This window comes from Arthrobacter flavus, from assembly GCF_039526005.1.
Classification (GTDB): domain Bacteria; phylum Actinomycetota; class Actinomycetes; order Actinomycetales; family Micrococcaceae; genus Arthrobacter_D; species Arthrobacter_D flavus.
Genome location: NZ_BAAAIJ010000047.1, coordinates 330,180 through 532,017 on the forward strand (window position 1 = coordinate 330,180; position 201,838 = coordinate 532,017).

Sequence of the window (201,838 nt, forward strand, 5' to 3'; positions counted from 1 at the left end):
TCACCCAGTTACGCGCCGATGTTCTGGTGGATGTCCTCACCAGCGCCGGACCCGCCGGCCATCCTGAACCCGAGACCGACACCGACGCCAACGGGTCGAACGGGTCGAACGGGTCGAACGGTTCGAGTCAGCCTGGGTCCAGCGGATCCAGTCGGGCGGGGGAGGCCACAGCGTTTTGGGGTGTGCAGGCGAAGGTGTTCGTCACGGTTCCGGTGATGACTCTCCTCGGCGGGGATGTGCCGGGTGAATTGGAAGGCTACGGTCCGATTGATCCCGAGACCGCCCGGAAGCTCGCCGGGCACGCACCCTCGTTCGCCAGGATCCTCACCCACCCCTTCACCGGGGCCAGACTCGGCGCTGACGCGAGAACGTATCAGGTCCCGCAGGACCTGAAGGATGCGGTCCGGGTCAGGGACGGGACCTGCCGACATCCGGGATGTAACCGGTTGGCGGTCTTCTGCGAACTCGACCACACCACCCCCTGGTCCCACGGCGGGAAGACATCGTATTCAAACCTGGCGTCCCTGTGTAAACGCCACCACCTGTTCAAAACCGAAGGCTACTGGCACTACAAACAACCAGACCCCGGCACCATCATCGCCATCTCGCCTGCCGGTGAAACCTACCTCACCACCGCGGACCCACCACCAGCACCACCACCCGACCTACCCCCACCCTTCTAGTCAGCGCTTGCAGTGGTCCGTTCAATGGCGCTCGCGAAGATCGGCAGGCTTCGTTCGAGCTTCTCCTCGTGGGCCGTCAGGGAAAGGCTCCACCTTCCCCTCCGCGAAAATGGGCGTCAGGGGAAGGTGAAGCGCTGCGGGGCTAACTACCCACGGTGAGCTGGTTCGGCGCGATGCCCATGAGCGTCCGAGCCAGTACCCGACAACCCGGATGACCCACCGCGGTGCACCGGCCCGGATTCACGTCCCAGCCGGGACGGCCACCAGATCCGATGACCGAGGTCGTAGGACAAAGCTGGCACCAGCAGCGAGCGGACGATCAGCGTATCCAGCAGCACGCCGAAGGCCACGATGAACGCAATCTGGGCAAGGAACAGAATCGGGATGACACCCAAAGCAGCGAAGGTCGCGGCGAGCACCACACCCGCCGACGTGATGACCCCGCCGGTGACACCCAGACCCCTCAGAATTCCGGGACGGGTACCGAGGCGTAGCGATTCCTCACGGACTCGAGTCATCAGGAAAATGTTGTAATCCACTCCCAATGCCACGAGGAACACGAAGCCAAACAGCGGAACCGACGCGTCTGCACCCTCAAAACCGAGCAGGTTGTTGAACACCAGGGCCGACACGCCCAGCGCCGTCGCGAAGGAGAGCACCACACTGAGAATCAGCAGGACCGGTGCCACGACGGAACGGAGCAGGAGCATCAGGATCACCAAGATCACCGCCAACACGATCGGAATGATCTTCACCAGGTCGGCCTGGGCCGTGTCGTTGGTGTCAATCGCGATGGCGGTTACGCCACCCACCAGAGCCTCTGGGCTGGCATCGTCCAGCGCGGTTCGCAACTCACGCACCACGTCTTCGGCCTCATCGGAGTCTGCAGGTGACTGCAGTGTGCCGGTAATCAGCACGTTGCCACCACGGACGACGACGTCGCTGCCGGGTTCGGGAGACTCGGAGCTGATCGCGGCGTCGGCGATGCCGGCCTGGTTCTGCACCACTTCCAGGACAGCATCCTGATCCTGCTCGGGGGCAATCACCGATACGGGGCTTCCCGACCCGGCATCGAAGTGCCGCGCCAGGGCTTCCTGCCCATCCACCGCATTGGATTCCGTGAGGATCAAGGCAGACTGCGGTACGCCATTGGCCTGCAGTTGGAACAAGCCCAGGGAACCGGCGGCCAGGACCAGGAATGAAGCGATCCAGACGGGCCGGGCATGCCGGGAGATCAGTGTCGCCACCATCTTCCAGATGCCGCGCAGCCCCTCCAGCCCGGTGGCGTTCACTCCTTCAGGCTGAACGTGACTGGACCCCAGCTTGGGGCGCAGCGGCCAGAACGCCGACCTGCCGAAGAGCAGCAGGAGCGAGGGCAGCAGTGTCAGGGCGGCAGCCAACGAGAAGAGGATTCCGATTGCCGCGATCGGTCCGAGACTCCGGTTGGAGTTGAGGTCGGAGAACAACAGGCAGAGCAAAGCAACAATGACTGTGGCCCCGGAGGCGAGGATCGGCTCGAACGAGCCGCGGTACGCCACCCGCATCGCGTCCCATTTTGCGGCGTGTTCGCCCAGTGCTTCCCTGAACCGTGCGACGAGCAGCAGCGCGTAATCGGTCGCCGCCCCGATGACCAGGATGAACAGGATTCCCTGGCTCTGGCCGCTGAGTTGAATCCATCCCCAGTCGGCCAGGGCATAGACCAGTACGATCGATGTGGCCAACGCAAACACTGAGGTCAGCAGCACCAGGAACGGAAGGATCACAGACCGGTAGACGGACAGCAGGATAAGGAAAACGGCTCCCAGCGCCACACCGAGCAACAACCCATCAATACCGCTGAAGGCGCTTGAGAGGTCGGTGGCAAAACCGGCCGGTCCCGTCACGTAGCCGGTGGTGCCGTCAGGGATCTCGGCAGCCAGTACCTCACGAAGCGCCTCGACTACTTCCGCGATCTCGGCGTCGTCCGCTACAAACGTTATGTACTGAATAGCAAAAGAGTCTTCGGCTGGCACGGGCCCAATGACAGTTGGCGCTCCGGCTTCAGCAGCTTCGAGCCCCTCGACCGCCGCGAGGGAGGTAGCCAACTCCTCATACACACCGAGGTCGGCTGGCGGAATCTCCGTCTCCGATTCGACGACGATCACTGCGGGTAAGGAATCCGAATCAGTGAACTGGTTCTGTAATTCACCCGCTTCGGTGGATTCGGCGTTGGCCGGGAGGAACGACGCCTGGTCATTGGTGGAGACTTCCTCCAACTTGCCAAATGTAGGACCCCCGAACGCGGCGCCTACCAGCCAGATTAGGACGACGACGGCGGGTAACAGAACCCGTAACCACTTGCTGTGCATGATGAACGCCTCTCAAAGAAATTATCTCTAAAACAAACTATATCCATCATGGAGATATAATTGGTAGACGGACTAGAGTTGTTTCTTGCGGTAGCTGTTGAAACGACGAGGTGAGAGTGAGTATGGCAGAGAACCCCCGACCAGAACTGATGGCGTTACTTCAGCAGTTCACCGTGGAAACGGATCGGTATGTGGACACTGTCAGCGCGCGGGATTCTCTCTACCGGACAGATCTGAACGCCCTCGGCGTCATGATGGGCGCAGCCCGAACCGGCGCCGTCGTGACCCCCGGGATGCTGCGCTCCGAACTGCACTTGAGTTCGCCGGCGACTACCGCACTGGTGGACCGCCTCGATAATGCGGGCCACGTGAAACGCTCCAGGAGCGACGTCGACCGGCGGCAAGTCCACCTCGAAATGACCGAGAAGGCAATGGCCACCGGCGGTAAACTCTTCGCCCCGCTGGCCCAACACATTGGCGGCGCGCTGGCACAGTTTTCCACCGAAGAGCTGGAGCTACTTGCCGAGATGATGCGTCGGATCACCAGCGCGACTATCGCGGCACGTGAGGAAGTTGCGGGGGGACCTGCCGGGTAGTGCTGGTTGCTAGGCTGAACCAATGGATCGATCACGCGCCAGACAGGACCATTTCGACGCTGTAGTGGTGGGTGGCGGCCATAACGGGCTCGTTGCAGCCACGTATCTGGCCAAGGCCGGCCGCTCGGTGGTGGTCCTCGAACGCCAGGACCAGGTGGGTGGAGCAGCCGTCTCGGCGGAGGCCTTCCCCGGCACCGGAGCGAGACTGTCGCGGTACTCCTATCTGGTGAGCCTCCTACCCCAACAGATCATTGATGATTTGGGGCTGGATCTGGAGCTGGTCCGCCGACGTTACTCCTCCTACACTCCGGTAGCCGGCGGTACGTCCGGTCTGCTGGTCGACAACGAGGACCGCAGGGCCACCCGGAAAAGCTTCCGCAGGATCGATGCGGGTGATGATGCCGGTGCCTTCGGCGAGTTCTACGGCGGCACCGCGACACTCGCCGAACGGCTGTGGCCCACGTTTATGAAGCCGCTACTCAGGCGCGCTGAGGCCAGGGAGCTGGTCGGCGACGAAGAGATCTGGAACGATTTCATTGAACAGCCGCTCGGTCGCGTGATCGAGCGCTCGGTGGCGTCCGATCTGGTACGTGGGATACTCCTCACCGACGGCTTGATCAGCACGTTCGCGCGGGCGTCCGACGAGGACCTGCAGCAAAACAAGTGCTTCCTCTATCACGTCGTCGGCGGCGGAACCGGGGACTGGGACGTTCCGGTCGGCGGCATGGGAGCAGTCAGTGGCGCCCTGGAACGGGCCGCGCTGGCCGCCGGGGTAGAGATCCGTACGGGGGCCGAGGTGACAGCGGTGGCACCCAACGGCGTCGTCCATTACCTACCGGTGGAGGAGAACGGCCCCATGCGGAGCGTGTCCGGCGAGTATGTGCTGGCCAATGTCACGCCCGCGGTATTGGGCCGGCTGATGGGTGGCCCGAGTGCCGACGGTTTCGCAACCACCGCGGGTGCGGCCGAGGGCGCCCAGGTCAAGGTCAATCTGCTGCTCTCGCGGCTACCTAAACTCAAGGACCCCGAGATCAGTCCCGAGCAGGCCTTCGGTGGAACCTTCCACATCAACGAGCTGTACTCGCAGTTGGACGCCGCCTACACCGCCGCGGAGAACGGCAGGATCCCATCCCCCTTGCCGATCGAAATCTACTGCCATTCCCTGGCCGATCCGTCGATTCTGTCTGACTCTCTGCGCGAGTCGGGCGCCCACACCCTGACCGTCTTTTCGCTGCAGACCCCGCATCGGTTGACCCATAGCGCGGATCACGAGGTGCTGCGGGCCGAGTTGCAGGCTGCAGTGCTGGAATCGCTCAACAGCGTGCTGGCCGAGCCCATCGAGGATTGCATCCTGCGCGACGGCGACGGCGAGCCCTGCATCGAGACGAAAACCACCCTCGACCTGGAGGAGATCCTGGGTCTGACCGGTGGGAATATCTTCCACGGTCCGTTGTCGTGGCCGTTCGCTGAGGACGACGCACCCCTGGAGACCCCCGCCCAGCGCTGGGGTGTCGCCACCGATCACCAGCGCGTGCTGCTTTGCGGGGCCGGATCCCAACGGGGCGGCGGAGTCAGTGGGCTGGGTGGCCACAGCGCCGCGATGGCCCTCCTCGAGGAGTCTTAAAGGGTCAGAGGAAAACGCCGGATGTACCGCTAAACCGGCCAGGTGGCTGGTTCCCGGGCGGTGAAAGCGGTGTCGCAGACGGCACCGACAACCGTCCTTCTCCTCGGCGGTCTCCCGGGCGGGGACCGGGATCGCCCGCATTGCGGCGTCGACGTCCCGTTAGGATTGGCTGGTGACTTTTTCTGTCTGGCTGGCACTGCTCGGAGCGCAGGCCCTGATCAGCTTCAGCCCCGGCGCCGGGGCCGTCAACACCATGAGCAACTCGCTCACGGTGGGCTTCCGCCGGTCCATGTGGGGCATCCTCGGGCAACAGGTAGCACTCCTCGTTCACATTGCGGTGGTTGCGGCGGGAGTTGGGCTCCTGGTGGCAAGCTCACCGGTCGCGTTCAATATCATCCGGTTCGGGGGCGCCGCCTACCTGGTCTACCTGGGGATCAGGAAACTCCTGCAGTCCCCGGATCTCGAGGAGCAAGCCGAGATCCGCCGAGCCGAGGGCGCCTTCTCCCTATTCCGCCGCGGGCTGTGGGTGAATCTTCTCAACCCCAAGGCAATCGTGTTCTTCCTCGCCTTCATCCCGCAGTTCATCAGGCCGTCCGAGCCGCTGTTGGGTCAGTACGGCATCCTGGCCGGCACGGTCGTGGCGATCGACGTCCTGGTCATGTGGTTCTTCTACGCCGCTACCGCGAAATCGTTCAGACGGTTCACCCAGAATCCTCGTGGGCAGATCGTCCTCAACCGGGTCTTTGGCCTACTGTTTGTAGCCGTGGGCATTCTGCTCGCCGTCGCCTAACACCACCCGAGGATCAACAGCCCATGGCACCAAAAGGCGGGACCGCCGTCGCACCGTTGATCGTTGCTATCGACGGTCGCTCAGGGGCCGGCAAGACCACCCTCGCCGTCGAGCTGGCGGCGCTGCTCCGCGAGCATCACACCGTGAGCCTGTTTCACCTCGAAGACATCTACCCGGGCTGGGACGGGCTGGAAACAGGAATGCACCGCTACGTTTCAGCGGTGCTGGAACCCCTTGCCGCCGGGCACACCGCCGAGTGGCGGGCGTGGGACTGGGATGCCGGCGACGATGGGCCCGGGCAGCACACGGAACCGGCCGACGTCGTCATCGTCGAGGGTGTGGGGGCGGCCTGCCGGGCCGCACTCGGGCTTTTGGACGTCAGCATCTGGGTGGAAGCACCCGAGGATATCCGGCGCACCACGGCTCTGAGCCGCGACGGAGACACCTACGCGCCGTTCTGGGAGCGGTGGGCAGCGCAGGAGCAGACGTGGCTCAGCCGGGATCAACCGCAGCTCACCGCCGACCTCATCGTCGCCGGCCATCAGGATGTGTCGGCTCCCGAACGGGTCAGATGGGCCCTCACCGGCCTGCCTCAGTGCGGTTCGCTGCTCGCGGCAGAGCGCGCACAGCACCGGGCCGTCACCCTGCAGGTGGAACGTCACGACGGCTGCCCGGATGGCGCCGCCCTGTTCGCCGCTCTCTACGGGTCTTCGGCGCATGCTGTCTGGCTGGACAGTTCAGCCCCGGCTACGGGGGGCGGAGGGCGCAGCCGGTTCAGCATCCTCGCCGACGACGGCGGCCACTTTGGGCAGCTTGCCCGTCACTCCAGCGGCGCAACCGAGATCATCTCGGGGCAGGTCACGGCCCGCGTCCCGGGCCCGTTCTTCCGGTGGCTCGATTCGGTCTGGGATCTTCGGGAGATGCCCACACCCAGCGACTATGGATGCGGCTTCACGCTGGGCTGGTTGGGCTACCTCGGGTATGAGCTCAAGCGGGAAACCGGCGGCAGTTCCGCGGTTCCTGGCACACTCCCGGACGCGGCCCTGATCTTTGCCGGCCGCGCTGTGGTCCTCGATCACGAGCAGCAGGCAACCTATCTCCTCACCCTGACCGCACCCGGACATGATCAGGACGTGCAGCACTGGCTGTCCACAGCGCGGTCGGCCGTGCGGGAGGCAGACACCCTCAATATCGGGGGCGCCACCGCTTCTCCGCGCGACGCGGTTGCCCCAGCCACCACAGCTGCCCCAGCCGACACCGCTGCCCCGAGCGCCGGTCCACCGCCGGTCTTCACCTCCCGCGACACCCGCTCCAGCTACCTGGACAAGGTGCGCTACGCCCAGGCTCAGATTCGGGAAGGCAACACCTACGAGGTCTGTCTCACCACCTCTCTCCACGCGCGCACGCCGGCGGCCCTGGATTCCTTCGAGGTTTACCGCGCCCTGCGCCGGGCCAGTCCTGCGCCCTTCGCCCATTTCCTCAGGTTCCCCAATTTTGCAGTGGCCAGCACCTCTCCGGAGAGGTTCCTGCAACTGAGCGGCGGCGGCGCCCTGCGCGCCGAGCCGATCAAGGGCACCCGCCGTCGTTCGTCGGACCCAGAGCTGGACCTCGCCCTCCGGGCAGACCTGCAGAACTCTCTGAAGGATCGCGCGGAGAACATCATGATCGTCGACCTGTTGCGGAACGACCTCTCGCACGTTGCAGTTCCCGGCAGCGTGAGCGTCAGCCGGTTGTGTGAGATTGAAAGCTACGCCACCGTGCATCAGATGGTCAGCACCATTGACGCCCAGCTGCGGCCGGGTGCTTCCCGGACCGAGGCCGTGTCCGCGGCGTTCCCCGCCGGCTCGATGACCGGGGCACCGAAAATCAGCACCATGGCCATCCTGGACCGGCTGGAGGCTGCCCCGCGCGGGGTGTATTCGGGCGCCGTCGGCTACTTCTCCCTGAACGGGGCGGCGGACCTCGCCGTCGTCATTCGCACGCTGGTGCTTGAGGACGACTCCGGCGGCACCCGGCTCAGCCTGGGCGTGGGAGGGGCGATCACCGCCGATTCGGATCCGGACGACGAGTGGGAAGAAGTGCGCACCAAGGCGTTCGGGGTGCTCTCAGGCCTCGGCGCAGCGTTCCCGGATAGCTAGGGCCGATGAATGGGGCCGGCGCGGTCCGGGATCGACCTGCGGTCTGGGATCGGCTGCGATATGGGCGCTGCGCGTCGTTTCCCCACAGAACCGGCCCCTAGACCAAGATGCGCCGCTTGCAACCGGCAAGGCTGGCGCCGGGGGCCGTTTCTGGAAAGAATCGGCCCCCGGCTACCCTAGCGGCGGACTTTGCGACGGCCGCTAATACCCTCGGCGACGCCGATCAGCAGCACTGAGGCGATAACCGCTACAACGAATCCGAGGACGTTCAGCTCGAAGATGTCCCCCGTGTCGAGGAGGTTGGCGACCACGCCGCCGATCACTGAACCGGCAAGTCCCAGCAGGAGCGTGGCCAGCAGGCCAAGGTTCTGCTTCCCGGGCTTGATCAGCCGTGCCAGCGCGCCGATGATGAGTCCCGCAACGATAAATCCGATCACAATAACTGTCCATTCTGTGGGGCCTGCCGCGTAGCTGCGAGGCCTCGTAGCTGCGAGGCCGCGTGCCATTGGTAACACTACTGATGAAATTCTATCCGGTGCCGGTTGGCGTAGAAAAACTCGCCGGGTGCGGCGCGGTCACCCGCTTCAGTAAGGCAACTAAGCTGATCGCATGACTGTTCTTGTGTTCCTGGATCCCGCCCACGACGGCGGCCGCGTCGCCGACGCATCGATGCCACAGCTCATGGCGACCGACCTCGGTGCGACGCGCGGGGACGGCATATTCGAGTCCCTGCTAGCCCTCAACGGAGAGGCCCGTAAGGTGCAGGCACACCTCGATCGGCTCGCCTCATCGGCCAGGGCCCTTGACCTTGATCTCCCGTCCGAGGACGCCTGGCGGCGGGCCATCACCACCGCGCTCGACGAGTACGCCGCCGGCGCTCGCGTCCAGGCAGACACCGAGCTGGCAGTCAAGCTCATGGTCACCCGTGGGGTTGAGGGAGCTGACGCCCCGACGGCATGGGTTCAGGTGGCACCAGTCCCAGCCAAAACCCGGCAGCAGCGCAGGGATGGACTTGCGGTCCTGTTCCTCGAACGCGGCTATGACAGCACCGTGGCGCAGCGGGCGCCGTGGCTACTCATGGGTGCCAAGACTCTCTCCTACGCGGTCAACATGGCTGCGGTCCGGTACGCGCGGGCCCACGACGCCGACGACGTCATCTTCACCTCATCGGACGGCAAGGTCCTGGAGGGTCCGACGTCGACGGTCCTCCTGGCGAAGGTCCGGGACGGCGTCAAGACCCTGCTGACACCGCAGCTGGAGAGCGGGATCCTCCCCGGCACATCCCAGAGTGCGCTGTTCACCGTCGCGAAGGCCGCCGGCTGGGAGCTCGGGTACGGCCCGCTGGTGCCCGCTGACCTGTACGACGCCGACGGCGTGTGGCTGATTTCCAGCATCCGTCTCCTCGCACCGGTCAACTCGCTCGACGGTCAGTCGATCACCACCACCCCTGAGCTCACCAGGGAGCTGTCGGAACTGGTGGCGAAAATTTCCTGAGACCGGCTGTCGATTTCGGCCTACCCCGACCGTCATGGACACGAGCGACGCACACGGCGTCCTCCCCTAGACGATAGGAGGTAGCACGATGAGCACCGAGTACATCATCCTGCTCCACGACAACGAGGTGGCCTGGCAGGAAGCAACGCCCGGGAAGCGCGCCGAAACCTATGGCCGGCACACGGAGTTCGCCAGGCGCTGCGCCGAGGACGGGCACATCATGACGGGCGGCGCCGAACTGCGGCCGTCCACCACGGCGAAAATCCTGCGCGGTGGCAGCGTTGGTATGACCGACGGTCCGTACACGGAGACCGCCGAACAGCTGGGCGGTTTCTACCTGGTTGAAACCGACGACCTTGAGGCACTGGCGAAACTCGTCAATGAGTTGTTGGCTGATACCACCGGGCCGGCCGAAATCCGGGCGACCCTTCGACCAGGCGAGGGCAGCTAAATGAAAATTGCAGTGTTTTTGTACCAGGATGAGTCGATCTGGGCCAACGCCACCGAGGCCGAGGTGGAGCAGTACATGGCCGAGCACGACGCCTTTTCCGAGGCGGCCCGTCAGCAGGGAAAGCTTGTCGTGGGAGAGGCGCTCGCCACCGTCTCGACCGCGACGACGGTGCGCCGCCGCGGCGACGAGGTGAGTCTCACCGACGGGCCGTTCGCCGAAACCGCCGAGCAGCTGGGAGGGTTTTACGTGTTGGACGTGCCCGACCTTGATGTGGCGGTGGAGCTGGTGAAGCTGCTGCCCGAATACACGGTGGAGTTGCGTCCCATCACCGATTACTGACCGGATTCCTGGCCAATGCCAGACCCGTCCGATGACGCAGCCGCTGCGCTTGAGCGGGCCTGGCAGGAACACTGGGCACGGCTGCTCGCGCTGCTCGTGGGCCGCTTCCGCCGCCTGGACCTGGCGGAGGATGCGTTGGCTGACGCCTTCGCCGCCGCGGTCCGCACCTGGCCGGCGGACGGCATACCCGATTCGCCCGCCGCGTGGCTGCTCACTGCCGCCCGCCGTCGGGCACTGGATCAGGTGAGGTCGGAGACTATCGCCCGACGTCGCGAACCGTTAATGGTGGTGGACGCTGAAGCCCGGGTGGCGGCGGCCACGGCCGTCGACGACGGCGGGCATATTCCCGATGAGCGACTCAGGATGCTCTTCACCTGTTGCCACCCGGCGCTGTCACCCGATGCCCGTGCCGCCCTCTGCCTCCGGTTCGTCAGCGGGCTGTCGGTCGGCGAGATTGCCCGCCTGTTCCTGGTGCAGGAGTCAACCATGGCAGCCCGGCTTACTCGCGCGAAGAAGAAGGTGGCTGCGGCGGGCATTCCCTTCACTGTTCCGGCACCCGACCGGTTGGCCGACCGGCTGGACGTTGTCGCTGCCGTCATCTACCTCGTCTTCACGTCCGGGTACGCCCCGGCAACCGGTGAGGAACCGTTGCGTACCTCGTCAGCGGCCGAAGCCATCCGCTTGGCGGGGGTGCTCGATGCACTGCTGCCGGACCGGATTGCCGCCGAACACGCGGTCGCCGCGCGGTCCGCCACTACCAACTGGCGGCGGATTGCCGACTTGTACGCCGAATTGGAGGACCTCACCGGATCGCCGGTCGTTCGCCTGGCGAGAGCCGTCGCGGTGATGGAGGTCGAGGGGCCGGAGGCGGGACTGGCGCTCCTGGTAGGCCTTGATAGTCGACTCCCGCACCACCACCGTCTCCCGGCGGTCCGGGCGGAATTCCTTGCGCGGGCTGGCCGTCCGTTGGCGGCGGTCGCCTCGTTCGAGGTAGCCATCACCCTGTGCGGGAACGACGCCGAACGGAACCATCTTCGGAAGCGGGCCGCCGAGGTCGCCGCCCGGCGGCCCTAGGTTGCGCCGATCAGGAAGTTCCACGTCCCCGCCCACACCGCCGCCGTGACCGCGGTCCCGGCGATCAGCACCCCGGCCAGGCAGACCCAGAGGTCCAGCCGGGTGAAGGTGCTCTCTCTCGCCCAGGTCCGGTCGCCGGCTCCGAATCCGCGCGCCTCCATCGCCACCGCAAGCCGGGTGGCCCGCCGAATCGCCTGCACGATCAGACCGAACCCCTGCCCCAGGAAATTCCTCAGCCGGGCTACTGGATTGCCTTCAAACCCGACCCCGCGGGCGTGCCGGGCCAGTCCGAGAGTCCGCCACTCGTCCACCAGCAGCCCGACGAGGCGCAGCCCCGCAAGCGCGCCGAGCACAAACCGGTGCGGCATTCGCAGCTTCTGCGCCAGGGCATCGGCCAGGTCCGTCGGGTCGGTAGTGGTCAACAGAAAAATTCCGGGGAGGGCGATGGCTAACCCGCGGAGACCAATCGCCAGACCCGAATTCACGGAGTCCTGGGTCAACAGAATCGGGCCGAACTCCAGCAGGACAGCGCCGGTCTTCTCGGCAAGCAGCGCTGTACCGTAGGCAGCTACCACTGCCGCCAGCACCAAAGGCCAGGTCCGCTTCAGCAGTTGCCAGGCGCTGATCCCCAGCAGAGGGAGCAGCAGCAGCTCGCTCCCGAGGACGACGGCGGCGCTGACCCAGTCGATGCTCAGCATCACCACCACGGTGACCAGCACGGCAGCGAACAGTTTGGATAGCGGGTTAGCCCGCGTCAGGAGCCGCCCGGTGAGATGGGGGGTCAGCACGTCAACGCTCACGGATGCACCACCACTTCGGCTCTGCCGCCGGCGACCCGCAGCAGCCTGCTGCCCAGCGCCTCCGTGAATTCCTGGTCGTGGGTGACCGCCAGCAGGCTGCCGCCGGCCTGGATCAGTTCGGCAAGCAGCGCGACGAGCTCGGCCCAGGTATTGGCATCCTGCCCGAAGGTCGGTTCGTCCAGGACCAGGATGTCCGGGTCGGTTGCCAACATGGTCGCCACCGACAGCCGCCGCTTTTCACCCCCGGAGAGGGTGAAGGGGTTTGCCTGCAGCAGGGAGGTCAGCCTCAGCCGCTCGGCGATGGGATCCACCCGCCGCCGGAGGGCCGCCTCGTCAGCACCCCCTAACCGCCGTGGACCAAATTCCAACTCGTCGATCACCCGGTTGGTGAGGAACTGGTGCTCGGGTTCCTGGAACACGGTCCCAATTCTGCTCACCAGTTGCGCCGACTTCCAGGCGTGCGGGCTACTCCCAGCTCCACGGGAGAGTGCCGGGGACGCCTCCACCTGGCCCCCACGCACCGGCAACAACCCGGCGAGGGTCAGTGCGAGCGTCGATTTTCCGCCACCGTTGGGGCCTACGATGCCCAGGGATGAGCCGGCGTTGAGGGTCACGTCAACGCCGTCGAGCACCGCGGGCCCCCGCTTGGCCCGCGCTACTGACAGTCCGCTGGAGGTAAGCAGCTCCTCCCCCGGTGAGGGCAGCTGCGTGGGAACCGGCGGCTGATGACCGGGGATCCAGACTCCGGCAGCCGCCAGCCGTGCCCGGGTTGACGCATTGGTCAGTACCGTGTCCGGGGGGCCGTCGGCGAGGATCCCGCCGTCGGCCGCCAGCACCACCACCCGATCCACCACATCGGCCCACACCGCCACCCGATGCTCGACGACCACCAGGGTGGCGCCGGTGCGGTCCAGGACGCGCCCGACGGCGTCCCTGACCTCCAGCACGCCAGCCGGGTCGAGATTGGCGGTCGGCTCGTCAAGCAGCAGGAGCCCGGGCTGCATTGCCAACACCGCTGCCAACGCGAGGCGTTGCTTCTGACCGCCGGACAACGCACTGGTGGACCGGTCCAGCGGCACCTCAAGACCCACATCGTCGAGCGCACGCCGAACCCGCTCCCAGATCTGATCGCGCGGTACGGCCTGGTTCTCGGCGCCGAAGGCCACCTCGTCGCCGACCCTGGCGAGCACAATCTGAGAGTCCGGGTCCTGCAGCACCAGCCCCGCACGACCACGCACTTCGCCGGGAGGCCGGCCGTCGAGGGTGAGGGAACCGTGCTGTTCGCCCTGCCCGTCATCGCCCAGGACACCTGCCAGCCCGTGCAGCAGGGTCGACTTTCCGGACCCTGACGCGCCCAGCAGCAACACCCGCTCCCCGGGCGCCACCGTCAGCTCAATGTTCCGGACGGCCGGGGTTTTCCGGCCGGCGTGCCGCCAGCTCCAGCCTTGCGCGCTGATGCTGACGGCCGACGGCGTGTTTCCGTGGTCTGCCATACCGGTTAGACGTCAGCCGTTCGTCCGGAGGCGAAAGCCGACAACACCCCCGTTTTGGCCAGTGCACGGACTGCCAGCCAGGACAGCAGGCCAGCAATAATCACGCCCGAGATCGAGGCGAACACCACGTACATCAGCTGCCATTCGACGGCCCAGAGGGCGTTGTAGAGGATGTTCTCACTGATCGCGAGAGCCAGACCTGCGCCGAGCCCGGCGAGCAAAGCCACCCCAAGGTTCCACTTGCGGTACAGGAACAGGAGGAAAATCAGCTCGGCCCCGAGGCCCTGGATGGCCCCGGAGAGCAACGTGGTCAACCCGAATTGGGTGCCGAGCAGCGCCGAAACCGCCGCAGCCAACACCTCACAGTAGATGGCTGCTCCGGGTTTCCTGATGATCAGACCGCCCAGCACCCCCGCGATCAGCCAGCCACCCGTGTACAGGCCAGCCAACGGAGGGAACGCTCCGGTCAAGGCGGCGATGCCCGTGTAGCCGGCGGACCAGGCGAAGAACACCACCCCGACGGCGACCGCCACCACCGAGGCCACGACGATGTCGACCACGCGCCACTGATATCGGCCGCGCAGCGTCTGAGTGTTTTGAGTTACTGCAGTTGATGAAGCCATGTGAATTTACCTCCTGAGGTACAGGAGGGGAGGGTATCCGTGCCCATGGCGGGTGCCATCGGCCGGGCACCCTGAGATACTCGACTCCCTTCGCCGGTACTAGCCGGATCAGGTTCGAGGGTCTGCGGTAGGCCGCACTCTCAGCGCCCGTCCACCTGGGTGGACGGCGCTCCCCTGTCGTATGTTTAGCAACTTCAACTCTACACCTGAGAGGTTCCTACCCACCACGGCGGCCGGAGTGGGCACCGGCCGCTTGGGTGCGCCTCACCTCAACAGGAAACGCTAGGCTTGAGAAAAGAGCCACCATCGAAGGAGACACCATGAATCAGCTTGTGAAACTGCTGGGCGTAGCATTGAGCCTCGGCGCCGGCATCGCCGGAGCCAAGCTCGTGGATTTCATCTGGCACAAGACCACCGGCAAAGCGTCACCGAAGGATGAGGATGGACTTGAGAACAGCCTCCGTTCCGCCGTCGCGTTCGCGCTGATCTCCGGCGCCGTCCGCGCCGTCCTGCAGGTCCTGACCAACCGCACCACGCAGCGGGCAGCCAACCGGTTCGCGAAGACCCGCGACCTGACGTAGGTCTTACTTACGTCTCGTCGGGGCGCTCGGTCGGATTCCGACCGGGCGCTTTCTTGTTGGCGGCTTTCTCCACTACCTCGTCCAGTTCATCCATGCTGAGCAGGTCGCGTCGCAGGTGTTTGGTGCGGTATCCCGCCCGGCCCACCATGTGGGCTGAGACGGGGACGGTCAGGAGCATGAAGATCCAGCACAGCAACAGGACCGGGATCAGTGCCCAGCTACGCATCTGCAACCCCAGCGCCAGAAGGAACAGCAGCAGTCCCAGTACCTGCGGTTTGGTTGCCGCGTGCATCCGGGTGAGGAGGTCCGGGAAACGGAGCAGCCCGACGCCGGCAGCAACAGACATCAGCGCCCCACCGATCATGAGAACGGCTGTCACCACATCAATGAGAGTGTCGCTCATGTCCTACTTCCTGTCCGTGACGAACCGGGCGACGGTCACGGATCCGATGAATCCGATCACCGAGATCGCGACCAGAAGCACAATATTGTCCAGGTGCCGGTTCACTGCCATATCCACGGCTAGCGCTCCACCGATGATGGCGAGCAGCACGTCGATAGCGAGCACCCGGTCCAGGATCGAGGGGCCTCTCGCAATCCGGTACAGCGCGCACAGGGCAGCGAATGAGAGCAACAGTCCCACAATGATTACGGCGCTGGTCATTTCCGGATCCCCTCCTCACGCTCTTCGTTCTCCTGATCGAACCGGACCTCGGTCTGCAGCAGCGCCAGATCATCCCGGGTTCCCATAATCCTGATCAGCCAGGCTTCAGTGGCCCGCACATCGGCCCTGATTTTCGCCGCGCCCTCGGGCGTCTTCACATTCAGGCAGTGCAGGTACAGGGTGGAGGTAGAACGGTCCACCTCCACCACCAGCGATCCGGGGATCAGAGACAGCGCGTGTCCGGTGACTGTCACCAGCAGGTCGGACTGGCTCCGAAGCTGCACTGCGACAACCGCGTTGACAAGCCTCGGGCCCTGCGTGAGCGAGAGCCAGAACACTTCGAAACTCGCCACCACGAGCTTGTACAGAAATCGTCCAATGAACGGGACCGCATACAAGATGTTGAATCGGCCGCTGAGCTCTACCGGCGGCAGGTACAGCAGGTTGGCCACAGCGTAGGCGATCAGGCCGCCAAAAATGAGGTTCCCCGGGCTGAAGTCCTGCCACAGTGCACCCCAGACGATGACCAGCCAGATAATCAGGGGCAGTTCCGTGATGAAGGGGATCTTCTGTCGGCTCATGGCGCGCTCCCTTCGCCCAGGACCGCTTCAATGTAATCGGTGCGCTCGAGCATGTTCTGCGCCGCGTTGTCGCTGATTTCGAACAACGGACCCGCCAGGAGTGTCAGGAGAACTCCCAGGCCGACCAGGCCCATGGTGGGGCCAACCATGGTGCGGGGTAGCAGGTTGACCGGTTTGCGTCCGGAGAACCGCCCCGTGGTCTCGCCGTGGACGCGCTGCGAGGTACGAACCGCTGAACCGTCTGCCTTGGTGGCAAGCAGGATTGGATCTGGGTGTAGCGCGTCTTCGGGGCGCCGCCAGAAGGCACGGTTCCAGACGCGGGCAATCGCCAGCAGTGTCAGGAGGCTGGTGAGCACACTGGCCCCAACCGCCACATAGGCGATCGGCGAGCCCAGCTCGACGCCGGCCTGCAGGATACCCAGTTTGCCGAGGAACCCTGAGAACGGCGGGATCCCGGCCAGGTTCATTGCCGGGATGAAGAACAGGACGCCAAGGAGTGGCGACAGCTTGGCGAGCCCACCCAGGCGATCCATATTGGCTGTCCCGCCGCGGCGTTCAATCAAGCCGGTCACCAGGAACAAGCTGGTCTGCACCGTGATGTGGTGCGCCACGTAGAAGATCGCGGCGCCCAATCCGACGACTGTTGAAATAGCCAACCCAAAGATCATGAACCCGATGTGGCTGACCAGGGTAAAGGACAGCATTCGTTTGATATCCGACTGCGCCAGGGCCCCCAGGATCCCCACCACCATGGTGAGGATTGCCACCACCATCAGCAGGGTGTTGATGCGGTCCCCTGGGAAAAGCAGTGTCTCGGTGCGCACCATGGCGTAAACGCCAACCTTGGTGAGCAGGCCAGCGAACACGGCGGTTACCGGTGCGGGCGCCGTCGGATAGGAGTCAGGCAACCAGAAGGACAGGGGGAAGACCGCAGCCTTGATTCCGAACGCCACCAGAAGCATCAGGTGGAGCATCATCTGCGTTGCCGGGTCGATATCCCCGAGCTTGACCGCGAGATCGGCCAGGTTGATGGTTCCCGTTGCGGCATAGATCATGCCGATCGCAATCAGGAAGAGCAGCGACGACACGACGCTGACCACCACATAGGTCACTCCCGCACGGATCCGCTGCGTGGTTCCGCCGAGGGTCATGAGCACGTAGCTGGCCGTCAGGAGGATCTCAAAGCCCACATACAGGTTGAACAGGTCACCGGACATGAACGCGTTGGAGACGCCGGCCACCAGGATCAGGTAGGTGGGGTGAAAAATCGAAATCGGGCCGTCTTCATCGCCGTCGGTCATCCCCTGCCCGGTGGCGTAAACCAGCACCGCCAGGCTGATCGCCGTCGAAATGACCAGCATGAGGGCTGAAAACTGGTCGACCACCAGGGTGATGCCGAACGGCGGCATCCACCCGCCAATGAACACGGCGGTAGCTCCATGCTCTGCTGCATACTGCAGGAGAAACAGTTCGAGGATCAGGGTGATACTCAGGGTCGAAATGCTGACCGCCCGCTGCGAGCGGGAATGTCGGATCAGGAGGAAGGCAACCGCTGCGCCAAGAAACGGAAGGACCACCGCCAGCGGTGCGAGGCTTGCGATGTTCACCGTGGCTCCTTCGGATCGGTGGGGAGATCAAGGACTCCGGCATTTTGGGAGCCGGGGGCTTCCTCGGCTTCTTCTAGCGGGGTGAACTCGGTGGTTTCTTCCGGGACGTCCGCGTCGTCCTCGGCGTCGAAACTGCTCTGGCTGGCGACTCTGCGGTCCTCCATGTCGTCCTGCACCTCGTCGCGCCGGCCCAGCACCCAGGACCGGTAAATAATGCCCAGCATGAAGGCGGTCACGGCGAAGGAGATCACAATGGCGGTGAGGACCAGGGCCTGAGGCAGCGGATCCGAGTAGGCATCGGCAGGGGTTTCGGCCGAGTACAGCGGGGCGACGCCGGCCCGGCCTCCGGCGGAGAGCAGCAGGATGTTGGCGCCGTTGGCGAGCAGGATCAGGCCCAGCAGTACCCGGGTCAGGCTGCGTTCGAGCAGCAGGTAGATGCCGCCCGCGAAGAGGGCTGCCATGACCACCAACAGGGTGATGTTCACGCTCATCGAACTACTCCCTCGCCGGACTCGGTGTGATCTTGCTGTTGTGATTGCATCTCATCCGGATCGGTGGACGCGGACAGGCCTTCGCTGCGTTCATCGATCTCCGAGCCGAGGCTGCGCAGCACATCGAGCACCAGCCCCACGACCACCAGATAGACGCCGATATCGAAAACGGTCGAGGTGACAAACTTGACGTCCCCGAAGACCGGCATCGAGAACTCAATGATGGCGGTCTGGAGGATCTGGCCCCCCATCAGCAGCGGAATCAACGCGCTGAGTGACGTGGTCGCCATGCCGGCCCCGAGCAACACGCCCGCACTGACCGGGCTGGCTTCCGCAAGCTCGAAGCGCCCACCCGCCAGATAACGCACGGTCAAAGCCAGACCGGCCATCAGTCCGCCGGCGAATCCGCCGCCCGGCAGGTTGTGGCCTGCAAGGAGCAGGTAGATGGAGAAGATGATGATCGAGTGGAAGAGGAGGCGGGTAACAACTTCGAAGATGATCGACCGGCGCTCGGGGGCGAGCGTCCGTCCGGCCACCAGCCACGCGTCGCGGGAGACTGACGAGAACTTCTTCGCCAACTCCAGCGCCGCGGCTCCCCTGCCGAATTCGGCGATAGGTTCCTGGCCGCGATCGACCGATCCGGACTTGACGCTTTCGGCCCGCTGGCGGGAATCACCGCGTCCGCGGATGAAGATCAGGCTGGCGATACCGGTGGCCGCAATGGCCAGCACCGAGATCTCGCCGTACGTATCCCAGGCCCGGATGTCGACCAGGGTGACGTTGACGATGTTCTCCCCACCGCCGCCCTCGTAGGCCAGCTGAGGGTACTGAAGGGACACGGGCGTGGCGACGCGTGAGGCCATGGAGGACATGGCAATCGCGACCATGGTCAGCCCGAAGGAGATGCCCAGCGCAGCACGGAGCAACCGGTACCGTCCCGGTTCCCGCTGCCACAGCCGCGCTGGCAGCGAGCGCAGGGCGAGCACGAAGGCCACCAGCACAATGGTTTCCACCAGCATCTGCGTCAAGGCCAGATCGGGTGCTCCCTGCAACGCGAAGATCAGGGCCATCCCGTACCCGGTCACCCCGACCATGAGCACTGCCATGAACCGCTTGGTGGCCCGGACTGCGGCCAAGATGCCGAGAATGATGACGACGCCGGCCGCCACCTGCGCCGGCGAATCGGCGTAGTGCCACCGGTCCGGCAGAGGTGCGTCGTAGAACACTATCGCCGTCAGCGGGGTGAGGATGGCCATGGTCAGGATGACGAAAAGGTAGAACGCCAGCGAACCGCGCTGGGTGCGGCCGGTGATCCAGACGGCGACGTCGTCGAGCGTCCCGATCGTGTATTTGTAGCCGCGTTCGGCGTCGACCAGCGCGGGTACCCGGGACTGGGCCCGCTCCACCTTGGCGCGGAACCAGAACAACAGGACGCCGACGGCGATGGTGACCGCCGACAGCGCGAGGGCCGGAGTGAACCCGTGCCACAGGGCGAGATAACTTTCCTCGCCGTCGGCCTCAAAGAGGGTGACGTAGGGCTGAATGATCGCGTCCAACGGTGCGGGCCACAGTCCGAGCCCGACGGTGAAGACGGTGAGGAGGGCCGGGGCGAACAGGAACGACTTCTCCACCCGTTTGAACGGTGTGGCTTCCTTGCCCTTGCAGGCGAACCCGCCCCAGACGAAGCGGGCGCTGTAGGCGAAGGTCAGCGCTGAGCCGGCCACGATGCCGACGAGCAGCAGGGTGCCGATGGGAGTGGGATCGATCTCGGCCTGGTGGACGAAGGTCTCGAAGATCGACTCCTTCGCCACGAAGCCCAACAGCGGTGGGATACCGGCCATTGAGGCTGCGGCAATCGTCGCGATCACGGCGAGGGCGGGGGCAGTTTTGCGGATCCCGGCGAGCTTGCGGATATCGCGGGTGCCGGCCTGGTGATCGATGATGCCGACCACCAGGAACAGCGTCGCCTTGAACAGCCCGTGCGCCACGAGCATGCCCAGACCGGCGAGCGCACCGCCGGGCCCGCCCAGGCCTACCACCATGGTGAGGAATCCGAGCTGGCTGACCGTACCGTACGCGAGGATCAGTTTCAGGTCGTGCTGGCGCAGCGCCCGCCACCCGCCAATCAGCATGGTGGCCAGTCCGAGGATCATGATCATCGGCAGCCAGGAGGCGGCATCGGAGAACCCCGGGGCGAACCGCGCCACCAGGTAGATGCCGGCCTTTACCATCGCTGCCGCATGCAGGTACGCACTCACCGGGGTAGGAGCGGCCATGGCGCCGGGGAGCCAGAAGTGGAACGGGATCAGGGCCGACTTGGTGATCGCACCCACCAGGATCAGCCCGATCGCGACGTCGATCACCAGCCCGTTGGACAGCAGCGATTCGGACTGGGCCATGATGTCCGAGATCCGATAGGTGCCAGCGGTCTGCCCCAGCATGATCATGCCGACCAGCATTGTGAGCCCGCCGAGGGTGGTGACGATCAGGGCTTGCAGGGCGGCGCGGCGTGCCGCAAGGCGGTGCCGGGAGTAACCGATCAGCAGGTAGGACAGGACGGTGGTCAGTTCCCAGAAGATGAACAGCAGGATCATGTCGTCGGCGGTGACCAACCCGAACATGGCGCCGGCGAAGGCGAGGAGCTGAGCGCCGAACGGCCCCAGGTTGGGGTCGTTCTGCTTGAAGTACCGTGCGCAGTAGAACAGCACCAAAGCACCGATGCCGAGGATGAGGAGCGATAGCACGGCGGCCAGCGTGTCCATCCGGAAGGCCAGTTCCAGGCTCAGGCTCGGGATCCACTGGAAGATGATCGACGGCGGAGCGTTGGGCTGGCCTTCGAGGAGGTTCTGCCCCTCCCCCGTGTACTGGTCGAAGGTGATGATCAACCAGATGAAGGCGGCGGCGGGGACCGCGGCGATCACGTAGAAGGCTGAGCGGCCAAGCCGGCGGAAGATCAACGGCGCGACAAAGGCTACCGCGAACAACGCGATGAGCACGATTAGCACGATGATCTCCTGATCTCTCAGATGAGACGGTCAGCTGATATTCAGCACGGACGGTCAGGGGCTTGGTTTTATTCTACCTTTGGAATATGGGCCTTCCCGACGCGTTACGCCGTCGGCGACTGTTCGAGGTTTCCGGAATATCACCCGTGATCCGCGCGTTTAGGCGACCAGTTGAAGGCGTTCATGGGTTTGTGTGTAGCCGCGGGATAGCATTCACCGTATGAGCGTGGATTCTCCCCAGCCGGTGCCGTCCCATCCAGTTCCAGCTGCCCGGCCGGAGGGGGCGACGCCGGGCACGACGGCGCGCGGTGCGGGCCGTCTGCTGTCCCGACCGGTCCTCGCCTGGGCCTCCTGGGACTGGGGATCGGCCGCCTTCAACGCGGTCATGACCACCTTCGTCTTCACCGTGTATCTCACCAGCGACGCGTTTGGTGGGGAGGCCACGGCGTCAGTGGTGCTGGGCTGGGGTCTCGCCGCTGCTGGGGTACTCATCGCGTTACTGGCACCGGTGACAGGGCAACGCTCTGACAGCGGCGGCCGACGCAAGCTCTGGCTCGGCGTGAACAGTCTCCTCGTGGCGGTCCTGACGGGGCTGTGCTTTTTCGTCTTCCCGCAACCCGAGTTCCTGCTCCTCGGGGTGGCGCTGATTGCGCTGGCCAACGTCTTCTTCGAGTTCGCTGGCGTCAACTACAACGCCATGCTGACGCAGATTTCCACCCCGAGCAGTATCGGCCGGATCAGCGGCTTCGGCTGGGCCATGGGCTACGTGGGCGGCATCGTCGCCCTGGTCCTGGTGCTCGTGGCCTTCGTGGAGCCGGTTTTCCCCTGGTTTGGCTCCGATACCACCGACAGCCTGAACATCCGGCTGGTCGCGGTGTTCTCGGCCATCTGGTTTTTGGCCTTCGCCCTGCCCGTGATGTTCGCTGTCCCGGAGGTGCCGCGTAAGGCGAAAGCAGCCCAGCTGGGCTTCTTCGCCTCCTACGGCCTCCTCTTCCGGCGGGTCAAGGCAATCTACCGGACCAGCCCCCACACCATCTTCTTCCTGATGGCCAGTGCCATTTTTCGTGACGGACTGGCCGCCGTCTTCACCTTCGGCGGCATCATCGCCGCTGGCACGTTCGGCTTCACCCTGAGCGAGGTGATTGTCTTCGCCATCGCCGGGAACCTGATTGCGGCGGTCGGCGCCATCGGTAGCGGTTTCCTGGACGACAGGACCGGCCCCAAGCGGGTCATCATCATCTCGTTGATCGGCCTGCTGATAGCCGGGTCTGCTGTCCTTGTCCTGGGCCCAGGCACCCACGACGTGTTCGGGTACACCTGGACCGGAGATACGACGTTCTGGGTCTTCGGCCTGATGCTGACCCTGTTTGTTGGCCCGGCGCAGGCCTCGTCGCGAGCGTATCTTGCGCGTCTGGCACCGGAGGGAAAAGAGGGTGAATTGTTCGGGCTGTACGCCACCACGGGGCGCGCCGTCAGCTTCCTCGCACCCGCCCTCTTCGCGGCGTCGATCACCATCTTCGGCGAACAGCGGTACGGGATTATCGGCATCCTGGTGGTGTTGCTGGTCGGACTGCTGGTGTTGCTCCCGGTGAAGCCGCCCGCGAAGGTGGCTACCGCCGTCGTCCCGTCCCACTGAGGCCCAGCTGAAGCGGCTGTCAGATGGCGGTGCGGTGGAAGTTCTGGTGGCTGCGCGACGCCGTCGGGCCGCGCTGTCCCTGGTACCGGTTGCCGTAGGGGCCGGAGCCGTAGGGGTGTTCGGAGGGGGAGGTCAGCCGGAAGAAGCAGAGCTGGCCGATCTTGGAGCCGGGCCACAGCTTGATGGGCAGGGTGGCCATGTTGGAGAGCTCAAGGGTGACGTGGCCGGAGAATCCTGGATCGATGAATCCCGCGGTGGAGTGCGTCAGGAGCCCGAGCCGCCCCAGTGAGGACTTGCCTTCCAGCCGTGCGGCGATGTCGTCCGGGAGGGTCACCGTCTCGTAGGTCGACCCAAGCACAAATTCGCCCGGGTGCAGGATGAACGGCTCATCCGGGTCCACCTCCACCAGCCTGGTCAGCTCGGGCTGGTCTTCAGCAGGGTCGATGTGCGCGTACTTGTGGTTGTCGAACAACCGAAAATAGCGGTCAATCCGGACGTCAACGCTCGAGGGCTGGACCATCGCCTCGTCATAGGGATCCAGCACAATTCGCTGGTGGTCGATTTCGGTTCGGATGTCGCGGTCGGAGATCAGCACGGTTCAAAAATACCGCAGTCCCCGGGGTTAGTGGTTATCGGCCGATCTCCGTGCGCACGGCGTAGAGCTCCGGGAAGAAGGTGAGTTCGAGGGCCTTCTGCAGAAAACCCACACCTGAGGAGCCGCCCGTGCCCCGTTTGAACCCAATAGTTCGTTCCACAGTTTTCAGGTGCCGGAACCGCCAGAGCTGGAAATTGTCTTCCAGATCCACCAGTTCCTCGCAGGCCTCGTAGAGGTCCCAATTGTCCTCGGCGTTCTCGTACACCGCCTTGTACACCTGAACCAGTTCCGGGTTGAAAACGTGGGCGCTGCGGAGGTCGCGCTCCAGCAGTTCAGCGGGGATGTCGTGTCCACGGCGGGAGAGTAACCTGATGAACTCGTCGTAGATACTCGTCTGATCCAGCAGGGTGGCCAGCAGCTCCTGCGCCTCGGGGTCATTCGCGAAAACCTCGAGCATGCCGGCGTTTTTGTTGCCGAGCAGGAACTCGACGGCGCGGTATTGGTAGGACTGGAAGCCGCTGGAGGCACCGAGATCCCCGCGGAACTCGGCATACTCGGAGGGGGTGAGGGTGGCCAGTACGGACCACTGCTCGGTCAGGGAGCGCTGGATGTGCTTGATCCGGGCGATCCCCTTCATGGCCGATCGCAGGTCGTCGGCCTGTAACTTGGCGCGGACGGCGCGCAGTTCGTGAAGCACCAGCTTGAGCCAGAGCTCTGACGTCTGGTGCTGGATGATGAACAGCATCTCGTCGTGGTGCTCCGGGCGGCTGACCGGATGCTGCGCTGCGAGAAGCTCCCCCAGGGAAAGATAGGATCCGTAGCTCATTTTCCCGGTGAAATCCTTCTCGATTCCCGCTTCCAGGTCCCTGGTGTTCTTTTCGACGCTCATGGTCTTAGGGTACCCACCGTTGCGACACCCGGTGTCCGGCTCGGTGTTTTCGGGACGGTGAGGTTGAGGTAGGCTGAATCTCGTTGTTTTTCGCAGGGATTCGTGCCGCGCTGTCGGCTGGTCTCCATGCGGGCGTAGCTCAATGGTAGAGCGCTAGCTTCCCAAGCTCGATACGCGGGTTCGATTCCCGTCGCCCGCTCCAGTTTCGGCCCCACGGTGTCAACCCACTGGCCGTGGAGCGAACATGATCACCGCCACCCCCACCAGGCAGAGCACCGATCCCGCGATATCCCAGCGGTCCGGACGGAATCCGTCAAACACAATTCCCCAGGCCAGGGATCCCGCGACGAACACCCCACCGTAGGCGGCGAGGATCCGGCCGAAGTTCGCGTCCGGCTGCAGGGTGGCGATAAACCCGTAGGCAGCGAGCGCCATCATGCCCAGCCCTGCCCACCACCACGGTTTACCCTCCCTGATGCTTTGCCACACCAGCCAGGCACCGCCGATCTCGGCGACCGCCGCAAAGACAAAAAGGACCACAACGAGGACGACAGTCATACTGCATTATTGCCGAATGACGCCTGTGGCGGGTCCTGGGGCCCGTCCGTCCCGGTCACAGGCACCCGCTCGGCGGCCAGTTGCGCCGGGACCGGGCTAACGGGTGCGGGCTAAACAGCCGAGTGGCTCCGAGCGTCCGGGGACTTCGGAACGATCGCCACCAGCCGCCGTCGTTGGCTGGGCGACACTGTGTAGCGGAACCGCAGGGTCAGCTGCCCCTTCTGGGCGAGAACGACGGCGAACACGCCGGCCGCCACCAGCGGCACTCCACCAGCGATCAGCACCGTGGTGTGCGCTCCGATGTTTTCGGCCAACCAGCCGATCATGGGGCCGCCGATCGCCTGGCCGCCGATGAGGACCATCATGTACAGCGCCATGACCCGTCCCCGGATGGCGAGATTGGACGAAATCTGCACCAGCTGATTCGCCCCGGTGATGAACCACAGGCACCCGATTCCGGCGAAAAACATCAGGATCGCGAAGACCATCTGGTTGGGTGCCACCGATCCAAGAGCCATGAAACCACCAAATGCCGCCGCACCCCCGAGCACGCCGCGCAGGCGGAGCGTCGTCCGCCGGGTGGACGCGAGCGCACCGACCAGCGACCCGGTGGCCAGCGCAGTGTTCAGGAAGCCATACCCCTGGGCACCGGAGTCGAAGACAGTGTCAGCGAATGCGGCCATCAGCACGGGCGTGCTCATGGCGAATACCGAGACGAATGCGCCCATCAGCATGCACCAGAAGATGGCCGGCTTCCTCATCACATAGCGGACCCCCTCCCGGAGCTGACCTTTCGACCGGGGAGCCCTGGCCGCGACGGTCAGCTGGTCGGTCCGCAGCAGGGCGAGGGTAATCACTGTGTAGAGGCAGGCGACGGCGTTCACCGCGAACGCCCATCCCCCGCCGATCGCGGTGATCAGCACGCCACTGATCGCGGGCCCCACCATGGCCCCCACCTGGAAGATCGACGAGTTGAGGCTGATCGCGTTGCGCAGGTGCACTGGCCCCACCAGGTCGTTGACGAACACCTGCCGTGCGGGGGCATCCACCACCGTCACCAACCCCAGGGTGAAGGCGATGAGGTAGACATGCCACACTTCAACGACGCCGGTCAGGGCAAGCACCGCCATTGCCACTGCCATCAGGGCGGCCATGCTTTGCGTGATGATCAACAGGATGCGTTTGGGATAGCGGTCCGCGATGATTCCGCCGTACGGGCCCAGGATCAGGAACGGCGCGAACTGCAGTGCGACGGTGATCCCGACGGCGGTGACCGACCCGGAGAGCTCCAGCACCATCCAGTCCTGGGCGATGCGTTGCATCCAGACGGCGATCACTGCGACCAGGTGGGAAATCGCGAACCGCCGGAAATTGGGGATGCGAAGAGAGATGAACGTGTCACGCCAGGCTGGACGCTGGTTGGTGATCGGCAGAGGCGCGGTAAGGGTCGGGTCTCCGGCCGGGCCGGCGGAGGGCGGTGGGGATGCCAAGGTGTCTTCCTGTGCTGGTGGGGTGGGAACGCCTCCCACGCTACGCACCGCCTGCCCATAGTGACAGCGTATGGTGACTATAACTCGTATTCGGAAACGTAATAGGTGGAATGATGTATGACCCGGTTCAGCTAAAAACCTTCCTTACCGTCGCCGAGACCCTCAGCTTCACCGGCGCCGCAGGCCGGCTCAACCTCAGCCAGCCCACCGTAAGTCAACACATCCGGAAGCTGGAGGAGGCGGCCGGCCGGCTCCTGATCTCCCGGGACACCCGCGGAGTCAGCCTGACCGACAACGGCGACGCGATGGCCGGCTTCGCCCGGACTATCCTGGCCGCCCAGGAACAGGCGATGGTCTACTTCTCCGGATCCGCCATGCGCGGCAGGCTCCGATTTGGGGTGGCCGACGACCTCGCGATCACACAGCTGCCACGCATCCTCCGCCACTTCCGCCAGCTCTACCCTCAGATCAACCTTGAGCTCACCGTGACCCAGAGCCCGCTCCTGTTGCGCCGACTGCGCGCGGGCCAACTGGACCTGATTTTCATCAAGTACATGAGCGGCACCGGCGAGGGCACCCTGGTGCAAAGTGACCAGCTGGTCTGGGCCGGGCACGGGAAAACCACCCTAGAGGACGGCGCCCCGGTGCCGTTGATTGTCTACCAGTCCCCCAGTCTCACCCGCCAGATGGCCATCGATGCCCTGGAGAAGGCCGGCCGAACCTGGCGCATCACCTGCAATACCCGCGAAATCAACGGCGTCCTGGCCGCTGCCCGTGCCGGTATTGGGCTAGCCGTGTTCCCACAGTCCCTGATCCCGGAGGATCTGGTGCAGGTCAACAACCGTTTCGCCCTTCCACCCGTGGGCGCCGTCGACTTCACCCTCCTCAGCAACCCCCTCGCCAACCAGGAGCTCGTGGCGGCGTTGACCTCTGCGATCATGGGCCGTGCGCTGCGCAAAGCCCCGGACGCCTGACACGGCCCAACCGGGTGGCAGGAACCCGTCCGGCGCCTGGACCGTGCAAGTTTCCCCGGGTTCTGACTCCCGAACCTCGTGTCTTCGGAGGACACGCCGCCCGACGACGTCGTCGGGCGCCACGAGATGGGGAAACCTGTACGCCGCTAATCGACAGCTAATCGACAGCAGCTCCTGAAGCGTGCCGAACGCCACATAGCCGGACACCTCGAAACGGCGGTAGAGTAAACGCTGATGAATCGCACAATGTTCAAGTCCAAAATCCACCGCGCCACGGTAACCCACGCTGATCTGCACTACGTAGGCTCCGTCACCGTGGACCTTGACCTGCTTGAGGCCGCCGACATCCTGCCCGGCGAGATGGTCTCCATTGTGGACGTGACCAACGGCGCCCGGCTGGAGACCTACACCATTGCTGGTGAACGTGGATCGGGCGTGCTCGGCATCAATGGCCCGGCCGCGCACCTGGTCCATCAAGGAGACACGGTCATCCTGATCACCTACGCCCAGCTCACTGACGCCGAGGCACACAGCTACGTCCCCACGGTGGTGCACGTCAACGAGAAAAACCGCATCGTCGAGCTGGGAAATGACCCCGCCGAAAGCGTCACAGAGGGACTCGAGCGGCCCCCTCACGCACTGAACAACTCAGCACTCCTCTAGCAAGCGCTTACGTTCCCGCCGCCGCCCGTCATGAACCTTGACCGGATCGCAACCCGTCGATCTGGCGATTTCCCCACTCAGGGCATATGGTCTCAAAGACAAGGTTGCTTTGGTTCGCCTGCTGTACCTCGGGCGAACAAACTGTCTACAACGATGTGGAGGCGCGGTGGGAATGCCGAACAGGCGAGGAAAGATTCATCCAGTCCGGAGCCGGCCGAAAGCGGCAGCTGTGGCGACACTGGCAATGGGAACGATGTTGCTGACGGGTTGTGGGCCGGCGGAAAGCGTCACCACCCTCACCTGGTACATCAATCCCGATGCGGGCGGGCAGGCAGCAATTGCCGCCAGCTGCACCGAAGAGGCCGACGGCGCCTACCGGATTGAAACGTCCCTGCTGCCGACCGATGCAGCGGCTCAACGCGAGCAGTTGGCGCGACGGCTCGCAGCCGGGGACACCTCAATGGACATCATGAGCATTGACCCGCCGTTCATCCCCGAACTGGCGGAGCCCGGCTTCCTGGCACCCATCCCCGAGGATTCGGTGGACCTCTTTTCCGAGAACGTGCTCGAAGGCGCCCTCGCCGGAGCCACCTGGAAGGACGAACTGGTCACCGTTCCCTTTTGGGCGAACACCCAGATCCTCTGGTACCGCGAATCGGTCGCCGAGGCCGCCGGGCTGGACATGTCCCAGCCGGTCACCTGGGACCAACTGATCGAAGCCGCCACCGAGCAGGACAAGCTCCTCGGTGTACAAGGCTCCCCCGCGGAATCAATGACCGTGTGGATCAACGCCCTGGTTGAATCGGCAGGAGGCCAGATCCTCGAGAACCCCGAGGCTCCCGCCGACGAGCTGCAACTGGGCCTCACCTCTGAGGCCGGACAGGAAGCGGCACGGATCATCGGCACCATCGGCGCCGAGGGCCTCGGCGGCCCTGGTCTGCCGACCTCCACCGAGAACACGTCCCTCACCCTCTTCCAGGGCGACGACGGCTCCTTCATGGTCAACTACCCGTTCGTCTGGCCCGCCACCCTGGGCGCCGTCGAAGCGGGGTCCATCGACCAGTCGGTGGTCGACGACATTGGTTGGGCCCTGTTCCCGGCCGTCACCGAAGGCGAGGACACCGCACCGCCGCTGGGTGGGATCAACCTTGGAGTCGGCGCAGCCAGCGACAACCCTGATCTGGCCTACGAGGCGATCGAGTGCATCGTCAAACCGGAGAACCAGACCGAGTACTTCATCACCAATGGCAACCCGCCATCGAACTCGGAGGCCTACGACGACCCGGCGATCGAGGAAGACTTCCCGATGGCAACAACCATCAGGGATTCACTCGAACTCGCGGCTCCCCGCCCCCAGACACCGTTCTACAACGAAATCTCCACCGGACTGCAGCAGGAATGGTCACCACCGAACGAAGTGGATCCTGACACCACTCCCGAACGGTCCCAGGAGTTCATCACCGCAGTACTCAGAGGGGAGAGGCTACTGTGAGTAGCTCAACGATCAACAAGCCCGACGCCGGCAACAAGCTGAAGAAGCAGAAAATCCAGCACAGCGACCGGGTCAAAGCCGAACGCCGGATGGGCTGGTACCTCGCGGGCCCCGCCTTCGTGGTGATGCTGCTGGTGACCCTGTACCCGATCCTGCAGGCCTTCTTCGAATCCCTGTTCGCGTTCCGGCTCACCGCCCCCGATGAGCGGGAGTTCATCTGGTTCGCCAACTACATCACGATCCTCTCCGACAGCGTGTGGTGGCAGGGCCTCCTGGTCACCGTCCTCATCACGGTGATCACCGTCGCCGTCGAACTGGTCCTGGGCTTCGCCCTCGCACTGGTGATGAGCAAGGCGCTGAAGTCCCTCAAGGGCATCCTCCGTACCGCGATCCTGGTGCCTTACGGCATCATCACCGTAGTCTCGGCGTACGCCTGGTTCTACGCCTTCGACATCAACTCGGGGTATGTCAACGCCTGGTTTGACTGGGTACCCGGCATCGACTCAGACCTCAACTGGTTCGCTCAGACCGGCACGTCACTCTTCGTGATCATGGCATCAGAAATCTGGAAGACCACACCTTTCATCTCGCTGCTTCTCCTCGCGGGTCTGGCGCAGGTACCCGATGAGCTGACCGAGGCCGCCAAGGTCGACGGCGCCACCTGGTGGGAGCAGATGCGCAAGGTCGTCATCCCCAACATGAAGGCGGCGATCATGGTCGCCGTCCTGTTCAGGGCCCTTGACGCGTTCCGAATATTCGACAATGTCTTCATCATGACCAATGGTGAAAACAACACCGAGGTGCTGTCACTTCTTGCCTACCGGACGTCGATCAGCCGCCTCGAGATTGGGCTCGGCTCGGCCGTCTCGGTCCTGCTGTTCCTGTGCGTCATCCTGATCAGCTTCGCTGCCATCAAGATCTTCAAAGTGGATCTTGCTGGCACGAGAGGAGAAAAGAAATGAAGAACTCTTCCCGGCGCGAAAAGATCTGGTGGGCAGTAATTTCGGTCCTGGTGCTGGTCTACGCCCTGTTCCCGGTGGCTTCCATCCTGGCTACCTCGTTCAAATCTCCCAGCGATCTCACCAACGGAAGTTTCCTGCCGTCGTCGGGAGCTGCCACCATCTCCAACTACGAGCAGATTCTCGTCGGCGATGCGCAGGAGCTGTTTCTGACTTCCCTGCGTAACTCCATCGGCATCTCGCTCATCGCCACGGCAATCGCTGTCGTCCTGGCCACCCTGTGCGCCTATGCGATTGCCCGTCTCGACTTCCCGGGGAAGCGGCTCGTGCTCACCACGGCCCTCGCGGTTTCGATCTTCCCCGTGATCTCGATTGTCACCCCGCTGTTCAACCTCTGGCGCAACATCGGCCTGTATGACACCTGGCTCGGGTTGATCATCCCCTACCTGTCCCTGACCCTGCCGATCTCCATCTGGACACTGGCTGCGTTCTTCCGTCAGATCCCGTGGGAACTGGAACAGGCGGCGCAGGTCGACGGCGCCACCACCTGGCAGGCCTTCCGCAAGGCCATCGTCCCGCTGGCGGCACCTGGGGTGTTCACGACGGCGATTATCGCGTTCTTCATCGCGTGGAACGACTTTGTGTATGGCATTTCACTGACCTCCACGGAAGCCGCGCGGCCGGTTCCGGCAGCGCTGGCCTTCTTCACCGGAGCCTCACAGTTCGAGTCGCCCACCGGTGCCATCTCGGCCGCTGCGATCATTGTCACCATCCCGATCGTCCTGCTGGTCCTGTTGTTCCAACGTCAAATCGTTTCCGGCCTGACCTCGGGCGCCGTCAAGGGCTAATGGCGCAGCCCCAGCCGCCTGCGTCAGTTACATAGAAAAGGATCACCAGAAAATGGCTTCAATCACCCTTAACAACCTCGTCAAGAAATACGGCGACGGATTCCCCGCCGTCAATGACATCAGCATCGACATCGCCGACGGCGAGTTCATCATCCTGGTGGGCCCGTCAGGTTGCGGCAAATCCACCCTGCTGCGCATGATCGTGGGCCTGGAGGACATCACCGACGGCGAGCTCCTGATCGACGGCGAACGGGTCAACGACAAGGCACCCCGGGACCGCAACCTGGCCATGGTGTTCCAGAACTACGCGTTGTACCCGCACCTCACGGTGTATGAGAACATCGCCTTCCCGCTGCGCCTCGCGAAAGGCAAGCACAGCGAGGAACAGGTGAACAAGCTCGTCACCGAGGCGGCAGCCACCCTGGAACTGACCGACCACCTGCAGCGGAAGCCAGCCAACCTGTCCGGTGGCCAGCGCCAGCGCGTCGCCATGGGCCGGGCCATCGTGCGCCAGGCTGACGCGTTCCTCTTCGACGAGCCGCTGTCCAACCTGGACGCGAAGCTGCGCGGCCAGATGCGCTCCGAGATCTCCCAGATGCAACGGCGGCTCGGGGTGACCAGCGTGTACGTTACCCACGACCAGACCGAGGCGATGACCCTGGGCGACCGGGTGGCCGTGCTGAAGATGGGGGAACTGCAGCAGATCGCCTCCCCACGGGAACTCTACGAGCAGCCCCGAAACCTCTTCGTCGCCGGCTTCATCGGCTCTCCCTCGATGAACTTCATCCCCGCGACCATCGAGAACGGCAAACTGCAAACCGTCCTCGGCGACCTCGACGTGCCTGCCGAGAAGCTGGCCAAGGTTGAGGGCAAGAAGGTGGTGCTCGTGGGCGTGCGGCCGGAGTTCTTTGAGGACGCGAAGCTGGTCGAGGAGTCCAAGCTGCCGCACGGCTCGATCTTCACCGCCACGCTCACCCATACCGAGTGGCTCGGCAACGAACAGTACGGCTACATCAACTTCAATCCTGACCCCGAGATGCGCGAGCTGCTGAACAACCTGGCCCGCGAGATGGACGCCGATGAGCTGCGACCCCAGATCGTTGTCACCCTGGACGCTGCCAGCCGGATCCGCGGCGGTCGCGAGGCCGAGATCTGGCTGGACACCCGGAAGTTGCACCTGTTTGATCCTGAGTCCGGGGAGAACCTCACCCGCGACGCCGAGGCGGGCGCAGCGCTGACCGCTGAGGCCGGCGAGGAGCGTGCCGAGGAGATCGCCACAGCCCAGGAAGCGGACCGGGCGCAGGGCCACGGAACCTCGGATGCGGGCGACGGCAGCACCGACAACGGTCAAGGTGGCGGCAAACACGCCGCGGCGAGCTGACCATTGGTGGAACGTGATGGTTCGGACCTAATTGCCGAGCTATCCTCCGGTTATTCCTTCGAGGGGCCATCGATCCATCTCGGGGCAGCAGTGCTGGACGGCGAGGTGTATCCCGAGGTAGCGGTGCGCCTTCCGCTGGCGATGATGAACCGGCACGGACTTGTCGCGGGGGCAACCGGCACGGGAAAAACCATCACCCTGCAGGTCATGGCTGAGCAGCTCAGCGCCCAGGGTGTCCCAGTATTCCTGGCGGACATCAAAGGGGACCTGACGGGCCTCTCCACCCCGGGATCCGGCGGTGAGAAGCTGCTGGCCCGCACGCAAAGTGTGGGCCAGCAGTGGACAGCCAGGAGTTTCCCGGTTGAGTACCTCTCCCTGGGCGGGCAGGGAGTCGGTGTTCCCATTCGCGCCACCATTTCCGCGTTTGGGCCACTGCTCCTCTCCCGGGTGATGGATTTGAATGACACCCAGGAGTCCAGCCTCACCCTGATTTTCCACTACGCCGACCTCGCCGGGCTGGAACTCTTCAACCTCGCCGATCTCCGGGCAGTGATTTCGTTCCTCACCTCCGACGACGGCAAGTCCGCTCTGAAGGACCTCGGTGGCTTGTCGAAGGCCACCGCGGGGGTGATCCTGCGGGAGCTGATCACTCTTGAAGCACAGGACATGGCCAGATTCTTCGGAGAACCCGAATTCAACACCGCCGATCTGCTCCGCCAGGCCCCGGACGGCAGAGGAATGATCAGCTGCCTTGAGCTGCCCACCCTCCTGCAAACACCCCAGCTTTTCTCCACCTTCCTGATGTGGCTGGTAGCCGATCTTTTCGCCGACCTTCCCGAGGTGGGAGATCAAGACAAACCCAAGCTGGTGTTTTTCCTCGACGAGGCCCACCTGCTCTTCGACGACGCCTCCAAGGAGTTTCTGCGGTCCATCCAGACAACCGTTCGCCTGATCCGGTCCAAGGGTGTCGGCATCTTCTTCGTCACCCAGACACCCAAAGACGTTCCGCCGGACGTTCTTGGGCAGCTGGCCAACCGTGTTCAGCACGCGTTGCGCGCCTTCACCCCCGACGACGCGAAGGCGCTGAAAGCCACTGTGTCCACCTTCCCCACCAGCGACTATGACCTGGCTGAGGTCCTCACCTCAGCAGGGACCGGCGAAGCGGTGGTGACCGTCATGAATGAACGCGGCGCACCCACCCCGGTCGCGTGGACCCGAATGACCTCTCCCGAATCGACGATGGGCCCCTCAGCGCCTGCTGTCGTCGAGGACATTGTCCGGGCCTCACCGCTCCGCGCCCACTACGAATCGGCGGTCGACAGCCATTCGGCGTTCGAACAGCTCGCCACTTCCCCTCCACCGAACGCTGTACCCCCACCCGAGTCAACGGCTGATGCCGAAGCCCGTCGGATTGAGGAGTCAATCACGGGGCACCGGGGCACCCCGCAGCCCTCCCCCGGGCCAGCAAGGACACCGCCACCGCTGGGCGTTCCCCTGCCGGCGCCCCGGCAGCAAGACAGCGAGCTGATGGAGTTTGCTGTCAAGGCGGCAGGGGCCATCGGGGCGGAACTGGCCCGGGGTTTATTCGGCACCCAGCGACGGCGCAGTCGTCGCCGTTGGTAACCGAGCACCCCTCAACGGGTAACGTAATAGCGTGCAAACCTCTTCCGTGATCAAAGTCCTAGCAGCCTGGCTGCTCGGTCTGATGGTCGTGGTTGCCGCCGCGATTGCCACGGTGGTGGTGGTCAACACCCACATTTTCAACCCCGAGGAACAGGTCCACAACTACCTCGAAGCACTGTCAGACGGTGACGGCGAACGCGCCCTGGGCCTCCTCAACGCGTCGGTGCCCGACGCCAACCCGGCCATGCTCAGTGGTGCCCCGCTGCAGCAGTCGATGTCAGCTGTCGAGGACGTGGCGGTCGGCGAGGCGGTGGAGGTCGGCGATGGCCGGGTGGATGTCACCACCACCTACACCGTCCGCGGCACAGCTCATTCGTCGACGTTTTCCCTGGCGCGTACCGGCACCGAGTGGCTGTTCTTCAACACCTGGGAGTTTGTTCCGTCGGTGCTGCCCACGCTTGAACTGTCGGTGATCAACCAGGTCGAGGCCACCCTCAACGGGACCAGGGTTGGCATGCCCGAGGGGAGGAACCAGTTCGCTGTGTTTTACCCTGGCGACTACGAAGCCCACTATACGAGCGAGTACTTCGCCGCTCCCGCCCAGACCGTTGCCGTCACCGACCGATCGGGCGACCAACGAATAGCGCTCGCTACCGCGGCCACCGAGGTGCTGGTGGAGGCGGTGGACGCCCAGATCCGGCGCTTTCTGGATGAGTGCGCGGCGCAGACGGTCTTCCAGCCCGCCAATTGCCCCTTCAATTTCCAGACCGAGAACAGGGTGGCCGGGGATATCCGCTGGTCCATCACGGAATACCCGACGGTCACCATCGACCCGTTCAACGGCAGCTGGGTGATGGCCCCGCTCTCGGGCAACGCCGAACTATCCACCTCACTGCAGGACCTTTTCACCGGCTCGATCGAACCGGTGACGGTCCCCCGCGAGTTTGGCTTCACCGCCCGCCTATCGGTGAGCGACGACGAAATCGCGGTCACCCCGGTGGTCCAGTACTAGTCGAGACCCCTCAGGTCGAGGGTCAACCCGGTTTCGCCGTCGTGGCTTATCCGCACCGGGATACCCCAATCCTGCTGGTAGAGGTGGCACGCTGCATGATCGGGGATCTCCCCGCCGGGCTCCCCGTCACAGGCCGCCGCGCGGGCAGTAATGTGCAGGACTCCCTCACTCACGGAGTCGGACAGCACCAGTTCACGGGTCAGGCCCACCGACGTTCCGCCGCCGGAGACCAGCAGTTCCTCGGGTGAGGAGGAAATTTTCAGCTGCGTGGGGTCACCCCACCGGTCGTCAAGCTTTTGGCCCTTGGGCGCGGAGAACCGGATCGTGAGCGCATGCGACCCTGCGACAACGGGAGTCTGGGGCCGTTGGGTCTGGGATGCGCCCTCATCGACGGCGAGGGCTTCCTTGGGGATCGGTACCCGGACCAACTGGTGGCGGTTGGCTTCCACCACAATCAGGAGCGGCTCGCTGCCCGTCGCGGTGGGGGTAAGGTCCACCAGAACGTCGCAGGGCTCCGAAAGACCGCGGGCCAGGGTTGAGACGTGCCCGGTGGTTGGGTCGTAACGGCGCACCGCGCCGTTGTAGGTGTCAGCGATGGCCACCGAGCCATCGGGGAGCGCGGTGACGCCCAGCGGATGCTGCAGGCGTGCCTGGTCCGCCGCGCCGTCCCTGAAACCGAAGTCGAACAACCCGGTTCCGATGGCGGTCCGCACCTGCGTGCGGCGGTGGCCGTTGATCTCGGGGAAGGAAATGGTCCTGACCGCCGACGTTTCCGAGTCGGCGACCCAGAGGTTGCCGCTGGCGTCTTCGGCCAGGCCCGAGGACTGGGCGAACCAGGCCTCGGCTCCGTCTCCGTCGAGCAGTCCTTCCAGGCCGGTGCCCGCGAGGATGTCGACGGATCCGGTGACTGGATCGAAGGTGAACAGCTGGTGGGTGCCGGCCATGGCAATCACCACGCGTTCCAGCACGGTGGACCACAGCACGTCCCACGGCGAGGACAGCGAGACCTCCAGCGGCCGGGTGCCCAGGTGGGTGTCGGTGAGGCGCGGGGTGGCGTCTTCGGGTGTGTCGCCGTCGTACCCGCCCAGCTGGTCGGGGCTTTCCTGCAGCTCGGCGGGGCGTGCCTTCACGTGGTTGCCGGCGTCGAGAAGCCGCTGCACGCCGTTGCCGGCGATGGTGCGGACTGCCCCATCGGCGAGTGACACCCCTCGGAGCAGGTGGTTGACGGAGTCGGCGACGACGACGTCGTACCCGATCTGCTGGGCAACCTGCTGGGGCAGGACCGCGAGGCCCTGCGGCTCGTTGAACTGGGCTACGTCGGCGGTGCCGTCGGCGGCGCCCTTCTCCCCCGAGCCGATGGTGCGGCGGACGGTGACCAGGTCGGCGTCGAGCTCCACCAGCCGGTGATGGCCGGTGTCACCGATCAGGAGGGAACCGTTGGCGAGGGGGACTGCTTTGCCCGGGAACCGGAGGTCGCCGGCGGTGCTCTCGGTCGGGACGTAGGGTCCGTCGCCGCGGTGTAGGGTGCCCTTGGCGGAGTGTTCCTCGACGAGTTCCTCAACGAGGGACTCCAGCCCGGCAGCGTGACCCTCGCCGGAGAGGTGAGCCACGATGTACCCCTCGGGGTCGACGACGACGAGGGTGGGCCAGGCGCGGGCTGTGTAGGCCTGCCAGGTGGTCAGCTCGGGGTCGTCCAACACCGGGTGCTGGATGTCGTAGCGTTCCACCGCGGCGGCCAGGGCGTCCGGGTCCGCTTCATGTTCGAACTTGGGTGAGTGGACTCCCACGGTGACCACCACGTCGCTGAACTTCTGCTCCAGCGGCCGCAGCTCGTCCAGGACGTGGAGGCAGTTGATGCAGCAGAAAGTCCAGAAGTCGAGGATGACGATCTTCCCGCGCAGATCTTCGAGGGTGAGCTGCCGCCCGCCGGTGTTGAGCCAGTTGCGGCCCACCAGTTCGGAGGCCCGCACCCGGTAATCGGTGCGGATCGAGGTCTCAGTCATTCACGTGCTCCTGGTCGGTCAGGCTTCTGGGATGATGCTGGCTTGCCGGGTCCCGGTGTGCCTGGACCGCGGCGGTGATCACGTTCCGCCAGCGAAGCGAACATGTTGTTGTAAGCGGTGAGATCGGCGTCGTTATTCCTGTCCGCCGCGCGGTCCGTCCGTTTGGACTCCCTGGCGTCGTCGCGCGACCACATGATCGCGACGCCGATCGCCACCAGCAGGGTGGGAATCTCGCCGATCCCCCAGGTCAGGGCGCCGCCGAGTTGCTGGTCCTCCAGCGCCGAGGGGCCCCAATCCCGGCCCATGTTGCCGAACCAGGAAGCCTGGAGCAACGACGTCGACCCCATCAGCGCGACGCCGAAGAAGGCGTGGAAGGCCATGGTGGCGAAGAGGAGCAGGATCCGCAGCGGATACGGTGCGCGGCGTGGCACCGGATCGGAGCCCAGCATCGAGAGGACGAAGATGTACCCCGTGATCAGGAAGTGCACGTACATCAATTCGTGGCCCACGTGTTCCCGCATCGCGAAGCCGAACAGCGGTGAATAGTAGAAAATCACAATGGATCCGGCGAAGTTCGCTGCGGCGAACAGCGGGTGGGTCACCAGCGCGGAGAAGCGGGAGTGCACCAGCACCAGGATCCACTCGCGGATCCCGCGGGACCCGTCACCGCGGGGGGTCAGCGCCTTGAGCGCCAGCGTTACCGGTGCGCCGAGGACCAGGAAGAGCGGAACCACCATGGTTAGGGCCATGTGGCCCACCATGTGCGTACTGAACAACACCATGCCGTAGACGGCTGGAGCGCCCGAGGTGATGTAGGTCAGCAGGGTCAACCCGACCAGCCAGCAGGCAAGCCGCAGGAGCGGCCATGTGTCGCCGCGCTTGCGGACCTTCACGACGCCCCGCAGGTAAGCCACCGCGACGACCGCCACGAAGGCCACCCACAGCCAGTCGAAGCGCCATTCGGTGAACCAGCGTTCAAACGTCAGCTCGGGCGGCAGATCATACCCGGAGAGGATCCGCGCGGGTGAGGCATCGGGGGCGATCTCCTCGCTGACGGGCGGGGCCGTCCGCGACAGGGCAACAGCAACACCCGAAACCGCGCCCATGATCAGCAGCTCCACGGCGATCAGCTGCCACAGCACGCGCCGTGCGGAGAGCTGGCCGCCGGTAAGCGACCCGCTGCCCGTTCCTAGCTGGGGAATGATCCACTGCCGGTGCATGAGGCCGATCCCACCGAGCAGCAGGGTGGCAACCGTTTTGAAGGTGACCAGCAGGCCCCACTCCGAGCCGAGCTGGCCCAGATCATCGATGCGGAGGCTGGCGTTGATCACGCCGGACAGCACCACCAGGATGAAAGCAAATCCTGCGAGGGAGGAAAAGCGTCGCAGCACGCTGGAGGTCAGGACACCCAGCCGCCCGCTGACCACGGCCAACACGATGATGCCGCCGATCCACAGGCAGACCCCCACCAGGTGCAGGGCAATCGAGTTGATGGCGGCGTAGTGGTCGTCGCCGCTGGCTGAGTGGCCAATCAGTGCCATCGGCATCAGGCCGAGGAGCGAGAGGAGACCGGTCAGCGCCAGCCAGCCGCTGGACCGGGCACCGAAGGTCATCGTGGCGACGACGGCGGCGATCAGGACGGTGGCCAGCCAGGCGCGGCCGGTGGCGAAGTCGGTGAGGTACGAGGCCAGCCCCTCCGTGTAGCCGGGGTCGCTGCTCAACGGCAGGCCAGCGGCGTCGGAGTAGGTGAACAGCAGCACCCCGACGGCGGCGAGGGTCCAGGACACCGCCGCGACGGAGGCCAGGGTCATGACCGCGCTGAAGGCCGGGTGTTCGTCGCCAGCGGCACCGGCGGTGCTGGTGCGCGCATTACTGGTCCGGCGGTGGGTCGATGCGACCCGGCGCGGGAGGATCATGACGGCGAAAACCAACGAGCCGATGACGGCGGCGACCGAAATGTTGTTCAACGCCTTGGCGACCGGCAACCCCCAACGGGTCAGGGCCCCCGGGTCGCCCAGCTGGCGCGGACCGGCAGCCCCCGAGAACAGCAGGGCGAGAATGAGCGCGGCCACGACGGCGCCGCCGCCGGCGATCAGCCAGCCGACCTTCACCCTCGGGGTCAGCGTGCCCGGGCGATCGGTCGGCCGGGGAGCCTTGGTTGTAGTAGCCACGCTTACTATTGTCTACCCTGCGTAGAACGGGTAACAATTCGGTGACTCACGCCTCAGGGTGCTGTTCGCAGTTAAAAGGAAAGACCGCCACCGGAAAGGGTGGCGGCCTAGAGTCCTTAGCGGACCGGGTGACTGACTACTTGACAGCAGCCTTCAGCTTGGAGCCGGCGGTCAGCTTGACGCTGCTACCTGCTGCAATCTGGATGGTCTCGCCGGTCTGAGGGTTGCGTCCGGTGCGGGCTGCACGCTCGGTGCGCTCGACAGCGAGCCAACCTGGGATGGTGACCTTGACGTTGTTGGCAGCTGAGGTTGCCAGTACATCGAACAGTGCGTCAAGAACGCCGTTGACGGCGGTCTGGCTGGTGTCAGCCTTCGCTGCTACTTCTGCTACCAGTTCGCTGCGGTTCTTGGTTTCTTTCGTTGCCAATTTACGTCCTCCTGGACTTGTCCGTTATTTGTAAAGCCTTCACGATTCTGAAAGCCTCTGTGCGAAAACTTACCAGCTTGAGCGCCAAACTCCGGTCGTTTCCGGCGTTTTTGGGGGTTTTTAGATGTCAAAGGGCACTATTTCGGGGTCTTTCGCGGAAATCCCTGCCTGGCACCCGTGAACACGACCACCAGTGCGACCAGCGTCAGCGCTGCCGCGGCGAATCCAATCCCGGAGGGATCGCTCACCAGCAGCATTTGCGCACCCACCAGCGCTCCGGCGCTGATCCCGATATTGAACGTCGAGTTATGAACGGCCGCCACCGTGTCCGGGTGGTCCCGGAACGCGCTCATCGCTGCGGTCTGCACGTAGGCCGGAACCGGACCGTACAGCAAACCCCACAGGATCACCACGGCCAGGGTCCAGCCCGGCGCCCCGCCCAGCAGGGCCACTCCCAGGAAAGACACCGTCATCACCAGCAGAGAGACCAGGAGCGCTGGACGCAATGCCGAGTCGGTGAACCGGCTGCAGATCGCGAGCCCCAGAATCCCGGCCCCACCGTAGGCGAGCAACGCAAATCCCACGTTCTCAGGGGTGAACCCTGACTGGAGCAGCACCGGGGTGATGAAGGTATACAGGGCAAACTGGGCGGTCATCATCACCACCACTGCGACGATCACCCGCCGCAGCGCTGGTTCCGCCAACGCCTCACGCAACTGTGCGCCGCCTGAAACCTTGGACCCGCCAATGACTGGCATGACTTTGGCGGCGCCCACCGACAGGAGCAGCGCAATGATGGCGGCGCAGCCGAACGACCAGCGCCACCCGACCGTCGCACCCAGCCAGGTACTCAGGGGCACCCCGACAGCGATCGCAACGGCGTTGCCCGCGTTTACCAGCGCCATTGACGCACCGAACCGACCGGCCGGCGCCAACCGGCTCGCGTAGCCAAAGACCACAGCGAAGAAGAGCGCATGACACGCCCCGGCAAGAATTCGCCCGGTCAGCGCCACCGAATAATCCTGTGCCAGACACAGCACGATGTTGCTGATCCCGTATCCAGCGAGCAGGCCCACCAGCAGCGGTTTCCGGGGCACGGCACTCGTCCAGGCGTTCAACGGGATGGAGGCGAACACGACCACGGCTGCATAGGCAGACACCAGTAAACCGATGGCTGACTCGGTCACCCCCAGGTCCTCAGCCATCAGGGGCAGCAGACCAATCGGGAGCACCTCCGTGGCGACCGCAAGGAACCCGCCCACCGACAGCAACAGCATGGGGGGTTGGAGCAATTTCTGCTGCCGCACGGGCATTCCCTTCAAGCTCGGGTGCCGTCCGTCAGGATCGGCGCTTAACGCAAGAGGACGGCGACCCAGGGTCGCCGTCCTCTTGAATACTGGCAGTTACCAGCCAGCCGGAGTTACCAGCTGGACTTGGTCACACCGGGCAGCTCGCCGCGGTGAGCCATGTCGCGGAAGCGGACACGGGAGATACCGAACTTCTGCAGCGTTCCACGGGGGCGACCATCGATCTGGTCACGGTTGCGGAGGCGTACTGGCGACGCGTTGCGGGGCAGCTTCTGCAGGCCGAGACGTGCAGCTTCGCGGGCTTCGTCAGTCGCGTTGGGGTCAACCAGCGTCTTCTTCAGCTCAAGGCGCTTCTCAGCGTAGCGCTCAACAATTACCTTGCGCTGTTCGTTGCGGGCAATTTTAGACTTCTTAGCCATGTGTTTAGCGCTCCTCTCGGAATTCGACGTGCTTGCGGATCTTGGGATCGTACTTCATCAGGACCATGCGGTCCGGGTCGTTGCGGCGGTTCTTGCGGGTCACATAGGTGTACCCGGTGCCGGCCGTCGACTTCAGCTTGATGATCGGGCGTACGTCTTTATCTTTTGCCATTAGAGCTTCACTCCCCGAGCCAGGATCGACGCGACGACGGCGTCAATTCCGCGCACATCGATGGTCTTGATGCCGCGGGCCGAAACCTGCAGCGTGACGTTGCGGCGCAGGGACGGAACCCAGTAGCGCTTCTTCTGGATGTTCGGGTCAAACCTGCGCTTGGTGCGACGGTGTGAGTGGGAAATGCTGTGCCCAAAGCCCGGCTCGGCTCCAGTCACTTGGCAGTGAGCTGCCATGACGATCCTCCAAAGAGTTAATGAAAATACCTAGAACCAGCAGTCTGATCTGCTGGGAATGCCCTCAGGAGGCGCCCCAAACAACAGTCGAAACTGTCGGGATGATTAGCGGTTTTCGCGCAACTTGAGCCCCTAACTACCGATTCCCCGGAAACTATTTTCCCGAAAATCGGAGCAATTGCGCACGCTCCGCCACCTGATGCCCTCCTATTCTAGGAGCTGCCGCGGGTTAAGACCAATCGCCGTTGCGGTCAACCACCGTGACGACGTCGTCGTCACCCACCTGCACACCGGCGTCGAGTGTGGCGCCGGAGTCAACAATGGACCGGACAATCCGGGCTCCGGAGGGGACAGTGACCCCGTTCAGCAGGATCGAGTCGACGACGACGGCGCCGGCCTCCACCACCGTGTCCGGCCCAATCACGCTGTGCCTGACGTCGCCGAGGACACGGCTACCTGGCGCCAAGAGCGAGTCGGCGACTTTGGCACCTTTCACGATCAATGCGGGGAGTCGTTGGGAGCTGCTGGTCAGGATGGGCCAGGCCGGGTGGTCGAAGGCCAGTCCCTCGCCGTCGAGAAGTTCCATGTGGGCTCGGTGGTAATTCTCGGGGGTACCAAGATCGAGCCAGTACCCTTCAAGGCGGTGTTCCACCACTGTTGAATGTTCTACCAGGTGGGGCAGCAGTTGGTCGCCGTAGTCGTCGAGGCCGCCCTCTTCTTTCGCCAGCAGCTCCAGGGTGTCGAGCAGGTGCACGGCATCGAAGAGGAACACTTCCGTGGCTACCAGGGTGGTCTTGGGCTTGTCGGGTTTGTACTCGAAGCCGGTGACGGCGCCGTCGGACACCTCGACCACACCGTGCTTGGAGGCATCGCCGTCGAAGTGTGTGGTCACGATTGTTGCGGCAGCCTTGGCGTCCAGGTGGGTCTGGACGACATCACGGAAGTCCAGCTGGTACAGGTGATCGGCACTGAGGAGGAGCACCAGGTCGGGGTCGAACTCCCGGATAAACGCTGCCTGCCGGAACAGGCTATCGGCGTTTCCATCCGCGAAGCCCTCCCCTTCCCGGCCTTCGAAGGGCGGCAGGACACGCAGTCCACCGTTGGTGCGGTCCAGATCCCACGGCCGGCCATTGGCCAGATGGTCGTTGAGCGAGTTCGGCTGGTACTGCTGCACCATCCAGACATCCGAGATGCCGCTGTGGTGCAGGTTGGAGAGCGGGATGTCGATCAGGCGGTAGGAGCCAGCGACGGGCAGCGCCGGTTTGGCACGCTGATCCGTCAGGGGCCCCAGCCGTCCACCCGAACCACCTGCGAGCACGATCGCAAGGACGGATGGTCGGTTCATAGTTGCTCTCCAGGGGTTGGTTGATTCAGGATCCAGTGGGTGCTGTCGAGTTGGGCCAGGATTTTCTTGCCAATCCGCTCCAGGTCCCGGACGTCGTCGTCAGTCAACGCGTCGAAGACCGATTCCCGCACGTGGTCAACATGCGCGCGGGCCAACAACTGCAGGTTGGCCAGCCCGTCGTCGGTGATCCGGGCGGTGGTGACCCGGCCATCGCTGGCGCTGGGGAAGCGGGATACCCAGCCTCGTTGCTCAAGTTTCTTCACCACGTGGCTCAGGCGGGACAAGGACGCATTCGACCGGGCGGCGAGCTCGCTCATCGCGAGGGTGAGGTCGTCAGTCTCGGAAAGCATCGCCAGGACGTGGTAGTCGAACAGGGTGATCTTCGCCTGCCGGAACAGGTGGGCGTCGAGGGTGCCAGGGAGCATGGTGGTGACGGCGTAAAGGGCAAGCCAGGCTTGCCGCTCCTCGGGATTCAGCCATCGGACACCAGTCATCACGCCATTCTGACACAGAGACCGTTCGCCACCATGGCCCCGCTGGGCGGCCGGGAGGCTAGGCCCACGCCGGGCGGGTGAGCTCCGGGTACTTGGCCGTCAGCACATCCCCCGAAGACACGCCGCGGAGGCGCCGTCCCACCCACGGCGAGAGGTAGTCACGTGCCCACTGGGCGTCCGCCCGTAGCTGGTCGATCCGGGACGACGCAGGTATAGCCTCCAGCTCGGGTAGGTCGATCTCGTGGGAGGCCCTCAAGACTTCGAGCACCCGCTTGGCCATGAGGGTGTGTCCGGCGCTGGACATGTGCATCCGGTCAGTGTCCCAATAGCCCCAATTCTGGAACTCCCTGAACCGCCAGTAGTCCACCACATCGGCGTGGTGCCGGTCAGCGATTTCGCGGACCAGTTCGTTATAGATGGCCGTCCGCCCGCGGGTCTTGCCGAACACCGCCGACCCCACCGAATCAAACCCGGTAAACAGCACCACGGCGGCACCTGAGCTAGCAAGGCGGGCCACACCGTCGTCGTAGGCGGCCATCAGGGCGTCAATGTCGATCCGCGGCCGCAGAATGTCGTTGCCACCCGCGTAGATGGTGATGAGCGTGGGCTGGAGGGCCAGGGCCCGGTCCACCTGCTCGTCCAGGACCTGGCGCACTTTTTTGCCGCGGACGGCGAGATTCGCGTACCCCCAGGAGCTGTCGGCAAGGATCAGTTGCTCGGCCACCCGGTCCGCCCATCCCCGCACACCGTTCGGGCTTTCTTCATGCCAGTCGCCGACGCCTTCGGTGAACGAATCGCCCAGGGCCACATATCGTTGAGAGAATTCCACTAGTAGAGGCTACCTGCTTCAGCCGCGCGATAAGGTGGCATTGCAAGCAGACTGATAGCTTTCGCGCTGCTCCCGCCCTCCCCCGACCTGAGAAGGACATCATGACCCAGCCCTCCGATAATCGGACCAAGCGCGCCGCGTTGATCATCAACCCGGTCAAGAACACCGGGGCTGATATTCGTGCGATCGTTTCGGAGCTCTGCGCTGCCGAGGGGTGGGACGAGGTGCTGTACCTGGAGACGTCGGCTGACGACCCCGGCCGTGGCCAGGCGCAGCAAGCCGTCGACGCTGGCGTGGACGTGGTGATCGCCGCTGGCGGCGATGGAACGGTCCGCTGCGTGGCCGAGGTTGTCAACGGCACCGGTATCGCCCTGGGCCTGATCCCGCTTGGCACCGGCAACCTGCTGGCCCGGAACCTGGACATCGCCGTCGACAATCCGCGCGAGGCCGCCAAGGCTGCCCTGTTCGGCACCGAACGCAATGTCGACGTCGTTCATGTCACGGTTGACCGCGCCCAGGACTCGCACGTGTTCCTGGTGATGGCAGGACTGGGATTTGACGCGTCGATCATGGCCGACACCCGCGATGACCTCAAAGACAAGGTGGGATGGCTGGCCTACGTTGACGCCGGTATCCGGAACCTGAGCGGCAAACCCGCACGCACCCAGATCACGCTGGACGGCGGCGAGGTCATTGAGCGTCGGCTGCGCAGCGTGATGGGCGGCAACTGCGGCAAGATCATGGGCGGGCTGGAGATTTTCCCCGGCGCAAAGATTGACGACGGCCTGCTGGACATTATGACCGTGGCGCCCACCGGTCGACTGGGCTGGCTCGGCGTCGTCGGGAAGCTGTTCGCCCGAGGGAAGGGCAAGGACCCGTCGCTTGAGTACTTCCAGTGCAAGGAAGCCGAAATCCAGCTCGACGAACCGCAGGAGATCCAACTCGACGGCGACCCCCTCGGCAAGGGCACCCACATGGCCCTGCGCGTGGACGCGAATTCGTTGCGGCTGCGGATGCCCTACGGCAGGAAAGATCCAGCGGTCGTCACCCACCCGGAGCCCTAGGACCGGATCCGGGGCTGGGTCCGGTCTAGGACCGGGTCCGGTTCCGGGTCCGGTTCCGGTTGCCCACTGGCCAGCCCCAACCACTGGGAATGTCTAGACAATCCCACCCACCGTGCCCGCCCCGTGGGGAGGATCGCCGGTACCTGACCTAGAGCCGGGTTTGGGGATCTACTTTTTCGCCGTCGACCAGCAGTTCGAAGTGGAGGTGGCATCCGGTCGAGTTGCCGGTGCTCCCGACGGCGCCCAGGCCTTGGGCCTTGTCCACTTTTTCCCCGACGGTCACGCCGATCACACTGAGGTGGTTGTACGAGGTTTCGAGGCCACCGCCGTGGTCCACCACGATCCGCTGGCCACCGCCATAGGCATGCCACCCGGACTCCACTACGGTACCCGCGCGGGATGCCAGGACCGGCGTACCGCAGGCTCCTGCGTAGTCGGTCCCGGTGTGCAGTTCATCGCCGTATCCACCCAGTGGGTTCACCCGGTACCCGAACGATGACGCAATTTCGGCACCCTCGATGGGAGTGATGAACGTCGCCGCGTCGCTGGACAGGACAGTGGTTTTGGCCTCGGCAGTTGCGGCCGTCGCGACCGGGGACTCCCTGCCGAAATCAATGTCGGCTTCAGCGTCAGCAGTAACCGGGGCGGCCACGGCGGCGCCGCTTGCTGCGGTGGGCGCTGCCGAGGGTGAAGACTCCGGGGCGGGGAAGGCTGCGGTGAGGACAAGCCCGGCCGCTGCGGCGAGGACGCCTACGGCCAGCACAGCTGGCCGACGGTTGGATGTCGATGGGGACTTCGGTGGGGCGGACGCGCGGCGGCGCCCGGATGTGACCGGCTGGAGCAAAACAAGAGCCTCTCTGCAACGCCGGTGAAGTTAGCTGTCGGATTCGAGCAAGAGTTGACTCGGCCCACTGCTGCTCTTCCTGTGAGCGGAAGAGCGGTTTGCGAAGGGCTGCACCCCAAGGCAGATAACTGCCGAAGATGGGTCCTCCACCCCTGCCACGGTGAATTGGGGACCGGCTGCTGGCAGGGTTAGGCGTGCAGTCCGGGAGCCACAAAGATGCGGATGGCTCCCTACAAGAATAGAACGCTTTGCCGAGAAGTTATAATTTCGTTACATAGCTCACGGCGCGCCGACTAGCCAAGCTCGGAACGGCCACTCCGCCAATACCCCATAAACGCGACCTGTTTGCGGTCGATCCCGACGTCGCGCACCAGATAGCGCCGCAACCCTCGGACCACCGCTGCCTCGCCCGCGATCCAGGCATAGAAGGGGAGCGCACCGGAGGGCCGGTCCGGGTTCAGCGAGGTATTCAGGGTAGACGCGTTCAGTCGCTGCGGAGTTTCCCACAGGATCGTCTCGTCGATGTTCACTTCTTCCGGCTCAGGGCCCGCTGTGGCGGCGGCAGCGGCGGCAAGGGTCAGCCCGGCGCGGGAGCTGGCATCGACGCCGACGGCGAACGGCGTGGCCAGTGACACCCAGCCGGGTACCCGAACGGCGTCTCGGACCGCCGCGTCCAGCAGTTCACCGTGAGGGCGTTCGCCGCGGGCCAACCAGATGATCTTCACTGCCGAGGTGGTGGAGACGGCCTGGAAATCTGCGGGGTCCGGCACTTCGAGGAAGGCGTGCCCGCCGACGTCGGCGGGGAGTGATTCCAGGATGGCGCTGATAGCAGGGACAGCTGTCTCGTCGCCGGCGAGGAGAACATGCTGGGCGAGCCCCGGACGCCACTCGATCCCGCCGTAGGAGCCAGCGGTGGTGCAGGTCGCGGCGTGGACGTTCGGCCCGATCAGCCACATCCGGTCACCGGGGGTGGCAGCGGCGGCCCAGAGCGACGCCGGTCCCCCGTTCCCCTCAGCGTCGAAGTGCATCACAAAGTCGACGTCGATCTCTGGCTCGTCGCCATCGCACCGGGCTGCCCTGACGGTATAGGTGCGCATGGCGCCGCGTTCGGCGGGGTCCATCGCAAGCCACTGCTGATACCAGCCTGATCCCTCGGGTGGCGACTCGAGTAGCTCCCGCATGTTCACGCGGGGGGCATCGTCCCCGCGGGTGGCGGGGATCAAGACCTTGATCCGCAGGTCCAGCGTTGGTCCCTGCACACCGAAATTCCTGAGGCAGGACCCGCCGAAAGTGATGCGTTGGAAGTTGGCGCTGAGGCGCTGCACCCGAGTGACGACGACGTCGAAGGCTGATACCGCCGAGACGGCCCCCTCGGTGCGCTGTGGTCCGCGCTCGCGCCGCTGGGCCGTGCGGTTGCTGACTTCGGTCATGTTGCTGCCTCCAGGTGATGCGCGGACAGCGTGTCCTGCGGATTTGGCAGGAACCCCTGCCCAGTGGACGTTTCGGATGACGACTGAGTAGCTCCGTCGCCTGAGTGGTGTCGGCCGACCGGAACCACCATGGGGGTGCCGGACACGGGGTCCGGAATGACGCGGCATTGCAGACCGAAAACTGAGGTGACTGTCTCCTCGGTGACCACCTCCGCGGGGCTGCCCTGCGCGGCGATCCGGCCGTCGGTCATGGCGATGAGGTGATCGGCATAGCGTGCGGCGAGGTTAAGGTCGTGGAGCACGATAGCCACCGTGGTGCCGTCGCGCCGGTTCAGATCAGTGATCAGATCCAGCACTTCCACCTGGTGGGTGACGTCGAGGAAGGTGGTGGGTTCATCCAGCAGCAGGATGTCAGTCTGCTGGGCGAGGGCCATCGCAATCCAGACCCGCTGCCGCTGCCCACCGGAGAGTTCATCGACAAAACGGTCAGCGAGCTCAAGGGTGTCGGTGACTTCGAGGGCGGCGGCGACGGCGACGTCGTCGTCGTTGGTCCACTGCCGGAACCAGCCCTGGTGTGGGTAGCGGCCACGACCCACCAGGTCGGCGACGGTGATCCCGTCCGGCGCTACGGGCGTCTGCGGCAGCAAGCCAAGGGTGCGTGCGACGGCGCGGGTGGAAAGCGAGTGGATGTCCTTGCCGTCGAGACTGACGACGCCGGCCGATGGCTTGAGCAGACGGGCCAGTCCACGCAGCAGGGTGGATTTGCCGCAGGCGTTGGCGCCGACAATCACGGTCACTTTGCCGGCGAGCAGCTCAAGGGTGAGGTCCTGGACCACTTTGCGGTCGTCGTACGCGAGTGTCAGCTCGCTGGCTTTCAGCGCCATCTCAGCCTCCCTGTCCTGTCCGGTTAGCGGTCACAAGCAGCCACAGCAGGAACGGCGCGCCCAGGACGCCAGTTACTACGCCGACCGGAAGTGACACGCCGGGAATCATGGTGGCTGCCACGTAGTCTGCGGCGAGAACTATCACCGCGCCCACCAGTCCGGCCGCGGTGAGAGAGACAGCCCCCTTCACGAGGCGGCGGGAGATTGGGCCGGCGAGGAAGGCGACGAACGCCACCGGCCCGGCGGCCGCAGTGGCAACGGCCGCGAGAGCCACCCCGACGGCGATCAGGGCCAGCCGCGATGGTTCGACCCGGATACCGAGGCTGGCAGCGGTGTCGTCGCCCAGTTCCAGTCCGCGCAGACCCCGGGATAGGACGGCCGCTGCGGGGATCAGCAGCAGCAGGGCGAGGATGAGGATCGTGGCCCGGTCCCAGTTGCTGGAATTCAGGGAGCCGTTGAGCCAGACCAGAGTGTCTGATGCGGTGCGGATATCGGTGCGGGTGAGCAGGAAGCTGACTACCGCGTGCATCACCGCGGCGAAGCCAATTCCCACCAGGATCAGCCGGTACCCGGCCGCCGAGCCGCGGCGGGAGAGCAGGTAGATCGCTGCCGCGACGGCGAGGGCCCCGATCAGGGCGGAAAGGGACACCGCAACGCCTGCCGCCCCGAACAGCACTATTGCTGCCACGGCAGAGGCACTGGCTCCGTAGCTGATCCCAATGATGTCGGGGCTGGCCAGCGGGTTCCGGAGCATGGTCTGAAAAATGGTGCCCGCCAGGCCGAAGGCCACCCCGATGAGGACCGCGATCACCGCGCGGGGAAGCTTGTTTTCCATCACGATGAACGTAGCGCCGGGAATGTCGGCGCCGCCAAGGATCCTGAAGAAGTCCGGGATGGTTACGGTATAGGTGCCGAGCAGGACAGAGACCGCGAACAGGACGGCGGTGATCCCCGCAAGGATTCCGATCACCAGGCGGCGCTGGGCTGACTGGTGGCGCCTCGCGCTGCGTAGATTGGCCTGGGTATTCCTCACCGGGGAGGTCGGTGTGACCGGCGGGGAGGTCTGCAGGCTCATAGTTGGGCCAGCTTCCGGCGGCGGACCAGCCAGATGAATACGGGTGCGCCGATGACGGCGGTCATGATCCCCACCTGTACCTCGCCAGGCGGCAGGATGAGCCGGCCGACAATGTCTGCACCGATGAGCAGCACCGGGGCGAGCGCCACCGAGAAGGGCAGGATCCACCGGTAGTCGGGACCAGTAAGCACCCGCACCAGGTGGGGAATCACCAGGCCCACAAAGGCGATCGGTCCGGCGGCTGCAGTTGCAGCGCCACACAGGATGACAACGCCGAGCGCCGCGACACCGCGGGCTACCGCCACGTTCTGGCCGAGTCCCTTCGCGATGTCATCGCCGAGGGACAGGCTGTTCAGAGCCTTACCAGTCAGCAGGGTCAGCAGGACGCCGACCACAAGGAACGGCAGGACCGGCAGAAGGACATCCCAGCCGCGGCCTGACACGGTGCCCACCTGCCAGAACCGGAACCGGTCAAGCGTCTCCTGGCTGGACACGAGGACCGCGTTCATCAGGCTGCCCAGCCCCGCGGACAGCGCCGCCCCGGCGAGTGCCAGCTTGATCGGGGTAGCTCCTTCCCGACCGAGGCTTGCGATGGCGTAGACCACGACGGCGGCGAAGGCTGCCCCGGCGAACGCGAACCAGATGTAGCCGGTCACCTCGGCGATCCCGAAAACATAGATGCCGATGACGACCGCCAGCGCCGCACCTGCGTTGACGCCGAGGATGCCAGGGTCAGCGAGCGGGTTCCGGGCCACCCCCTGCATGGCGGCACCGGCGAGGCCGAGGGCGGCGCCGACCATCAGGCCGGTGACGGTGCGGGGAATACGGGAGTGGACGACGGCGTGGTCGCCGTTGGCCGGGTCGAAATCGGTCAGCGCGGCGACCAGGACGTCGAAACTGATGGGACGGGAGCCGAATGCGAGCGAGGCGGCGCAGACTAGGGCTAGGACGACCAGCACTGCGCCCAGCTTCAGAACCCGGCGCTGCCCGCGGGGTCTGACTGAGGCGATCGCAGCGCGGTCAAGGGGGGCTGGAGCAGTCTGCACTGCCATGGCGCCTCCATCTCCGTCTGCGTCGTCCTCAACCGTCTGGGCCGTCGATCACCAGGAACATTACCTCAACCTAAGTAAGGCTAGCCTACGGTTACCTGCATTAGGAAACGGTTATGTTGCTTAATTGGGTCCCTGATGAGTGGTTTCCCGGCCCGCCGACGTCGGCGGCGTGCAGGTTTCCCCAGGTACTGCAGTCCGTCGTCGTCATTCCGCGGCGTGTTGCCCCCGACACGCGGAAAGCCCCGCCAGTAGCCGGGGAATCCGGTACAAGCGGGGCCTCATGTGGTGCGGGTGAGGTGGCTTCAGCCAGCGGCGGGCGGTGTTCCGCGCCCGAAGGGCCTGCCGCCGAGGCCTTCCCTGCCATGCTCGGTGTGCCAGTTGGCCAGGTCCGGGCCCTTGGGCACAATCCCGGTCGGGTTAATGTCTTCGTGCACGATGTAGTAGTGATCCTTGATCTGGTCAAAGTCGATCGTGTCGCCGAATCCGGGGGTCTGGAACAGGTCCCGGGCGTAACCCCACAGGGCTGGCATTTCGGTGAGCTTGTTCCGGTTGCACTTGAAGTGCCCGTGGTAGACGGCGTCGAAGCGCACCAGGGTAGTAAACAGGCGGACGTCGACCTCGGTGATGGTCTCCCCCACCAGGAACCGCTGGTGGCTGAGGCGTTCCTCCAGCCAGTCCAACGCGGTGAACAGGCGGTCGTAGGCGTCATTGTAGGCTTCCTGCGATCCGGCGAACCCGCACCGGTACACCCCGTTGTTCACCTCAGTGAAGATCCGCTTGGCGACCTGGTCGATCTCTTCCCGCAGTTTCTCCGGGTACAGATCGGGGGCGCCGTCGCGGTGGAACTCTTTCCACTCAGTGGCGAAATCGAGGGTGATCTGCGGGAAGTTGTTGGTGACCACGGCACCGGATGGCACATCAACGATCGCCGGAACGGTGATGCCCCGCGGATACTCGGGATCCCGCTTGAAGAACGCCTCCTGCAGCCGTTCGATCCCCAGGACCGGGTCGCGGCCGTCAGGGTCCAGGTCGAAGGTCCAGGACCGCTTGTCGTGGGTTGGGCCCGGGGTCCCCAGTGAAATGGCGTCCTCGAGTCCGAGCAGCCGGCGCACGATGATGGCGCGGTTGGCCCAGGGGCAGGCGCGGGCGGCGATCAGCCGGTACCGTCCGGCCTCCACCGGATAGCCGTCCGACCCATCCCGGGTGATCCGGGTTTCGATATAGGTGGTGTCGCGACTGAATTCCTTGCCCGTGTTCACGTAGGCGCCGCGGGTGCTGTGTTCGTTCTCGGTCATCTCTTCAGCCTAATCTTCCGACGCTGGACTGTTGCTCGGAACAGCCCGGCGACTGAGGTGGAGTTAATCACTGGGTGATCACCGGCAGTGATCAGTTGTCCTTGCTGTGCTGGGCCGACTCGCGCTGGTATTTCCGGCGCAGTTCGCGACCCTCGTCGATGTTCTCGAGTTCCTTGTCGTGCTTCTTGCGGCTCATCGTGTCGTCCCGTGGGGGCAGCTGAAGGGTTTCCTCAGCTTCGATGCCGGCCTGCAGCTGACGTCCTCGCTCCAGTTCGGCGTCGAACTCGGCGCCGAACAGCAGGGACAGGTTGGCCAGCCAGAGCCAGAGCAGCAGGACGATGACGCCGGCGATTGCGCCGTACGTCTCGTCGTAGCTGCCGAAGTTTGCGACGTAAAGGGAGAAGCCAGCGGTGGTAAGACCGAGGACCAGCAGCGCCACAAAGGACCCCATGCTCATCCACTTGAACTTGGGCTGCTTCACGTTGGGTGCACCGTAATACAGGACAGCAATCATCAGGACAGCGAAGACCACCATGACCGGCCACTTGGCAATGTTCCAGACCAGCAGGGCTGTTTCGCCGAGACCGATCACGTTACCCACCGATTCGGCAATCGGACCGGAGAGGATCAGCAGCAGTGCCATCAGCACCACCATCAGGAGGACGACGGCCGTGATCAGCAGCATCACGGGGCGCAGCTTCCAGATTGGCCGGCCCTCTTCCACCTCGTAGATGCGGTTCATCGCCCGGCTGAAGGCGTTCACATAGGCGGACGCCGACCAGAGGGCACCGAGAATACCGATGATGAGGGTCAACCCGGCGCCCTGCGACGAGGCGAGACCCTGAATCGTGTCTTCCAATGTCTCGTTCTCGGCGATGTCCGGCGCGACCCCTGCCAGGACGTCCAGCACCGTATCGGTGGTGGTCTGCGCCTGCCCAAAGACGCCGAGCAGCGAGACCAGGGCCAGCAGGGCCGGGAAAATGGCCAGCACCGCGTAGTAGGTGAGCGCGGCCGCCAGGTCGGTGCACTGGTCCTTGCCGAACTCGCGGATCGTGCGCTTGAACACGTACCCCCAGGCCGGCTTCTTCAGGTCGGTGGGACTATCGGGCTTCCGGTCGTCGTCAGGACTCGGCGCGTTGCGTGCCTTGTCCTGGGTCTGCGCTTCGGGCGAACCCGCCGCCGTGCTGCCGCTGGGTGCCATTGGTACCTCCACATAGTTCCTACAGGTCCTGCCGCCTATTGTAAGGACCCTTACTAGTGCATAAGCCTACCTAAGGATTACCGTTGGCAGATGGCTTCTTCCCAGAATAGTTCAGCAGGCCCCCTCCGAATTGCGGTTCTTGGAGCCACCGGCAACGTCGGGACCGCTGTGTTACGGCGCCTGCACCGGGCCGCGGCTGAGCGTCCGGGCGGCGTGGAAATCGTGGGCTTCGCTCGTCGGCTTCCTGACACTACCCGGGCCCCGTACTCCGGGTGCGAGTGGCACGCCCTCGATATCGGCACCGATGAGGGGCGCAGCACTCTCACCGCCGCGCTCCACGGCGTTGACGCCGTCGTGCACCTGGCCTGGGCCATTCAGCCGAACCGTAATGAACCGGCGATGCACCGCACCAACGTCACCGGTACCGCGAACGCGCTGCAGTCGACCGCCGACGCGGGTGTGCGCCACTTCGTTTGCGCGTCATCGGTGGGTGCCTACAGCCCCGCGTCGAAGGGGCAGCGGGTGGATGAAAGGTGGCCGCATGGAGGTATCAGCACCTCTCACTACAGTCGGCACAAGGCTGAGCAGGAAGCGCTCCTCGACGACTTCGACCGGCGGTACCCGGAGATCCCGGTCACCCGGCTTCGCCCGGGGCTGATCTTCCAGCAGGACGCCGGGAGCGAAATCGGCCGCTACTTCCTGGGCCCCCTCGTCCCAAAGTTCCTGCTGGATCGGCTCCGCCTGCCCCTGCTGCCGATCCCGGACCAGCTGATCTTTCAAGCGGTCCACGCCGACGATGTCGCAGACGCCTACTGGCGGGCCGTCGACCGGCGGGTGGGCGGCGCCTTCAACATCGCTGCGGAGCCGGTCCTCACGCCGGCCAGGGTGGCGGGTCAGTTGGGCGCCCGACGGGTGGTGAACCTGCCGGTCAAGGTGCTGCGCGCCGTCGTCGGCGTGACCTGGGCGCTGGGTCTGCAGCGCACCGATCCGGGGTGGATCGACATGGCCACCCAGGCACCGGTCATGAACACCGACCGTGCCCGCACACTGCTCGGGTGGAAGCCGGAGCATTCCTCAGTGGACGCCATCCGTGCCGTGCTGACCGGGCTGAGCGCGGGCGACGGCGTGGACGGCTCCCCCAGCCTTATGCCCCGGGACTAACCCTCACCCGCATCCCCCCGGTGCTACTCCTTTACCGCGCTACTCCTTCACTGCGCCGGCCGAGGCGTTCATGATCTTCTTCTGGAAGACGAAGAACACGATGGCTACCGGGATGGTCATCAGCGCTGCTGCCGCCAGTTTCAGCGGGTACTGGGTTCCCTGGCTGAGCTGGCCTGACGCCAGCTGAGCCACGCCCTTGGTGAGGGTGGTCAGGGCCGGGTCCTGGGTGGAAATGATGAAGTGGTTCAGCTCGTTCCAGGAACCCTGGAAGGACAGGATGACGATGGTCATCACCGCCGGCCGGGCCATCGGCAGCACAATCGACCAGAAAGTGCGGAACGTCCCCGCCCCGTCGACGCGCGCCTGTTCCTCGACGCTGGGCGGAATGGATTCGAAGAAGTTCTTCATGATGAAGACACCCGCAGCGTCAGCGAGCAGGGGCAGAATCATGCCCGCATAGGAGTCGTAGATGCCGAGCTGGTTGATCACCAGGAACTTGGGGATCAACAGAACGACGCCGGGCACCGCCATGACGGCGACGAGTAGGGCGAACACCAGCCCACGGCCGCGGAAGTTGATTCTGGCCAGCGCGTACCCCGCCAGGCAGTTGAAGAACACCCGCCCTGCGGTCACGAACACGGTGACGATGAACGAGTTCCGCCCCCAGATGGGGAAGTCGGAGTTGGCGAACAGGGTTTCGTACGCGGCAAACGTCCAATGCTGGGGGATCAGGCCCAGCGGGTCCTGCGCCGCGTCGGGCTCCGTCTTGAAGGACGTGGCCACCTGGGTCAGGAACGGAAAGATGTAGATGATGGCCAGAATGATCAACACAACGTAGGAGATCCAGACGCCGCGGGTGACCTTCTTGCGGCGGTTCTTGATCCGCTGCGGGACCTCGGGCGTCGAGGCGGGCTCGGGTGCCGGGGAGGGGGCTACTGTGGTGCTCATCGCCGGTCTCCTTCAGGGGTGCCAGTCTGGTTGGTGCCATCCGGGTCAGCGCCGCCGGGGTCCCGGCCCTTCAGACGGTCCTCGTGGCGGGCGCTGGATTGCGCTGCGGCGGCGGTCTTGGGGTCCGCGCCGACCGGGACCATGCGGCTTCGTTTAGGCACATCCCGTTCCCTGAGCGCGTATCGCTGGAGGATGGTGAGCACCACGATGATGCCGAAGAGGATGAAGGCGATGGCGGCTCCTTCGCCCCACCGCTGGTTGTTGAAGGCCGAGTTGAAGGACAGGTAGGCGGGAGTCAACGTGGTCTTCGCCGGCCCGCCCTGGGTGCCCACGTAGATCTGGTCGAAGACCTGCCAGGTGCCGATCAGGCCCAGGGTCAGCACGGTGAACAGGGTGGGCCGCAGCATGGGGAGGGTAACCTGCCAGAACCGCTGCCAGGCGCTGGCGCCGTCGACCATCGCCGCTTCCTGCACTTCCCCACTGATGTTCTGCAGGGCTGCAATGAAGAGCAGCATGAAGGTGCCGGAGGTGGTGAAGATGGCCATCAGCACAAAAGCGCTCATCGCGACGGAGGGTCCGGCTAGCCATTCCCAGCCGGGGATCCCCAGGAAACCGGGGTCTTGCAATCCGGCGGGCGCCTGGTTCAGGCCGAAGACCGAGAAGACGATGTGGAAAATGCCGCGGGGATCCTGGAACCAGTTCGGCCCGGAGATAGCGAAAAAGGACAGCACCTTGTTGACCACGCCGGTGGCACTGAAGAGAAACAGCCAGAGGACGGTGATCGCCACGGAGCTGGTGACCGAGGGGAAGTAGAAGGCGGTCCGGAACAGCCCGCGCCCCTTGAGGACCTGCTTGTTGACCATCACCGCCAGGAACATGGCCAGCGCGGTCTGCAGGGGAACCACCAGCAGCACGTAGTAGAAGTTGTTGCGGATCGCGGTGCCGAAGTCCCGGGCGGCCAGTCCCTCACCACCAAGGATGGCGGAGAAGTTCTCCCCGCCCACGAACTCGACGTCGCTTCCGAAGGGGCTGCCGCGGCCGGTCCAGTCCGACATGCTGACCCACGCCGCCATCAGGACGGGAATGACCAGGAACAAACCGAGGATCAGCACCACCGGGGAGATGAACAGCCAACCGGTCAGGCCGGTGCGGCCCTGGATGCCCGTGCGTTTCCGGAACGCAGGAGGTGAATCCTGGGTGCCGGACGGCTTCTTTGCCGCTGTACGTTGTGCCACTGCGTCCTCGTTCTGTTACCCCGGGCTGAATTACTGAGTGGTGAATTACTGAGTGGTGAATCACTGAGTGGTACCGCAGGAGCACCCGATTTCTCGGACGGTCAGGGTGCTCCTGCGGTTGTTCAGATACCGGTTATCCGGCGTCCGCGACGACCGACTCCATGTCGGTCTGGAGGGTGTCCAGCAGCTGCTGGAGGTCGGCGGTCTTGATCGTCTCGAGCTGGGCGTTCAGCTCTGCGAGCACGTCCGATGCGCCCTGCTGGGCTGGCAGGTTCTGGGCGTAGTCGCCACCGGCGATGAAGGCTGCGAGGTCTGGGTACTGGGTGGACCAGTCCTCTGCGGCGGACTGCAGCGACGGCATGACACCAAAGGCCTCGGCGAAGCTGAGCTGGGTCTCGGCGGTGGTCAGGTGTGCCACGAGTTCCTTGGCACCCTCGATGTTGTCGCTGTCGGCGGCGATGCCCCAGCAGTTGGTGAACTGCAGGGTGCCGGGGCCGGCAGGACCCTCGGGGAGTTCGGCGACCTGGTAGTCGACGTCGGGGAAGTCGTTGCTCATCGCACCGGCGATCCAGTTACCCTCGATCACCATGGCGGCCTGGCCCTTACCGAAGGCCTCGCCACCCCAGCCCGAACCGAGGTCCGAGGAGAAGGCGGCGACGCCGTCGTTCATCATCTCCTGGACGAAGGTGAGACCCTCAACATTCTCGGGGCTATTCACGGTTGCTGCGCCGTCGGTCACGAGTCCGCCGCCGGCCTGGGCGGTGAAGACACCCAGTCGCTGGAACTCGGGACCGTAGCCGAGGCCGACGACGTCGTCGGTAGTGAGCTGCTCAGCCACCGATGCCAGTTCTTCCCAGGTGGTCGGCACGTCGTCTTCGGTGAGGCCTGCCTCTTCCCAGAGGGTGTTGTTAATGACCAGGCCCAGGGTGGAGAAGTCCTTCGGAGCGCAGTACAGCTGATCCTCGTAGGTGAAGGCTTCCTGCAGTGCGGGGTAAAAATCGTCCTTGTTTTCCAGGTCGTCGCCGTACGGTTCCAGGGACCCGTTGGCCGCATAGCCAGCGAACAGGTCGGTGGACACGTAGAACACGTCGGCGGGTTCGCCCGAGGCGAAGCCCTGGCTGAGCTGCTGGGGCAGGTCGGAGGCCACGCTGACGCTGGCGTCCATCCCGGACTCGGAGGCCCACGCGTCGACGGCCTCGGTGACGGAGGTGGTCTCGGCTTCGCCGGAGGAACCGATCAGCACCGAGATCGGCGCGTCAGTTGCGCCTTCCGCCTCGGCTGATTCACCCTCGGAGCCCGAGAATCCTGATCCGCCACAAGCGCTCAATGCCAGGGCCGCGGCGGCTGTCACAGCGACGGCGAGTGTCTTCCTGCGGGTGCGGAAGTTTCCAGTCTTCATTGTCTGTTTCCTCATTCTTTTGTCTATTTCGGGCTATCTAGGGGATGGACGGGTGGGTCATGCCAGCCAGCCGTCGCCGGCCAGCGGGTGGGGGAAGCGCTGCGCCAGGGTCGGCGTCAGCAGCAGGTGCTTGTCGGGTCGACCGCTCGCCGCGTCGCCCGAGAGCGTGTGGGCGAGTACCCGGATGATGTGCCGCGCGGCGTCCTCGATCGGCTGCGCAACGCTGGAGAGTCCGACGGCGGCGGCCACCGGAGTGTCATCGAAACCGATCACATCCGGGGTGGTCGGTGCCGGGTACCGGCTTCTGAAGGTGGACAGCGCACCGAGCGCGAGGCTGTCGCTGGCGCAGACCACGGCGGTGGCCCCTGCGGCGATCAGCTGCTCGGCGGCGCGCGCACCGGCGGGGACGCCGTCGTGCACCTCGACATCCAACTGATCCGCCAACACGCCGCCATCTCGCAGCGCACGCAGCCACCCGCTCCGGCGGTCATCGCCAGCACCGGACCCAGCTGGCCAGCCGATGAACCCGATCGCAGTGTGTCCCTGGTCGAGCAGCAGACGGGTGGCCTGCTCGGTGCCGGCGCCGCCGTCGACATCCACCCAGGGATGACGCGAGCTGAAGGGGTCTTCCGTGTCGCTCCACGGCCGGCCAAAGGAAGCGAACGGGATCTCATGGTCCAGTAGCCACGCGGTGCGCTGATCGCCGTGGTGGGTGCCGGTGAGGACGAACCCATCCAGGTCAGCGACGTTGAGGAGGTCCTCGTACTGGCGAACCTCGTCATCGTCGGTGGCGGCACTGAACAGGGTCAGGCGGTAGCCCTCGTCCTGGGCGGCCTCGGTGAGGGCGTGAAGGAAACGGTCAAGGATCGATCCGTTGATGCCATCAACCACCGGCATCATCCGGATGCCCAGGTTCATGGACCGGCGGGTTCGCAACTGCCGGGCGGCGGCGCTGGGCCGGTACCCGCTTTCGGCGATGGCGTGCTCCACCCGCAACCGGGTTTCCGGCTTGACCCGATGAGGAGCGTTGATAACGTTGGAAATGGTCTGCCGGGACACGCCGAGAGACTCGGCCAGGCTGACCAAGGTTGCCTTCGCCATCGAAAATCCTCATTTCCCAATCGCGGCAGTTTCTGATGGACTGCCTGTTTACAACAATATGAACGTTCAAATATGATGTCAATCACTAAGTTGAACGATCAAATAACGTTTTGACGATAGTGTCAAGGCGACAGCACCCACCACCCAGGAGTTCATGTGGCCTACCGCCAGCCGTATCTGCACAACCTCACCGGCGTTTTCAGCGCACCGGTCCAGGCCTGGGCGGACGACCATGGCCAGATCCGTGGCCATGGCGCGCAGGGCATCCATTGCGGTGATGACAGGGTCCTCCGTGAAGCCATCCTGACGGTCAACGGCGAGGAGCCCGAGTGGGTCTCCACCCAGGTCCGGTCGGCCAGCCGGGTGGATTACCTCTACTTCGTGCGGATCCAGTCCCCTGTCGCCGACCCGCTGCTCTACCTCACCCGGACGCGGATCGCGGATGCTGAGGGGATCAGCGAGGAGATCAAGATCGAATCGGCTCACAGTTTCCTGGCCCACCTTGAGGTGCAGTGCCACCTGGTGGCGGACAGCACCCCGATGGAGAAGGTCAAGTCCGGAGCGGCGCCACATGTCGACGTCGACGTCACTGGCCCCCGCTGGAACTGGCGCGGCCCGGACACCTCGGTTGCCCTGAACGCCGGCGGCGCCCGCACCGAATACGAGGGCAATCACATCCGGCTCAACTGGATGACCGAGGTGGAGCCCGGCGGCACCGTTGTCCTGCCGTGGCGGGTATCCCTTACGGACAGCGCCGCCCCGATGGTTGCACCGAGCACTCCCGCCCTGGCGGCCCCTCGGCTGTCCGAGCCCCGGCTGCAAAGCCTGCTCAGTCAATCGGTTTCGGACCTCAACGGGTTACGCATGGCGACGGCGGACCGGCCGGAGGACACCTTTTTGGCCGCCGGAGCGCCCTGGTTCTTCACCATGTTTGGGCGGGACTCATTGATTGCTGCCCGGATGCTGCTGCCCCTCGACACGGCTCTCGCGGGCAGCACCCTGCGCGCTTTGGCCCACCGTCAGGGCGACAGCACTGATCCGCTGACCGCTGAGCAGCCGGGCAAGATCCTGCACGAGGTCCGCCGTGGCACGCTCCAGTTCGAAGAGGGTGGCAACGGGATCTCGCTGCCTCCGGTCTACTTCGGCACCATCGACGCCACTCCGCTATGGATCTCCCTCCTGCACGATGCGTGGCGAGCCGGACTGCCCAACGCTGAGGTGGAGGCACTGCTCGATCATCTGGAAGCGGCACTGGTGTGGCTGCGCGACCACGGGGATTCCGACGGCGACGGCTTCCTCGAGTACCTCGACACCAGCGGTCACGGGCTGGCCAATCAGGGCTGGAAGGATTCAGGAGATTCGATTCGCTGGCACGACGGCGCTCTTGCCGACGGTCCGATCGCGCTCGCCGAGGTCCAGGCCTACGCCTACGAAGCCGCGATGGGCGGCGCCGCACTCCTTGACGCGTTCGGTCGCCCGGGCGCCGGCGACTGGCGGGACTATGCCAACAAGCTGGAAATCCGGTTCCGTGAATCCTTCTGGTGCAGCGACGAGTTGGGAGCGTATCCTGCGATCGCGCTCGATGCCGCAAAGCGTCCCGTCGACGGCGTCACCAGCAACATGGGCCATCTCCTCGGAACAGGCATCCTCAATCTTGAGGAACAGGCAGCAGTGGTCCGCCGGCTGATGGACCCCACCATGTTCTCCGGCTACGGCATCAGGACCGTCTCCACCACCAACGGAGGGTTCTGGCCTACCCGGTACCATGCGGGATCCGTCTGGAGCCACGACACGGGCATGATCATCAGCGGACTCACCAGGGATGGCTTCGTTGACGATGCCCGAACCCTGGCCTCCGGGCTGCTCCGTGCCGCTGAGGGCTTTGACTGGCGCCTGCCGGAGCTGTTCTCCGGCCACGCGTCCGACGACGTCTGGCCGCCGGTCCCCTACCCGGCCTCCTGCCGCCCGCAGGCATGGGCAGCAGCGTCGGCCGTCCCGATCGTGACCGCGCTTGGAGGCTTCGCCTAGGCCCCCGGCCCCAAGGCTGCGGGCTGGGGCGGGTGCACCGCCTCCCACCGCTGCCGGGGCAGCGCCTCCCGGTGGTGGGTCTGCAGAAACACGACCATTGATTCGCGGATCAGACACTTCAGATCCCAGAGGGCGTCATTGTCGACGGCGCTGACCAGCACCCGGGCGCGCACCATCCCGTCTGTGGCCTGAGTGATCTGCAGGGTGCTGGTGCGCCCGTCCCACAGAGTGGTTTTGTCGAGTATCGCGACCAGGTGGGCCCGCATCGATTCGATGGGGACCCGCCAGTCGAGGTCCAGGTCAACGGTGCCCAGCAGTTCGGAACGGCTCCGCGTCCAGTTCTCGAACGGCGTGGTGGTGAAGTAGGTCGAGGGCAGGATGATCCGGCGGTCATCCCAGACCTTGACCACCACATAGGTCATGGTGATTTCCTCGACCGTGCCCAACTGCTCTTCGACGAACACGGTGTCGTCGATCCGCAGGGCATCGGTGAAGGCCAGTTGCACCCCGGCAAAGACGTTCGCTAGGGAGCTCTGGACGGCAAGACCAGCAACGATGGAGATCAGACCGGCCGAGGCCAGGATGCCAGCGCCGAGGGCCCGCACCTCGGGAATCGTCAGCAGCACGCTGGCCAGCGCGAACGTGATCACCAGGGCCACTCCCACCCGGCGGGCCAGCATGATCTGTGTTTTCAGGCGCCGCATCCGGCCATGGTCAACGGTGTCCCTCCCGTATTTCCGCAGCGCCACCGCCTCAAACACCAGCAGAAGCGACGCGACCAGCCACGCCACAGCTCCAATGAGGGCCAGCACCAGCGCGTAGTCCACCGGAGCAAACCAGTCGTTGTCCGCGGCGGTCACCCCGAGAGCTATCCTCGCCCCCACAATGGCGAGCACGAGCCGCACCGGATTCAACGCCCGGCGGGATGCCCCCTGAATGGCGGGGACCTTCCGGAGGGTGCGCACAGCTATCCGGCGCACAATGGCCGCGAGAAGCACTGCTGCGATCAAGGCCGCAGCGACACCGACCACAGGGGCTAACACGTTGACTAGTTCATCCATGGCTTCACCGTCTCAGATGACAGTGGGTAGCTGTCCAGCGGGGATGGTGAACTGTGGGGAGACTCTCACCGGGGAACGGGCGAAAACCAGCAGGTGGCTAGTACAGGAAAATGTCGAACCATTCGCGGTTGTGCGCGTGAATCAGCACCAGGAACAACACAAAGTCGAACAGGAGGTGCACCGCCACAATGTAGCTCAGCGATTTGGTCTTCTTGAAGATCCAGCCCTGCACCAGAGCAAAGGGGTAGATCAGCAAAGGCCCCCAGGCGTGGAAGCCCAGTTCCCAGAGGAACGAGGTGAACAGCACCGCCTGCAGCATGTTGGCCTGCCAGTCCGGCAGATGCCGCCGCAGCAGGGTGAAGGCGGTGCAGATGAAGAACAGCTCGTCCCAGATACCCAGCACATTGGTGCCGAGGAACAGCCGCGCCACGGTGCCCGGATCCGAGGCAGCCGGCCAGTTCTCGAACACGCCGGTAGGAATCATGTAAACGGGCAGGAGAAAGTACCCCATCACGACGACGGCCACCAGATACCAGCGCTCGGTCCTCGTCCACTTCTGGCCGGTGAGGACCGGAAACCGGATGGCGTGGTCCTTGAACACAAAACGCGAAATTAAGTACGGCAATCCCACCGCCAGGACCATTGCTGTCCCCATGGTGAACATGTGGCTGAAGCTGATGTCGGTGGTAATGGGCACCAGACTCATGATGACCAGGCCGAGTGACAGCAACGCCAGATCCTTGAACAGCTGACGCCCGATGAAGAACGACGACGCCAACGCGGCCGCTAACAGCAGGTAACCCAGCGGCCGCTGGTCCAGTCCGAACATCACAAACCCCGACCCGGCGATCAGCGCCGCCGGGATCAGATTCGCCGCAGTCTTCCGCGTCTCCTTAAGGGTTTCCTGCTGGGTTGTCATACCTCTGAGATTACCCGGGACGTCAGAAGTACGGGAGTTTCGGGGCATTTGCCGCTATACAGGAAGCAGCAGCTGATCGTGCAACAACCACCCGCAGGAGCAAAGCCATGGAATACGACTTCGATGTTCTGATCGTGGGCGCCGGCCCTGCGGGGATGGCCGCCGCAGTGCGGGCCGCGGAACTCGGCGCCCGCGTCGCTGTGGTGGAGCGGGCGAGGCTCGGCGGCACCTGCGTCAATTCCGGGTGCGTGCCGACCCGGGTCCTCGCGAAGACGGCCCGCCTGTACCGGGAGGTGCGCACCGCCTATGACTACGGGATTGTCGTCGCCGAACCGTCGGTTGACTGGCCCCAGATTGTCCGGCGGGTCAGGTCGACCGTGGACCGGGTGCTCGCGGCGAAAGGGTACGACGACGTCGTCGCCCGGCTGGGCATCACGCTGCTCACCGGCGAGGCATCGTTCGTCGACTCGCACACCCTTACAGCGGGCGGTCGCGCGGTGACGGCCAGCTCGGTCATCCTCTGCGTCGGAGGCAACGCGCGCCGCCTACCGATCCCCGGCGCCGAGCATGCAGTCCTGCCGCCGGACATTCTCGATCTGCCGGATCTGCCGCGGTCCATCGCCGTGATCGGCGGCGGGCACACCGGCGCGCAGCTGGCCACCATCTTCCATGCACTCGGCTCCCGGGTACTGCTGCTGGATCTGGCGCCGCGTATCCTCACCACGGAGGATGCCGCTGTCTCGGCGGCGGTCACCGACGGGTTCCGCACCAGGGGCGTGCGGGTGGAGACGGGGATCGGCGGGATCCACCAGATCACCAAGGACGACGGCGGGCTCCACCTGTACTGGGCCGGCCCAACCGGAGAACAGGTAGAGGAGTTCGACACGGTCGTAATGGCTGCCGGTTGGCCGGCGAACATTGAGCCCCTGGGTCTGGCCGCAGCCGGTGTCCAGGCCCAACGCAACGCTATCCAGGTTGACGACTATCTGCGCTCGAATGTTCCCCACGTCTATGTGGCGGGGGACGCCAACGGCTCCAGCATGCTGGTGCAGGCTGCCGTGTTTGAGGGCGAAACTGCCGCCGAGAACGCGGTTCTCGGCGCGCACCGGACCAGCCCACACCACTTGCTGCCCGCCGGCGGCTTCACCGACCCGGATTACGCCGGTGTCGGCCTCACCGAGGAAGCGGCACGGGCGCGTGACCGGGAAGCGACCGTCGTCGTCGTGCCCTATAGCGAGGTGGAGCGCCCCATCATCGATGACCGGGAGCAGGGGTTCCTGAAACTGGTCCTGGACCGGCATCGGGAGCTGATCCTTGGAGCGCACGCAGTGGGGGAAAACGCGGTTGAGGTGATCCAGGCGGTGGCGGCGGCGATGGCGGCGGGCACCGACGTCGCAACCCTGGCTCGGGTGAAGTTCGCCTACCCCACCTACACGGCCATCGTCGGCCAGGCGGCAAGGTCAGCCAGGCAGCCGAATCAACACACCTGACCGGTGGCGCCCCCGGATGTCGCTTCAGGTGGTGACGTGATCCCGAAGACTCCTACCGGGCTGGTTGCTCCTCGCGGGTCGGAGCTGATCGCGCATCCCGGCGTCGCCAGTAGGCGGCCAGCATGGCACCGGAGACGTTGTGCCAGATCGAGAAAATGGCGCCCGGTAAAGCCGCTTCGGGGGTCAGATACTGTCGGGCCAGGCCAGCGGCAAGCCCCGAGTTCTGCATACCCACCTCGATTGCTGTGGTGCGCCGCGATGCGACGGGAAGACCGAACAGCCGGGCAACGCTGTAGCCCAGGGCGTACCCGAGCCCGTTGTGCAGGATGACGGCCACCAGCACCAGCAGGCCCGCCGAGAAAATAATGCCGGCACTTCCGGAGACCACGGCCACCACCACCGCGGTGATTGCCCCCACCGAAAACCAGGGCAGCACCGGGAGGCATTTGGCGACCAGGGTAGGCAGGAAGCGGCGCACCAGCAGGCCGAACAGGACAGGGAGCAAAACGATCTGCACGATCGAGAACGCCATGGAGCCGGCGTCGACCGGCATGTACTGACCAGCCAGCCAGAGCGCCAAAACCGGGGTGAAGAGTGGCGCAATCAGGGTGGAGACCGACGTCATGGCTACCGAGAGGGCGACGTCGCCCTTGGCGAGGTAGGCGACCACATTGGAGGCGGTACCGCCCGGACAACACCCCACCAGGATCACGCCGGCGGCCAGTGCGGGTGGCAGTCCCAGGGCGGCAGCGATGGCCCATCCCAGAAGTGGCATGACCAGGAATTGGGCTACCACCCCAATGACAATTGGGATTGGACGTTTGGCGATCAAAGCGAAGTCCGGAGCGGTAAGGGTGAGGCCCATCCCGAACATAATCAGGCCGAGCAGCGGATTGATCCATGGCGCCATTCCCGCAAAAGTTTCAGGGGTCAGGACGGCGACCGCGCCACCGGCCAGAATCAGCAGCGGAAACACGGTGACCGCCAGGCGCGCGCTGCGCTGCTCGGCCGCAGACTCTGTGTTTGCAGTGGCTGGAGTGTTCGGGGTGGCTGGGGATACTGGCATACCTACTGGACTACCACGGTTGCATTCGCCGCACGCAATTATCCGGTTAGTGTGAACACCGGTACTGCTAGGGTTGGATCATTCCGAAACTGCACAGGGGGCTTACCATTTTGTTCTGCCGGGCAGGGATCCGCCGCCAGACTAATTGCCCCCTTGCAGAGACTTAAGGAGCACAATGGCAACGATGGACAGAAAGTTCTCTGTAACCGAAGAATCGTCCAGCAAACATCCACACGACTGGGGCCGCGCCATGGCAGTGGCCATCAGCCGGCTGGTCGAGATGGCGCACGAGGCAGGGGACGTGGTCGAAGACGAGAACCTTTATGGGGAAGACCTTCACCTGTTTGTGCGCGAGACAGAAGAGGGCGCCGACATCACCATGTCCTGGACACCCCGCGACACGAAAGACCCATCACCCAAGAGGTCTGATTGGGAAATCTAGGAGGAATGGAATGACAGGTCAGAACCCCGATCCACAGGGCGAGAAGATCACCGGTCTGGAGCCAGGCGGTGGAGTCCCCCCAGGCGAAACCCCACCAGGTGAGTCCTCGACCGTAGGACCGCAGGGCCACGATGAGGGCACGTCGAAGGCAAACCACCCGCTCCCGTGGCTCATTGGCATCGGAGTGGTTTTCGCAGCCTGCATCGTTCTGTTTATTGTCGGCCGTCTGGTCGACGTCTTCTAAGGCGCAGGCTTCACCGGCACGACCAACGCAGCGCGCCCCCGGTCAGTGGGGGAGAACGGCCGAACGAGCCGGTATCTCCCCGCTGACCGCGGGCGCGTTGGTGGTTTAACGGGTCACACGCGCGGTGCAGGCGCTAGAGGCCGTAGTATTCGCGCAGGGTCGCCATCTGCTCGTCGGTGAGTTCCGACGCCGCCTCCAGGTCCGGAGCATCGGTGATCTTGTCCTTGGTGTACGCGACGTGGAGGTCGCCGCCGTCGAGCCGTGCGCCCTGGTAGGGGATGAAGTGCTCGCGGGTGTTGAACAGTCCCAGCGGCACGGTCAGCCACACGGGCTCGCCGGTGCGGGCGTCGAGGTGGACCTGCGACACCTCGCCCAGCTTCTCGCCGTCGGCGTCCCAGGCCGTGGCTTGCTGAAGTTCCTGAATGTCCGGTTGTGCCATGGTGCATCTCCATCCTTGATGAAACTAAGTGTGCTGATTCTATTTCATCCGAGGATGGCCCCCGAGAGCAACTGGAGCGCCACACCGACCAGCCGCAGGCACAGAAACGGCCCCCAGGATCAGGTTCGCCGCGTGCAGCCGGCGGGCCTTGCCCTGGGGGCCGTTTCTGTGGTGGAAGGCCTAGCCCTCGGCGGCCTGGGCTGCCTCGTCCAGCATGGGGAGGAAGGTATCCAGCGCCCACGGGAGGCTCAGCGGGTTGGCCGCAGAGATGGACAGGGTGAGGGTGTTGTCGGGGTCAGCGACCAGTGCACCGGACTCCACCGCCGGAATCTGGCTCAGCAGGGGGTCCTCGACGATCGCCTCGGTGGTGGCCTCGTCGGGCACCCAGGTCACAAAGATGTCCGACTCCAATTCATTCGCCCGCTCGGCAGACCAGGCGATGAAGAATTCTTCCGAACCCTCGGTGTTTTCGGCGACGACGTCGGCCTGGACCATCCCGATTGACTCCAGGAAGCGCGGCCGGTTGTCGTTGGCCGTGTAGATGCTGACGCCTTCCGCACTGGCCGGATCCAGGTTGCCGTAGATGAAGGTCTTGCCCACGATCGACGGGTAGTCGGCGGCTGACGCGGCCACTGTCTCTTCGGTTTCGGTGACGAGCTCTTCAGCTTCGTCGGCCAGACCGAGTGCCTCGCCGATGATGCGCGTCGATTCCTGCCACGGAGTGCCGTAGGCGACCTCAGGATAGGCAACCACTGGTGCGATTTCGCTGAGGGTGTCGTAGTCCTCCTGGGTCAGACCCGAATAGGCGGCCAGGATGACGTCGGGGTTGGTCGCGGCAACCTCGTCGAAGGCATACCCGTCGGCCTCCGAGTACTGCACCGGTGCCTTGTCGGTGCCGATCGCGGCGCCGAGCTCTTCCAGCTTGGCATCCTTCCACGGGGTGGAGGCGTTCTCGTTGCCGCCGTACTCGTCGCTCTGCATGCCCACGGGAACGACGCCGAGGGCCAGCACGACGTCCGCGTTGACCCAGTCAACGGTGGCAACGCGGTCGGGCAGTTCGTCAATGACCGTCTCGCCGAACGCGTGCTCGATGGTGACCGGGAACTGATCTGCCGCACCGGCCGCCGCGGGCGCATCGGAGCTGGAGCCGCCATCGGCTGGACCGGTACTGCAGGCGGATAGGGCCAGGATTGCGGCGGCGGCCGTCGCGGCGGCAGCGAAACCGCGCATGCGGGTGGGGGCCATGGAGGGGCTCCTCGACTTTCGGGAAACTGTGACTCACGCCCGTTCGGACGTGACGAAGTAAGGCTAACCTATCCTTACCGCTATTACGAAATGTTTGTGTTGCGTAATAGGTCAGGCGTCCCGTGCCCGGCGGGTCTCGCGGTCATTGGCCCGCTGGATGGCCTCCACCAACTCGGCCTTCGTCATCCGCGAACGGCCCTCCACCTCAAGAGTTCGGGCGATCCCGTACAGATGCGCTTTGGAGGCCTTCGCGTCCACTCCTCCGGCCGTCTCCCCCGGGTTCTGCCCACCGCGCTCGGCAGCCGCATCCGAGGGGCCGCTCTCTTCTTTCGGTTCCCAGTGGTCGCCCACCTTCTCGTGCGTGTGTTTCAGCGAACTGAAGGCGGTCCGGCTCGCCCGCTCGCCCTCACCGTATTCCTCCTCAGCCGACTGCAGGGTCTTGGCGAAGGTGTCCTGCGCCTTCTTTCCGGAGCGCTGCAGGGTGCTCGGCAGGTCGCTCTTCTTCACCATGACATTCCTCCCGGCCCCGACGACGACGCGCGCCTGGCGGGCCGTCGTCGTCCTCGGATACATCGTCCTCGTGCCCCTACCCTAGCGAAGCGCGGGTTCGGACGCAGGAGCCGCCAGACTGGACAGGTAAGCCACCAGGGCGGCCGGCGCAGAGCGGGGCGCCTGAGCCTCGACCACCGCGTTGTAGTTCGTGTTGGTGTTCACGTCGTAGGTCAGGACGCGGCCGTCGGCGGTCTCGATGAATTCAATCCCGCACACCTCGATGTTGTTCCTTCGCGTGAACTCCAGGTACTTCGCGATGATCGGATGGTCAAAGCCCTCCCGGAGGCTGAACAACTGCTGGCCTTCCTCGGGTTCGATAGTGGCGCCGGGCGGCATGATGGGTTTACCGGTGACGGGGTCGATAGCGCAGGCGTCGGCCGGGCACAGCTGGAATCCGCCACGTGCCGTGTCTGCCTGGATGGCGTAAATAAACTCGCCGCCCACAATCTCGACCCGGGTGATGATGGGTTCGGCGGCCTGGATGAACTCCTGGATCAGCGTGATGCCGTCCTGGGGTTCTTCGAATTCGGGCGACTCCACGTACTCGGCCAGTTCCTCGTGGCTCTCGAACTTGCGGACACCCAGCCCTTTTCCGCCCTGGTTGTGCTTGGTGATGAAAGGGACGGGGAAGCCCTCAGCCGCGTCGAGGATTCGGTGCTTGCCAATCGCCGCCACAGTACGTGGCGTGTCGATCCCTGCCGCCTTCAGCGCGGTCAACTGGTCGATCTTGCTCATCTCGAGTTCGAGGATGCCCCGTCCATTGACCGTGCGGCGACCGTGGGCCTCCAGCCAGGACAGGACGGCGCGGGCATAGTCCTTGGAGAGTCCGTGGTCACGGGTATGCGCGGAGGCACTGATGCGCGACCAGAAGATGCCTTCGGGGGGCTCCTGATCCAGGTCGAGCACGCCGTCGGTGAGCAACCACTCCTCCACCTCCACCCCGCTCGCCTCAAAGGCCCTAGCGAACGGTGGAAACCAGTCAGGGTTTTCATGCAGGGCAAAAATCTTGGTCACGATGTACCTCCAGCTTGGGTTCTCAGGGCATAACGGCGCCGCCGGGGGACCTATTCCTGCACCCTCCTCGCTGCAGGCACGAGCAGGGACTTTAGCCCCTAGCAGCCGGAGGGCCGCCCCGGGTTATATAAGTGATACGCGAAGGATGCGACATTAAACGGCAGGGGCGTTACACCGATGAAGACTCAAACACCGTCACCTCTGGCCAGTGCCACGATAGCGACGACAAACGCGGCGGCCGGCGCCCCGCGGGATCCCGCGCGGGAACGCTCGATGGCCGCACATCCCTCCGCGTCGCACCTGAAACTCAGGATTCTGGTGAGCACCGACGCCGACCTGGACAGCGTACGCATCCATGTTCACGGATGCGTCTCACCGGTCAACATTCACGGCCTCGACCTCCTGGTGCGACGAGCCAGCGCACTGTCCCCTGACACCATCATCATCCTGGATCTGGGCGAAGCCCAGGCCTGGGACTCGGTGCGGGCGGACCTCGAGGGACCCTCGATCCTCGCCAGGCTGGAGCGCACCCTGTCCGCTCCGGGCCGACTGCGGCTGCGGGTCATCCCTCCCCTGAACTAGCGTCTCAGCTGGGGGCTGCTACTCGGGCAGGAAGATGCCGTTGCCGGGTCCCAGCGGCAGATCGAGGAAGAAGAACACGCTCAGGATGGCCACCCAGGCAATCCAGAACGGCACCACGAACGGCAGCATCCGCGCCATCAGGGTTCCCAGTCCGGCGTCGGGCTCATACTTTCGCAGCATCGTCAGGAGCACGATCATGTACGGGTTCAGCGGGGTAATCACCTGCGTAGCCGAGTCGCCCACCCGGAACGCGGCCTGGATGAAGGCTGGCTCGTACCCGAGGAGCACGAACAGGGGCACGAAGACAGCCGCCATCAGGGTCCACATCGCGGACCCTGAAATGATGAACAGGTTCAGCAGCGACGCCAGCAGGATGAACGCGAGGATGGCCGGATAGCCGGTCAACCCGATCGCTTCCAGTCCCCCGGCTCCGGCCACGGCGATCCACTGCCCAATGCCCGACCAGTTGAATAGCGCAATGAACTGCCCCAGGATGAATGCCAGCACCAGGAACCCTGCCATGTCTTTGATCGCCTCGCCCATCACCCGTGGGACGTCCCGGCCGGTGGTGATGGTCCCGACGATCTTGCCGTACACCAGTCCTGGCACCACGAACATGCTGAACACCACGAACACGATCGAGCCAAGCAGCGGCGACGTCGGCAGGAACCCGCCGTCCTCGTTCCGCCACGGGGAGGCGGGGAGGACAAAAGCCACCACCAACACGGCAGCGAGCATCACGCCGCTGACCAGGGCCCACCGCAGGCCTTTGGACTCGGTGGCCGTCAGGTCGGCGCTGAGCTCGGCGCTCGTCGGTGCGGCGGGGGCGTCCGCGTCGCGGATTTCCTCGCGGGGGATGCCCTGGCGGGTCAGCCGCGGCTCCAGGATCTTGTCAATCACAAAGCCGGCAATCGCCATCAGGATGATTGAGGACACCACGTTGAAGAAGTAGTTGGACACGGGGGTGACCGCGGACCCGGCGTTGGGTAGGGTTTCCGTAACCGCCGTCGTGATGCCGGCGAAGAGGGCGTCGAGGCTGGTGACCAGCACATTGGTTGAATAGCCCGCACCGGCGGCGGCGAAGCCACCGAGCAGCCCGGCTACCGGGTGCCGGCCTGCGGCCTTGAACACCAGTGCTGCCAGCGGCGGGATCACCACAAACGCGGCGTCGGACATGATGGAGCCGGTCACACCGACGACGCCGACGGCGTAGGGCAGCGCCCAGCGCGGCGCACTGCCGAAGGCCTTACGGATCATCGCCGCCAGCAGGCCGGACTTCTCAGCCACCCCCACGGCCAGCAAGATCGGCAGCACGGTGGCCAGCGGCGGGAAGCCCAGGTAGTTGGGGCCCAGGTTGGTGGTGAGCCAGGTGAGGCCCTCCGCCGTGAAGAGTCCCTTGATCTCGGTGATCTCGTCGCTGCCGGGTAGCTGGACAGTGACGTTCGCCCAGGCCATCGCCGTCGACACCGCGGCGGTGATGCCAAACAGGATCAAGAAGAGCATGAACGGGTCGGGCAGCTTGTTGCCGACCCGTTCCACCCCGGTGAGGAACTTGTCAGTGAAGCCGCGCGGCGCACTGTCGATGGTGGACATGGGTGGTGCTCCCTTGACGTATTTCATGCGGGTTTCAGTTGAGGAGTAGTCGGTCGAGCCGGTGGTTCTGTCCGTCAGTCGAAGTAGGACGGGACGTCGATGGCCCCGCCTTGCTCCTCAAACTCCCGCCGCACCTGTTCCTGCAGCAACGGGTCCATCAGGTAATCCAGCGCCGTCAGGGCGAGGCCGGCGGCGCCGTCGTACGCTCCCCGCACCGCCGCTTCGGATGCGGCAGCGGCAGCGAAGTCGGTGGTGTGCAGGGCGGTACTCTGGTCGGCGATCTTGATCAGCGGGTGGATGCCCGGGATGCGGTAGCTGACGTTGCCGAAGTCGGTGGACGCGGCGAGCGTGTCGGAGACCACGCCGGCGGGCAGCGGGCTGCGTCCGCGCCGTTGCTGCGATTCGACCCAGCGTCCGGTGAGCGCATCGTTGGTGCGGATGGGCAGCGACGGCGGGTGCTGGTCCCAGTCCAGCTCCACGGCGGTGCCGGTCATCAGGGCAGCACCGCGGGCAATATCCTCCAGCCGCTTGCTGAGGTCTTTCAGGGTGTCCGGGTATTTGGAGCGGGCGTAAAGCTTCATCACCGCGGTGTCCGGGATGATGTTGGGGCTGCGTCCGCCCTCGGTGATGTTGCTGTGCACCCGGTCAGACGGCGGCAGCTGCTGACGGAGCAGGCCTATTCCCTGGTAGGTGAGGCTGGCGGCGTCGAGCGCGTTGCGGCCCATGAACGGCTGGGCGGAAGCGTGCGCGGCAATGCCGGTGAAGGTGATGGTGAGCAGCCGCCGTCCCAGCCAGACCTGGTCGGCCAGGTCGTAACCGTAGGGGTGCACCATGATGGCGGCGTCGACGCCGTCGAACGCACCGTTGCGGGCCAGCAGTTCCTTGCCCGAGTGCCCTTCCTCGGCGGGGGTGCCGAGGAAGACGACCGTGCCGTTGAGCCGGTCTCGGACCCCGGCAAGCGCCAGGAAGGCACCCACCCCGGTCGCGGCGATGACATTGTGGCCGCAGGCGTGGCCGATCCCCGGGAGCGCGTCGTACTCGCTGAGCACCGCGATGGTGGGCCCGTCGCCGGTCCCGCGAATCTCGGCCCGGACGGCGGTGTCGACGCCGTGGGCGCCGAGTTCGGCGTCGATCCCGTGTTCGGTGAGGATGTCGGCGATCAACCGGGCACTGTCATGCTCCTGGAACGCGGTCTCCGGGTGGGCGTGCAGGGTGTGCACGATCCGCTGCAGGTCGTCGTGGAGGGCCTCGACATTTCTGTCGACGGCGGCACGGAGGTCCTCTGCTGCGCCGTCGAACGGTGACTCAGGCGGTACTGCGGTCAGCAGCCGCCGCTGGGTCTCGGAGTCGATCTGGTTGAGGTACGCCGGGTCAGGCGAGGCTGGTTCGATCATCCTGGTAGCTTAGGCAACTATTTGTCGGCGTGGCAGCCCGGCAACGCCATCCTGGGTAATAATGCGGGTCCTGCTGCGGCAGCCCGGGTCTGGTCGCAACAAATTCACCGGCCCGAAACACCCTCGCAACACCGTAGGAGTTGAATCAAACCATCGGCCGGACCTGCCTGACCCGGCCACAGAACCAAGGAGTCATCATGTCCCTGCTTACCGCCACCGCCATCACCCGCATTCATGACCTCGGCATGCTGCACCGGGGGGACGAAATTGAAGCGCACCGCAACCGCGAGGTCCACTACAGCGGCTATGTGGAAGACACGGCTCCCGGCCTGGGCATCGTCTGGATCCGGGACATTTCCGACGGCCGCCGGGCGATCCTTCACGCCGACGAATACGCGATCTGGCAGATCAGTGCGGAGTAGCACCACCGCGTTAGCGAGTCTGGGCTAAACAGTCCCGGTTAGTCCGTCCCAGTTAGTCCGTCCCAGTTGTTCGTCTCGGGTCCTGCCTCCGGCGGGTGGAACCTGCGGCGCGTTAGCCATCGACTGGCTGCGTCGCTAGGGTTGAGGGCTGACCTGGCCCTGCCGACACCCTCAGACGGGTGTCGTGCACGACCCACCCTCAGGGACGGAGAAACATTTGACTGCCGAAAATCAGCCACCCCACAGCGGGTTCGACGCTCCGGAGAGTGATACTCCGGAAGGTAAGAAGACCATCCGCCGGGCCATCGGCGCATCGGCGGTAGGCAACGCCACCGAATGGTACGACTACGGTGTGTACGCGGTAGTCCTGACCTACATCACCGCAAACTTTTTCCCCGGCGGCGCCGAGTGGGCTCTGGCCACGTTCGCCATTTCCTTCCTCGCCCGTCCGTTCGGAGGCTTCATCTGGGGACCCTTGGGCGACCGGCTGGGACGCAAGGCCGTCCTGTCCCTCACCATCATCCTGATGGCAGGCGCAACCTTCTCCATTGGCCTGCTGCCCACGTTCGATCAGATCGGTTACTGGGCCCCCGCCCTCCTCGTGGCACTGCGGATCCTGCAGGGGTTCTCGACCGGCGGTGAATACGGCGGCGCGGCGACCTTCATGGCCGAGTACTCCCCCGACAAGAAGCGTGGCTTCCTCGGCAGTTTCCTCGAGTTCGGCACCATCTTCGGTTTTGCACTCGGCACCGCAATCACCCTGTTCCTGCAGATCCTCCTCGGCGCTGAAGCGATGACCGACTGGGGCTGGCGGATTCCCTTCCTCATCGCGGGGCCCATGGGCCTGATCGGCTGGTACCTGCGGTCCAAGCTTGAAGACACCCCGGTTTTCCGTGAACTTGAGCACAACTCGGGCACCGAAGACAGCGGACCCACCACGTTGAAGCACCTGGCCAGCAGGTACTGGCGTCCGGTGCTGACGATGGCCGGCCTGGTGATCGCGCTTAACGTCGCCAACTACACCTTGCTCAGCTACATGCCCACCTACCTGCAGACGCAGATTGGCCTGTCCGACGACGGCTCCCTCACCCTGATCCTGATCGGCCAGGTAGTGATGATGATCCTGATCCCATTCGCCGGGGCGCTCTCGGACCGGGTGGGACGAAAACCGCTGTGGTGGGTTTCCCTGGTGGGGCTCTTCGTCGCGGCCCTGCCGATGTATATGCTGATCGGCACCGGATTCACCGGGGCACTGATCGGGTTCGCTGTTCTGGGCATGCTCTACGTTCTGCAACTCGCCACCATCTCGGCGACTTTCCCGGCAATGTTCCCCGCCCATGTGCGGTTCGCCGGGTTTGCGGTGACGTACAACCTCGCGACGGCGCTGTTCGGCGGGACTGCACCGCTGGCCAACGAAGCACTGATCGGGGCGACCGGAAACCTGCTGGTTCCGGCCTTCTACATGATGGGCGCCTGCCTGATCGGCATGATTGCTATGCCGTTTGTCCGGGAGACCGCCGGTGAATCCATCAGGGGCACCGATATGCCGGGTGACCCCACTGCAGCCGAGCTGGCGACCACCCGCAGCTGACCTCTCCGGGGACGTACAGAGGGCGGCACCGCGATCATCGCGGTGCCGCCCTCCGTACGTCGGTCCGGGTGATGTTTCCGGTCTAGCGAGTGGGTTCGCGGTCGACCGCTTCCCCGTGGGCCTCGTGGGCCCGGCGCATGAGATCCATGAATTCGGTCTCGTTCCGGATGAGGCGCTTGTACTTCTCGGGGAGCTGCCGGAGCATCTTCTCCTCTTCGATCATGCGGTTGAAGATCTTCTCGCGCTCGTTGATGTCCGTCTCGTATTCCAGGTCCATGTACTCGGTAGCGTGGCGCTTGGCCCCGGAGACAGCATTCTTGGCCTTGCCCTTGGGGCTGAAGACCGAAGCCAGCACGGTGACGATGAGCACCCCGAGGATGACGGTGAGGGACAACCCGGTAGAGATCTCGACTACCGGGACGGGTTCGCCGTCGTTGATGAAGCCCAGGTTATTCTCATGCAGCGCATGGAGGATCAGCTTCACGCCAATGAAGCCGAGGATGATCGCGAGGCCGTAGGAAAGGTAGATGAGCCGGTCCAGCAGGCCGTCGATCAGGAAGTACAGCTGACGCAGTCCCATCAGCGAGAACGCCGTCGCGGTGAAGACGATGAACACGTTCTGGGTCAGGCCGAAGATCGCGGGAATGGAATCCAGTGCGAACAGGATATCGGTGCCGCCAATGGCTATCATCACCAGCAGCATCGGGGTGAGAACGCGTTTGCCATTCTCGATGGTGAACAGTTTGTCGCCGTCGTAATGGTCGGTGGCTGGCAGGAAGCGCTTGGCCAGGCGCACCACGATCATGTCACCATGGTCGTCATCGGATGTCGGCTTGAGCAGGTTGCCGGCGGTCAGGATCAGTACCAGGCCGAAGATGTAGAAGATCCAGGCGAACTGGTTGATCAGTGCGGCGCCCAGGAAGATGAACCCGGTGCGGGCGATCAACGCGAAGACGATGCCGAAGAGCAACACCTTCTGCTGGTCGGCGCGTGGCACCTTGAAGCTGGCCATGATGATGAGGAACACAAACAGGTTGTCGACCGACAGCGCTTTTTCAGTGACATAACCGGCGAAGTACTCGGTGCCCATGGTGGCGCCCCCGAAAACCAGCACGCCGAGCCCGAAGAGGATGGCGAGCCCCACATAGATCGAGGACCAGACCGCCGCCTCCTTCAAGGTCGGGGTGTGCGCCTTGCGGACGTGGAAGAAGAAGTCGAAGAGCAGTAGCCCCACAATTCCGGCGATCGTCAATGCCCAAACAATTGGGGATACTTCCATGCGGTTTGTTCTCCTAGTACAGGTGGTGTAGCACTCACGGTAGTTTGCGCGGGGAGTGGACGGCAAGACGGTCCCAGGCCGTACATTGAACTCATGACTCCCTCCACGATGCGTAGTGCGGTGCTTCACGAGGCTGGCGCGGCCCGCCCCTACGCCGATAGTGCACCGCTCCGGCTCGACGAAGTCGCGGTCCCCTCGCCCCGGCCCGGCGAGATCCGTGTAAGGATTGAGCGGGCAAGCCTCTGCCATTCGGACCTCTCGGTGATCGACGGTTCGCGGATACGTCCGCTACCGATGGCGTTGGGCCATGAGGCGACCGGCGTCGTCGACCTGGTCGGGCCGAATGTCACCGATATCACAGTGGGTGATCGGGTGGTTCTGGTCTTTGTACCCAGCTGTGGGTCCTGCCGTGCGTGCGATGCGGGCCGCCCGGCCCTCTGCCACCGTGCGGCGGAAGTCAACGGCAGTGGGGATCTGCTGCACGGTCCGGCACTGCTCCGCGCCGCCGATGGTGACAGGATCAACCACCACCTGGGCGTCTCTGCGTTTTCGGAGTATGCGGTGGTGGCCCGCGAGTCGGTGGTGGTGATTGACGACGACGTCCCCTTCGACGTCGCTGCCATGTTCGGCTGCGCGGCGCTCACCGGGATCGGGGCGGTGCTGAACACGGCGCAGGTCAGTGAGGGGCAGTCGGTTATTGTGTTCGGGCTCGGGGCCGTCGGGTTGATGGCGGTGATGGCAGCCGCGCAGGTCGCGGGCACTACGGTGATTGCCATCGACCCGCTGCCAGCGAAACGTGACCTTGCGCTCCGGTGCGGTGCGACCTCGGTCGGCGCCCCGGATGCGGCGGAAGCCCTGGTTCAGGCGCTGGGCAGCGACGGGGTGGATGTGGCGATTGAAGCGGTCGGCAGTGCACGCGTGATGGAGTCGTGCCTGGGGTTGCTGACCCGCGGCGGTGCGCTGGTGTCGGTGGGGCTGCCGCACCCCGATCAGGCCATCAGCACGCAGGCGCTGCAGTTTGCCGGTGCGGGTAAACGTCTGCTCGGCTCCTACATGGGGGACTCCGTGCCCGCCCGTGACATCCCCGCGTATCTGGCGCTCTGGCGTGCGGGGAAGCTGCCCGTTGAGCTGCTCCACACCGATACACGGGACCTCAGCGACCTCAACGAAAGCCTCGACGCCCTGGCCGACGGCCTTGTCGTGCGACGGATCTTCATGCTCCGGTAGCGGCGTTTTGGCGTCGCCTTCCGGCCGCCTACCCGCAGAGACGGCCCCCCGGCGTCAGATCCGCCGGTTACAAGCGGCGGATCTTGCCCCGAGGGCCGTTTCTGGGCGTGAAGCCGCACCGAAGGAGACGGAAGCACCCGCCGGGCTAGTACTTGATGGTGCCGATCAGGCCGATAATCCGGTCGATGGTGGCCGGATCGGTCTCCTCCGGCATGGCGCCTGTACCGGTGAGCGAGGCATTGAAGTAGATCCCGTCACCGAGCAGCATCACCAGATGCACCATGTCCTCATCACCGACCGCGTCCATCAGTACGTCGAACCACTGGGTGCGGCACTTGGCGAGCAGCTCGTTGGCTTCGGGGTGGGATCCCTGCGCCAGCCGGGTTACCGCCGTGTTGCACCGTTCCAGCGGGCTATCCACGTCCAGCGAGCTTTTCACGTAGTAGGTGGCCGCCTTTGCGGGATCGGCTTTCATCACTTCGAGATCCATGGTGACCAGGGCCTGCAGGCGGGCGAAGAGGGCGGCGGTCAACTCATCCTTGGACTTGAAGTGATAAGTCAGCCCGCCTTTGGAGACCCCTGCCCGCAGGGCGATGGCGTCGAGGGTGGCGCTGCGTTCGCCGTCGGATACCAGGAGGTCCTGGTACGCGTCGATCAGCCGTTGAACTGTGCTTGGAGCGTGACCCATGAGGACGAGTTTAGGCCCTATTCAAAAAACCGACTAGTCGGTATAGTGATGTGCGTCATAGCATTTACGGCCGACCAATAGACCGGCCCGACGGACCTCGGAGGCACACCATGAGTCATGCAACTGTTGGGAAGGATGCCCGCGGCACCCCGCAGGGTGAGGGAAAGGGGCTCGCGGCCGGCACGCTCGGGGTCTGGGGCTCGGTGGTCATCGGACTGGCCTCGACGGCGCCCGTCTACTCGCTCGCTGCGTCACTCGGATTTGTGGTCCTCGCCGTTGGCGCGCAGGCGCCCATCGCCTTCATCCTTGCGTTCATACCGATGCTCTTCATTGCCTTCGCCTACCGGGAGCTCAATCGGGAGATGCCCGATTGCGGGACCTCTTTCACCTGGGCCACCAAGGCGTTCGGGCCGTGGGTAGGCTGGATGGCCGGTTGGGGTGTCGCGGTTGCCGGGATTATCGTGCTGGCCAACCTCGCCCAGATCGCCGGAATCTACCTATGGCTGCTCATCGGCGACGGTTCCCTCGCGGATAACGCTCTTCTGGTCACGGCCACCGGCGTTTTCTTCATCGCCCTGATGACCTACGTCAGCTACCGCGGAGTGGAGATCGGCGCCAAGCTGCAGAACGTACTCCTGGGAATCCAGTATCTGGCGTTGGCCTTGTTCGTGGTGTTTGCGCTGATCGGTATTGCGAACGGTACTGCCGAGAACGCGACGGCGCCATCCCTGGACTGGTTCAATCCGTTCGCTTTCGAGAGCGTTGAGGGGTTCACCGAAGCGGTCCTGCTGGCTCTGTTCATCTACTGGGGCTGGGATGCCTGCCTCGCCTTGAACGAGGAAACCCGCGACGCCCGCCGGATCCCCGGCCGGGCCGCCCTCATCTCGACGGTGCTGCTGCTCATCACCTATGTCGGCGTCACCGTCGCCGCGATGATGTACGCCGGGGTCGGCGAGGGAGGCACCGGACTCGCGAACGAGGTGAACGCTGAGGACGTGTTCTTCGCCCTCAAGGACGTGATTCTGGGGCCAGCCGCCTGGCTGCTGGTGGTGGCGGTCCTGGTGTCCGCGGTGTCCTCCACCCAGACCACCATCCTGCCCACCGCGAGAGGCACCCTGTCCATGGCCGTCTACCAGGCGCTCCCCCGCCGGTTCAGCACCGTGCACGACCGGTTCAAAACACCATCCTTCTCCACCCTGGTAATGGGCGTGGCAGCCATCGCCTTCTACGTGGTGATGACCCTGATCAGCGAAAACATTCTTGCCGATTCAATCCTGTCCCTGGGCCTGGCCATCGCCTTCTACTACTCCATCACCGGGTATGCCTGCGTCTGGTACTTCCGCCGTGAGCTCTTCACCTCCCGCCACAATTTCTCCTTCCGGTTCCTGTTCCCGCTGCTGGGTGCGCTGATGCTGACCGCCGCGTTCCTCAAGTCTGCGATCGATATGGCCGACGTCGACTACGGGTACAGCGTGCTCCTCGGCGTCGGCGGCACTTTCGTGGTCGGTATCGGCTCCCTCGCCGTGGGACTGGTGCTGATGCTGATCTGGCGCACCCGCCCAGGATCCCTCCCGTTCTTCCGCAAGGAGAGCCTGAACGCCGACACACCCGTGCTGGTGCCCGACTCCCCCGACACCTACCGACGCTCAATTGATGGAGGCTTAGCCTAATGCGCATTCTTATTGTTGGTGCCGGCGGTGTGGGATCCGCCGCCGTGCGGATCGCCGTCCGCCGCTCATTTTTCGACCTGCTCGTAGTCGCTGACTACGATCCGGCCCGCCCGCAGGCCCTGGTCAACTCGCTCGACGACGACCGCCTGGTGGCCGCACAGGTGGATGCATCCTCGGCAGAGGCGATTGCCGCCGTCGTGCACGAACACCAGATCACCCACGTCCTCAACGCCGTCGACCCGCGGTTCGTCATGCCAATCTTCAATGGCTGCTTCGCGGCGGGCGCCACCTACCTGGACATGGCAATGAGCCTGTCCGTCAGGCATCCGGAGGAGCCCTACGCGAAGACCGGGGTGATGCTCGGCGACGAACAGTTCGCGATGGCCTCGGACTGGGAGGACGCCGGCCGGCTCGCGCTGGTGGGCATGGGCGTGGAACCGGGATTGTCGGATGTCTTCGCCCGTTATGCGGAGGATGAGCTGTTCGCCTCGATCGACGAGTTGGGGGTGCGAGACGGCGCCAACCTCGTCGTGGCGGGGGCTGACGGCGAACCGGCGTTCGCTCCGTCCTTCTCCATCTGGACCACCATCGAGGAGTGCCTCAACCCGCCGGTCGTCTTTGAACGCGAGACCGGCTGGTACACCACCGAGCCGTTCAGCGAACCCGAGGTCTTCAGGTTCCCCGAGGGCATTGGTGAGGTGGAGTGCGTCAATGTGGAGCACGAGGAGGTCATCCTGATGCCGCGCTGGACCAAGGCCCGGAAGGTGACCTTCAAATACGGGCTCGGCGACGAGTTCATCGACGTGCTCAAGACCCTGCACAAGCTGGGGCTTGATTCGACCGAGCCCCTGATGGTGAAAGGTGTTTCGGTGTCTCCCCGGGACGTGGTCGCGGCGGCGCTGCCTGATCCCGCAACCCTGGGCGACCGGATGACGGGCAAAACGTGTGCCGGCCTGTACGTGACCGGCAGTGGGAAGGACGGTTCGCCCCGCGCCGTGTACCTCTATCACGTGGTGGACAACGAATGGTCGATGGCCGAGTACGGATCCCAGGCCGTAGTGTGGCAGACCGCGGTGAACCCGGTGATCGCGCTGGAACTCCTCGCGAACGGAACCTGGCAGGGCTCCGGGGTCCTCGGGCCTGAGGCCTTCGACTCTCGCCCGTTCCTGGAACTGCTGGCCGCAAACACGCCGCTCGGCTACGGATCACCGTGGGGGCTCGAGGAGCGCTAGGGGTCTTCGTCCTGCCCCGGCCGCCAGAAACGGCCTCCCGCGTCAGGTCCGCCGGTTGCGAGCGGCGGACCTGACGCCGGGGGCCGTTTCTGCCACGCCAACACCTACTGGTGCACCCACCAGTAGGATGTGCACCATGACTGAACTGCCTGTCGCCCTGATCACCGGCGCCTCGCGCGGCATCGGCCTGGCCATCGCCCGCGAGCTCGCCCCCACCCACCATCTGCTCCTGGGCGGTCGTGATGCCGAGGCATTGAAGGACCTTGCCAGCGAGTTCCCCTCCGCCGAGCCTTTCGCCGCTGAGCTGACCGAACTCACACCCGACGTCGTGCACGGCATCTCCCGCCTCGACGTGCTGGTGCACTCGGCGGGAGTGCTGCAGATGGGCCAGGTGGCCGATCTGACTTCCGAGCAGTGGCGGACGAGTTTCGAGGTCAACGTGTTCGCGGTGGCGAACCTGACCCGGCTGCTGCTGCCAGCGCTGCGGGCCGCCAAGGGCCAGGTCATTGCCATCAACTCGGGCGCCGGCTACGCCTCCGGTGATGGATCTGCGCTGTACAGCGGCACGAAGTTCGCGCTGCGGGCCTTCACCGATGCCCTGCGTCAGGAGGAGCGCGGCAACGGGGTCCGGGTCAGCTCCATCCACCCTGGCCGGGTGGCCACCGATATGCAGCAGGAGTTGCACGACTTTGAGGGCAAGCCCTACCGTCCCGAGGAATGGGTCCAGCCGGACCAGGTCGCCAAAGCGGTCCGCCTGGCAGTGGACGCTTCACGGGACTCGGTCATTGAGTCGCTGAGCATCCGGCCATCCGGAATGGTCTGACCCGACATTCCGATCGAGTCAACACTAATGACGGGTTTCCAGCCGGATACCTGTCATTAGTGTTGACTCGATCCGGTGTTTGAGGCGGGGGTCAGCCTCTCCGGATCACCCGAGGCTTCCCGAACTGGGTCTGGACACCCGGCGAGTACAGCACCGATTCGGGTGGCCCCGCCACCTCTATTCCGGCGGCGCTGACCAACCCATCGTCGAGGTACTCGACTGCTGCGGGATGCAGCGGCCAGGGAGCATGGGTGTTCGGGATGAACAGCGTGCGCCCGGCAAGTTCGGAGTGCAGGCCGAAGCGCGCGGTGAGGTTGATGGTCAATGGGTCGGTCGCGATCACCGACCGTTGGGGGCGGACAGCGAACGACGACGTCGCACCGCCCCGGAACCGCTGCACCGTATATCCTGCGAGACCCGGCTCGGGCACCGGCGCGCACCGGGACCACACGTAGGGGATTCCTGCTGCCCGCGCTACGAGAACCACGGCCAGCCGCGACGCATCAAGGGTCAGGAACACCACTCCGCGGGTTCCCTCGGAGTCCCGCGAATACAGCCGGACGTTGATCTCGCTGAAGGACCCGAAATAGGGGATGGGCATCCCCGAACCAATCCCGGCCCCGACCATCCGGAAACCGATCAGTCCCACCCAGGCGTCGCCGTCGTACACATCCGGTTCAGTACCGGGCGGCATGAATTGTGCGGCCGTCGCCACCGGGATCCGCCAGTGCAGGAACACCGCATCCAACCATGCCTGGTCCATGATCGGGAGGCTGAGGAGGGGCGGTGCTGCCGGCCAGGCAACTGCGTCAGACATCGGTGGTCACCTGTGTTCTCGTTGGTTTCATTCGATTATCGATTTGCAGGACTGTGAAGCCAAAGCCCACGAACATGGCACCAATGAATACGCAGTTGATGAGAACCTCTAGCGGATCGATGAGCCTCAGATCCACAAACGGGTACGGGTACCAGGTCACCGCTGCACCACGTATCAGCGTGTACACCAGCCATGTGGCCGGGAAGATCAGGGACAGCCACACCGTTTGAATGGTGAACCTCGGGCGGGGGCCAAACAGCAGCCACCCGAGGACCGTGAGAATCGGCACCACATAGTGCAGGAGCGTGTCCGACAGCCTGCCCAGACCCACCAAGGCCTGCACCTCGGGGAGACGCCGCAACAGTGTGAACGCGATCAGCCCGGTCACCGAAATGTTGACGACGGCGTTCAACCGCAGCACCCGCCACAGGGTGGACTGCCTGCCCGCCGGATTGCGGGCGAGGTCGAGGTTGATCATCAGCACCAGGACGTTGCTGAGGATGGTGAAGTAGCTGAAGAAGTTCCACCACGACATGGTGGGCCCCAGCAGGGAGTAGTTGTCCCCATTGATCAGTGCGATCACCTGGGCCCCAAGGCCCACCAGACCGATCAGGGCGACGACGCCGTGCCAGCCTCGTTCAGCAATCCTCATCGGTTCCTCCCACAGTGAATGACAATGCTCCCCTGATCGTATGCCTAGTAGGCTGTGCCCGTGAATGACGAGACCCTCTGGGCTGCAGAAAACCGTGAACACCCGGGGCACTCCGCCCGTTACATCAAAAGGTTCGAGGCGATGCGCGAGGAGGGCCGTGACCTGCACGGGGAGGCGCGGCTGCTGGACGCGATGGCCGCACGGAAGAGCCAGATCCTCGACGCCGGCTGCGGCACCGGACGGGTCGGTGGGGAACTGGCGCAGCTGGGCCACCATGTCATCGGTGTCGACGCGGACGCCGAGCTCATCGCCGCAGCGCAGCGCGATCATCCATCATCGCGGTGGCAGACCGGGAACCTGAGCACCCTGGAGCTGGCGCGAACCTTCGAGCTGATCGTGTGTACGGGGAACGTGTTGCCGTTCCTGGCACCGGGCACAGCACCCGAGGTGCTCCGGCGGCTGCACGCGCATCTGATGCCGAACGGCCGCCTGGTGGTGGGCTTCGGCAATGACCGCGGGTACGCCTTCAACACCTTCTTCGCCGACGCAGACGCGGCCGGCCTGGAACGTCATGCCCAGTTCTCCACCTGGGATCTCAGGCCGTGGGAACCGTCGTCGTCGTTCCTGGTCGCTGTCCTAGCCCGCAAACACGCCGGCTAAACGACAGACGGCACCCGGCGAGAGCCACGAAAGCTACTCTCCGGGTGCCGTCAGGCAGTTCTGGATCACACCAGCACCAGATCAGGCGCGGCTGATCCCGGCGCGGGCCATCGCGTCGGTGTAGGCGGCCTGCATTTCCTGGCGCCACACTTCCTGCTTCGCCGGGGATCCCGCAAACGCGCGGTCTCCGGTGGAGCGCACCTTGTACACCTTGAAACCGCGGCGCTGAATGGCCCGGTTCTCCAGCTGGGTGAGGCGGCGTGCCACCTTGTGCGCGTCGGTGCCGTGAGCCACGAGGGCCGAGGCGCGTGAGACGCGCTGCAGGAAAGCCAGCAACGGCTTGACGCCTTCATCGATCTGCTCTGGTGTGAGCGCCTTTTCCTTCACCTCTGTGACATACCAGGGGTAAACGTTCCAGGGCATCACAAACTTGGGCTGCAGCCCAACGCTCTCGTAAATCTCAGCGGTGCGAATAGCACTCTGATCGTCGTTCTCCGCGGACACAAATCCTGAGGCGAGGCTTGCGCCCGGGTTGGAGAACAAGCTCACAATCCGACACTCGTCGAGGTCATGTGCTGGGTCAATATAGGGAAGTGCACGGTCCGGCTTCTGCTCGGCCAGAGTGTCACACATCCGGTTGATTTCTTCGATATTCGGGTCGTAACGTCGTTCCCACTGCTGTGCTCGGTAAGCCGGGTCCGCCATGCGTCGTGCCAATTTTGCCTCCTCGCGGACAATGCCTGAAGTGGCAGTAATGTTGTCCGCAGTCTTCCAGCTTACGCGCCCAAGCTGGGGGTGGGGTCATCCTGCCCGTCGCGGGCCTGAATCCCTCGCGTGCAGAATCCCCCATTACGTGGGGCCGACGGCGGCGTGTCCCGCCGAACACGCCGCGTTTCTGGCTGTTAGCCCGGGGAAGGTGGGGAAACCTGCACGTTCGACGCCGACCCCTGGCTCCCTAGGCATCGTCGCCGTAGATGAAGCTTTTGGCGAAGGACACCGCCTTCTTGAACGCGTCGTTGCGCAGGGAAACGTCGTCTGTCGCGTCGCTGGATTCCAGGTAGGCGGTGTGGCCGGGCCTGAGCACCCAGATATCTCCCTGCGGCGGGAGATAGAACACGCCGAAAGACCGCTGCGACTGGTCATCACCCCAGATCGGGATTGCTGCGACAGCAGCTCCGGTATCCACATTGATCCACTGCGCCCGTGGCTGGGGCTCGTCACCCACTACTGGATCAAGGAACGGGGCCGCCCCCTTGCCCCAGCGCTCCTCGAACCGCTCATAGAATGCGGGGACCAGCTGAGCATCGTACCGGCGCCATCCGGACATCATGTACTCCTTAGCTTCCTCGAAGGTTCTTTGCTGCGGAAGTAGAGCGGCTCCCGGTGCCCCCAACGGAAGCCGCTCCTACCTTGGTGCGGGAGGTCCGTCAGGCGTTGATCTTCTCTCGGGACCGCCCGTTGCTTTCGATCTCGATGCGCCGTGGTTTGGCCTTCTCCGCGATGGGGATGCGCAGGGTGAGCACGCCGCCGTCGTAGTTTGCCTTCACGTGTTCGGTGTCCAGGGTGTCACCGAGGATCAGTTGCCTGCTGAAGACGCCGCGGGGGCGTTCGGCGGCAATCAGCTCGGTTCCGTCCGGGGCGGAGGAGCTCCGTTCGGCGCGGACGGTGAGCACATTTCGTTCCACATCGAGGTCGATCGAGTTGGTGTCGACGCCTGGAAGATCGAAAGCCACGACAAAACTCTCGCCTTCTTGCCACGCATCCATCGGCATCGCGGCCGGCCGGGCGGACGTCCCGAGGACCTGCTGTGCCAGACGATCCAGTTCCCTGAATGGGTCGGTACGCATCAACATGGTTCCTTACTCCTTCAGCATCTTGAGTTGATGAATATCCCGCCAATCATCTGTAGTGACTGACATAGATTTTTTATATCACTGGTGACAGACTGATGCAAGAGGATTTTCTCGACACGTTCAGACCACGACAGGAGGGGTGAGATGACAGAGAAACAGGACCCCAGCACGGGACTGTATGCCATCTCGGTGGCGGCTGAACTGGTGGGAATGGGTCAGCAGAACCTGCGGCTGTACGAGCGGAAAGGCCTGCTGGACCCGGCCCGGACTCCTGGCGGAACCCGGAAGTACAGCGAGCTGGACCTGGTGACACTGCGCCGGATCGAGCAGCTGCTCGGCGAGGGGCTGAACCTCGCCGGAATCAAGATGGTACTGGTGCTGGAAGCCGCCAACGGCAAGCTGCGCGATGAGCTCGACGCCGCCGAGTGACCCAACCCAGCCCCTTAGGCCCGGCCCTTCAGGATCAGGTTCCAATACACCCGCGGCAGGATGCGCCGCTCCAACACAAAAGTGGCACGGCGCTCCCGCATGATGCCTTTCCACGGGAGGGAAGGCTTCGGCCGGTACTGGTCGTCGAACTCCGAGAACACCACCGTGGACCGCGACACCGTGAACGGGCAGGCCGAATAATTGTTGTACTTCGCGCTGACGCTTTTCCCCTTCAGCACCGCCATCAAATTCTTGGCAACCACCTGCGTCTGCTGGCGGAGGGCTGCGCCTGATTTGGAATTCAGGGTAGCCGCCGCGTCGCCGAGGGACCAGACGGCCGGATACCTGATGGACCGCAGCGTCTCGGGGTCTACCTCGACAAATCCTGAAGGATCCCCTGGCTTCGGCAGATCGGTGGCCTTGAGCCAATCCGGCGCTGATTGCGGCGGGACGGCGTGAAGCACATCGTAGGCCACTGTCTCACTGCCGCCGAGACTGCTTTCCGCACCGAGGTCCTGCACCGTGACGGTACGTGCGACGGCGTCGACGGCGGTGATCTCACTGTCGTAGCGCACCTCGATACCGTACTCGGCGATCTTGCGGTCAAGTTCCTTATTGGCCACCGCCTCGGTGAACACGGTCGGGGTGGGAACCACCAGAATCACCCGGATGTCCTTGAGCACGCCCTGTTGCGCCCAATAGTCGCAGGCGAGGTACATCGGCTTCTGCGCCGCTCCCCCACAGGTGAGCGGCCCCGGTGGCAGGTTGAACACCACCGTTCCGCGCCGCAAATCACGCAACAGATCCCAGGCCTTGGGTGCCAGCTCGATCTCGTAATTGGACGCCCCGTACTTCGACGCCATAGCGTCCGCCAGGCCCGGTACCGCATCCCAGTCCTTCTGGATGCCGGGGCAGACCACCAACTGGTCATAGCGAATCTGGTCACCGGAGGCCAGGTGGATCGTGTTCTGAGCTGCGTCGATGTCGACGACGGCGTCCCTGACCCAGGTCACGCCGCGAGGAATCACCGAGGCCTGAGGCCTGGTGGCCTCCGACACTTCGGCGGTTCCGCCGGCAATATGGGAAAACAACGGCTGATACAGATGCCGGGAGCTGGGCTCCACCACGGCGATGCCGTTGGCGCCATACCTTCGGAGCCGTGCGGCGAGCGAAATTCCTGCATTTCCGCCGCCGATAATGACTATTTGATGGCGGGTCGGTCTGGGATCACCTGCGGCAGGGGCCACGGGCTAGTCTGACTTCTCGGTGAGGGCGCTGGCTTTATGGGCAGCCCGGGCACCGGTTTTGCCCGACTCGACAATGTACTGTGGCTCGGCGTCGCTGGCCCGATGGGTATTGCCATCCAGCTGGAAATCACTGGTCTTCTTCTCCACGATCTTTCCGTGGGTGGTGCCCTGCGGGGTGTTCCATTCCACGCTCGTGCCCTTGGTCAGCGCCACAATGACTCCTTCAATCGACAGTGTGCTTACCAGCCTACGGCCTCTGCCGTGTAGTCCTGCCAGATTGACCTATGAAAAGATGTAATCCACTAGACGCACGTTGTCGTGCAGGCGGGGATCACCTTGACCGACGACGGAGGACTTCATGAAAGACGGCGAGACTACAGCAGTGCACGGTCGCCATCTCCCTGATCACCCGTCAGCCCCAGCCCCAGAGTCCGGGGTGACGACGCCGGCCGCGACCGCGACTTCTTCCCGGGCGACGCGTAAGGGGTTCCGGCCCGAGGTACAGGGCCTTCGGGCGCTGGCGGTCCTGATGGTGGTCACCTATCACATCTGGTTTGACCGGGTCTCTGGTGGCGTGGACATCTTCCTGCTCATTTCGGCGTTCCTGATGACTCTCACATTCGCGCGGAAGGCCGACCGGGGAGCTCCCTTCGCCCTGCTGGCGCACTGGGTGCACCTGTTCAAACGCCTCCTGCCCGCCGTCGTCGTGGTCCTGGTCGGAACGATCGCCGCCTCCCTGTTCTTTCTACCGAGAGCCCGCTGGAGCATGGTGCTGGAGCAGTCGTGGGCGTCGCTGTTCTACGTCCAGAATTGGCTGCTGGCGTCCGAATCCGTGGACTACTACGCCGACACGAGCGTGGCCAGCCCGCTGCAGCACTTCTGGTCCCTCTCCATCCAGGGCCAGGTCTTTGTGCTGTGGCCGCTGCTCTTTCTGGCAGCGAGCCTGGTGGCGAAAGGCCTTCGCGTCCGGTTCCAGACGGTGGCCGCAGTGTTCTTCGGCGCATTGTTCGTTGCGTCGCTCGCCTTTTCCATCTATCAAACCGACGCCGACCAGGCCTACGCATATTTCGATACCCGGGCCCGGCTGTGGGAGTTCGCGCTGGGAACGCTGCTGGCACTGGTGCTGCCGTATGTGAAACTGCCGCAGGCCGCAGCGGTAGCGGCGGGCTGGATCGGGTTGGCGGGGATGCTGAGCGTTGGCTACCTGGTCGACGTCGAGGGCGAGTTTCCGGGTTTCGTTGCCCTCTGGCCGCTCGTCGCTGCGGGGCTGATTATCACCGCGGGCCAGACCGGAAGCCGTTTCGGCGCTGACCGGCTCCTCTCCTGGGGTCCGCTGGTGAAAATGGGTGACCTGTCCTATGCGCTCTACCTGTGGCATTGGCCCGTCCTGGTCATTTACCTCGTCAATCGGGGACAGGACGCCGTCGGACCCGTCGCGGGCCTGGCTATTATCGGCCTGTCCCTCATCCTCGCGTACTTCACCACCCGGTTTGTCGAACGCCCCCTGCGGAGCCTTCCCCGGGTAGAGGCTAGCCGGAGACGCAGCCTCGCAGTCATCGCGGTCTGCGTTGCCCTGGTCTCCGTCTCCGTTGCCAGCGTGCAATGGACCATGCGGGCCCAGGCTCAAGCCCTGGCCAGCCAATCCGACACACAGAACCCGGGCGCATATTCCCTGCTGCCCGGCTTCGTGGACCGCTCCACGGGTGACTCGCCGCCGCTGCCGGATTTGGGCAGCCTCGACGCGGAGTGGGGGGTGCTCGGGGAGAAGTGCGAAGGCGAGCACCTTCCGGTGGGAAACGACCGAGCTGTCCGTGGTTGTTCCTTCACCCCCGCGGAGGGGACCCCGGCGAAAGAGATCCTGGTCATCGGCGACTCGCACGCGGAGCAATGGCTGGAACCCATCGAGCTGATGGCCCAGCGAAACAACTACCAGGTGACGGCACTGCTGCTGGGTGGGTGCAGTTACGGCGCGGAAAGCGACAACCGTTCAGAGGCCTGCAACACGTTCAACGACGCCGCGACGGATTATGCGCTGAAAATGCAGCCCGACGCTGTGTTCACCATGGCGACCATCTCCCATCAGGCAACCACTGCCGAGCGCGAGGTCTCCGGCATCGCTGAGGCCAGCAAATTTCTCGGGGAAGCAGGCATCCCCGTGATCGGAATGCGGGATAACCCCAGATTCGAAGTCAATATGATCAGCTGCATCGAGGAACACGGTCCAGACGCAGCCGAGTGCACCTTCCCGGTCGGCGAGAAACTCGCCGCGACGGCACCGGTACCCTCGGCGCAGGAAACGGGCGGCGCGCTTCGCTTCATGGACCTTACCGACCTGATCTGCCCCGCAGGGATCTGCAGCCCAGTAGTGGGCAACGTCTACGTTTACCTGGACGACAATCACCTCACCATTTCCTACACCGGAACAACCCTGCCGCAATTCGAAGAGCGCTTCCACGCCGCTTTGGGCTGACGCCGGGCCAGGCAGGACATGCCTCCAGCTGGCATAGGAAGAGGGACAGAGCCGATGGCCCCGCCCCTCTCCATACCGGCTGGTCTACTTCGGCCGGATCACGCTATGTGTGCAGCGACCTACCTAGCGCCGCTTGATGAGTCCGCTCACCAGGTTCGTGGGGCGCTGCTGCTCGCCCTGCTGCGCACCGAGAACGATGACCACTCCGCTCACCACGGGCAGTGCCCACTGGACGATCTTGAGCTGCTTCTGCGCTGCGGCCAGTTCTGGTGAGCTGGAGGCACCTGGTTCGGTTGCGCCTTTCGCACCCTCATCGGAGAGTTCCCCCACCTTCTTGCCCAGGATCCCGGCGTACAGTGACAGACCCATGCCGGCGACCGTCACGACTGACTTGACGACCGTATTGGCCAGTGCGCCGTCCTGTCCTGCGACCCGGCCCTTATTGCCGAGGATCAGGCCGACGCCGCCGATGGCGTGGGCACCGAAGGCTGCGGCCTGGATGGGGCTCCACTTGGCCCAGCCCACCGTCGCCAGGCGGGTGCGCTCTTTCGGGTCCTTGGCCTCCGCGGCCGCACCGTTGAGGCCGACGGCGCCCATCAGGGATCCACCAAACCAGGCGGCAGCACTCAAATCGTGAACGGATCGTGCCAGTAGATTTCCAGCCATAGTGATCACTCCTCCAATAGATTTCCGTTGAATAACGGCAAAACTTGTTCCCTAAGCATACTTACTATCAGAGGGTTTAGCACACTGGCGTCGCCCGCGGCCCCAGCGAAGGTGCCCCCCAGGCCCCCGATCGCAACCGGATCGAATAGGCTTCCCGCATGAGCCGCACACCACCGGCGACTCCCGCGACCGTCGCCTTGAGCGCCGCCGGGGTCCAGTTCTCGGTGCGGAGCTACGCCCATAATCCTCGATCGGGCAGCTACGGGGCGGAGGCAGTGGAAGCCCTCGGCGTCGACCCGGGGCGCGTTTTCAAGACCCTCATGGTGGATGTGGACGGAACCCTCACCGTCGCCGTCGTCCCGGTCTCCAGTACCCTCGATCTCAAGGCACTCGCGGCCGCAACCGGATGCAAGAGGGCGGCGCTCGCCGACCCCAAACGTGCCCAGCGGCGGACGGGCTACGTCCTGGGTGGGATCTCCCCGGTGGGGCAACGTCAACCCAGTCCGGCCGTAGTCGATGAGTCCGCCCTGAACTTTGCCAGCATTCTGGTATCCGGCGGGCGACGCGGATTCGAAATTGAGCTGGCACCCGTGGACCTGATTCAGGCCATCAGCGCAACGGTCGCCCCCATCGCCGGCTTGACGCCTCGCGCGTGATGGGTATCCGGGAATAGTCTGCGAGTCACTCCAGTTGACGTAGTTACTACTGCAACGGCAGTAGATCTTCGAAGGGAGCGCACCGTGAGCGATCAGGAAAGCCCGGTGCCCGCGCATCACGCCGAGGCCGACGTCGGGGCTTGCCCCTCCTTCGTTGCAGCGATGGACGTGATCGGGCGACGTTGGAGCGGCATCATCATCGAGGCGATCGGGAAGGGCAATACCGGCTTCGCCGACGTCAGCCGTTTTGTCCCCCACATCGGCGACACCATGCTCGCCAAGCGGCTCCGTGAACTTGAAACCGACGGGCTCATTCAGCGCGAAGTCATGGACGGGCGTCCCATTCGCGTGCGCTACTCACTCACCGTCGCCGGGCTGGCCCTGCTACCCATCCTGCGGGACATCACGTCGTGGGGACATGCCTACGCGACGACCGAGCAAACCGCAGCTGCCGACCAGGCACCCACAGACCAGCACCTCAACAAGGGACGATAAAACTATGGCTTTTGAACTCGGCATTCTCACCTTCGGTGAGCTGACCACCGATCTGACGACCGGGCGCATGCCCTCCCCCGAGGAGCGGATGAAGCAGACCATCGAGCAGGCCCGCGTCGCCGACGAGGTGGGCCTCGACGTCTTCGGAGTCGGCGAGCACCACCGCACCGACTTCGTCGCCTCGGCCCCGCACATGGTCCTGGCGGCCGCAGCCATGGCCACCAGGAACATCCAGCTCACCAGCGGCGTCACCGTCCTCAGCTCCGAGGACCCGGTCCGGGTGTTCCAGAACTTCGCCACCCTTGACCTCATTTCCGGAGGCCGGGCCGAGATCATCGCTGGCCGCGGGTCCTATACCGAGTCTTTTCCCCTGTTCGGGTACGACCTGGGCGACTACGCCGACCTCTTCCGGGAAAAGCTCGACCTGTTGCTGGCCATCCGCGCCGAAAATCCGGTGTCCTGGCAGGGTAGCCTGCGCGCGCCGCTGGTCAACGCCGACATCGCACCCCGCCCGATCAGCGACCTGCCTATCTGGGTGGGCGTCGGCGGTACCCCCGCCTCGGCGGTCCGCACGGGACAGCTCGGCCTGCCCCTGGCGCTGGCCCTCCTGCTGGGCCCCATCACCCAGTTCGAGCGTCCGGTGGATCTCTACCGTCAGGCATCGGTTGACGCCGGTCATGACCCCTCCAGCCAGCGGATCAGTATCAATGCCCACGGCATGGTCGGCAAGACCAGCCAGAGCGCCCGCGACGACTTCTTCCCCTATTTCTCCCGCGGTCTGGGCGAGAACAACCATCAGCGTGGGGCCAGTTTCAATCTGCCGCGGAACGCCTTCGAGGCCCAAGCCTCCCCGGCGGGCGGCCTCCTGGTGGGCAGCCCCCAGGAGATCATCGACAAGCTGCTCACCTACCACGACCTCTACGGCGTCTCCCGCGCCGTCTTCCAGATGGGCTTCGGCGGAGTGCCGCAGCAGACTCACCTGGAGGCCATCGAACGGCTGGGCTCCGAGGTGGCGCCCGTCATCCGCGCCGAGATTGCCTCCCGCGAATCGGTGAACGCATGAGCCGGCCCCTGCGCGTCGTCGTCGTCAACGGCAGCCCTACCCAACGCTCAAAAACCATGGGCCTGGTCAAGCTCATTACGGAGTCGCTCTCGCAGAAACTTGCCATTGAGGTCCACCACACCAACGTCTACCACCTCGGCCCTTCGTTCACCGGCGCGATGTCGCGGGAGGGCCTGGACCCGTCGGTCGAGGAGGAGTTCGCAGCCGTTGAGTCGGCCGACCTGCTCATCGCGGCCACCCCCGTCTACCGGGGCTCCTACGCGGGGATGTTCAAGCACTTCTTCGACCTGGTGGGCCAGTACGCGCTGACCAACACACCGGTGATCCTGGTGGCGACGGGCGGCAGCGACCGGCACGCACTCGTCATCGAGCACGCCCTGCGTCCGCTGTTCGGGTTCTTTCAGGCCGCCACCGTGCCGGTGGGCTTTTACGCGAATTCCGGGGATTTCGACGGCGATGTGGTGCTCAACGCCGAGGTGTACAGCCGGATCGAGGTCGGGCTAGGGGACGTGATCGACAGTCTCCGGCGCCTCACCACAGTTCGGTGAGGAAGGTGGACATCGGATAGGGAAATCTACACCACGAATGTCCACCTTGACCCCCCGCGTCCTGGTTGCTCACCGGAAGAGGTCCGCTGATCGCCTTTCGGGTATTCGGCTAGAGTTATACAGGTGAAGAATTGCCTACGGACTCCCGGTGTAGCGTGATCGACGACGCCATTACCGACCCCGGTAGGCCCACCACAGCCCCGGCCTATGTGCTTGCACAACTACGCCGCGCCATCATCGCCGGCGAGCTGCTCCCCGGCCAGCCATTGCGCCAGGACGCCCTCGCCGAACGCTTCGGGGTCAGCCGCGTCCCCCTCCGTGAGGCTTTCAAGGTGCTGGAAGGCGAAGGGCAGGTAGTGTACGCACCGCATCGCGGCTACAAGGTGGCCACTCTCTCGCTCACCGACTTGCTTGAGGTGTACCGCATCCGCGAAATCCTTGAGGCCGAGGCCGTCCAGGTGTCAATCAGGAGGTCCGACGACGGCGTCGTCACCCAGCTGAGAGCGGCAGCCCGGGAGGTGGAGACGGCGAGCGCGGCCGGAGACCTGCTGGCCATGACCGAGGCGAACCGGCGGTTCCATTTTCTGATGGTGACCTCAGCCCGGATGCCGCGCCTCGAAAAGTTGATCCAGGTACTGTGGGATGCCACCGAGACCTACCGGTTCGTGTACTACGGCGACGAGGTCAACCGTCATCGGGTCGAGGACGAACACCGACGCATCATCGATGCTTTCGCCGATCGTGATGCCGACCGGGTCATCACGCTACTCAACGAACACCGCAGCCATGCTGTCGACGCCCTCAGGACTTTCCTGAACGGAAAGTGATTCCCATCACGTAATTTTTGTGACCCCTGTTACATTGTGACCGATAATTGGATACAGTATCCAAATGATCTGGTCACCGCCGCCCTCCTCACTGCTGCTCGCACCCTTGTTGCCCGGGGTACCGAACTGTCAGCAGCCAAGTTTCGGGGATCGCTTTCATGAGTGACTGGCTCGGTCTGGGTGGCCAACGGGTGCTGGTCGCAGGTGCTGGCGGTATTGGCAGTGCGTTGGCCGAGGCCTTTGCCGAGGCGGGAGCCCGCGTGGTGGTTGCCGACGTCAATCCGGCCGGTCTCGCCTCCCTGGACCCGCGGGTGCACCCCCTCGAGGTGGATCTCTCCACCACGGCCGGGTGCGACCACGCCATCGCCCGCGCGGCCGCCGAACTCGGCGGACTCGACGTCCTCGTGCACGCGGTGGGCGTCAACCACCGGGTCCCTATCCTCGACACCAGCGACGCCGACTGGGATCGCATGATCACCGTCAACCTCACCAGCGCCTTCCGTCTGGGCCGGGCCGCCGGGAAGCTCATGGTCGCCGCCGGTTACGGGCGCCAGGTGTACTGTTCCTCGGTGTCGAGCCTCCTCGCCCACCCGGACCACGGCCCGTACGCTGCCAGCAAGGGCGGCCTGAACCAGCTGATCCGCGTGATGGCCCGCGAATGGGCCGCCGATGGGGTCACGGTGAACGCCGTCGCCCCCGGCTATGTGGAAACCGACCTGACCCGCGGTCATCTGGACAAACCGGGCGTCCGTGAGCACTACACCTCCCTCATCCCCGCCGGCCGGCTGGGCACCACCGGCGACCTCACCGGCCCCGCCCTCTTCCTCGCCTCCCGCCAGGCCGCCTTTGTCACCGGCCATGTGCTCTACGTCGACGGCGGGCGGACCCTTGTCTGAGCAAGAAGGCGCTGAGCAGAAATGGGTTGACCAGGAGTCAACCGAAGGCCAGCCGACCGAGAAGGCCGACGGCGGCCGCTTCCCGTTGCTCGCGCCGGGAGTGCTCGACGACGACCAGCTCGCCCTCTACACCACGATCGCCGGCCCACCCCGTGCCGGGGGCCCCTTCCTGGTGGTCGACGACGACGGCCATCTGGCCGGGCCTTTCAACGCGCTGCTGTACGCCCCGCACATCGGCGAGGCTGTGCAGGCGCTGGGCGCAGCACTCAGGTTTGGCGGGAAACTGCCCGCCCGCGCCCGTGAACTGGTGATCTGCGCCGTTGCCGCCGAACGCTGCTCAGCCTACGAATGGTATGCACACAGCCGGGTAGCCCTCAGCGTCGGCATCACCGCGACGGAACTGGAAAACCTCCGTGGCGGATTCGTGCCGGCTGGGCTACCCGACGACGAACTCTCGGCCCTGACATTCACCGCCGCCCTCCTCAACGGACGGACCGTGTCCGACGCTGACCATGCAACCGCGCTGGCGCACCACGGCCACGACGGCATCACCGAGCTATCCATCCTGGTGGGCTACTACCGGGCGCTGGCCGGGCTGCTCGCCGCTGGCGACGTCGGCGCGCCAGCCACCCCCAATTCTCACCCTCAATCGCACACCACCACCAAGGGAGAACGTCCATGACCACCTCACCACTGCACCGTCGCAGGGTCCGGCTTGCCGCAGCGGCACTCACCGTCCCCGCACTGTTCCTGTCCGCCTGCGGCAGCCCCGACACCAGCGGCGGCGGAAGCGGGGGCGGTGATGCCAGCGGCGGTGCCGACGGCGGCACCCTGTCCATCGCTACCGGCGGCACCGGCGGGGTCTACTATCCCCTCGGCGGCGGCTTCGCCACCATGATCCGCGAGAACATCGAGGGCTACGACGCCACAGTCCAGGAGACCAACGCCTCCGTGGACAACATGCTCCTGATCGAGAACGGTTCAGCCCAGCTGGCCTTCGCCGTCGGTGACGTTGTCTCCGACGCCGTCGAGGGGGTCAACGACTTCGACGGCAACCCCATCGAGATCTGCTCACTCGGCAACACGTACAACAACTTCATGCAGGCCGTCACCGTTGATGGCACCGGCATTGAGGGTGTCGCTGACATGGAGGGCAAGGTCGTCTCGGTCGGCGCTCCCGGCTCGGCTACCGAGGTCGCCGCCCTGCGCATCCTCGAGGCCGCCGGAATCGACCCCGAATCAGGGGTGGAACGCCGTCAGCTGGGCGCCGCTGAGACCGTCGCAGCCCTGCGGGACGGCACCATCGACGCTGGCTTCTGGTCCGGCGGCCTGCCCACCGGTGCGCTGATCGACCTCGCCAGCGACGGCGACATGAACCTCCTCAGCATCGGCGAATACGCCGACCAGCTCGCCACTGAATACGGCGAGTACTACGTCGAGGAAGACATTCCCGCCGACACCTACGAGGGCCAGACCGAAGCAGTCTCCGCCATCGCCTCGCCAAACATCCTGGTTGCCAGCCCGGATATGGACGAGCAGCTGCAGCAGGACATCACCGCGGCGATCTTCGACAACGTTGAAGCCCTCACCCAGGTGCACCCCGCCGCCGTCGAACTGGATGCCGCTACCGCAGGCGACATCCCCTACGTCGAGACCTGCCCCGGCGCCCAGGCTTACTTTGACGAAAATGCAGGCTAACCACTGATGCGCAAGCCTGCCGTCGTCGTCGCCGTCCTGGTGTGCCTTGGCACGCTGGGCGGTGGGGCGTTCGCGGTTGCCGCCCAGGGGGTCCCTGAACGGGACGCCCCCGGGCGCAGCATCGTGATCACCAACGACGACGGCGGGCTGGCCTCGGTTCCCCTTCCCGGGGATACTTTCGCGGTCAGCTACCGCAATTCGCTGTACGGAACCATCGCTGAGGAACGTTACACGGTCCTCCCCGACGGCAGTTTCCGGCTCCACCAGATCGCCGCCGACCAACTCGCGGTGCTCGAAGAGTATTACGGTGTCCCCGGCGCCCCCACCCCCGCGGACCCCCAAGACCGGCGGAACTATGTGGTCGAGCCCGACCCAGCACACCCCGCCGTCTTCACTGACCTCTCTATTGCCGCCACCGATCTCGGTGAACGCACCCTCCACCTGCCCGGAACAGCGCCCGTTTCGCTGTGGGACCTGGTCGACGACGATCAGCCCTTCATCCTGCTAGACATCAAGGAGACCCCATGACCGAGCGAATTGACGGCGACGGCGCCGTCAAGGCCGGCAAGCTGCACCGCCCCACCCCCGATCAGGCGATCGATCCGAGCCGCCGCGACGACGCGCGAATACCCGACGACGCCGAGATCAACCCCATCGAGCGCAGCGACGAGATCGATGAAGACGCGCTGATCGCCGAGTTCGAAGCTGAGAAACCCGCCCGCCAGTTGGCAGGTATTCCTGCCATGGTGGTCAAGGTCGGCGGCGCCGGGCTGTCGCTGTTCGCGCTGTACTGGGTGTTCAACCCGATGGCGACGCAGTTTTATCTGCCCGCGTTCCTGATGATCGGCCTGTCCCTGACCTTCCTGGTGTATCGGGGCTGGGGCAGATCGGCGAAGGCCAAGGAAGCTGGCAGGTCCGACAACCCGCACCTGCTCGACTGGGTGTTCGCGATCGTGGCCATCGTGCCGTTCGCCTACATCATCTCGGACTGGGACTCATTCTTCCGCCGAGCCATCACCCCCACCTACCTCGACCTGATCATGGGCATTATCGCTATCCTCGTGGTCCTGGAAGCCGCCCGTCGCACCGTCGGCATCCTGGTCCCCCTCGTAGTGATCGGGTTCTTCGCTTACGCCTACTGGGGTCCCTTCATACCCGCGCCGTTCAACACCTCCTCGTTCGACTGGATCCGGCTGGTGGGCCACAACGTGATGGGTACCCAGGGAATCTTTGGGGTGCCGACTGACGTCGCTGCCACCTACATCATCCTGTTCACCATTTACGGTGCAGTGCTCGGCGCCTCGGGTGCCACCAAGTTCTTCATCGACCTCTCCTTCTCGGCCTTCGGCCAGTCAAAGTCCGGCCCCGGCCGGACCGTCACCCTGGCGGGCTTCCTGCTGGGTACCGTCTCAGGTTCCGGCGTGGCCACCACCGTCACCCTCGGTGGCATTTCCTGGCCGCTGCTGCGTAAGGCCGGTTATCCGAAGGAGCACGGTGGTGGCATTCTGGCCGCTGCGGGTATCGGTGCCATCATGTCGCCTCCCACCCTGGGCGCTGCGGCGTTCATCATCGCCGCTCTGCTGGGCGTGTCCTACCTGGAGGTCCTGATCTGGGCCACCATCCCCACACTGCTCTACTACTTCGGCATCATCCTCGCCATTGAGATGGACGCCCGCCGGTTCAAGACCAAGGCCGTGGAGATGGATATCAAGCCCGTCGGCAAGCTGCTGCTGCGTTTCGGCTACCACTTCAGCTCCCTGATCGCGATCGTCGCCTTCATGGCCCTGGGCATGACCCCGTTCCGCGCCGTGGTGTTCGCGACCGGCCTCGCATTTGTGCTGAGCTTCTTCGACCGGGAGTCCTGGATGACTCCCCGGAAGATCTTCGATGCCCTGGCCACGGGAGCCACCGGTGCCCTCTCCGTCATCCCGGTGATGGCGGCGGCGGGCCTGATCGTGGGCATCATGACCCTGACCGGTCTGGGTCTGAAGCTGGCGAGCATCATCGTCGACTTTGCCGGCGGCAGCCTGCTGCTCACCGCGATCTTCTCGGCCGTCGCCGTGATCCTGCTGGGGTTGGCCGTCCCGGTCACGGCGAGCTTCATCATCTCCTGGGTGATCATCGGCCCCGCCCTGCAGGACGTGGGCGTTCCCGGCTTCGCCGCGGCGATGTTCATCTTCTACTACTCGGTGCTCAGCGAGGTGTCGCCGCCCACGGCGCTCTCACCGTTCGCCGCATCGGCGATCACCGGCGGCAAACCGATCAAGACCATGTGGCTCACCTGGCGGTACACCCTGTCCGCGTTCCTCGTGCCGTTCATCTTTGTCCTCTCCGGCTCCGGAGTCGGGTTGCTACTTCAGGGCGGTGTCGCCACCGTGGCGCTGGCGTTCTCGGTTTCCATCCTGGCGGTGGCAGCGTTGGCCGTCGCCACCGGCGGTTGGCTGCTCGGACCGGCCCGCTGGCCGGAACGGGTCATTCTGGCCATCGGCTCGTTGCCGCTGCTCACCCTCGATCCGGTGAACATCGGGATCGGCGTGGCAATTATCGCCGTCGGCGTGCTGGTGCACCTGATCGGCCGGAAACGGCATCCGTATGATCCGGACGCCGAGCTGGCGGAAGCAGACCCGACCGATTCAGTTGGCTCGGCATCGGGAACGACGGCGCCGGCCACTTCCACGGGTCCCGCCGCTTCATGACCCAAGCACCGTCGACGCATGCAGCAGTCACCATGCTGCAGGCCGTCTCCGTGACCACCACAGGGGTGCTTCCTGCCTTCCTGCTGGGTGCGTTGGCGGTGCAGATCCGTGGGGATCTGGACATCGGACCCGCCGAAATGGGGATGGCAGCCGCCACCCTCTTCACGGTGTCAGGTGTGCTGGCCCGCCCGATCGGCGGGCTGGTCCAGCGGATTGGTGCGGCGAAGGGCATGGTCGCCTCGGCGACCCTCGCCGCCGTCGCGCTGGCTGGTGCAGGTCTGGCGCCGACGTTCGCCCTGCTGATCGTCGCTCTGTTTGTCGGCGGGCTGGCCAACGCCATGGCCCAGCCGTCAGCGAACCTCGGCATCTCCCGGGCGGTCAACCCGAACCGGCTGGGATTGGCGTTCGGCGTCAAGCAGTCGTCCATTCCGGCGGCCTCGATGATCGCCGGGATCGCCGTCCCGGTGATCGCCCTCGCCGTCGGCTGGCGGTACGCGTTTCTGCTCGGCTCGTTGCTGGCCATCGCCATTGCCGTCTGGGCGTTCTTCAGCGCACCCGGCACCCGGCCGACCCAGCCGGGGGAAACCCCGAAGGCTGATCGCGGCACCCCGAGGGGTGGCCTGGTGATGCTGAGTGTGGGCGCGGGGTTCGCTGCTGCGGCGGCCACCTCGCTGGGCGTCTTCCTGGTGGACTCGGCGGTGGAATCCGGGATGGCGCCCGGCACCGCTGGCCTGTTGTTCGCCGGCGCAGCGCTGCTGGGCCTGGTGATCCGGATTATCCTCGGCCTCGCCATGGACAAGTATCCGCAGCGCAGCCCGCTGGTACTGATCACCAACCTGCTGGCCCTCGGCGTGATCGGTTACCTGCTGCTCGCCCTGGGGACCAGTTCACTGCTGTTCGTGCTCGGGGCGCTGCTGGCCTACGGGGCTGGCTGGACCTGGCCCGGCCTGGTGCACTTTGCAGTGGTCCGGGACAACCGGGCCAACGCGGCCACCGCCACCGGAGTCATCCAGACCGGGCTGTCCCTGGGCGCCGCGGCCGGTCCGCTGTTGTTTGGGCTGCTGACTGCAGCCACCTCGTATGAGACCGCCTGGTTGGCGGCCGCCGTCGTCGCTGCCCTGGCTGCCGTGACGTTCACGGTGGCGCGGCGGATGATCCGCCGGTCGCGGGTACTGACCGCTGCGGAAACACTCACGGCCGAGGCCCTGGGAACCGCCGACCCGACTGACACCCTGACCCCGATGGAGGAGAAGAGATGACGCCCACGCGTTTCGCAGTGGTGGGAGGTGGCATTGTTGGTGCCGCCGTCGCCCGCCGGTTGCTGCAGGTCCAGCCCGATGCCGAGGTCACCGTGCTTGAGAAGGAGCCCATCCTCGCCGGGCACCAGACCGGCCGAAACTCCGGCGTCGTCCACGCCGGGCTGTACTACACGCCCGGATCCTTGAAAGCGAAGCTCTGCCGGCAGGGCGTGGACCTGCTCAAGGAGTACTGCAAGGAGAAGGGGCTGCCCTACGACGAGTGCGGCAAGGTGCTCGTCGCCCGCAACCCGGTCGAGGAAGGCCGGCTCGACGACATCATGGAGCGAGCCGTCGCCAACGGGGTCCCCGGAGTCCGCCTCATCGACCAAGCCGAACTGCTGGAACTCGAGCCCCACGTCAAGGGCACCTCGGGGCTGCACTCACCCCACACGGCGATCGTCGACTACGGCGCCATCACCCGCTCCCTGGCCATGGACGTCGAGGCCGCCGGTGGCAGCGTCCACACCGACTTTGAGGTCACCGCGCTGACCGAACGCTCCGGGCAGACGGTGGTCACGGGCAAGCATCGCGGCGCCGAAACCTCCGCCGCCTACGACATGGTGATCGTCTGCGCCGGGCTGCAGGCGGACCGGGTGGCGAAGCTCGCCGGCGACGACGACGACCCCAAGATTGTGCCCTTCCGCGGCGAGTACTACCTACTCCGCCCGGAACGCAAGCATCTGGTTCGCGGTCTGGTGTACCCGGTGCCCGATCCCCGGTACCCGTTCCTCGGGGTCCACCTCACCCCCACCACCGACGGCGAGGTGATGGTGGGCCCCAACGCGGTGCTCGCCCTGGCCCGCGAAGGCTACACGTGGTCCACCATCTCACTGCGGGATCTCAAGGACGCGGTCATGTACTCAGGCTTCAGGTCCTTCGCGAAGCAGCACTGGCGCACCGGTGCCGCCGAGATGCTCGGTTCACTGAGCAAGCGCCGGTTCGTCGCCGAGGCACGCAAGTACGTTCCTGAGATCACCGCCGACGACGTCGTCCCCGGCCCCCGCGGCATCCGCGCCCAGGCGCTGACCCGCGACGGATCTCTGGTGGATGATTTCCGGATCACCCGGCAGGGCTCGGTGCTGTCCGTCAGGAACGCTCCCTCTCCCGCCGCCACCTCCTCACTCGCTATCGCGGAGCACATTGTCTCGCTGGCACTTGAGAACAACTCCGACCGAAAGGACACGTCAGCCCTGTGATTGCCTCCCCTGTAACCAAATCAACCGTCTCCCCGCTCGCCCGGGGCCTCTGGGGCGTGCTGGCCACGCCTTTTCGCGGCAGTGATTTCGCCGTCGACACCGAGTCGCTCCGCAGCGAGGTCCGCCTCTACACCGGGCTGAACGCCACCGGCATGGTGGTCCTCGGCGTCTTCGGCGAAGGCGTCACCCTGGACACCGCCGAGCAGACCCTGATTGTCACCACCGTCGCCGAGGAGGCCGGGGACACCCCGCTGGTGGTCGGCCTGTCGGCACGGTCGACGGCGGTCGCCGTCGAGCAGGCACGCACCGCTGTCGCCGCTGCCGGCAGCAACCTCGGCGCGCTGATGGTGCAGGCCAACAGCGCCAACCCCGAGCTGCTCGCCGCACACCTGACGGCGATCAACGAGGTCATCCCCGCTGACACGGGTGCCGGGATTGTGCTGCAGGACTACCCGGTGGCCTCCGGCGTGAAGATCAGCGCCACGCAGATCCTCAGCGTGCTTCAGCTGTGCCCCTTCATCAGCGCCGTGAAGTCCGAAGCACCCCCGACCGCTGTCCCCATCGCCGCGCTCACCGCGGCCACCACGGTGCCGGTGTTCGGCGGGCTGGGCGGCGTCGGGCTGCTCGATGAACTCGCCGCCGGTGCCGCCGGGGCCATGACCGGGTTCTCCCACCCGGAAGGGCTGCAGGCCGCGCTGACCGCGTTCAACGACGGCGGCTTCCCGGCCGCCCGCACCGCGTTTGCCCCGTGGCTTCCGCTGGCCAACTTCGAGGGCCAGCCCGGCATTGGGCTAGCCCTCCGCAAGGAGATCCTGCGCCGCCGCGGCATCATCGCCGACGCCGCGGTGCGCCCGCCCTCCCCCTCGTTGCCGCCGGCCCTCGCCGACATGATCGACGCCCACCTTGATGCTGTGAAGGAGATTGCCTGATGGATACCGGACTCAAAGGGAAGAACGTGTTGGTGCCGGGCGCAAGCTCGGGCATCGGCCTGGCTATCGCGCAGGCGCTGGCCGACGAGGGCGCCAACGTGGTGCTCGCCGCCCGCCGCGAGGACGTGGTGCAGGCTGAAGCGGCCAGGCTGCCCTCAGCCGTCGGACTCGCGATGGACCTGACCGACGACGGCGCCCCCGCCGCGCTCGTCGAAGCGGCCGAGAAGGCCTTCGGCCCGATCGATGTGCTGATCCTCAACAGCGGCGGCCCGCCTCCCGGCGGCGCAGCCGACGTCAGCGACGAACAGGCCCTCGCCGCCGTGCACCAGTTGCTGCTGCAGCACATGCGGCTGACCAATCTGGTGCTGCCCGGCATGCGCGAGCGCGGCTGGGGACGCATCGTCGCCGTCGGGTCCAGCGGCGTACAGCAGCCGCTGCCGAACCTGGCGCTCTCCAACATTGGCCGGGCCGGGCTGGCCGGCTACCTGAAGACCCTCGCCGCCGAGGTCGCAGCCGACGGCGTCACCGTGAACATGGTGCTTCCCGGCCGGATCGACACGGACCGGGTGGCGTCCCTCGACGCCGCAGCGGCGAAGCGGACCGGCAGCACCCCCGACGAGGCCCGCGCCGCGTCCGAGAAGACTATTCCCGCCGGACGGTACGGTGCGCCCGAGGAGTTCGGTGCCGTCGTCGCGTTCCTTGCCAGCATCCCCGCCGCCTACGTCACGGGTGAGCAGATCCGCTGCGACGGCGGACTGGTCCGCGCGTACTAGCCCCTGCTGTTCCTGACGTTATTGAAACTTTTGACCTGATTGCACCTGAACAGAAAGAAGCGCCGTCCATGCATTTGGCCTCAGTCCGCGAATGCGGCCACGAACTTGCCGCAGTGATCCACCCCGTGCGCGGTGTCGCACTGGTCCGCGACCTCATTCCCGGCTTCACCGGTGACCTGCTGGAGCTGCTGGCCACCGATTCGCTCGGGAAGCTGGAGTCCTTCGCCGAGTCCGCGGACACCGCGGTGTTCCGTGACCGCGATTCGGTAACCTTCGGCGCCCCGTACCGGCATCCCCGGATGCTGTGGGGCATCGGCCTGAACTATGTGGAGCACGCGTCCGATCTGTCCGAGGGCGTCCCGGACGAGCCGGCGTCGTTCATCAAGGGCGATCACACCATCATCGGCCCGGGCGAGAACATCACCATCCCGCACCAGAGTGTGCGGACCACCGCCGAGGCCGAGCTGGGCCTAGTCATCGGCAGCTACTGCCGCGACGTGGAGCCGGAGGACGCGCTGTCCTACGTGGCCGGCGTCGTCACCCTGCTGGACCAGACCGCCGAGGACATCCTGGAGAAGAACCCCCGGTTCCTGACCCGGTCCAAGAACTTCCCCGGCTTCTTCTCCTTCGGACCGGAGATTGTGCCCTTGGCGGAGGTCGCGGACGACTCCGGATCGCTGGCCGCCGTCGAGGTGTCCACCGTGATCAACGGCGAGGTGCACCGCAGCAACGTGGTCGGCAACATGAGGTACTCCCCCGAGTATCTGGTCAGCTTCCACAGCAAGGTGATGCCGCTCTACCCGGGTGACATCATCTCCACCGGCACGCCCGGCGCCGTGCACATCAGGGCGGGCGACGTGGCGGAATGCCGCATCCCCGGCGTCGGTGTGCTCAGCAACCCGGTGGTCGACCAGGAAGCTGCGTCTGTTCAGGGAGCTCCTCAGGAAGGCAGTGGCGTCAGTGAATAACTCCTCCGACAACGGATTACGGGCGGGCCCCCTTGATGGCATCAAGGTGGCCGACTTCTCCCGGGTGCTCGCGGGGCCGTTTGCCTCGATGATGCTGGCCGATTTCGGGGCCGACGTGATCAAGGTGGAAAGCCCCTCCGGCGACGACACCCGCAGCTGGACACCGCCGGTGGACGAGTACGGGGTGGGCACCTATTTCTCCAGCGTGAACCGCAACAAGCGCTCGGTGGTGTGCGACCTGACCACTGACGAGGGACAGGCGGCGGCGCTGGAGATCGCGTTGACGGCCGACGTCGTGATCGAGAACTTCCGGCCCGGCATCATGGAGCGGTTCGGGCTGGACTACGACTCCCTCCAGGACCGGCGGCCGGACCTGATCTACTGCTCCATCACCGGGTTCGGCAGCGCCGCCGGTGCACACCTGCCCGGCTATGACCTGCTGGTGCAGGCCGTCGGCGGGCTGATGAGCGTCACCGGCGGGCTCGATTCGGAGCCGAGCAAGGTCGGCGTGGCCCTGGTGGATGTCGTGACCGGGCAGAACGCCGTCGTCGGGATCCTCGCCGCCCTGCGGTCGCTGGAACAGACTGGGGTGGGCCAACGGGTGGATGTGAACCTGCTGTCGTCGCTGCTGTCGGGGCTGGTGAACCAGGCGTCGAGCACGCTGGCCACCGGCGAATCCCCGCAGCGGATGGGCAACGCGCACCCGAGCATCGCGCCGTACGAGACGCTGCGGACCGCTGATGGTCCGCTGGCCGTCGCCGTCGGGACCAACAAGCAGTTCGCCGGGCTGGTCCGGGTGCTCGGGGTGCCCGAGCTCTCCAGCGATGAGCGGTTCGCCGGGAATTCGAGCCGGGTGGCCAACCGGGTGGTGCTGAAGTCCCTGCTGGAACAACAACTGGGATCGAAGTCCGCCGCTGACTGGTCGGAGCTGCTCAGTATCGCCGGTGTGCCCGCCGGGAAGGTGAACTCGATTGTCGAGGCCCTGGAACTGGCTGACACGCTGGGTCTCGCCCCCGTCGTCGAGATCGCCAATGCTGACGGGTCGCGGACCAGCCAACAGGTCGCCAACCCTATCCACCTCTCCGGGACCCCCGCCCGGTACCGGCGTCCGCCGCCCCTGTTGGGCGAGCACAATGGCGCCGCCTTTGACCTCCCCGCCGTTCCAGCGTTGCACCATCTACAGTGAAAGCAGGATCCCCAGTGACCTCCTCAACCATGACTTCCTCAACCGTTGAAAGCAGCACCATGACTGACATGTCAGACCTGATCGGTATCGAATCGCTCCTCTCCCCCGAGGAAATCAGTCTCCGCGAGACCGTGCGGTCGTTCGTGGATACCGAGATTAAACCGAACATCGCCCAGTGGTACGACGACGCCGTCTTCCCGATGGAGATCGTCCCGCAGATGGCCGAGCTGGGCCTGCTCGGCATGCACCTCAAGGGCTACGGCTGCCCCGGGAAGTCGTCGGTCGAGTACGGGTTGGCGGCGATGGAGCTGGAGGCCGGCGACTCGGGTCTGCGGACCTTCGTTTCCGTGCAGGGGTCGCTGGCGATGAGCGCCATCTACAAGCACGGCTCGGAGGAGCAGAAGACCGAGTGGCTGCCGCAGATGGCCGCCGGGACCGCGATCGGCGCGTTCGGGCTGACCGAGCCGACTGCCGGGTCCGACCCCGGCGCCATGCAGACGTTCGCGAAGCGCGACGGGTCCGACTGGATCCTCAACGGCGCCAAGCGCTGGATCGGCCTGGCTTCGGTGGCGAAGCTGGCGATCATCTGGGCGATGACCGACGACGGCGTCCGCGGGTTCGTGGTGCCCACCGACAGCCCAGGGTTCGTGGCGACGCCGATCAAGCAGAAGCTCTCCATGCGGGCTTCCATCCAGTGCGATATCACCCTGACCGACCTTCGGTTGCCGGAAAGCGCGATGCTCCCGAACGCCAAGGGGCTGCGCGGCCCGTTCGAGTGCCTGAATGAGGCGCGTTACGGGATTATCTGGGGCGCCATGGGTGCTGCCCGCGATAGCTACCTCACCGCGCTGGCCTACTCGCAGGAGCGGCTGCAGTTCGGGAAGCCCCTGTCCGGTTACCAGCTGACGCAGGAGAAACTGGTGAACATGGCGTTGGAGATCAACAAGGGCACACTGCTCGCGCTGCAGCTGGGCCGGTTGAAGGACGCCGGGACCCTGCAGCCGTACCAGATCTCGGTGGGCAAGCTGAACAACTGCCGCGAGGCAATTGCGATCTGCCGTGAGGCGCGCGCGATGCTCGGCGGCAACGGCGTCACCCTGGATTACTCGCCGCTGCGGCACGCGAACAACCTGGAGAGCGTCAGGACCTATGAGGGTACCGACGAGGTGCACACCCTGATCCTGGGCAACCACATCACCGGCGTCCCCGCGTTCCGGTGAGCGAGGCAGCTGCCCGCGCGTCTTCAGCTCCCGGCGGTATTCCCGCCACCGGCATCCGCAAGGGCCTGACCACCTACGGGGACGCCGAGTTCTCGATGTTCCTGCGGAAGGCGTTCATCAAGGGTGCCGGGTATTCCGACGACGCCCTGGACCGGCCGGTGATCGGAATCCTCAACACCGGCAGCGGGTTCAACCCGTGCCACGGCAACATGCCGACGCTGCTGGAGGCGGTGAAGCGCGGGGTGATGCTCGCCGGCGGGTTGCCGGTGGACTTTCCCACCATCTCCATCCACGAGAGCTTCTCGCAACCCACCAGCATGTTCCTGCGGAACCTGATGTCGATGGACACGGAGGAGATGATCCGGGCCCAGCCGATGGACGCCGTCGTGCTGATCGGCGGCTGCGACAAAACCGTGCCCGCCCAGCTGATGGGTGCGGCCTCGGCCGGGGTGCCGACGATTTCGCTGGTGACCGGGTCAATGCTGACCGGCGGGTATCGGGGCGAGCGGGTGGGTGCGTGCACCGACTGCCGGGCGTTCTGGGGCAGGTTCAGGGGCGGGGAGATCTCCAAACCAGAGATCGACGACGTGAACTCGCGGCTGGTCGGCAGCGTCGGTACCTGCTCGGTGATGGGCACGGCCAGCACCATGGCCTGCCTGACCGAGGCGATGGGAATCGCGATGCCGGGTTCGGCGTCGGCTCCCGCTGTTACGGCCGACCGGGTGCGGATCGCTGAGGCGACCGGGACGCAGGCTGTTGCCCTGGCGGCGGCTGGCACGAAGATGGACACCATCCTCACCCAAGAGTCATTCGAGAACGGGTTGCGGGTACTGCTGGCCATCGGTGGCTCGACGAACGCGATCATCCACCTGACCGCGGTTGCGGGTCGATTGGGGATCCGGTTGTCGCTGGAGCAGTTGGACCGGATGAGCACGGAGACCCCTGTGCTGGTGGATCTGAAGCCGTCCGGGAAGTACTACATGGAGGACTTCCACCGTGCCGGCGGGGTTCCCGCGGTGCTGCGGGAGCTGGGGTCGCTGATTCACCGGGAGGTGCCGACGGTGACGGGTCGGACGCTCGGTGAAGAGATTGACGACGCCGGCCCCGGCTTCCCGCAAGACATCATCCGGCAGCTGTCGAACCCGGTCTACCCGGAAGGCAGCCTTGCGTTCCTGCGTGGAAACCTGGCACCGGGTGGGGCGATCATCAAACAGGCTGCCGTATCTCCCGCGCTGCTGGAGCACACCGGCCCTGCGGTGGTGTTCGAGAACACTGCCGATTTGGCGGCGCGGATCGATGATCCCGAACTGGAGGTCACCGCCGATTCGGTCCTGGTGTTGATGAACATCGGACCAGTTGGAGCGCCTGGGATGCCCGAAGCGGGGTATCTGCCGATCCCGAAGAAGCTTGCCTCGCGGGGGGTGCGCGACATGGTGCGAATCTCGGACGGCCGGATGTCCGGCACTGCCGCTGGCGCCGTCGTACTGCATGTAACACCGGAGTCAGCAGTGGGCGGACCGTTGCGGCTGGTGCAGACCGGTGACACGATCACGTTGAGTGTCAGCCGCCGGTTGATCCAGGTAGAGGTATCCGATGCGGAGCTGGCGCGGCGAGAAGAGGCGATAGGTCCCGCGGCACCAGCCGTTCCGGAGCGTGGCTACCGGAAGCTGTTCGTCACCGAGGTAACGCAGGCAGACGAGGGCTGCGACTTCCGATTCCTGCAGGCCTAGATCTCGGGCAGACCGGCTTCTTGCCCAACACAATCTTTGCAGTCTCCGACGATCCCGGTCACCTGGAAAACATCGGCGAACCCTGAGTCGCGGCTCAGTTCGGCAGCCCAGTTACTGATCGCTTCTGCATCCAGTTCCTCGGTTCTCCCGCAGCTGCGGCAGATCAAGTGGCAGTGGTGATCCGTTCGATGACAGCGGCGGTACCGAGCCTCACCGTCATGGGAGTGGAACACGTCGACCTCTCCGCTTTCAACGAATTGCTGTAACGCGCGGTAGACCGTCGACAGAGCCAGCGATTCCCCCTGTTTGGACAGGGTGGAGTGGAGCTCCTGGGCACACTGGAACCGGTCGCTATTTTGCAGTAGGTCCATGAGTGCGGTGCGCCGACGGGTGGTGCGCATGGCTCATCATTCCTTCCTCAATTCGCGAGGTTCCTCCCTCCGCTTTGTGAGGGTTTGCGCGTCGATCAGACGGGCGAATCATCGGCAGTAGGACTGCCAACAGCGCGTAGAAACCAATGGAAAGCACGGTGATCATCGCGCCCGGGGACAGTGGATAGAAGTAGGTGATGGACAGTCCCATCACGCAAACGGTGCCTCCAATGCCCATTGCCAGTCCCATCGTGTTTCGGAATGAGGTAGCGATCAGCTGGGCGATAGCTACCGGGACGATCATGAGCGCCGACACGAGGAGGACGCCAACTACCCGCATGGAGATTGCGACGGTCAGTGCAGCAGTGACCGCGACCAGGATGTTCAACGCACGGACAGGGAGTCCGCTTGCCCGGGCGAATTCCTCGTCGTTGCAGAGTGCAAAAAGAGCAGGACGAAGGCCCAGGCCGACTCCGAGGATCAGCGCTGAAAGGCCTACAGTCAGCCAGACATCCAGTTGATCCACCGTCGATATTGAGCCGAATAGGTAGCCGGTCAGGTTCGCCGAGGTGCCCCCCGCAAAGCCAATGAGGAGCACTCCGCCCGCGATTCCGCCGTAGAACAGCAGAGCAAGGGCCACGTCAGCGCTACTTTTGCCTTTCTCCCGAACGTATTCGATCAGGAGGGCGCCCGCGATGGAGGCGATGATCGCTCCTGGTACGGCCCACACTTCTACCGAGTCGCTGCCGGCGGCGGCACCTGCCAGCCAGCCCATGGCTACGCCAGTGAGTGCGACATGTCCGATGCCATCACCGAGGAGGGCCAGCCTGCGTTGCACCAGGTAGGTTCCGATCACGGGCGCTGCCGTTCCTACCAGGACAGCGATGATGAGGGCTCGTTGCATCAGCGAGCTGTTGAGCATGGCGGCGAACGTATCCCAGAATTCTGTGTTCACTTTCGCCACCCCATCCTGAGTTCAGGCACTGGATGCCGGCCGGTCTGCAGAGCGTCCGGGTGGTGGTGCCCGGGGTCATTCCCGGTCGACCCAGGCGGAAGGCCGTCCTGCACCACTTTTCCCTGGTCAAGGACTACGGCACGCTGGATCATGCTGCTCAGTTCGCCGAGTTCGTGGAGGACCACCAGGATCGTCGCCCCCGCTGTGTGCAGTTGTTGCAGGCTTGCCGCCAGGGCAATCTTGGATGTCCGGTCGATTCCGGACAGGGGTTCGTCAATAATCAGGAGTCGAGGCTTGCGAATCAAGGCACGAGCGATCAGCACCCGCTGCTGCTGACCTCCCGAAAACAAGTGCACGCTCTCGCCCGCACGCTCGGCGAGGCCCACCTCCCCCAGGGCGTCCCGCACCAAAGCCCTGCTCCCGCGCGGAGGCCGGAGGCACCTGCCGCTGAGCAATCCGGACATCACTACCTCTTCAGCCGTCGCCGACATAGAAGGGACCGTGTTCACGCGTTGTGGCACATACCCGATGCGCGCCCACGGCACTTTGCTTCGGTCAGAGATGTCCGCGCCATAGAGTGCCACCCGGCCGGAAGCAGGCGGAACCAGGCCCACCATCGTCTTTACCAGGGTGGTCTTCCCGGACCCGTTCGCACCCAAGAGGGCCAGCGTCTCGCCGTCGGACACCCGCAGGTTGATCCCACTCAGAATCGGCCCAGCGCCGAGGTCCACTGAGAGATCCTCGACGAGGACCGCTGACGGAGCGTTCGTCTGACTACTCACAGCCGAGTGCCTCCTGCAGCGCGGTGAGGTTGCTCCGCATCACGGTGAGGTAATCGGAGCTGGGATCGGCAAGAGTCTCCAAAGGGTCGAGGACCGCGGTCTGGATCCCCAGGTCCGCCGCAATCGTTTCTGCCACCTTGGGGTTCACCAGGGACTCGGTGAAAATAGTTGTCACATCCTCACCCTCGATGACCCGCTGAATCTTTGCGACCCGTGCGGGCGCAGGTTCTGCTTCGGGATCAATTCCTGCAATGCCCATCTGCTCCAGGCCATAGTTCGTGACCAGATATCCGTAGGCTTCGTGCGAAACAACGATGGTGTCCCGCGCGCACGCGGCCAGCCCGGTCCTGTACTCCTCATCCAGCGCCGAAAGCTCCTGGGTGAGTTGGTCCGCGTTGGCCCCATACGTCGCCGCATTGTCGGGATCGATCTCGCTGAGAGTCGTTTGCACTTGCTCAGCGACTGCGGCGAGCCGTTGGGGGTCGAGCCAGAAGTGCGGATCCGCCGAGCCGGTCCCCGAGCCGTCGTCGAGACTGGATCCGTCAGCCGTTTGCAGATTCGCTGAACCGGCCACGTCGATGACGTGGTCTGGGCTGACCTGGATGACGGCCTCATCTACTGCGGGCTGGAACCCGGACGCGTACACGACCACCGAAGCTTCAGCCAGATCACTGACCATTGCCGGGGAAAGCTCCAGGTTATGCGGTTCGGCACCCGGCGGTGTCACCGACCCGACATCGACAGCATCTCCTGCTATCGCCTGCACCACGAACTGCAGTGGGTAGAAGGACGCCAACGCGTCCAGAGGTGCATCGCCGTCGCCGCTCACGCCTGCGGTCGGGCCGCAGGCGGAAAGAGTGAGTGCAAGTACAACGGGTAGTGCGAGTGAGCGACGCAAAACAGCCATCATCGGTTTCCTCATCATGGGTAATGGACCGGAACCCTGCGGTCTCGGATGATTCGAGACCGCAGGGCATTGGGTCGTAAGGTCAGCAGAAACCGGGCGCCGTGCCCGCTATAAGCGACACGGGTTCTTAGTCTTCGTGCTCCTCATCCTCATGATCGTGATCATGGTCTTCATGGCTGGAGGATTCAGGGTCTCCGGTGACGATGGCAAGCTCGGTGGGGATTTCAGGCAGGTCGAAGCTGTCGAGAACAGTGCCAGCTTCGACGTCGATCACGTGAAGCTGCTGGGTAGCGGCGTCAGTCACGTAGGCGAAACCATCGGCGCCCACTTTGACGATCGGGCCGGGTGACTGCCACTCCTCGGGCTCCTCCCACGGCTCGACGACGTCTATCTCGTGGATCATTTCGCCGGTTTCCTCATCAAGGATGTTCAGCTGCCCGTCGTAGGTTAGGACCAGTGCCTCACCCTCCGCGCCGCGGGCGAGGGAGCGGAACCAGTAAGACGATCCGAGGTCAACGGTGGTGGCCGAGTCGGAGAGCGTGTCGAACAGCCCGATCCGTGTGGGGCGTTCCTTCTCAGCATCGGGGTCCGTCTTGTAGTCGCCAAGGATGATCGACGAATCATGGTGACCGAAGAGGTTACCGGATCGCTGGTAGTCCTCCTCGACAGCGACCTTGTGGAACTCTCCATCCCGGAAAACGACCGGTCCGTTCTCGCAACCGAGAGCGACGACGTCGCCATCAGCCGTGGGAGCGGCTGCGGTCTCACCATGGACGCCGGGGCAATCAGTGGTCTCGGCGATGACCTCGCCCTCCGGAGACTGCACCTGAATAGTATTGGTACCATCGGCGGTTCCCTGCGTCAGGAGAAGATCCCCACTCGTCAACGGAACAGCAACACCGTGGTGAGCGCTGTCTGTGGAATATTCCTGGATCTCATCGTCGCCGATCTCGCCATCCGCGAGAGCTTCGGAGTCCATCACCGTGATAGCGCCGGTGCCGTCGGAGAAGAGGGCCGTTTTACCGTCATGGACTACTACGTGGCCGGGCTCAGGGGCTTCAACGGTCGTCTCGGTGAGGGTCGGTGCGCTTTCGAAGTAGTGGTTGTGGTCCCCATGGCCCTGAGCGATCAGACCAGAATCGAAGAGGCTGAAGCCCTCAGTGGAGCTAACCATGACGTGCCGGCCATCTCCGGCGTTGTTGACCCGCAGGAAGCCATCCATTTCGGTGGTGGTAAGTACTTCACCTGATTCGGTGTCGACGGTCATCACCCCGCCGTCATAGGTCAGAACGGCGCGAGGAGCAAGAGCGGCGACCTCGGTCTGGCCTTCTCCTTCGGCGGGGTGCTCTTCGGATGCTGCCGCAGAGGCGGAACCTCCCGCGGAGGGTGCAGAGTCGCTCGAATCGGACGGCGTTGCGGAGGCGCACGCGGATAACAGGAGGGCCGTAGCAACGGCCACGGAGAGGGCAAGTGGTGGTTTAGTAATCGACATACCAGCACTCTAAATGATAATGCTTCTCATTCGCAAACAACAACGGCCTTCATCCCACCGACCCCTGCCGCAATGTTGCCGCGTCGATGGTTATGCTCGTCAGCGCAACTGTTCGGCGACTGGCCGATCTAGTTCGTCGTCGTAGCGGCGCCGCGCCTGCTCGATTAGCGGCATTTGCTCGGCGGCCCAGTCGAGGATTACCTCCACCGGTGGCCGGAGAGTCTTACCGAGCGGCGTGATGCTGTATTCAACCGCCACGGGTCGTGTACTGAGCAAGACGCGGCGGATGATGCCATTACGCTCCAGTCGCCTCAACGTGGCGGTGAGTGACTTCTGCGTCACCGCGGGGATGATGCGCCTCAATTCGCTGAAGCGCATCGGCCGCTCGCACAGCTCATTGAGGACAAGAAGAGACCACTTATCGAGCACCTGATCCAGGAGGTCACGATGCGGAGCGCCAATCTCGAACCGGTCAGCTGCAGTGCTGTTGGTAGTCATCATGACACCTAGTTTCGTTGAAGTGACCGCCGCTCACAAGGTATCTCTGAGATACCAACAATCCACACAAGGAGCTCTTCGATGACCGTTCACCTTTCCTCCCCCACGACACTCATGCAGCCCGTGCCCTACCATCACGTTGCCGTCGCTACTGGTACCCGACATGTGCACGTATCCGGTCAGATCGCACGCACTGCCGACAGCAAGCCGGTGGCCTCTGGTGATCTTGCAGGCCAGGTAGCCCAGGCCCTTCGTAACGCCCACACAGGACTTGCCAGTGTCGGCGCGGGGTTTGGGGACGTCGTCCGCCTCACCTTCTACGTGACCAACTGGACCCCCACCAAGATCGAAGCCTTCATGGCCGGCATCGAGGCCGTGGCGGATGAAATCGGCTTGCCCCTTCCGATGCCACCTGCGTCCCTTATCGGCGTCGCCTACCTCTTCGAACCCGACGTGCTTGTCGAAGTTGAAGCAACCGCCATTCTTGACTGAGGTCGTCCGGTTAGTCGCGGTGCAGACTTCCCATCGTGACCAACCAACCCGCCAGTGGGCGACTATAGAGGGTCCGAGTGTCCCGGATGGGAAAGAAGGATCGCTTCGTGTTAGCCATCTCCATGCCCGGACAATAGCAACAAACGTCCGGCCTCAAAAAGGGTCAACGCACAAACTGACGGCGGGATGGAACACCCACCGTGCCGATGCGCTGAATCCTTTATGGGCGGACCTCTGGACCACCAGCAGCCACGTTGGTCGACTAACCCATGATCGAGATTAATAGCGATTCGGAGAGCGACCCCGCGGGGCTTGGGAGAAGACTCCGACCGTGGTCATGCGATGCTGCCTGTTGGAGATTCGATTACGTTCTCGCCAGTCCTGATGCTCCTTGACTGTCGGTTTAACCGATTCGTCGGCCACAGGAAAATTCTTTTACATTCTGTAGAAAAGACTCTTGTGCCCGTCATTGGTTGGCAGTATGTTGCCTGCAATCGCTGCGATAAGGCATGGCGCTTGCAGGAAGAATTAGCCATGGCACAAATTCCAGCTTCCACCCCTGGCACCGTAACCAAGCCCCCTCCCCGGGTCTCCCCTTCATTGTGGATAGGCCTCGGCGTTGTGGTTGTTTATGCAACGATCTTCACCGCGACGGCCGCCAGTTCAGGAATTCCTTATACGGAATGGTTCAGTTCAGCACCGAATGTGTGGCGTACCGCCGTCCTTCCCCTGGCCCTAGGGGCGGTGTTCCTGATCGGGTTCCTGGCATGGGCGAGGTGGGACGGCGTCTTCCGGGACCACAACCGGCTTACTGGCCCGAGGATCCTACATATCGCAGCAGCAGTATTTGTTGCCGCCATTGTTGTCCACCTGGTGTTTGTTGACTGGGCCGGTCTCGATCCCGCCATCGTCGCCCCAATCCTCATCACCGGTGTACTCGTTGGATTCTGCGAGGAAACCCTGTTCCGCGGAATTCTCCTCAGGGGGACACGGACCAAGGGCCGCAGCGAAGCCACCGCCGCCATTGTCACCTCGATTGCGTTTGGGCTGTTCCACCTAACGAACATTATTACTGGGTCACCTTTACTGGCAGTGTTGAACCAGGTCCTCCTGGCCACCCTTTCGGGCATCATCTTGTACTCGTTCCGCAGGATCAGCGGCCTGCTGGTCGTCTCGATGTTCGCTCACGGCCTTTGGGACACCTCTTTGTTCCTCCCAGCAGGAGACTCAACGACCGTGTCCGGGGTGGCTGGTCTCGCCCTTCTCGTGATCGTCCCGGCTGTCGGCCTGATCACGTTGATCGTGGTCGGCAGACGTGAACGCCACACGCCCGCCCTCACCTAAACCATTCACAACACGGACGGCAAACATCAAGGGCCACATAACACGACGGGTCCTGAACACGGTGAGGGGTGGTGATGATGGCAATGGATTACGACGACTTGCGCACGGAAGTTAAGGAGGCTCAGGAGGTATCTCTGGAAGAGCTGCAAGCGGCCAAAGCTCCGACGGCCATGAGCGCGATCAGGGAAGTCGAAGAGAGCGACGATGCCGATCCCGAGGCATCGACCGGTGAGGAAATCACCGACGAGTTAGTGATCCAGGTCATCCCTCCGCGCAAGGACGAATTTGTTTGCTCGTCATGCTTCCTGGTCCATCACCAGTCTCAGCTCACCCGTGAAAGAGCTGGATTGTTGTACTGCTCCGACTGCGAGTCCTGACCACCGGACTTCCGAGGCCCGTTGGATGGGGGCTCATCCTTACGGGGAATAGAGGCCTCGGACCCTATCGGCGCGAAACCCCACCACCGCCAGGCGTTTTTACATCCCAGCTTCTCGCCCAGGAGCGACACTTCATGGGCCCGCGATTTTGAAACTCGCTCCCCGCTATCAGCTAAGGATCAAGGGACTTTAGACCCTGTCCCCTCCAGAACCGGTTGCGCATGCTGAACAGATCAGGACACCACTCGATCCGGTATGACCCCCTACCTCTGCCGAATCGTGCAAGTCCCTTACCGACAGGATGGGAACGACCGCCATGAAGCCCGCACATATCGCTCCAAACGTACCCTTCTGCACGAGCTGTGACACTGCCAAATACTTGCAGTACGAGGAGTTTGTCCCCTTTCAGATCCTCCCGTCAGGGCGCCTACGGCCGGGCAGCGTGAACTACACGTGTATGCGATGCGGAGAGTTCAGTGGCCACAATCCTCCTGCGGCTTGGGAGCCGCCGGGCTGGTTTTGGTACGCCTAAAACCCACGCACCTCCTTGCCCCCAACCCCTTCACCCCGGATCAATCGTGTCCTGATGTCGACGCCAGGCCCGCGAAAAGGAAGCGCAAATGAGTTATACCAATGAGCTCACAATCAGAGGGCTTCAACTGATCGGCACTGACAAGAACCTGATCCGGGAACTCCAGATCATCGACCGGGAAATCGACAGTATATTCAGGGCTGGCGGAACCAGCCGTGAAGCCCGCGAACCACAGCAACGCTTCAATACCCTCCTGCCACCCCCGTAGGTTAGCTCAAGGACCCGGCAGAGTACTGGGGCAAGAAAAACGGTGCCATCATCCGGAGCTGGGATGAGATAGTCCCAATCCTGAGGTGCCGATCCGTAGGTCGGCATTCCTGAGTTCGTCAACGATTCTCGTCGCCCTTTGATCGTCGCCAGCTTCCATCCAGTTGGTTACAAAGGCGATACTCAAACCCAAGTCGGGCTCAGCGAAGGACACCTGCCCACCGGCACCATCGTGGCCGAATCCGTCGGCGGAGACGTAGTGCCGTGCCTCGGAATCGAGCTGGAAGCCCGCTCCCCAACGCGGCCACGGAGCCGGCGCAGGGAACACCGGTGACCCTTCGCTCCCTGCTTCGGTGGCACGCTTCAGCACCGTCGGGTCGAGCCGACGGGTGGTAGCGGTGTCGTGGATGACCGACGACCAGGCAGCCGACAGGCCGCGCGCTGTTGCAATGCCGCCAGCTCCCGGGAACGAACCAGCCCTGACATCGGAGCGGTTGAAACCGGAACTGGGACTCACCAATTCCTGAGGGAAAGCCTCCCCCAGCGTCATCGCGTGGTTGGGCCAGTCCATGACTCCAGGGTCAGCAGCGGCGATCTGCATCTGGACCAGCTCACGGAGGCTCTCCCCCGCCTCAAGATGCGCAATATTCGATTGCTCGTCGACAGGGACACCCACCCGGAGCTCGGCGCCCAGCGGCCCCGCGAGAGTCTCAGCCAGGTACTCACCCGGCATCTTCCCGGTGACCCGTCGAATGATCTCACCCGTAATCCAGCCGTGCGTCAGCGCGTGATACGCGTACCCGGATCCGGGCTCCCACAGTGGCTCCTGCCCGGCAAGTAGCCCGGTCATGATGTCCCAGTCGAGTGCTTCCTCAAGGCTCACCGACCGGCGGGGTGCTGAAACACCGGCGCGGTGCGCCAGCGCATCACCGACGGTGATCCCACCTTTTCCGTGGGCGCTGAACTCCGGCCAGACGTCAGTGATCGGTGTTTCGTAGTCCAGCCGGCCGGCCTCGACGAGCCGGGCGATGAGGATCGACATGATCCCCTTGGTGCAGGAGAAGACAACCGTTGAGGTGTCTCGGGTCCAGGGTGTGGAGTCGCGGGCGTCGGCCACCCCGCCCCAGAGATCGACCACGAGCTCGCCCTGGTGGTGCACCGCCAGGGCAGCGCCCATCCGGGGCCGCCCTGCGAAGGCAGCCGCAAAAGCGTCCCGCACCGAGGCGAAGCGCTCATCGGCTGAGCCGTGAATACCGTTGGCGTCGCTCACGCGTTGACCTTTGCTCGTGCAGTTGACAGTGTGAGTGATCCATCTGGCGCCCAGGACAGAGGCAACGGATCCGAAATACCGCTGATGAAGGTGCCGTCCCGGTCAACGTTCTCGAACGCCAGCAGCACCCACTGCCCCGATCGGGTTTGCACCGCACGTCCTGCGTAGAGATCGTCGTTGGTCAGCCGAACCGCGGCAGCAGTGTCGAGGGTTCCCTCCAGCGAGTCCGATTCCAGGGGTAACGCCCAGATACCGCCCGGTGCTCCCTCCGCCTGGCGCGTACCGGCGAGGTGTCCGGTATCGCAGGAGAAGAGAAGCACGTGCCGACCGTCGATGGTCACCAGCTGCACAACCTCGATGTGGGCGAACCCTGCACCTGGCTCGCTCAGTGGAGGCTGCATTGTCCATTGCTCCAGATCGGGCGACGTCGCATGCCCAATGACTCCGCTGTCCCGCCCTGCTCCTGGTCGGGCGCGCGCGGTGAGCAACATGTGCCATAGCCCGGTGGAGTCACGGTGGATCCACGGGTCTCGCCACGCCTCTTCATGCCAGGTGCCGTCGGGCAAGGTCTCGTACCAGCGGGGATCCGCCGGGATCTGGTTCGACTGCTTCGTCCAGGACGCCAGATCCGACGACACAGCCCGCCCGACCGTCTCCACATTGGTGATGGCATCCGGGGACAGGAACCGCGACCCGGTGTAGAACATGTTCCACACGCCGTCGTCACCACGGACCACGCTGCCGGTCCAGGTGGCGCTCCCGTCGAAGGAGTCGGCCTCCCCCGGTTCGAGCACCACCCCGTGGTCGTCCCACGTCGTCAAGTCCGTTGACGTCGCGTGCCCCACCAGGGCATTGCGGTGCCGGAGATTGGGATCCCCCAGGGACTTCGGCGCGTGGAGGTAGAAGAGGTGATGAGTGTCGCCGTCGTCGGCGTGCCAGAAATCCCAGACCCAGTGGTCGGCGAGAGTGAAGCTCATGGTGGTGGTCCTTAGTTGAAGCGGGAGGTGAAGCGGCGTCAGCCCTTCACTGCGCCCTGGAGCAGGGCGCGGACAACTGGCGCTGGAAGATCAGGAACACGATGATCGCCGGGGTGATGATCAGGAGCGCCCCCGCGTTGAGGAGGGGAATACTCAGCGAGTACTGCCCCTGGAAGAAGGTCAGTGCACCGGCCACGGTGCGATCGAGCGGGTTGGCAATCAGAACCACCGGTAGGAGGAACTGGTTCCAGGTCCAGAGGAACAGCAGGATCGCCAGCGCCGAGAGCGCGGGCACGGCGAGCGGGAGCTGGATCTGGCGGAACTCCTGCCAAATCGAGGCACCATCCACCCGGGAAGCCTCGGACAGTTCCTTCGGCACGTTGATGAAGTGCGCGCGCATCCAGAACACACTGAACGGCATGAACAGGCCCAACAACGGGAAGATCACGGCCCACTGGGTGTTGAGGGTACCCATCGACGGCGGCCAGGGCGCCGTAGTGGTGAATTCATGGGTGACTCCTTCGTCGATGATTCTCTGCACGAGATCCACAATGATGAATGCTAAATCCATTCAGCACCTAGCTTGGAGCCTAAATCCGGATTGCGCAAGTAGTTTGCCAAGTCGTTATCAACAGTTAGCATCGAGCAGGAGGAATTTGATGACCACCAAGCGTGTGACCCTTGCCGACGTCGCACGTCGGGCCGGTTTGTCGTCCTCTGCTGCCTCAATGATTCTCAATGGCCGGCCGGACACCAGACTCTCCAAGGACGCCCACGACCGGGTCCACCGCGCCGCCGCGGAGCTGGGGTATCGACCAAATGTCGCCGCCCGTAGTCTCCGGGTCGACAAGACCCAGACCATCGGCTTCATCTCCGACACCGTCGCCACCACCCGTTTCGCCAGCGGTCTGATCAAGGGCGCGTTGGCCGCCGCCGAACGGGCGGAGCACGTCATCCTGCTGGCCGAAACCGGCGGTGACCCCACCCGCGAGACCGAAGCCATTGCCGCTCTACTGGATCGACAGGTGGACGGCATCATCCTCGCGACCACGCGCTCACGAGAAGTAATGGTCCCGACCCTCCCCGAGAAGACCCGCGTGGTGCTGCTCAACGCGGTCAGCGATAGCCACGCCACCTCGGTCCTGCCGGATGAGGAACGCGGTGGACGAGCAGCCGTCGCGCTCCTCGCGGACGCCGGTCACCACGAGGGCATTGTGCTCCTCGGCCACAACGAAGTGACCGAGCGGGATCTCTTCCGGTCAACAACTGTCGCCCGTCGCCTGGCGGGAATTCGGGACGAGATGCGGGAGCGTGGCCTGAGCTTCATGAGGGAGGAATCTGTCTGGGATTGGGCACCCGCCAACGGGTACACCCTCGTGGATGCACTCCTGGCAGAGGGGGCACTTCCCCGGGCGCTGCTGTGCCTGAATGACCCTCTCGCCTTCGGTGCCTATCAGGCGCTGACGGAGCGTGGGCTGCGGGTGCCCGACGACGTCTCGATCGTCTCGTTCGATAACGACGAGATCGCCTCCTACCTGCGTCCCGGCCTGACCACGATCGCCCTTCCCCACGAGGAAATGGGCGCCCGCGCGGTCGAGTTGCTCCTGGACGGATCGGCCCCCCACGGTGAGCATCTCGTGGAGATGCCCGTCATTGTGCGTGCCTCCATCCGGCAAGGCTAGAACCGCTACCCGAAGTCGGCCTTCCTGATCAGCCCGTGGACGCCGACCGTGCGGTCGACCACCTGGGACACCGCGAAGTCCGCCGCCGCGGAGAGGTAGGCGTAGGCAACAGCCCGGTCCATGCCCCGATCGTTCTGCAGGAAATCGAGGGCATTAACGATGGCCCGGCGCATCGCGACGTTCAGATCTCCGCTGACCCCACCGCCATCCAGTCCATCGGGATCCGACAGTCCAATGGGGATCCAGGCATCGCTGGTCTCCCCGAACGGGTACGTATAGGCAACTGAGGGGGCATCCCCGGATCCGGGCTTGCAGACGGTCAACCGGAAAGTACCGCGCAGTGACCCTTCCATCGCGGTCAGGGCTACCTCGCCGTCGCCCATTCCCATGTGCGGATCGCCCACGTAGAACAATGCCCCATCGGCTTTGACCGGCAGGTAAAAAGTCGACCCGGCACCCAGGTGCCGGATATCGATATTGCCGCCACCGAGCGTGGGCGGCACCGAATTCGCCTCCTGTGAGGTCAGCCCGTCGGTCTCGGCGAAAGCCACTCCCATCATGCCCATGAAGGGGCGCAGCGGGAACCGAACTGACATGTCACCGCTGGTCATGACCCCCTTGCCGTCCTCGATGGCCGTGAAGACTGAGACGTTCCCATAGTCAGAGGGGACCCCGGAGGACCTGTTGTCGGTGTCGACGGGAGGCATGACTTCCTCAAGGCTGATGCCGTCCGGCGGCTGTACCTCCTGCTGCACCGCGAGCCCGCCCTTGCCGTGCCTACTGGAGACCACCCCGTAGGGAACCCGCGGGACGGCTTCGAGCGTTTCGATCTTCAGCACATCACCCGGCCGCGCCCCCTCGACAGCTATCGGGCCGGTCACGATGTGTGGCCCGTCGACGTCGAAGTCCCGGGGCGTGCGGTTGTACTCGGCGGCGATGCTTACCGCGTCCTGGAGGATGCTGCTTTCGGGCACCCCCAGTCCACCGAAGTATTCGAGCGGGTTCCGGCCCTGGTCCTCGAGGATCCCTTCGTGGGACATGGCGTCGATCGTGACCGTCTGGCCGGAGCGGATGGTCATCACCGGCGTGGCATGTACCGTGGGCACGTATCCCCACAGGACGTCCTCGGGGGTGGAGGCCAGGTAGGCGTCACCCATGATCGTGCCGCTGTTGGGTTGAAGGATCTGCCCGAACCCACTCGTCGGTGATGTCTTTCCGCCGCCGCCGGAGCCCCCGCTCCCCGAGCCTCCCGCTGCTGCCGGCACCGCCGTCAACGTGGAACCAGCCGACCCGGCGCCCACCGCCTGCGATGAGCATGCAGTGACTGCAGTCAGCGTTCCGAACGCCGCAACGACTCCCATGAATTTTCGCCGGCCCAGCCCCTTGACCAGGGTTTCAGCTGCTTCCCTCTTGAAACTGTCACTCATGATCATTTCCCTCCGGAGGTCGTTTTTTCTGACCGTACTGAGGGTTTGTTTCGGGTGAATGTCAACCAGAAGTCGTTGAGGGTTGGGCGTCCAATCCGCCCCGCCTATCCCCTGGAGACGCGTCCGCGGAGCGCACCGAACGCAAGTGTGAAGCTAATGGCCCCGACGATCAGGATGGCGAGGAGCCCCGGCCAGAGGTCAGCCCAGATCCACCCATCTGTCAGCAGGGATCTGAGGGCCGCCAGCAGATAGGTGATCGGGTTGTAGTCGGCGATGGTCGCGAGCCAACCCGTGAGCGCTTCCTTCGGGAGGAACGACGTGGTGAGGAAGGCAAAGGGGAAGAACAACAGGAACGATGAGTTCACTGCCGCCGGGCTGCCTGTCCGCAAGGCGATGGCGTAGGGGAATCCGGTGAAGGCCAGACCCCAGAGGCCGGCCAGGACAACGAATCCAACCACTCCCAGGAGTCCGGTAGCAAAGTTCACGCCGACGATGGCCCCGAGGATCAGTACTGGAACGCAGAGAGCCATGACCAGGGCCAGATCGGCAACCATTAGCCCAAGAAGAAGGGCCGATCGGCGCATGGGAGTCAGGAGGAGTCGGTCGAAATAGCCGCTGCTGATGTCGGTCACGAGGCCACTGGCCCTTGATACTCCCGTGACAGCGAAGACAATGGCCACCGGTAGCTGGAACGCCCTGAAGTCCTCCACTCCCGTGGCCTGAGCGACGGGTTCCAACGCGCCGATGTTGACCACGAAAAAGAAGAGCGGAATGACCAGGGCGGGGATAACAGCGGCAGGTTCGCGCGGGATAGCCCGAAGGGCCCGTCCGGCCACGGAAATGAGGTCGCGGAGGAATCCTGCGCTCCTGGGTTCTATCCGGGACGCTGTGGTGGTTGCCGTGGTCATGAGGACTCCTGCGAATGGGAGGAAACTGAGGTGCCGAGCGTCGAGCTCGAGTCGGTAATGTGCTCGCCGGTTACTGACAGAAAAACATCGTCGAGTGAGGGGCGGCGCAGAGAGAGTTCGAGAACTTCGACGTCAGACACCTGCGCCAGGGTCACAGCGATGGGGCTGATCGCTGATGGGCCGTCGGAGACACTCAGGGTCAGGGTTTCCCCACTGCCGTCGATCCTTTCGACCAGGTCCAGCTTTTCGAGGGTCTGCCGCGCCTTGAGTGCATCGCCGCCAAGGGTAACCGTGACAACATCCGTCCCGATGGCGCGTTTGAGATCGATGGGTGTTCCCTCCGCCACCAGTTTTCCCTTGTTGATGATGCCGACGCGGTCAGCGAGTTCGTCAGCTTCCTCCAGGTATTGGGTGGTCAGGAATACTGTCATTCCCAACTCGTCGTTGAGGCGCCGCACTTCGTGCCACACTTTGGCTCGGCTCACCGGGTCGAGGCCGGTGGTGGGTTCGTCGAGGAACAGCACTTCCGGGTCGTGGACGAGGGCGAGCGCCAGGTCGAGCCGCCGTTTCATTCCCCCTGAGTAGGTGGAGATTCTGCGGTTGAGCGCGTCCCCGATATCAACGAGTTCCGTCAGCTCGCTCACCCGCGACTTCGTCGCCTTCTTGGAGAGGCCGTAGAAGCGGCCTTGCAGCGCGAGCATTTCCGCCCCCGTCTGCTGCTCGTCCAGCGCGGCTTCCTGGAGCGCGACGCCAGCGCGCAGGCGCACCTGCCCGGGTTCTGTGTCGACATCGTAGCCTGCCACTGTCGCCCGACCCGCTGACGGTTTTAACAACGTGCAGAGGATACGCGTGAGCGTGGATTTGCCTGCCCCATTCGGCCCGAGGAACCCATAGATTTCCCCGCGCTGGACGGTGAGGCTGACGCCGTCGACGGCGTTCACCTCACCAAAGCGACGGACAACACCGTCTGCACTGATCGCTACTTCGCTGAGTGCCATCTTGGTCCTCTTTCCACCCACAAGGAGTGTTCGTCAATCATGTGCTGTCAGGACACTTCGGCGAGGCCAGAACATGCTGGCGTGCTGCGTCGATGAGAGAAGGATAGCTCCTCGCAGTCAAGAGAAGCTGAACAGCAATCTGCTCGGGCTATGTCAGTCACACAGGAGGGAAAACACGCGGCAGATTTCTCCGGCTGTGGCGGTCGCTAACCGGTACAGGTTCCGGCGGCGGACGTAGCGTTATGCCTCACGGTGGCGGCTGCAGTTGGCGTGCCTCCATCCGCCAGATCTAGCTGCTCCCCGAACACTGAAGGTCGGGGCTTTAGTCCCTGTCGAGACTTTTTGGGCTGGTCTTTACTGAGAGGACCATAGGTCCCTGCCGGGACCATCGCGATTCCCTAGCCCTGGAGGACTTGCCATGTCTGATCTGTCGAGATGGTCACCGATGGACCTGCTCAATTCCATGGACCGCCTGTTTGATACCAAACGGGGTGCGACGCCGATCCGCGTAGAGGAATATGTTGACGGCGACCACCTGGTAGTCAAGGCAGAAGTGCCTGGCGTCGATCCCGATAAGGACATCGAAATCACCCTGGACGAGGGATTCCTGAACATCCGTGCCGAACGGAAAGAACGCGAGGAGCATAAAGACGGGGACAATTTTCATTCCGAGTTCCGCTATGGCTCATTCAGCCGCACTGTGCCGCTTCCCGTCGGGGTCAAGGAAGAAGACATCAAGGCCCAGTATGTCGACGGGGTGCTTGAGGTGCGCTTGCCGGTACCGAAAGAACCCGCTGAGCCACCCACACCGAAGAAGGTCCCCATCAGCCGTGGCTGACCGGCGACCAGGTACCGCCTAAGCCGTGCACGGCGTCGACCGCTGCACCGACACCGTCGGGCTATCCGACTATCCGACTATCCGACTATCCGAAAGGAACGAGACATGGACCGCGTCATCGACAAAGTGGCTCTGATCAGTGGGGGTGCGCGCGGCATCGGAGCCGCAGTGGCCGCCCGCCTACATGGCGAAGGAGCGAAGGTTGTCATCGGGGACGTCCTCGATGACGAAGGCCAGCAAACGGCGGAACGGATAGGCTCCGGGGTTCACTACGTACATCTGGATGTGACCAGCCCCCAGGACTGGGAAGCAGCGGTCGGCGCTGCCGTTGAGCTATTCGGTGCTTTGGATGTGGTGATCAACAATGCCGGCGTCGTGGATTTCGCGCCCATTGAGGACTACACGCTGGAGCAGTGGGACAGGGTTATTGGCATCAACCTGACGGGTACCTTCATCGGCATCAAATCCTCAATTCCAGCACTCAAGCGATCCAGAGGTGCTTCGATAGTGAACATCTCCTCGATAGCCGGGATCCGGGGCTATGAGGCGATCTCGGCCTATACCGCCTCGAAGTTCGGTGTGCGTGGGCTCACCAAAAGCGCCGCACTTGATCTGGGGCGCTACGGAATCAGAGTCAACTCCATTCATCCGGGTGTCATTTCCACACCCATGACCGAAAACGTGCCCATGGACATGAGCCGGGTCGCACTCGGCCGGGTGGGCCACCCCGGAGAAGTGGCCAACCTTGTCCTCTACCTATCGTCCGACGAATCGTCCTTCGTCACAGGTGCCGAGTTCGTCATCGACGGCGGGGACACCGCCGGAACAGTCACCCCTGCCGATGGAAGCCGATAAACCTGCTGTCAGCGCCACCGTGGCTCACGCAGTCTCTAGGATGCGATGAGTTCGGATGCGGAGAGCCTGCCATCACGCATGGTGGCTACAGCGTCGGTAAGCGGAACGAATTCGGTGTCGTGGGTGACCATGACGGTTGCCACCCGGAATTCCCGGGTGATGCTCCACAACAGCCGGATGATCGAATCGGATCGCTCATGGTCCAGGGCCGCCGTGGGTTCATCGACCAGCAGCACTGATGGTTCTCCCATGAGGGCTCGGGCAATGTTGACGCGCTGACGCTGCCCACCGGATAGCTGATGTGGGCGACGGCTGGCAGCATCGGACAGGCCAACAATATCGAGCATTTCCATTGCGCGCGGGCGGGCGGCTCGGGGTGCGGTGCCACGCAGGTGTTCTCCGATGATGAGCTGCTCCAGGGCCGTGAGTGATGCCAGAAGGTTGGGTTGTTGAAAGATGATCCCCACCTCCTCACGGCGCAGAGTTGTTCGGTCCTGATCGCTCAGCGGAGTGGCATCGATTCCGTTGATAGCGAGGTGCCCGCTGGTTGCGCGGACAAGGGTCGCCGCAACCGCCAGCAGACTGGATTTACCAGAGCCGGACGGTCCGACCAGTGAGGTTATCGTTCCGGCGGCGACTGCAAGGTTGACGTTGTCCAGGGCCTTGAGGGTGCCCGAGTCGCCATCGGGGTATTCAAGGGTCACGTTGACCAGATTCAGGGCGGCTGTGGTGTTCGCGTTCATGGGGTGTCCCTCTTTGCTCGGTGGATGACTATCGATGGTTCTAATTGCCGCCAAGGGCGATCAGCGGGTCGATTCTGGTGACGCGTCGGACCGCCAGCGCTGATCCGGCCAACCCCAACACGACGATGCCGACGATCGGGACCAGAGTGGTGGCTGGTGAGATGGTGAAGGGTGCGGCCTGGACGGCAATGAATCCGCCACCCAACCCCAGGATTCCTCCAAGGCTGGCGCCCGCAATCAGGACAATCGCTGCCTGGGTCATCGCGTCGCCGAGGATGTACCTGTTGGAACCGCCCAAGGCCTTGAGCACAGCGATGTCGCGGGTGCGCTGGACGGTCCACACGGTAAGAAAGGCGACGATCACAAGAGCCGAAATCCCGTAGAGGAAACCCTGCATCATCTTCAACGATCCGTTTTCCGATCCGAAGGAGGCCAGGGCGCCGAAGCTCTCAGTCGTCGTCGTACTGGTGGTTCGGGCCGCCGCGTCAAGGTCGGGCAGTTGGCCCGCAGCGTCGTCGTAAGTGGCGGCGATGACCGTTCCGATGACATTCGGGTCAGAGATGCGCGAGAGGTGCTGCCAATCCGTCAGGGTTGTCCAGACTACCGGGGTGTGGCTGTACCACTGATCGTCGATGATGGCCGCCACCTGGAAATCGGTGCCGTTGATCGTGGCGGTATCCCCGACGGCGAGCGCCAGGTCGATCGATAGTTGGCGGCTGACAACCACGCTGCCGGCGCGTAGTTGGCCCGGAGCAAGCGCCCCATCCGGGACGGCTCCGAAAACCGCGGCGTTGGAGGTCCCCCCGGATTGGATCCGTGCCTGGCTGATGCCCAAGGCTTCCGCCTCCAGGACTCCGTCAGCCCGTTGCCAGGTGCGGAGCTGATCAACGCTCACCTGGGATTCCGGGTAGGAAGCTTTGGGCTCATCGCCGTCGGGAGCGCCGAACGCGATGGTTGTAGCGTCGAGCTGCTCGATCCCAGACGTCGACTGGTTAGCCAGCCCGGCGGTCAGACCGGACAGCATGACGAGGAGGAGCGTGATCAGCGCGACGACGGATCCCATCAGGGCAAAACGTCCCTTGGCGAAACGGATGTCTCGTAGTGCTAAAAACATGCTGTGTTCCTCTTTCGATGCAGGTCAGCGAGTAGGTCGGCAGCCCCTGAGGGCCCATTTCTACTCTGAGGTGAAATGCCAGCGGCCACATCGTGATGACGGTTGATTGGCTGACCTGTTGTGGTTGATCCGACCATCAATCGTTTGGTTGATGCCCACCGGATACCGCGCCGATAAGCTGAACACATGACCGTTCCCGCTACTCCGGTGCCCGAGTCCGCCACCGGAGCAGCGGTCCTGAAAGTGCTGCGGGTGAGCCTTCATCTGGGTTTCGCAACACTCCTTGTTGTCGGCACCGTCAGCACAGTGGCTACACCCCAGCGGGCCACCAGCTGGCTGGTCATCATGATTTCTGCCCTTTTGGGCGCGCTTTACCTCGCCGGGACACTGGTTGAGAAGCGCGTCGCCGACGGACAGGTGCCGCCCTGGAGGTTGGAACCGCGCCGCAACAGCAAGATCTGGCTGGCCAGCGTGACCCTACTCTGGCTGGTTCTTCTAGTGCTCAGCGCAGACTTCTCGTGGCTCGCTTTTCCCCTGTTTTTTCTTCACCTTCATCTGCTTCCTACCAGGCACGCGATTGTTGCCGTCCTTCTGATGACCGGCGCGGTGTCGGCGGCCCAATGGAACCACAGTGGTGAACTGCATGCGGCAATGATTATCGGGCCCGGCCTGGGTGCCGTCTTTGCGGTGGTCATGGCAATGGTTTACGAGAGCCTGTACTCCGAGGGTGTCAACCAGCGCCGAGCGCTGGATGAACTACGCAATACCAGAGCAGCCCTTGCCCGAACCCAACATGAATCGGGGGTCCTCGCTGAACGTGAGCGTCTGGCCCGGGAAATTCACGACACCCTGGCGCAAGGACTCTCCAGCATCGTTCTCATTTCCCGCGCCGCTGAAGCGTCGCTCGATGCCGGGTCAAAGGCGCTCACGAAGGAAAGAATCCGCACCATTCAGGTCACGGCCGCCGAGAACCTCGACGAAGCCCGACGGTTCGTCAGCGGCCTGAGATCCAACAATGCCCACGCCGATTCACTCGTGACCCGGCTGCGCCGAATCTGTGCCACGGCCGAACGTCAGGCCGCAGCACACGGTTCAACGCTAAGGTGCCGGTTTGAACTCGACGGCGGCCCTGTCCAGCTGCCCCCACCGTACGAAGTCGCCCTGCTGCGAGCCGCCCAATCCACCCTTTCCAACGTTGATCAGCACGCCCACGCCAGCACCGCCGTCGTGACGCTCGGGTTCCTGGGACCGGATGTCACCTTGGATGTCTACGACAACGGCACCGGATTCGATGCCCTGGCTACCCTCTCGGATCCGACACCTCGGTCCGACGGCACAGGATTCGGCCTGCAATCGGTGCGCGAACGTGTCACCTCCATGGGTGGGGTGGTGGACATTGAGTCAACAGTCGGTGAAGGAACAGTTGTCGCTATCCGTCTGCCTCTGGCCCCTATCGACAGCGCACAGTCTCATGTCTGAGATCAGGATTCTCCTCGTTGATGATCACCCAGTGGTTCGCGCCGGACTCCGAGCCATGCTCAGCGATTTCGAAGGCATCACCGTGGTTGCGGAGGCCTCCGACGGGGCCGAAGCGTTGTCAGCCCTCAACCGGGCGGTGAGCCTGACCGAACCGGTGGATGTTGTTCTCATGGACCTGCAGATGGGCGCTGGAATGGATGGTGTTACGGCTACCCGGGAGATCAGGAAGCTCGACTCCGCACCACCTGTGCTCATTCTGACAACGTACGATTCGGATGCCGACATCATGGCCGCGGTTGAGGCCGGGGCCAGCGGATACATGCTGAAGGACGCGCCGCCGGAACAGATCCGCCAGGCCGTGCAATCCGCCGCGGCGGGCCAGACCGCTCTCGCTCCTCAGGTGGCGGCCCGGCTCATGGGGCGGATCCAAAACCCCGCACCCGCGTTAAGCAGCCGGGAGATCCAGATCCTTGGTCTCCTCGCGACAGGGATGACTAACCGCCAGATCGCCAAAGACCTCTTCATCAGTGAAGCCACGGTCAAAACCCATCTTGTCCACATTTACGAGAAGCTAGGCGTCGACAACCGCACCGCAGCTATCGCCACTGCGAGGACACAACGAGTCATCCGGACCTGACGTGGACCTCGGACAACCGGGCCCCGTCCTACACCGGGGCCGAAATACCGGCGCCAGTGGCGTCCCCGCCCACTGGCGCCGGCAGTCTGCGGACGTTGAGTTACACGTTGTGCGACTTAGGTGCTCCCATCCCTGGATCAATTTGATGTGGACCGGAGGACGAAGGGCGGACGTCGAAGTGGAAGATCGACGTCGGAATGTACACCGTGGAGCAGGAGTTGGGGATGTCCACCACACCGGACAGCCTGCCTTCGATCGGCGCCGACCCGAGCAGCAGGTAGGCCTGCTCAGGGCTGTAGCCGAACTTGGTGAGGTAGTCGATGGCGTGCAGGCAGGCCCGCTGATAGGACAGGTGGGAATCGAGATAGTGCTGCTTACCATCCAGAGTTACCGAGGTGCCGGAGAACGCAATCCATTCGCTGTAGCGGGGGTCGACGTTACCGGGCATGAAGATGGCGTTCTCGCTGACCCCGTAGGTTTCCATTCCCCCCTTGATGACATCCACCCGCAGGTCGATGAACCCGCCCATCTCGATGGCACCGCAGAAGGTGATTTCGCCGTCGCCCTGGGAGAAATGGAGATCTCCGAGCGACAGGTTCGCCCCGTCCACAAAGACCGGGTAGAAGATGCGGGTCCCCTTCGACATGTTTTTGATGTCCTGGTTACCGCCGTTCTCACGCGGGGGCGCGGTGCGGGCCGCTTCCCCGGCAACCCGATCAAACTCCGACGCCGGGAGGCCACCCAGCACCGCGAACTGTGGCTCGGGAGGGAGAGCCAACGGCGGAACCCGATGGGGGTCGGTCGCGATCAGGTCACCCTCGCGCTTGTTCCACTTGGCAAGGAGCTCAGCGGAAGGAGCGGTCCCCATCAGGCCCGGGTGGATCAGCCCCACATAGGAGACGTCGGGTACGTGCCGGGAGGTGGCCACCTGGCCGGTGAAGTCCCAGATCGCCTTATAGGCGTCGGGGAACTGCTCGGTGAGAAAGCCGCCGCCGTTGTTGCGAGAGAAGATGCCGGTGTATCCCCAGCCCTGCCCGGCCAACGGACCTGAGTCCTCCTGTGGAATCGGTCCGACATCAAGAATGTCGACGACCAGGAGGTCACCGGGCTTTACGCCCTCGACGGCGAAGGGGCCACTGAGTTTGTGGACGGTCATCAGGGGTGCGTTGAGGATGTCGTCGGCGGAGTCATCGTTGACTATCGCGCCGTCGAACCACTCTCGGCAGTGGACCCTGAAGGAGTCACCCGGTTTGACGGTCGCCACCGGGGGAATCTCCGGGTGCCATCGGTTGTGGCCAATTTTTTCCTGGTCTTCGAACTTCTTGGCGGAGTCGAGTGGAAATATGACGTCGGGCATTTCATCTCCTCTGGGTTGGCCGCACACCGTGGGTCAGGGACGCGGCAGCTTACTGTGAAGTGGATTGGTCGTGTAGGGCTGGCTCTTACGTCTGGATCTGGACGGCAACGCTCCGGTGACCACCTGCGGTTCTGAGGCGCTACGTTCCGATGAATCGATGAGCTGGAAGGCCGACGTCCCGGCCTTGGACAGGTTGGGCACGCTCATCTTCCGTCGGGCCGCTCCTCCGCAGGTAGGACAGGATTGCTGATCGGAGGCTGCGCTCATCGGGCTGATGACCTCGAAAATGCTGCATTCGGGGCACCGGTATTCGTAGATCGGCATCGGCCAGACTGTCCTTTCTATGGGTTGGCTCCTAAGCGGGTGCCACGGCTTGGTTTTCCTGCGACGCTTTGCCCCGAGGGATGCCTCGGCGGCCCAGGAAGAAGGCTGCACCTAGGGCGGCTGCGGCAGCAATGGCCACCAGGACGGCATACCCGTCATTGGTCTCGTACCTGCCGGTCAGCAGGAAGAATGCGGGAATGGTACCGGTAATGTGCGCGACGAAGATCGTGAACCAGCCGGTGGTGAAGGTCAGGGAATCCCGCCCCAAGCCAAGCAGCAGGAAGAAGAGGAACCACAGGACGGCCCACGTCAACCAGATCACCCCAAACACCGGGTCCCCTACCAAGGTGAACTGGAGGATTCCGATCACCACGGCACAGGCTGCAACAAAGATGGAGAACCATCCCAGGCCTTCGCCGCTGATTCCGGTCATCTGGATTATCCCGACATACAGATACGTGAACCCGAACAGATACAGCCCTGCCGCGCCGAAGATGATGGCCAGATCGTTGTTGGACTGAATGAGGATGATGGTCGGGAAGACTACCTGCATGGCCCCGACGAAGAAGTTGAGGATGGCCGCGGACTTGCCCGGGACGAGCCCAATCAACATCAGGCCATTCATGAAGAGAACCGCGCCGACGTACAACAAACCAACACTGCTCATGACACTCCTCAGACAACGAAGAGGGAAAATTTGAAATTGGTAAGCCACTCCGAACCATCCGTAAAGCTGGCACAAAAGTGGCGAGAGCGATCAAAAGTATGGACTTGTGATGGTGACGTTAGTAGTGCGGAAATTTACTGTCAATGGACTGGCTGTTGGTCAGGCCTCTTGACTATGTGGTGGCCACATAGTGTTCCCTTGAGGGGAACTAACAACGGGAAGCGGAACCTCAGACATGTCATGGAGCACACGGGAGGTCGCGGATCTCGCGGGCACCACGGTGAACGCCGTGCGTCACTACCATCAGATTGGGCTCCTGGAGCAGCCGGATCGCCTGTCGAACGGCTACAAGAAGTATCAGGTGCGCCACCTGATCCGGATTCTTCAGATCCGGCGCCTGCGCGAGCTTGGCGTGCCACTGGATCAGATCGAAGAGGTGGGGGTGGGCGGCGATCCATCGGTGGAGGCGCTCCAAATCATTGAGGCTGACCTCGGGACAACGATCGAGCGGCTGGAACGCGCGCGAGCAGAGATCAGGTCCATCCTGCAGGGTTCGGCCTCCACTGATCTGCCAGCGGGGTTTGAGAACATCGGCGACCGGCTCACAACCGGCGAACGGTCGCTGATGCTGATCTACTCGCAGCTTTACGACGATCAGGCGATGGCCGATCTGCGGGACATGGTGGCAGCCGAGGTCGACGACGCCAGCGTCGCCTTCGACGCGTTGACCCCGGACGCCGACGAAAGTACCCGCCAGCAGCTGGCCGAGGATTACGCGGTGCCCCTGGCACGTGACCTGGCCAAGTACTCGTGGCTCACTGCCCCGGGGGCGCATCAGCCCAAGGGTCCGCGCGTGACACGCGAGACGCTGGTGGAGTCAGTTGCCGCCCTCTTCAACCCGGCCCAGCTGGACGTGCTGGGCCGCGCAAGCCTGCTGGCGATGGAGCGGCTGGCTACGGACCGGGCCGCAGCTGCTCACACCGACCACAACGACGGCGAGGAGCCGGCATGACAACGAACGACAACGCACCAGCTACCGAGACAGACCAGCCCGATACCATCCCTGCCGACCGCGCGCTCGTCGAGGATATCTTGCTGCTGCTCTTCCAACCAGATTCGGGGACGATCGCCGGCGAGAACATCCTGTTCTATGTCCTGGGCGGGGCAGCCGTCGCGGAATTGGCCCTGACCGGTCGAGCCGAGCCTCGCCCCACAGGCCTTTTCTCGAAGCCCATCCACCCGATCGGTACCGTCCCGCCTGCCGACGTTCTGCTGGCCCCGGCGTGGGACTACCTCACCGAGAAACCGCGTGGCGCGCAAACCGTCCTCGCTGCGATCGGTCCTTACCTGCGGGGGCCGGTGCTGGATCGTCTGGTGGCGCGCGGCGACCTTCGACGTGAGAGTTACAAGTCTCTTGGCTTCATTCCGTCGACGAAGTATGTGCTGAACAGCGGACGGCGGGAGGAACTCCTCAACCGGGTGCGGGGGGTTCTGCTCCGCGGCGAGGACTCCGACCCGCGAACCGCGGCCGCCACGGCCCTGCTTTCCGCGAGCGGCACCCTCCCTCAATTCCACCGCGAGATTCCCTGGAGTGGCGCTGTCTACACCCGTGGCAAGGAACTGGAGAAGGGAGACTGGGGTGCGGCTGCCGCCTCATCGGCGGTCATCCGGACGATGGCAGCGGTTGTTACCGGCGCGCTGAGTGCCGTGGCCGTCCAGGCGTCGCGCCCCTGAGCGCGCCAAAGGCCGGAAGCGCCTCAAGGGGACTGGCTGCGGCAGCCGCCCTGGGCTTCATCAGCCTCCCGGACTGGTGACAGCCGGGTCTCCGCCTACCGGCGCAGCGAGGCTTCTCTCGCATGCTGGTCGAAGTAAGCGTTGGACTTCTCCGAGTGCAGCAGCAGCAGGCCGATAACGGCGAGCAGGGCACCTACGACAGGGGCAAAAAAGTTCGCAGGATGGGCCAGGAACGAAAAGATCGCGGAGAGAAATGACAGCGAGAACGAAACGGTCATTAGGATGCGGGCGAGGTTGCTGCCCCCGAAGAGTGCGAACGCCACAAGGAAGTGGATAACCCCGACGGTGATCGCCACCCAGGCCGTCTCGTTGGACACCCCGTCAGGGTTCAGTACCAGCGTCAGGACGAGAACGCCAGCGACGATCTGCAGGACCGCCCCGATCCACGCGAGGACCGCGATGAGGACCACCCCGCCGGGACGGTGGCCGGACAAGAGCCGACTGGACATCAGTGGCACACCTTCTTGTGAATTCTGCTGAAGATTCTGTTGTGGTGCCAGGAAACCCCTGGCACTCCCTGGCCGGGCAGGATCTTTCCTGATGAAGCCAAGGTAGCCGGAGCCGAGGATTTTGAGAAGGTATTGGACCGAATCCAATGCAGCTTTCCAGGGTAGCTATCCCTCGGATGTCCTCACGGCACCCGCCCGGTGATTGTTGATGCCCAACGGGCCTCCTCGATGCCGCGGACAAGGCTGGGGCGGCACGACTCATTCCCGTCCACTATTCGTCGGATTATCGTCGGCCAGCTGGCTGGCGGTCCGGCCTGGAATCAGCGCCCACAGGGCTGGCAGCAGGATGCAAGCGCCAACGGTGTAGGCAAAGTCCTCAATTGGGGCAAGGGCCAGCCGGACACCGAGGATGAGGTCGGGGTTGTAGTCGACAATCCCGATTGCGATCAGCACATTGTCGAATACCGCCGTGGCGATCAGTAGCACGAGCAGGGTGATGCCGACCGCCCGCCGGCTGGGAAGCTGACGGCGTCGCGTCCGGTAGGCCCAGGCGGCGATGGCCAGGATCGGGACGAAGAAGATGATGTTGAGGACCAGATACGTCATGCCGCCGACTCCTGTTCACGCTTCCGGTCTCGTTTTCCGTCCCACACGGCGACCGCTCCCAGCACGTTGAGCGTGGTGTAGCAGAGCAGCGCAAGGAAGAACACTTCCTCGAGGGGCAGTTCGGGGGCAAGCAGGATTCCGGTCATCAGGTCAGTGATGCCGCGGAAAAAGATTCCGAGCGCAATGCCGAAGAGGTCCCAGACAATGAAGAAGCTGATCCCGAGGATCATGGTCCAGGTCGCCTTGCGGGCGTCCCGCCAGAAGGTGAGGCCGAACCTCCAGTCCAGGAGCATCGAGCCGCCAAGCGAGAAGAGCAGCGCCCCAAGGTAGATCAGGCCCATTTCCTAACGTCGATTCGCTGGTGGCCGCTGCCGCAAGCGCAAAGGTCGGACCCGTTGGTGGCGAAATGTCATAGTCGAAGACTACCGGGGCCGCTCACCATCAAAGGTCAGGGTGACACCGTCAGCAAGTTTCTGGAATGCTCTCACCCCGGCCTCGGGGTCTGCCCGGAGTGTGGGCTCCAACCCTGCAACAACGAGGTCGGCAAGGAGCTCGAACGTGGCTTCCAGCGCCGGGGCGGACTGATCCCGCAGAACAGGCTCGGCGAGAAGCGGACCGACGGAGAGCACGCTGAGCAGATGACTCATGGTCGCGGGGTCGAGATCGGCCCTAACCAGTCCGGCGTCGGCCATTGTGCGGAGGAACTCCTCGCCGAGAAGGACACGGGGCCGGTAGCGAACCGGTCCCCGTATCAGACCATCAAGGATCCGCCCGTCATCCTCGTAGATCGCCCGCATGAACGGACGCGCGAGCAACTCTGCAATTGAATGACGGTAGATCCCGGAGAGGCGCCCACCCTCGGGATCGGCGGCAATCCGGGCTGCGGTCGAGTGCAGGTAGCGGCTCAGCTCCCGCTGCACTGCCGCATCGACGAGGGCGGTCTTGCTCGGAAACTCGAGGTACACGGCCCCTTTGGAGACCCTGGCCTCACGCGCGATCCCCTCCACCGAGGCACGCCGCACCCCTCCCCGCAGGATCAGGGCGACGGTGGCATCAAGAAGATCTTCCCGCCGATCGGAGTTCTGAGCGGTCATGGGGTGCTCGAAACTGGCGCGTGTTCTACGAGGAAGTCCATCAGTACCTGGTTGAAGTACCAAGGGTTGTCCTGGTTCGCATTGTGGCGGGCTTGAGGGATCACCCGATAGTGAGCCTGAGGGTCGCGCGCGGCCCAGAGAGGTGCAGCCTTCCTGATGTTGCCGGTCTGATCATCGTCACCGTGGGTAAGCAGCATCGGTCGCTCCATGCGATAACCAGGTTGCGGCTGGGTGACGCGTGTAACCGCCTCCCAGACAGTGAGGAACTCCTGTTTGCTGAGTATGCTCATCGCCTCCCGTGCATAGGAGCGCACCTCGGGACTGTGGGCGAGGGACTTCACCATCGCTTCCTGGAGATGGCGGTATGGCCACCACCGGAACCAGGTCAGAGAACTGCGGAGGAGGAAGAGAGACCAGGGCGAGATTGGCGCCGTCGTGCAGGTGGATCCGATGATTCCCAGCGCTGCGATCCGCTCTGGGTACCGCAGTACCAGATCCTGGGCGACATATCCTCCGAGCGATTGCCCGACGACGACAAACTGGTCGACGGCTTCCTCGTCCACCAGGGCCAGAACATCGTCGGCCAAATCCGAAACTGTCAGGGTGGTGAGACCCAGGGGTTTGGATTGGCCGTGCCCCCGAAGGTCGACAGCCATCACCCGGTATCCCGCGCGGAGCAGGGGTTCCAATTGCGCGTTGAACATCCAATGGTCCATCGTCGCGCCATGCACCAGCACGACCAGCGGGGCCGAGGTCGGGCCGCTCACCCAGGCATGCAACCGACTGCCCCCACGGTCAAGAACGATTGCGCGTGGCTGGTCATTAGGATTGGTCATAAGCTAATTGTTGACCGAATGACCACTATTGGTCAATCGGTCAATCTCCTGTTTCGCGGGGTTTGCTGACCGCCCCGTGAACCTGTGGCATGCGGGTGTCTCAGTAGCAACCGCCTCCCGCGTGCTCTCAGGACACCCCTCCACTTCCGCCGAGGCCCGCACCGCCGTCACCGAGGCAGCTCAGGAACTCGGCTTCCGGCCCAACGCGCAGGCCCGCTCCCTCCGCAAGACCACCACCGAAACCATCGGCCTGGTCCTCCCTGATGTCCGCAACCCCTTCTTCGCCGACCTCGCGCACGCCATCGAACAACGCGCCCGCGACTTCAAGTACCTCACCCTGTTCGGCAACGCCAACGAAAGCGCCGAACAGCAGGACCGCTACTTCGACGTGCTGTTGTCTCAGCGTGTGGACGGCCTCATCGCCGCGCCCCTCGGCGACCTCGCCAGCCTGCGCAGCATCCTCGACAGCGGCATCCCCACCGTCTTCGTTGACCGCGTCATCGCCGACATCGACGTCCCCAGCGTCACTCCCGACAACGTCACCGGGATCCAGGAAGCCGTCCGCCACCTCACCGACCAGGGCCACCGCCGCATCGGCTACATCGCCGGCCCGCCTTGGCATCGCCACCATCCACCAGGAACTCAACCTCGTGGACACCACCGGCGCTGGTGACGCTTTCACCGGTGCGTTGGCTGCCCGGTTTGAGTGCCGGGGATGCCCTGCCCGACGCCGTCCGGGTTGCTGTGCTGGTCGGGGCGTACGCTGTCGGGGCCCAGGGCGCCCAGCCGTCCTACCCGTCGCTTGAGAATCCGCTGCCTGCCGCACCGGCCTCACTGATCACCACTGGACAGGACACTGACGCGTGAAGAAGACCGGAATCCTCAACGGACCTCTGAACGGGATCCTCGGCACCTTTGGTCATGGACATCTGGTGGTGATTGCCGACGTCGGCATGCGGCTGCCTGATACGGACACAGTGGTTGATCTGGCCCTGGTGAAGGGCATCCCATCCTTCACCGAGGTGCTGCAGGCGGTGTTGGCTGATGTGCAGGTTGAATCGTCATTGCTGGCTTCCGAAGCGACCGGGTCCTCCGTTGAGGAGATCGTCCGTGCTGAGGGGCTGAACCCTGACTTTGTGAGCCACGAAGACCTGAAGGCGCTGCTCCCCTCGGCCAGGCTGATCATTCGGACCGGCGAGGCGACTCCCTACGCCAACGTAGTGCTGCGTTGCGGAGTCACTTTCTAGCAGTTGCCAGGCGGGCCTGGTCTGATCGGAGACTGCACCTCAGAAGGGTGGGGGTATGTCGGGTGGCGGTGCTGGTGGTGGGTCTGGTCGTGTGAGGTAGGTTTCCCCGGCGGGGGAGATTGCAATGATCATGCCGGGTTCGGGTTGTCGATACTGCCAGTAGCCCTCGGATTTGAGTTTGTGGTGGCGTTTGCACAACGCAACCAGGTTGCCGTAGCTGGTTGTCCCGCCCTGTGACCAGGGCTTGGTGTGGTCGAGTTCGCAGAACACCGCCAACCGGTTACACCCCGGATGCCTACAGGTCCGGTCCCTGACCCTGACTGCGTCCTTCAGGTCCTGCGGGACCCGGTACGTTCTCGCATCAGCTCCGAGCCTGGCCCCGGTAAAAGGGTGGGTGAGGATCCTCGTGAATGAAGGTGCGTGACCGGCGAGCTTCCGGGCGGTCTCGGGATCAATCGGACCATACCCTTCGAGCTCTCCCGGGGCATCACCGCCGAGGAGAGTCATCACGGGGACCGTCACGAACACCTTCGCCTGCACTCCCCAGTAGACGGCCGCACCGCCACGACCGGCCAACCCTCCTGGTCCGCTCACCCTGTGCGTCCCATCCGGGCTATCGAGGCCATCCGGTTCGCCAGCGCCGTCGGCGGTTATTGCTCCAATGGTGGTGCCATCGGAGTTCGTACTCATGTGACCAGTGGTGCCAGCGCTGGTGAGGACGTCCGCGAGCACATCGGCCCGTAGCTGGGTGAGCGTGCGTGGTTCGTCGGGTCCTTGGAGTGCACGGGCGGCGGTGTCGAGGCGGTGATAGATCCCGGCCGCCTGATCAACCGGTAGGTAGGCTTCGAGCCAGGCCATCCCGTCATAGCTGGGGGTCAGGAACACCCCGCGTTCCTTCACAGCTTTGCGGTGGCGGGTGGTGATCGCTTCGGGATGCAGGGTTTCCCTGAGTCGGTTTGCCTGCTGACGGAACTTCGCAACGGTCGTTTGGGACGCCGTTTTAATGAGCCGGGCTTCGTAGTCCGCGGTCACTGTGGGGTTGGTATCGGGGATGCTGGTGGCTTCCTCAACCACAGCCCACGCGTGCCGCTTCGTGAGCTTCCCGGCCTCCAACGCTTCCAGAGTCGCCAGGCAATACCGGGTCAACAGGGTGCTGTGCTCCACCAGGAACCCAGCCGTCCGCTCCGGCACATGCAGCGCCGCCCCGATCTCACTAGCTGTCAGCGTTTTCTCGAAACCCCTGTCTCGGGGGTCGTGGCGGGTTTGTTCGGTTTGGAGGTCAAGGGCCCGGGTCACGACTTTGGCTTCCTGGGCGTCCAACCAGGACCGTGCTTCGTCGATGTCTTTCAACGCGTCCACCACCTGAGCCGCATCCAAACCACCCACCGCAGCCATCCGCAGCTGACCCGACAGCGCAGGAGGCTCACGGCTGGAACGCACCCGCAGATCCGGGTCATCCCCGAAGTAAAAAGAAGCCCACGCCTCCGAGAACAACCACGCCCCACCAGAACCATCCGAACCCGACCGAGTCGAACCAGACCCTGTTGAATCGGACTCCGCTGAGTCCGGTTCTGGAGCTGCATCGTTCGGATCCGCTTCGTTCGAGTCCGTGTCGGTCGTGGGCTCCGGCGGTTCAACGACCGGGGCCGTCCACTCCGACTCAACACCCAACGGACCAGCCGCACCATAGCCTGAAGAAGTCGCAGCGCACCCGCAATCAGAAGCAGAATCCGCGCCGGATCCGGGCGGAATCTCCGGTTCGTTAAAAGAAGCTCCTGTGCCTTCCATAGCTCTATTCGATCACCCGCCACTGACAAAATAAGGGGAAGATCAGGGGTGCATAAAAAGAATTTTAAAGATTTTTTCGGACAGACAAAGGACACGGCCCTGGCATGAAACCAGCTCCCGCTCGAGCCTTAAAACGCTCTAACCGCTGAGCCGAACCACCATTTCGGGAGTCAACCGCAGACTCTCCGGCGAACCGCCCCCTATCAGCGTCTGCAGGGCGTGCAAGCCCTGGCGACCCATCTCGTGCATCGGCGAACGGACCGTCGTCAGGTTCACGCCAGCGGCGAGCGGGGTGTCGTTGAATCCCCCCACTGCAACATCCGCAGGAACAGACAGCCCCGCTTCTCGGAACACGCCCAGAGCACCGATTGCGGCGAAGTCGTTGACGGCGAAGACCGCTTCTGGCATCCGACCGGATGCCAGGATCCGTGATGCCGCTTCCTGTCCAGCCGCAGCATCGAAGCCATTGTGGATCACCCATTCCTCCGGAACGACGATCCCTGCGTCGTCGAGCACGTCAATAAACCCGGTTGTACGATCACTCGACGTTGAGGTCGCTTCCGATCCTGCGATCAGCGCAAAACTGCGCCGTCCTGTCGCGAGGAAATGCTCGGCCATCAGCCGGCCACCGGCATAGTCGTCGCAGGTGACGCTCACGTGGTCGCCGGAGGTACGGCTGACCAGGACGAGTGGGACACCACGCGTGGCCAACTCGTCGAGATACGGCTCCCGCAGGTGTGCGTCGCCGAAGATCAGTCCGTCGATGCGCCGGCCAAGCAACATCTCGGCCTTGGCACGCTGCTTGGTGCTGTCATCAAGGGAGTTGGCGACCACCGCGAACAGACCGTTCTCCGCTGCAGCCTCATCGATTCCTTCGTAGATGGTGGCCAGCACAAAGTCCTGCAGGCGCGGGACAATAACTCCCACAGTGTCTGAACGCGCGGTTCGCAGCGACGCCGCATGCGGGTTTCGGCTATAACCGCGCTCCCGGGCCAGCGAAAATATCCGCTCCGTGGTTTGCGGGGCCGCCCACTTCGATTCCACCCCCGCGGGATCGTTCAGCACCCTCGACACAGTGGAGACATTGAGGCCCAGCTCGGTGGCCAGAAGCTTGAGTGTGACAGGTACGGTGCCGTGCATGTTTCCATTTCGTGTCGAAAATGAGCTCAATGTAAACAGTTGCGAAATGTGTTGCGCTTCACATCTACTTCCCCATAGTATCGCTATCACGCAATACACAAACGTTTGCGGCATACGTTTGCTGCAATCGATTGATCCAGTACTTTCGTTGCAGTCGAGACAACGACAACTAGGGAGTGAACCAATACGTGGCTTCGATTCGGATACTAGGAACAGGCGGCACCATCGCGTCCCGTGGCCAGGGCGTCAGCGGCGCCATCGCCTCAGATAGCACCGACTCGCTGGCCGCAGCGCTGTCCGACGCACACCACATCACCTCACGGGACCTGCTCACCGTCGGCAGTTATTGCCTGGACCTGCGGGATCTACGGATCATTGCCGAGGAAGTCGCTGCCGAACTTGCCGAGCCCGACGTCGATGGCGTCGTCATCACTCACGGCACCGACACCATGGAAGAAACTGCGTTCCTTCTCGATCTGGTCCACACCAGCCTCAAGCCGGTAGTCCTCACGGGAGCCCAGCAACTCGCCGACAGCGACTCCCCCGATGGTCCACGCAACCTCACCGAAGCCGTGATGGCGGCAGCGGATAAACGCCTGCAGGGCGCCGGAGTGTTGATTTCGTTCGCGGGGTCGGTCAGGACGGCTCGTGGCGCCCGCAAGGCACACACCACCGCGGCCAGTCCTTTCGCCGGCGGGGTGGAGGTGGGGCACCTGGCGGGCGACGACGTCGTCGTCACCGCAGCACCCTCCCGCCTCCCGCCTTTACCGCTACCGACCGAGGCATTTGACGACGTTCAGGTGGAGATCATCACCGCCTACCCCGGAGCAACGCCGGAACTGTTGCGTCACGCCGCGGCCGCGGGCGCTGGAGCTCTGGTGCTCGCCGGAACGGGGATCGGTAACGCTGGAGCTGGGTTCGCTGACGCGGTGGCTGACCTCACCGCTGCAGGCGTGCCAGTGATTCTCAGCAGCCGAACCCCCTGGGGTCCGGTGGTACCCACCTATGGCAACGGCGGCGGCAAAGACCTGGTCCGGGCTGGCGCCGTGATCGCCCGCGACCTCAACCCGTTCCAGTCCCGGATTCTTGCCGCCCTGCTCTTGGCAGCGGATCCAGACCCCACGACTTTCCCGCACCGGTTTGCAGCGCATAGCTAGTCGACCTGAACCACCCGGCAGTACCCAGCACCAACCCATCCAGGAGGAACAGTATGGCCAAGAAGATTTTTGTTTCGGTAGGCATTGACGTTGACGCAGTCGGTGGCTGGCTCGGCTCCTACGGCGGTGAGGATTCGCCTGGAGACATTTCCCGGGGCATCTTCGCCGGCGAGGTCGGTGTGCCACGGCTACTGAAGCTGGCACAGGACCGCGAAATGCCGGTGACCTGGTTCTGGCCCGGACACTCCATCGAAACCTTCCCCGAGCAGTTCGAAGCCACCGTCGCCGCCGGCCACGAGGTGGGTGTGCACGGCTACAGCCATGAGAACCCCATCGCGATGACCCGCGAGCAGGAGACGGAGGTGCTGGATCACTGCATTGACCTGTTCACCACCCGAACCGGCAAGAAGCCGGTGGGTTACGTGGCTCCGTGGTGGGAATTCTCCAACGTCACCAACGAGATCCTGCTCGAGCGCGGCTTCCTCTACGACCATTCCCTCATGCACAACGACTTCACCCCCTACTACGTGCGAGTGGGCGACTCGTGGACCAAGATCAACTACGACGCCGCCTCAGCCCAAGAATGGATGAAGCCGCTGGTTCGTGGCAAAGAGACGGACCTGATTGAGATTCCTGCCAATTGGTACCTCGATGACCTGCCTCCGATGATGTTCATCAAGGGCAGCGCCAATAGCCACGGTTTCGTCTCCCCCCGCGACATTGAGCAGATGTGGAAGGACCAGTTCGACTGGGTCTACCGCGAAATGGACTACGCCGTGTTCCCCCTGACGATCCACCCGGACGTCTCCGGACGGCCACAGAACCTGCTGATGCTTGAACGCCTCTTTGACCACATCGCCGGCCACGACGGCGTCGAGTTCGTGAACATGGAGACGATCGCCCGCGACTTCTCCGCCCGCTACCCCCGCACCGCACCCTAACCCGCTACCCGGCACCAGAACAGGATCCCGCCATGACCTCCACCTCGACCCCCCAAGAGCCCGCCCGTCGAAGTCGCCCCCTGGGACGTTGAAATTACCCCGCAAGTAGTCCGCAAAGTCTCAGTGGTCTGCTTCATCGCCTGGGTTATCTCGGTGTACGACTTCACCCTCTTCGGAACCCTCCTGCCGGTGATCGCTGACGACTTCGGCTGGAGCGCCGCCGAGTCCACCGCAGTGAACACCATCGCTCACGTCGGTATTTTCATTGTGGCTCTCGCGGTGGGCACCATTATCGACCGGTTGGGTCGTAAGAACGCACTGATCGTCCTCATGCTTGGTGGCGCCGCTGCTGCAGGCTTCACCGGCCTGGCAGCTGGTGCGGTCAGCCTGATCATCATCCGGTCATTCTCCGGGTTCTCCATGTCGGAGGAAGTGGTCAATGCCGTCTACCTGAACGAGATTTACCGGAAGGTCAAGAACCGCGGCCTGATGTACTCGATCGTGCAGGGTGGATGGCCCGTCGGCGCGCTCCTGTCCGCCGGCCTCTCGGCACTATTGCTGCCAATCATCGGGTGGCGTTGGAGTTTCGTCGTCGCCGCGGTCATGGCGTTGCTGGTCGCAGTCATGGCCTCCCGCCTACCTGAATCCCCCACCTTCGCAGCCATCAAAGAGGTTCGTCGCCGCCAGGCAGCCGGAGACATCGAGGGAGCCCGCGAGCTCGCAGCCCAGCATGAGCTCGAAGAAGGCAGCCACCACAAGACCGGCATCAAGGACGTCTTCACCCCCGAGCTGCGGCGCCACACCATCCTGCTGTCGCTGGCGTGGCTGTTCAACTGGGCCGCGATCCAGGTCTTCTCCGTTCTGGGCACCACCGTTCTGGTCGAAGCCAAGGACGTAACCTTCGAAAACGCGCTGCTGATCCTGGTCCTCGCCAACGCGGTTGGCTTCGCCGGATACGTCTTCCACGGCTGGCTCGGCGACCGCATCGGCCGGCAAAAAACCGTCATCATCGGCTGGTTTGGCGGCGGCGTCGCCAGCCTGATCATGCTGCTGGGCCCCAGCAGCGACGTCTTCATCATCTCCATGTACGCGATGACCCTGTTCTTCCTCACCGGTCCCTACGCCGCCCTGCTCTACTACATGGGCGAGTCCTACCCAGCCCACGTCCGCGGGATGGGCACCAACGTGGCCCACGTGATGGCACCCCTGGGCGGCATTGCGGGCTCCGGTCTGCTGAGCCTGATGCTGTTCCTCGGCCTGGAGATGCAGTGGGCGGCAATCATCACCGGCACCGGCGGGCTTTTCATCTCGGCCCTCTGCATGGTCGGCACCCGCAAGGTCACCCAGCACACCGCCCCCACCGCGGCGGCAACAGTATGATTCGCGATGACGGGCTCGAAGGCAAGGTAGCCGTCATCTCGGGCGGTGCCAGCGGGATCGGCCAGGCCCTGGCCGTTGCCTATGCCCGCGCTGGCGCCCACACGGTGGTCGGCTACCTGGAAAGCGATCCGTACGACGTCGCCGACACGGTGGCGCTGGTGGAGGCGGCGGGCGCCACCTGTGTTGCAGTGCCGGTGGACGTTCGCAGCTACGCGGACACAGAGAATATGGCACAAGCCGCCCTCGACACCTTCGGGAGGCTGGATATCGCCATCGGAGCCGCAGGAATCCTCCGGCGGGCGTCCCTTGCAGATATGACGGACGACGCGTGGGAGGACATGATGGCGGTGGACCTCTCCGGAGTAATGCGCACCTTCCGCTCCTGCGCCGCCCGCATGAACAACGGCGGGGCGATGGTTGCCACTTCCTCCATTGCTGGTGGGGTATACGGCTGGGAGGATCACAGTCACTACGCGGCGGCGAAGGCCGGACTGCTAGGCATGTGCCGGTCCCTCGCCGTGGAACTGGCCCCGGGGAAGATCCGCGTCAACGCTGTGATTCCGGGACTAATCGAAAGCCCGCAGTCACTCGATGGCACAAATTCCCTGGGGAAGGACGGTCTGGACGCGGCCGGCGGGATCATCCCGTGGGGTCGGGTGGGCCAGGTGGACGAAGCCGCCAGAGCGATCAGGTTCCTGACCAGCGATGATTCTGCCTACGTCACCGGGCAGCAACTGATTGTCGACGGCGGCCTCACCGTCCGCTGGCCAAGCTAGACGCCGCGGCCCGCTTATCTTTCCGCCACCCTTTGCAGTTAGGACCCCGATCATGACCCAACTTCACGGCAAAACAGCCGTCATCACAGGCGCCGGCAGTGGTATCGGAGCGGCCATCGCCAGGCTCTACGCCTCCGAGGGTGCGAACCTCTTCCTGCTGGATGTAGACAAGGCCCAGGTGGATGCCGTGGCCGTCGAGTGCTCGTCAACGGGTGTCACTGCTGTAGCACGACGGGTGGATGTCATGGAGAGCGACGACGTCAGGGCCGCCATGGATGCCGCTGCGGAGCTGCTGGGCGGGATCGATATCCTGGTCAGCAGCGCCGGCATCCTCGACGAAACCCCGTTTCTGGAGCTCAGCCCGGAAGTTTACGACCGAACCATGAATGTGGACCTGCGCGGAGTCTTCCTTGCCGCACGCTGGGCCGCGCCGCACATGGTGAAGCGTGGCGGCGGACGGATCATCAACATCTCCTCGCAACTAGGGATCAAGGGCGGCACCGGTCTGGCCCACTATGTGGCAGCGAAAGCAGGCGTAATTGGCCTCACCAAGGCCCTAGCGTTGGAGCTGGCCCCGCATTCAATCCTTGTCAACGCCATTGCACCCGGGCCGATCTTCACCCCGTTGATCGAAGGTCTCTCGGATGAATGGAAAGCAGCAAAGCAAGCTGAGCTGCCTGTGGGCCGTTTCGGTACGCCTGAGGAAGTGGCGCCCACGGCGCTGCTGCTCGCCTCTTCACCAGGCGGTAACCTCTACACTGGCCAAACCCTCGGCCCCAACAGCGGCGACGTGATGCCGTAAGCCACTGCCTACGGTGTCTTGCTCACAATAGAAAAAACCCACTCCAAGAAGACTGAACGCGGGATGAATTCCTGCAGGAAGGGCTAGTGATGTGCGGAGCCTGTCCCGGCGGCGCCGGGATCTCCCGAATATCCGGGTATGTCACCCTGGCCCGCATGCGGCCCGCAGTAGGCGCCCTTCTGCAGGATATTGCCGGAAAGCGGTTAGTGCTCACACCCTTCGGTGATGCCTGGACATTCAGCACCCGCATGGGTAAGAAGAGCGTCCTTCCCGGGCTGGAGGAGGTAGCAGCCGAGATAGTGTCAGGTCCCCTCGACTGGCAGGCGGTCACTGCCCTTACCGGTGAGGCGGTCAGCGGGGTGGCCCCCGAGTTGGCGTGCCCGTCCGCTCCGGTGCTGGAACGGATCGCTACCTCCCCGCTGCCGACGCATGACTCCCTCAGCGCAACGACTCCGGAGCTGACTCCAGGACAATTCACCGCGGCCCTGCTGGTACGGGCAGCGAACGCCCACATCTAATCGCGCGATGAGGATGTTTAGCCCATCAGGCAACCGACCCGAGTTGCGTCGCCGGCTGGTTATTCTGCCCGTTGCCAGTTAACTTAGGCGGCCCACCCACGGGCAACGGCGTCGAGTGCCGACAGGTAAACCGCAGCCCAATCGGCGTCGGGACGCCCCATTTGTGCCAGCTCCAGACTGACAATCCCGTGTACCTGTCCCCAAATCGCGACCGCAACCAACTCAACCGGAGCATCCACCAGCACACCCGCTGTCTGCGCCGACGCGACCGCGTCCATTAGCGGCTGCATCGCATCGCTCGCGGCGTCAGGGTTCGGCTGACAATCGGCATACGCAGCCAGCGCGCCACCGAACATCAGCCGGTACAAGGCCCGATGCTCCAGCGCCCAGGTCCGGTAAGCGACCCCCAACGCATTCAACCCGCCGTCGGCGGCTGCCAGCTGCGAATCACGGAACGAGCGGAACCCGTCGTCGACGACGGCCGTCAACAGCTGGGATTTACCGCCGAAAAGCGAATACACGGCCGACGTGGACGTCCCGGCCGCCGATGCCACATCGCGCAGCGTCACGCGCGCAGGCCCGTCACGGTCAATCAGGTCAGCGGCGACGGCCAGCAGGTCCTGTCGCAGGGAATCGTTGTGGACTACAGGTCTTGCCATGGGACCCATTGTTTCATAACATTGTTTTGTAACAACGTTATGGAAGTTTGAGCCCAGGGAGTTCTGATGGCACAGCACATCTACGCGGGTCGACACACTGCTGACCCAGCAAGCGAAACCGTCACGGTATTCCTGATCGGCATGCGAGCCAACCGCTGGTGGAAGATCAGGAAGGTCAGCAGAGTCGCTGCTGCCATGCCGCGGATGCTCAAGCATCTAGCCACCGACCCCGCCGCGGGGATGCTGGGCTACGAGCAGTGGCTCGGCCGCACCACCATGCTGCTCAGCTACTGGGAGAGTCCTGAACACCTGCGGAAATTCGCGGCGGATAAGGAATCTCCCCACCTGGAACCTTGGCGACGGTTCATGAAGGAACTTTCAGGCACCGGCGATGTTGGCATCTGGCACGAAACGTACCAGGTCCCGACCACCGGAATCGAGACCGTCTACAACGGAATGCCATTGTTCGGCCTCGCGAAAGCGACGGCACACGTCCCCATCGGGGAGCGTAACAATACGGCGAAGCAGCGGATGGGCCGGGCACCGGGGCCGAAGGTCCCTTGACAGAATCTGCCCCTGCTCTCATATTCAAAGGGCATCAATAACCGAGGGGGCTGCCGTGATCAACACTTCTTCATCGCGAGACCATCTTTCCGAACGGCTTCGAGACCTCTTCGCCTCCTATCCAGACGTGCGAGAGATCCGGATGTTCGGCGGCATCTCCTTCATGGTGAATGACCGCATGGCAGTCGCCGCCGATCGAGCCGGTGACCTGCTGGTGCGAACCAACCCGGCTGACTACAACGAGTTCCTCCGACGCGGCGCTGTTCCGGCGCTGATGGGCCAGGACAAACCAATGGGACGCGGTTGGCTGACCGTGCCACGCCACCAGCTCGACGACGACGCTGAGCTTGCGTACTGGGTCAACGTCGGCATTGACTCCGGGGCACCAGCCCCAGAGACATCTGTCGGAGACGAATCCGTCCAGGCACAGGCAACCTCCGGGCCCGCGCCTTCCTCCCGCACAGGGCCAGGCACTGGCAGCCCCACTCCTGATGCTCGACGGCGTCGGACACCAGACACCGCCCCGCACGTTCTGACCGGAGCTTCTGATACCGCTCGCTAGACTCGCGGGAGAACACTGGACAACCCAAGGGGACACCGTGACGATCATTAGACGTGCTGGAGGAGCAGCCGCAGCCCTGACGATACTGCTCCTCGCACTCACCGGATGCGGCAGCAGCGAACCGGCGACCGTGCCGGAGCGTCCCGCCGAGAGCAACGTGCTCGACCTCGCCGACGTCCTGACGCCGGCAGAGGAACAGAGCCTCAATGCGCTGATTGAGGAGCGAAACAGCGGCACCGACAACGCCCGCGTCGCCGTGCTCACCGTCGAGAATTCCGGCGGGTCCATCGAGGACTACTCCCGCAGCGTCGCCACTGAGTGGGAAGTGGGCGACGCGGGGGCAGACAACGGAGTACTTGTGGTCGCCGACACCGCCGAGCGGGAGCTGCGCATTGAAACAGCCGACGGCGTCCGACAGCAGTTCTCCGACGATGAGGCAGCCACAGTCATCGAGGACGTTCTGGAACCGGCGTTCGCCGATGAACAGTATGCCGAAGGCCTCATTGAGGCGGTGGATCAGATCTACCTGTACGCCGACGGGCAGGAACCGGTCCAGGAACCGTTCAACTGGGAGATCCTCGCATGGGTCGTGGGAGTCGGGTCTGCGGTGATCGGACTCATTATTTACCTCGTCTCCGCCGACTCCCGACGCCGTCGCCGGATTGCTGACGAGGAGATTCGGGGGGCGGAAGAGAAGGACCCGGCCTTCCGCCTCACCGAGGAACAACGCAAGGCGTATCGGAAGTACCGCTACAGCAAACGCGACAACGACGCCGTGAACTACCCGCCGACTTGGCTCCCCCTGTACATCGCCAACCCGGCACTGTATTCGGGTTCCACCCCCAGCACGCAGTCCGGCTCGTCGTTCGGCGGAGGCGGCGGATTCACCGGCGGGGGCGCGTCCGGCAAGTACTGACCGCAGTCATTACACTCGAGGCATGGATGACCTCGACCTGTCGATTGATGGGGAACTGTTCCGCGTCAGCGAGAGAAGCCAACCCCCTGGACGGTTGAGCTACCACTTCGCCTGGCTCAACGGTCCGGATGAGGGAACCTATGGTTTCACCGTTGGCTTGAGCCAGCCAAGCCCGATGTCGCGGCAAGAGCTGATGTCGGAGGCGCGGGGGTTCGTTGAATCGTTTTACGAACCGGGCGGAATTGGGGAGGAAGACTTTCCTGGCCACAGACCAGCGAACCAGGGACGCTAGCCTCCGCCGTCGGACCCAACGTCACCCCGACTCGTTCAGGGCGGCGTCGATCGCCAGCTGCGAGGTTTTCAGTCCCAGTGCGACGGCGTCCCCGGTCGCCACCCCGCGGAGAATCATCCCCAGCACCCCCGTATAGATGAGGAGCAGCTCCTCGGCCAAAGCACCAGCACCCGTTGCACCCACCACCGGGATCGCCAGTTCGCGCAGGCGGGTGCTGAGAAGCTGAGTATCACTGGCCAGTGCTTCCTGCAGCGCGTCGCCGGGGTGTGGGGATTCAGCGGCGACGCCAAGAAATGGGCACCATCGTGCAGGAGTGACACTTTCCCGGTAGTTCTGTAGCCCTGGCAAGAGCGCTACGAGACGCTCCCGTGGCGTCGACGCCTTATTTATCGCCAGCCGCCAGGCCTCGTCCCACCGGCCTAACCTGCGTTGAAGTGCCTGGACAATCAGCCCTTCCTTATTCCCAAAGTGGGCGTACAGCGTGGCCGGAGCAACGTTCGCCTGTTTCAGGATGACATCCACAGGAGTGGCTGCAACGCCCTGGGTGAAAGCCAGATCCTCCGCCGCGTCCAGAAGGCGATCTCGTGCGCTGAGTTGTGAAGTCATGGCCCAACCATATAACGTTCGTTTCAATGAAACGCACGTTACAGTCTTCTCAAACCGCTGCCAGCCCCCTCTTTTCAGTGATGGCGCTAGCGCTCATCGCTGCAACCTATGGCCTGGCCCGCCTAGGCTACGGCCTCTTCCTCCCTTCGTTCTCCGCGACGTTCGGCCTTACGCCGACCGTGGGCGGCTTGCTTGCCTCCGGCGCATCGGCCAGCTACTGCGTGTCGGCACTTGTCGGGTTCCGGTATGCACCAACCCGCCCACGCCTGATGGCGATCCTCGCCGGAGCCACGGCGACATTAGGCAGTGCCGGAATCGCTACCACCCAGGACACCCTTGTCTTCACTACTGCAGTGCTGATTGCGGGGATGGGGGCCGGCTTCGCCACCCCGGCGCTGGTGGAACTGGTGCACCGCAACATCGCGCCCACACAGCAGAGCAAGGTTCAGTCGGTAGTGAACTCAGGTACGGGTTTCGGCGTGGTCGTCGCGGGTGTGCTGGCCTTGGTGGTCGGCACGTCCTGGCGGCTGGCCTGGGGGTTGATCGCCGTCGTCGCTCTGGGTGCACTGATCGGCGTGCTGCGGACCGATCGGTCGCGCGCCGTTCCGGCAACCGACCCGGAGTTGACTCAGCCCGCTCAGACAGGCGCCGAGCTGCGCGCCCTGTGGCACCCGATCGTGGCGGCCTTCGTCTTCGGAGTGGGGTCATCCGCGATCTGGGTGCACGGTCGCACACTCCTCGAAGATCAGGGAATGGCAGTGACCCTGTCGGCAGGAGCCTGGATCGCACTCGGGATTGGTGGTGCTGTCGCGGTGCTCACGGCACCGTGGCTGGCCCGGCACGCCCTCCGGACCACCTGGCCGGCAACCGTTGCGGCGGTGGCCGCCGCCACGGGATTGTTCTCCCTGGTGCCGCAGAACCTGCCCCTCAGTTTCGCTGCGGCGGCCCTGTTTGGCCTGGCCTACACTGCGGCCAGCTCGGTCCTGATCATCTGGGCCACCCACTCGGCGACGCACAGCGCCGCCGGAACGTCGATCCTGTTCACCAGCCTCGTGCTTGGGCAGGCCGTGGGTGCCACGCTGACCGGTTCGTTAATCGAGGAGCTGGGCTTCACCGCCGCCTTTGTCACCGCTGCAGGCATCTGCCTGCTGGGCGTGCTGAAACCGGCGCCGCGACCAAGCCCCACAGGCCAGGGACGGGTCGCAGCACAAACACTCGAGACTACCGCCAGAATGGCTCAGTGAGCCCAAGGATGGGGTGGTTAAGGCGCGGCCTCTGGTGTCGTTGATGCCACCATAAATCAGCTCGAACCCGACGACGACGAACAGAACTTCCTGCAGAATCGCCTGCCTGAGCAAGGAACCCCCGCAATTCTACTGATTGACCAGCTGAGATTCGTCCAGGCGCATATTCTCAGGCCGCGGGATGAACCAGGGTTCGAGGTCCTCGGCCGACATGGGTCGTGTGTAGAAGTATCCCTGCGCGAGGTCACAGTGTAGTTCGGTCAACGCTGACAGCTGGGTCGGCGTTTCGACGCCCTCGGCGACGGCGATCAGGTTAGTGGCATGGGCAAGCTGGACGCAGGACGCTACGATCGCGTGGTCCTTGCTGTCGGTAGTGAGCCCAGCGATGAAGGATCGATCGATTTTCAGTTCGTCGATTGGAAAGCGCTTGAGGTAGGTGAGGCTGGAATGGCCAGTACCAAAATCGTCGATGGCCAACCTGACTCCTAGGGCCTTGAGGATCTCGAGGGTCCGCAGCGCTGCATCCGGATCTGCAGTGAGCGCAGTTTCAGTAACCTCCAGGGTCAGGAGCCCCGGAGCAACACCATGGCGTTCAAGCGCTTCAGTGACCATTTCTTCGAGGCGAGGATCGTTGAGCTGAATGGCAGAGATATTGATCGACATGCGCACTGGGGGCCGTTCCGACGCAGATCGGTGCCATGCGGCCTGTTGTGCGACGGCCGCGTTGATCACCCAGGCTCCAAGCGGCAGGATCAAACCGGATTCCTCGGCGAAGTCGATAAAGGCTGAGGGTGCCAGCAGGCCCCTATCGGGGTGATCCCAGCGCACCAGCGCCTCGAATCCGTTCATTTGACCGCTGATGAGGTCAATCTGAGGTTGATAGAACAGGCATAGCTCCCCGTCCTCGATGGCCCGGCGCAGTTCTCCGCGACGGTTCATCCGGCCGTCGTCGGGATCGCCATGAGCGCTGGACTCCAGCTCGCAGCGGTTGCGGCCCCGCTTTTTGGCCTGGTGCAGTGCCGCGCCAGCCCGACCAACGAGCCGGTCAGGAATGTCGGTTTCCCTAACCATTGAAACGCCAATACTGACAGTAATTTCAACACTGGTCCCACCCACCGCCATCGGCGCGCTCAGTTCCGCCAATAGCTTGGCGGCCGCCGACTGTGCCTCCGAAACGTCGGCGAAATCCGCCAGTACCGCAAATTCGTCACCGGACAAGCGAGCGATGACTGCAGATGGATGCGCCCCGGCACACATCCGCTGCGCGACGATTCTCAGAGCCTCATCCCCAGCAGCGATCCCCAGGCCAACATTGACCGCTCGGAAGAAGTCCAGGTCCACTAGCAACAGTCCTCGGCGCTGTTTCTTCCCGGCCCGCTGTGCCAGGCGAACCTGTAGCTCCGCCATAAACCCGCTCCGATGGAGCAAGCCGGTGAGCGAATCGTGGGTCATCAGGTAATTGAAGCTTGACGTTGCAGGACTGCCGACCTGTTCAAAGACACAGCTTTGAACTTCAGCGAGCGCCCTCGTGTAAGAAGAATTCGTGTGATCGGCGGCCAACTCTTCGTTGGGCAGCTCTGCGCGGGTTTCGTCGCTTGATGAATGGCTATTGGCGCCTGGTGCGGGATCGAGCATGAGGGTGATTCGCTTTTCTGGTCATTCGACCGGAGTCTACGGTTCAGCGACCGGGATATCTCAGGCCGCTGGGTACTGCATCGAAGGACTTCGCTACCTACCAAATCCGTGATTCAGCTGAACGAAAGTGGTCAACGACGATGGCTGAAAGCCTGCTTCCGCTTGAAACGGAGGGAAGAAAACACACCCTGCGCCAAAGCGTCCGATTTGCCGAATAATCGTTATTCTTGACCATTTCCGATTCCCTTTTCAGTATAACGACCACCGAAACAAAGCAGGCCTACTTCGTTGATCCTGCGGCAATCCTGCGCGGTTACACCCTTCGACCCGATCGGTCAGGAATATCCGATCCTGACCGTGCGCTGATCTTGGATGAGCCTGTCACCGACCTAGGTCTGGGATACCGGCTTCCCCGCCGTCGAACTAAGGAATCCTCGCATGACGATCAAGTCTCTACTTCCCGGCCCCCTCGGCTTCGGTACGGCCCCTCTGGGCAACATGTTCCGGGCTATCCCCGAGGAGGAAGCAGCGGCCACCGTCGCGGCGGCCTGGGATCAGGGCATCAGGTACTTCGACACAGCACCGTTCTACGGGGCTGGCCTCGCCGAGATACGCCTCGGCGATGTTCTCTCCGCTCACCCGCGGGACGATTACGTGCTGAGCACCAAGGTTGGCCGCGTTATCCTCGACGAGACCGAGGACGTCTCAGCCCGCGACATGGGAGAGAAAGGCGGCCTGTTCGCCCACGGTCGCCCGAACAAGGTGGTCAACGACTACTCAGCAGATGCCACCCTCCGTTCCATCGAAGACAGCCTTGAGCGTCTGAAGACCGACCGGCTGGATATCGTCTGGGTTCATGACATCGCTCAGGATTTCTATGGCGACGAGTGGCTGGCCATGTTCGAATCGGCTCGGACCGGGGCGTTCCGCGCGCTCACCCGGTTGCGGGATGAGGGCGTCATCAAGGGGTGGGGCGTCGGCGTCAATCGCGCGGAGGCGCTGGAGCTGACTCTCGACCTGGACGAGCCCCAGCCCGATGCCTTCCTTCTGGCCGGACGGTACACGCTCCTTGACCATGACCGCGCCCTGCAGCGCCTCCTCCCGGCTGCATTGGAACAACAGGTGGACATCGTGGTTGGCGGACCCTACAGCTCAGGCATCTTGGCAGGCGGCAAGCACTTCGAGTACCAGGAAGCCTCGGCTGAGATCATCGCCAAGGTGGAACGCATCAAGGCACTGACGGAGCAGCACGCTATCAGCATCAAGTCCGCTGCCTTGCAGTTCTCGCTGGCTCACCCCGCCACAGCGGCAGTAATTCCAGGTGCAACGAAGCCGAGTCGGATTGCCGAGGACGTAGCGGCCGCAGGCGAAAAGGTGCCAGCCGCGTTCTGGACGGCCCTTCGCGAGGAGAATCTGATCTCACCGTTGGCCCCTGTCCCAACGGACTAGCCATATCTAGCCCACCTATGCCCTGGAGTGTGCAGTTGTGGCGGGATGCCTCGAGGGTTTGTGCAGTTGTGGCGGGTTCTCGGGCTTTGCACCCACCACAACTGCACATCCGATTCACGACGGCGACCCCAGCGTCGCGCGCACCCACCACAACTGCACATCAGACGGAGGCCCTCCCGGTGGACTCCGTCAGTTGCTTGCTAGGGTGAAATCATGGATGGGGAGATCGTGGTTCGGGTGGTTTTGTTCGTCGTCATGGTGGGATCGGGCATCCTGATGCTCTGGCTGGCGAGGGCCGCGGCCAGCGGACGGCTGCAACGCAACCCCTATGCGGGCATCCGAATCCAGGTGACGATGGCGAGCGATCGCGCATGGCTCGCCGCGCATCAGGCAGCTGAGAGGCCCACTCAAATTGGCGGCTGGTGCGCCATCACAAGCGGCATCCCGTCAATTCTTCCGGTCTCCATGTCCGTCGCCATGGTCGCCGTCTTCATCGGCTCACTGGCCCTGCTGGGCTTTGTGCTTTATGGCGCGAAGCTGGGGAGTCGGGCGGCGCGGGACCTGCCGCCCGAGTTCACCAACGGGTGAGCTAAGCCTTCGACTTCTTCGCAGCAGCCTTCGCCGCACGCTTGGTTTCGCGCACCTTCGTGAGCGACTCAGGATCCACAATGTCGGCTACCGAGCGGAAGCTGCCTTCCTCGCCATAGGCGCCTGCGCTCTCACGCCAGCCGTCGCCGTCGTACCCGTATTGCTTACCCAACAGCGCAAGGAAAATTCGGGCTTTTTGTTCCCCAAATCCGGGCAGGGCCTTGAGCCGCTTGTAAACTTCGGCGCCGTTGGGGTTGTCGCGGGTCCAGATCTGGGAGGCGTCGCCGTCCCAGTCCTCCAGGAGCGTGCTGCAAAGGGTCTGGATACGGGCCGCCATATTCCCCGGGTAGCGGTGAATGGCGGGCGGTGTGCGGCAGAGTTCAACGAACTCGTCGGGATCCTTGTGGGCAATGGTCTCCGCGTCGAACGCGCCGAGCCGTTCCTTGATCTTGGCCGGGCCTGCGAAGGCCGTTTCCATCGCAACCTGCTGGTCCAGCAGCATCCCGAGCATTAGGGCTAGAGGCTCCTCGGAGAGCAACCTGTCGGCGGCGGGATCGTCGGTGATATTCAGGTGCGCAGTCATAGCCCGAGTTTAACGCGTGAACCCCCGGCAGGAGTAGCTCCTGCCGGGGGTTCACTCACGCGAAACGCTAGTTCAGCGTTGAGGTGTCGATGACGAAGCGGTAGCGGACGTCCGAGGCGAGGACACGCTCGTAGGCCTCATTGATCTTGTCTGCGGAGATGACCTCGATCTCGGCGCCCAGGTGGTGCTCGGCGCAGAAGTCCAGCATTTCCTGGGTTTCGCGGATGCCGCCAATCAGGGAGCCAGCGAACGAACGACGGCCACCGATCAGGGCAAAGGCGTTGACGGGAAGCGGCTCGGCCGGCGCTCCAACGTTGACGAGCGCGCCGTCAAGGTCGAGCAGGCCCAGGTAGTCGCTGATGGGGAGGGTGGCGCTCACCGTGTTGATGATCAGGTCGAAGGACCCTGCGAGGTCGGAGAAAGTGTTCTCGTCACTGGTGGCGTAGTAGTGCTTGGCTCCCAGGCGCAGTCCATCTTCCTGCTTCTTCAGCGACTGTGAAAGCACAGTGACCTCGGCGCCCATGGCTGCGGCCAGCTTCACGGCCATGTGGCCGAGTCCGCCCAGCCCGACAACAGCAACCTTCTTGCCGGGTCCGGCGCCCCAGTGCTTCAGGGGCGAGAAGGTGGTGATACCGGCGCATAGGAGGGGTGCTGCGACGTCGAGGTCGATGCCCTCGGGAATCCGGATCACGAAGTCCTCGGTGACGACGATGTGGGTGGAGTAGCCGCCCTGGGTGATGGAACCGTCGCGGTCCGTGGCGCCGTAGGTGCCGGTGTTGCCCTTGAGGCAATACTGCTCCTCGCCAGCCTCACAGTTCTTGCACCCGCCGCAGGAGTTGACCATGCAGCCGACGCCAACGCGGTCGCCGACCGAGTGTTTGGTGACGTTGGAGCCGACTTCGGTGACGATCCCGGCGATCTCGTGGCCTGGTGCCAACGGGTAGCTCTGGGGCCCCCAGTCGCCGCGGACGGTGTGGATGTCGGAGTGGCAGATTCCTGCGAACTTGATGTCGATCATGACGTCATCGGGGCCGACGTCGCGGCGCTCGATGGTGGTGGCAATGAGGTCCTCGGAAGCGGATGGCGCTGCGTAGGCGTTGACGGTCGTAGGCATAGATAAGCTCCTGCAGAATAGCTTGCTAAAAATTGGTCCCCTTTTGCCAACACCGGTGGGCGGCAAGGTATTCCTCCCCGCTGGCGTGAAGCGATCAGGGCAACCGTGAAGGACGTCGGATCGTGGCCTCTCCAGCGCGATCCGGTTCCAATAACACCGGGCTCACCAGCACCGCCGGGCCGCGGTGCAGCACCCCGTCCGACAGCACCTGGCAGCGCACCCCGCCTCGGCCACGCATCGCAGCGTGCGCACCAGGAGCGAGCATGCGATCCATCCACGCGCACGGATGCGCGGGCCGCCCGGCTTTCAATCGCACGACATCGCCAGCGGATTCCAGCTCAAACTCCAGACCCAGCAGCGGATGAAGCTGTGCTCCCCGCAGCATCACGTTTCGCCGGGTCAGCAACGGGTCAAAGGGCGCTGCGGCCAGGTCACTCGCAATCTCCTCAAGCGCTTCCACCGCCATCACCGTCACCGCGGCGTCCATGTGTGCGGCCTTGCCGAAGAACCGGTCCCCAACGATTCCCTTCCCTGCCACCAGGGCTACCCGGTCGGCGTCGGTCGTGGGCACGTCTGCAGCACCGTCGCGGGCGCGGCCAAAGTAGGCGTGCGCTGGAGAGACGAGCAGGTGCAGCACCTCGACGTCGTACCGGTAACGTTCAGTCATTGTCCAAGATTACCTCGGAGTTGTTTTGACCTAATCAAAACAACTCCGTACAGTAGGGGTATGCCACAAGGTACCGTCTCGCAGACCCAAGCCGATCCTCTTCGGGCCGTTATCAGCGAGTCGGGACTGAAGGTGACTGCACCTCGAGTGGCGGTGTTGGAGATTCTCCAGAGCGCACCCCATTCAAGTGCTGATCAGGTTTTCAATGAAGCACGAAAGAGCCTGAGCAAAATATCAGCCCAGACGATCTACGGGATTCTGGCGTCGTTCACCGGTGCCGGATTGGTCAGACGATTCGACCCACCCAATTCTCCAGCCCTGTACGAGTGCAGGGTCGGCGACAACCATCACCATTTGTCATGCGTTGGCTGTGGGTTGGTTCAGGATGTTGACTGCGTGATCGGCGAGGCGCCCTGCCTCACCCCCTCCGATGATTCAGGTTTCACCATTTATTCGGCCGAGGTCACTTTCAATGGCCTATGTCGCACCTGCCAGACCAGTGGTTCACCCGAAACCGGCTAAGCCACTTCTTATTCTCACGGCCCGCTGACGCGGCATCCCGCGATCAGCCCTGCCCAAAACCACCACTTCAACGCTGAACTGTTCGGCACTTCTGCCGAGCCCAAAATAGGAGCATCACCCATGTCAATCCTGAACCGCACCACCACCGCCACCCGCCCGACCGCCGCCCATCGAGCAACCACCTCCCCCGTTCGCCCACTGCCCCTGCTCGGTGGGCGGTACGTGACGACTCGCACCTTCGGCACCCCCGCCGAGGGAACCTACGTCACCACCCGTAATGGCGGTGCTGTCCAGGTCCGCGGCACCTATGTGACCTCACCGAACCGCTCCATCACGGAACAGTCAGAGGGGCGCTACACCGACCGTGGCTAGGGGGCCCTCCCGGGAGCCTTGCCGAGTGGTGGGACTAGAGCCTGAAGGCCCTTCAAATAGAGCCTGATTAATGCTTTTCTTGACCATGACCGGTTCCCCTTCCGGGGCGCGCACTCCGGCGGACGATGAGCCCGCGAAGGGCAGCCCCCTCGACACGGCGCTGTTCGTCTTCAGCGGCCTGGCCGCGGTCTGGCTGGCTGCGCTCCTTTTTCAGGAGAGCTTCCAGTGGAACCATTGGTGGTTCACCATCATCTTCTGGGCGGTCCTCGCCTATCTGGTCCTGCCCCGGTTGCACCGGATCCTGAGCCGGATCTACCTGCCCGACTACTTCATCGGCAGGGCACGCACCAGCGATGGGCTGCTGGGCGATCCCATCAATGTGACCGTACTCGGTTCCGAAGCCGCGGTGCACACCGCAATGATGAAGGCTGGCTGGACCCGCGCCGACGAGATCGACGCCACCAGCACCCGGCGCATCATCGTTTCCACCGTTACCCGCCGAAGCTACGACGAAGCGCCGGTGAGCCCCCTGTTTGTCTTCGGTCGGCAGCAGGATTTCGCCTACCAGCAAGAGGTGAATGGCAACCCCGGCAAACGGCACCACATCCGGTTCTGGCGCTGCCCGCCGGAATGGGTCCTGCCGGGCGGCACCGACGTGGACTGGCTGGCGGCGGGCACCTATGACAAATCGGTGGGATTCTCCCTCTTCACCCTGCAAATCACCCACAAGATCGAAACCGATATCGATGAGGAACGCGATTACGTCATCGACTCGCTCACCTCCTCCGAACCGGGGGCGACGGTGCGGATCTTGCGGAACTTCTCCACCGGCTACCACTCCCGCAACGGAGGCGGCGACAACATCCAGACCGATGGACACCTGCCGGTCATCGATCTGCGGCCCATCGACGTCGGCTCCCGATCCGCCGTTCTGGCTTCCACCGACAGTCGGGACCGTCGCCCGGCACCCACCACCTTCGGCGCTACCCTGGTGTTTCTGCGTGGCCTGACGGCACTCTTCCTTGCCGTCTCGCTCTGGACCGGGGACCTGACGGTCGTGGCGGGGCAGGAGGTCAACGAATACATTCCGGTGGTCGTTGGCGTCGTCGGTGCCTTCGCCCTGCTCGAACTCCTCCTGGCGTGGCTGTTGCTGCGGGGGAGCAACCGGGCGCGGATCACGGCCATGTTGCTGAGTGTGGCGGGGATCATCACCGCAGCGGCCGACGTCGTCAATGGCGGACCGGGGATCACCCTCAGCACCAACCTGATCGGGTTGGGCCTGGACATTCTCCTGATCATTGCCCTGACCAGCCAACGTTCCCGCACCTATGCGCATCGGCGCAGCAAGCGCAGGCTACCGCCTGGACCTGAACAGCGGCTTCCTTCACCTCGCGCTACCGCACTCCCCTAGGGTCCGCCGACGAAGCATGCTAGCCTGACTGCGTTGCAGGACGCCTGCCCGCGAGTAACCGTTCCCCCAGTGACTGGGATTGATTAGCGGTGAAGATTGCAGAGCATCACCTGCCCCCGTACGGGTGGAAAACACCCACAAATCGGTAGGCCGCGCGCCGCCGAAGGACCGAGCTATGCGCTCTGTTTGATTGCCTCAGGTAATTTTCTACGGGATTGACGCGTTTGCGCCCGAAACTGGGCTCGGTCTCCGCGCCTGAAAACGCTTGCGGAGGGGACGGCCCACAGGAGGCCAGCGCGATGACGGTGTCGAGTTGCAAGCGTTACTCGTCGTGACGAAGGGATGACAGTGCCTAACGATGCTGATCTGTATCAACTGAGTGGATGGATGGTGATTCTGCTTCTGGTCCTGGTTTATGGTGGCACCCTGCTGGTGTCCGCCTACATCGGGAAAAAGAAGGAGAACGCCGACGGCTACATGACCGCCGGCAACAAGGTGGGCTTCGGCATCTCCGCTGCGAGCATGACCGCCACCTGGATCTGGGCCTCTTCCATGTACGCGTCCGCCACGGCCGGGTACACCTACGGCATTTCGGGGCCCATCCACTACGGCCTCTGGGGCGCCCTGATGATCCTGTTCATCTACCCCTTCGGCAAGCGCATCCGCGCGGTCGCACCGAAAGCCCACACCCTGGCCGAGGTGATGCACGCCCGCCACGGCCGGTCCAGCCAGTTGATGCTCGCCGGCTCCAACATTGTCGGCAGCGTCATCAGCCTGACCTCCAACTTCATTGCCGGTGGCGCCCTGGTGGCGTTGCTTTCCCCGTTCAGCTTCGGCCAGGGAGTCCTTGCAGTCGCCGTCGGCGTCCTGATGTACACCCTGTGGTCTGGTTTCAGGGCCTCCGTCCTGACCGACTTCGCCCAGGTGGTCGCCATGCTCGGCGCCGTCGCCGTCATCATTCCGGTGGTGTTCTTTGCCGCCGGCGGGCCGGCCATGTTTGATCAGGGTGCCAGCAACCTGACCCCGCAGCAGTCCAACTTCTTCTCCAGCGATGCCTTCCTGAACCAGGGCGCCCCCTACATCGCAGCGGTGCTGGCCTACGCCATCGGCAACCAGACCATCGCGCAACGACTGTTCGCCGTCCGTGAGGACCTGATCAAGAAGACCTTCGTCACCGCGACGGTCGGCTACGGCGCCACCGTGATCGGCATCGGCATGGTCGGCGTCATGGCCCTGTACCTGGGCGTCAGCCCGGTCGGCGGCGACGTCAACAACCTGATCCCGCAGATGGCCTCGACCTACCTCGGTCCGGTCCTGCTGTGCCTGTTCTTCGTGATGATCCTCGGCGCGCTCTCATCCACCGCTGACTCGGACCTGTCCGCGCTGTCCTCCATCATGATGGCCGACGTCTACGGAAAGAACATCGCCAAGAAGGCCAATCCCAAGACCATGCTGCTGGTCGGCCGAATCACCATGATCGTCGCCACCGCTGCAGCACTGGTCTTTGCCAGCCAACAGATGGACATCCTCGATCTGCTGGTCTTCGTGGGTGCGCTGTGGGGAGCCCTGGTCTTCCCGGTTATCGCCAGCTTCTACTGGGACAAGGTGACCAACAGGGCGTTCACGACGTCGGTGATCGTTGCGCTGGCAGTGTTCATCCCGGTCCGCTTCTCCTGGCTCTCGATGGACGGTGTCACGGGGATCCTCTTCGACATCCTCTCGGTCGCCGGGATCGGGATTGTGCTGGGCCTGATGGTCTTCGGCTTCTTCGGGCTGAAACCCGCGAAGATTGTCGGCGCCCTCGCGGCGGTTGCCTCGGCGCCGTTCGTCATCGGTTTCCTGCACGATTACACGGTCCTCACCGGTTCCCTGGTGGCCTACGCCGTGAGCACCATCATCTGCTACCTGATGTCCGTCAGGAGCACGCAGAACTTCGACTTCGCGTTAATCAAACAGCGCATCGGCGACTACGACCCCGTGGCCGACGACGCCACCCACACCCCGGACGACGACCTGGACGGCGTCACGTTGTCCGCCCGAAAGTAGGAGATCCCCGTGGAAACCATCCTTCTCACCGTGTACGTGCTCATCTGGCCGATCATCGTCACGGGGGTCCTCTGGACCGTGTGCCGCGGCTTCCTGAAGGACTGGGCCGAGTCCCGGAAGGCCGGACGCAGCATCATCTAGTGGCGTGACCGGGTCCGCCGTCGCTCCTGTGAGACCGGGGCGACGGCGGACTCTGGCCCGGAGATGAAAGGATAGTCCTGACCACCTCACGGAAGGACCCTCCTCAATGGACGAGATCGTCGCCCAGGACGCGCGGCAGCATGTGCTCGCGGCCCTAGCCAGCCAGTCAACGTGGGTGGCGGACGACGACGACGGCACCTTCCTACGCCGGTTCGACAAGCATTTCCCCGAGTTATGCCGGTTGTTCCATTCGCTCTACGGGCCGCTAAACGACTGGCTGGACCAGCTCACCCGGCTCGTACTCGAGGCGGCCCACTCCTGGCGGGAACGTCCCACCGACCTGAAAGCCATCGACGCCGCGAAGGAAACGAACCCCAGATGGTTCCTTTCCAACTCGATGCTCGGCGGCGTCTGCTACGTCGACCGGTACGCGGAAAACCTCGGCGGCGTCCACGCGAAGATCCCCTACTTCAAGGAACTGGGGCTCACCTACCTGCATCTGATGCCGCTGTTCCTCGCGCCGGAGCCACACTCCGACGGCGGGTACGCCGTCTCCAGCTACCGCGAGGTGAACCCGGCACTCGGCTCGATGGCTCAGCTCCGCGCTCTTGCCGCTGAGCTGCGGGCCAACGGCATCTCCCTGGTGGTGGACTTCATCTTCAACCACACCTCCAACGAGCACGACTGGGCACGCAAGGCAGCCGCCGGGGACCCCGAGTACAGCGACTACTACTGGATCTTCCCGGACCGGACCATGCCGGACGCCTTCGAACAGCATGTCCGGGAGATCTTCCCCGACGACCATCCAGGATCGTTCGTCCCCACTCCCGACGGACGGTGGGTGTGGGCCACCTTCCACAGCTTCCAATGGGACCTGAACTATTCCAACCCGGCGGTCTTCAGGGCGATGGCGCGCGAGATGCTGTTCCTCGCCAATCAGGGCATCGACATTCTGCGGATGGACGCCGTCGCTTTCATCTGGAAGCAATTGGGCACCACCAGCGAGAACCTCCCGGAAGCGCACACGCTCCTGCGGGCCTTCAACGCCCTCTGCCGGCTGGCTGCGCCGTCGCTCTTGTTCAAGTCCGAAGCCATCGTGCACCCGGACGAGGTAGCACGCTACATCGACCCCGCTGAATGCCAGCTCTCCTACAACCCGCTGCAGATGGCGCTGATCTGGGAATCCCTCGCCACCCGCGACGCGTCGCTGCTTGGCCAGGCGCTGGAACGGCGCCACAGCATCCCTGAAAATACCGCCTGGGTAAACTATGTGCGCAGCCACGACGACATCGGCTGGACCTTCGCCGACGAGGACGCAGCGGAGCTGGGGATCAACGGCTTCGAGCACCGCAAGTTCCTCAACTCCTTCTATGTCAACCGGTTCCCCGGCAGCTTTGCCCGTGGGGTGCCGTTCCAGGACAACCCGCGCACCGGGGACTGCAGGATTTCCGGGACGACGGCGTCGCTGTGCGGGGTGGACCACGACCAGGCAGCCGCCGTCGAGCGCATCCTGCTGGCGCACTCGATCACTTTCAGCACCGGCGGAATTCCCCTGCTGTACCTCGGTGATGAGGTGGCCCAGGTCAACGACAACGAGTACATGTTCGAGAATGGCCACGCCGCCGATAGCCGCTGGGTGCACCGCCCCCGCTTCCCGGAAGACCGCTACGCCCGCCGCCACGACATCAGCACCCCCGAGGGGGCGGTCTTCGCCGGATTGCGCCGGATGATCGAGGTCCGTGCCGCCACCCGCGAATTCGCGGGCACCCGGCTGGTCGACTTCGCCACCGGCAACCGCAGCGTGCTGGGCTACCAGCGGCCCGGTGAGGACTCAACGATCCTGGTGCTGGCGAATTTCAGCGACCAGCCGCAGACGGTGGACGCCCTCACCCTGAGCGGGTTCGCACCCGACGTCGTCAATCTGCTGACCACTGCGGCGCAGCGAATCGACGGTGGGATCACGCTGGAGCCCCGCGACTACCGGTGGCTTCGGGTGCAACCCAGCTAGGGAATGCCGTCCCGTCTGCAATGGTTGCACCCGGCATGAAGAGAATCGGGTTTCTGTCCTTTGGTAACTGGTCCTCGGCGCAGGGATCCCGCACCCGGACCGGCGGTGAGGCGCTGCTCCAGGCAATTGACCTGGCGGTCGCTGCCGAGGAAATCGGAATTGACGGCGCGTCCTTCCGCGTCCACCACTTCGCCCGTCAGCATGCCTCGCCCTTCCCGCTCCTGGCTGCCGTTGCCGCGCGCACCAGTCGGATCGAGATCGGCACTGGTGTCATCGACATGCGTTATGAGAACCCGCTCTACATGGCTGAGGAAGCTGCCGCCGCCGACCTGATCAGCCGCGGCAGGTTACAGCTGGGCATCAGCCGGGGATCACCCGAGCCAGCACTCAACGGGGCGGCGACCTTCGGCTACGTCCCGGCCGACGGCGAGGAGTACGCCGATCTGGCCCGCCGCCACACCGAGGTGTTCAGGTATGGGATCAGCGGCGCCGGTATCGCGGAGGCCGACCCCCGCATGGGGTCGGGGCTGCTGCCGATCCAGCCGCAGTCTCCCGGACTGAGTGAGCGGATCTGGTGGGGCGCCGGGACCCGCAAGACGGCCGTCTGGGCCGCCGAGCAGGGAATGAACCTGATGAGCTCCACCCTGCTGACCGAGGACACCGGAGTCCCCTTCGACGAGTTGCAGGCCGAGCAGATCCAGATGTTCCGCGACGCCTGGGCCGAGCAGGGGCACGGTTTCGAGCCACGGGTGTCAGTCAGCCGGAGTGTCATTCCCCTGGTCAGCGACGAGGACCGCCAGTACTTCGCGCTGAGCGCCCTGCGGGAAACCCGTGACCAGGTTGGAGTGCTCGACGGCGCCCTGTCCCGCTTCGGGAAGAGCTATATCGGTGAGCCGGACGTCATCGCCGAGCAGCTGGCCAACGACGCCGCCGTGCAGTCGGCGGACACTCTGATGCTCACTGTCCCCAACCAGCTGGGCGTCGACTACAACGCGCGGCTGCTGGAGAACGTTGCCGCCCATGTGGCCCCGGCCATCGGGTGGCGGCGCTCCTCACACCTCGAGGACGCCGCCAGCCGGTAGCTCTAGGGAATGAGCTTTTCGGCGCGGTAACGCTCGAAGAGGTCGGTGAACGCATCGAGGGTGCGGCGGTACCCGGTGAATCCGGCGACGCGACTCTTGCTCATGTCCGCGACCACCTCAAGGTTGCGGCCGAGGTCGCCGTCCGTGTGCCACCAGGACGCCACCCGGTCCAGGCGCGGCTCGGCCAGGCCATGGGCGTCGACGAGCTGCTCCCACTGAGGCTCCGCTCCGGCCATCTGGACTTCAAGGGTGCGCGGCTCATCCTTGAATCCTTCGGCTTCCACTCCGAAGTACGCGGCGAGCTGCTGCCACATCCAGCGCCACCTGAACACGTCACCGTTGACCACGTTGAAGGCTTCGTTAGCCCCGTTGGGCGAGGTTGCCGCCCAGACCATGTGGTCGGCGAGGAGCCCGGCGTCGGTCATGTCAGTCAGGGAGTTCCACTGGGTTTCGGAGCCCGGGAAGATGAACCGGCGTCCGGACTCCTTGCAGAGCGCCGCGTAGGCGGCGAGGGTCAGGCCCATGTTCATGGCATTGCCGACGGCGTGGCCGATCACCGTGTGCGCGCGGTGCACCGACCAGGAGAAGCCTCGCGCCGCAGCGGCGGCCCACAGTTCGTCTTCCTGGGCGTAATAGAAGTTGTTGACCGGCAGGCGAGGCTCTTCCTCGTGGAAGGGCGTGTCCGGCATGTCCCCTTCTCCGTAGGCTTCGAACGGGCCGAGGTAGTGCTTCAGCCCGGTCATCAACGCCACGTGGGCCACCGGCTTGTCGGCGAGCGCATCCAGCAGGTTGCGCAGCATTGCGGCGTTGACCCGGATGTTCGCTTCTTCAGTGTCCTGGCGCGCCCACGCGGTGAAGAACACGTAGGTGGGGGCAACCTCCGCCAACGCGTCTCTGAGCGACTGGAGTGAGGAGAGGTCGGCGGGGACGTACTGCACGTTGGCCCTGGGCACGCCGGCGCTGCGTGACATGGCGAGCACCTGCCATCCCTCGTCAGTCAGTTTCTCCACCAGGGCGGACCCGGCAATGCCGGAGGCACCAACCACCAGTGCGGTGCCCCCTCTTTGCTCGTTGGATGGGGGCGCCTGCTCGTCGTGACTCATCGGGTCTCCTTGTGTTGCAAAAATGTGTGTCAGTGCCCTTCGAGGCAACCTGTCCTCTCTACGGCAAGCCGGTGATACACGAAAAAATTCCGCACTGATTCCCGCTGATCGGGCCTTTTGGCACTGCCGCTTGGGAGTGTCGCCGCCGATGATTGAACAACTGACCGATGATGAAAGACGATGATGACGCTAGAAACGCCCGAGCCAACCCGACCGGTCACGGTCTTCCTTCTGGATGACCACGAACTGGTCCGACGGGGGCTTCGGGATCTTCTGGAGGGCGAAGGGTTTGCTGTCATCGGCGAGACCGGGTCTGCCGCTGAGGCAGTCCGCCACATTCCAGCCCTGGCGCCCGACGTGACTATCCTGGATGCGCGGCTGACCGACGGGAACGGCATCGAAGTCTGCCGGGACGTCCGGTCAGTGGACCCGTCGCTACGGTGCGTGATCCTGACGAGTTACGACGACGACGACGCCATGCGGGGTGCAATCCTGGCAGGTGCTGCTGGCTACATTCTCAAGGAGATTGTGGGGTCGGACCTCCTGGAGAAGGTGCGCCGTGCAGCCAATGGGGAATCGCTGTTCGATGAGGACGTCAAGGCACGGGTTATCGCCGGTTTCACAGCCGCGCAACCCGAGGATCCGCGCCTCGCGGGCCTGACCGTCCAGGAGAAGAAGGTGCTGGCACTGATCGGGGCAGGGATGACCAACCGGGAGATCGGCGCCGAACTGTTCCTGGCCGAGAAGACCATCAAGAATTACGTGTCCTCGGTGTTGGCGAAACTTGGGTTCCAGCGCCGGACGCAGGCGGCCGTCTTCATTTCGCGCCCGCGCACCTAGCCCGCGCGCCCCCTCAGCCCCGGTCTGCACCTGTTCCGGTGAGCAACCTAGACATCGGTGGCCACCATCTCTGCCCCGAATGTCCAGGTTGACGCAGCCTGTCCAGGTTCCTCACCGGATCGTCAGCTCAGGGGCAATGTCACATCGATGGTGGTGCCATGGCCCAGCGCGGATTCGACCGTGACCTTTCCGCCGAGCTCTTCAGCCCGCTGCTGCATGTTCCGCAGCCCGCTGCGACGCCCGGTCTGCTCGAATCCCTGTCCGTTGTCAGTGATCCGCAGGTTGACTGACTGCACGCCCGCGGACAGCGTCACCATGATGGTGGTGGCCTGAGAATGTTGCAGCGCGTTGGAGAGTGCTTCCCGCAGGATTGCTTCCAGGTGGGCCGCCGTCGCCAACCCGACCGCAGTGTCGAGAGGTCCGGAAAAGTGGATGACCGGTTCGACGTCGGAACCGTCGAGTGCCCGGCGGACGAGCGCAAGGATCCGTGAGCTCAGACTGTCCTCGCTGTTCGTCACCGACTGCAGCGAGTAGATAGTGGCCCGCAGTTCGCCGATAGTCGCGTCGAGCTCGGTTGTGACGGAATCGATCCGTGCGAGGGGTTCGTCCCCCACCACATGCTTACGAAGACTCTGGATACTGAGTCCGGCGGCGAACATCCGCTGGATGACCAGGTCGTGCAGGTCCCGGGCAATCCGGTCACGGTCCCCGAAGACCGCGTCCTGTTCACGCTGGATCTGCATCTGGGTCAGTTCGAGGGCCGTGGAGATCTGAGAGGCGAACGCGGCGACCATCCGCTGATCCACCGGCGAGAACGGCGGATCATCCTTGGTGCGGGCAATGACCAGGAACCGGGCATGACTGCCCCGGTCAGTGATCCGGGTGTACATGGCGGCGTCAAACACCTCTGCCTCAGAGTTGGGCAGCAGGTCCTGGAGGTCGCCCCCGTTGAGCACTGCTGTATCCCTGAACGGAAGCGTTACCTTGCGGAGTGCCGTTCCATCGCCCACAAGCCGCCCGCGAAAACTGTCGCTGTGGAGGCCCAGGGCCACCTCGCAATACAAGGACTCGTCGGGCGCCATCCGGGTAAGGATCAGGACCAGGGATGCACCGGAGGCAGCCAACGCGTGCTCGGCAACGACCTCCACATCGCTGAGGTTCAACTCCGTGTCGGAGTTCAGTAGCGCTTGGACCGCCTCCTGCCCGCACTCCAGCCATCGGGAACGTCGCGTCTCGGCTTCAAAAAGGCGCATGTTCTCGATGGCCACTCCGGCCGCCGCCGCGAGGGCAACCGTCAGATCCTCATCGGACTGTGAGAAGTTCCCGCCGCCGTTCTTTTCAGTCAGGTACAGGTTGCCGAAGACCGTGTTGCGCACCCTGATCGGCACCCCGAGGAAGGATGTCATCTGGGGGTGACCCGCTGGGAATCCGAAGGCTGCAGGATGTTGGCGGAGGTCTTCGAGGCGAAGAGGTTTCGGCTCGCTGATGAGCAGCCCGAGCATCCCGTGCCCCACCGGTAGAGCACCGATGCTGCTGATCTGGTTCTCGTCGAGGCCCACGGTGATGAAGTGGCTCAGCTCTCCGTCTGGGCCAATGACACCAAGGGCCGCGTACCTCGCGTCCACCAACCGACAGGCTGCCTCAACCACTCGTTCCAGCACGGTCTGCAGGCCTTGGTTTTCGGCGATGGCGGCGAATCCCGCGAGCAGATGATCGACTCCCCCAGCCGGGGAACTGAGCGGAGGAGGCACCTCCTCGGGATCAGTGACTGGGGTGGTTCGGATGGGACTCATTGTGCGACTCCAGTGAGTTGAACCCTGGTCTTCGATTCATGGTCGTGTTGAATTTGAGGATTATTCCGGGGCCGACCCGGCAGAATAGGTCTTCCGGCCCTAGTGGTGCGCGCCGTCCGACCATACTGTCAGGCTATGGAATCCGAGGATACACCCACGGCCGTTTTACCGGCCCACACCTGCTGGGAGCTACTGCGCGGGATCGCCTACGGTCGGATGGCCCTATGCGTCGAGGGGCAGCCTGAGATTTACCCTATTAATGCGCAGGTGGACCACGGAACGCTGGTGTTCCGTACCTCCGAGGGATCAAAACAACGGGCGGCCGAAGGCGCTCCGGTCGCGTTCGAGGCCGATGGTGTCCTGCAGGACGGGTCACGAGCCTGGAGCGTGGTCATCAAGGGGAATGCCTCGACCATTCAGCGCACCGCCGAACTGATGTCCACGATCCACCTTCCTTTGCACCCGTGGGAGCCCGGCCGGAAAGACCGCTTCATGCGGATAGTGCCCACGAGTATCACCGGTCGGAGCTTCGACGTTATGCCGGCCCCCCAGCTGGAGCGGATGCCGGTAGCGAGCGAAGAGTAACAACCAGGGTGGGGCACGGCGGGGCTAGCAACAGCGTGTGAGTCACTGAGCCCAGCATAATTCCTGGTCGGGCACCGCGACCGTGCCGCCCAATCACCAGCAGGAACGCGTCAGCGGCGTGGAACAGGAGAGATTCCACGGGAGCCCGCTCCTCATCGACGACCCTCGTGACGGTGAGTGACGGGTACGCCTCATTGAGTTGCTCGAGCACCGAAGTGGTCGCGTTGGTTTCGTCAGCGGTAATCTCTGTCGCCGAGGTCACGACTTTGAGCCCGTGACCCGATCGGCTGGCTTCGGCGGCTGCCACGCGCAGCGCGTCATGTGATTCCGCCGAGCCATCGACACCCACCACCACGTCGCCGCCGTCGTCGGCTCCACCGGAGCCAACGCTGGTGCTGCGATCCCGCGGGATGACTGCTACCGGTGAGGTGCTGCCAAGGGCAACCTGCTGCCCAACGGATCCGAGGTATTCGCCCGTCTTTCCGTCCAGCCGGTCAGCACCAACAACGAGAAGTGATGCATCCTCGGAGAGGCTCACCAGGGCGTCCACGATGTCGCCGCAATGCACGTTGGCCGTGACATGGGCGTCGGGATAGTCGATGCATACCTTCCTGGACTCCTCATCGAGCTCTTGTCGAGCCGCAGCGATCAGGCTTCCGTACGGAGCCCCACCCGCCGCCACGGGGAGCACCAGTGACGGGTCGGGGATGGCATGCAGCATCGTAATGTGCTGACCCGTTTGCAGGCTACGCTTCACGGCCCAGCGTAGGAGTGCCGGGCCGGTCAACTCATCCCGGAAGGCGACGACGATGGGCCGCTCCTCGACAAGCTCAGCGCCTGTCGCGTCGGTCACGAAGTCGCCCCTTCTGGGACGATGACCGCACGGCCTCGAAGCGTTCCGGCGCGGAGCCGCTCATACGCGGTCGGTCCATCGGACAGGGAAAACTGCTCGTACTCAACATGGATCTTGCCCACTCGAGCCAGTTCCACCACCTCCATCAGCTCCGCCCGGGATCCCCAGTAGGGGGCGCGGGCCTGAGCATCCCACGGGGTGGAAAAGAAGCCGACGTCGACGGTGCCCACCCCGACCCCCACAATGGCAATGTCCCCACCGATAGCGACCACCCGTGAGGCGAAACCTGTAGTGACGGGAGCACCCACGAAATCAAAAACCGCAGTGGCGCCCTTGCCACCGGTAAGGGTGCGGATCTGTGCTTCGGCCTCCTCCCCGGGGGCCAGCACATGGTCAGCGCCGACGTCGAGCGCTAGCGCGCGCTTCTGCTCGGACGTATCAATAGCGATGATGGTCGCCGCGCTCAGCGCCTGAAGGATCTGGACACCGACATGTCCGAGCCCACCGACACCGATGACCACAGCAGTCGAGCCTGGGACCAGTTTCGGCAGGCTCTGCTTGATGGCGTGGTACGGGGTCAAGCCGGCATCGGTGAGCGACACGCTGGCCACCGGGTCGAGGTCACCGAGGGGCACCAGATGCCGGGGGTCGTCGACGAGAATGAACTCGGCCATCGCGCCCGGTGCACCGAGGCCCGGGGGTGCGATCCCCTGCGCTGCTGCTACCTCGCAGTAGTTTTCGTGGCCTTGGGCGCAGGTATAGCATCGGCCGCAACCCCATGGGCCGTAGACAAGCATGGAGTCCCCCACCTGGAGCCCGGTTACCCCGGCACCCCAGGATTCGACGGTACCTGCGCCCTCGTGGCCGAGCGTGAGCGGCAGACCATAGATGTACTGCTCCTCGGGAAGATCCATGATGAATTGGTCCGAATGGCAAACACCTGCCGCAGTAACGCGTAGCAGGACTTCTCCAGGACCGGGGACTGGGGTGGGAATGTCGACGAGTTCGGGCGCCGATCCCACCGTGCGGTACTGCAGCGCCCTCACGCGTGGTCCTTCGGCATTTCACCGGCTGCGCCCTCGACGACGAGGACGGGGCATTTCGCGTGAGCCACGCAGGCGCCACTGACTGACCCCATGAGCAGCCCTCTGAAAGTACCGTGCCCACGGCGTCCGAGGACGAGCATCACCGCTCCTTCGGCCGCCTTGACCAGCCCTTTCGATGGATGGGAAAAGAGCACTATTTTTTCCAATCCCTCGGGCGGGTCATCCCCGAACGCGGACTCGACCGCAGTATCGAGGTGTTTGTGTGTGATCTCCTCAAAATTGTCGCTACCCATCGGCACATAGCCGGCGTACTCTGGCGGGTAATCCCAGGTGCTGACCGCCTGGATCACTGCGTTGAATGGTGGTGCAATTTTCCGGGCGAAACGCAGCGCGGCGATCGATTGCTCGGAGCCGTCAACTCCGACGACGATGCGGGGTGAGGTAGATGCTTCCATGAGGTGCCTCCCGTGTCAGCGCGGCAAGGTTGCAGCAGCTTCCATCAGTCTCACCCGCGCCTGCTCGTGAGCGTTAGGGTCTTAGGGCCCGTTCTGGGGTGTCATCGGGCGCGGCAAGGAGACGGCGGTGGTGCCGGAACAGGATTTCGATAGCTATTACGCCCAGAAGTGCGACGACGCCCGACGCCAGGAGATGGTTCCACCCGGGCACGGTGAAGTCGAAGAAGTCGCTGAGCAGGGGCACCGTCAGCACCAGGCCCAGCCCCACGAACATCGCTCCAATGATCAGCACCCGCCAGCGGTTCAGCGGACGTGACAGGACAACCAACACCCAGAGGGCGATCAACGCCAAGACCAGAGCGGCTGCGGTTCGTACCTCGGCGGTGGTGCCGGTGCCTGTCCACCGGGAGTAGGCGTTGATCGCGACGACGGCGAGCGCGATGATCAACCCTGCCGGTATGGCAAAGGACAGGGAGCGTTTCAAGAATCCGCTGCGATAACGGCGCGTGTTGGGCATCAGCGCCAGAAAGAACGCAGGAATTCCAATGGTGATTCCGTCAGTGGCCGACAGTTGCCGGGGCAGGAATGGGAAGTCCCAGAGCAGCGCTCCGAATGTTATCGAGAGAATGACCGCGTAGGCCGTCTTGGCCAGAAACAGCATCGATACGCGTTCGATATTGGCGATCACTCGGCGTCCCTCGGCGACGACGCCCGGGAGCCGGTCGAACCGACCGTCCAGCAGCACCAGTCGCGAGACGGCCTTCGTCGCTGCGGCGGCCGAGTCCATGGCGACACCAATGTCGGCTTCTTTCAAGGCGAGCGCGTCGTTGACCCCGTCGCCGGTCATTGCCACGACGTGCCCGCGCCGTTGCAGGGCCATGACCATGCCCTTCTTCTGGGCCGGCGTCACCCGGCCAAAGACCGTGTGGTGCTGCATTACTTCGGCCAGCTCCTCGGGGTCTTCGGGAAGCTCCCGGGCATCGAAGCCTCCGTCCGTAGCCACGCCCACCTCTCGGGCAACGGCAGCGACAGTTCGGGGGTCGTCTCCGGAGATGATCCTCAGCGAGACGCCCTGTTCCGTGAAGTAGGCGAGCGTCTGGGCGGCGTCTGACCGGACTTGCTCACGAAAGGTCAGGAGGGCCACCGGGGTGGGATCGGCTGGCAGCACAGCGTCATCGTCATTCTGGATCGACGGAGGGCTGGGCGCATAGGCCAGCACCAGGGTGCGCAGACCGGAGCCAGCAAGACGAGCGGCCGCGTCCAGTGCCTCTTGGGTGCTCTGGGTGCTCTGGGTGCTCGAGTCGAGCACGATCTCCGGGGCCCCGAGGAGCCACGTCCCGGCTGGTGGAACGCCGTCGGGAAAACTGACCGCACTCCACTTCCGCGCAGAGGAGAACGGTACCGTCGCGGCGGGCCTGAGCGAGCCGTCGTCGTCGAAGGCTTCAGCCAGACACCGGGCAGTGGCATTGGCGTTCGGGTCTGCCCCGAACCAGCCAAGAGCCTGTTTCCACCCCTCTTGGGGGACGACTCCAATGGTGTGAACCTCATCGAAAATGATCTTCCCCGCGGTCAACGTTCCTGTCTTGTCGAGGCACAGGACGTCCACGCGGGCCAGCCCCTCAACAGCCGCCAACTCCTGAATGAGCACGTTCTGCTGGGCCAGGCGCACGGCTCCGACGGCAAAGGCGACACTCGTCATGAGCACCAGGCCCAAGGGGATCATGGCAATAACGCTGGCGACGGCGCCCACTGCCCCTGTCCTCCAGGTGCCGGTGGTGATCGCCTGTTCCCATCCTCCCTGGCTCTGCATCTGACCGTTGACCACAATGGCCATCACGGGCAGCAGCGCGAGGGTGATCCATCGCAAGACCTGATTCAGGCCCTGCCGAATCTCTGAGTGGACCAGGGAGAAGCGTTTGGCTTCGGCGGTCAGACGGCTCGAAAAGGAGTCGGCGCCGACTCGGTTGACTATCGCCCATGCCTGCCCGCTCACCACGCTGGATCCGGACAACACCTCATCATCGATCACCTTGTCGACAGGTTCTGATTCTCCGGTCAGTAGAGACTCGTCGATCTCGAGACCTTCGGCCTCGAGGATCACCGCATCGGCCGGGATTTGATCCCCGGCGCGGAGTACCAGGATGTCGTCCTTGACGACGTCTCTGACGTCGAGGTCCTGGACCGTACTGTCCCTGAGGACCCTCGCCCGTGGGGCGTTCAGAACCGCAAGACGGTCAAGGGATTTCTTGGCCTTGAACTCCTGTATGACGCCGATGAGTGCGTTGCCGACTGCAGCGAACCCGAAGAGCGCATCCCGCCACTGTCCGAGGAAGAGGAGCAGCAGAAAGCTGCCGGCAACAATGGCGTTGAAGAGGGTCAGAACGTTGGCTCTGAAGATATCCCAGAGGCTTCGGCTCGATTGATCCGGGACGTTGTTGGTCAGTCCGGATTCGACACGGACAGCGACGTCGGCGGCTGAGAGCCCGGTCCGTTCGGCGGCCTGCGCCAGGTGCCTGGGGCCGGAATGGCCTTTGTCGCGGTGACCCAGTACGTCAGCTGCTCCCATGGGGTACCTCTCTTGTCAGCACAGCAGGATTGCAGCAGCTTCCTCCAGTGTGGACTATGACGGCTCAGCTGAGTAAGAGTCTTTGTACCCGTACTGAATGATAGAATGATCAAATCATCAAATAGTTGGAGTGAGTGCCAATGAACCAGAATTCTCGAACAGAGTTCGCCGACTTCCGCGCACCCCTCTACGAAGTGAAGGCGAATCTTTTCAAGGGACTCGCTCATCCGGTCCGGATCCGCGTCCTGGAACTCCTCTCCGCCGCGCCCGAGGTCTCAGTGTCGGAACTGTTGTCGGCGACAGGCTTAGAGGCCTCGCATCTCTCCCAGCACCTGTCGGTGCTGCGACGCTACCGACTCGTGAAGTCGGAGCGGCGCGGGCTTCAGCAGTTCTACACCCTTGCCGACCCCCTGGCGGCGGAACTGCTCGCGGTAGCACGTGGACTCCTGCAGAATGTGCTCAGTGCCACGAAGGAAGACCTGGAGTACTCGACAGACACCGGAGCCACGACGGTCAACCGGGACAGCAGATGAGAGTCCTCCCGACAGTCCGCGCGCTACTCCCCTCAGTGCGGGACTATGCGGAGCTGCCCCGAACCTGGCGGGGCGACCTCCTTGCTGGCCTGACGGTCGGGATTGTGGCGCTGCCGTTGGCGCTCGCGTTCGGGGTCAGTTCCGGCGCGGGCGCGGCGAGTGGTCTCATCACCGCGGTGGTAGCGGGTCTGGTGGCGGCAGTCTTCGGAGGATCCCACGTTCAGGTGTCCGGTCCTACCGGCGCGATGGTCGTGGTGCTGGGACCAGTCATCGCATCGCAGGGGATCGAGGCGCTGGCTTTGGTGAGCGTCCTTGCCGGGGTGATGGTGGTCGCTGCGGGGGTGTTGAAACTGGGACGCGTAGTCTCGTTCTTGCCGTGGCCCGTCATTGAGGGCTTCACCCTCGGCATCGCCATCATTATCTTCCTGCAGCAGGTGCCAGCCGCCATCGGTGAGGACGCGGGGCCAAGCAGCAATGCGGCCGTTTCAGCGCTCCAGGCCGCAGGCGCCGCCTCCACGACCGAGTTCCTGGCAGCCATTGTGCTCGTTGCGGTGGTGGCTCTCATCATGATCGGTGCGCCGCTGCTCCACCATCGCATTCCTGGCTCCATCATCGCCATCATTGTGGCCAGTGTGATGGCCGAGCTGCTGGCCATGCCGGTCGCGCGGATCGGAGCCCTCCCCGATTCGCTACCAGCACCCACGGTGCCGGGCTGGGACTGGGGACTGGTGATTGCACTGACCGGACCGGCAGCCACCATCGCCATCCTCGCGGCGATCGAGTCTCTGCTTTCCGCTCGGGTTGCCACCTCAATCTCGGACACTGGCTCCTACGACGCCGACCGTGAGCTTTTCGGGCAGGGCCTGGCATCGGTGGCGTCCGGGTTTTTCGGCGGTATGCCCGCCACCGGCGCAATTGCCCGCACAGCCGTGAACATCCGCTCGGGAGGGCGCACCCGGTTCGCGGCAATCACCCACGCCTTCGTTTTGCTCTTTGTGGTCTACCTCGCAACCGGCCCCGTTGCCCGCATTCCCCTGGCGGCTCTCGCTGGAGTACTGATGGTGACGGCCGTCCGGATGGTCTCGCTCTCTACCCTGCGCAGTGTGGTGGGCTCAACCCGCGGAGACACGGTGGTCTTGATCGTGACAGCAGCCGTCACGGTTTCCTTCGACCTGATCCAGGCGGTGGGAATCGGCGTGCTGGTGGCCGCCTTCTTCGCCCTACGCGCCCTGGTGAAGTCCGGCGGGGTGCACCGGGAGGAAATCTCCGGTCCCGCCCAGGACGGCGACTCAAGGATCGCCGTCTACCGGATCGAGGGAGCTCTCTTCTTTGCGGCTGCGGAACGGGTTCTGGAGCGGGTCAGCGACATCGAAAACGTTGAAGTGGTGATCATCCGAATGTCTCAACTGCAGTCGTTGGATGCGACCGGGGCAAGGGTGATCGCGGATCTAGTCAACACGCTGGAGCGCCGCGGCATCACGGTTCTGGTCAAGGGAGTTCAGGATCGTCATCTGCGACTCATCACCAGGGTTGGCGTACTGGAATCTCTGCGTCACCACAACCACCTCTTCACTGCCCTGGAACCGGCAGTGGAACATGCCCGCAGCCACGTCGCCCGAAACCGGGAGGCGCCGGCCACCACTTCCTGATGTGGCGTCCCGTAGGATCGAAGGCCGGGACCAAAGTCTCTGGCTCTGGCCGACCTGCCACTTCATAGTGGGAGGACAACAAAAGGGGCAGCCATGGAAGACACGTACATCGTCGTCGGAGTCGACGGCTCACCGTCGTCGGTTCTCGCATTGCAGTGGGCGGCGCGGCTTGTGCCAACCGTCGCCACCTCGATCCGGGCCATCGCCGCCTGGCAGGTGCCCTTCACCTACTACGAATTCCCGGTCTCCGGGTGGGATCCAAAGAGCGTTGCCAAAACCATCGTGTCCAATGCGTTGGACACGGCGTTCGACGGTGAACCGCCCACGTATGTCACCGCGCTGACCCGGCAGGGCCCACCAGCCGGAGTGCTGATTGATGAGAGTCGTGCCGCTCAGATGCTGATCGTCGGAAGCCGGGGACACGGCGGATTTGTCGGACTGCTTCTGGGGTCAGTGAGTTCCGCTGTCGCCGAGCATGCCTCCTGTCCGGTGCTGATCGCCCACGGCCCTGAAACACCACCCTCCTCAAGAAAGTAGTAATGAATGAAGAACAGCATCGTTGTTGGCTACGACGGTTCAGCTCAGTCCCGCTCCGCACTCGAGTGGGCGGTGGAGCAGGCGATGCTGGAACACTGCACCCTCCATCTGGTGCACTGCTGGATCTGGCCCCTGTTCACTGACGATCTGGGACCGGTCGAGGGTGTAGCTAACAGCGGATTGAGGCATGCGGCGGAGGCGATCGTTGCAGAGGGGGAAGCCGAAGCGCGACGTCTCGCTCCAGAGCTGGACCTGAAGTCGAGTCTCATCTCCGGGGTTTCATCGGCAATCCTGGATCGGATGTCACGCAACGCCCACCTGGTGGTGCTCGGAAGCCGCGGACTGGGTGGATTCATGGGGCTGCTGGTCGGTTCGGTCAGCCTCAAACTCGCTAACACGGCGTCCTGTCCTGTGGTGGTGGTACGTGAGCACACCGAGGCAACCGGATCAGTGCTGGTGGGCCTTGATGGCTCCCCGAAGAGCGATACCGCGCTGGACGACGCCATCGCCCTCGCTGCGCTATGGAACGCTCCGCTTAAGCTCATCCACGTGCGCGACGACATCCGGCTGTTCGGGCGGAACCGCTCCGACCTCGATTCGGATGTCAAAGCCACGCAGATCCTTGCTGCCGCCGAGCTCCGAGCCCGCACCGCCGCCCCGGGCGTGGAAATCGAATCCGTATTGAAGACTGGCAATTCGGTGGCCGGCACCATCCTGGAAGCGGCCGAGTCCGCCCGGATCGTGGTGGTAGGCGAGACGGGGCAGGGCAATTTCCTGGGTGCTATGGGGTCAACAGCCCAAGCCATTCTTCATCATGCCAAGGGGAACATTCTGATCTCCCGGCGCCCCCGAACCTAGAACATCCAGAGCTGGCCCCACCCAGCTAGGAACCACCCGTCCACTGCCAGTTCCTGACCTCCGGCAGATCCTCACCAGCCCTCCTGATGTACTGATGGTGCTGGATCAACTTGTCCTTCAGCTCTTCGCGGACATGGGAGGAAACATCCCGGAGCCGGGGCACCCGGTCGATGACGTCGATGGCCAGATTGAACCGGTCAATCTGGTTCATCACGCACATGTCGAACGGCGTGGTCGTGGTGCCCTCTTCTTTGTACCCGCGCACGTGGAAGTTGTTGTGGTTTGTGTGCCGGTAGGTCAGCCGATGGATCAGCCACGGGTAGCCGTGGTAGGCGAAGATGACGGGTTTGTCCTGGGTGAACACAGCATCGAACTCCACGCTGGAGAGCCCGTGCGGATGGCTGCCCTGGTCCTGGAGCCGCATCAGGTCCACCACGTTGACTACCCTGATCCGCAGGTCCGGGAAATGGTGTTGCAGGATTTCGACGGCGGCAAGGGTCTCCATGGTGGGCACGTCGCCGGCGCAACCCATGACGACGTCGGGCTCCTGCCCTGCGTCGGAACTCGCCCACTCCCAGATACCAACGCCCTTGATGCAGTGCTGGATTGCTGACTCCATGTCCAGATACTGCAGTTGGGGCTGCTTGCCTGCCACGATGATGTTCACGTACTGGCGGCTGCGCAGGCAGTGGTCGGCGACTGACAGCAGCGTGTTGGCGTCCGGCGGGAGGTACACGCGGATCACGTCGGCTTTCTTGTTGACCGCATGGTCGATGAAGCCGGGGTCCTGGTGCGAGAAACCGTTGTGGTCCTGACGCCAGACGTGGGACGTCAGCAGGTAATTCAACGAGGCGACGGGCCGGCGCCACGGGATGTCGTTGGTGGTGCTCAGCCATTTGGCGTGCTGGTTGAACATCGAATCGACCACGTGGATGAACGCCTCGTAGCAGGAGAAGAAACCATGCCTGCCGGAGAGGAGATACCCTTCCAGCCAGCCCTGGCACGTGTGCTCGGACAGGATCTCCATGACCCTCCCGTCCCTCGCGAGATGATCATCACCGGGGATTACGTTGGCGTTCCAGGCCCTGTCCGTTGCTTCGAGCACATTGTCTAGCCGGTTGGAGTTGTTTTCGTCTGGGGCGAAGACCCGGAAGGACTTCATGTTCCCGGTCATGACGTCCCGGAGGAAGGTGCCGAGCACCCTCGTCGATTCGACGGCCCCGGTTCCCGGAGATCCAATGGAAACCGCGTAGTCCTGGAAGTCTGGCATCTGCAGGTCCCGGAGCAGAATCCCCCCGTTGGCGTGGGGGTTGGCGCTCATCCGTCGCGAGCCTGCCGGGTGGAGGCCGCGGATGGCGGGAACCGGGACGCCGTCGTCGTCGAACAGTTCCTCCGGCCGGTAGCTCCGCAGCCACTTCTCCAGGATCTCGCGGTGCCCTGCGTTCTCGCGGGCGCCGCTGAAGGGCACCTGGTGCGCGCGCCAGGTGCCTTCCACCTTGACGCCGTCGACGTCGGCGGGCCCGGTCCAGCCCTTCGGCGAGCGCAGCACGATCATGGGCCACAGCGGCCGCTCGGTCTCTCCCTCGGTGCGTGCCCGGCTCTGAATGTCCCGGATCTCATCGAGGCAGGTATCCAGCACGCGGGCGAAGTCCTGGTGCATCTGTTCCGGGTCGGAGCCTTCCACGTAGTACGGGGTGTGCCCGTAACCGCGTAGCAGGCCGTCCAGTTCTGCATGGCTGATCCTGGCCAGGACCGTGGGGTTGGCAATCTTGTAGCCGTTCAGATGCAGGATGGGCAGCACCGCCCCATCCCGTCGGGGATCGACAAACTTGTTGGAGTGCCAGCTGGCCGCGAGCGGGCCGGTCTCCGCTTCTCCGTCGCCGATGATCGCCGCGACGGTCAGATCCGGGTTATCGAATGCGGCCCCGTAGGCGTGGGACAGGGCGTACCCCAGCTCGCCGCCCTCGTGGATTGAGCCAGGAGTTTCCGGTGCCACGTGGCTGGGGATGCCGCCAGGGAAGGAGAACTGGTGGAAGAGGCGCCGCATCCCGGCTCCATCCCAGGAAATATCAGGGTACGTTTCGCTGTACGTCCCCTCCAGCCAGGCCGACCCGACCGCCGCCGGACCACCGTGGCCGGGTCCCATGATGTAAATCATGTCCAGATCGCGGGCCATGATGGCCCGGTTCAGGTGAGCGTAAATGAAGTTCAGACCCGGGGTGGTCCCCCAGTGACCGAGCAACCGGGGCTTGATGTGTTCGGGCTGGAGTGGTTCCCGCAGGAGCGGGTTGTCCATCAGGTAAATCTGTCCCACCGAAAGATAGTTGGCTGCACGCCACCAGGCGTGGATGTTCGATAATTGGGCAGGACTCAATACCGGCTGCTGGCTCATGAATTCAAGCCTGCGCCTTCGAACGGCACCTGATCCAGTGCCGAAAGGCCCTTATCCGCCGGTAGTCGCTGAGGCTACGGTGGGCAGATGGATACCAAACACAGAGGCAAGAAGTGCCGGAAATGGAGCGACCTCACCACCCGGCAGCAGACTGTCACCCTAGTGCTGGGTTCTATCCAGCTTTCACTCGCGGCCACCGCGTGGGCTGACCTGGCCAAACGACCTGCTGCTCAGGTCAACGGGCCAAAGCTGGTGTGGACCGCGATCATCGCGATCAACTTCATCGGCCCGGTCCTCTACTTCGTCAAGGGAATCCGCCGCTAGTCCGCGTAGGTGGTAAATGTGAACACCCTGGACACCGACGGTCGGCGACTGCGTAAAAGTACCCCCCGATCAAGCCACGGAGCATGGCGCCCATCCCCTGACCGGCCGAACCCGCTGGAGGTTCTTCATGCTCAGGAACAGGGCCGGGTCGCGGAACTCATTCCACTGCGAAATGAGCGAATGGGAGAGTCCCCCTTTGCCTTCTTCCGCGGGGCGGCAGCCGTCATGGCCGCGGACCTCGTCGATACCCCTCACACGGGGCTCAACGTTCAGCTCTGCGGGGACGCCCATATCGGAAACTTCGGTGTTTTCGCCTCATTGGAACGACGACTGATCTTCGATATCAACGACTTCGACGAGACGCTGCCGGGGCCTTGGGAATGGGATCTCAAGAGGTTGGTGGCTAGTGTCGAGATCGCTGCGAGAAACCGCGGCTTCCCCAAAGAGCAGCGTCTGACCGCAGTACTCGGCGCTGCCAGGACCTACAGGGAAGCAATGGGATCCTTCGCCGCCATGACGCCGCTGGAGGTTTGGTACCAATTGTTCGATGTCGCGTCCATGCTGCCAGAAATCCGAAGGAGCCTCAGTTCTCAGCAGTTCAGGGATGTTCAACACGAGATCAACCGCGCTCTCAGCAAGACCAGTACAAAGGCCGCCCGGAAATTGACCCACCTTGTCCACGGGCAGCCGAGGATCATCAGCGATCCGCCTCTGGTGGTACCTCTGACCGAGTTGGTGCCCGGCGTCGAAGCCGAGTTGTTAGCCGAAGGAATCGGCGAAGTGATTGCCAGCTACCGGCTCACCCTTCCCCGCGACCGGCAGTTCCTGCTGAGGCACTACCAGTTCAAGGACGTTGCTCGGAAGGTGGTTGGTGTGGGCAGTGTCGGGACGCGCAGCTGGATAGTACTGCTGGTGGGACGAGAACATGGTGATCCACTTGTACTGCAGCTGAAGCAGGCCACTCCCGCTGTATTGGAGGCCTTCCTCGGCCCAAGTACTTACCAGAACCATGGTGAGCGAGTGATCGAGGGGCAACGACTCATTCAGGCGTCGGGTGATGTGTTGCTCGGATGGTTACGCACCAAGGGTCTGGATGGGGTCGACCGGGACTTTTACGTGCGTCAGCTCTGGGATTGGAAATCCTCCACCGATCTCGGGAGGGTCTCGGGGCCGGGGCTCGCCGCCCACTCCCGTCTGTGCGCATGGACGCTCGCCCGAGCCCATGCCCGCACTGGAAACCCGCAAGCCATAGCCTCCTATTTGGGAACTGGTGGGGTTTTCGACCGGGACCTTGCCGCATTTGCAGCGGCATATGCTGACCAGAACGAGGCTGACTTCGCTGCCTTCACCGGAACCCGGTCCAGCGCGACATCGTCATCACCGGTCTGATCCCAGCCGGGCGGACCAAAGACCCTACTGGCGGCGGCGACATTGACTTACGCTGAGCGATCAGATGGTTTTGATCGCAACACATCCACCGCAGAGGGAGCCCCACCCATGACCTCAATGACCCATAACGACGAATTCTGGGACACCCCCGGCCTTTTGCGCGCGTCCGAGCAGCTGAACGCCGACGAATGCTGGGCCCTGATGGCGGGGCAGACATCCGGGCGGATCGGATTCCTGCACGACGGGTTAGTCACCATTTTTCCTTTGAACTGCATCATTCATGACCGTGCTGTGTACTTCCGTACCGCCGAGGAGGGTGTCATTGCCACCAGCCACCTGGAGCGGGCAGCATTCCAACTGGACCACATCGACACTGCCACGCGCAGCGGATGGACCATCCTGGTCAACGGCACACTGGAACGCGTCGACAATCCGGAGCTGCTGACAGCCCTGTGGGGTAGACGCGCTGACGAGCCCTGGGCACCCGGCCAACGAAACGTGTTCTTCGGCATCACCGTGGAAAAAATCAGTGGGCGACGGGTCCACCCGGCCCACTAGTTAGTCAGCGAGCTGGTCGCTGCTGCTACGGTCGTACGACGAATCGCTCGTTTTAGACCCTGGGGGACCCATGGAAGCACTGTCAATCCTCGTGCCACTAATTGCCTTTATCGTTCCTGTCGGGATCGGTGCGTTTGTCCTCTACTGGATCATCCGTCTGGGAGTGAAGCACGGTCTGGGCTCGTATTACCGTGAAGTCGGTCCGGGACAGCGCACCCGCTAGCCAGCAGGCCTCTCGGGGTCCAGCAACTGCGCCAGATGGATACCCCGGCGGTCACTCAGATCCTCCAGCTGGGTCCGGCAGGAGTACCCGTCGGCCAACACGACGGCGTCGTCCGCTGAGGCCCGGACGGCCGGGAGGAGCTGCTGCTCCGCCACAGCCACCGACATGTCGTAGTGCCCGCGCTCAACGCCGAAGTTCCCGGCGAGCCCGCAGCACCCGCCAAGTTTCTGCAGCGTGGCACCGGCACCCTCCAGAAGGGCCGCATCGGGGCTCCAACCCATCACCGCGTGGTGGTGGCAATGCGGCTGCGCAACAACAGTGGTTCCCTCCAGTGACGGTGGGGTGTAGCCGGGTACCTTCGCGAGGAACTCGGCGAGGGTGTGGGTGGCTGCTGCCACCCGACCGGCCGTCGCCTGCCCGAGTAACTCGACGGCGTCGGACCTCAACACCCCCGTACAGGACGGTTCCAGGCCAACAATCGGGATGCCCTGGTCCACCGACTCCCCCAGCACCGTGACGCTGGAGCGCAGGATCTTCCGGGCGGCATCGAGCTGGCCGGTGGAGATCCAGGTGAGACCGCAACAGACCGGCGCGTCGGGGATCAGCACCTCATAGCCGGCGGCTTCCAGCACCCGCACCGCCGCCTGGCCCACATCGGGCGAGAAGTTGTTGGTAAACGAATCCGCCCAGAGCAGCACCTGCGGCCGATTCTCGCCGCCATTGCCACCGGCACCGGTGCTCGCCCGGACGCTGGACCGTGCGGTGAACCAGGAGTGGAAGGTCTGCGGGGCGAACGCGGGGATGGAGCGCCGCTGGTCGACGCCGGCCAGCCGGAGGCCCAACTGACGAACGCCGGGCAACCGGACCAGGGCGTTCACCAACTGGGGTGCGACAGCGGCTAGCTTCGCCCAGCGCGGTAGCCAGCCCAGCGAGTAGTGCGACGCCGGTCGGATCCTGCCCTTGTGGCTCTGGTGCAGTACCTCGGCCTTGTAGGCAGCCATATCGATGCCGGTGGGGCAATCCGAGGCGCACCCCTTGCAGGACAGGCAGAGGTCGAGGGCTTCGTGCACTTCGGGTGCCCGCCAGTTCGGTGTACCGCCAGTAGTGCCGCCGGTGACCGATCCGTTGATCATTTCCTGCAGCACCCGGGCCCGGCCGCGGGTGGAGTCCTTTTCCTCACGGGTGGCCAGGTAGGACGGACACATCACCGAACTGTTGTCCGCGTGGGACGCCCGACACAGCCCCACACCGGTGCAGCGGTGGACCGCCTGGCTGAAGTCGCCGTCGTCGTGCAGATAGCCGAAGCCCAGCCTGGACCGGAGCGGACCGGCCTCGGCCACCCGGACGTTCGCGTCCAGCGGCTCGGGGTTCACGAGGATGCCGGGATTGAGGATGTTGTCCGGGTCGAGGATGCCTTTGACCTTCCCGAACAGGGATATGGCCGCCGGGGAGTACATGTAGGGCAGGAGTTCGCTGCGGGCGCGGCCGTCGCCGTGTTCACCGGAGAGGGAGCCGCCGTAACGCGCCACCAGTTTCGCGGCGTCGGTGAGGAAGGCGCGGAAGACGGTCGTGCCTTCGTGCCCCAGGGGGAAGTCGAGGCGGATGTGGACGCAGCCGTCGCCGAAGTGGCCGAAGGGGAAACCGGTCAGCTGGTGGGTGAGCAGCAGGTCGTCGAAGTCGCGGAGGTAGTCGCCCAACCGTTCCGGCGGCACGGCGGCATCTTCCCAGCCGGCGTGGGCTGGTGCTCCTGCCGGTGATCGGCCTGCGAGTCCGCCACCGTCCTCGCGGATCCGCCAGAGCGCGAGCGCTTCGCGCGGGTCGGTGATGATCCGGGCATGCCTGGCCTGCGCGATGGCGCTGAGGCGCCCGGCGCGATCAGCGACGTCGATGGCGTCGTCGCCAGAGATTTCGACGAACAGCCAGGCCGCCCCGCCCGGCAGTTCCGGCACTGCCTGCGGTCCCTTCCGGGTGCGGACCACCTCGACGATGCGCGAGTCCAGGCCCTCGCAGGCGGTGGGACTAAACGGCAGGACGCTGGTGACGGCGTCGCCGGCGTCGCCAATGGTTTCGAACCCGAGCACCACCATGGTCTTGTGCGGTGCATCGGCGACGAGCCGCACCCCGGCTTCGAGCACGACGGCGAGGGTGCCTTCACTGCCGACCAGGGCCCGACGCAGGTCGAAGCCGCGTTCCGGTAGCAGGTGTTCGAGGGAGTAGCCGGAGACCTGTCGGCCAAAGCGGCCGAGTTCGGTCCGGATGGTGCCGAGTTCAGCGCCCACCAGCGACCGGAGTGCGTCGGTTTCCGGCGACGACGGCGTGCCGTCAGCGCCGAGGTAGAGCCGGGAGCCCGAACCGGTGACGACGTCGAGGTGGGTCACGTTGTCGGCGGTGCGCCCGTAGGCGAGCGCCCGCGATCCGCAGGCGTTGTTGCCGATCATTCCGCCGACGGTGCAACGGGTGTGGGTGGACGGGTCGGGCCCGAAGCGCAGGCCATGCGTCAGGGCAACCTTCTGCAGGGTGGCGTGCACGGCACCCGGTTCGACGATGGCAGTGCGGGCTTCGGCGTCGAAGCCCAGCACGCGGTTCAGGTGGCGGCTGAAGTCGATCACCACGCCGGCGCCGATGGAGTTCCCAGCGAGTGAGGTGCCGGCGCCGCGGGAGGTGAAGGGGATACCGCGTTCCCGGCAGACCTCCAGGGTGGCCAGCACCTCATCAAGGTGGCGGGGGAAGACGACGGCGGTGGGCTGCACCCGGTAGAGGGACGCATCGGAGGAGTAGGTGGCCCGTGACGTCGGATCCACCCGTACGTCGGGGACGCCCCGGGACTGGAGTTCGGAAACCAGGGAGGTGGGTGCTGTGAGCATCGTCGCCATGAGTAACATGTTACTCACCGTGTCCAGCCCTTCCCTCCATGAAGCATTGTGGAACTCACGATGGGAACGTAGCGTGAAGCGCATGGAGTATCTACGGCATGTGACCTCCCTACTATTCATCCTGTCCTTCTGGCCCATGATGGCCGGGACTGTTCAGCTACCCTTGGCTCTCTGCTTCCCCTTGGCCGCGGTTCTCCTCACCCTGATCAACGAACTCATCATCCGGCGGCGTCACAAAGCGGACGAGGCGTTCATCGGCGAGTTCAGCCCCAATCCCGCTTTAGCTCACGCCTACCGCGAGGATTTCTAGCCGGCTTTCCGCCCGGCACGCTCCGTGGACGGCTGGTGCGCCGCCGTCGAGCATTACCCTTGGAGTCATGTCACCCGCCGACGACGCCGCCCGCACCCCCGCCGTCCGGCCGCCGTCGCTCACCGACCGGACCATCGAGGCCGTCCGGGAGGGAATCCGGAACGGCACCCTGGTCCCCGGCGAACTGTATTCGGTCTACCGGCTGGCGGATGAACTGGGTGTCTCCCGCAGCCCGGTCCGCGACGCACTGCTGCGGTTGGCGGAAACCGGGATGGTGGCGTTCGAACGCAACCGCGGATTTCGGGTGGTGGTGCCCGGCGCCAGGGAACTGACCGAGATCATCGCCGTCCGGTTGGCCCTCGAGGTGCCCGCAGCGGAGCGGGCGGCGGTCCGGGCCACCGACGCCGCCCGGGTTGCCCTGCACGCCGAGCACCTGGCGATGCAGGAGGCGGTGCTCGCGGGCGACGAGACGGCCTTCATGCTGCACGACCAGCGCCTGCACGGGCTGATGTTGGATCTCGCCGGCAACGCGCATGCCGCCCGGATCATTGAGAACCTGAGGGATGCCACCCGCCTGGTCGGCGCGTCGACGATCAAGCAATCGCGGTCTCTGGACGACGTGTGCCGGGAGCACCTGCCCATCCTGGACGCAATCGACGACGGCGACCCGGGCGCAGCCGGTGCCGCCATGCGTCGGCACCTGGAATCCACCGGGAAGCTGCTCCTGCGGGGTGCCGTGGGAGGTCAGGATACGTCGCTGTGGGAGGACCTGGTCGATCCGGTGTCCGGACCGGATCGCCCAGTAACCGGATGACCGACGAGGTGGAGCGGCGCCCCCGGGGTGGGCTTGCCGCCCTGTGCATCACCCAGACCACCAGCTGGGGATTGCTGTATTACTCGTTGCCCGTGGCCGTGGTGCCCATCGCACAGGACACTGGGTGGAGCGCAGCAGCGATCACCGCGGCGTTCTCCTCCGGATTGATTGTCTCGGCGGTGGTGGGGATCTGGGTGGGCCGGTTGCTGGACCAGCACGGACCGCGGCGCCTGATGGTGACCGGCAGCCTGGTCGGTGTGGCTGCGCTGTTGCTGGTGGCCGCGGCTCCGAACCTGCCCGTCTTTGTGGCCGCCTGGTTGGTGGCGGGGCTGGCGCAGGCCGCCGTGTTCTATCAACCCGCCTTTGTGGTGCTGACCCGTTGGTATGGGCCAGCCCGGGTGCGAGCCTTGACCACCCTGACCCTGGTCGCAGGGTTTGCCTCCCCCATTTACGCGCCGTTGACGGCGCTGCTGATCGAGAGTGTCGGTTGGCGCTCGTCCTATGTGGTGCTTGCCGCCGCGCTGGGGGTGGTCACCATCCCGCTGCACTGGTTCTTCCTGAATGCGCACTGGTCGGCACCGGTCCCTGTTCAACCCCGGCGGACGGTAACCCGCGACGTCCGGGTGACGACGCGCAGCCGCCGGTTCATCATGCTGCAGGTGGCGGTCGCGTCAGCCACCCTCGCCCTCTTCGCGGTGACGTTCAATCTGATTCCGCTGCTCCTGGAACGCGGATTCGATTACCGGACCGCAGTGCTCGCGTTCAGCCTGATTGGGGTGGGCCAGGTCATCGGCCGGCTGTTCTTCGCCATCCTCCCCGGCAGGGGGGACCCGGTGCGCCGGGCGGTGCTGTTGCTGGCCGCGGGCGCGACCAGTCTTTGGCTGTTGGGCTTGTTGCCCGGGCCAGCGTTTGCGCTCATCGCAGTGACGATTCTGGCGGGCGCGGTCCGTGGCTGCGTCACCCTGCTCCAGGCGACAGCAGTTGCCGACCGGTGGGGCACCGCGAACTTCGGTGCCGTGCAGGGTGTGTTCGTGGCGCCGGTGACAGCCGTCGGTGCTCTGGCTCCTGCGGCTGGGCCTCTCCTTGCGGGGCTCCTCGGCGGATATCCGGCGATGGCGCTGGCCATGGCCGGGGTGGCAACTCTTGGAGTGCTCGCCGCCGCACGCTCCTGAGTGTCGACCGTCAGATGTCCAGGACGCCGTCCCAGTTTGGTCGGTCCGGTGCGACTTCTGGCACGATGGGGTGGTGGAATCTCAATCTGTCGCACCCGTCGACGAGCAAGCAGGTACTCGGATGTGGCAGGACTACTGTGCCGCTCACCCCGAGGCGGTGGCAGCGTCACCCGAGTACACGATTGAACACTTCGGTGACACCCGGCGACTGGCTAATGAACTGCTCGCCCTTGTCCTCAGCGGACGGAAGCGGGCGACGGCGGAGCTGGTGCGCGATTTCATCGCTCGCGGTGATCAGGTGCCCCGCATCGGGTCCCACTGGATTGCCTGCGATGGAGCTGGGACTCCTCGCATCATCATTCGTAGTCTGGAACTCCGCATCGGTGGTTTTACCAGTGCAGATGCCGAGTTTGCCGCCGATGAAGGCGAGGATGATCTAAGTCTGGAGAGCTGGCAGCGTGAACATCGCCGGTACTGGACCCGGGTGTCAGCAGCTCAGGGTCGGCACTGGTCGGAAAGCGATGAGATCGTCTTCGAGCGTTTCAGCGTGGTGTGGCCGCCGGAACACGCGGACTCGGTTCTACGCTAAGGCGTGGAGAGGTTCGGCGTCCTGAGTCGCCTGTCGGATTCCACCACCCGCCGGTAAACGACGAGAATTGGGCACCTACACTGCAGATGCCTTCAGACATCAAGTAGCGTGGAGTGGCAAAGGAGACCTGATGCGATCCAGTCGATGGTTTGTCTTCGTGGCCACTGTGCCGCTGCTTGCGATCACCGCATGCACCTCTTCGCCCGATCCGAGCCCGAATCCTCAGACGAGCTCCTCTGCCGTACCCTGCATCCCCGCCGCAGGTGAGATCACCTGGCAGTCCGCGTCCGATGCGGGGTTCCAACTCATCGGCTTGAGCGAGTTCGTCATCGCAGCCGATGGCACAACGACCCGAAGTGACACGGTACTTGATCACGAGGTTGAACTCATCGATATCAACCCGTTGGTGGTGTCCGTATACCAATTGGATGACCGCGACGATCTGTTCACTGCCCTGGTTGAGGACGTGCGCCGCACCGGGCAGGTCCCTGAGGGTTTCGGCGAGCCAATCGACCCTTTCGCCTTCGCCGATGCCGAACCAGCGCCGAACGAAGGCCGATACTTCATGGGGTTCGAAGTCATGACCACCCGCGTACCGTTCGAGGCAGACTGCGGAGGCGGCCTCATCAAGGGATCGCTGCGCGGACCCATTTCCGGCGGCGGTTCTGCAACGCTCATCCAATGCGGCTACGTACCGGAATCACAAAGTCCCGTTGATCCACAACTTCGGTCTTACTGCTGAAGCCGAACAGGAGCTGGATTGACTCGAAACAGTCCCCCTAGATGTTCCGCCCTGCCCCGTGTAACGTCTGTCAAAATGCGAGGGAGAAGGGCGCGAACTAAATGGCGGTGACATCCGTGGATCCCTCAGTCGGTGTTTTACGTGAGAAATCGTTCTGGTCGGCTTTCCTCATCGGTGTCGCGATCATGGCTGGCGTTGACGAGATTGTTTTCCACCAATTGTTGGGGTGGCATCACTTCTATGACGGTTCGACGTCGGAGATTGGCCTAGTCTCCGATGGATTGCTTCACGCTGGCGAACTGATCGCGCTGGTGGCAGGCTTTTTCCTGCTGGCCGATGCCCGGAGACGCGCGTTGTTTTCTCCATTGGAAGCCTGGGCAGGATTCTTCGTCGGACTTGGCTTCTTCCAGTTATGGGATGGAATCATCGACCATAAGGTGCTGCGCCTGCACCAGATCCGCTACGACGTCGATATTCTCCCCTATGATCTGGCATGGAACGGAGTCGGACTCATGCTGTTGACCGCCGGAATCATCCTCACGGTTGTAGCCATTCGCCGTCAGGCTACAGACTGACGATATGGACGGGCATCAGGGGCATACGCAGGGCTCTTATGACCTCGGTATTGTGTTTCTTATTCCGCTAGGGCTGGCTGCCGCAGCGTATATCGGAGCCACGATTACCGAAAAGCGCCGGGGCAGAAGGGAATGGCCAACATACCGGCTAATATTCGGGATACTTGGCTTCAGCGCGATAGCGGCAACCCTGGTAGGACCACTGGCAGAACAATCCCACACCAGTTTTACGGCGCATATGGCAGCGCATCTTCTGGTCGGAATGCTCGCCCCGCTGCTGATTGTTCTTTCCGCTCCCATCACCTTGGCGTTGCGAACGCTTCACGTGGTGCCAGCACGCCGGATAACGACGATGCTGAATAGCGGCCCTGCCCGATTCCTTACCCACCCAATCCCGGCTGCTGTCTTCAATCTCGGATCATTGTGGGCGCTCTATGCCACCTCGCTCAGCGAAGTGATGCAGAGCAATCCGTTACTTCATTACCTGCTGCTCGTACACTTTTTCATTGTCGGCTACCTCTTCACAGTGTCACTCGTGAATGTTGATCCGACACCACACCGGGCAAGTTTCAGGCTGCGCCTGGGGGTACTACTGGTCGCAATTGCTGGCCACTCGATCCTCGCAAAGCACATCTATATTCATCCGCCCGCTGGTACAACGGTTGTGGATGCCCAGACCGGCGGCATGTTGATGTTCTATGGCGGCGACTTCATTGAGCTGGCTCTTGCCGCCGTCATCTTTGCCCAGTGGTACGCCCGCTCCCGCCCAGCGCCGTCGCTCCCACGCGGCGACAAAGGAACACCTCGACCCGTGGCGTGAGCCCACATCATCATTTGTCTTCTGGGAATCTGCATCGGCGGTTTCACTGGTGCAGCGTGGTGTGGCCGCCGGAACACGCGGACTCGGTTCTACGCTAGCTTGCTGGCGGCCTCTGCCAGGTACAGCTCACACGTTGCGTTGTAATAGTCGTTCGTCTCACCCTGATGCTTCATTCCGATGCGCCTACACACACTCTGCGATGCTGTGTTCTCAGCCGAGGTTACCGCGATGACCCGGTCCAGGCCTGCGCTGAAACCGTGTGCCAGCACGGCTGAGGCCGCTTCGGTTGCGTATCCATTCCTCCAGTAATCGGGATGGAAGTGCCACCCGATTTCCGTGTCACCTGATGGTTGGAGTGGTGCTTCACCCGATGCGGGGATCCCCTTCAGCAAGATGGTCCCCACCAGACGGGAATCCTCTGCTCGCTGCACCGCCCAAAAACCCTGAACAGGGTGATGGAAGCTCCGGCATTTCTCGATCAGCCTGTCAGCCTCGGAGCGATCTTCCATCACCCGTGGAACCAACCCGATAAAGCGTTGGACCTCCCACCGCGAGTACAGGTCGTAGACAAAGTCAGCATCGGTTGGCTCCCACATTCGGAGCAGTAAACGGTCGGTCGTTAAAGGCTTCACATGGCCCCCTTGTGAAGGAGCCATCGGTTGACCCGCACTGAGGTTCCTCCCTGAGATCCCTCGAAAGAGGTCGTCCGTCGAAATCCCGCACGTTCAGCGACTCTCTCACTTGCGGTGTTGCCTTCGACTGTCTCCAGTGCCACCGCAGGAAAACCATTGTCGAAAAGCCAGTTTGCAAGGAGTTGAACAGATTCTGTAGCTGTCCCACAGCCCCGGGCTGCGCGTTTCAGGGCGTAGAAGACTTCCGGCTCGCCGCCGTCGCGCCACCCCATCCCAACCGTCCCCACCGCCGAGCCATCGAGCAGTATCGCGTACCGGGCAACGAGCCGATTCCGATGACGTTCCTGAGTTCTGACTATCCGGGTGCGGGCACCTTGTTCCTCGAGATTCGGTGGATAGTAGGTCCACTGAGGAACGTCTGAAACCCGACTCAAGTCGTATTCGAGACGCCAGTCGTCCTCTGTCAGGCACCGGAGTAGGAGGTCGTCATTGCGGAGCTGCTCCGGGAATGGGATAGGAAACACCATCACCCGATGATGGCATAAGAAGCTGCAGATACCGCCTGTTTCACCAAGGGAAAGACCCGTTCCCACGAGATGAGCGGATGAACAAGAAAGTATGATCGTTTCATCAGCTTTTCGGGTTTTGGCAATATGGGGAATCAATGCAAGAAACTAGTCCGTCGTCGGTATTTTCTGCCCGGAAGCGATTTCGTCTGTCAATCGCGGTGGTTTTGGCAGCTTCAGTAGTAGCTGGTGCATCGGGCTGCGGTACCGCCAGCGCGGGCGCCCAAACCGGCGAGGTGGTCCGGATCATCGACGGTGACACCCTGGTGATCAACTTCGAGAATGAGGACCAGACCGTCCGGCTGCTCAATGTCGACACTCCCGAAACGAAACACCCCGACAAGGCAGTTGAGTGCCTCGGCCCCGAGGCGACAGAGTATCTCGAACGTATGCTTCCGCCGGGAACTCCGGTGGGCCTGGATTTCGACGTCGAACTGACCGACCGATACGACCGCGTGCTAGCGGCCGTCGCCCTGGAAGACGGCACACTGATCAATGCCGAAATCGCTCGTCAGGGATTCGGGATCGCGGTCCTATTCGAGCCGAACAGCAAGTACTACGACATCGTGAAAGAAGCGCAGGCAGAGGCCACCGCCAACGAGACGGGTCTTTATGATCCTGCGGCGGAGTGCACTGTCCCGGCGGAGATTGAGCAGGCGACGGCAGCTGTCGACGAAACGATGGAAGAACCCCTCGGAGAAACCGCTGCGGCAGCGGCGGCGACCGTTGGCGCACTTGCTGCCGCGATTGCAGCAGCAGAGACTTTACGCACCGCGCTCGAAGCAGGCGAGAATTCCGTTCGCTGGCTTGCACATTCAACCGCTGCCGGGTCGACCCTTCTAGGCCGGCTCACGTCCACAATCGAGTCCGGCGAATCACGACTTCTCACCCTTGAATCTACGGCCAAGTCCCTGGAATCGGAGGAAGCCTCGGCGAAGGCTGCAGCCGAGAAGGAGAAGGCCGCTGAAGTGAAGAAGGCCGCGGAGGAGAAGAAGGGACTGGCCGAAGCCGCCGCGGAGCGGGACCGCCAAGAAGCTGCGGCTCAAGCCGAAGCAGAGCGGGTTGCGGCCGAGGCGGCAGCTGCTGCCGAGGCTGAAAGGTTGGCCGAAGCCGAGCGCGAACGCGTCCGGGATCTCCCCGCTCCCTACGTTCCCCCGGCCCCGCAGCCATACGTTCCGCTTGCCCCACAACCAGCACCCCCAGTTGTACAACCACCACCCGCCGTACAGGAGCCGTACCCCGGTTACACGGGGCCCCGCTGCTATGCGCCCGGCGGGAAGACCTGGAAGCCTTGCCCCTAGCTGCTCAGGTGACTCGGTAGCGGCCGACCGAGGTTCTTCGCGGCGGCACTCTGCGGCTACCGGTTGAACCCAGCCGGTGAGGTCCACGCACCACTGGAGCGTCGACTACGGGTTCCTAGACATCTCGCTTCTTGGCAACGAGGAGGGCGATCACGAGGAGCAGCAGAGCCCAGGCTCCCATCACCAGTCCACCTTCCCATCTGCTCAGGGCTTCCTCTGATGCGGTGACGGCGACCATCTGCAGGCCAGCCGTTCCGGGAAGGAAACGGACAGCGTCAGGGACCCAGTCCGCGAGGCCAGAGAGAAGCTCGCCGATCAGAGGCAGGACGAAGAAGACAGCTACGGCCGTGACGATGCCTCCGGCGGAGTTACGCAGGAGGATGCCGATGGACATCGAGATAACTGCGACGAGGGCAAGGAAGGTGCCCGTGTTGATGATGCTGGCGAGGACCCCATCCTCCGTCAAAGCAAAGTCGATATTAGCGCTGGCTAGAACAGGCTGGGCGATCAGGTAGGACGCCAGGGCGCTGGCGAGCCCGACGAGGAACGCTATTCCTGCGACGATGACCGTCTTCGCGAGGAGGGCTGGCGTGCGTTTCGGCACGGCGACCAGCGTTGAGCGGATCATCCCGGTGGTCCATTCGGAAGCGATAAGCACGACGGCCAGCGACGCGATGGTCAACTGACCGAAGGTCAGACCAGACGAAGGAACAGTCAACGCCATGACAGCTGCGCTACCTGGCCCGTCCAGAGGAATCTGAAACTCTGCCGACATTTCAGCGTCGGACTGGGCCAGCGTGGCGAAGGACCAAGCGCCCAGAGCGGCTAGACCGACCATGACGATGACGGTCGAAATGATCAATATAACGCTCGATCGGACGGTGCTGATCTTGATCCATTCGGACTTCAGGACCCGGCCAAAGTTCACTCCCGGTCCTTCTGTTGGTCGCCGGTATTGATCGGTTTTACCGGAAGCCGGTTTCGGTAGGGTAGCGGGTGAGGTGGGCATGATCAGCGTCCTTCTACTGTGGCGGAAATGGTGGTGACTGGCTCAGGATTTTGAGACTGGTACTCAACCTCATCCTGGGTGAGCTGCATATAGGCATCTTCGAGGGAAAGCTGAAGCGGAGTCAGCTCGTAAACAAGCACCCGGTCGCGGAGCGCGATTTCAGCGATGCGGCGCGCATCGACACCGGTGATCTCGACGAGTTCGGGTTCGAGGATCTGCGCGGTTACTCCTTCGCCAGCGAGACTCCCGATGAGGTCCTGTGGGCGGTCAGCCCTCACCCGGACCCTGGCCAGAGCCCTGCCCTGTCCATCGATGACCGTTTGGATCGGAGCGTCCGCGATGATGCGTCCTCGTCCGATAACGATAAGGTGATCCGCCGTGAGTGCCATCTCCGACATGAGATGGGAGGACAGGAAAACTGTGCGTCCCTCGGAGGCGAGGTCTTTGGCGAGGTGGCGGACCCACTGGACACCCTCGGGGTCCAGACCGTTGACCGGCTCGTCCAGAATGACCGTGTGGGGGTCCCCGATCAGGGCTGCCGCGATGCCGAGGCGCTGGCCCATCCCCAGGGAGAATCCACCGACACGCTTGTTGGCCACAGATCCCAGACCGGTGAGCTCGATGACCTCTTTAACCCGGCTAGCGGGGATTCCGTGCGTCGCCGCCATAGACCGGAGGTGATCGTAGGCCGAGCGTTTGGTGTGGACGGCTTTGGCATCCAGCAAAGCCCCCACTTCCCGCAACGGGGCCCGGTGTTGCGCGTAGGGTTGGCCGTTGACCGTCACGTGCCCGCCGCTGGGGTTGTCCAGACCCATGATCATACGCATGGTGGTGGATTTCCCGGCCCCGTTCGGGCCGAGGAAACCGGTCACCCTACCCGGCTGAACAGTGAACGTAACGCTGTCAACAGCGGCTTTCTCGCCATACTGCTTCGATAAATTCTGCGCTTCAATCATGGTGTTTTCCTTCGTCATCGTCGTTCTCTGGAGGTAAATGAATTGGGCGCCCGTGCGGAGCCAGATCCGGGCTAGACGCCAGGCCCGCCATGCGCGTGGCTGGTTCAACGATTGGCTTAAGTCCCCAACGCCCTTCCTCGGCGTTCTTGGCACGCCTGATAGAGGTCGGATTCCACGGGATCTCCCAACGCAAAAGAGGAAGTGTCTGGCTGGCAGATAGGAGTCCGATCAGGGCCGTCGTCCGCTTGGTCGGCTCCGTTCCGTCGACAAGAGCGGCACGTATGCTCGATACCAGCTGCATGCGATAGGTGCTGGCGCCGGGTGTCAGGGCGACCACGGGGAAGACCCACAATGCCGAGAGCCTAATCTCGTGGACTTCACCGCGGAGCAGGAGCCGTGACATGAGTGGTTCACGTAATCTCTTTCCGAGGATGCCGATGCTTCTCTGGGCATCCCTGGGCTTTTGCGCGATGTAGTCCCAGGCTAAGCCGAGCAGCTCATCCCCTGGCCTACGCCCAGGCAACGCGGTGATCCTAGTTCTTCCAAGAAAAGTGACACTGGCCAGCACAGCCTCATCCAGGACCAGCTCGGTTAAGATCGCTCCCGCCAAAATGTGCTGCAGATTGCTTTCACCGGCGATTCTTCCGTGCGGCGGCTGCATGAGGAGGAGCAGCATGTCTTCGGCCAGGATCGGAATGTTGTTTTGGGAGTCATCCAGAAGTCCTGTCGTTCCCCGCCCAGCTGCGTTCAGCGGTTCAAAGTTCGTAGAATTAGTGATCTGTTCATAAGTCTTCATACGTTTACTACCGCTCTCCTTCGTCGAGAGTTGTTGTTCCCTTCAGTGGGTGAACCTTGCGGGTGGTTGGCGGACAGCAGACTCTGGTAGGTCAGGTCTCACCGTGAGCTCGGCCCCACCTTTAGGCGGTGGGCTCACCTTCCGTAACCCGCCCCTCAGCCGAGAAATCGGAGGCGATGACGATCGCCCTGGCAAGCACGTCGCGTTGCGCTGGGTTATACACGGCCAGAATTGATTCGAGCAGCGTGTTCTGGGTAACTTCGAGGCTTTTCAGGAGGTGCCTGGTCGGGTCCCTCAACGAGGGATGATCATCCATCACCTTCATGAGTGTCAGCGCGTAACGTTCTGCAAGGTCCTTCCTCACAACCTGGTCGGCGTCGGGAGCTAGGTCATCAAATTCCTTGCCCACGGCATCCGGGTGTGCACTGGCGGCTTTCTGCATATCCTGCATCACGTCGTCGTCGTACAACCGGGACGAAATGAGCATCAACGATTGGTCCTGCTCAGACAAGTGCCCGACACCCGAAAAACCAGCGGGAACACCGGTCACCGATGTGCCGTGAAGAATTGCCTGTATTTCCGCTCTGGCGCGCTGCGATTGACCGATCTTTGCTACGAGATCCGCATCGATGGCCTCTAGCGCCCCACTGGCTGAGCCGCCATCAAGGGTCAAATCAGCGATTTGATCGAGGGGCGCACCAAGATCGCGTAAGCGGCGTATTTTCAACAGACGAATAAGGTGGCTGACCTGATACTGCTTGTAGCCGTTCGACATTCTGTCTGGTTGCTCGAGTATGCCGAGCCGATGGTAGTGCCGGACGGTGTTGACCGTTGTCCCTGCCAAATCGGCGATCTCCCGCGTGCTCCACGCCATTTTTGTCAGCCCCTTCTTACTCGCCTTTGCCTCTGGATCGGAAACCGCTGTGACCGCATCTTTGGCCTATCAGTAGTAGGAAACCCCATGTTCTGACCACAGAGTCAAACTTCGGGCGAACCAGGGGCGGCGTCTCTGAAGGGTCCACGCAGCATCTCTGACGACCTGGAAACCTGATTCAGGTGGTCGCCGAGGATCCGTTCCTACCAGCCAAGGACTCCGACGAGTCCGGTCGCGAGTGCCGCGATAACGACAGTCCACATGATGATCGCGATTCCCTGCCAGAACAGGACCCGCTCCTTCCTGACCCCAGATGCGGTGAAGAAGGCGGCGGTAAGCTGTGTGGGAAGGGCTAGCGGAGCAAGGAGACTCGCTCCTGGAACCCCGAAGCGGTTGAGCCAGCCCTGCAGACGCCGCTGGCCTTTCGCTCGTTTGGTTGACGACTCCGGGGATGCATACCCTGAATCCCCTCCCTCTCCTCCGCGCCCGGCGACGACCTTCTCTCGGACACGAGAACTGATAGCGACGACGGCAAGCACACTCAGGAAGTTACCGACAATAGCCGCGACGGCCGCCACGACCGGATTGACGCCAAGCATAATGCCGATCCCGGCGGCACCCTCCCCTTCGACGTAGGGGATCATAGCCGCGACAGCGACACCTAGTGGCTGCACGAGTTCGGGCAGTTGTTCTACCCATTGCTGCAGGCCTTCATACGGACTGGACATTGCGTCATCCTCTGTGTTTTGAGTGAGCGGGGGAGGTTCCCCCGCCCTTCACCACGCTTTTGCAGCGGCGCCGGAGGCGCTCTGTCGGGAAGTGGTCCCATGTACTAATGCCATTGAAAAGGCTGTTCCAGCCACAGAGTCAAGGCGGGCGAGTATCTGTCGTCCAACCGATTCAGGTAAGGATGGCTGTTCGCTAGTGGCACACCGGGGGGGGGTAAGTGGAAGTGTCTGTTAGTGATGGGCGAGGGATGAGCCTTGAGTTCTAAGGCATCCAGGCCGCAAACCCGTCCTCTGTGCCTTGGACAGTCAACGCGCCGCAGCTCCATCCCGAAGTGCCCGGATTGGGCAACCATGTGACATCCATGACAGGAGCGATCGTTGCTTCGATCGGGGTGCATCCGGCCGGTTGCAGAGCATCCGAATCGAAGCTCAGCGCCCAGCCCTGTGCGTCGTGGGTCGTACGCAGGGCAATGTCGGTGGCGTCCGCCGGCAACCACGGATGCGCCTCCTTCTTAAAGGCAAGATTCTCTTCGGCGCTCCAGTGGACCAAATCCCGGTATGAACGGTCCTCGTGGTTGGCAAACAGACCATTCCAAAGGCTTCCAGCCGTACGTAGAGGGTCACCCAGGGGTGAAACAGCGACAGCGATGCCCGCAAAAAGAGCGAGTGCAATAAGGATTACCGGAAATCTGGAGCGCTTATTCTCGGAGTGAGGGACCCTCTTAGGGGCCGTCGAATCATCAGAAGAGGACATGAATCAACGGTAGGACGGGCTGAAACCATCCACATCACTCCTGGGGATCAACTTTGAAGCCGAAACCAAGTCACGGGTGCACCCAAAGGATGATGACCTGTCCAACTGGGGGGACGGCGGATACCTTTCCTCCTCGAAAGTTCGAGTGTGATGACAGACCTTTCGCCTGCTCCCCATCAATTCACGCCGGTTCCTCCCCTGCGTTCATCCATAAGGTTCACAGCACAACTCAGGACAGATGTCGAGGAGGTCGGGAAGGGAATCCGACGGCGCAGCATGCACAGCCGCGTCCACACCTGTCGGCGCAAGGGCTGGAATTCGTCCACTCAGGCGCGGGCCATATGTGGTTGCTTCTATTCCGAGGTCTGTGAGGTAACTGTGGTTGGCTTCACGGGCCGTGCCGATGACGGTTGCTCCTGCGTCCAAAGCGAACGCGGCGACCGCGCTCCCTACTGCGCCGGAAGCCCCTTCGATGAGCAAGGTACACCCCTTGAGCCGGCCGAGAGAATCGATGACACTGGCGTCCCGCAAGCCGCTGCTCGTCATTGGGCTACTCGGTTTTCTTGTCGCGAACACGCTCACAGCGATCGCGCCCACGCTTGCGGTCGTGCTTGTCGTGCGCTTTATTGCCGGAGCGTTCTCGGGACTGATCTGGGGCATGCTCGCCGGTTACGCACGTCGCATTGCTGCTCCCGAACATGCGGGCCGCGCCCTCGCGATCGCAATGGCCGGCACACCGCTCGCGCTCTCGATCGGAACGCCGATCGGCGCATGGCTCGGGTCCGCGGTCGGCTGGCGGTGGTCGTTCGCAGGCGTCTCTGCCCTCACTGTCGTCCTCGTGCTGTTGGTGCGCGCATGTGTGCCGAACGCGCCCGGACAACGATCAGAGACCCGACTCCCCCTCAGAGGAGTGCTGGTGATCCCGGACGTTGCCCTGATTCTTGGTGTGGTGTTCACCTGGATGCGTGCCCACAATCTTCTCTACTCGTATATCGCGCCGTACCTCGACGGCGCGGGGGTCGGTCTACGCCACGACGTCGCCCTCTTCGTCTTTGGCCTCGCCGCGCTCCTCGGCATCTGGATCACCGGTACCCTCCTTGACCGAGAGCTTCGGCGCCTCACCCTCGTCAGCACAGCGACCTTCGACTTAGCCAGGGCAATACTGTTCGTCTTCCCGTCCTCACTGCCGCTGACGATCGTCTCGCTCATCCTGTGGGGCATCGCATTCGGCGGCTCCGCGACACAGCTGCAGACGGCGATCGGCAATGCGGCCGAGGAAAGTACCGACGTTGCGAACGCAATGCTCACGACCGCCTTCAACCTCGCTATTTTCGGCGGCGGCGCCGCAGGTGCACTCCTCGTCGATGGCAGCGGACCGCCCGCACTCCCCATCGCGATGATCGTGTTGTCCGCAGTAGCACTTCTGGCAGTCGCCTGCGGCAGCATGCATGCATTCCCTCGCCGCCGACACATCACCCTCTCATCAGGGTCAAACCAGAAGAAGCTGCAGAACCTACGGCGGAAGATCAGCCGGTTGGCATGGTCTCGGGCTCTCTGAGCACGTCGAGAATCAGCGCAGGCCGACCGCGACTCACCTCGCAACTTGGCTATTCCCGGAACCAGACGCGGCACCAATCGACCTGACCGGGATGCGGTTTTATGCAGCAGTGACCGAAAACCAGTTAAGGATTGTGTCCAGGGTTTCGGGGTCAAGACGAGTGCCTGGCTCGTTGTATCCGCTGCCGGGCGACGCGGCGACCTCAGCGGGAGTGCGCAGCTCTTCTTTGAACACATGATTTGCGTTGGCGGGGAAGGCGAAGGATACGTTGGACATTCCGGCGGCGGCTTCTTGGAGAGGTCTGCCGTCGGCGTGCATGTCTACCTGTTCGTCCTTCGCGCCGATCAGTATCAGTGTGGGGGCCTGTATCTTCGTCAGTGAATCAGTTGCGGACTCGATCCACAGCTCGCGGGCGAATGGGAGATTCGCCGGTGCTTCGAAGCTGGCAAGCGCCGCCCTCACGCTTTCTGGCAGGCCCGGGTCGAGATCCATTTGTTGCCCAGCCGCGTAACGCGCAGCAGCCTCCCGCACCTTTGCCATCAGTTCGGGGCCACCGGGAACCTGGGTCTGCGGCGCCAGCTGCGACAGCAGCACCTCCTGGATTGGCCGGCCAGGTGGTGCGGCGAGGACGATTCCTGCGAACGATACGTCTTGGCGAGTTGTGGCGTAGTGGAGCACGTGAAGGGTTCCTTCACTGTGGCCGAGCCCTAGAATCCTCGAGGAGTCCACGCCGTCCTGCCGGGAGAGCACTGTGACGGCCGCGATCAACTCGTCTAGGTGCGACTGCATACTCATTTTTCCGCTGAGCTTTACGACGTTCTCCATCGCGTGGGTGCCGGAGGCCCGCTTGTCGTAGCGAAGAGAAGCGACACCCACCTCAGCGAGCGCCTCGGCCATGAGCCGTGCACTGCCATTACTGCCGGGTAGCAGCGGCGAACACCAATCACGGTCGGTCGGGCCGCTGCCGGCCACAAAGATCACAGCAGGACAAGGCCCTTCCCCATCGGGGGACACGACCGTTCCCTCCATCGTGATGCCGTCAAGCTTCCATGTCACATTAAAAGAGTGTGGCATTGCATTCCGTTCTTTTCATCAATCGTGAACCGCCGAGGTACCGACGGAGTGTAAGGCTTCTAGCCTCGATTTTTCATCGGAGGTCTTGGCCGGGTGTTTGAGGGCGGTGGGCAGGGGCCGCGGGTGCTGGTTTGGTTTTGG

General features: G+C 64.0%; 207 protein-coding genes, 1 tRNA gene, 2 pseudogenes and 2 riboswitches (1 of these 212 running past the window's edge). Of the genes and pseudogenes, 107 read left to right on the forward strand and 103 right to left on the reverse strand.

The annotated features are described in order from the left end of the window. Positions 1-683, forward strand: partial view of an HNH endonuclease gene (locus ABD059_RS11590; protein ID WP_343880154.1) — the 3' end only. Its footprint begins 928 nt before the window's first position; the window shows 683 of its 1,611 coding nt (coding positions 929-1,611); its start codon lies off the left edge, out of view; its stop codon occupies positions 681-683. Positions 684-829: 146 nt separating this feature from the next. On the opposite strand, the gene ABD059_RS11595 is transcribed toward ABD059_RS11590, so the two are convergent. Then, positions 830-3,031, reverse strand: coding sequence for an MMPL family transporter (locus ABD059_RS11595; RefSeq protein ID WP_343880156.1), 2,202 nt, complete (start codon positions 3,029-3,031; stop codon positions 830-832). 122 nt (positions 3,032-3,153) lie between these two features. Between ABD059_RS11595 and ABD059_RS11600 the strand changes: the two genes are divergently transcribed. The 4 genes from ABD059_RS11600 (at position 3,154) to pabB (ending at position 8,179) form a co-directional block, all read left to right on the forward strand. Further along, positions 3,154-3,627 (forward strand): MarR family winged helix-turn-helix transcriptional regulator, encoded by a 474-nt coding sequence (locus tag ABD059_RS11600; protein WP_343880158.1) that lies wholly within the window; start codon positions 3,154-3,156, stop codon positions 3,625-3,627. A gap of 22 nt (positions 3,628-3,649) precedes the next feature. Continuing rightward, the gene (locus tag ABD059_RS11605) at positions 3,650-5,251 is read left to right on the forward strand and encodes a phytoene desaturase family protein (protein WP_343880160.1); all 1,602 of its coding nucleotides are present in this window, start codon (positions 3,650-3,652) and stop codon (positions 5,249-5,251) included. Positions 5,252-5,423: 172 nt separating this feature from the next. Further along, on the forward strand, positions 5,424-6,041 hold the full coding sequence (locus ABD059_RS11610) for a LysE family transporter (RefSeq protein WP_343880161.1): 618 nt from the start codon (positions 5,424-5,426) through the stop codon (positions 6,039-6,041). A gap of 23 nt (positions 6,042-6,064) precedes the next feature. Then, positions 6,065-8,179 carry an aminodeoxychorismate synthase component I gene (gene pabB / locus ABD059_RS11615; protein WP_343880163.1) on the forward strand — a complete coding sequence of 705 codons (2,115 nt, stop codon included), beginning with the start codon at positions 6,065-6,067 and terminating at the stop codon, positions 8,177-8,179. Between the two features lie 176 nt (positions 8,180-8,355). Here the strand turns inward: pabB and ABD059_RS11620 are convergent, their stop codons facing one another. Further along, positions 8,356-8,685, reverse strand: a complete 330-nt coding sequence (locus ABD059_RS11620) for a GlsB/YeaQ/YmgE family stress response membrane protein (protein WP_343880165.1) — start codon at positions 8,683-8,685, stop codon at positions 8,356-8,358. A gap of 103 nt (positions 8,686-8,788) precedes the next feature. Here ABD059_RS11620 and ABD059_RS11625 point away from each other — a divergent pair, with 103 nt between their 5' ends. From ABD059_RS11625 to ABD059_RS11640, 4 genes are all read left to right on the forward strand, one after another. Beyond that, positions 8,789-9,673, forward strand: coding sequence for an aminodeoxychorismate lyase (locus tag ABD059_RS11625; protein WP_343880167.1), 885 nt, complete (start codon positions 8,789-8,791; stop codon positions 9,671-9,673). 88 nt (positions 9,674-9,761) lie between these two features. Beyond that, on the forward strand, positions 9,762-10,124 hold the full coding sequence (locus tag ABD059_RS11630; protein WP_343880169.1) for a YciI family protein: 363 nt from the start codon (positions 9,762-9,764) through the stop codon (positions 10,122-10,124). Further along, positions 10,125-10,463, forward strand: a complete 339-nt coding sequence (locus tag ABD059_RS11635) for a YciI family protein (RefSeq protein WP_343880171.1) — start codon at positions 10,125-10,127, stop codon at positions 10,461-10,463. Between the two features lie 15 nt (positions 10,464-10,478). Further along, positions 10,479-11,537: an RNA polymerase sigma factor gene (locus ABD059_RS11640; RefSeq protein WP_343880173.1), complete on the forward strand. Its 1,059-nt coding sequence runs from the start codon at positions 10,479-10,481 to the stop codon at positions 11,535-11,537. Here ABD059_RS11640 and ABD059_RS11645 read toward each other — a convergent pair. The 3 genes from ABD059_RS11645 to ABD059_RS11655 are packed head-to-tail and all read right to left on the reverse strand — an operon-like array spanning position 11,534 to position 14,453. Then, positions 11,534-12,337, reverse strand: coding sequence for an energy-coupling factor transporter transmembrane component T family protein (locus ABD059_RS11645; RefSeq protein ID WP_343880175.1), 804 nt, complete (start codon positions 12,335-12,337; stop codon positions 11,534-11,536). The genes ABD059_RS11640 and ABD059_RS11645 overlap by 4 nt on opposite strands. Beyond that, on the reverse strand, positions 12,334-13,830 hold the full coding sequence (locus ABD059_RS11650; RefSeq protein ID WP_343880177.1) for an ABC transporter ATP-binding protein: 1,497 nt from the start codon (positions 13,828-13,830) through the stop codon (positions 12,334-12,336). Before ABD059_RS11650 ends, ABD059_RS11645 begins: the two co-directional genes overlap by 4 nt. Positions 13,831-13,835: 5 nt before the next feature. Continuing rightward, the gene (locus ABD059_RS11655; RefSeq protein ID WP_343880179.1) at positions 13,836-14,453 is read right to left on the reverse strand and encodes an ECF transporter S component; all 618 of its coding nucleotides are present in this window, start codon (positions 14,451-14,453) and stop codon (positions 13,836-13,838) included. 68 nt (positions 14,454-14,521) lie between these two features. Next, a riboswitch (TPP riboswitch) is annotated at positions 14,522-14,639 on the reverse strand. Between the two features lie 134 nt (positions 14,640-14,773). Between ABD059_RS11655 and ABD059_RS11660 the strand changes: the two genes are divergently transcribed. After that, positions 14,774-15,034: a DUF4235 domain-containing protein gene (locus tag ABD059_RS11660; protein ID WP_343880181.1), complete on the forward strand. Its 261-nt coding sequence runs from the start codon at positions 14,774-14,776 to the stop codon at positions 15,032-15,034. Positions 15,035-15,041: 7 nt separating this feature from the next. On the opposite strand, the gene mnhG is transcribed toward ABD059_RS11660, so the two are convergent. Genes mnhG through ABD059_RS11690 form a run of 6 tightly spaced genes read right to left on the reverse strand, consistent with a single transcriptional unit; the run spans position 15,042 to position 21,382 of the window. Then, positions 15,042-15,437, reverse strand: a complete 396-nt coding sequence (mnhG, locus tag ABD059_RS11665) for a monovalent cation/H(+) antiporter subunit G (protein WP_343880183.1) — start codon at positions 15,435-15,437, stop codon at positions 15,042-15,044. Between the two features lie 3 nt (positions 15,438-15,440). Continuing rightward, positions 15,441-15,698: an MrpF/PhaF family protein gene (locus ABD059_RS11670; protein WP_343880185.1), complete on the reverse strand. Its 258-nt coding sequence runs from the start codon at positions 15,696-15,698 to the stop codon at positions 15,441-15,443. After that, positions 15,695-16,279 carry a Na+/H+ antiporter subunit E gene (locus ABD059_RS11675; RefSeq protein ID WP_343880187.1) on the reverse strand — a complete coding sequence of 195 codons (585 nt, stop codon included), beginning with the start codon at positions 16,277-16,279 and terminating at the stop codon, positions 15,695-15,697. The genes ABD059_RS11670 and ABD059_RS11675 overlap by 4 nt, the downstream gene beginning before the upstream one ends. Next, positions 16,276-17,886, reverse strand: a complete 1,611-nt coding sequence (locus ABD059_RS11680; protein ID WP_343880189.1) for a Na+/H+ antiporter subunit D — start codon at positions 17,884-17,886, stop codon at positions 16,276-16,278. The genes ABD059_RS11675 and ABD059_RS11680 overlap by 4 nt, the downstream gene beginning before the upstream one ends. Then, positions 17,883-18,377, reverse strand: coding sequence for a Na(+)/H(+) antiporter subunit C (locus ABD059_RS11685; RefSeq protein WP_343880191.1), 495 nt, complete (start codon positions 18,375-18,377; stop codon positions 17,883-17,885). The genes ABD059_RS11680 and ABD059_RS11685 overlap by 4 nt, the downstream gene beginning before the upstream one ends. Beyond that, positions 18,374-21,382 carry a Na+/H+ antiporter subunit A gene (locus tag ABD059_RS11690; protein ID WP_343880193.1) on the reverse strand — a complete coding sequence of 1,003 codons (3,009 nt, stop codon included), beginning with the start codon at positions 21,380-21,382 and terminating at the stop codon, positions 18,374-18,376. Before ABD059_RS11690 ends, ABD059_RS11685 begins: the two co-directional genes overlap by 4 nt. A gap of 220 nt (positions 21,383-21,602) precedes the next feature. On the opposite strand from ABD059_RS11690, the gene ABD059_RS11695 reads away from it, so the two are divergent. Continuing rightward, entirely contained in the window at positions 21,603-23,018 is a 1,416-nt protein-coding gene (locus ABD059_RS11695; protein WP_343880195.1) for an MFS transporter, read from the forward strand. Positions 23,019-23,037: 19 nt separating this feature from the next. Here ABD059_RS11695 and dcd read toward each other — a convergent pair whose 3' ends face one another. Further along, positions 23,038-23,613 carry a dCTP deaminase gene (dcd, locus tag ABD059_RS11700; RefSeq protein WP_343880197.1) on the reverse strand — a complete coding sequence of 192 codons (576 nt, stop codon included), beginning with the start codon at positions 23,611-23,613 and terminating at the stop codon, positions 23,038-23,040. Positions 23,614-23,647: 34 nt separating this feature from the next. Next, the gene (kynA, locus tag ABD059_RS11705; RefSeq protein WP_343880199.1) at positions 23,648-24,502 is read right to left on the reverse strand and encodes a tryptophan 2,3-dioxygenase; all 855 of its coding nucleotides are present in this window, start codon (positions 24,500-24,502) and stop codon (positions 23,648-23,650) included. 128 nt (positions 24,503-24,630) lie between these two features. On the opposite strand from kynA, the gene ABD059_RS11710 reads away from it, so the two are divergent. Beyond that, positions 24,631-24,704 (forward strand) — tRNA-Gly (locus tag ABD059_RS11710). Positions 24,705-24,721: 17 nt separating this feature from the next. Here the strand turns inward: ABD059_RS11710 and ABD059_RS11715 are convergent. Beyond that, on the reverse strand, positions 24,722-25,060 hold the full coding sequence (locus tag ABD059_RS11715; protein ID WP_343880201.1) for a YnfA family protein: 339 nt from the start codon (positions 25,058-25,060) through the stop codon (positions 24,722-24,724). A 110-nt stretch (positions 25,061-25,170) separates the two neighbouring features. Continuing rightward, positions 25,171-26,550: an MFS transporter gene (locus tag ABD059_RS11720; RefSeq protein WP_343880203.1), complete on the reverse strand. Its 1,380-nt coding sequence runs from the start codon at positions 26,548-26,550 to the stop codon at positions 25,171-25,173. A 113-nt stretch (positions 26,551-26,663) separates the two neighbouring features. On the opposite strand from ABD059_RS11720, the gene ABD059_RS11725 reads away from it, so the two are divergent. The 8 genes from ABD059_RS11725 to ABD059_RS11760 all read left to right on the forward strand — a co-directional run bounded on the left by ABD059_RS11725 (position 26,664) and on the right by ABD059_RS11760 (position 35,502). Beyond that, on the forward strand, positions 26,664-27,524 hold the full coding sequence (locus ABD059_RS11725; RefSeq protein WP_343880567.1) for a LysR substrate-binding domain-containing protein: 861 nt from the start codon (positions 26,664-26,666) through the stop codon (positions 27,522-27,524). Positions 27,525-27,758: 234 nt separating this feature from the next. Further along, positions 27,759-28,187, forward strand: coding sequence for an aspartate 1-decarboxylase (gene panD / locus ABD059_RS11730; RefSeq protein ID WP_343880205.1), 429 nt, complete (start codon positions 27,759-27,761; stop codon positions 28,185-28,187). A 244-nt stretch (positions 28,188-28,431) separates the two neighbouring features. Next, positions 28,432-29,679: an extracellular solute-binding protein gene (locus ABD059_RS11735; protein ID WP_343880207.1), complete on the forward strand. Its 1,248-nt coding sequence runs from the start codon at positions 28,432-28,434 to the stop codon at positions 29,677-29,679. A gap of 11 nt (positions 29,680-29,690) precedes the next feature. After that, positions 29,691-30,641 carry a carbohydrate ABC transporter permease gene (locus tag ABD059_RS11740; protein ID WP_343880569.1) on the forward strand — a complete coding sequence of 317 codons (951 nt, stop codon included), beginning with the start codon at positions 29,691-29,693 and terminating at the stop codon, positions 30,639-30,641. Then, entirely contained in the window at positions 30,638-31,486 is an 849-nt protein-coding gene (locus ABD059_RS11745; protein WP_343880209.1) for a carbohydrate ABC transporter permease, read from the forward strand. Before ABD059_RS11740 ends, ABD059_RS11745 begins: the two co-directional genes overlap by 4 nt. 52 nt (positions 31,487-31,538) lie before the next feature. After that, positions 31,539-32,867, forward strand: coding sequence for an ABC transporter ATP-binding protein (locus tag ABD059_RS11750; RefSeq protein ID WP_343880211.1), 1,329 nt, complete (start codon positions 31,539-31,541; stop codon positions 32,865-32,867). 6 nt (positions 32,868-32,873) lie between these two features. Continuing rightward, on the forward strand, positions 32,874-34,490 hold the full coding sequence (locus ABD059_RS11755; RefSeq protein ID WP_343880213.1) for a helicase HerA-like domain-containing protein: 1,617 nt from the start codon (positions 32,874-32,876) through the stop codon (positions 34,488-34,490). A gap of 31 nt (positions 34,491-34,521) precedes the next feature. Further along, complete coding sequence (locus ABD059_RS11760; RefSeq protein ID WP_343880215.1) at positions 34,522-35,502, forward strand: hypothetical protein; 981 nt, start codon at positions 34,522-34,524, stop codon at positions 35,500-35,502. On the opposite strand, the gene ABD059_RS11765 is transcribed toward ABD059_RS11760, so the two are convergent. The 10 genes from ABD059_RS11765 to ABD059_RS11810 all read right to left on the reverse strand — a co-directional run bounded on the left by ABD059_RS11765 (position 35,499) and on the right by ABD059_RS11810 (position 44,905). Beyond that, positions 35,499-37,505, reverse strand: a complete 2,007-nt coding sequence (locus ABD059_RS11765; RefSeq protein WP_343880217.1) for an NHL domain-containing thioredoxin family protein — start codon at positions 37,503-37,505, stop codon at positions 35,499-35,501. The genes ABD059_RS11760 and ABD059_RS11765 overlap by 4 nt on opposite strands. Beyond that, a complete protein-coding gene (locus tag ABD059_RS11770) occupies positions 37,502-39,676 on the reverse strand; it encodes a bifunctional copper resistance protein CopD/cytochrome c oxidase assembly protein (RefSeq protein WP_343880219.1) in 2,175 nt (724 codons plus the stop codon). The genes ABD059_RS11765 and ABD059_RS11770 overlap by 4 nt, the downstream gene beginning before the upstream one ends. 136 nt (positions 39,677-39,812) lie before the next feature. Next, a complete protein-coding gene (locus tag ABD059_RS11775; protein ID WP_019481737.1) occupies positions 39,813-40,103 on the reverse strand; it encodes an HU family DNA-binding protein in 291 nt (96 codons plus the stop codon). A gap of 137 nt (positions 40,104-40,240) precedes the next feature. Next, positions 40,241-41,410, reverse strand: coding sequence for an MFS transporter (locus ABD059_RS11780; RefSeq protein WP_343880222.1), 1,170 nt, complete (start codon positions 41,408-41,410; stop codon positions 40,241-40,243). A 113-nt stretch (positions 41,411-41,523) separates the two neighbouring features. Next, positions 41,524-41,829, reverse strand: coding sequence for a 30S ribosomal protein S14 (gene rpsN / locus ABD059_RS11785; protein WP_019481735.1), 306 nt, complete (start codon positions 41,827-41,829; stop codon positions 41,524-41,526). 4 nt (positions 41,830-41,833) lie between these two features. After that, positions 41,834-42,001, reverse strand: coding sequence for a 50S ribosomal protein L33 (gene rpmG, locus ABD059_RS11790; RefSeq protein ID WP_019481734.1), 168 nt, complete (start codon positions 41,999-42,001; stop codon positions 41,834-41,836). Beyond that, complete coding sequence (gene rpmB, locus ABD059_RS11795) at positions 42,001-42,237, reverse strand: 50S ribosomal protein L28 (RefSeq protein ID WP_019481733.1); 237 nt, start codon at positions 42,235-42,237, stop codon at positions 42,001-42,003. The genes rpmG and rpmB overlap by 1 nt, the downstream gene beginning before the upstream one ends. A 229-nt stretch (positions 42,238-42,466) precedes the next feature. After that, positions 42,467-43,582, reverse strand: a complete 1,116-nt coding sequence (locus tag ABD059_RS11800; protein ID WP_343880224.1) for a glucose-1-phosphate adenylyltransferase family protein — start codon at positions 43,580-43,582, stop codon at positions 42,467-42,469. Then, entirely contained in the window at positions 43,579-44,076 is a 498-nt protein-coding gene (locus ABD059_RS11805) for a MarR family winged helix-turn-helix transcriptional regulator (protein ID WP_343880226.1), read from the reverse strand. Before ABD059_RS11805 ends, ABD059_RS11800 begins: the two co-directional genes overlap by 4 nt. A gap of 58 nt (positions 44,077-44,134) precedes the next feature. Next, positions 44,135-44,905, reverse strand: a complete 771-nt coding sequence (locus ABD059_RS11810) for an SGNH/GDSL hydrolase family protein (protein ID WP_343880228.1) — start codon at positions 44,903-44,905, stop codon at positions 44,135-44,137. A 101-nt stretch (positions 44,906-45,006) separates the two neighbouring features. On the opposite strand from ABD059_RS11810, the gene ABD059_RS11815 reads away from it, so the two are divergent. Then, positions 45,007-45,969 (forward strand): diacylglycerol/lipid kinase family protein, encoded by a 963-nt coding sequence (locus ABD059_RS11815; protein WP_343880230.1) that lies wholly within the window; start codon positions 45,007-45,009, stop codon positions 45,967-45,969. 148 nt (positions 45,970-46,117) lie between these two features. Here the strand turns inward: ABD059_RS11815 and ABD059_RS11820 are convergent, their stop codons facing one another. From ABD059_RS11820 to ABD059_RS11850, 7 genes are all read right to left on the reverse strand, one after another. Next, positions 46,118-46,732, reverse strand: a complete 615-nt coding sequence (locus tag ABD059_RS11820; protein ID WP_343880232.1) for a M23 family metallopeptidase — start codon at positions 46,730-46,732, stop codon at positions 46,118-46,120. Between the two features lie 85 nt (positions 46,733-46,817). Beyond that, positions 46,818-47,001, reverse strand: a riboswitch (cyclic di-AMP (ydaO/yuaA leader). Between the two features lie 105 nt (positions 47,002-47,106). Further along, positions 47,107-48,243: a siderophore-interacting protein gene (locus ABD059_RS11825; RefSeq protein ID WP_343880234.1), complete on the reverse strand. Its 1,137-nt coding sequence runs from the start codon at positions 48,241-48,243 to the stop codon at positions 47,107-47,109. After that, positions 48,240-49,127: an ABC transporter ATP-binding protein gene (locus ABD059_RS11830; protein ID WP_343880236.1), complete on the reverse strand. Its 888-nt coding sequence runs from the start codon at positions 49,125-49,127 to the stop codon at positions 48,240-48,242. The genes ABD059_RS11825 and ABD059_RS11830 overlap by 4 nt, the downstream gene beginning before the upstream one ends. Position 49,128: 1 nt before the next feature. Beyond that, a complete protein-coding gene (locus ABD059_RS11835; protein WP_343880238.1) occupies positions 49,129-50,202 on the reverse strand; it encodes a FecCD family ABC transporter permease in 1,074 nt (357 codons plus the stop codon). Then, on the reverse strand, positions 50,199-51,254 hold the full coding sequence (locus ABD059_RS11840; protein ID WP_343880240.1) for a FecCD family ABC transporter permease: 1,056 nt from the start codon (positions 51,252-51,254) through the stop codon (positions 50,199-50,201). Before ABD059_RS11840 ends, ABD059_RS11835 begins: the two co-directional genes overlap by 4 nt. A 302-nt stretch (positions 51,255-51,556) precedes the next feature. After that, positions 51,557-52,549: a glutathione S-transferase family protein gene (locus ABD059_RS11845; RefSeq protein ID WP_343880242.1), complete on the reverse strand. Its 993-nt coding sequence runs from the start codon at positions 52,547-52,549 to the stop codon at positions 51,557-51,559. A gap of 91 nt (positions 52,550-52,640) precedes the next feature. Beyond that, positions 52,641-53,750, reverse strand: a complete 1,110-nt coding sequence (locus ABD059_RS11850; RefSeq protein ID WP_343880244.1) for a YihY/virulence factor BrkB family protein — start codon at positions 53,748-53,750, stop codon at positions 52,641-52,643. 90 nt (positions 53,751-53,840) lie between these two features. Between ABD059_RS11850 and ABD059_RS11855 the strand changes: the two genes are divergently transcribed. After that, positions 53,841-54,911 (forward strand): NAD-dependent epimerase/dehydratase family protein, encoded by a 1,071-nt coding sequence (locus ABD059_RS11855; RefSeq protein WP_343880246.1) that lies wholly within the window; start codon positions 53,841-53,843, stop codon positions 54,909-54,911. A gap of 39 nt (positions 54,912-54,950) precedes the next feature. On the opposite strand, the gene ABD059_RS11860 is transcribed toward ABD059_RS11855, so the two are convergent. From ABD059_RS11860 to ABD059_RS11875, 4 genes are all read right to left on the reverse strand, one after another. Beyond that, complete coding sequence (locus ABD059_RS11860) at positions 54,951-55,859, reverse strand: carbohydrate ABC transporter permease (protein ID WP_343880247.1); 909 nt, start codon at positions 55,857-55,859, stop codon at positions 54,951-54,953. Further along, positions 55,856-57,094 carry a carbohydrate ABC transporter permease gene (locus ABD059_RS11865; RefSeq protein ID WP_377959546.1) on the reverse strand — a complete coding sequence of 413 codons (1,239 nt, stop codon included), beginning with the start codon at positions 57,092-57,094 and terminating at the stop codon, positions 55,856-55,858. The genes ABD059_RS11860 and ABD059_RS11865 overlap by 4 nt, the downstream gene beginning before the upstream one ends. 133 nt (positions 57,095-57,227) lie before the next feature. Further along, the gene (locus tag ABD059_RS11870) at positions 57,228-58,493 is read right to left on the reverse strand and encodes a sugar ABC transporter substrate-binding protein (protein ID WP_343880249.1); all 1,266 of its coding nucleotides are present in this window, start codon (positions 58,491-58,493) and stop codon (positions 57,228-57,230) included. A gap of 57 nt (positions 58,494-58,550) precedes the next feature. After that, positions 58,551-59,594 (reverse strand): LacI family DNA-binding transcriptional regulator, encoded by a 1,044-nt coding sequence (locus tag ABD059_RS11875; protein WP_343880251.1) that lies wholly within the window; start codon positions 59,592-59,594, stop codon positions 58,551-58,553. A 156-nt stretch (positions 59,595-59,750) separates the two neighbouring features. Here ABD059_RS11875 and ABD059_RS11880 point away from each other — a divergent pair, with 156 nt between their 5' ends. After that, the gene (locus tag ABD059_RS11880; RefSeq protein WP_343880253.1) at positions 59,751-61,622 is read left to right on the forward strand and encodes a glycogen debranching N-terminal domain-containing protein; all 1,872 of its coding nucleotides are present in this window, start codon (positions 59,751-59,753) and stop codon (positions 61,620-61,622) included. Here ABD059_RS11880 and ABD059_RS11885 read toward each other — a convergent pair. Then, a complete protein-coding gene (locus ABD059_RS11885; protein ID WP_343880256.1) occupies positions 61,619-62,683 on the reverse strand; it encodes a mechanosensitive ion channel family protein in 1,065 nt (354 codons plus the stop codon). The two genes, ABD059_RS11880 and ABD059_RS11885, sit on opposite strands and share 4 nt — an antisense overlap. 97 nt (positions 62,684-62,780) lie before the next feature. Continuing rightward, positions 62,781-63,602, reverse strand: a complete 822-nt coding sequence (locus ABD059_RS11890) for a CPBP family glutamic-type intramembrane protease (RefSeq protein ID WP_343880259.1) — start codon at positions 63,600-63,602, stop codon at positions 62,781-62,783. Between the two features lie 107 nt (positions 63,603-63,709). Here ABD059_RS11890 and ABD059_RS11895 point away from each other — a divergent pair, with 107 nt between their 5' ends. Next, positions 63,710-65,092, forward strand: a complete 1,383-nt coding sequence (locus ABD059_RS11895) for a dihydrolipoyl dehydrogenase family protein (RefSeq protein ID WP_343880261.1) — start codon at positions 63,710-63,712, stop codon at positions 65,090-65,092. A 52-nt stretch (positions 65,093-65,144) separates the two neighbouring features. On the opposite strand, the gene ABD059_RS11900 is transcribed toward ABD059_RS11895, so the two are convergent. Then, the gene (locus ABD059_RS11900; protein ID WP_343880264.1) at positions 65,145-66,158 is read right to left on the reverse strand and encodes a bile acid:sodium symporter family protein; all 1,014 of its coding nucleotides are present in this window, start codon (positions 66,156-66,158) and stop codon (positions 65,145-65,147) included. 175 nt (positions 66,159-66,333) lie between these two features. Between ABD059_RS11900 and ABD059_RS11905 the strand changes: the two genes are divergently transcribed. Together ABD059_RS11905 and ABD059_RS11910 are read left to right on the forward strand one after the other, a co-directional pair. Further along, positions 66,334-66,600 (forward strand): hypothetical protein, encoded by a 267-nt coding sequence (locus ABD059_RS11905; RefSeq protein ID WP_196865508.1) that lies wholly within the window; start codon positions 66,334-66,336, stop codon positions 66,598-66,600. Between the two features lie 10 nt (positions 66,601-66,610). Next, positions 66,611-66,844 carry a DUF6480 family protein gene (locus ABD059_RS11910; protein ID WP_343880268.1) on the forward strand — a complete coding sequence of 78 codons (234 nt, stop codon included), beginning with the start codon at positions 66,611-66,613 and terminating at the stop codon, positions 66,842-66,844. A gap of 133 nt (positions 66,845-66,977) precedes the next feature. Here ABD059_RS11910 and ABD059_RS11915 read toward each other — a convergent pair whose 3' ends face one another. From ABD059_RS11915 to ABD059_RS11930, 4 genes are all read right to left on the reverse strand, one after another. After that, positions 66,978-67,283: a PRC-barrel domain-containing protein gene (locus ABD059_RS11915; RefSeq protein WP_343880270.1), complete on the reverse strand. Its 306-nt coding sequence runs from the start codon at positions 67,281-67,283 to the stop codon at positions 66,978-66,980. Between the two features lie 180 nt (positions 67,284-67,463). Then, positions 67,464-68,528, reverse strand: a complete 1,065-nt coding sequence (locus tag ABD059_RS11920; RefSeq protein ID WP_343880272.1) for an ABC transporter substrate-binding protein — start codon at positions 68,526-68,528, stop codon at positions 67,464-67,466. Positions 68,529-68,639: 111 nt separating this feature from the next. Next, entirely contained in the window at positions 68,640-69,038 is a 399-nt protein-coding gene (locus ABD059_RS11925; protein ID WP_343880274.1) for a ChaB family protein, read from the reverse strand. Between the two features lie 81 nt (positions 69,039-69,119). Further along, a complete protein-coding gene (locus ABD059_RS11930; RefSeq protein WP_343880276.1) occupies positions 69,120-70,094 on the reverse strand; it encodes an ATP-grasp domain-containing protein in 975 nt (324 codons plus the stop codon). A gap of 177 nt (positions 70,095-70,271) precedes the next feature. On the opposite strand from ABD059_RS11930, the gene ABD059_RS11935 reads away from it, so the two are divergent. After that, positions 70,272-70,676 (forward strand): hypothetical protein, encoded by a 405-nt coding sequence (locus tag ABD059_RS11935; protein WP_343880278.1) that lies wholly within the window; start codon positions 70,272-70,274, stop codon positions 70,674-70,676. An 18-nt stretch (positions 70,677-70,694) separates the two neighbouring features. Here the strand turns inward: ABD059_RS11935 and ABD059_RS11940 are convergent, their stop codons facing one another. Together ABD059_RS11940 and ABD059_RS11945 are read right to left on the reverse strand one after the other, a co-directional pair. Beyond that, the gene (locus ABD059_RS11940; protein WP_343880280.1) at positions 70,695-72,269 is read right to left on the reverse strand and encodes an AbgT family transporter; all 1,575 of its coding nucleotides are present in this window, start codon (positions 72,267-72,269) and stop codon (positions 70,695-70,697) included. A gap of 74 nt (positions 72,270-72,343) precedes the next feature. Next, a complete protein-coding gene (locus tag ABD059_RS11945) occupies positions 72,344-73,663 on the reverse strand; it encodes a M20 family metallopeptidase (RefSeq protein ID WP_343880282.1) in 1,320 nt (439 codons plus the stop codon). Between the two features lie 197 nt (positions 73,664-73,860). On the opposite strand from ABD059_RS11945, the gene ABD059_RS11950 reads away from it, so the two are divergent. After that, a complete protein-coding gene (locus ABD059_RS11950) occupies positions 73,861-74,085 on the forward strand; it encodes a hypothetical protein (RefSeq protein ID WP_343880284.1) in 225 nt (74 codons plus the stop codon). A gap of 217 nt (positions 74,086-74,302) precedes the next feature. Further along, entirely contained in the window at positions 74,303-75,676 is a 1,374-nt protein-coding gene (locus ABD059_RS11955) for an MFS transporter (protein ID WP_343880286.1), read from the forward strand. Positions 75,677-75,758: 82 nt separating this feature from the next. On the opposite strand, the gene ABD059_RS11960 is transcribed toward ABD059_RS11955, so the two are convergent. Further along, positions 75,759-76,955 (reverse strand): TerC family protein, encoded by a 1,197-nt coding sequence (locus ABD059_RS11960; RefSeq protein ID WP_343880288.1) that lies wholly within the window; start codon positions 76,953-76,955, stop codon positions 75,759-75,761. A 108-nt stretch (positions 76,956-77,063) separates the two neighbouring features. Here ABD059_RS11960 and ABD059_RS11965 point away from each other — a divergent pair, with 108 nt between their 5' ends. After that, the gene (locus ABD059_RS11965; protein ID WP_343880573.1) at positions 77,064-78,182 is read left to right on the forward strand and encodes an alcohol dehydrogenase catalytic domain-containing protein; all 1,119 of its coding nucleotides are present in this window, start codon (positions 77,064-77,066) and stop codon (positions 78,180-78,182) included. 145 nt (positions 78,183-78,327) lie between these two features. Here the strand turns inward: ABD059_RS11965 and ABD059_RS11970 are convergent, their stop codons facing one another. Continuing rightward, complete coding sequence (locus ABD059_RS11970) at positions 78,328-78,870, reverse strand: TetR/AcrR family transcriptional regulator (RefSeq protein WP_343880290.1); 543 nt, start codon at positions 78,868-78,870, stop codon at positions 78,328-78,330. A 110-nt stretch (positions 78,871-78,980) separates the two neighbouring features. Here ABD059_RS11970 and ABD059_RS11975 point away from each other — a divergent pair, with 110 nt between their 5' ends. From ABD059_RS11975 to ABD059_RS11985, 3 genes are all read left to right on the forward strand, one after another. Next, a complete protein-coding gene (locus ABD059_RS11975; RefSeq protein WP_343880292.1) occupies positions 78,981-80,540 on the forward strand; it encodes an APC family permease in 1,560 nt (519 codons plus the stop codon). After that, complete coding sequence (locus ABD059_RS11980; RefSeq protein WP_343880294.1) at positions 80,540-81,772, forward strand: saccharopine dehydrogenase family protein; 1,233 nt, start codon at positions 80,540-80,542, stop codon at positions 81,770-81,772. The genes ABD059_RS11975 and ABD059_RS11980 overlap by 1 nt, the downstream gene beginning before the upstream one ends. A 136-nt stretch (positions 81,773-81,908) precedes the next feature. Then, on the forward strand, positions 81,909-82,595 hold the full coding sequence (locus tag ABD059_RS11985; protein WP_343880296.1) for an SDR family oxidoreductase: 687 nt from the start codon (positions 81,909-81,911) through the stop codon (positions 82,593-82,595). A gap of 91 nt (positions 82,596-82,686) precedes the next feature. Here the strand turns inward: ABD059_RS11985 and ABD059_RS11990 are convergent, their stop codons facing one another. Both ABD059_RS11990 and ABD059_RS11995 read right to left on the reverse strand, forming a co-directional pair. Then, entirely contained in the window at positions 82,687-83,412 is a 726-nt protein-coding gene (locus ABD059_RS11990; protein WP_343880298.1) for a YqjF family protein, read from the reverse strand. Next, positions 83,405-84,064 (reverse strand): Pr6Pr family membrane protein, encoded by a 660-nt coding sequence (locus tag ABD059_RS11995; protein WP_343880300.1) that lies wholly within the window; start codon positions 84,062-84,064, stop codon positions 83,405-83,407. The genes ABD059_RS11990 and ABD059_RS11995 overlap by 8 nt, the downstream gene beginning before the upstream one ends. Before the next feature lie 60 nt (positions 84,065-84,124). On the opposite strand from ABD059_RS11995, the gene ABD059_RS12000 reads away from it, so the two are divergent. After that, the gene (locus tag ABD059_RS12000; protein ID WP_377959544.1) at positions 84,125-84,724 is read left to right on the forward strand and encodes a class I SAM-dependent methyltransferase; all 600 of its coding nucleotides are present in this window, start codon (positions 84,125-84,127) and stop codon (positions 84,722-84,724) included. A gap of 81 nt (positions 84,725-84,805) precedes the next feature. Here the strand turns inward: ABD059_RS12000 and ABD059_RS12005 are convergent, their stop codons facing one another. The 3 genes from ABD059_RS12005 to ABD059_RS12015 form a co-directional block, all read right to left on the reverse strand. Continuing rightward, entirely contained in the window at positions 84,806-85,441 is a 636-nt protein-coding gene (locus ABD059_RS12005) for a uracil-DNA glycosylase family protein (RefSeq protein ID WP_343880304.1), read from the reverse strand. A gap of 238 nt (positions 85,442-85,679) precedes the next feature. After that, positions 85,680-86,051: a hypothetical protein gene (locus tag ABD059_RS12010; RefSeq protein ID WP_343880306.1), complete on the reverse strand. Its 372-nt coding sequence runs from the start codon at positions 86,049-86,051 to the stop codon at positions 85,680-85,682. Between the two features lie 100 nt (positions 86,052-86,151). Further along, entirely contained in the window at positions 86,152-86,577 is a 426-nt protein-coding gene (locus tag ABD059_RS12015) for an Hsp20/alpha crystallin family protein (protein WP_343880308.1), read from the reverse strand. 144 nt (positions 86,578-86,721) lie between these two features. On the opposite strand from ABD059_RS12015, the gene ABD059_RS12020 reads away from it, so the two are divergent. After that, entirely contained in the window at positions 86,722-87,006 is a 285-nt protein-coding gene (locus ABD059_RS12020; protein WP_343880309.1) for a MerR family transcriptional regulator, read from the forward strand. A 14-nt stretch (positions 87,007-87,020) separates the two neighbouring features. Here the strand turns inward: ABD059_RS12020 and ABD059_RS12025 are convergent, their stop codons facing one another. Together ABD059_RS12025 and ABD059_RS12030 are read right to left on the reverse strand one after the other, a co-directional pair. Next, positions 87,021-88,253 carry an NAD(P)/FAD-dependent oxidoreductase gene (locus ABD059_RS12025; RefSeq protein WP_343880310.1) on the reverse strand — a complete coding sequence of 411 codons (1,233 nt, stop codon included), beginning with the start codon at positions 88,251-88,253 and terminating at the stop codon, positions 87,021-87,023. A gap of 3 nt (positions 88,254-88,256) precedes the next feature. Further along, on the reverse strand, positions 88,257-88,466 hold the full coding sequence (locus ABD059_RS12030) for a hypervirulence associated TUDOR domain-containing protein (protein ID WP_343880312.1): 210 nt from the start codon (positions 88,464-88,466) through the stop codon (positions 88,257-88,259). A 145-nt stretch (positions 88,467-88,611) separates the two neighbouring features. Between ABD059_RS12030 and ABD059_RS12035 the strand changes: the two genes are divergently transcribed. After that, complete coding sequence (locus ABD059_RS12035; RefSeq protein ID WP_343880314.1) at positions 88,612-90,723, forward strand: acyltransferase family protein; 2,112 nt, start codon at positions 88,612-88,614, stop codon at positions 90,721-90,723. 123 nt (positions 90,724-90,846) lie between these two features. On the opposite strand, the gene ABD059_RS12040 is transcribed toward ABD059_RS12035, so the two are convergent. Further along, a complete protein-coding gene (locus ABD059_RS12040; RefSeq protein WP_343880316.1) occupies positions 90,847-91,389 on the reverse strand; it encodes a hypothetical protein in 543 nt (180 codons plus the stop codon). A 158-nt stretch (positions 91,390-91,547) separates the two neighbouring features. On the opposite strand from ABD059_RS12040, the gene ybaK reads away from it, so the two are divergent. The 18 genes from ybaK (at position 91,548) to ABD059_RS12130 (ending at position 109,568) form a co-directional block, all read left to right on the forward strand. Next, on the forward strand, positions 91,548-92,045 hold the full coding sequence (gene ybaK, locus ABD059_RS12045) for a Cys-tRNA(Pro) deacylase (protein WP_343880318.1): 498 nt from the start codon (positions 91,548-91,550) through the stop codon (positions 92,043-92,045). A gap of 84 nt (positions 92,046-92,129) precedes the next feature. After that, entirely contained in the window at positions 92,130-92,540 is a 411-nt protein-coding gene (locus tag ABD059_RS12050) for a winged helix-turn-helix transcriptional regulator (RefSeq protein ID WP_343880320.1), read from the forward strand. A 4-nt stretch (positions 92,541-92,544) separates the two neighbouring features. Continuing rightward, positions 92,545-93,603 (forward strand): LLM class flavin-dependent oxidoreductase, encoded by a 1,059-nt coding sequence (locus ABD059_RS12055; RefSeq protein ID WP_343880322.1) that lies wholly within the window; start codon positions 92,545-92,547, stop codon positions 93,601-93,603. Beyond that, a complete protein-coding gene (locus ABD059_RS12060) occupies positions 93,600-94,151 on the forward strand; it encodes an NAD(P)H-dependent oxidoreductase (RefSeq protein ID WP_343880324.1) in 552 nt (183 codons plus the stop codon). The genes ABD059_RS12055 and ABD059_RS12060 overlap by 4 nt, the downstream gene beginning before the upstream one ends. Positions 94,152-94,282: 131 nt before the next feature. Continuing rightward, complete coding sequence (locus ABD059_RS12065; RefSeq protein ID WP_343880326.1) at positions 94,283-94,978, forward strand: GntR family transcriptional regulator; 696 nt, start codon at positions 94,283-94,285, stop codon at positions 94,976-94,978. A gap of 158 nt (positions 94,979-95,136) precedes the next feature. Next, positions 95,137-95,874 carry an SDR family NAD(P)-dependent oxidoreductase gene (locus tag ABD059_RS12070; RefSeq protein ID WP_343880328.1) on the forward strand — a complete coding sequence of 246 codons (738 nt, stop codon included), beginning with the start codon at positions 95,137-95,139 and terminating at the stop codon, positions 95,872-95,874. After that, positions 95,867-96,556, forward strand: coding sequence for a carboxymuconolactone decarboxylase family protein (locus ABD059_RS12075; RefSeq protein WP_343880330.1), 690 nt, complete (start codon positions 95,867-95,869; stop codon positions 96,554-96,556). Before ABD059_RS12070 ends, ABD059_RS12075 begins: the two co-directional genes overlap by 8 nt. Next, on the forward strand, positions 96,553-97,572 hold the full coding sequence (locus tag ABD059_RS12080; protein WP_343880332.1) for a TAXI family TRAP transporter solute-binding subunit: 1,020 nt from the start codon (positions 96,553-96,555) through the stop codon (positions 97,570-97,572). The genes ABD059_RS12075 and ABD059_RS12080 overlap by 4 nt, the downstream gene beginning before the upstream one ends. A 6-nt stretch (positions 97,573-97,578) precedes the next feature. After that, complete coding sequence (locus ABD059_RS12085) at positions 97,579-98,100, forward strand: hypothetical protein (RefSeq protein WP_343880334.1); 522 nt, start codon at positions 97,579-97,581, stop codon at positions 98,098-98,100. Next, the gene (locus tag ABD059_RS12090) at positions 98,097-100,268 is read left to right on the forward strand and encodes a TRAP transporter permease (RefSeq protein ID WP_343880336.1); all 2,172 of its coding nucleotides are present in this window, start codon (positions 98,097-98,099) and stop codon (positions 100,266-100,268) included. The genes ABD059_RS12085 and ABD059_RS12090 overlap by 4 nt, the downstream gene beginning before the upstream one ends. Then, positions 100,265-101,527 (forward strand): MFS transporter, encoded by a 1,263-nt coding sequence (locus ABD059_RS12095; RefSeq protein WP_343880338.1) that lies wholly within the window; start codon positions 100,265-100,267, stop codon positions 101,525-101,527. Before ABD059_RS12090 ends, ABD059_RS12095 begins: the two co-directional genes overlap by 4 nt. Continuing rightward, the gene (lhgO, locus tag ABD059_RS12100) at positions 101,524-102,762 is read left to right on the forward strand and encodes an L-2-hydroxyglutarate oxidase (protein ID WP_343880340.1); all 1,239 of its coding nucleotides are present in this window, start codon (positions 101,524-101,526) and stop codon (positions 102,760-102,762) included. Before ABD059_RS12095 ends, lhgO begins: the two co-directional genes overlap by 4 nt. Continuing rightward, a complete protein-coding gene (locus tag ABD059_RS12105; RefSeq protein ID WP_343880342.1) occupies positions 102,759-103,691 on the forward strand; it encodes a dihydrodipicolinate synthase family protein in 933 nt (310 codons plus the stop codon). Before lhgO ends, ABD059_RS12105 begins: the two co-directional genes overlap by 4 nt. Further along, positions 103,691-104,464, forward strand: coding sequence for an SDR family oxidoreductase (locus tag ABD059_RS12110; RefSeq protein ID WP_343880344.1), 774 nt, complete (start codon positions 103,691-103,693; stop codon positions 104,462-104,464). The genes ABD059_RS12105 and ABD059_RS12110 overlap by 1 nt, the downstream gene beginning before the upstream one ends. Positions 104,465-104,532: 68 nt before the next feature. Next, the gene (locus tag ABD059_RS12115) at positions 104,533-105,432 is read left to right on the forward strand and encodes a fumarylacetoacetate hydrolase family protein (protein WP_343880346.1); all 900 of its coding nucleotides are present in this window, start codon (positions 104,533-104,535) and stop codon (positions 105,430-105,432) included. Then, positions 105,425-106,618, forward strand: coding sequence for a CaiB/BaiF CoA transferase family protein (locus ABD059_RS12120; protein WP_343880348.1), 1,194 nt, complete (start codon positions 105,425-105,427; stop codon positions 106,616-106,618). Before ABD059_RS12115 ends, ABD059_RS12120 begins: the two co-directional genes overlap by 8 nt. 59 nt (positions 106,619-106,677) lie before the next feature. After that, on the forward strand, positions 106,678-107,838 hold the full coding sequence (locus tag ABD059_RS12125) for an acyl-CoA dehydrogenase family protein (RefSeq protein WP_343880575.1): 1,161 nt from the start codon (positions 106,678-106,680) through the stop codon (positions 107,836-107,838). Beyond that, the gene (locus tag ABD059_RS12130; RefSeq protein ID WP_343880350.1) at positions 107,835-109,568 is read left to right on the forward strand and encodes an IlvD/Edd family dehydratase; all 1,734 of its coding nucleotides are present in this window, start codon (positions 107,835-107,837) and stop codon (positions 109,566-109,568) included. Before ABD059_RS12125 ends, ABD059_RS12130 begins: the two co-directional genes overlap by 4 nt. Here the strand turns inward: ABD059_RS12130 and ABD059_RS12135 are convergent. The 6 genes from ABD059_RS12135 to ABD059_RS12160 form a co-directional block, all read right to left on the reverse strand. Next, positions 109,565-109,969 (reverse strand): Fur family transcriptional regulator, encoded by a 405-nt coding sequence (locus tag ABD059_RS12135; RefSeq protein WP_343880352.1) that lies wholly within the window; start codon positions 109,967-109,969, stop codon positions 109,565-109,567. The genes ABD059_RS12130 and ABD059_RS12135 overlap by 4 nt on opposite strands. Continuing rightward, complete coding sequence (locus ABD059_RS12140; protein WP_343880577.1) at positions 109,920-110,861, reverse strand: metal ABC transporter permease; 942 nt, start codon at positions 110,859-110,861, stop codon at positions 109,920-109,922. The genes ABD059_RS12135 and ABD059_RS12140 overlap by 50 nt, the downstream gene beginning before the upstream one ends. A 29-nt stretch (positions 110,862-110,890) precedes the next feature. Then, positions 110,891-111,676: a metal ABC transporter ATP-binding protein gene (locus tag ABD059_RS12145; protein WP_343880354.1), complete on the reverse strand. Its 786-nt coding sequence runs from the start codon at positions 111,674-111,676 to the stop codon at positions 110,891-110,893. Continuing rightward, complete coding sequence (locus tag ABD059_RS12150; protein ID WP_343880355.1) at positions 111,669-112,583, reverse strand: metal ABC transporter substrate-binding protein; 915 nt, start codon at positions 112,581-112,583, stop codon at positions 111,669-111,671. Before ABD059_RS12150 ends, ABD059_RS12145 begins: the two co-directional genes overlap by 8 nt. A gap of 127 nt (positions 112,584-112,710) precedes the next feature. Beyond that, positions 112,711-114,075: a hypothetical protein gene (locus ABD059_RS12155; RefSeq protein ID WP_343880357.1), complete on the reverse strand. Its 1,365-nt coding sequence runs from the start codon at positions 114,073-114,075 to the stop codon at positions 112,711-112,713. 99 nt (positions 114,076-114,174) lie between these two features. Beyond that, the gene (locus ABD059_RS12160; RefSeq protein WP_343880359.1) at positions 114,175-114,573 is read right to left on the reverse strand and encodes a winged helix-turn-helix transcriptional regulator; all 399 of its coding nucleotides are present in this window, start codon (positions 114,571-114,573) and stop codon (positions 114,175-114,177) included. An 81-nt stretch (positions 114,574-114,654) separates the two neighbouring features. Here ABD059_RS12160 and ABD059_RS12165 point away from each other — a divergent pair, with 81 nt between their 5' ends. The 4 genes from ABD059_RS12165 to ABD059_RS12180 all read left to right on the forward strand — a co-directional run bounded on the left by ABD059_RS12165 (position 114,655) and on the right by ABD059_RS12180 (position 117,586). Further along, positions 114,655-115,065, forward strand: coding sequence for a Rid family hydrolase (locus ABD059_RS12165; RefSeq protein ID WP_343880361.1), 411 nt, complete (start codon positions 114,655-114,657; stop codon positions 115,063-115,065). 534 nt (positions 115,066-115,599) lie between these two features. Next, a complete protein-coding gene (locus tag ABD059_RS12170) occupies positions 115,600-116,409 on the forward strand; it encodes a CPBP family intramembrane glutamic endopeptidase (RefSeq protein WP_343880363.1) in 810 nt (269 codons plus the stop codon). 74 nt (positions 116,410-116,483) lie between these two features. Further along, entirely contained in the window at positions 116,484-116,786 is a 303-nt protein-coding gene (locus ABD059_RS12175) for a DUF4193 family protein (protein WP_377959543.1), read from the forward strand. 620 nt (positions 116,787-117,406) lie between these two features. Continuing rightward, positions 117,407-117,586, forward strand: coding sequence for a hypothetical protein (locus ABD059_RS12180; RefSeq protein WP_343880365.1), 180 nt, complete (start codon positions 117,407-117,409; stop codon positions 117,584-117,586). Between the two features lie 48 nt (positions 117,587-117,634). Here the strand turns inward: ABD059_RS12180 and ABD059_RS12185 are convergent, their stop codons facing one another. From ABD059_RS12185 to ABD059_RS12195, 3 genes and pseudogenes are all read right to left on the reverse strand, one after another. Beyond that, positions 117,635-118,855, reverse strand: coding sequence for a serine hydrolase domain-containing protein (locus ABD059_RS12185; RefSeq protein WP_343880367.1), 1,221 nt, complete (start codon positions 118,853-118,855; stop codon positions 117,635-117,637). Then, complete coding sequence (locus ABD059_RS12190; protein ID WP_343880369.1) at positions 118,852-119,832, reverse strand: glycoside hydrolase family protein; 981 nt, start codon at positions 119,830-119,832, stop codon at positions 118,852-118,854. The genes ABD059_RS12185 and ABD059_RS12190 overlap by 4 nt, the downstream gene beginning before the upstream one ends. A 38-nt stretch (positions 119,833-119,870) precedes the next feature. Continuing rightward, positions 119,871-120,310: pseudogene (locus ABD059_RS12195) on the reverse strand (carbohydrate ABC transporter permease); the annotation flags it as partial. A gap of 181 nt (positions 120,311-120,491) precedes the next feature. Here ABD059_RS12195 and ABD059_RS12200 point away from each other — a divergent pair. Next, entirely contained in the window at positions 120,492-121,514 is a 1,023-nt protein-coding gene (locus ABD059_RS12200) for a LacI family DNA-binding transcriptional regulator (protein ID WP_343880371.1), read from the forward strand. Positions 121,515-121,519: 5 nt separating this feature from the next. Here the strand turns inward: ABD059_RS12200 and ABD059_RS12205 are convergent, their stop codons facing one another. The 3 genes from ABD059_RS12205 to ABD059_RS12215 all read right to left on the reverse strand — a co-directional run bounded on the left by ABD059_RS12205 (position 121,520) and on the right by ABD059_RS12215 (position 124,847). Continuing rightward, the gene (locus tag ABD059_RS12205) at positions 121,520-122,941 is read right to left on the reverse strand and encodes an acetamidase/formamidase family protein (RefSeq protein WP_343880373.1); all 1,422 of its coding nucleotides are present in this window, start codon (positions 122,939-122,941) and stop codon (positions 121,520-121,522) included. A gap of 104 nt (positions 122,942-123,045) precedes the next feature. Beyond that, on the reverse strand, positions 123,046-123,849 hold the full coding sequence (locus tag ABD059_RS12210; protein ID WP_343880375.1) for an ABC transporter permease: 804 nt from the start codon (positions 123,847-123,849) through the stop codon (positions 123,046-123,048). Next, positions 123,846-124,847: an ATP-binding cassette domain-containing protein gene (locus tag ABD059_RS12215; RefSeq protein ID WP_343880377.1), complete on the reverse strand. Its 1,002-nt coding sequence runs from the start codon at positions 124,845-124,847 to the stop codon at positions 123,846-123,848. The genes ABD059_RS12210 and ABD059_RS12215 overlap by 4 nt, the downstream gene beginning before the upstream one ends. 418 nt (positions 124,848-125,265) lie before the next feature. On the opposite strand from ABD059_RS12215, the gene ABD059_RS12220 reads away from it, so the two are divergent. Then, the gene (locus ABD059_RS12220; RefSeq protein WP_343880380.1) at positions 125,266-125,685 is read left to right on the forward strand and encodes an Hsp20/alpha crystallin family protein; all 420 of its coding nucleotides are present in this window, start codon (positions 125,266-125,268) and stop codon (positions 125,683-125,685) included. A 105-nt stretch (positions 125,686-125,790) separates the two neighbouring features. Further along, positions 125,791-126,540, forward strand: coding sequence for a glucose 1-dehydrogenase (locus tag ABD059_RS12225; protein ID WP_343880382.1), 750 nt, complete (start codon positions 125,791-125,793; stop codon positions 126,538-126,540). A gap of 35 nt (positions 126,541-126,575) precedes the next feature. Here ABD059_RS12225 and ABD059_RS12230 read toward each other — a convergent pair whose 3' ends face one another. Together ABD059_RS12230 and ABD059_RS12235 are read right to left on the reverse strand one after the other, a co-directional pair. Next, a complete protein-coding gene (locus ABD059_RS12230) occupies positions 126,576-127,283 on the reverse strand; it encodes an ABC transporter ATP-binding protein (RefSeq protein ID WP_343880384.1) in 708 nt (235 codons plus the stop codon). Positions 127,284-127,323: 40 nt separating this feature from the next. Continuing rightward, positions 127,324-128,397 (reverse strand): ABC transporter permease, encoded by a 1,074-nt coding sequence (locus tag ABD059_RS12235; RefSeq protein ID WP_343880386.1) that lies wholly within the window; start codon positions 128,395-128,397, stop codon positions 127,324-127,326. Positions 128,398-128,583: 186 nt separating this feature from the next. Here ABD059_RS12235 and ABD059_RS12240 point away from each other — a divergent pair, with 186 nt between their 5' ends. Beyond that, the gene (locus ABD059_RS12240; RefSeq protein ID WP_343880388.1) at positions 128,584-129,876 is read left to right on the forward strand and encodes a sensor histidine kinase; all 1,293 of its coding nucleotides are present in this window, start codon (positions 128,584-128,586) and stop codon (positions 129,874-129,876) included. Beyond that, a complete protein-coding gene (locus ABD059_RS12245; RefSeq protein ID WP_343880390.1) occupies positions 129,869-130,513 on the forward strand; it encodes a response regulator in 645 nt (214 codons plus the stop codon). The genes ABD059_RS12240 and ABD059_RS12245 overlap by 8 nt, the downstream gene beginning before the upstream one ends. A gap of 100 nt (positions 130,514-130,613) precedes the next feature. Here ABD059_RS12245 and fmdA read toward each other — a convergent pair whose 3' ends face one another. The 3 genes from fmdA to ABD059_RS12260 are packed head-to-tail and all read right to left on the reverse strand — an operon-like array spanning position 130,614 to position 132,861. After that, a complete protein-coding gene (gene fmdA / locus ABD059_RS12250) occupies positions 130,614-131,870 on the reverse strand; it encodes a formamidase (protein ID WP_343880392.1) in 1,257 nt (418 codons plus the stop codon). Between the two features lie 33 nt (positions 131,871-131,903). Next, positions 131,904-132,194, reverse strand: coding sequence for an FmdB family zinc ribbon protein (locus ABD059_RS12255; RefSeq protein WP_343880394.1), 291 nt, complete (start codon positions 132,192-132,194; stop codon positions 131,904-131,906). Positions 132,195-132,225: 31 nt separating this feature from the next. Next, positions 132,226-132,861: an AmiS/UreI family transporter gene (locus ABD059_RS12260; RefSeq protein WP_343880396.1), complete on the reverse strand. Its 636-nt coding sequence runs from the start codon at positions 132,859-132,861 to the stop codon at positions 132,226-132,228. 235 nt (positions 132,862-133,096) lie between these two features. Between ABD059_RS12260 and ABD059_RS12265 the strand changes: the two genes are divergently transcribed. Both ABD059_RS12265 and ABD059_RS12270 read left to right on the forward strand, forming a co-directional pair. Beyond that, complete coding sequence (locus ABD059_RS12265; protein WP_343880398.1) at positions 133,097-133,873, forward strand: MerR family transcriptional regulator; 777 nt, start codon at positions 133,097-133,099, stop codon at positions 133,871-133,873. Next, complete coding sequence (locus ABD059_RS12270) at positions 133,870-134,595, forward strand: GOLPH3/VPS74 family protein (protein ID WP_343880400.1); 726 nt, start codon at positions 133,870-133,872, stop codon at positions 134,593-134,595. The genes ABD059_RS12265 and ABD059_RS12270 overlap by 4 nt, the downstream gene beginning before the upstream one ends. Before the next feature lie 95 nt (positions 134,596-134,690). Here ABD059_RS12270 and ABD059_RS12275 read toward each other — a convergent pair whose 3' ends face one another. From ABD059_RS12275 to ABD059_RS12295, 5 genes are all read right to left on the reverse strand, one after another. Then, entirely contained in the window at positions 134,691-135,104 is a 414-nt protein-coding gene (locus ABD059_RS12275) for a hypothetical protein (protein ID WP_343880402.1), read from the reverse strand. 258 nt (positions 135,105-135,362) lie between these two features. Beyond that, a complete protein-coding gene (locus ABD059_RS12280) occupies positions 135,363-135,710 on the reverse strand; it encodes a lycopene cyclase domain-containing protein (RefSeq protein WP_343880404.1) in 348 nt (115 codons plus the stop codon). Then, complete coding sequence (locus tag ABD059_RS12285) at positions 135,707-136,051, reverse strand: lycopene cyclase domain-containing protein (protein WP_343880406.1); 345 nt, start codon at positions 136,049-136,051, stop codon at positions 135,707-135,709. The genes ABD059_RS12280 and ABD059_RS12285 overlap by 4 nt, the downstream gene beginning before the upstream one ends. An 81-nt stretch (positions 136,052-136,132) precedes the next feature. Further along, positions 136,133-136,804, reverse strand: a complete 672-nt coding sequence (locus ABD059_RS12290) for a TetR/AcrR family transcriptional regulator (RefSeq protein ID WP_343880408.1) — start codon at positions 136,802-136,804, stop codon at positions 136,133-136,135. Beyond that, the gene (locus ABD059_RS12295) at positions 136,801-137,640 is read right to left on the reverse strand and encodes an alpha/beta fold hydrolase (RefSeq protein WP_343880410.1); all 840 of its coding nucleotides are present in this window, start codon (positions 137,638-137,640) and stop codon (positions 136,801-136,803) included. The genes ABD059_RS12290 and ABD059_RS12295 overlap by 4 nt, the downstream gene beginning before the upstream one ends. 76 nt (positions 137,641-137,716) lie before the next feature. On the opposite strand from ABD059_RS12295, the gene ABD059_RS12300 reads away from it, so the two are divergent. From ABD059_RS12300 to rbsD, 3 genes are read left to right on the forward strand one after another with little or no spacing between them, the layout of a single operon-like run. Further along, the gene (locus ABD059_RS12300) at positions 137,717-138,313 is read left to right on the forward strand and encodes a LacI family DNA-binding transcriptional regulator (RefSeq protein WP_343880412.1); all 597 of its coding nucleotides are present in this window, start codon (positions 137,717-137,719) and stop codon (positions 138,311-138,313) included. Positions 138,314-138,324: 11 nt separating this feature from the next. Then, positions 138,325-138,507 carry a hypothetical protein gene (locus ABD059_RS12305; RefSeq protein ID WP_343880414.1) on the forward strand — a complete coding sequence of 61 codons (183 nt, stop codon included), beginning with the start codon at positions 138,325-138,327 and terminating at the stop codon, positions 138,505-138,507. Continuing rightward, a complete protein-coding gene (rbsD, locus tag ABD059_RS12310) occupies positions 138,504-138,887 on the forward strand; it encodes a D-ribose pyranase (RefSeq protein WP_343880416.1) in 384 nt (127 codons plus the stop codon). Before ABD059_RS12305 ends, rbsD begins: the two co-directional genes overlap by 4 nt. A gap of 39 nt (positions 138,888-138,926) precedes the next feature. On the opposite strand, the gene ABD059_RS12315 is transcribed toward rbsD, so the two are convergent. After that, complete coding sequence (locus tag ABD059_RS12315) at positions 138,927-140,327, reverse strand: HNH endonuclease signature motif containing protein (RefSeq protein WP_343880418.1); 1,401 nt, start codon at positions 140,325-140,327, stop codon at positions 138,927-138,929. Between the two features lie 486 nt (positions 140,328-140,813). Next, complete coding sequence (locus ABD059_RS12320; RefSeq protein WP_343880420.1) at positions 140,814-141,815, reverse strand: LacI family DNA-binding transcriptional regulator; 1,002 nt, start codon at positions 141,813-141,815, stop codon at positions 140,814-140,816. Positions 141,816-142,003: 188 nt separating this feature from the next. Here ABD059_RS12320 and ABD059_RS12325 point away from each other — a divergent pair, with 188 nt between their 5' ends. The 6 genes from ABD059_RS12325 to ABD059_RS12350 all read left to right on the forward strand — a co-directional run bounded on the left by ABD059_RS12325 (position 142,004) and on the right by ABD059_RS12350 (position 147,389). After that, complete coding sequence (locus ABD059_RS12325) at positions 142,004-142,972, forward strand: asparaginase (protein WP_343880422.1); 969 nt, start codon at positions 142,004-142,006, stop codon at positions 142,970-142,972. A gap of 53 nt (positions 142,973-143,025) precedes the next feature. Beyond that, positions 143,026-143,913, forward strand: a complete 888-nt coding sequence (locus ABD059_RS12330) for a polysaccharide deacetylase family protein (RefSeq protein WP_343880424.1) — start codon at positions 143,026-143,028, stop codon at positions 143,911-143,913. A gap of 153 nt (positions 143,914-144,066) precedes the next feature. Continuing rightward, on the forward strand, positions 144,067-145,293 hold the full coding sequence (locus ABD059_RS12335) for an MFS transporter (protein ID WP_343880426.1): 1,227 nt from the start codon (positions 144,067-144,069) through the stop codon (positions 145,291-145,293). Continuing rightward, positions 145,290-146,069, forward strand: a complete 780-nt coding sequence (locus tag ABD059_RS12340) for an SDR family NAD(P)-dependent oxidoreductase (RefSeq protein WP_343880428.1) — start codon at positions 145,290-145,292, stop codon at positions 146,067-146,069. The genes ABD059_RS12335 and ABD059_RS12340 overlap by 4 nt, the downstream gene beginning before the upstream one ends. Before the next feature lie 52 nt (positions 146,070-146,121). Then, positions 146,122-146,871 (forward strand): SDR family NAD(P)-dependent oxidoreductase, encoded by a 750-nt coding sequence (locus tag ABD059_RS12345; protein ID WP_343880430.1) that lies wholly within the window; start codon positions 146,122-146,124, stop codon positions 146,869-146,871. Positions 146,872-147,026: 155 nt separating this feature from the next. Further along, on the forward strand, positions 147,027-147,389 hold the full coding sequence (locus ABD059_RS12350; protein WP_343880432.1) for a hypothetical protein: 363 nt from the start codon (positions 147,027-147,029) through the stop codon (positions 147,387-147,389). Between the two features lie 83 nt (positions 147,390-147,472). On the opposite strand, the gene ABD059_RS12355 is transcribed toward ABD059_RS12350, so the two are convergent. After that, positions 147,473-148,048 carry a TetR/AcrR family transcriptional regulator gene (locus ABD059_RS12355; protein ID WP_343880434.1) on the reverse strand — a complete coding sequence of 192 codons (576 nt, stop codon included), beginning with the start codon at positions 148,046-148,048 and terminating at the stop codon, positions 147,473-147,475. Positions 148,049-148,114: 66 nt separating this feature from the next. Between ABD059_RS12355 and ABD059_RS12360 the strand changes: the two genes are divergently transcribed. The 4 genes from ABD059_RS12360 to ABD059_RS12375 are packed head-to-tail and all read left to right on the forward strand — an operon-like array spanning position 148,115 to position 150,382. Beyond that, positions 148,115-148,612, forward strand: coding sequence for a DUF4188 domain-containing protein (locus ABD059_RS12360; protein WP_343880436.1), 498 nt, complete (start codon positions 148,115-148,117; stop codon positions 148,610-148,612). 55 nt (positions 148,613-148,667) lie between these two features. Continuing rightward, positions 148,668-149,174 (forward strand): TfoX/Sxy family protein, encoded by a 507-nt coding sequence (locus ABD059_RS12365; protein WP_343880438.1) that lies wholly within the window; start codon positions 148,668-148,670, stop codon positions 149,172-149,174. A 37-nt stretch (positions 149,175-149,211) separates the two neighbouring features. Further along, positions 149,212-150,090 carry a TPM domain-containing protein gene (locus ABD059_RS12370; protein ID WP_343880440.1) on the forward strand — a complete coding sequence of 293 codons (879 nt, stop codon included), beginning with the start codon at positions 149,212-149,214 and terminating at the stop codon, positions 150,088-150,090. Positions 150,091-150,112: 22 nt separating this feature from the next. Continuing rightward, positions 150,113-150,382, forward strand: a complete 270-nt coding sequence (locus tag ABD059_RS12375; RefSeq protein WP_343880442.1) for a hypothetical protein — start codon at positions 150,113-150,115, stop codon at positions 150,380-150,382. Positions 150,383-150,403: 21 nt separating this feature from the next. Here the strand turns inward: ABD059_RS12375 and ABD059_RS12380 are convergent, their stop codons facing one another. After that, the gene (locus ABD059_RS12380; RefSeq protein ID WP_343880444.1) at positions 150,404-150,988 is read right to left on the reverse strand and encodes a TetR/AcrR family transcriptional regulator; all 585 of its coding nucleotides are present in this window, start codon (positions 150,986-150,988) and stop codon (positions 150,404-150,406) included. 26 nt (positions 150,989-151,014) lie between these two features. Here ABD059_RS12380 and ABD059_RS12385 point away from each other — a divergent pair, with 26 nt between their 5' ends. Then, complete coding sequence (locus ABD059_RS12385; RefSeq protein WP_343880446.1) at positions 151,015-152,232, forward strand: MFS transporter; 1,218 nt, start codon at positions 151,015-151,017, stop codon at positions 152,230-152,232. Positions 152,233-152,361: 129 nt separating this feature from the next. On the opposite strand, the gene ABD059_RS12390 is transcribed toward ABD059_RS12385, so the two are convergent. After that, on the reverse strand, positions 152,362-153,867 hold the full coding sequence (locus ABD059_RS12390; RefSeq protein WP_343880448.1) for a putative bifunctional diguanylate cyclase/phosphodiesterase: 1,506 nt from the start codon (positions 153,865-153,867) through the stop codon (positions 152,362-152,364). 438 nt (positions 153,868-154,305) lie between these two features. On the opposite strand from ABD059_RS12390, the gene ABD059_RS12395 reads away from it, so the two are divergent. Then, entirely contained in the window at positions 154,306-155,316 is a 1,011-nt protein-coding gene (locus ABD059_RS12395) for an aldo/keto reductase (protein WP_343880450.1), read from the forward strand. A gap of 213 nt (positions 155,317-155,529) precedes the next feature. After that, complete coding sequence (locus ABD059_RS12400) at positions 155,530-155,904, forward strand: SdpI family protein (protein ID WP_343880452.1); 375 nt, start codon at positions 155,530-155,532, stop codon at positions 155,902-155,904. Between the two features lies 1 nt (position 155,905). Here ABD059_RS12400 and ABD059_RS12405 read toward each other — a convergent pair whose 3' ends face one another. The 3 genes from ABD059_RS12405 to ABD059_RS12415 form a co-directional block, all read right to left on the reverse strand. Next, on the reverse strand, positions 155,906-156,487 hold the full coding sequence (locus ABD059_RS12405; RefSeq protein ID WP_343880454.1) for an HhH-GPD-type base excision DNA repair protein: 582 nt from the start codon (positions 156,485-156,487) through the stop codon (positions 155,906-155,908). 67 nt (positions 156,488-156,554) lie between these two features. Then, positions 156,555-157,601, reverse strand: coding sequence for an NAD(P)-dependent alcohol dehydrogenase (locus tag ABD059_RS12410; protein ID WP_343880456.1), 1,047 nt, complete (start codon positions 157,599-157,601; stop codon positions 156,555-156,557). A gap of 94 nt (positions 157,602-157,695) precedes the next feature. Then, positions 157,696-158,268 carry an MOSC domain-containing protein gene (locus ABD059_RS12415; protein ID WP_343880458.1) on the reverse strand — a complete coding sequence of 191 codons (573 nt, stop codon included), beginning with the start codon at positions 158,266-158,268 and terminating at the stop codon, positions 157,696-157,698. Between the two features lie 60 nt (positions 158,269-158,328). On the opposite strand from ABD059_RS12415, the gene ABD059_RS12420 reads away from it, so the two are divergent. The 7 genes from ABD059_RS12420 (at position 158,329) to ABD059_RS12450 (ending at position 165,850) form a co-directional block, all read left to right on the forward strand. Further along, entirely contained in the window at positions 158,329-158,790 is a 462-nt protein-coding gene (locus ABD059_RS12420; RefSeq protein ID WP_343880460.1) for a Fur family transcriptional regulator, read from the forward strand. A gap of 120 nt (positions 158,791-158,910) precedes the next feature. Continuing rightward, positions 158,911-159,162, forward strand: a complete 252-nt coding sequence (locus ABD059_RS12425; protein WP_343880462.1) for a hypothetical protein — start codon at positions 158,911-158,913, stop codon at positions 159,160-159,162. Positions 159,163-159,247: 85 nt separating this feature from the next. Next, the gene (locus ABD059_RS12430; protein ID WP_343880464.1) at positions 159,248-160,573 is read left to right on the forward strand and encodes an LssY C-terminal domain-containing protein; all 1,326 of its coding nucleotides are present in this window, start codon (positions 159,248-159,250) and stop codon (positions 160,571-160,573) included. 387 nt (positions 160,574-160,960) lie between these two features. Beyond that, on the forward strand, positions 160,961-162,619 hold the full coding sequence (locus tag ABD059_RS12435) for a sodium:solute symporter family protein (protein WP_343880466.1): 1,659 nt from the start codon (positions 160,961-160,963) through the stop codon (positions 162,617-162,619). 9 nt (positions 162,620-162,628) lie between these two features. Beyond that, on the forward strand, positions 162,629-162,760 hold the full coding sequence (locus ABD059_RS12440; protein ID WP_343880469.1) for a putative transporter small subunit: 132 nt from the start codon (positions 162,629-162,631) through the stop codon (positions 162,758-162,760). Between the two features lie 106 nt (positions 162,761-162,866). Beyond that, positions 162,867-164,768, forward strand: a complete 1,902-nt coding sequence (locus tag ABD059_RS12445; RefSeq protein ID WP_343880471.1) for an alpha-amylase family glycosyl hydrolase — start codon at positions 162,867-162,869, stop codon at positions 164,766-164,768. Between the two features lie 35 nt (positions 164,769-164,803). Further along, positions 164,804-165,850 (forward strand): LLM class flavin-dependent oxidoreductase, encoded by a 1,047-nt coding sequence (locus ABD059_RS12450; RefSeq protein ID WP_343880473.1) that lies wholly within the window; start codon positions 164,804-164,806, stop codon positions 165,848-165,850. Positions 165,851-165,852: 2 nt separating this feature from the next. On the opposite strand, the gene ABD059_RS12455 is transcribed toward ABD059_RS12450, so the two are convergent. Next, a complete protein-coding gene (locus ABD059_RS12455) occupies positions 165,853-166,953 on the reverse strand; it encodes an SDR family oxidoreductase (RefSeq protein WP_343880475.1) in 1,101 nt (366 codons plus the stop codon). A gap of 183 nt (positions 166,954-167,136) precedes the next feature. Between ABD059_RS12455 and ABD059_RS12460 the strand changes: the two genes are divergently transcribed. Next, positions 167,137-167,793: a response regulator gene (locus tag ABD059_RS12460; RefSeq protein ID WP_343880581.1), complete on the forward strand. Its 657-nt coding sequence runs from the start codon at positions 167,137-167,139 to the stop codon at positions 167,791-167,793. 122 nt (positions 167,794-167,915) lie between these two features. Here the strand turns inward: ABD059_RS12460 and ABD059_RS12465 are convergent, their stop codons facing one another. Beyond that, positions 167,916-169,586, reverse strand: coding sequence for a GAF domain-containing sensor histidine kinase (locus ABD059_RS12465; protein WP_343880477.1), 1,671 nt, complete (start codon positions 169,584-169,586; stop codon positions 167,916-167,918). 135 nt (positions 169,587-169,721) lie between these two features. On the opposite strand from ABD059_RS12465, the gene ABD059_RS12470 reads away from it, so the two are divergent. Further along, positions 169,722-170,171, forward strand: a complete 450-nt coding sequence (locus ABD059_RS12470; protein ID WP_343880479.1) for a pyridoxamine 5'-phosphate oxidase family protein — start codon at positions 169,722-169,724, stop codon at positions 170,169-170,171. On the opposite strand, the gene ABD059_RS12475 is transcribed toward ABD059_RS12470, so the two are convergent. From ABD059_RS12475 to ABD059_RS12490, 4 genes are all read right to left on the reverse strand, one after another. Then, a complete protein-coding gene (locus tag ABD059_RS12475; protein ID WP_343880481.1) occupies positions 170,122-171,024 on the reverse strand; it encodes a universal stress protein in 903 nt (300 codons plus the stop codon). The two genes, ABD059_RS12470 and ABD059_RS12475, sit on opposite strands and share 50 nt — an antisense overlap. Further along, on the reverse strand, positions 171,021-172,070 hold the full coding sequence (locus tag ABD059_RS12480; RefSeq protein WP_343880483.1) for an NAD(P)-dependent alcohol dehydrogenase: 1,050 nt from the start codon (positions 172,068-172,070) through the stop codon (positions 171,021-171,023). Before ABD059_RS12480 ends, ABD059_RS12475 begins: the two co-directional genes overlap by 4 nt. Then, on the reverse strand, positions 172,067-172,525 hold the full coding sequence (locus tag ABD059_RS12485) for a universal stress protein (RefSeq protein WP_343880485.1): 459 nt from the start codon (positions 172,523-172,525) through the stop codon (positions 172,067-172,069). Before ABD059_RS12485 ends, ABD059_RS12480 begins: the two co-directional genes overlap by 4 nt. Before the next feature lie 73 nt (positions 172,526-172,598). Beyond that, positions 172,599-175,091, reverse strand: a complete 2,493-nt coding sequence (locus tag ABD059_RS12490) for an HAD-IC family P-type ATPase (protein ID WP_343880487.1) — start codon at positions 175,089-175,091, stop codon at positions 172,599-172,601. 140 nt (positions 175,092-175,231) lie between these two features. On the opposite strand from ABD059_RS12490, the gene ABD059_RS12495 reads away from it, so the two are divergent. The 4 genes from ABD059_RS12495 to ABD059_RS12510 all read left to right on the forward strand — a co-directional run bounded on the left by ABD059_RS12495 (position 175,232) and on the right by ABD059_RS12510 (position 178,668). Beyond that, complete coding sequence (locus ABD059_RS12495; protein WP_343880489.1) at positions 175,232-175,624, forward strand: ArsR/SmtB family transcription factor; 393 nt, start codon at positions 175,232-175,234, stop codon at positions 175,622-175,624. Then, positions 175,621-177,273 carry a SulP family inorganic anion transporter gene (locus tag ABD059_RS12500; RefSeq protein WP_343880492.1) on the forward strand — a complete coding sequence of 551 codons (1,653 nt, stop codon included), beginning with the start codon at positions 175,621-175,623 and terminating at the stop codon, positions 177,271-177,273. The genes ABD059_RS12495 and ABD059_RS12500 overlap by 4 nt, the downstream gene beginning before the upstream one ends. 93 nt (positions 177,274-177,366) lie before the next feature. Further along, complete coding sequence (locus ABD059_RS12505; protein WP_343880494.1) at positions 177,367-177,810, forward strand: universal stress protein; 444 nt, start codon at positions 177,367-177,369, stop codon at positions 177,808-177,810. A gap of 6 nt (positions 177,811-177,816) precedes the next feature. After that, complete coding sequence (locus tag ABD059_RS12510; RefSeq protein WP_343880496.1) at positions 177,817-178,668, forward strand: universal stress protein; 852 nt, start codon at positions 177,817-177,819, stop codon at positions 178,666-178,668. 25 nt (positions 178,669-178,693) lie between these two features. Here ABD059_RS12510 and ABD059_RS12515 read toward each other — a convergent pair whose 3' ends face one another. Beyond that, entirely contained in the window at positions 178,694-181,060 is a 2,367-nt protein-coding gene (locus ABD059_RS12515) for a phosphoketolase family protein (RefSeq protein ID WP_343880498.1), read from the reverse strand. An 87-nt stretch (positions 181,061-181,147) separates the two neighbouring features. Between ABD059_RS12515 and ABD059_RS12520 the strand changes: the two genes are divergently transcribed. The 4 genes from ABD059_RS12520 to ABD059_RS12535 all read left to right on the forward strand — a co-directional run bounded on the left by ABD059_RS12520 (position 181,148) and on the right by ABD059_RS12535 (position 183,554). Then, positions 181,148-181,384 carry a PLDc N-terminal domain-containing protein gene (locus ABD059_RS12520; protein WP_343880500.1) on the forward strand — a complete coding sequence of 79 codons (237 nt, stop codon included), beginning with the start codon at positions 181,148-181,150 and terminating at the stop codon, positions 181,382-181,384. 18 nt (positions 181,385-181,402) lie between these two features. Then, positions 181,403-182,773: a DUF2252 domain-containing protein gene (locus tag ABD059_RS12525; protein WP_343880502.1), complete on the forward strand. Its 1,371-nt coding sequence runs from the start codon at positions 181,403-181,405 to the stop codon at positions 182,771-182,773. 108 nt (positions 182,774-182,881) lie between these two features. Beyond that, a complete protein-coding gene (locus ABD059_RS12530) occupies positions 182,882-183,331 on the forward strand; it encodes a pyridoxamine 5'-phosphate oxidase family protein (protein ID WP_343880504.1) in 450 nt (149 codons plus the stop codon). Positions 183,332-183,401: 70 nt separating this feature from the next. Further along, positions 183,402-183,554, forward strand: coding sequence for a hypothetical protein (locus tag ABD059_RS12535; protein ID WP_343880506.1), 153 nt, complete (start codon positions 183,402-183,404; stop codon positions 183,552-183,554). Here the strand turns inward: ABD059_RS12535 and ABD059_RS12540 are convergent. Continuing rightward, entirely contained in the window at positions 183,551-186,427 is a 2,877-nt protein-coding gene (locus ABD059_RS12540; protein ID WP_343880508.1) for an FAD-binding and (Fe-S)-binding domain-containing protein, read from the reverse strand. The genes ABD059_RS12535 and ABD059_RS12540 overlap by 4 nt on opposite strands. On the opposite strand from ABD059_RS12540, the gene ABD059_RS12545 reads away from it, so the two are divergent. The 7 genes from ABD059_RS12545 to ABD059_RS12575 all read left to right on the forward strand — a co-directional run bounded on the left by ABD059_RS12545 (position 186,426) and on the right by ABD059_RS12575 (position 191,449). Continuing rightward, entirely contained in the window at positions 186,426-186,737 is a 312-nt protein-coding gene (locus ABD059_RS12545; protein ID WP_343880510.1) for a hypothetical protein, read from the forward strand. The genes ABD059_RS12540 and ABD059_RS12545 overlap by 2 nt on opposite strands. A 67-nt stretch (positions 186,738-186,804) precedes the next feature. Next, positions 186,805-187,551, forward strand: coding sequence for a GntR family transcriptional regulator (locus ABD059_RS12550; protein WP_343880512.1), 747 nt, complete (start codon positions 186,805-186,807; stop codon positions 187,549-187,551). Beyond that, positions 187,548-188,723: an MFS transporter gene (locus ABD059_RS12555; RefSeq protein ID WP_343880514.1), complete on the forward strand. Its 1,176-nt coding sequence runs from the start codon at positions 187,548-187,550 to the stop codon at positions 188,721-188,723. Before ABD059_RS12550 ends, ABD059_RS12555 begins: the two co-directional genes overlap by 4 nt. A gap of 121 nt (positions 188,724-188,844) precedes the next feature. Beyond that, complete coding sequence (locus tag ABD059_RS12560) at positions 188,845-189,312, forward strand: ASCH domain-containing protein (protein WP_377959552.1); 468 nt, start codon at positions 188,845-188,847, stop codon at positions 189,310-189,312. Between the two features lie 130 nt (positions 189,313-189,442). After that, a complete protein-coding gene (locus ABD059_RS12565; RefSeq protein WP_343880518.1) occupies positions 189,443-190,054 on the forward strand; it encodes a hypothetical protein in 612 nt (203 codons plus the stop codon). Positions 190,055-190,155: 101 nt separating this feature from the next. Beyond that, positions 190,156-190,629: a DUF2243 domain-containing protein gene (locus ABD059_RS12570; protein ID WP_343880520.1), complete on the forward strand. Its 474-nt coding sequence runs from the start codon at positions 190,156-190,158 to the stop codon at positions 190,627-190,629. 4 nt (positions 190,630-190,633) lie between these two features. Beyond that, positions 190,634-191,449, forward strand: coding sequence for a cytochrome c oxidase assembly protein (locus ABD059_RS12575; protein ID WP_343880522.1), 816 nt, complete (start codon positions 190,634-190,636; stop codon positions 191,447-191,449). A gap of 89 nt (positions 191,450-191,538) precedes the next feature. Here ABD059_RS12575 and ABD059_RS12580 read toward each other — a convergent pair whose 3' ends face one another. Next, on the reverse strand, positions 191,539-192,105 hold the full coding sequence (locus ABD059_RS12580; RefSeq protein ID WP_343880524.1) for a GNAT family N-acetyltransferase: 567 nt from the start codon (positions 192,103-192,105) through the stop codon (positions 191,539-191,541). Continuing rightward, a complete protein-coding gene (locus ABD059_RS12585) occupies positions 192,078-192,608 on the reverse strand; it encodes a GNAT family N-acetyltransferase (RefSeq protein ID WP_343880526.1) in 531 nt (176 codons plus the stop codon). Before ABD059_RS12585 ends, ABD059_RS12580 begins: the two co-directional genes overlap by 28 nt. Before the next feature lie 137 nt (positions 192,609-192,745). Between ABD059_RS12585 and ABD059_RS12590 the strand changes: the two genes are divergently transcribed. Continuing rightward, positions 192,746-193,948: a thermonuclease family protein gene (locus ABD059_RS12590; RefSeq protein ID WP_343880528.1), complete on the forward strand. Its 1,203-nt coding sequence runs from the start codon at positions 192,746-192,748 to the stop codon at positions 193,946-193,948. A 115-nt stretch (positions 193,949-194,063) separates the two neighbouring features. Here ABD059_RS12590 and ABD059_RS12595 read toward each other — a convergent pair whose 3' ends face one another. The 7 genes and pseudogenes from ABD059_RS12595 to ABD059_RS12625 all read right to left on the reverse strand — a co-directional run. Further along, on the reverse strand, positions 194,064-194,957 hold the full coding sequence (locus ABD059_RS12595; RefSeq protein WP_343880530.1) for an ABC transporter permease: 894 nt from the start codon (positions 194,955-194,957) through the stop codon (positions 194,064-194,066). A 2-nt stretch (positions 194,958-194,959) separates the two neighbouring features. Further along, on the reverse strand, positions 194,960-195,913 hold the full coding sequence (locus tag ABD059_RS12600; protein WP_343880532.1) for an ABC transporter ATP-binding protein: 954 nt from the start codon (positions 195,911-195,913) through the stop codon (positions 194,960-194,962). Continuing rightward, on the reverse strand, positions 195,906-196,709 hold the full coding sequence (locus ABD059_RS12605; protein ID WP_343880534.1) for a GOLPH3/VPS74 family protein: 804 nt from the start codon (positions 196,707-196,709) through the stop codon (positions 195,906-195,908). The genes ABD059_RS12600 and ABD059_RS12605 overlap by 8 nt, the downstream gene beginning before the upstream one ends. 121 nt (positions 196,710-196,830) lie before the next feature. Continuing rightward, positions 196,831-197,583, reverse strand: a complete 753-nt coding sequence (locus ABD059_RS12610; protein WP_343880536.1) for a MerR family transcriptional regulator — start codon at positions 197,581-197,583, stop codon at positions 196,831-196,833. A gap of 203 nt (positions 197,584-197,786) precedes the next feature. Then, positions 197,787-198,311: a small multidrug efflux protein gene (locus ABD059_RS12615; RefSeq protein WP_343880538.1), complete on the reverse strand. Its 525-nt coding sequence runs from the start codon at positions 198,309-198,311 to the stop codon at positions 197,787-197,789. Between the two features lie 262 nt (positions 198,312-198,573). Then, positions 198,574-199,065 (reverse strand): hypothetical protein, encoded by a 492-nt coding sequence (locus tag ABD059_RS12620; protein ID WP_343880540.1) that lies wholly within the window; start codon positions 199,063-199,065, stop codon positions 198,574-198,576. A 237-nt stretch (positions 199,066-199,302) separates the two neighbouring features. Then, positions 199,303-199,587: pseudogene (locus ABD059_RS12625) on the reverse strand (NADP-dependent oxidoreductase); the annotation flags it as partial. Between ABD059_RS12625 and ABD059_RS12630 the strand changes: the two are divergent. Next, positions 199,577-200,623 carry an MFS transporter gene (locus ABD059_RS12630; protein ID WP_343880542.1) on the forward strand — a complete coding sequence of 349 codons (1,047 nt, stop codon included), beginning with the start codon at positions 199,577-199,579 and terminating at the stop codon, positions 200,621-200,623. The pseudogene ABD059_RS12625 and the gene ABD059_RS12630 sit on opposite strands and share 11 nt — an antisense overlap. 99 nt (positions 200,624-200,722) lie before the next feature. Here ABD059_RS12630 and ABD059_RS12635 read toward each other — a convergent pair whose 3' ends face one another. Next, positions 200,723-201,679, reverse strand: coding sequence for an alpha/beta hydrolase family protein (locus ABD059_RS12635; protein ID WP_343880544.1), 957 nt, complete (start codon positions 201,677-201,679; stop codon positions 200,723-200,725). Positions 201,680-201,838 lie beyond the last annotated feature (159 nt).

Excerpts from the sequence above, each read along its gene's own strand:
- ABD059_RS11875 (WP_343880251.1), bottom strand. The coding sequence starts at position 59,594 with ATGGCGAAGGCAACCTTGGTCAGCCTGGCCGAGTCTCTCGGCGTGTCC.
- ABD059_RS11870 (WP_343880249.1), bottom strand. The coding sequence starts at position 58,493 with ATGAAGACTGGAAACTTCCGCACCCGCAGGAAGACACTCGCCGTCGCT.
- ABD059_RS11605 (WP_343880160.1), top strand. The coding sequence starts at position 3,650 with ATGGATCGATCACGCGCCAGACAGGACCATTTCGACGCTGTAGTGGTG.
- ABD059_RS12140 (WP_343880577.1), bottom strand. The coding sequence starts at position 110,861 with ATGCTCAACAGCTCGCTGATGCAACGAGCCCTCATCATCGCTGTCCTG.
- ABD059_RS11920 (WP_343880272.1), bottom strand. The coding sequence starts at position 68,528 with ATGGCCCCCACCCGCATGCGCGGTTTCGCTGCCGCCGCGACGGCCGCC.
- ABD059_RS12400 (WP_343880452.1), top strand. The coding sequence starts at position 155,530 with ATGGATGGGGAGATCGTGGTTCGGGTGGTTTTGTTCGTCGTCATGGTG.
- ABD059_RS12385 (WP_343880446.1), top strand. The coding sequence starts at position 151,015 with ATGAAACGCACGTTACAGTCTTCTCAAACCGCTGCCAGCCCCCTCTTT.
- ABD059_RS11835 (WP_343880238.1), bottom strand. The coding sequence starts at position 50,202 with ATGAGCCTGCAGACCTCCCCGCCGGTCACACCGACCTCCCCGGTGAGG.
- ABD059_RS11830 (WP_343880236.1), bottom strand. The coding sequence starts at position 49,127 with ATGGCGCTGAAAGCCAGCGAGCTGACACTCGCGTACGACGACCGCAAA.
- ABD059_RS12460 (WP_343880581.1), top strand. The coding sequence starts at position 167,137 with ATGACGCTAGAAACGCCCGAGCCAACCCGACCGGTCACGGTCTTCCTT.
- ABD059_RS12430 (WP_343880464.1), top strand. The coding sequence starts at position 159,248 with ATGACCGGTTCCCCTTCCGGGGCGCGCACTCCGGCGGACGATGAGCCC.
- ABD059_RS12545 (WP_343880510.1), top strand. The coding sequence starts at position 186,426 with ATGAGTAACATGTTACTCACCGTGTCCAGCCCTTCCCTCCATGAAGCA.
- ABD059_RS11890 (WP_343880259.1), bottom strand. The coding sequence starts at position 63,602 with ATGACAACCCAGCAGGAAACCCTTAAGGAGACGCGGAAGACTGCGGCG.
- ABD059_RS12610 (WP_343880536.1), bottom strand. The coding sequence starts at position 197,583 with ATGGCGTGGAGCACGCGGGAGATCGCCGATTTGGCAGGGACAACGGTC.
- ABD059_RS12540 (WP_343880508.1), bottom strand. The coding sequence starts at position 186,427 with ATGGCGACGATGCTCACAGCACCCACCTCCCTGGTTTCCGAACTCCAG.
- ABD059_RS12260 (WP_343880396.1), bottom strand. The coding sequence starts at position 132,861 with ATGAGCAGTGTTGGTTTGTTGTACGTCGGCGCGGTTCTCTTCATGAAT.
- ABD059_RS11940 (WP_343880280.1), bottom strand. The coding sequence starts at position 72,269 with ATGTCCACCATCGACAGTGCGCCGCGCGGCTTCACTGACAAGTTCCTC.
- ABD059_RS11635 (WP_343880171.1), top strand. The coding sequence starts at position 10,125 with ATGAAAATTGCAGTGTTTTTGTACCAGGATGAGTCGATCTGGGCCAAC.
- ABD059_RS11670 (WP_343880185.1), bottom strand. The coding sequence starts at position 15,698 with ATGACCAGCGCCGTAATCATTGTGGGACTGTTGCTCTCATTCGCTGCC.
- ABD059_RS12160 (WP_343880359.1), bottom strand. The coding sequence starts at position 114,573 with ATGACTACCAACAGCACTGCAGCTGACCGGTTCGAGATTGGCGCTCCG.
- ABD059_RS11735 (WP_343880207.1), top strand. The coding sequence starts at position 28,432 with ATGGGAACGATGTTGCTGACGGGTTGTGGGCCGGCGGAAAGCGTCACC.
- ABD059_RS12220 (WP_343880380.1), top strand. The coding sequence starts at position 125,266 with ATGTCTGATCTGTCGAGATGGTCACCGATGGACCTGCTCAATTCCATG.
- ABD059_RS12225 (WP_343880382.1), top strand. The coding sequence starts at position 125,791 with ATGGACCGCGTCATCGACAAAGTGGCTCTGATCAGTGGGGGTGCGCGC.
- rpmB (WP_019481733.1), bottom strand. The coding sequence starts at position 42,237 with ATGGCAGCTCACTGCCAAGTGACTGGAGCCGAGCCGGGCTTTGGGCAC.
- ABD059_RS12215 (WP_343880377.1), bottom strand. The coding sequence starts at position 124,847 with ATGGCACTCAGCGAAGTAGCGATCAGTGCAGACGGTGTTGTCCGTCGC.
- ABD059_RS12285 (WP_343880406.1), bottom strand. The coding sequence starts at position 136,051 with ATGGGCCTGATCTACCTTGGGGCGCTGCTCTTCTCGCTTGGCGGCTCG.
- ABD059_RS11805 (WP_343880226.1), bottom strand. The coding sequence starts at position 44,076 with ATGACTGGTGTCCGATGGCTGAATCCCGAGGAGCGGCAAGCCTGGCTT.
- ABD059_RS12470 (WP_343880479.1), top strand. The coding sequence starts at position 169,722 with ATGGAATCCGAGGATACACCCACGGCCGTTTTACCGGCCCACACCTGC.
- ABD059_RS11840 (WP_343880240.1), bottom strand. The coding sequence starts at position 51,254 with ATGGCAGTGCAGACTGCTCCAGCCCCCCTTGACCGCGCTGCGATCGCC.
- rpsN (WP_019481735.1), bottom strand. The coding sequence starts at position 41,829 with ATGGCTAAGAAGTCTAAAATTGCCCGCAACGAACAGCGCAAGGTAATT.
- ABD059_RS11675 (WP_343880187.1), bottom strand. The coding sequence starts at position 16,279 with ATGAGCCGACAGAAGATCCCCTTCATCACGGAACTGCCCCTGATTATC.
- ABD059_RS11625 (WP_343880167.1), top strand. The coding sequence starts at position 8,789 with ATGACTGTTCTTGTGTTCCTGGATCCCGCCCACGACGGCGGCCGCGTC.
- ABD059_RS11630 (WP_343880169.1), top strand. The coding sequence starts at position 9,762 with ATGAGCACCGAGTACATCATCCTGCTCCACGACAACGAGGTGGCCTGG.
- ABD059_RS11935 (WP_343880278.1), top strand. The coding sequence starts at position 70,272 with ATGAAGACTCAAACACCGTCACCTCTGGCCAGTGCCACGATAGCGACG.
- ABD059_RS12505 (WP_343880494.1), top strand. The coding sequence starts at position 177,367 with ATGGAAGACACGTACATCGTCGTCGGAGTCGACGGCTCACCGTCGTCG.
- ABD059_RS11980 (WP_343880294.1), top strand. The coding sequence starts at position 80,540 with ATGCGCATTCTTATTGTTGGTGCCGGCGGTGTGGGATCCGCCGCCGTG.
- ABD059_RS11695 (WP_343880195.1), top strand. The coding sequence starts at position 21,603 with ATGAGCGTGGATTCTCCCCAGCCGGTGCCGTCCCATCCAGTTCCAGCT.
- ABD059_RS11885 (WP_343880256.1), bottom strand. The coding sequence starts at position 62,683 with ATGGATGAACTAGTCAACGTGTTAGCCCCTGTGGTCGGTGTCGCTGCG.
- ABD059_RS12245 (WP_343880390.1), top strand. The coding sequence starts at position 129,869 with ATGTCTGAGATCAGGATTCTCCTCGTTGATGATCACCCAGTGGTTCGC.
- ABD059_RS12165 (WP_343880361.1), top strand. The coding sequence starts at position 114,655 with ATGACCGTTCACCTTTCCTCCCCCACGACACTCATGCAGCCCGTGCCC.
- ABD059_RS12320 (WP_343880420.1), bottom strand. The coding sequence starts at position 141,815 with ATGCACGGCACCGTACCTGTCACACTCAAGCTTCTGGCCACCGAGCTG.
- ABD059_RS12020 (WP_343880309.1), top strand. The coding sequence starts at position 86,722 with ATGACAGAGAAACAGGACCCCAGCACGGGACTGTATGCCATCTCGGTG.
- pabB (WP_343880163.1), top strand. The coding sequence starts at position 6,065 with ATGGCACCAAAAGGCGGGACCGCCGTCGCACCGTTGATCGTTGCTATC.
- ABD059_RS12580 (WP_343880524.1), bottom strand. The coding sequence starts at position 192,105 with ATGGCTCCTTCACAAGGGGGCCATGTGAAGCCTTTAACGACCGACCGT.
- ABD059_RS11825 (WP_343880234.1), bottom strand. The coding sequence starts at position 48,243 with ATGACCGAAGTCAGCAACCGCACGGCCCAGCGGCGCGAGCGCGGACCA.
- ABD059_RS12280 (WP_343880404.1), bottom strand. The coding sequence starts at position 135,710 with ATGACGTATCTGGTCCTCAACATCATCTTCTTCGTCCCGATCCTGGCC.
- ABD059_RS12530 (WP_343880504.1), top strand. The coding sequence starts at position 182,882 with ATGACCTCAATGACCCATAACGACGAATTCTGGGACACCCCCGGCCTT.
- ABD059_RS12040 (WP_343880316.1), bottom strand. The coding sequence starts at position 91,389 with ATGGCTGGAAATCTACTGGCACGATCCGTTCACGATTTGAGTGCTGCC.
- ABD059_RS11750 (WP_343880211.1), top strand. The coding sequence starts at position 31,539 with ATGGCTTCAATCACCCTTAACAACCTCGTCAAGAAATACGGCGACGGA.
- ABD059_RS11815 (WP_343880230.1), top strand. The coding sequence starts at position 45,007 with ATGACCCAGCCCTCCGATAATCGGACCAAGCGCGCCGCGTTGATCATC.
- rpmG (WP_019481734.1), bottom strand. The coding sequence starts at position 42,001 with ATGGCAAAAGATAAAGACGTACGCCCGATCATCAAGCTGAAGTCGACG.
- ABD059_RS12405 (WP_343880454.1), bottom strand. The coding sequence starts at position 156,487 with ATGACTGCGCACCTGAATATCACCGACGATCCCGCCGCCGACAGGTTG.
- ABD059_RS12015 (WP_343880308.1), bottom strand. The coding sequence starts at position 86,577 with ATGTTGATGCGTACCGACCCATTCAGGGAACTGGATCGTCTGGCACAG.
- ABD059_RS12055 (WP_343880322.1), top strand. The coding sequence starts at position 92,545 with ATGGCTTTTGAACTCGGCATTCTCACCTTCGGTGAGCTGACCACCGAT.
- ABD059_RS12295 (WP_343880410.1), bottom strand. The coding sequence starts at position 137,640 with ATGACCAATCCTAATGACCAGCCACGCGCAATCGTTCTTGACCGTGGG.
- ABD059_RS11620 (WP_343880165.1), bottom strand. The coding sequence starts at position 8,685 with ATGGCACGCGGCCTCGCAGCTACGAGGCCTCGCAGCTACGCGGCAGGC.
- ABD059_RS11765 (WP_343880217.1), bottom strand. The coding sequence starts at position 37,505 with ATGACTGAGACCTCGATCCGCACCGATTACCGGGTGCGGGCCTCCGAA.
- ABD059_RS12490 (WP_343880487.1), bottom strand. The coding sequence starts at position 175,091 with ATGGGAGCAGCTGACGTACTGGGTCACCGCGACAAAGGCCATTCCGGC.
- ABD059_RS11985 (WP_343880296.1), top strand. The coding sequence starts at position 81,909 with ATGACTGAACTGCCTGTCGCCCTGATCACCGGCGCCTCGCGCGGCATC.
- ABD059_RS12515 (WP_343880498.1), bottom strand. The coding sequence starts at position 181,060 with ATGAGCCAGCAGCCGGTATTGAGTCCTGCCCAATTATCGAACATCCAC.
- ABD059_RS11715 (WP_343880201.1), bottom strand. The coding sequence starts at position 25,060 with ATGACTGTCGTCCTCGTTGTGGTCCTTTTTGTCTTTGCGGCGGTCGCC.
- ABD059_RS12575 (WP_343880522.1), top strand. The coding sequence starts at position 190,634 with ATGGACGGGCATCAGGGGCATACGCAGGGCTCTTATGACCTCGGTATT.
- ABD059_RS12080 (WP_343880332.1), top strand. The coding sequence starts at position 96,553 with ATGACCACCTCACCACTGCACCGTCGCAGGGTCCGGCTTGCCGCAGCG.
- ABD059_RS12270 (WP_343880400.1), top strand. The coding sequence starts at position 133,870 with ATGACAACGAACGACAACGCACCAGCTACCGAGACAGACCAGCCCGAT.
- ABD059_RS12095 (WP_343880338.1), top strand. The coding sequence starts at position 100,265 with ATGACCCAAGCACCGTCGACGCATGCAGCAGTCACCATGCTGCAGGCC.
- fmdA (WP_343880392.1), bottom strand. The coding sequence starts at position 131,870 with ATGCCCGACGTCATATTTCCACTCGACTCCGCCAAGAAGTTCGAAGAC.
- ABD059_RS12110 (WP_343880344.1), top strand. The coding sequence starts at position 103,691 with ATGGATACCGGACTCAAAGGGAAGAACGTGTTGGTGCCGGGCGCAAGC.
- ABD059_RS11800 (WP_343880224.1), bottom strand. The coding sequence starts at position 43,582 with ATGAACCGACCATCCGTCCTTGCGATCGTGCTCGCAGGTGGTTCGGGT.
- ABD059_RS12615 (WP_343880538.1), bottom strand. The coding sequence starts at position 198,311 with ATGTCCAGTCCGTATGAAGGCCTGCAGCAATGGGTAGAACAACTGCCC.
- ABD059_RS11970 (WP_343880290.1), bottom strand. The coding sequence starts at position 78,870 with ATGGGTCACGCTCCAAGCACAGTTCAACGGCTGATCGACGCGTACCAG.
- ABD059_RS12275 (WP_343880402.1), bottom strand. The coding sequence starts at position 135,104 with ATGTCCAGTCGGCTCTTGTCCGGCCACCGTCCCGGCGGGGTGGTCCTC.
- ABD059_RS11595 (WP_343880156.1), bottom strand. The coding sequence starts at position 3,031 with ATGCACAGCAAGTGGTTACGGGTTCTGTTACCCGCCGTCGTCGTCCTA.
- ABD059_RS12555 (WP_343880514.1), top strand. The coding sequence starts at position 187,548 with ATGACCGACGAGGTGGAGCGGCGCCCCCGGGGTGGGCTTGCCGCCCTG.
- ABD059_RS12520 (WP_343880500.1), top strand. The coding sequence starts at position 181,148 with ATGGATACCAAACACAGAGGCAAGAAGTGCCGGAAATGGAGCGACCTC.
- ABD059_RS11685 (WP_343880191.1), bottom strand. The coding sequence starts at position 18,377 with ATGAGCGTGAACATCACCCTGTTGGTGGTCATGGCAGCCCTCTTCGCG.
- ABD059_RS12180 (WP_343880365.1), top strand. The coding sequence starts at position 117,407 with ATGAGTTATACCAATGAGCTCACAATCAGAGGGCTTCAACTGATCGGC.
- ABD059_RS11960 (WP_343880288.1), bottom strand. The coding sequence starts at position 76,955 with ATGGAAGTATCCCCAATTGTTTGGGCATTGACGATCGCCGGAATTGTG.
- ABD059_RS11925 (WP_343880274.1), bottom strand. The coding sequence starts at position 69,038 with ATGGTGAAGAAGAGCGACCTGCCGAGCACCCTGCAGCGCTCCGGAAAG.
- ABD059_RS12175 (WP_377959543.1), top strand. The coding sequence starts at position 116,484 with ATGATGGCAATGGATTACGACGACTTGCGCACGGAAGTTAAGGAGGCT.
- ABD059_RS12240 (WP_343880388.1), top strand. The coding sequence starts at position 128,584 with ATGACCGTTCCCGCTACTCCGGTGCCCGAGTCCGCCACCGGAGCAGCG.
- ABD059_RS12425 (WP_343880462.1), top strand. The coding sequence starts at position 158,911 with ATGTCAATCCTGAACCGCACCACCACCGCCACCCGCCCGACCGCCGCC.
- ABD059_RS12560 (WP_377959552.1), top strand. The coding sequence starts at position 188,845 with ATGTGGCAGGACTACTGTGCCGCTCACCCCGAGGCGGTGGCAGCGTCA.
- ABD059_RS12600 (WP_343880532.1), bottom strand. The coding sequence starts at position 195,913 with ATGATTGAAGCGCAGAATTTATCGAAGCAGTATGGCGAGAAAGCCGCT.
- ABD059_RS11910 (WP_343880268.1), top strand. The coding sequence starts at position 66,611 with ATGACAGGTCAGAACCCCGATCCACAGGGCGAGAAGATCACCGGTCTG.
- ABD059_RS12290 (WP_343880408.1), bottom strand. The coding sequence starts at position 136,804 with ATGACCGCTCAGAACTCCGATCGGCGGGAAGATCTTCTTGATGCCACC.
- ABD059_RS12620 (WP_343880540.1), bottom strand. The coding sequence starts at position 199,065 with ATGTCCTCTTCTGATGATTCGACGGCCCCTAAGAGGGTCCCTCACTCC.
- ABD059_RS12340 (WP_343880428.1), top strand. The coding sequence starts at position 145,290 with ATGATTCGCGATGACGGGCTCGAAGGCAAGGTAGCCGTCATCTCGGGC.
- ABD059_RS12535 (WP_343880506.1), top strand. The coding sequence starts at position 183,402 with ATGGAAGCACTGTCAATCCTCGTGCCACTAATTGCCTTTATCGTTCCT.
- ABD059_RS11905 (WP_196865508.1), top strand. The coding sequence starts at position 66,334 with ATGGCAACGATGGACAGAAAGTTCTCTGTAACCGAAGAATCGTCCAGC.
- ABD059_RS12135 (WP_343880352.1), bottom strand. The coding sequence starts at position 109,969 with ATGCGCACCACCCGTCGGCGCACCGCACTCATGGACCTACTGCAAAAT.
- ABD059_RS12200 (WP_343880371.1), top strand. The coding sequence starts at position 120,492 with ATGACCACCAAGCGTGTGACCCTTGCCGACGTCGCACGTCGGGCCGGT.
- ABD059_RS12070 (WP_343880328.1), top strand. The coding sequence starts at position 95,137 with ATGAGTGACTGGCTCGGTCTGGGTGGCCAACGGGTGCTGGTCGCAGGT.
- ABD059_RS12465 (WP_343880477.1), bottom strand. The coding sequence starts at position 169,586 with ATGAGTCCCATCCGAACCACCCCAGTCACTGATCCCGAGGAGGTGCCT.
- ABD059_RS12415 (WP_343880458.1), bottom strand. The coding sequence starts at position 158,268 with ATGACTGAACGTTACCGGTACGACGTCGAGGTGCTGCACCTGCTCGTC.
- panD (WP_343880205.1), top strand. The coding sequence starts at position 27,759 with ATGAATCGCACAATGTTCAAGTCCAAAATCCACCGCGCCACGGTAACC.
- ABD059_RS12090 (WP_343880336.1), top strand. The coding sequence starts at position 98,097 with ATGACCGAGCGAATTGACGGCGACGGCGCCGTCAAGGCCGGCAAGCTG.
- ABD059_RS12375 (WP_343880442.1), top strand. The coding sequence starts at position 150,113 with ATGGATGACCTCGACCTGTCGATTGATGGGGAACTGTTCCGCGTCAGC.
- ABD059_RS12570 (WP_343880520.1), top strand. The coding sequence starts at position 190,156 with ATGGCGGTGACATCCGTGGATCCCTCAGTCGGTGTTTTACGTGAGAAA.
- lhgO (WP_343880340.1), top strand. The coding sequence starts at position 101,524 with ATGACGCCCACGCGTTTCGCAGTGGTGGGAGGTGGCATTGTTGGTGCC.
- ABD059_RS12355 (WP_343880434.1), bottom strand. The coding sequence starts at position 148,048 with ATGGCAAGACCTGTAGTCCACAACGATTCCCTGCGACAGGACCTGCTG.
- ABD059_RS11975 (WP_343880292.1), top strand. The coding sequence starts at position 78,981 with ATGAGTCATGCAACTGTTGGGAAGGATGCCCGCGGCACCCCGCAGGGT.
- ABD059_RS12170 (WP_343880363.1), top strand. The coding sequence starts at position 115,600 with ATGGCACAAATTCCAGCTTCCACCCCTGGCACCGTAACCAAGCCCCCT.
- ABD059_RS11745 (WP_343880209.1), top strand. The coding sequence starts at position 30,638 with ATGAAGAACTCTTCCCGGCGCGAAAAGATCTGGTGGGCAGTAATTTCG.
- ABD059_RS12255 (WP_343880394.1), bottom strand. The coding sequence starts at position 132,194 with ATGCCGATCTACGAATACCGGTGCCCCGAATGCAGCATTTTCGAGGTC.
- ABD059_RS11855 (WP_343880246.1), top strand. The coding sequence starts at position 53,841 with ATGGCTTCTTCCCAGAATAGTTCAGCAGGCCCCCTCCGAATTGCGGTT.
- ABD059_RS12445 (WP_343880471.1), top strand. The coding sequence starts at position 162,867 with ATGGACGAGATCGTCGCCCAGGACGCGCGGCAGCATGTGCTCGCGGCC.
- ABD059_RS11945 (WP_343880282.1), bottom strand. The coding sequence starts at position 73,663 with ATGATCGAACCAGCCTCGCCTGACCCGGCGTACCTCAACCAGATCGAC.
- ABD059_RS11640 (WP_343880173.1), top strand. The coding sequence starts at position 10,479 with ATGCCAGACCCGTCCGATGACGCAGCCGCTGCGCTTGAGCGGGCCTGG.
- ABD059_RS12085 (WP_343880334.1), top strand. The coding sequence starts at position 97,579 with ATGCGCAAGCCTGCCGTCGTCGTCGCCGTCCTGGTGTGCCTTGGCACG.
- ABD059_RS12035 (WP_343880314.1), top strand. The coding sequence starts at position 88,612 with ATGAAAGACGGCGAGACTACAGCAGTGCACGGTCGCCATCTCCCTGAT.
- ABD059_RS12450 (WP_343880473.1), top strand. The coding sequence starts at position 164,804 with ATGAAGAGAATCGGGTTTCTGTCCTTTGGTAACTGGTCCTCGGCGCAG.
- ABD059_RS12590 (WP_343880528.1), top strand. The coding sequence starts at position 192,746 with ATGCAAGAAACTAGTCCGTCGTCGGTATTTTCTGCCCGGAAGCGATTT.
- ABD059_RS11895 (WP_343880261.1), top strand. The coding sequence starts at position 63,710 with ATGGAATACGACTTCGATGTTCTGATCGTGGGCGCCGGCCCTGCGGGG.
- ABD059_RS11990 (WP_343880298.1), bottom strand. The coding sequence starts at position 83,412 with ATGTCTGACGCAGTTGCCTGGCCGGCAGCACCGCCCCTCCTCAGCCTC.
- ABD059_RS12435 (WP_343880466.1), top strand. The coding sequence starts at position 160,961 with ATGGTGATTCTGCTTCTGGTCCTGGTTTATGGTGGCACCCTGCTGGTG.
- ABD059_RS12350 (WP_343880432.1), top strand. The coding sequence starts at position 147,027 with ATGCGGCCCGCAGTAGGCGCCCTTCTGCAGGATATTGCCGGAAAGCGG.
- ABD059_RS12455 (WP_343880475.1), bottom strand. The coding sequence starts at position 166,953 with ATGAGTCACGACGAGCAGGCGCCCCCATCCAACGAGCAAAGAGGGGGC.
- ABD059_RS11995 (WP_343880300.1), bottom strand. The coding sequence starts at position 84,064 with ATGAGGATTGCTGAACGAGGCTGGCACGGCGTCGTCGCCCTGATCGGT.
- ABD059_RS11965 (WP_343880573.1), top strand. The coding sequence starts at position 77,064 with ATGCGTAGTGCGGTGCTTCACGAGGCTGGCGCGGCCCGCCCCTACGCC.
- ABD059_RS12605 (WP_343880534.1), bottom strand. The coding sequence starts at position 196,709 with ATGAAGACTTATGAACAGATCACTAATTCTACGAACTTTGAACCGCTG.
- ybaK (WP_343880318.1), top strand. The coding sequence starts at position 91,548 with ATGAGCCGCACACCACCGGCGACTCCCGCGACCGTCGCCTTGAGCGCC.
- ABD059_RS11860 (WP_343880247.1), bottom strand. The coding sequence starts at position 55,859 with ATGAGCACCACAGTAGCCCCCTCCCCGGCACCCGAGCCCGCCTCGACG.
- ABD059_RS12595 (WP_343880530.1), bottom strand. The coding sequence starts at position 194,957 with ATGCCCACCTCACCCGCTACCCTACCGAAACCGGCTTCCGGTAAAACC.
- ABD059_RS12345 (WP_343880430.1), top strand. The coding sequence starts at position 146,122 with ATGACCCAACTTCACGGCAAAACAGCCGTCATCACAGGCGCCGGCAGT.
- ABD059_RS12330 (WP_343880424.1), top strand. The coding sequence starts at position 143,026 with ATGGCCAAGAAGATTTTTGTTTCGGTAGGCATTGACGTTGACGCAGTC.
- ABD059_RS12010 (WP_343880306.1), bottom strand. The coding sequence starts at position 86,051 with ATGTCCGGATGGCGCCGGTACGATGCTCAGCTGGTCCCCGCATTCTAT.
- ABD059_RS12485 (WP_343880485.1), bottom strand. The coding sequence starts at position 172,525 with ATGGAAGCATCTACCTCACCCCGCATCGTCGTCGGAGTTGACGGCTCC.
- ABD059_RS11725 (WP_343880567.1), top strand. The coding sequence starts at position 26,664 with ATGTATGACCCGGTTCAGCTAAAAACCTTCCTTACCGTCGCCGAGACC.
- ABD059_RS12410 (WP_343880456.1), bottom strand. The coding sequence starts at position 157,601 with ATGCCTACGACCGTCAACGCCTACGCAGCGCCATCCGCTTCCGAGGAC.
- ABD059_RS11845 (WP_343880242.1), bottom strand. The coding sequence starts at position 52,549 with ATGACCGAGAACGAACACAGCACCCGCGGCGCCTACGTGAACACGGGC.
- ABD059_RS12235 (WP_343880386.1), bottom strand. The coding sequence starts at position 128,397 with ATGTTTTTAGCACTACGAGACATCCGTTTCGCCAAGGGACGTTTTGCC.
- ABD059_RS11950 (WP_343880284.1), top strand. The coding sequence starts at position 73,861 with ATGTCCCTGCTTACCGCCACCGCCATCACCCGCATTCATGACCTCGGC.
- ABD059_RS11655 (WP_343880179.1), bottom strand. The coding sequence starts at position 14,453 with ATGGCTTCATCAACTGCAGTAACTCAAAACACTCAGACGCTGCGCGGC.
- ABD059_RS11850 (WP_343880244.1), bottom strand. The coding sequence starts at position 53,750 with ATGGCACCCAGCGGCAGCACGGCGGCGGGTTCGCCCGAAGCGCAGACC.
- ABD059_RS12630 (WP_343880542.1), top strand. The coding sequence starts at position 199,577 with ATGACACTGGCGTCCCGCAAGCCGCTGCTCGTCATTGGGCTACTCGGT.
- ABD059_RS12210 (WP_343880375.1), bottom strand. The coding sequence starts at position 123,849 with ATGACCACGGCAACCACCACAGCGTCCCGGATAGAACCCAGGAGCGCA.
- ABD059_RS12060 (WP_343880324.1), top strand. The coding sequence starts at position 93,600 with ATGAGCCGGCCCCTGCGCGTCGTCGTCGTCAACGGCAGCCCTACCCAA.
- ABD059_RS11650 (WP_343880177.1), bottom strand. The coding sequence starts at position 13,830 with ATGGCAGACCACGGAAACACGCCGTCGGCCGTCAGCATCAGCGCGCAA.
- ABD059_RS12265 (WP_343880398.1), top strand. The coding sequence starts at position 133,097 with ATGTCATGGAGCACACGGGAGGTCGCGGATCTCGCGGGCACCACGGTG.
- ABD059_RS11600 (WP_343880158.1), top strand. The coding sequence starts at position 3,154 with ATGGCAGAGAACCCCCGACCAGAACTGATGGCGTTACTTCAGCAGTTC.
- ABD059_RS12565 (WP_343880518.1), top strand. The coding sequence starts at position 189,443 with ATGCGATCCAGTCGATGGTTTGTCTTCGTGGCCACTGTGCCGCTGCTT.
- ABD059_RS12380 (WP_343880444.1), bottom strand. The coding sequence starts at position 150,988 with ATGACTTCACAACTCAGCGCACGAGATCGCCTTCTGGACGCGGCGGAG.
- ABD059_RS11900 (WP_343880264.1), bottom strand. The coding sequence starts at position 66,158 with ATGCCAGTATCCCCAGCCACCCCGAACACTCCAGCCACTGCAAACACA.
- mnhG (WP_343880183.1), bottom strand. The coding sequence starts at position 15,437 with ATGAGCGACACTCTCATTGATGTGGTGACAGCCGTTCTCATGATCGGT.
- ABD059_RS12500 (WP_343880492.1), top strand. The coding sequence starts at position 175,621 with ATGAGAGTCCTCCCGACAGTCCGCGCGCTACTCCCCTCAGTGCGGGAC.
- ABD059_RS12230 (WP_343880384.1), bottom strand. The coding sequence starts at position 127,283 with ATGAACGCGAACACCACAGCCGCCCTGAATCTGGTCAACGTGACCCTT.
- ABD059_RS12390 (WP_343880448.1), bottom strand. The coding sequence starts at position 153,867 with ATGCTCGATCCCGCACCAGGCGCCAATAGCCATTCATCAAGCGACGAA.
- ABD059_RS11915 (WP_343880270.1), bottom strand. The coding sequence starts at position 67,283 with ATGGCACAACCGGACATTCAGGAACTTCAGCAAGCCACGGCCTGGGAC.
- ABD059_RS12360 (WP_343880436.1), top strand. The coding sequence starts at position 148,115 with ATGGCACAGCACATCTACGCGGGTCGACACACTGCTGACCCAGCAAGC.
- ABD059_RS12585 (WP_343880526.1), bottom strand. The coding sequence starts at position 192,608 with ATGGTGTTTCCTATCCCATTCCCGGAGCAGCTCCGCAATGACGACCTC.
- ABD059_RS12510 (WP_343880496.1), top strand. The coding sequence starts at position 177,817 with ATGAAGAACAGCATCGTTGTTGGCTACGACGGTTCAGCTCAGTCCCGC.
- ABD059_RS12115 (WP_343880346.1), top strand. The coding sequence starts at position 104,533 with ATGCATTTGGCCTCAGTCCGCGAATGCGGCCACGAACTTGCCGCAGTG.
- ABD059_RS12395 (WP_343880450.1), top strand. The coding sequence starts at position 154,306 with ATGACGATCAAGTCTCTACTTCCCGGCCCCCTCGGCTTCGGTACGGCC.
- ABD059_RS11660 (WP_343880181.1), top strand. The coding sequence starts at position 14,774 with ATGAATCAGCTTGTGAAACTGCTGGGCGTAGCATTGAGCCTCGGCGCC.
- ABD059_RS12420 (WP_343880460.1), top strand. The coding sequence starts at position 158,329 with ATGCCACAAGGTACCGTCTCGCAGACCCAAGCCGATCCTCTTCGGGCC.
- ABD059_RS12205 (WP_343880373.1), bottom strand. The coding sequence starts at position 122,941 with ATGAGTGACAGTTTCAAGAGGGAAGCAGCTGAAACCCTGGTCAAGGGG.
- ABD059_RS12550 (WP_343880512.1), top strand. The coding sequence starts at position 186,805 with ATGTCACCCGCCGACGACGCCGCCCGCACCCCCGCCGTCCGGCCGCCG.
- ABD059_RS12495 (WP_343880489.1), top strand. The coding sequence starts at position 175,232 with ATGAACCAGAATTCTCGAACAGAGTTCGCCGACTTCCGCGCACCCCTC.
- kynA (WP_343880199.1), bottom strand. The coding sequence starts at position 24,502 with ATGAGCGTCGAAAAGAACACCAGGGACCTGGAAGCGGGAATCGAGAAG.
- ABD059_RS12125 (WP_343880575.1), top strand. The coding sequence starts at position 106,678 with ATGACTGACATGTCAGACCTGATCGGTATCGAATCGCTCCTCTCCCCC.
- ABD059_RS12190 (WP_343880369.1), bottom strand. The coding sequence starts at position 119,832 with ATGAGCTTCACTCTCGCCGACCACTGGGTCTGGGATTTCTGGCACGCC.
- ABD059_RS12155 (WP_343880357.1), bottom strand. The coding sequence starts at position 114,075 with ATGTCGATTACTAAACCACCACTTGCCCTCTCCGTGGCCGTTGCTACG.
- ABD059_RS12150 (WP_343880355.1), bottom strand. The coding sequence starts at position 112,583 with ATGGCTGTTTTGCGTCGCTCACTCGCACTACCCGTTGTACTTGCACTC.